This is a genomic window from Mesorhizobium sp. Root695 (assembly GCF_001428185.1).
In the GTDB taxonomy this organism is placed as follows: domain Bacteria; phylum Pseudomonadota; class Alphaproteobacteria; order Rhizobiales; family Rhizobiaceae; genus Mesorhizobium.
The window spans coordinates 1-181,275 of record NZ_LMHO01000007.1; the positions used below are offsets into that span (position 1 = coordinate 1).

181 protein-coding genes, 3 tRNA genes and 6 pseudogenes are annotated in these 181,275 nt (G+C 62.3%); 76 read left to right on the plus strand and 114 right to left on the minus strand.

All coding sequences use genetic code 11. The features are described from left to right. Positions 1-443 precede the first annotated feature (443 nt). The 5 genes from ASD99_RS08670 to ASD99_RS08690 all read right to left on the minus strand — a co-directional run bounded on the left by ASD99_RS08670 (position 444) and on the right by ASD99_RS08690 (position 3,546). Positions 444-1,160: an acyltransferase family protein gene (locus tag ASD99_RS08670; RefSeq protein ID WP_057143347.1), complete on the minus strand. Its 717-nt coding sequence runs from the start codon at positions 1,158-1,160 to the stop codon at positions 444-446. Then, positions 1,151-1,522 (minus strand): acyltransferase family protein, encoded by a 372-nt coding sequence (locus tag ASD99_RS08675; RefSeq protein WP_082583206.1) that lies wholly within the window; start codon positions 1,520-1,522, stop codon positions 1,151-1,153. Before ASD99_RS08675 ends, ASD99_RS08670 begins: the two co-directional genes overlap by 10 nt. A 93-nt stretch (positions 1,523-1,615) precedes the next feature. Then, positions 1,616-2,326 (minus strand): pentapeptide repeat-containing protein, encoded by a 711-nt coding sequence (locus ASD99_RS08680; RefSeq protein ID WP_056587152.1) that lies wholly within the window; start codon positions 2,324-2,326, stop codon positions 1,616-1,618. A gap of 234 nt (positions 2,327-2,560) precedes the next feature. After that, entirely contained in the window at positions 2,561-3,316 is a 756-nt protein-coding gene (locus ASD99_RS08685) for a DUF4145 domain-containing protein (RefSeq protein WP_056587149.1), read from the minus strand. Continuing rightward, positions 3,313-3,546 (minus strand): helix-turn-helix domain-containing protein, encoded by a 234-nt coding sequence (locus ASD99_RS08690; protein ID WP_056587145.1) that lies wholly within the window; start codon positions 3,544-3,546, stop codon positions 3,313-3,315. The genes ASD99_RS08685 and ASD99_RS08690 overlap by 4 nt, the downstream gene beginning before the upstream one ends. Positions 3,547-3,614: 68 nt before the next feature. Here ASD99_RS08690 and ASD99_RS08695 point away from each other — a divergent pair, with 68 nt between their 5' ends. Further along, positions 3,615-4,229 carry a hypothetical protein gene (locus ASD99_RS08695; protein WP_156388954.1) on the plus strand — a complete coding sequence of 205 codons (615 nt, stop codon included), beginning with the start codon at positions 3,615-3,617 and terminating at the stop codon, positions 4,227-4,229. Continuing rightward, positions 4,226-4,477 carry a hypothetical protein gene (locus tag ASD99_RS08700; RefSeq protein ID WP_056587139.1) on the plus strand — a complete coding sequence of 84 codons (252 nt, stop codon included), beginning with the start codon at positions 4,226-4,228 and terminating at the stop codon, positions 4,475-4,477. The genes ASD99_RS08695 and ASD99_RS08700 overlap by 4 nt, the downstream gene beginning before the upstream one ends. Positions 4,478-4,529: 52 nt before the next feature. Here the strand turns inward: ASD99_RS08700 and ASD99_RS08705 are convergent, their stop codons facing one another. From ASD99_RS08705 to ASD99_RS08715, 3 genes are all read right to left on the minus strand, one after another. Next, positions 4,530-5,000, minus strand: coding sequence for a hypothetical protein (locus ASD99_RS08705; RefSeq protein ID WP_156388955.1), 471 nt, complete (start codon positions 4,998-5,000; stop codon positions 4,530-4,532). 99 nt (positions 5,001-5,099) lie between these two features. After that, positions 5,100-5,176: transfer RNA gene (locus ASD99_RS08710), tRNA-Arg, on the minus strand. 46 nt (positions 5,177-5,222) lie between these two features. Further along, the gene (locus ASD99_RS08715) at positions 5,223-5,528 is read right to left on the minus strand and encodes an ETC complex I subunit (RefSeq protein ID WP_056587179.1); all 306 of its coding nucleotides are present in this window, start codon (positions 5,526-5,528) and stop codon (positions 5,223-5,225) included. Between the two features lie 124 nt (positions 5,529-5,652). Here ASD99_RS08715 and ASD99_RS08720 point away from each other — a divergent pair. After that, a tRNA-Pro gene (locus ASD99_RS08720) sits at positions 5,653-5,729 on the plus strand. 799 nt (positions 5,730-6,528) lie between these two features. Here ASD99_RS08720 and hdaA read toward each other — a convergent pair. From hdaA to ASD99_RS08740, 4 genes are all read right to left on the minus strand, one after another. Then, positions 6,529-7,233 carry a DnaA regulatory inactivator HdaA gene (gene hdaA, locus ASD99_RS08725; RefSeq protein ID WP_056587130.1) on the minus strand — a complete coding sequence of 235 codons (705 nt, stop codon included), beginning with the start codon at positions 7,231-7,233 and terminating at the stop codon, positions 6,529-6,531. Positions 7,234-7,279: 46 nt separating this feature from the next. Then, on the minus strand, positions 7,280-8,464 hold the full coding sequence (locus ASD99_RS08730) for an AI-2E family transporter (RefSeq protein ID WP_056587129.1): 1,185 nt from the start codon (positions 8,462-8,464) through the stop codon (positions 7,280-7,282). Further along, the gene (locus ASD99_RS08735; protein WP_056587126.1) at positions 8,436-8,993 is read right to left on the minus strand and encodes a CDP-alcohol phosphatidyltransferase family protein; all 558 of its coding nucleotides are present in this window, start codon (positions 8,991-8,993) and stop codon (positions 8,436-8,438) included. Before ASD99_RS08735 ends, ASD99_RS08730 begins: the two co-directional genes overlap by 29 nt. Before the next feature lie 86 nt (positions 8,994-9,079). Then, complete coding sequence (locus ASD99_RS08740) at positions 9,080-10,069, minus strand: methyltransferase (RefSeq protein WP_056587124.1); 990 nt, start codon at positions 10,067-10,069, stop codon at positions 9,080-9,082. 285 nt (positions 10,070-10,354) lie between these two features. Here ASD99_RS08740 and purM point away from each other — a divergent pair, with 285 nt between their 5' ends. The 3 genes from purM to ASD99_RS08755 are packed head-to-tail and all read left to right on the plus strand — an operon-like array spanning position 10,355 to position 12,652. Continuing rightward, complete coding sequence (gene purM / locus ASD99_RS08745; protein ID WP_056587121.1) at positions 10,355-11,419, plus strand: phosphoribosylformylglycinamidine cyclo-ligase; 1,065 nt, start codon at positions 10,355-10,357, stop codon at positions 11,417-11,419. Then, positions 11,416-12,129: a phosphoribosylglycinamide formyltransferase gene (purN, locus tag ASD99_RS08750; RefSeq protein ID WP_056587118.1), complete on the plus strand. Its 714-nt coding sequence runs from the start codon at positions 11,416-11,418 to the stop codon at positions 12,127-12,129. The genes purM and purN overlap by 4 nt, the downstream gene beginning before the upstream one ends. A 13-nt stretch (positions 12,130-12,142) precedes the next feature. After that, a complete protein-coding gene (locus ASD99_RS08755) occupies positions 12,143-12,652 on the plus strand; it encodes a SixA phosphatase family protein (RefSeq protein WP_057143350.1) in 510 nt (169 codons plus the stop codon). 51 nt (positions 12,653-12,703) lie between these two features. Here ASD99_RS08755 and ASD99_RS08760 read toward each other — a convergent pair whose 3' ends face one another. The 3 genes from ASD99_RS08760 to ASD99_RS08770 all read right to left on the minus strand — a co-directional run bounded on the left by ASD99_RS08760 (position 12,704) and on the right by ASD99_RS08770 (position 13,679). After that, complete coding sequence (locus tag ASD99_RS08760) at positions 12,704-12,943, minus strand: DUF680 domain-containing protein (RefSeq protein WP_056587112.1); 240 nt, start codon at positions 12,941-12,943, stop codon at positions 12,704-12,706. A gap of 230 nt (positions 12,944-13,173) precedes the next feature. Beyond that, the gene (locus ASD99_RS08765; protein ID WP_056587109.1) at positions 13,174-13,416 is read right to left on the minus strand and encodes a DUF680 domain-containing protein; all 243 of its coding nucleotides are present in this window, start codon (positions 13,414-13,416) and stop codon (positions 13,174-13,176) included. 56 nt (positions 13,417-13,472) lie between these two features. Further along, entirely contained in the window at positions 13,473-13,679 is a 207-nt protein-coding gene (locus ASD99_RS08770) for a DUF680 domain-containing protein (RefSeq protein WP_057143351.1), read from the minus strand. Between the two features lie 468 nt (positions 13,680-14,147). On the opposite strand from ASD99_RS08770, the gene ASD99_RS08775 reads away from it, so the two are divergent. Then, complete coding sequence (locus ASD99_RS08775; protein ID WP_056587103.1) at positions 14,148-14,816, plus strand: response regulator; 669 nt, start codon at positions 14,148-14,150, stop codon at positions 14,814-14,816. Next, a complete protein-coding gene (locus tag ASD99_RS08780) occupies positions 14,806-16,164 on the plus strand; it encodes a sensor histidine kinase (RefSeq protein WP_057143352.1) in 1,359 nt (452 codons plus the stop codon). The genes ASD99_RS08775 and ASD99_RS08780 overlap by 11 nt, the downstream gene beginning before the upstream one ends. 14 nt (positions 16,165-16,178) lie before the next feature. Here the strand turns inward: ASD99_RS08780 and ASD99_RS08785 are convergent, their stop codons facing one another. From ASD99_RS08785 to ASD99_RS08830, 10 genes and pseudogenes are all read right to left on the minus strand, one after another. Beyond that, a complete protein-coding gene (locus ASD99_RS08785) occupies positions 16,179-17,057 on the minus strand; it encodes an ABC transporter permease (protein ID WP_057143353.1) in 879 nt (292 codons plus the stop codon). An 11-nt stretch (positions 17,058-17,068) separates the two neighbouring features. Then, complete coding sequence (locus ASD99_RS08790; RefSeq protein ID WP_057143354.1) at positions 17,069-17,878, minus strand: ABC transporter ATP-binding protein; 810 nt, start codon at positions 17,876-17,878, stop codon at positions 17,069-17,071. A 106-nt stretch (positions 17,879-17,984) separates the two neighbouring features. Next, the gene (locus ASD99_RS08795) at positions 17,985-18,941 is read right to left on the minus strand and encodes an ABC transporter substrate-binding protein (protein ID WP_413813927.1); all 957 of its coding nucleotides are present in this window, start codon (positions 18,939-18,941) and stop codon (positions 17,985-17,987) included. Between the two features lie 260 nt (positions 18,942-19,201). Further along, positions 19,202-19,609: pseudogene (dapB, locus tag ASD99_RS08800) on the minus strand (4-hydroxy-tetrahydrodipicolinate reductase); the annotation flags it as partial. A 21-nt stretch (positions 19,610-19,630) separates the two neighbouring features. Next, positions 19,631-21,724 (minus strand): ATP-dependent helicase, encoded by a 2,094-nt coding sequence (locus ASD99_RS08805; RefSeq protein WP_057143355.1) that lies wholly within the window; start codon positions 21,722-21,724, stop codon positions 19,631-19,633. Positions 21,725-21,806: 82 nt separating this feature from the next. Next, on the minus strand, positions 21,807-21,980 hold the full coding sequence (locus tag ASD99_RS34045) for a hypothetical protein (protein ID WP_082525442.1): 174 nt from the start codon (positions 21,978-21,980) through the stop codon (positions 21,807-21,809). A gap of 582 nt (positions 21,981-22,562) precedes the next feature. Continuing rightward, positions 22,563-22,952 (minus strand): arginase family protein, encoded by a 390-nt coding sequence (locus tag ASD99_RS34280; protein ID WP_056587087.1) that lies wholly within the window; start codon positions 22,950-22,952, stop codon positions 22,563-22,565. Further along, complete coding sequence (locus tag ASD99_RS34615; RefSeq protein WP_057143356.1) at positions 22,925-23,398, minus strand: M20/M25/M40 family metallo-hydrolase; 474 nt, start codon at positions 23,396-23,398, stop codon at positions 22,925-22,927. Before ASD99_RS34615 ends, ASD99_RS34280 begins: the two co-directional genes overlap by 28 nt. Positions 23,399-23,415: 17 nt before the next feature. Next, entirely contained in the window at positions 23,416-24,642 is a 1,227-nt protein-coding gene (locus ASD99_RS08825) for a Zn-dependent hydrolase (RefSeq protein WP_057143357.1), read from the minus strand. Then, positions 24,639-25,847 carry a diaminopropionate ammonia-lyase gene (locus ASD99_RS08830; RefSeq protein ID WP_057143417.1) on the minus strand — a complete coding sequence of 403 codons (1,209 nt, stop codon included), beginning with the start codon at positions 25,845-25,847 and terminating at the stop codon, positions 24,639-24,641. Before ASD99_RS08830 ends, ASD99_RS08825 begins: the two co-directional genes overlap by 4 nt. A 107-nt stretch (positions 25,848-25,954) precedes the next feature. Here ASD99_RS08830 and ASD99_RS08835 point away from each other — a divergent pair, with 107 nt between their 5' ends. From ASD99_RS08835 to ASD99_RS33200, 3 genes are all read left to right on the plus strand, one after another. Then, the gene (locus ASD99_RS08835) at positions 25,955-26,434 is read left to right on the plus strand and encodes an Lrp/AsnC family transcriptional regulator (RefSeq protein ID WP_056587075.1); all 480 of its coding nucleotides are present in this window, start codon (positions 25,955-25,957) and stop codon (positions 26,432-26,434) included. 76 nt (positions 26,435-26,510) lie between these two features. Further along, positions 26,511-27,653, plus strand: coding sequence for a flavin-containing monooxygenase (locus ASD99_RS08840; RefSeq protein ID WP_057143358.1), 1,143 nt, complete (start codon positions 26,511-26,513; stop codon positions 27,651-27,653). A gap of 187 nt (positions 27,654-27,840) precedes the next feature. Continuing rightward, positions 27,841-28,344 carry a hypothetical protein gene (locus ASD99_RS33200; RefSeq protein ID WP_156388956.1) on the plus strand — a complete coding sequence of 168 codons (504 nt, stop codon included), beginning with the start codon at positions 27,841-27,843 and terminating at the stop codon, positions 28,342-28,344. Between the two features lie 102 nt (positions 28,345-28,446). Here ASD99_RS33200 and ASD99_RS08845 read toward each other — a convergent pair whose 3' ends face one another. The 6 genes from ASD99_RS08845 to ASD99_RS33865 form a co-directional block, all read right to left on the minus strand. Then, positions 28,447-30,567, minus strand: a complete 2,121-nt coding sequence (locus ASD99_RS08845; RefSeq protein ID WP_057143359.1) for a molybdopterin-dependent oxidoreductase — start codon at positions 30,565-30,567, stop codon at positions 28,447-28,449. Between the two features lie 89 nt (positions 30,568-30,656). Then, on the minus strand, positions 30,657-32,534 hold the full coding sequence (locus tag ASD99_RS08850) for an ABC-F family ATP-binding cassette domain-containing protein (RefSeq protein ID WP_056587069.1): 1,878 nt from the start codon (positions 32,532-32,534) through the stop codon (positions 30,657-30,659). A 138-nt stretch (positions 32,535-32,672) separates the two neighbouring features. Continuing rightward, positions 32,673-33,122 carry a MucR family transcriptional regulator gene (locus tag ASD99_RS08855; protein ID WP_082583211.1) on the minus strand — a complete coding sequence of 150 codons (450 nt, stop codon included), beginning with the start codon at positions 33,120-33,122 and terminating at the stop codon, positions 32,673-32,675. Between the two features lie 162 nt (positions 33,123-33,284). Further along, positions 33,285-33,488 (minus strand): hypothetical protein, encoded by a 204-nt coding sequence (locus tag ASD99_RS08860; RefSeq protein WP_056587064.1) that lies wholly within the window; start codon positions 33,486-33,488, stop codon positions 33,285-33,287. Continuing rightward, positions 33,481-34,407, minus strand: a complete 927-nt coding sequence (locus tag ASD99_RS08865; RefSeq protein ID WP_057143419.1) for a DMT family transporter — start codon at positions 34,405-34,407, stop codon at positions 33,481-33,483. The genes ASD99_RS08860 and ASD99_RS08865 overlap by 8 nt, the downstream gene beginning before the upstream one ends. Positions 34,408-34,452: 45 nt before the next feature. After that, positions 34,453-35,286, minus strand: coding sequence for a hypothetical protein (locus ASD99_RS33865; protein ID WP_056587056.1), 834 nt, complete (start codon positions 35,284-35,286; stop codon positions 34,453-34,455). A gap of 109 nt (positions 35,287-35,395) precedes the next feature. On the opposite strand from ASD99_RS33865, the gene ASD99_RS08875 reads away from it, so the two are divergent. Together ASD99_RS08875 and ASD99_RS08880 are read left to right on the plus strand one after the other, a co-directional pair. Further along, positions 35,396-36,355 carry a LysR substrate-binding domain-containing protein gene (locus ASD99_RS08875; protein WP_056587053.1) on the plus strand — a complete coding sequence of 320 codons (960 nt, stop codon included), beginning with the start codon at positions 35,396-35,398 and terminating at the stop codon, positions 36,353-36,355. A gap of 71 nt (positions 36,356-36,426) precedes the next feature. After that, positions 36,427-37,017 carry a GNAT family N-acetyltransferase gene (locus tag ASD99_RS08880; protein ID WP_057143420.1) on the plus strand — a complete coding sequence of 197 codons (591 nt, stop codon included), beginning with the start codon at positions 36,427-36,429 and terminating at the stop codon, positions 37,015-37,017. A 52-nt stretch (positions 37,018-37,069) separates the two neighbouring features. Here ASD99_RS08880 and ASD99_RS08885 read toward each other — a convergent pair whose 3' ends face one another. Then, entirely contained in the window at positions 37,070-37,582 is a 513-nt protein-coding gene (locus ASD99_RS08885) for a DinB family protein (protein ID WP_056587049.1), read from the minus strand. A 60-nt stretch (positions 37,583-37,642) separates the two neighbouring features. Between ASD99_RS08885 and ASD99_RS08890 the strand changes: the two genes are divergently transcribed. Continuing rightward, on the plus strand, positions 37,643-38,335 hold the full coding sequence (locus ASD99_RS08890) for a glutathione S-transferase family protein (RefSeq protein ID WP_057143360.1): 693 nt from the start codon (positions 37,643-37,645) through the stop codon (positions 38,333-38,335). Positions 38,336-38,422: 87 nt separating this feature from the next. Here the strand turns inward: ASD99_RS08890 and ASD99_RS08895 are convergent, their stop codons facing one another. Then, positions 38,423-38,671 carry a DUF2934 domain-containing protein gene (locus tag ASD99_RS08895; RefSeq protein ID WP_056587043.1) on the minus strand — a complete coding sequence of 83 codons (249 nt, stop codon included), beginning with the start codon at positions 38,669-38,671 and terminating at the stop codon, positions 38,423-38,425. Between the two features lie 292 nt (positions 38,672-38,963). Here ASD99_RS08895 and ndk point away from each other — a divergent pair, with 292 nt between their 5' ends. Next, entirely contained in the window at positions 38,964-39,386 is a 423-nt protein-coding gene (ndk, locus tag ASD99_RS08900) for a nucleoside-diphosphate kinase (RefSeq protein WP_013532476.1), read from the plus strand. Between the two features lie 66 nt (positions 39,387-39,452). On the opposite strand, the gene ASD99_RS08905 is transcribed toward ndk, so the two are convergent. The 6 genes from ASD99_RS08905 to ASD99_RS08930 form a co-directional block, all read right to left on the minus strand. After that, positions 39,453-40,217 carry a YbaY family lipoprotein gene (locus ASD99_RS08905; protein ID WP_056587169.1) on the minus strand — a complete coding sequence of 255 codons (765 nt, stop codon included), beginning with the start codon at positions 40,215-40,217 and terminating at the stop codon, positions 39,453-39,455. A gap of 145 nt (positions 40,218-40,362) precedes the next feature. Continuing rightward, entirely contained in the window at positions 40,363-40,839 is a 477-nt protein-coding gene (locus ASD99_RS08910; protein ID WP_056587040.1) for a molybdenum cofactor biosynthesis protein MoaE, read from the minus strand. 1 nt (position 40,840) lies between these two features. Next, the gene (moaD, locus tag ASD99_RS08915; protein ID WP_056587038.1) at positions 40,841-41,098 is read right to left on the minus strand and encodes a molybdopterin converting factor subunit 1; all 258 of its coding nucleotides are present in this window, start codon (positions 41,096-41,098) and stop codon (positions 40,841-40,843) included. Between the two features lies 1 nt (position 41,099). After that, positions 41,100-41,696, minus strand: a complete 597-nt coding sequence (pgsA, locus tag ASD99_RS08920) for a CDP-diacylglycerol--glycerol-3-phosphate 3-phosphatidyltransferase (protein WP_023673449.1) — start codon at positions 41,694-41,696, stop codon at positions 41,100-41,102. Between the two features lie 160 nt (positions 41,697-41,856). After that, entirely contained in the window at positions 41,857-43,926 is a 2,070-nt protein-coding gene (uvrC, locus tag ASD99_RS08925) for an excinuclease ABC subunit UvrC (protein WP_057143361.1), read from the minus strand. Beyond that, positions 43,923-44,687 carry an SDR family oxidoreductase gene (locus ASD99_RS08930; RefSeq protein ID WP_057143362.1) on the minus strand — a complete coding sequence of 255 codons (765 nt, stop codon included), beginning with the start codon at positions 44,685-44,687 and terminating at the stop codon, positions 43,923-43,925. The genes uvrC and ASD99_RS08930 overlap by 4 nt, the downstream gene beginning before the upstream one ends. A gap of 413 nt (positions 44,688-45,100) precedes the next feature. Between ASD99_RS08930 and ASD99_RS08935 the strand changes: the two genes are divergently transcribed. Beyond that, positions 45,101-45,763 carry an outer membrane protein gene (locus tag ASD99_RS08935; RefSeq protein WP_056587030.1) on the plus strand — a complete coding sequence of 221 codons (663 nt, stop codon included), beginning with the start codon at positions 45,101-45,103 and terminating at the stop codon, positions 45,761-45,763. Between the two features lie 105 nt (positions 45,764-45,868). Here ASD99_RS08935 and ASD99_RS08940 read toward each other — a convergent pair whose 3' ends face one another. Beyond that, positions 45,869-46,465: a glutathione S-transferase family protein gene (locus tag ASD99_RS08940; RefSeq protein WP_056587027.1), complete on the minus strand. Its 597-nt coding sequence runs from the start codon at positions 46,463-46,465 to the stop codon at positions 45,869-45,871. 155 nt (positions 46,466-46,620) lie between these two features. Beyond that, positions 46,621-47,043 (minus strand): GNAT family N-acetyltransferase, encoded by a 423-nt coding sequence (locus tag ASD99_RS08945; protein ID WP_320410761.1) that lies wholly within the window; start codon positions 47,041-47,043, stop codon positions 46,621-46,623. Between the two features lie 300 nt (positions 47,044-47,343). Here ASD99_RS08945 and ASD99_RS34285 point away from each other — a divergent pair, with 300 nt between their 5' ends. Continuing rightward, positions 47,344-47,910, plus strand: a complete 567-nt coding sequence (locus ASD99_RS34285; RefSeq protein ID WP_200950977.1) for a hypothetical protein — start codon at positions 47,344-47,346, stop codon at positions 47,908-47,910. A 440-nt stretch (positions 47,911-48,350) separates the two neighbouring features. Continuing rightward, entirely contained in the window at positions 48,351-48,662 is a 312-nt protein-coding gene (locus ASD99_RS08955; protein ID WP_057143363.1) for a transcriptional regulator, read from the plus strand. A gap of 94 nt (positions 48,663-48,756) precedes the next feature. Here ASD99_RS08955 and ASD99_RS08960 read toward each other — a convergent pair whose 3' ends face one another. From ASD99_RS08960 to ASD99_RS08985, 6 genes and pseudogenes are all read right to left on the minus strand, one after another. After that, the gene (locus ASD99_RS08960; protein WP_057143364.1) at positions 48,757-49,371 is read right to left on the minus strand and encodes a LysE family translocator; all 615 of its coding nucleotides are present in this window, start codon (positions 49,369-49,371) and stop codon (positions 48,757-48,759) included. Positions 49,372-49,472: 101 nt separating this feature from the next. Next, a pseudogene (locus ASD99_RS08965) lies at positions 49,473-50,287 on the minus strand (EamA family transporter). After that, a pseudogene (locus ASD99_RS35415) lies at positions 50,284-50,864 on the minus strand (TetR/AcrR family transcriptional regulator). Before ASD99_RS35415 ends, ASD99_RS08965 begins: the two co-directional pseudogenes overlap by 4 nt. Before the next feature lie 95 nt (positions 50,865-50,959). After that, positions 50,960-51,412, minus strand: a complete 453-nt coding sequence (locus tag ASD99_RS08975) for a hypothetical protein (protein ID WP_056587020.1) — start codon at positions 51,410-51,412, stop codon at positions 50,960-50,962. A 261-nt stretch (positions 51,413-51,673) separates the two neighbouring features. Next, positions 51,674-52,528, minus strand: coding sequence for a 23S rRNA (adenine(2030)-N(6))-methyltransferase RlmJ (locus ASD99_RS08980; protein WP_057143365.1), 855 nt, complete (start codon positions 52,526-52,528; stop codon positions 51,674-51,676). Next, positions 52,525-53,142, minus strand: coding sequence for a hypothetical protein (locus ASD99_RS08985; RefSeq protein WP_057143366.1), 618 nt, complete (start codon positions 53,140-53,142; stop codon positions 52,525-52,527). The genes ASD99_RS08980 and ASD99_RS08985 overlap by 4 nt, the downstream gene beginning before the upstream one ends. 735 nt (positions 53,143-53,877) lie before the next feature. Between ASD99_RS08985 and ASD99_RS08995 the strand changes: the two genes are divergently transcribed. Both ASD99_RS08995 and galE read left to right on the plus strand, forming a co-directional pair. Then, on the plus strand, positions 53,878-54,915 hold the full coding sequence (locus ASD99_RS08995; RefSeq protein ID WP_056587008.1) for a UDP-glucuronic acid decarboxylase family protein: 1,038 nt from the start codon (positions 53,878-53,880) through the stop codon (positions 54,913-54,915). Continuing rightward, positions 54,912-55,991: a UDP-glucose 4-epimerase GalE gene (gene galE / locus ASD99_RS09000; protein WP_056587005.1), complete on the plus strand. Its 1,080-nt coding sequence runs from the start codon at positions 54,912-54,914 to the stop codon at positions 55,989-55,991. Before ASD99_RS08995 ends, galE begins: the two co-directional genes overlap by 4 nt. On the opposite strand, the gene ASD99_RS31975 is transcribed toward galE, so the two are convergent. Together ASD99_RS31975 and ASD99_RS09005 are read right to left on the minus strand one after the other, a co-directional pair. Then, positions 55,945-56,361, minus strand: coding sequence for a hypothetical protein (locus ASD99_RS31975; RefSeq protein ID WP_082583208.1), 417 nt, complete (start codon positions 56,359-56,361; stop codon positions 55,945-55,947). The genes galE and ASD99_RS31975 overlap by 47 nt on opposite strands. 384 nt (positions 56,362-56,745) lie before the next feature. Next, on the minus strand, positions 56,746-57,249 hold the full coding sequence (locus tag ASD99_RS09005) for a DUF995 domain-containing protein (protein ID WP_082525437.1): 504 nt from the start codon (positions 57,247-57,249) through the stop codon (positions 56,746-56,748). Positions 57,250-57,570: 321 nt separating this feature from the next. Here ASD99_RS09005 and ASD99_RS09010 point away from each other — a divergent pair, with 321 nt between their 5' ends. From ASD99_RS09010 to ASD99_RS09020, 3 genes are all read left to right on the plus strand, one after another. Continuing rightward, positions 57,571-59,199 carry an ArnT family glycosyltransferase gene (locus ASD99_RS09010; RefSeq protein ID WP_057143368.1) on the plus strand — a complete coding sequence of 543 codons (1,629 nt, stop codon included), beginning with the start codon at positions 57,571-57,573 and terminating at the stop codon, positions 59,197-59,199. Positions 59,200-59,389: 190 nt separating this feature from the next. Continuing rightward, positions 59,390-60,316, plus strand: coding sequence for a lysylphosphatidylglycerol synthase transmembrane domain-containing protein (locus ASD99_RS09015; protein WP_056586991.1), 927 nt, complete (start codon positions 59,390-59,392; stop codon positions 60,314-60,316). A 44-nt stretch (positions 60,317-60,360) separates the two neighbouring features. After that, a complete protein-coding gene (locus tag ASD99_RS09020; protein WP_244497682.1) occupies positions 60,361-61,362 on the plus strand; it encodes a glycosyltransferase family 2 protein in 1,002 nt (333 codons plus the stop codon). A gap of 279 nt (positions 61,363-61,641) precedes the next feature. Here ASD99_RS09020 and ASD99_RS09025 read toward each other — a convergent pair whose 3' ends face one another. Together ASD99_RS09025 and ASD99_RS09030 are read right to left on the minus strand one after the other, a co-directional pair. Next, on the minus strand, positions 61,642-61,950 hold the full coding sequence (locus ASD99_RS09025) for a hypothetical protein (protein ID WP_244497675.1): 309 nt from the start codon (positions 61,948-61,950) through the stop codon (positions 61,642-61,644). A gap of 408 nt (positions 61,951-62,358) precedes the next feature. After that, on the minus strand, positions 62,359-64,239 hold the full coding sequence (locus ASD99_RS09030; protein WP_057143370.1) for a glycosyltransferase family 2 protein: 1,881 nt from the start codon (positions 64,237-64,239) through the stop codon (positions 62,359-62,361). Between the two features lie 607 nt (positions 64,240-64,846). Between ASD99_RS09030 and ASD99_RS09035 the strand changes: the two genes are divergently transcribed. Together ASD99_RS09035 and ASD99_RS09040 are read left to right on the plus strand one after the other, a co-directional pair. Beyond that, on the plus strand, positions 64,847-65,770 hold the full coding sequence (locus ASD99_RS09035; protein WP_057143371.1) for a glycoside hydrolase family 26 protein: 924 nt from the start codon (positions 64,847-64,849) through the stop codon (positions 65,768-65,770). A 62-nt stretch (positions 65,771-65,832) separates the two neighbouring features. Beyond that, positions 65,833-66,423, plus strand: a complete 591-nt coding sequence (locus ASD99_RS09040; protein ID WP_244497677.1) for a DUF995 domain-containing protein — start codon at positions 65,833-65,835, stop codon at positions 66,421-66,423. Between the two features lie 147 nt (positions 66,424-66,570). Here the strand turns inward: ASD99_RS09040 and ASD99_RS09045 are convergent, their stop codons facing one another. Both ASD99_RS09045 and ASD99_RS09050 read right to left on the minus strand, forming a co-directional pair. Further along, a complete protein-coding gene (locus ASD99_RS09045) occupies positions 66,571-67,020 on the minus strand; it encodes a DNA polymerase III subunit chi (RefSeq protein WP_056586978.1) in 450 nt (149 codons plus the stop codon). A gap of 28 nt (positions 67,021-67,048) precedes the next feature. Next, the gene (locus tag ASD99_RS09050; protein ID WP_056587163.1) at positions 67,049-68,560 is read right to left on the minus strand and encodes a leucyl aminopeptidase; all 1,512 of its coding nucleotides are present in this window, start codon (positions 68,558-68,560) and stop codon (positions 67,049-67,051) included. Positions 68,561-68,913: 353 nt separating this feature from the next. Between ASD99_RS09050 and lptF the strand changes: the two genes are divergently transcribed. The 6 genes from lptF (at position 68,914) to rsmA (ending at position 76,507) form a co-directional block, all read left to right on the plus strand. Further along, positions 68,914-70,116, plus strand: a complete 1,203-nt coding sequence (gene lptF, locus ASD99_RS09055; RefSeq protein WP_056586974.1) for an LPS export ABC transporter permease LptF — start codon at positions 68,914-68,916, stop codon at positions 70,114-70,116. Beyond that, entirely contained in the window at positions 70,113-71,198 is a 1,086-nt protein-coding gene (lptG, locus tag ASD99_RS09060) for an LPS export ABC transporter permease LptG (protein WP_200950980.1), read from the plus strand. Before lptF ends, lptG begins: the two co-directional genes overlap by 4 nt. Beyond that, positions 71,198-73,600 carry an LPS-assembly protein LptD gene (locus ASD99_RS09065; RefSeq protein ID WP_056586968.1) on the plus strand — a complete coding sequence of 801 codons (2,403 nt, stop codon included), beginning with the start codon at positions 71,198-71,200 and terminating at the stop codon, positions 73,598-73,600. The genes lptG and ASD99_RS09065 overlap by 1 nt, the downstream gene beginning before the upstream one ends. 91 nt (positions 73,601-73,691) lie before the next feature. Continuing rightward, the gene (locus ASD99_RS09070; protein WP_056586964.1) at positions 73,692-74,627 is read left to right on the plus strand and encodes a peptidylprolyl isomerase; all 936 of its coding nucleotides are present in this window, start codon (positions 73,692-73,694) and stop codon (positions 74,625-74,627) included. A gap of 13 nt (positions 74,628-74,640) precedes the next feature. Next, complete coding sequence (gene pdxA / locus ASD99_RS09075; protein WP_413813925.1) at positions 74,641-75,657, plus strand: 4-hydroxythreonine-4-phosphate dehydrogenase PdxA; 1,017 nt, start codon at positions 74,641-74,643, stop codon at positions 75,655-75,657. A gap of 10 nt (positions 75,658-75,667) precedes the next feature. Then, complete coding sequence (rsmA, locus tag ASD99_RS09080; RefSeq protein WP_056586958.1) at positions 75,668-76,507, plus strand: 16S rRNA (adenine(1518)-N(6)/adenine(1519)-N(6))-dimethyltransferase RsmA; 840 nt, start codon at positions 75,668-75,670, stop codon at positions 76,505-76,507. A 51-nt stretch (positions 76,508-76,558) separates the two neighbouring features. Here the strand turns inward: rsmA and gmk are convergent, their stop codons facing one another. The 7 genes from gmk to fabD all read right to left on the minus strand — a co-directional run bounded on the left by gmk (position 76,559) and on the right by fabD (position 83,228). Then, a complete protein-coding gene (gene gmk, locus ASD99_RS09085; protein ID WP_013532512.1) occupies positions 76,559-77,215 on the minus strand; it encodes a guanylate kinase in 657 nt (218 codons plus the stop codon). A gap of 3 nt (positions 77,216-77,218) precedes the next feature. Beyond that, on the minus strand, positions 77,219-78,109 hold the full coding sequence (locus ASD99_RS09090; protein ID WP_056587161.1) for a YicC/YloC family endoribonuclease: 891 nt from the start codon (positions 78,107-78,109) through the stop codon (positions 77,219-77,221). A gap of 159 nt (positions 78,110-78,268) precedes the next feature. Further along, positions 78,269-79,519: an endolytic transglycosylase MltG gene (gene mltG, locus ASD99_RS09095; RefSeq protein ID WP_057143374.1), complete on the minus strand. Its 1,251-nt coding sequence runs from the start codon at positions 79,517-79,519 to the stop codon at positions 78,269-78,271. Between the two features lie 102 nt (positions 79,520-79,621). Further along, positions 79,622-80,884 (minus strand): beta-ketoacyl-ACP synthase II, encoded by a 1,263-nt coding sequence (fabF, locus tag ASD99_RS09100; RefSeq protein ID WP_057143375.1) that lies wholly within the window; start codon positions 80,882-80,884, stop codon positions 79,622-79,624. Between the two features lie 34 nt (positions 80,885-80,918). Then, complete coding sequence (locus tag ASD99_RS09105) at positions 80,919-81,155, minus strand: acyl carrier protein (protein WP_006203723.1); 237 nt, start codon at positions 81,153-81,155, stop codon at positions 80,919-80,921. A 334-nt stretch (positions 81,156-81,489) separates the two neighbouring features. Then, the gene (gene fabG, locus ASD99_RS09110) at positions 81,490-82,227 is read right to left on the minus strand and encodes a 3-oxoacyl-[acyl-carrier-protein] reductase (RefSeq protein WP_057143376.1); all 738 of its coding nucleotides are present in this window, start codon (positions 82,225-82,227) and stop codon (positions 81,490-81,492) included. Between the two features lie 59 nt (positions 82,228-82,286). Next, on the minus strand, positions 82,287-83,228 hold the full coding sequence (fabD, locus tag ASD99_RS09115) for an ACP S-malonyltransferase (RefSeq protein WP_056586950.1): 942 nt from the start codon (positions 83,226-83,228) through the stop codon (positions 82,287-82,289). A 254-nt stretch (positions 83,229-83,482) separates the two neighbouring features. Here fabD and ASD99_RS09120 point away from each other — a divergent pair, with 254 nt between their 5' ends. Continuing rightward, positions 83,483-85,435, plus strand: coding sequence for an LTA synthase family protein (locus tag ASD99_RS09120; protein ID WP_082525435.1), 1,953 nt, complete (start codon positions 83,483-83,485; stop codon positions 85,433-85,435). A 245-nt stretch (positions 85,436-85,680) separates the two neighbouring features. On the opposite strand, the gene ASD99_RS09125 is transcribed toward ASD99_RS09120, so the two are convergent. Continuing rightward, on the minus strand, positions 85,681-86,115 hold the full coding sequence (locus ASD99_RS09125) for a hypothetical protein (protein WP_156388957.1): 435 nt from the start codon (positions 86,113-86,115) through the stop codon (positions 85,681-85,683). A gap of 350 nt (positions 86,116-86,465) precedes the next feature. On the opposite strand from ASD99_RS09125, the gene rpsF reads away from it, so the two are divergent. The 13 genes from rpsF to ASD99_RS09190 all read left to right on the plus strand — a co-directional run bounded on the left by rpsF (position 86,466) and on the right by ASD99_RS09190 (position 98,375). After that, entirely contained in the window at positions 86,466-86,966 is a 501-nt protein-coding gene (gene rpsF / locus ASD99_RS09130) for a 30S ribosomal protein S6 (RefSeq protein WP_013532520.1), read from the plus strand. Further along, positions 86,966-87,214 (plus strand): 30S ribosomal protein S18, encoded by a 249-nt coding sequence (gene rpsR / locus ASD99_RS09135; RefSeq protein ID WP_006203718.1) that lies wholly within the window; start codon positions 86,966-86,968, stop codon positions 87,212-87,214. Before rpsF ends, rpsR begins: the two co-directional genes overlap by 1 nt. A 219-nt stretch (positions 87,215-87,433) precedes the next feature. Further along, on the plus strand, positions 87,434-88,018 hold the full coding sequence (gene rplI / locus ASD99_RS09140) for a 50S ribosomal protein L9 (RefSeq protein ID WP_056586941.1): 585 nt from the start codon (positions 87,434-87,436) through the stop codon (positions 88,016-88,018). Positions 88,019-88,314: 296 nt separating this feature from the next. Further along, positions 88,315-89,619: an SAM-dependent methyltransferase gene (locus ASD99_RS09145; RefSeq protein WP_057143378.1), complete on the plus strand. Its 1,305-nt coding sequence runs from the start codon at positions 88,315-88,317 to the stop codon at positions 89,617-89,619. Between the two features lie 68 nt (positions 89,620-89,687). Beyond that, positions 89,688-90,011, plus strand: coding sequence for a YnfA family protein (locus ASD99_RS09150; protein ID WP_056586936.1), 324 nt, complete (start codon positions 89,688-89,690; stop codon positions 90,009-90,011). A gap of 2 nt (positions 90,012-90,013) precedes the next feature. Continuing rightward, positions 90,014-90,991 (plus strand): small ribosomal subunit Rsm22 family protein, encoded by a 978-nt coding sequence (locus ASD99_RS09155; RefSeq protein ID WP_057143422.1) that lies wholly within the window; start codon positions 90,014-90,016, stop codon positions 90,989-90,991. A 218-nt stretch (positions 90,992-91,209) separates the two neighbouring features. Next, positions 91,210-92,700, plus strand: a complete 1,491-nt coding sequence (locus ASD99_RS09160) for a replicative DNA helicase (RefSeq protein WP_027037983.1) — start codon at positions 91,210-91,212, stop codon at positions 92,698-92,700. Between the two features lie 56 nt (positions 92,701-92,756). Then, positions 92,757-94,160, plus strand: coding sequence for a DNA repair protein RadA (gene radA, locus ASD99_RS09165; protein WP_057143379.1), 1,404 nt, complete (start codon positions 92,757-92,759; stop codon positions 94,158-94,160). 85 nt (positions 94,161-94,245) lie between these two features. Beyond that, positions 94,246-94,914 (plus strand): CvpA family protein, encoded by a 669-nt coding sequence (locus tag ASD99_RS09170; protein WP_057143380.1) that lies wholly within the window; start codon positions 94,246-94,248, stop codon positions 94,912-94,914. A 104-nt stretch (positions 94,915-95,018) separates the two neighbouring features. Then, complete coding sequence (purF, locus tag ASD99_RS09175) at positions 95,019-96,488, plus strand: amidophosphoribosyltransferase (RefSeq protein WP_057143381.1); 1,470 nt, start codon at positions 95,019-95,021, stop codon at positions 96,486-96,488. Positions 96,489-96,535: 47 nt separating this feature from the next. Further along, positions 96,536-97,276, plus strand: coding sequence for an SDR family NAD(P)-dependent oxidoreductase (locus tag ASD99_RS09180; RefSeq protein WP_057143382.1), 741 nt, complete (start codon positions 96,536-96,538; stop codon positions 97,274-97,276). A gap of 83 nt (positions 97,277-97,359) precedes the next feature. After that, positions 97,360-97,989, plus strand: coding sequence for a hypothetical protein (locus ASD99_RS09185; RefSeq protein ID WP_056586919.1), 630 nt, complete (start codon positions 97,360-97,362; stop codon positions 97,987-97,989). Between the two features lie 164 nt (positions 97,990-98,153). Then, positions 98,154-98,375 carry a hypothetical protein gene (locus ASD99_RS09190; RefSeq protein ID WP_056586916.1) on the plus strand — a complete coding sequence of 74 codons (222 nt, stop codon included), beginning with the start codon at positions 98,154-98,156 and terminating at the stop codon, positions 98,373-98,375. A gap of 160 nt (positions 98,376-98,535) precedes the next feature. Here the strand turns inward: ASD99_RS09190 and ASD99_RS09195 are convergent, their stop codons facing one another. Continuing rightward, positions 98,536-99,042, minus strand: a complete 507-nt coding sequence (locus ASD99_RS09195) for an OsmC family protein (RefSeq protein ID WP_056580352.1) — start codon at positions 99,040-99,042, stop codon at positions 98,536-98,538. Positions 99,043-99,403: 361 nt separating this feature from the next. Between ASD99_RS09195 and ASD99_RS09200 the strand changes: the two genes are divergently transcribed. From ASD99_RS09200 to ASD99_RS09210, 3 genes are all read left to right on the plus strand, one after another. Beyond that, entirely contained in the window at positions 99,404-100,921 is a 1,518-nt protein-coding gene (locus ASD99_RS09200) for a S10 family peptidase (protein WP_057143383.1), read from the plus strand. Between the two features lie 179 nt (positions 100,922-101,100). After that, a complete protein-coding gene (locus tag ASD99_RS09205) occupies positions 101,101-101,988 on the plus strand; it encodes a DMT family transporter (protein WP_057143384.1) in 888 nt (295 codons plus the stop codon). 59 nt (positions 101,989-102,047) lie between these two features. Continuing rightward, positions 102,048-102,956: a DMT family transporter gene (locus ASD99_RS09210; RefSeq protein ID WP_056580360.1), complete on the plus strand. Its 909-nt coding sequence runs from the start codon at positions 102,048-102,050 to the stop codon at positions 102,954-102,956. Positions 102,957-103,090: 134 nt separating this feature from the next. Here the strand turns inward: ASD99_RS09210 and ASD99_RS09215 are convergent, their stop codons facing one another. Then, complete coding sequence (locus ASD99_RS09215; RefSeq protein ID WP_056580363.1) at positions 103,091-103,948, minus strand: LysR substrate-binding domain-containing protein; 858 nt, start codon at positions 103,946-103,948, stop codon at positions 103,091-103,093. Between the two features lie 113 nt (positions 103,949-104,061). On the opposite strand from ASD99_RS09215, the gene ASD99_RS09220 reads away from it, so the two are divergent. Then, on the plus strand, positions 104,062-104,469 hold the full coding sequence (locus ASD99_RS09220) for a tautomerase family protein (RefSeq protein ID WP_056580367.1): 408 nt from the start codon (positions 104,062-104,064) through the stop codon (positions 104,467-104,469). Between the two features lie 145 nt (positions 104,470-104,614). After that, positions 104,615-106,837 carry an AMP-binding protein gene (locus ASD99_RS09225; protein ID WP_057143385.1) on the plus strand — a complete coding sequence of 741 codons (2,223 nt, stop codon included), beginning with the start codon at positions 104,615-104,617 and terminating at the stop codon, positions 106,835-106,837. A 27-nt stretch (positions 106,838-106,864) separates the two neighbouring features. Here the strand turns inward: ASD99_RS09225 and ASD99_RS09230 are convergent, their stop codons facing one another. Then, the gene (locus tag ASD99_RS09230) at positions 106,865-107,683 is read right to left on the minus strand and encodes a CDP-alcohol phosphatidyltransferase family protein (RefSeq protein ID WP_057143386.1); all 819 of its coding nucleotides are present in this window, start codon (positions 107,681-107,683) and stop codon (positions 106,865-106,867) included. 2 nt (positions 107,684-107,685) lie between these two features. Further along, the gene (locus tag ASD99_RS09235; protein WP_057143387.1) at positions 107,686-108,384 is read right to left on the minus strand and encodes a phosphatidylserine decarboxylase; all 699 of its coding nucleotides are present in this window, start codon (positions 108,382-108,384) and stop codon (positions 107,686-107,688) included. Between the two features lie 518 nt (positions 108,385-108,902). Here ASD99_RS09235 and ASD99_RS09240 point away from each other — a divergent pair. Further along, a complete protein-coding gene (locus tag ASD99_RS09240; protein ID WP_057143388.1) occupies positions 108,903-109,766 on the plus strand; it encodes an SMP-30/gluconolactonase/LRE family protein in 864 nt (287 codons plus the stop codon). 9 nt (positions 109,767-109,775) lie between these two features. Here ASD99_RS09240 and ASD99_RS09245 read toward each other — a convergent pair whose 3' ends face one another. The 4 genes from ASD99_RS09245 to ASD99_RS09260 form a co-directional block, all read right to left on the minus strand. Beyond that, a complete protein-coding gene (locus tag ASD99_RS09245; RefSeq protein ID WP_057143389.1) occupies positions 109,776-110,123 on the minus strand; it encodes a hypothetical protein in 348 nt (115 codons plus the stop codon). A 163-nt stretch (positions 110,124-110,286) separates the two neighbouring features. Continuing rightward, positions 110,287-112,167 carry an ABCB family ABC transporter ATP-binding protein/permease gene (locus ASD99_RS09250; protein WP_057143390.1) on the minus strand — a complete coding sequence of 627 codons (1,881 nt, stop codon included), beginning with the start codon at positions 112,165-112,167 and terminating at the stop codon, positions 110,287-110,289. A gap of 76 nt (positions 112,168-112,243) precedes the next feature. After that, positions 112,244-112,576, minus strand: a complete 333-nt coding sequence (locus ASD99_RS09255) for an ArsR/SmtB family transcription factor (protein ID WP_056580387.1) — start codon at positions 112,574-112,576, stop codon at positions 112,244-112,246. Between the two features lie 134 nt (positions 112,577-112,710). Beyond that, positions 112,711-114,291, minus strand: a complete 1,581-nt coding sequence (locus ASD99_RS09260) for a LysM peptidoglycan-binding domain-containing protein (protein ID WP_057143391.1) — start codon at positions 114,289-114,291, stop codon at positions 112,711-112,713. A gap of 126 nt (positions 114,292-114,417) precedes the next feature. Here ASD99_RS09260 and ASD99_RS09265 point away from each other — a divergent pair, with 126 nt between their 5' ends. Beyond that, entirely contained in the window at positions 114,418-115,029 is a 612-nt protein-coding gene (locus ASD99_RS09265) for a TIGR00730 family Rossman fold protein (protein WP_057143392.1), read from the plus strand. A gap of 209 nt (positions 115,030-115,238) precedes the next feature. Here the strand turns inward: ASD99_RS09265 and ASD99_RS31980 are convergent. Next, a pseudogene (locus tag ASD99_RS31980) lies at positions 115,239-115,712 on the minus strand (LysR family substrate-binding domain-containing protein); the annotation flags it as partial. A 268-nt stretch (positions 115,713-115,980) separates the two neighbouring features. Between ASD99_RS31980 and ASD99_RS09270 the strand changes: the two are divergent. Beyond that, positions 115,981-116,979, plus strand: a complete 999-nt coding sequence (locus tag ASD99_RS09270) for a transporter (protein ID WP_056581882.1) — start codon at positions 115,981-115,983, stop codon at positions 116,977-116,979. Between the two features lie 4 nt (positions 116,980-116,983). Here the strand turns inward: ASD99_RS09270 and ASD99_RS09275 are convergent, their stop codons facing one another. The 8 genes from ASD99_RS09275 to cysS form a co-directional block, all read right to left on the minus strand. Beyond that, entirely contained in the window at positions 116,984-117,667 is a 684-nt protein-coding gene (locus ASD99_RS09275; RefSeq protein ID WP_056580396.1) for a glutathione S-transferase family protein, read from the minus strand. An 8-nt stretch (positions 117,668-117,675) separates the two neighbouring features. After that, positions 117,676-118,593 carry an EamA family transporter RarD gene (gene rarD, locus ASD99_RS09280; RefSeq protein ID WP_056580399.1) on the minus strand — a complete coding sequence of 306 codons (918 nt, stop codon included), beginning with the start codon at positions 118,591-118,593 and terminating at the stop codon, positions 117,676-117,678. Positions 118,594-118,676: 83 nt separating this feature from the next. Beyond that, positions 118,677-120,299, minus strand: coding sequence for a citramalate synthase (gene cimA / locus ASD99_RS09285; protein ID WP_200950979.1), 1,623 nt, complete (start codon positions 120,297-120,299; stop codon positions 118,677-118,679). Next, a complete protein-coding gene (gene pip, locus ASD99_RS09290; RefSeq protein WP_056580407.1) occupies positions 120,296-121,252 on the minus strand; it encodes a prolyl aminopeptidase in 957 nt (318 codons plus the stop codon). The genes cimA and pip overlap by 4 nt, the downstream gene beginning before the upstream one ends. After that, positions 121,249-121,725, minus strand: coding sequence for a GFA family protein (locus tag ASD99_RS09295; RefSeq protein WP_082525169.1), 477 nt, complete (start codon positions 121,723-121,725; stop codon positions 121,249-121,251). The genes pip and ASD99_RS09295 overlap by 4 nt, the downstream gene beginning before the upstream one ends. After that, positions 121,722-122,213: a GFA family protein gene (locus ASD99_RS09300; RefSeq protein ID WP_056580412.1), complete on the minus strand. Its 492-nt coding sequence runs from the start codon at positions 122,211-122,213 to the stop codon at positions 121,722-121,724. Before ASD99_RS09300 ends, ASD99_RS09295 begins: the two co-directional genes overlap by 4 nt. Before the next feature lie 6 nt (positions 122,214-122,219). Further along, positions 122,220-122,606: a VOC family protein gene (locus ASD99_RS09305; RefSeq protein WP_056580415.1), complete on the minus strand. Its 387-nt coding sequence runs from the start codon at positions 122,604-122,606 to the stop codon at positions 122,220-122,222. Continuing rightward, a complete protein-coding gene (gene cysS, locus ASD99_RS09310) occupies positions 122,603-124,039 on the minus strand; it encodes a cysteine--tRNA ligase (protein WP_057143393.1) in 1,437 nt (478 codons plus the stop codon). The genes ASD99_RS09305 and cysS overlap by 4 nt, the downstream gene beginning before the upstream one ends. A gap of 390 nt (positions 124,040-124,429) precedes the next feature. Between cysS and ASD99_RS34050 the strand changes: the two genes are divergently transcribed. Then, positions 124,430-124,585, plus strand: coding sequence for a hypothetical protein (locus tag ASD99_RS34050; protein WP_015318552.1), 156 nt, complete (start codon positions 124,430-124,432; stop codon positions 124,583-124,585). Between the two features lie 71 nt (positions 124,586-124,656). Here ASD99_RS34050 and ASD99_RS09315 read toward each other — a convergent pair whose 3' ends face one another. Beyond that, positions 124,657-125,418, minus strand: coding sequence for an SOS response-associated peptidase (locus ASD99_RS09315; protein WP_057143394.1), 762 nt, complete (start codon positions 125,416-125,418; stop codon positions 124,657-124,659). Positions 125,419-125,546: 128 nt separating this feature from the next. On the opposite strand from ASD99_RS09315, the gene ASD99_RS09320 reads away from it, so the two are divergent. The 4 genes from ASD99_RS09320 to ASD99_RS09335 all read left to right on the plus strand — a co-directional run bounded on the left by ASD99_RS09320 (position 125,547) and on the right by ASD99_RS09335 (position 128,082). Beyond that, the gene (locus ASD99_RS09320; protein WP_057143395.1) at positions 125,547-125,984 is read left to right on the plus strand and encodes an NUDIX hydrolase; all 438 of its coding nucleotides are present in this window, start codon (positions 125,547-125,549) and stop codon (positions 125,982-125,984) included. 141 nt (positions 125,985-126,125) lie between these two features. Continuing rightward, positions 126,126-126,503: a TIGR02301 family protein gene (locus ASD99_RS09325; protein WP_057143396.1), complete on the plus strand. Its 378-nt coding sequence runs from the start codon at positions 126,126-126,128 to the stop codon at positions 126,501-126,503. Positions 126,504-126,967: 464 nt separating this feature from the next. Continuing rightward, on the plus strand, positions 126,968-127,225 hold the full coding sequence (locus ASD99_RS09330) for a hypothetical protein (RefSeq protein ID WP_008874920.1): 258 nt from the start codon (positions 126,968-126,970) through the stop codon (positions 127,223-127,225). Between the two features lie 71 nt (positions 127,226-127,296). After that, positions 127,297-128,082 carry a hypothetical protein gene (locus tag ASD99_RS09335; RefSeq protein WP_056580426.1) on the plus strand — a complete coding sequence of 262 codons (786 nt, stop codon included), beginning with the start codon at positions 127,297-127,299 and terminating at the stop codon, positions 128,080-128,082. A 14-nt stretch (positions 128,083-128,096) separates the two neighbouring features. Here ASD99_RS09335 and ASD99_RS09340 read toward each other — a convergent pair whose 3' ends face one another. After that, positions 128,097-129,428 (minus strand): dihydroorotase, encoded by a 1,332-nt coding sequence (locus tag ASD99_RS09340; RefSeq protein ID WP_056580429.1) that lies wholly within the window; start codon positions 129,426-129,428, stop codon positions 128,097-128,099. A gap of 75 nt (positions 129,429-129,503) precedes the next feature. Here ASD99_RS09340 and ASD99_RS09345 point away from each other — a divergent pair, with 75 nt between their 5' ends. The 3 genes from ASD99_RS09345 to ASD99_RS09355 all read left to right on the plus strand — a co-directional run bounded on the left by ASD99_RS09345 (position 129,504) and on the right by ASD99_RS09355 (position 133,204). Further along, entirely contained in the window at positions 129,504-130,364 is an 861-nt protein-coding gene (locus ASD99_RS09345) for a YgfZ/GcvT domain-containing protein (protein WP_057143397.1), read from the plus strand. Next, positions 130,364-130,999 carry an HD family hydrolase gene (locus tag ASD99_RS09350; RefSeq protein ID WP_056580435.1) on the plus strand — a complete coding sequence of 212 codons (636 nt, stop codon included), beginning with the start codon at positions 130,364-130,366 and terminating at the stop codon, positions 130,997-130,999. Before ASD99_RS09345 ends, ASD99_RS09350 begins: the two co-directional genes overlap by 1 nt. A gap of 63 nt (positions 131,000-131,062) precedes the next feature. Next, positions 131,063-133,204 (plus strand): putative bifunctional diguanylate cyclase/phosphodiesterase, encoded by a 2,142-nt coding sequence (locus ASD99_RS09355; RefSeq protein WP_057143398.1) that lies wholly within the window; start codon positions 131,063-131,065, stop codon positions 133,202-133,204. Between the two features lie 11 nt (positions 133,205-133,215). Here ASD99_RS09355 and ASD99_RS09360 read toward each other — a convergent pair whose 3' ends face one another. Beyond that, the gene (locus tag ASD99_RS09360; RefSeq protein WP_057143423.1) at positions 133,216-134,106 is read right to left on the minus strand and encodes a fatty acid desaturase family protein; all 891 of its coding nucleotides are present in this window, start codon (positions 134,104-134,106) and stop codon (positions 133,216-133,218) included. A gap of 112 nt (positions 134,107-134,218) precedes the next feature. On the opposite strand from ASD99_RS09360, the gene ASD99_RS09365 reads away from it, so the two are divergent. Continuing rightward, positions 134,219-135,127, plus strand: coding sequence for a LysR substrate-binding domain-containing protein (locus tag ASD99_RS09365; protein WP_057143424.1), 909 nt, complete (start codon positions 134,219-134,221; stop codon positions 135,125-135,127). 18 nt (positions 135,128-135,145) lie between these two features. Here the strand turns inward: ASD99_RS09365 and ASD99_RS09370 are convergent, their stop codons facing one another. From ASD99_RS09370 to rpoZ, 21 genes and pseudogenes are all read right to left on the minus strand, one after another. Further along, positions 135,146-135,418, minus strand: a complete 273-nt coding sequence (locus tag ASD99_RS09370; protein ID WP_057143425.1) for a DUF3303 domain-containing protein — start codon at positions 135,416-135,418, stop codon at positions 135,146-135,148. Positions 135,419-135,434: 16 nt separating this feature from the next. Beyond that, positions 135,435-136,898 carry a RimK family protein gene (locus ASD99_RS09375; RefSeq protein ID WP_056580439.1) on the minus strand — a complete coding sequence of 488 codons (1,464 nt, stop codon included), beginning with the start codon at positions 136,896-136,898 and terminating at the stop codon, positions 135,435-135,437. A 5-nt stretch (positions 136,899-136,903) separates the two neighbouring features. Further along, on the minus strand, positions 136,904-138,001 hold the full coding sequence (locus tag ASD99_RS09380; RefSeq protein ID WP_056580442.1) for a peptidase C39 family protein: 1,098 nt from the start codon (positions 137,999-138,001) through the stop codon (positions 136,904-136,906). A 205-nt stretch (positions 138,002-138,206) separates the two neighbouring features. Next, a complete protein-coding gene (locus ASD99_RS09385) occupies positions 138,207-138,998 on the minus strand; it encodes an anti-sigma factor family protein (protein ID WP_056580450.1) in 792 nt (263 codons plus the stop codon). Further along, positions 138,995-139,513: an RNA polymerase sigma factor gene (locus tag ASD99_RS09390; protein WP_056580454.1), complete on the minus strand. Its 519-nt coding sequence runs from the start codon at positions 139,511-139,513 to the stop codon at positions 138,995-138,997. The genes ASD99_RS09385 and ASD99_RS09390 overlap by 4 nt, the downstream gene beginning before the upstream one ends. Positions 139,514-139,736: 223 nt before the next feature. Continuing rightward, positions 139,737-140,015 (minus strand): type II toxin-antitoxin system VapB family antitoxin, encoded by a 279-nt coding sequence (locus ASD99_RS09395; RefSeq protein ID WP_413813926.1) that lies wholly within the window; start codon positions 140,013-140,015, stop codon positions 139,737-139,739. Positions 140,016-140,041: 26 nt separating this feature from the next. Continuing rightward, positions 140,042-142,798, minus strand: coding sequence for a DUF2339 domain-containing protein (locus ASD99_RS09400; RefSeq protein ID WP_057143399.1), 2,757 nt, complete (start codon positions 142,796-142,798; stop codon positions 140,042-140,044). Positions 142,799-142,841: 43 nt separating this feature from the next. Continuing rightward, entirely contained in the window at positions 142,842-143,186 is a 345-nt protein-coding gene (locus ASD99_RS34620; RefSeq protein ID WP_244497679.1) for a hotdog domain-containing protein, read from the minus strand. Further along, a complete protein-coding gene (locus ASD99_RS34625; protein WP_244482698.1) occupies positions 143,089-143,379 on the minus strand; it encodes a hypothetical protein in 291 nt (96 codons plus the stop codon). The genes ASD99_RS34620 and ASD99_RS34625 overlap by 98 nt, the downstream gene beginning before the upstream one ends. Further along, entirely contained in the window at positions 143,376-144,152 is a 777-nt protein-coding gene (recO, locus tag ASD99_RS09410) for a DNA repair protein RecO (RefSeq protein WP_056580460.1), read from the minus strand. The genes ASD99_RS34625 and recO overlap by 4 nt, the downstream gene beginning before the upstream one ends. A 136-nt stretch (positions 144,153-144,288) precedes the next feature. Then, on the minus strand, positions 144,289-145,434 hold the full coding sequence (locus ASD99_RS09415; RefSeq protein WP_057143400.1) for a porin: 1,146 nt from the start codon (positions 145,432-145,434) through the stop codon (positions 144,289-144,291). A 623-nt stretch (positions 145,435-146,057) separates the two neighbouring features. Next, a pseudogene (locus ASD99_RS09420) lies at positions 146,058-146,706 on the minus strand (phosphotransferase). 88 nt (positions 146,707-146,794) lie between these two features. Next, the gene (era, locus tag ASD99_RS09425) at positions 146,795-147,721 is read right to left on the minus strand and encodes a GTPase Era (protein ID WP_056580467.1); all 927 of its coding nucleotides are present in this window, start codon (positions 147,719-147,721) and stop codon (positions 146,795-146,797) included. Next, on the minus strand, positions 147,718-148,473 hold the full coding sequence (gene rnc, locus ASD99_RS09430) for a ribonuclease III (RefSeq protein ID WP_056580471.1): 756 nt from the start codon (positions 148,471-148,473) through the stop codon (positions 147,718-147,720). The genes era and rnc overlap by 4 nt, the downstream gene beginning before the upstream one ends. Continuing rightward, positions 148,473-149,222, minus strand: coding sequence for a signal peptidase I (gene lepB, locus ASD99_RS09435; protein ID WP_056581888.1), 750 nt, complete (start codon positions 149,220-149,222; stop codon positions 148,473-148,475). The genes rnc and lepB overlap by 1 nt, the downstream gene beginning before the upstream one ends. 77 nt (positions 149,223-149,299) lie before the next feature. Further along, the gene (gene acpS / locus ASD99_RS09440) at positions 149,300-149,713 is read right to left on the minus strand and encodes a holo-ACP synthase (RefSeq protein WP_056580473.1); all 414 of its coding nucleotides are present in this window, start codon (positions 149,711-149,713) and stop codon (positions 149,300-149,302) included. Further along, positions 149,710-150,309: a DUF2062 domain-containing protein gene (locus ASD99_RS09445; protein WP_057143401.1), complete on the minus strand. Its 600-nt coding sequence runs from the start codon at positions 150,307-150,309 to the stop codon at positions 149,710-149,712. Before ASD99_RS09445 ends, acpS begins: the two co-directional genes overlap by 4 nt. Positions 150,310-150,565: 256 nt before the next feature. Continuing rightward, positions 150,566-150,946, minus strand: coding sequence for a VOC family protein (locus ASD99_RS09450; RefSeq protein WP_200950981.1), 381 nt, complete (start codon positions 150,944-150,946; stop codon positions 150,566-150,568). 13 nt (positions 150,947-150,959) lie between these two features. Next, positions 150,960-151,538, minus strand: coding sequence for an orotate phosphoribosyltransferase (gene pyrE / locus ASD99_RS09455; protein ID WP_057143402.1), 579 nt, complete (start codon positions 151,536-151,538; stop codon positions 150,960-150,962). Positions 151,539-151,603: 65 nt separating this feature from the next. Further along, positions 151,604-153,832: a RelA/SpoT family protein gene (locus tag ASD99_RS09460; protein WP_056580484.1), complete on the minus strand. Its 2,229-nt coding sequence runs from the start codon at positions 153,830-153,832 to the stop codon at positions 151,604-151,606. A 128-nt stretch (positions 153,833-153,960) separates the two neighbouring features. Beyond that, on the minus strand, positions 153,961-154,362 hold the full coding sequence (rpoZ, locus tag ASD99_RS09465; protein WP_056580487.1) for a DNA-directed RNA polymerase subunit omega: 402 nt from the start codon (positions 154,360-154,362) through the stop codon (positions 153,961-153,963). 327 nt (positions 154,363-154,689) lie between these two features. Here rpoZ and ASD99_RS09470 point away from each other — a divergent pair, with 327 nt between their 5' ends. Then, positions 154,690-155,271 carry an NYN domain-containing protein gene (locus ASD99_RS09470; RefSeq protein WP_056580489.1) on the plus strand — a complete coding sequence of 194 codons (582 nt, stop codon included), beginning with the start codon at positions 154,690-154,692 and terminating at the stop codon, positions 155,269-155,271. 11 nt (positions 155,272-155,282) lie between these two features. Next, positions 155,283-155,939: a uracil-DNA glycosylase gene (locus ASD99_RS09475; RefSeq protein WP_057143403.1), complete on the plus strand. Its 657-nt coding sequence runs from the start codon at positions 155,283-155,285 to the stop codon at positions 155,937-155,939. Positions 155,940-156,030: 91 nt separating this feature from the next. Here ASD99_RS09475 and ASD99_RS09480 read toward each other — a convergent pair whose 3' ends face one another. After that, positions 156,031-157,044: a zinc-binding alcohol dehydrogenase family protein gene (locus tag ASD99_RS09480; protein ID WP_057143404.1), complete on the minus strand. Its 1,014-nt coding sequence runs from the start codon at positions 157,042-157,044 to the stop codon at positions 156,031-156,033. 110 nt (positions 157,045-157,154) lie between these two features. Here ASD99_RS09480 and ASD99_RS09485 point away from each other — a divergent pair, with 110 nt between their 5' ends. Further along, positions 157,155-157,517, plus strand: a complete 363-nt coding sequence (locus ASD99_RS09485; protein WP_057143405.1) for a winged helix-turn-helix transcriptional regulator — start codon at positions 157,155-157,157, stop codon at positions 157,515-157,517. Positions 157,518-157,555: 38 nt separating this feature from the next. Here ASD99_RS09485 and ASD99_RS09490 read toward each other — a convergent pair whose 3' ends face one another. The 3 genes from ASD99_RS09490 to dapA are packed head-to-tail and all read right to left on the minus strand — an operon-like array spanning position 157,556 to position 159,686. After that, positions 157,556-158,284 carry a GH25 family lysozyme gene (locus ASD99_RS09490; protein ID WP_057143406.1) on the minus strand — a complete coding sequence of 243 codons (729 nt, stop codon included), beginning with the start codon at positions 158,282-158,284 and terminating at the stop codon, positions 157,556-157,558. A gap of 15 nt (positions 158,285-158,299) precedes the next feature. Beyond that, positions 158,300-158,779: an SsrA-binding protein SmpB gene (smpB, locus tag ASD99_RS09495; RefSeq protein WP_013532594.1), complete on the minus strand. Its 480-nt coding sequence runs from the start codon at positions 158,777-158,779 to the stop codon at positions 158,300-158,302. 25 nt (positions 158,780-158,804) lie between these two features. Further along, positions 158,805-159,686: a 4-hydroxy-tetrahydrodipicolinate synthase gene (gene dapA / locus ASD99_RS09500; protein ID WP_057143426.1), complete on the minus strand. Its 882-nt coding sequence runs from the start codon at positions 159,684-159,686 to the stop codon at positions 158,805-158,807. Positions 159,687-159,977: 291 nt separating this feature from the next. On the opposite strand from dapA, the gene ASD99_RS09505 reads away from it, so the two are divergent. Then, positions 159,978-162,029, plus strand: coding sequence for a lytic transglycosylase domain-containing protein (locus ASD99_RS09505; RefSeq protein WP_057143407.1), 2,052 nt, complete (start codon positions 159,978-159,980; stop codon positions 162,027-162,029). Between the two features lie 241 nt (positions 162,030-162,270). Then, positions 162,271-163,164, plus strand: coding sequence for an alpha/beta fold hydrolase (locus ASD99_RS09510; RefSeq protein WP_057143408.1), 894 nt, complete (start codon positions 162,271-162,273; stop codon positions 163,162-163,164). A gap of 64 nt (positions 163,165-163,228) precedes the next feature. Here the strand turns inward: ASD99_RS09510 and ASD99_RS09515 are convergent, their stop codons facing one another. From ASD99_RS09515 to ASD99_RS09530, 4 genes and pseudogenes are all read right to left on the minus strand, one after another. Next, positions 163,229-164,308, minus strand: a complete 1,080-nt coding sequence (locus tag ASD99_RS09515) for a tyrosine-type recombinase/integrase (protein WP_057143409.1) — start codon at positions 164,306-164,308, stop codon at positions 163,229-163,231. 241 nt (positions 164,309-164,549) lie between these two features. After that, positions 164,550-165,664: pseudogene (locus ASD99_RS09520) on the minus strand (porin). A gap of 123 nt (positions 165,665-165,787) precedes the next feature. After that, the gene (locus ASD99_RS09525; protein ID WP_056580512.1) at positions 165,788-166,021 is read right to left on the minus strand and encodes a GIY-YIG nuclease family protein; all 234 of its coding nucleotides are present in this window, start codon (positions 166,019-166,021) and stop codon (positions 165,788-165,790) included. A 184-nt stretch (positions 166,022-166,205) separates the two neighbouring features. Then, positions 166,206-166,296 (minus strand) — tRNA-Ser (locus tag ASD99_RS09530). 472 nt (positions 166,297-166,768) lie between these two features. Between ASD99_RS09530 and ASD99_RS33205 the strand changes: the two genes are divergently transcribed. Continuing rightward, a partial coding sequence (locus ASD99_RS33205) for a porin (protein ID WP_027038050.1) occupies positions 166,769-166,960 on the plus strand: 192 nt, incomplete at its 3' end. 18 nt (positions 166,961-166,978) lie between these two features. After that, positions 166,979-168,166, plus strand: a complete 1,188-nt coding sequence (locus ASD99_RS09535) for a porin (protein WP_057143427.1) — start codon at positions 166,979-166,981, stop codon at positions 168,164-168,166. Between the two features lie 160 nt (positions 168,167-168,326). On the opposite strand, the gene ASD99_RS09540 is transcribed toward ASD99_RS09535, so the two are convergent. After that, positions 168,327-169,991, minus strand: coding sequence for a tetratricopeptide repeat-containing sulfotransferase family protein (locus ASD99_RS09540; RefSeq protein WP_057143410.1), 1,665 nt, complete (start codon positions 169,989-169,991; stop codon positions 168,327-168,329). Positions 169,992-170,201: 210 nt separating this feature from the next. Between ASD99_RS09540 and ASD99_RS09545 the strand changes: the two genes are divergently transcribed. Continuing rightward, a complete protein-coding gene (locus tag ASD99_RS09545; protein ID WP_057143411.1) occupies positions 170,202-171,314 on the plus strand; it encodes a pyridoxal phosphate-dependent aminotransferase in 1,113 nt (370 codons plus the stop codon). 138 nt (positions 171,315-171,452) lie between these two features. Here the strand turns inward: ASD99_RS09545 and ASD99_RS09550 are convergent, their stop codons facing one another. Then, positions 171,453-172,445, minus strand: a complete 993-nt coding sequence (locus ASD99_RS09550; RefSeq protein ID WP_057143412.1) for a GNAT family N-acetyltransferase — start codon at positions 172,443-172,445, stop codon at positions 171,453-171,455. A gap of 165 nt (positions 172,446-172,610) precedes the next feature. Here ASD99_RS09550 and ASD99_RS09555 point away from each other — a divergent pair, with 165 nt between their 5' ends. The 5 genes from ASD99_RS09555 to ASD99_RS09575 all read left to right on the plus strand — a co-directional run bounded on the left by ASD99_RS09555 (position 172,611) and on the right by ASD99_RS09575 (position 178,468). Then, a complete protein-coding gene (locus ASD99_RS09555; RefSeq protein WP_057143428.1) occupies positions 172,611-172,895 on the plus strand; it encodes an acylphosphatase in 285 nt (94 codons plus the stop codon). A 71-nt stretch (positions 172,896-172,966) separates the two neighbouring features. Next, complete coding sequence (locus tag ASD99_RS09560; protein ID WP_056580530.1) at positions 172,967-173,608, plus strand: TetR/AcrR family transcriptional regulator; 642 nt, start codon at positions 172,967-172,969, stop codon at positions 173,606-173,608. Continuing rightward, positions 173,577-174,740 (plus strand): isovaleryl-CoA dehydrogenase, encoded by a 1,164-nt coding sequence (locus tag ASD99_RS09565; protein ID WP_057143413.1) that lies wholly within the window; start codon positions 173,577-173,579, stop codon positions 174,738-174,740. The genes ASD99_RS09560 and ASD99_RS09565 overlap by 32 nt, the downstream gene beginning before the upstream one ends. A gap of 1 nt (position 174,741) precedes the next feature. Next, the gene (locus ASD99_RS09570) at positions 174,742-176,349 is read left to right on the plus strand and encodes a carboxyl transferase domain-containing protein (RefSeq protein WP_057143414.1); all 1,608 of its coding nucleotides are present in this window, start codon (positions 174,742-174,744) and stop codon (positions 176,347-176,349) included. A gap of 136 nt (positions 176,350-176,485) precedes the next feature. Beyond that, positions 176,486-178,468 carry an acetyl/propionyl/methylcrotonyl-CoA carboxylase subunit alpha gene (locus tag ASD99_RS09575; protein ID WP_057143415.1) on the plus strand — a complete coding sequence of 661 codons (1,983 nt, stop codon included), beginning with the start codon at positions 176,486-176,488 and terminating at the stop codon, positions 178,466-178,468. 89 nt (positions 178,469-178,557) lie between these two features. Here the strand turns inward: ASD99_RS09575 and ASD99_RS09580 are convergent, their stop codons facing one another. Beyond that, positions 178,558-179,679 carry an ABC transporter substrate-binding protein gene (locus ASD99_RS09580; RefSeq protein ID WP_057143416.1) on the minus strand — a complete coding sequence of 374 codons (1,122 nt, stop codon included), beginning with the start codon at positions 179,677-179,679 and terminating at the stop codon, positions 178,558-178,560. A 393-nt stretch (positions 179,680-180,072) separates the two neighbouring features. Beyond that, positions 180,073-180,339, minus strand: a complete 267-nt coding sequence (locus tag ASD99_RS09585) for a sel1 repeat family protein (RefSeq protein ID WP_010915070.1) — start codon at positions 180,337-180,339, stop codon at positions 180,073-180,075. Between the two features lie 449 nt (positions 180,340-180,788). Between ASD99_RS09585 and ASD99_RS09590 the strand changes: the two genes are divergently transcribed. Continuing rightward, entirely contained in the window at positions 180,789-181,130 is a 342-nt protein-coding gene (locus ASD99_RS09590; protein ID WP_056580544.1) for a DUF2147 domain-containing protein, read from the plus strand. Positions 181,131-181,275 lie beyond the last annotated feature (145 nt).

Consider the following 181,275-nt stretch of genomic DNA (forward strand, 5'->3'; position numbering starts at 1 on the left):
CCATATCTGGCTGGCTTCCTTCATGGACTATGATTTGGGATATTTCGATGATGAGACATGCAGGCTCGAACCACTCCAAAACCCCTTCGGGCCAAAAGTGTTACCCATGTCTCCGGTATAAACCGTAACCTATGTGTCCGGAACGGACCCAATAATGCCAACACCAAGACGGCGCGGGTGAAGTGGGGCGGCGCGCCAACGACGGTTGCGGGCATCTCGCTTCCGTCTGTAGCCGCGATCAGGGACCAGCGGGAAATACGCAATGCTGGCGCCACCAACAGCCAGAAAGCGTTTCAAGGTACAACGGGCGGCCTTGGTTCAACGACAGGCGCAATCCTCACAGCCACTGACGACACGCAAGCTGACGTGACAATCACCATCACGGGACAGCTTGGCACAACGACGGATACCCTCACCTTGGAGAACGCGCTGGTCGAAGTGCTCTATGCTGCCTGATCGGCAAAGCGCACCGCCGGCCGCGTCCGCCAAAGGTTTATTATCTTCCGGTGGATGGAGGCTTCCCAGACCCCATAGGCGATCGAAAGACCCAGAGACACGCCCGAGATGAGAATGAACATTGTCCAACTCGGGCGGTTGACCAGCATGAAGAACGTGCTCACGAATTGAGCATGGATCAGATAGAACCCGTAGGAAGCATCACCCGCCCGTTTTAATAGCCCATGCTCGGCAAACATGGTCGCGCGCGTCGCGGCCAACACCATCAGCGTAGCGGATATCCCGATGCCGATCTGAAATGGAAGCCACGCGAGCCCGAGATGACTGCGGCAGAGCGCAAGCAAGGCGACCGCTGCCAGAAAGGCCGGCACGCCGCGATATTCGATGTAATCTCGATACCAGTAGGCGAACATGCCGAAAATGAAGGCAAGGTTGATCTGCGAGAGCGCAATCTCAATTACGCCGCCCTGCTGGCTCCAGTGACCGAAACAAAGGATGATCAGCCCCCAGGCCGCCACCAGTAGCTGGCGGGCGGCGATGCTCGGCACGAAGCAAAGCAGCGCGACGACGACATAGAAGAATATCTCGAAAACGAGCGTCCATTCGACAGCCAGCAAGTAAGGGATTTTGCCTGCCGGGTAGAGCAACAGCGCGCCGGGCCAATCGTAGGAGCGCTGAAGGCTCCCAATCAGGATCAAGCGCATGGGATGGTGATTGCCACCGCCAGCCAGAAGCCCGGGTAGATTCGAAGTGCGCGTCTCAGGATAAATTCTCCGGGCGTAGCTTTCGCCGAGAGCATGGCCATAAGGTAGCCTGATAACGCGAAGAACACCGCCACGCCGCTCGCTCCGCATCTAGCAACGGCAAGGCTCCCTTCGGGGATGACATGGTGCATTTGGGCGTAAGCGACGGCATGATGGGCGAAAACGCCGAAGGCCGCTAGAAATCGAAGAGCCTGCAACCCCGCCATCGTCTGCCGCTGGTTTTGATTGGCAGACATTGCGCCCCATTGCTGCGGTTTGCCGCGCGGCTTATGACCAGGTCGAATTCGGACTTTTATCGTCATTCCATATCTCACGCAATCTGTCACCGCGCGCAAGCTCGCCCCCGCAAGGGCGGGCTTGACGATTTCAGCCCCGGCAGCGACACGGCGCCGAGCCTATGGCTCGCTACAGGGCCAATCTTCAGGCCTCGTCAAGCCAGAAGGCAACTCGGTCCGGGCGTCTCCGCAAGCCATGTTGAGCTGCCACTGGGATAGACCCGCCGAATTGGAAAGATCGAGGCCCTCGATACGGGTCAGAAAGAAAAAAGCGCGGTCAAAGTCTATCGGCGCGGTGAACGTCGCTCCTCGGAAGTCCGCCCGCGCGAGATTGGCAAACGAAAAGCGGCTGCCGCTGATATCGGCGTCATGGAACTGCGCTCGCCCCAATTCCGCCTTTGTGAAATCAACATTGGTCAGATTGGCGTCCTGGAAATTCGAGCGCTGCACTTCCGCGCTCGTAAACACAGCGCCCTGCGCGTCCATATGGCTGAAGTCGGTCCTGTAGGCCTCGATTTTGTCGAACCGGGCGCCTTTGGCGGTCGAGTCGGCCAGGGAAGCACGCACAAGCGTTGCCTTCTCAAAATTTGCCGCAAGGAGATTGCTGTTCCTGAGGTCGGTCGAAGTGAAATCAACACCGATCAGGTTCGCCCCGCTCAGGTCCTGTCCTTTTAGGATGAGAAGCTTTTTGTCACAGTCCTGCCAATTGACGCCAGGCGTCGCGGCTGCGTCGCAATTTTGAGCGGCAGTGGCGTTCTGCCAAGCAAATACAATGCAAACCGCTAGAACCAAGCCGGATGTGCCGTAAGCTCTGGTTCGTCTCAAAGTCATTGTTGCTGGACCTCTGCTACTCGCCGACAATCAACCTTACCACATCTGCTGACACTCGAAAGCGACGGCATTTTGCCCGCTAATCCCGCTAGTCCCCACCGCCAAATGAAAAGCCCGCCACAGGAAGGCAGCGGGCTTTTAACAGGCACCGTCCTGGCCACCCTTCCGCAGCCTGACGCCAGCGCCACCGCCGTTCTCGGGGATGAACTCGACGCCGGCAGATGCCTATCCCCCTTAATCGAGATCGGCAGCGTTTGTTAGTGCGGCTTGGGCCTTCATCTCGGCAAGATCGGCTGATTTCTGTGCGGCAATGGCCTTCACCTTGGCAAGACGTTGGCTACGTGTCTCGCGGGCTACATACCACTCTTCAAACAGCATCTCGATCAATTCAATCAGCGCCTGAGCCTCTCCTGGTTCGACTTCGACGATCATGTCGATGTCGCTCTCCATATGTGCCCCTATGTTGCCAACCTCGCGGATTGCGTCAATTGCATCAACCGTTTCAGCGGCAACGCCAGGGGGCGCAGTCCCCTCATCAAGGGCCAAGCGAAGGGCTTTAATCTCGTCGATAAGGCGCTTCTTCGTTATCCCACAGAAGTCTCGAATCATGCCCTGTAGGCATCGCCTTGCAAGTGTGGCGGCTGCCTTTGGACTGAGGTCTCTGATGGCGCAGGCCTCGCGATAGTCGGCGGTCAACGGTGCTGGAACGTAATCCGGTTGTGGTTTAGCGAACGACGAAGGGCGCAATTTCCAAGACTCGATTGCATCCTTTAGAGCCACCCGATTGCCTGCAGCATTGAGAACCGTGAGCCTCAGATCAGCTTTGATGCTAGGCTGATTACATAGAGCATTGAGACACCTGGTTGCTTCAATGACAATCCCGATCCGGCCGAGTGCTGTGTCTCCAATCGGCAAATCGAACAGCCCAAATCGCGTGTTATTGCCTCGTATTTGATGGCGCTGGCAAAATGGACATGTCCATTCGTTCATTGTTGTCCCTTTCTCAGCCGGACCCCGGGACCCTCGCCGTTTTCGTCCACGAAGATGACTCCAGCGGCTTCAATTGCTTTGCAGATAGCTTCGACGGAATAACCCGGGCCTGTGCTTTCGGTCTCAATCCTCGTGATCGTGTTTCGATGCACACCCGACTTCTCGGCCAGGTCCCGAACCGTCCAGTTCAGTAGGCCGCGAGCCGCTCTAACTTGTGCACTTGTCACCATGTAATGTTCCTGTATATTGCATCTGTCACCATAAAGGTGCACATAGCACAATATTGGGAGAATACCAAATGCCAAACACCTCTATTCGAGCAGCCGCAGAAGGCTTGGCCAATGTCAACCGCCGCCGGCTGCTCAATCTGACCGGGGCGGGGCTTGCTCTCGCCGCAACCGCAATGGCTACGAAGCCATCTGTGGCCGCACCTACCAGCCGGGTTGCCGACCTCGAAGCCGCATTCCATGCCGAATGGGCAGCGCTCCGTGCCATGGAACCAGACCTGAATGCGGCCGAGCTGCGCTATATGCAGATCAAAGGCAGGCGTCCCGTCTTGGGTGAAATGACACCGGAGGAAAACGAAAGGCTCCGCAAAACGGCTGTGGCAGATCTCTCAAAGCTGCCGCCAAGTCGCGCCAGCGTCGAACATGTCGAGGCCATGCGCGCCTATACAAAGGCGGATGCGGCCGCTCGCCGCAAGTCGGGCTTTGGTAAGCTCGATAGAGCATACGCGGAGGCCACACACCGCACGGGGGACGCGGCCAACGCGCTCCTTCGCTACCCTGCCGCGACGCTTGACGACCTCGCCGCCAAGGTGCGGGTGCATCGCGTCTGGGAATACGACGGGGAAGACTTCAACTTCATCATGAACGACATAGCGCGTGTCGCCGGGAATGGGGGTGTCGTATGAACGCCGCTGTCGCTTCGGATCGGGGCCTAATCACCGAGGCTGATATCGATCGCGGCTATGACGCATGCGCGATAGTCCGCGTTTGCGAACTGGCGATGGAGACAATTCCCGGGCTAGGCCAAGACGCTCTTGTCAACGAAGCCGTTGGCGACATCGTGAGGTTGTTGCGGATGGTGGGACAGATGACCGGGGCATCGCTTAATGCCCTGGAGCTGGCAAAAACGAGACAGGCAGACCCCAAAGCCTGATCATTCCGCCCCCCGAAACGATTGAGCCCGCTGCCTCACGGTGGCGGGCATTTTACGAGGCCGACTGCGTGAACCCGCCAAGCAAGCCGCCCACAAAAGAACCGATTTTGCCATAGGTATCTGGCCCGAGGCTCCCATCGGGCTTCGATTCCACCGTCTCTCGAATCGAGGCCTTTGGGCCGTTAAACGTGCCCTTTTCGATCGCGGCGACGCCTTTCGAAGTCAATTGAACACCCCAGGCTCTACCATCCGAGTAGATGCCGCCTGCGGTAATCAACCCCTCCAATCTTAACCAATGCGTCGCTGCCAGGAAATGCTGCGAGCCGCCCTCTATGGCGGCTTCCTGCGGCATCACATCGCGGGCCTCAATTTCCTGACTTCGGAGCCCGCCGAGCACCAGTTTTGCTAAGATACGGCCGATCAGCTCGTAAGACTCATCTAGCGCGGTCAAAATCGGGCCTTTCCATGTCGCATCCATGTCGCGTGGACTCGCCGATAGTGGCAGGAAACCGTTGGAAATCAACGGGCGGCGTTCCTTGGCTTTGTTACCCTATCTGTTACCCAGCGCCTGAGTTTGGTCTAATTCTGTGCTCTCAGAATTCAGCTAAATTATTGAATTTATTGGCGATCCCGACAGGATTCGAACCTGTGACCATCGGCTTAGAAGGCCGGTGCTCTATCCAGCTGAGCTACGGGACCGCTGACCGGCCGCTGGGCCGGCTGAATATTTGACGCTGGCCGCCGTTCAATGCGTCCAGGGCGTCCTGCGGTCATAGCGGAAATTCTCCGCATAGGAAATCTGGCGGCGCTTGGTCTCTTTCGGCTCCTCGACGCGATAGGCGAGCGCTTCCTTTTCGGCGTAGGCCACCGCCTCTTCCCTGGTGTCGAAGGTGAGCCGGATCTGGCTTCTCATGTCGCCCGACGTGGTGTAGCCCATCAGCGGGTCGATCTTCTTGCGCATCTCGGGGTCGAATTCCAGCACCCAGTAGCCGGTCTTGGCCTTGCCGGATTGCATCGCTGTTTTGGCTGGGCTGAAAATGCGCGCGGACATGGCCACCTCGTTATTGTGCAAGGCAGCATCGCTACCCTTCGCCCGTCATTACTGCGCAATGCGCACGGCGGCAAGGTTTTTGCACTTGCCATGCAACGCCGAAATGAATAGGCAACAGACCGTTCGGAGTGTAGCGCAGCCTGGTAGCGCATCTGGTTTGGGACCAGAGGGTCGGGAGTTCGAATCTCTCCACTCCGACCATCCTCTCCCGAAATGCAATATGGATGGTGATCGGCGCGGCCGTACGGTCACCTTGCTGGGCTTCCCGGCGTGGGCCTTGCCGTGACAGTCTTCCGGTGCCAGTCCGGGGGCGCACGGGGCGCTTCAAAAAATGGCAGCAAACGACAGGCCGGTGATCACCCGGAAGGCTGGCAGAGCAACAAGACCAGCCAGTCGGGCTGCATGGTGCTGGGGCCGCAACACACGTCGGCGACCAAGCTGTGGTTCGGCAAGGCCAGTAACGCGCCGACTTCAGATCGCTGCCACACCACAATGGCGAGGCGGAAACCGGCGCCTATCTGCTATCCGGCAACGCCCGCATCTATTTTGGTGAGGACTAAGAGGAGTTCGTCGAATTGTCGGCCGGCGACTTCATGTTCGTGCCGCCGTTCCTGCCGCATCTCGAAGCCAATATGAGCAACGGAGCAACTGTGGTGGTTGGCCTGCCGCGCCCGGGAAAACATCGTAGTCAATTTGCCCGACGTCGACGACGCCCAACTAGCCGGCTATCGCCGCGCCTGAGCGCCGGGAACACAATTGACGGCAAGCTCGCCGGGTGACAACCCCAACGCCATCTCCCGGCGAGCCTACACCTGATTTGGAACGCAATCAGGACCGGGGTCAGCCGGCAATCTCCCGCAGCAAGATGGATGCCAGCTGCTATTTCCCGAAATGGCACAGTGACGGGAGTAGTCGACTCTCGGGGCCACGGATCGGAAGCTTGGGCTGGCTGTATGGCCGAGCAAGGTTTCGTCTCTCGCTAAGCGCAAGAGGCCTCCGTCTAGATCTCGAACTCACCTTGCCCTTCATCCATGGCGTTGACGGTTTCAGCGGCGAGCGTGCGCGTGATCGGCGTCTTGCGCTCGAGCGCAGTGCGATCCAGCCTTTCCACCACGCGCATGGCCGTCGCCAGCGAGCGCTCGATGCGGCGCACGAGATACTGCACGACATGCGGCTCGACCTCGACCTGTCGGTCGGCGAACAGCTTGGTGATAACGCCGGCGAGCAGGAGATCGTCGGGCTCATGGATCTCGACTGTCGCCGCCGCCTTCAGCCGCGAAGCGAGATCAGGCAGCCTGACGCCCCATGCCGATGGGAAGCGACGCGCCGTCAGGAGCAGCGTGGATCCGGCACCCCGCACCGCATTGATCAAATGGAACAGGCCTTGTTCATCAACCGCCCCGGTATCGACATCGTCGATCAGCGCCGGCCGGGCGCCGAGACTGGCGATGCTGTCACCAATGCGCCTGGCGTCGACCGCCACCGCGCTGGCGCGCGCGCGCCAGATCGAGGCCAGATGTGTCTTGCCGGAGCCGGCGGGACCTGCCAGCACGACCACCGGTGAAGGCCAGTCCGGCCAGCGGTCGACCAAGGCCACAGCCTGATTGTTGGTGCCCGAGACGACGAGGTCGTCGCGCGAATAGCCGGTGCCATGGCCGAGATCGAGCGGCAACTGGCGCGGCGGGTCGGCTTTCTGGTCGCTCATGCGGCTCAGCTGTGCGGGCCGGCAAGGCACTTGGTCATCGGCCAGATCATGGCTTGATGGCCCTGCGACGAGCGGCAGGGGTTTGCGGCTCAACGCCGTGGCCCTTGTAGAGCGGCGATTCGAGATAGCGGGCTATGGCAAACCGCACCAGCACGGCAACGGCAGCTGAAGCCGGCACCGCGATCAACAAGCCGACGAAGCCGAACAGCGCACCGAAGGCAAACAATGAAAACATCAGCCATACCGGGTGCAGGCCGACGCTTTTGCCGACCAGCCGCGGCTGCAGGATGTTGCCCTCGATGAACTGGCCGATGAAGAACACGACGGCGACGGCGACGATCATGGTCCAGTCCGGCCAGAACTGGACGAAGGCAACGCCGACGGCCAGCACCAGCCCGGTCAGCGATCCGACATAGGGAATGAAGGAGATGAGCCCGGCGAACAGGCCGATGAGGATGGCGAAATTCAAGCCGGTCAGCGTCAGCCCGGTGGCGTACATGGCACCCAGCACCAGGCACAGCGTGCCCTGGCCGCGAACGAAGCCGGCTGTCGCGGTGTTGATGTCGCGGGCGATGGCGCGCACGGTCGCGACGTTGTCGCGCGGCACCCAGCTGTCGATGACCGCCACCATGCGGTCCCAGTCGAGCAGCATGTAGAAGGCGACCACCGGCGTCACCACGAACAGGCTGACCACCGATACCAGCGCCATGCCGGAACTCCACAGCGAGGTAAAGACGGTGGTGATGAGACCGAAGCCGGAGGTCAGCAGCGAATTCAGGCCGTCGCGCAGGCCATTGGCGTTGACGCCGAATTTCTGCTCCAGCCATTTCGGGTCGAACGACGTGATCAGGCTCTGCAGCCGGGTCAAATACTCCGGCAGCTTTCCGGCGAAATCGGCCATTTGCGTGGCCAGAACCGGAATGAGGATGACGAAGGCCAGCACCAGCACGATGAGGAAGGTGATGAGGATGACCACCGTCGCCATGAAACGGGACAGGCCGAGCCGCTGCAGCCGGTCGGCGACGGGATCGAGAAAATAGGCGAGCACCATGCCGGCGACGAAGGGCAACAGGATGGCGCTGAAGACATAGAGAAAAAACGCCAGGATGGCCGCGCCGGCCAGCCAGAAGAAGATCTGGCGGCGGAAGGCGGCGGACGCGGCAATGTCGGCGGCCGCAGCCTCTATCGCCACCGCTTCTGTCTCAGATGTCCGGAGTGGAGCCTTCGCCATAGCCGCTCATGTGCCTCAGCCAAGCCACGAGATAGGCCGCGGCCGAAGCCACGGTCAAGACCCCGGACAGCAATATGAGGGCTGGCCTCAGCGGGTCGAGGTGAACGACAATGGCCAGCTCGCCCAGCACAACCGCGGCCAGCACGATCTGGATGGCGGTGTTGGCCTTCGACACGAACAGCGGTTTCATCTCGACCGGATGGGCCATGACGGTGGACAACACAACGGCGCAGACGATCAACGCGTCGCGCGACACCATGGTGACGACCAGCCAGAGCGGCAATTGCCCGATGAAACCCATGACAACGAACACCGAAACCAGCAGCAGCTTGTCGGCCATCGGATCGAGATAGGCGCCAAGCCTTGACTGCTGGTTGAAGCGGCGGGCGATGAAGCCGTCGACGCCGTCGGAAATGCCGGCGATGAGGAAACCGGCAAAGGCCCAGTCCCAGCGCGCCTGCAGCATCGCCAGCACTACGGCGGGCACCAGCACGAAGCGCATGATCGTGATCATGTTGGGGAAGGTCAAACACGTATCCCGTCGCTTTTGTTCTGCTGATACATGATGGAGACTGGGGCTGGGCGCAACAGAGAAGCGCCACACAGCCGGCCATCTCAGGCCGCAGACGCCTCAAGGATGGAAATGGGTCCCCGGGTCTGAATCACTCGTTCAAGGTGTAGCCCGGCGGCTTCGAACAAGCTTGCATACTGGCCCTGCGTTCTCTCCAGGCCGCCGGTGACGGCGAGCATGACCACATCGATACCCTTGATCTGGTTCGGTTCGTCACCTGGAGGCACGAGCGTCTCGGCCACGAGCACCCTCCCGTTCGGCAGCATTGCCTTGCGGCAATTTCGCAGGATCACCGCGGCACGCTCATCATCCCAATCGTGAACGACCTTCTTGATGACGTAGGCATCGCCGGTGGGAACACTTTCAAAAAAATCGCCGGCGACAAATTCGGTGCGCGGCAGGTCGCCTCCGGCACCCTGGCGTGCCGCCGCAAGGCCCGAAGGCAGATCGAAAAGCACGCCGCTCAAATGAGGGTTGCAGGCCAGAATCGCCGAGAGAAGCTGACCATGCCCGCCGCCGACGTCGACGATGCGCGTGAACGGCTTGAAATCATAAGCTTCGGCAACAGCCTCGTTGCTGCCTTGGCTCAAGGCGACCATGGCACGCTGAAACAAGGCAGCCTGCACCGGGTGTTCCGACAGCCACTCAAACCTTGGGCTCCCGAACACCTTGTCGAAGGCCGGCTTTCCAGTGCGCACAGAATGCAGCAGCTGCTCGAAGGCAAGATAGGCCTCGCTGTTGATCATACGGACGAAGTCACGGGGACCCGGCCGATCGGAGCGCAGCACGGCGCCAACCTCCGTTAACTCGAAATGACGGGGTAGTACTTCCCTAAAGACCCCTTCAGGCGCCAGAAGTCGCATTACACGATAAAGCGGGTCAGCATCTGATTGAGTGGCAGCTGCTAGTTCATCTACCGACCGCTCGCCGGCAGCCAGGAGATCGGGGATGCCGAGTTCGATAATGACGCGCAGTGCCTGTGACACGGCGAATCCGAATCCCAGCCTCATGATCTGTTGCGATGGGTTGAGCATGGCTTGTCCCCGGATGCCTGATGCGTGGCAAACAGAGCACCAACAACAGCTAGACACAAGGATGCAAAGGGGTGAAGGCGAAGATGGACACGCGGGTTTTGCCTCCGATAAGAAGCGAGAACAGGGGGGATTTTACACAAGGGACCGCTACCGCCGCCGAAAAACCACCGCCACGCTTTTATCGGGGGGCGAAAGCCCTCCATTCCGCCGTTATCCTTGCGAGCCGAGGCGGTTCATGCGAAGAGCCCGCAAACGAGTGGAAACAGCGATGAGCAAGCGCCAGAAATGAGCAAGCGCAAGAACGGGCTCACCTATGCCGAAGCTGGCGTCGATATCGATGCCGGCAATCTCATGGTTGAGAAGATCAAGCCGCTGGTGCGCGCGACGCGCCGGCCGGGCGCCGATGGCGAAATCGGCGGGTTTGGCGGCCTGTTCGACCTCAAGGCCGCCGGCTTCACCGATCCGGTGCTGGTGGCCGCCAATGACGGCGTCGGCACCAAGCTCAAGATCGCGATCGATGCCGGCAAGCACGATACGATCGGCATCGATCTCGTCGCTATGTGCGTCAACGACATCGTCGTGCAAGGTGCGGAACCGCTGTTCTTCCTCGACTATTTCGCCACCGGCAAGCTCGATCCCGACCAGGGCGCCGCGATCGTCGGCGGCATTGCCGAGGGCTGCCGCCTGGCCGGCTGCGCGCTGATCGGTGGCGAGACGGCGGAAATGCCCGGCATGTATCATGGCAACGACTACGACCTCGCCGGCTTTGCGGTGGGCGCGGCCGAACGCGGGCAACTGTTGCCCACCGACGACATCGTCGAGGGCGACGTGCTGCTTGGGCTCGCCTCCTCGGGTCTGCATTCGAACGGATTTTCGCTGGTGCGCCGCATCGTCGCCGTCAGCGGCCTGGCTTGGGGCGATTCGGCGCCGTTCAACGACGAGGCGACGCTCGCCGAGGCGCTGCTCGAGCCGACCCGCATCTACGTCAAGTCGATCCTCAAGGCGATCCGCAACACGCATGGCATCAAGGCGCTCGCCCACATCACCGGCGGCGGCTTCCCGGAAAACATTCCGCGCGTGCTGCCCAAGGATTTTTCGGCCGAGCTTGACCTCGAGGCGATCGACGTCCCTCGCGTGTTCTCGTGGCTGGCCAAGACCGGTGGCGTGGCGCCGGAAGAAATGATGCGCACCTTCAATTGCGGCATCGGCATGATCCTGGCGGTCGCATCCGGCCAGGCAGCGCAGGTCGCGGCCGTGCTGCAGGAGGCCGGCGAGACGGTGACGCCGATCGGCCGCATCGTGCCGCGCCGCGATGCCGGCGTCATCTATCGGGGCTCGATCGGCCTATGAGCGCGCAGAGGAAACGCACCGTTGTCCTGATCTCCGGGCGCGGCTCCAACATGACCGCGCTGATCGCCGCGGCCAGTGACCCGGCCTTCCCGGCCGAGATCGTCGGCGTCATTTCCGACAAGGCCGACGCCGCCGGCCTCGGCATCGCCAGGGCGCGCGGCATCGCCACACAGGTCATCTCCCGTGCCGACCATGGCAGCAAGCAGGCACATGACGCCGCCATCGACGCAGCGCTCGCGGCATTCAATGCCGAAATCGTGGCGCTGGCCGGCTACATGCGCATCCTTACCCCCGGCTTCGTCCAGAAATGGCAGGGCCGCATGATCAACATTCACCCTGCCCTGCTGCCGGCTTTCAAGGGGCTCGACACCCATGCGCGCGCACTGGCCGCCGGCATGCGCATCCATGGCTGTACGGTGCATTTCGTCACTTCCGAGATGGATGACGGTCCGATCATCGCCCAGGCGGCCGTGCCGGTGATGGTCGGCGACACTGTGGATACATTGGCTGCCCGCGTGCTGAAGACCGAACACCGGCTCTATCCGCTGGCGCTGGGGCTGGTCGCCGAAGGCAAGGCGCGCATGGAGGCCGGCCGCACAGTGCTCGCCCACTTTGCCGACGATGCCGATAACGGCACATCGGTGGTGATGGCCCCCGACCCGCGGCGTGAGGAAGCCGACCTCGAGCATCTGGCGCGCATCACGCCGTAAGCCGGGAGCGGCGATGAAGCAGCTACTCCTCCTTCGCCACGCCAAATCGAGCTGGGACGACCCTGGTCTCGATGATTTCGACCGACCCCTGGCCGAACGCGGAGTGAAGGCAGCGCGCTTGATGGGTCGCGAACTTGCGGCGCGTGACTGGCTGCCGGAACTGGCGCTGGTGTCGCCGACGCTGCGCACCCGCGACACCTGGCGGCTGGTGGCGGCTGAGCTGCCCGTACTTCCCGAGATCACGTTCGTTGAGGCGCTCTATGATGCTTCAGCCGCGGATATTCTGAGCCAGATTCGTAAAACAGACGGGTCGCGCCGATGCCTGGTCGTGATCGGCCACAATCCGGGCCTGGAGGATTTGGCCAAGCAGCTTGCCGGACCAGGGTCGGAGGCCAAAGCGCGCAAGCGGCTCGATGAAAAATTCCCGACTGCCGCCCTTGCGCGCGTTGTCTTCGAAGGCGACTGGTCCGGCCTGTCCTCTGCCCAGCTGACACATTGTCTGCGGCCGAAGGATCTGGGCTAGAAATCTGGTGTCGAGCGGGCGCGGCAGGTCAAACCCGCCGCGCCTAAGATATCAGTTGCCCCAGATGCCCTGGCCGGGTTCCGGCCAATCGGTGGTGACCTTCGTCCTGGTACCGGCAGCCTTGTGCTCAGCCATATCCGTGTTCTTGACCGCCCCGGTGACGGCATGATCGACGCCGGCAACCGGAACAACCGGCTGGCCGGCATTGTTGGAGCCGTAGTGGTCGCTGCCGGCAAAGGCGCTGCTCGCGGCAACGATGATGGCGGTGACGGTGAGAGCGATCTTGTGCATTTTCAAGTCTCCTGGTTCTTTCGTTAGGCGGCGTCTTGGGAGGACGGTTCCGCTCACGACAAGACCAGATGCCGTCCGGTTTTATTCCCGGAAGCGCGATACTTTGTGGATCATCGGTGGAATTCGGCGGTCGGTCGCCGACTGGGCATCGGCATCGTCATGCGCAAAAAACAAGAGCGGCGGGCCAAGCCCACCGCTCTTCGTAGTCAAGGAATCAAGGCCTGCGTTGTTCAGTGGCCCCAGATGCCCTGGCCCGACGGAGCCGGTACGTTGGCATTGGCGTCACCCTGTGCCTTCAGGGACTTCGCGATCGAGCCGGTGTGCGAGTTGTCGATGCTGAAAATCGACTGGCTCGAAGACTGGTTAGCGACCGGCTGGTTGGCATTGTAAGAGCCGTAATTGTCGCTGCCATGGGCAAAGGCGCTGGCCGTGGCAACAAGCAGGGCGGCAGCGGTGAGTGCGATCTTGGTCATTTTAAGCACTCCTGATTTTGGGATTGGAATGACTGAGACTGGGTCGGAGAAGGCGATTAGCGGTTGCCGAACAGGTTGCGGTCGGAACCCTGCGTGATCGGCTTCTCGACGGTCGAGTTCGACTTCTGGACCGAGCCCGTGAACGAGTGGTCAATGGCGACGGCAGGCTGATTGGCGTTGGCCGAGCCATAGTGGTCGCTGCCAGCAAAAGCAGTGCCCGTGGCAACGAGGATGGCGGCGGCGGTAAGTGCGATCTTGGTCATTTTATTTACTCCAGTGTTTATTCTGTCCGTGTAGTGGCGTGCCCTTGGGAGGAATTTCGCGTCGCTCTGACCACCCCGAGGTGGGTTTGCCCTTCCGTTGATTCCAATCACGAAGATGTTCCTCCGCAGCCGGAATCCAGGCCTTGAAAATTGACACAGGGCCTCGCGGTCAGAATTTTATACATCAAAATCAGATGGTTATGGGAAATTACCCCGTGCATGACGCCGCCATTCATTGAGCCGACGTTCACCAAACATGGACGGTCCGTCATCATAATCGAACCGAACGGTTCGGTTTTATCGAAGGTGAGTGAATTCAGGCTGATCAAAGGCGGCGGCGGCAGGCTTGTCTGCTATTTGCCTTGCGGCTGGATCGATATTATCGGTTGTTCCCTGAGTATGCATTTGTACGCTGCTAGCCGCATACTCCGAGATGCGAGATGGCAGCCTCCCAGGACAGCGATAGAGATGCGGCTGCTGCTCGTCGAAGACAATCGCGAATTGGCCGACTGGCTGGGCAAGACCTTGCGGCAGGCGAACTATGTCGTCGACGTCGTCCATGACGGCGAGGATGTCGAGCACGCGCTGGCCGCCGGTGACCACGCACTTGTCATCCTTGACCTGGCCTTGCCGCGCATGAGCGGAATGGAGGTGCTGCGCATGTTGCGGTCGCGCGGCAACCGGGTGCCGGTCATCGTGCTGACCGCCAATGCCAGCCTCGACGGCCGGGTCAAGGGCCTCAACGAAGGCGCCGACGACTATCTGGCGAAGCCCTTCCAGATCGAGGAACTCGAAGCGCGCATTCGCGCGCAATTGCGCCGTGCCAATGACCGCACCGCGCCGGTCGTTGCCTGCGGTGATCTCGCCTTCGACACAAACACGCGGCTGTTTTTGCTCGCCGGTGAGACTCTGGCGCTGACACCGCGCGAGCATGCGGTGCTGGAACAACTGATGGTCAAGGCCGGGCGCACGGTGAGCAAGGCGGCATTATCGGCCGCGATCTATGATTTCGAGACCGACGCCGACCCCAGCGCCATCGAGATCTATGTGCACCGTGTGCGCAAGAAGCTGGAAGGGGCGCGGGTCCGTATCGTCACGCTACGCGGCCTCGGCTATCTCCTGCGCCATGAAGATTAACAGTCTGCGCTTGCAGCTTCTGGCGTGGGTGGTGCTGCCGCTCGTCGGGCTCGCCACCATCAATCTGTGGACCAGCCACGGCAACGCGCTGGCAACCGCGGACCTCGTCACCGATCGCATGCTGATGGGCTCGGCACGCGCTATCGCGGAACGTGTCGCCATGACCGACGGCGTGCTCGACGCCACGATACCGCCGGCGGCGATCGAGATGTTCGACACGGGCGATCACGACAGCGTCTACTACCATGTCAAGACTGCCGGAGGGCGGCTGCTGACCGGCTATCCGGATCTGCCGGAGGCACCGAAGTCCCATGACACAGAAGCAAACTATCGCGACCACCGGCTGCGGTTGCTCACCTTCAGCCACACGGTGGTCGGCGCCGGAGGCGATTCGCCGATCACCGTTACGATCGGCGTCACGCTTGCCGGACACGACGCCATGGTGCGGCGTCTCTGGTTTGGCGCCTTTGCCCAACAACTGGCGCTGGTGGCGATTGCCGGTCTGTTCGTCCTGCTGGGCTTGCATCGCGGCCTAGCGCCCTTGATCCGGTTGCGCGACGCAGTGCGCTCGCCAAGCCGCAGCGAGTTGGATCCGGTCGAAGTGCCAGGGGCGCAAAGCGAAATCCGCCCACTGATCGATGCGCTGAACGCCTATATGGAGCGCGTGCGGGCGCAGATGGCGGCGCAACGCCGCTTCATCGCCAATGCGGCGCACCAGTTGCGGACGCCTCTGGCGCTGCTGTCGACACAGGCAAGCTACGCGCTGCGCGAAAGTGCCTCCGACGCGCGCCAGGAAGCGCTGATGGCGCTGCAGGCCAGCTCCGGCCGGCTGGCGCGGTTGGCCGAACAGCTCCTGACCCTGTCACGGGCGGAGCCGGGCAGCCGGCGGCCGCGCGCCGACCGCATCGACCTTACCGAAGCCGCCCGCCACGTGCTGGAAACGCAGGCGCCGACAGCGATCAGCCGCAATATCGATCTCGGCCTCGAGGAGACCGGTCCGGTGCCGGTCATCGGCGATGGCACCATGTTGCGCGAGATGATCGTCAACCTCGTCGACAACGCGCTGCGCTACTCCCGGGTCGGCGCCAGCGTCACGGTGAAATTGGCGGCCATCGACGACGAAGCCGTGCTGACGGTCGCCGACGATGGGCCCGGCATCCCGTTGGATGAGCGAGACCATGTGTTTGAACGCTTCTACCGCATTGCCGGGTCGACCGAGGAAGGCAGCGGGCTTGGCCTGGCCATCGTGCGCGAGGTCGTCGACAATGCCGGCGGCCGCGTCACCCTTGGGGATGGCGCGGCCGGCGGCCTGGTGGTCGAGGTAAGGCTGCCGCTGGCAAGCAGCTAAGGGTCCGTCGCCGCTCACTGCGTCTCATGCAGGGGCTGGGGACGCCATTTCGCCAGGCGATCCTCGACCATGGTCATCAAATATTCAGCACCCAGCGCCACCACCATCACGATGACGATGGCGGCGTACATGCCGGCGGCGTCGAAGGATCCCTTGGCGATGTTGATCAGCAGGCCGATACCGTAGCGCGAGCCGACAAACTCGCCAACGATCGCGCCGATGATGGCAAAGCCGAAGCTGACATGCAGGCTGGCGAAGATCCAACTCATCGCCGAAGGGACAATCACCGAACGGGTCAGCTGCCAGTTGGACGCGCCGAGGATGCGGGCGTTCGCAATCATTGCCCTGTCGGCTTCCCGCACGCCCTGAAAGGCATTGTGGAAGACAACGAAGAAAACCATCACGAAGGCAAGCGCCACTTTCGAAGCGAGGCCAAGGCCGAGGATCATGATGAAGATCGGCGCCAGAACCACGCGCGGAATGGAATTGATCACCTTGATGTAGATCGAGAAAATGTCGGCGGCCATGCGGTTGCGGCCGAGCGCGACGCCGATGATGATACCGATAACCGAGCCGGTGACGAAGCCGATGACCGCCTCCTCCATGGTGACATAGAGATGATACCAGAGGGGGCCCTCGGATGTTCCTTCCGTCGTCCATTCATAGAGCCGCTGCGCGATCGTACTCGGCATTGCATAGAAGAACGGGTCGATCCAGGCTTGGCGGGCGGCAATCTCCCACAACCCCAGAAAGGCGACCAGAATGGCGACCCGCCAGAACATCACCGTGCGGCGGCGATTCCGTGCCGCCTTCGCGGCGGCGGCCTCGATTTCCGCATCGGAAGTGCCCGGCCTGAAAGCTCCTGCGCTGATGTCGATGGCAGCATCGGTCATGGCGTTCCTCCTCAGGCCGCGGCACGCGCATAGCTGGTCTCGACCTCTTCCTTGAGATCAGCCCAGATCGTGCGCGAGTAATCGATGAAGCTCTGCTCGTAGCGGATATCGGCGACCACGCGCGGCCGCGGCAGATCGATCGTGTAGACCGACTTTACCGTGGCCGGTCCGGCGGTCAGGACATAGACCTTGTCGGCGAGCGCGATCGCCTCTTCGAGATCATGCGTTACGAAGACCACGGAAGCTTTTGCCTCAGACCACAGGCGCAGCAATTCCTCGTGCATCAGCACGCGCGTCTGTACGTCAAGCGCCGAAAACGGCTCGTCCATCAAAAGGATCTCGGGGCCGTTGATGAAGGTCTGGGCCAGCGCCACACGTTTGCGCATGCCGCCGGAAAGCTGATGAGGATAGTGCTGCTCGAAACGCGACAGGCCGACGCGCGCCAGCCAGTCGCGCGCCGCGGCGGTGGCATCCGAGTTCGCCCTGCCGCGAAAGAGCGGGCCAGCCATTACATTCTCGATCACATTTCGCCAGGGAAACAAGGCATCGCTTTGGAAAACAAACCCGATGCGCGGGTCTATTCCCTTGACGAGCGCGCCCATGACACGAACCTCGCCGGCGCTTGGACTGGCCAACCCGGTGACGAGGTTGAGGGTGGTGGACTTTCCGCAACCGGTTGGACCGACAACGGCGACGAATTCGCCGCGCTCGACGGTCATGGTGAAATCGCGCAGCGCCGTCAGTGATTTGCCGGTGGGTGTGAGGAACCGCCGGCTGACATTGATCAGCTCAATTGCTGGTGTGGTCTTTTCATGGGTCATGATGGAACTCCGGGTTCGAGCGGAAGCCCGCCGTCGGCCAGAGCCGCCGGACGTGAAAAACCGACGGTTGCCGGCGCGGCGACGCGCATCGCGCCGGCATGGTCTGCTACTTGGCGTTCTTGACGAATTCCGAGGTGTAAGTCTTGGAGAGGTCGATCTGCTTGCCCTGCAGTTCCTTCTTGAAGGCTGAAAGAACCGTCAGCACGGTCTCTGGGCCGCCTTCGGGCATGATCCCGTCGGGGGTGAACATTGCCTTGCCCGCGTCAAGGGCCTTCACGTAGCCTTCCTTGTCGCCGACATAATAGTCTTGCGGCATCTTGTCGGCGATCTCGGCGCCGCTATGCGTGTTGATGAATTTCTGCGTCTTGACGAAGGCGTTGGCCAGCTTCTGCACGATGTCCTTGTGCGCTTCGACCCAATCGGTCTGCATATAGAGGGATGCGGCCGGATAAGTGCCGCCGAGAGCAGCCTTGGTGCCTTCCATCGTTCGCATGTCGATGAGAACCGACGCTTCGCCGGTCTTCAACAGTCGGCTGATCGTCGGCTCGGTCGTCATGCCTGCCTGGATCTTGTCCTGCTGCATGGCGGCGATGAAGGTGGTGCCGGCGCCGACCGGAACCGAGGTGAAGTCACCGAGCTTCAAACCGTTCTTGACGGCGAGATACTCCGTAAGAAAATTCGTCGATGAGCCCAGACCGGTCACGCCCAGGCTCATGCCCTTGAAGTCCGAAGGTGATTTGATCTCGGGGTGTTTCGTTGAAACAAGCTCAACCTCGCCCGGCGCCTGGCTGAACTGGACAATGGATTCGACGAATTTGCCCTTCGCCTGCAGATCGATGCAGTGGTCGTAGAAACCGACAACGCCCTGCACGGCACCGGCCAGCATCTCGTTTTCGGCATCGACGCCGGCCGGTTCATTCAGCAATTCGACGTCGAGACCCTCGTCCTTGAAGTAGCCGAGCGCTTCGGTCAGCTTGGCGGGCAGATAGATCTGTTTTTCATAGCCGCCGACCATGATGGAAACTTTATCGTCGGCGCGTGCGGACGGCGCCGACAAGGCCATGGTGGCGACAAGTGCGGTTGTGGCAGCTGAATCAAGCAGTATTCGCGCGAACGACATGGCCTCTTCCCTTTGTTCGTTTCCCGCGCCCCTCTCTCTCCCATCGCGTTCCGCGACAATATGGGGGCGCCTTCCAACAGTTATGGCACCAACCTTTCATCCAGCTTTCAAGGAGAAGCCGAAAATAACCGCAGACCTTACGGAGCGGTAAGGCGCGGCTGGTGGCCGCCACGATGCCATGACGATGCTTGCCGCGTGCCTTGTCAGGTGTTCAGACCCAGCACGTCGCGCATGTCATATTCGTCGGGCGGGCGTCCCGCGACCCAGAGTGCGGCGGCGATGGCGCCACGCGCGAACATGACGCGATCGCCGGCCGCATGCGACAATCTCACGGTCTCGCCCTCGGCGCAGAAGCTGACGCTGTGCTCGCCGATGATGCTGCCGCCACGCATCACCGCAAAGCCGATCTCGCCGGCCGGCCGGGCGCCGATGACGCCGTCGCGTGCACGCCTTGCGACCGTCTCCAGATCGATGCCGCGCCCGCCGGCCGCGGCTTGCCCCAGTATCAACGCAGTCCCTGATGGCGCGTCGATCTTGTGGCGATGATGCGCCTCGACAATCTCGACATCCCAGTCGTCGGGGTCGAGCGCTCTCGCCGCCCGCTCGACCAATCCGACCGCCATCCCCCGCGACTATTTCCACATGCCGCGCATGCGCGCGCCGATGTCAACGCGTACCTCCGGCCGGGCCGCCCTGCCATGTGCCGCCTGCGCGCTCGGCCATGATACCTGCTGGAACGCGGCGAGGATCGAAGCCGGGATGAAGCGGGTGCGCGAGGCATAGAGATGGCGGTCGCCGCGCGCCGCCTGGCCGTGCGGAAAGAAGCGCTGCGGCATGACCAGGTTGAGATTGTCCTTGGCCCGCGTCATCGCCACGTAGAGCAGCCGTCGCTCCTCCTCGATGTCTTCCTTGGTGCCTACGCCGAGATCGGCCGGGATGCAGCCATCGACCGTGTTGAGCACGAAGACATTCTTCCATTCCTGGCCCTTGGCCGAATGGATGGTCGACAGGATCAGATAGTCCTCGTCCCGATGCGGCGGCCCGGCCTGGTCGCTGGTGGCGTCCGGCGGGTCGAGCGTCAGTTCGGTGAGGAACCGTTCGCGCGAGGCATAGCCCGAGCCGATCTGCTCGAGCTGCAACAGGTCGGCCCGACGCGTCGTCGCATCCTCGTGGATGCGCTCCAGATGCGGCTCGTACCACAGCCTGATCTGTTCGAGATCGGCCGGCCATTTGGCGCCGGCCCGCAGGCCGGAATAGAGAGAGACGAAGCCCGGCCAGTCATCCGCGGCGCGTTGCGGCGGGCGCCAACCGGCTAGGCCCATTGCTTCGTCGAGCGCCGTCGTCATCGTCTCGACGATCTGCGCGGCAGCCGAAGGGCCGATGCCCGGCATCAGTTGCAGCACCCGGAAACCGGCGACCCGGTCGCGCGGGTTTTCGGCAAAGCGCAGCACCGCCAGCACATCCTTGACGTGCGCGGCATCGAGGAATTTCAGGCCGCCGAACTTGACGAAGGGAATATTGCGCCGCGTCAGCTCGATCTCCAGCGGCCCGCTGTGATGCGAGGCGCGAAACAGCACCGCCTGGGATTTCAACGCCGTGCCGGCTTCGCGTTCGGCCAGGATGGTGTCGCAGACGAAATTGGCCTGCTCGACCTCGTCGCGCACGGTCACCAGTCTCGGTCTGTCGGTGGACTTGCGCTCCGACCACAGGTTCTTGGTGAAACGCTCCGACGCTTCGCCGATCACCGCATTGGCGGCGGCAAGTATGGTTTCGGTCGAGCGGTAATTGCGCTCCAGCATCACCACGTCGGCGGCTTGCGCAAACTGGTTTGGAAAATCGAGGATGTTGCGCACTTCGGCTGCACGGAACGAATAGATCGACTGTGCATCGTCGCCCACCACCGTCAGCCCGGCGCCGTCGGGTTTCAGCGCCATGAGGATCGACGCCTGCAAACGGTTGGTGTCCTGGTATTCGTCGACCAGCACATGGTCGAAACGTCCACCCAGATGCGCCGCTATTTCGGGCTCGGCCGCCATTTGCGCCCAGTAGAGCAGCAAATCATCGTAATCGAGCACGTTCTGTGCCTGCTTGGCTTCGACATAACCGGCGAACAATTGCTTCAATTGCTCCGCCCAGCCGGCACACCAGGGAAAGGCAGACCCCAACACCTCGTTGAGCGGCGCCTGCGCGTTGACGGCGCGCGAATAGATGGCAAGGCAGGTGCCCTTGGTGGGGAAACGCGCTTCCGTCTTCGAGAAGCCGAGTTCGTGGCGCACCAGATTCATCAGGTCGGCGGAATCCTCGCGGTCATGGATGGTGAAGGCCGGATCGAGGCCGATCTCAAGCGCGTAGTCGCGCAATAATCGTGCACCGATGCCGTGGAAGGTGCCGGCCCAGGTCAGCGCGTCGGTGATGACAGCTGCATCGCGGCCGAGCACCTCGCCGGCGATGCGCTCGACACGCCTGGCCATTTCGGACGCGGCGCGGCGCGAAAAGGTCATCAGCAGGATGCGGCGCGGGTCGGCCCCCTTCACGATCAGATGGGCGACACGATGCGCCAGCGTGTTGGTCTTGCCCGAACCGGCGCCGGCAATGACCAGCAGCGGGCCGGCAATCTTGCCGTCGCCATGCTCGACGGCCTGGCGCTGGGCGTCATTCAGCCGGGCGAGATAGGCAGGCTGGGCGGTCGGGTCCCGAAAGGTCGAATCAGCGGTGGCGAGGTTCATCGCCCATCAAGCATCGTTTCTGCTTTGTTCGCAACGGCGATGCGATGATGACTCGCGCGGACCGAGGGCTGACAGATCGCCCCTAGCGTTGCCGATCGATACCCATCGCGGCCGACTGCCGGCGCAAGGCTTCACGATCATATTGCGACGGCGGCAGCAGCAGCGGGTCGACCGTGTCAGGCACGTCGTCGATCATCTGCCGGGTGATGCGGTAGGTGACATAGGCCAAAGCGCCGGCGATAAGCAGACGGAACATGGTTCATACTCCATTGGAACAGAACCAACCCGAGGAGACGGCATTTGGTTCCCTCGCCGATTATCCAGGCCAGGTCATCAAGAGCAGCGATCACTTCCGCTAACGCCCAGCCCGTTCCGGTATTTCGGCGATGCACTCCTCGAGACGCTCCAGGCGGAACTTGGCATTGCGAAGTTCGTGCCCTGCCTCATGCCGCCTATTGCGGCCCTGCGGAGAGGTCGCCATCAGGTCGCGCTCCAGTTCGGCAATGTGCGCACGCACCTGCCGGGCCTCGCCCCTCACGTAACGCCTTGATCCATCCACGCCCGCGCATCGGTCTTCCCGCCAGAACCCCCGAAAGGCATGCCAGACCTATGCCGGAGAGACCCCAATTCCAGGCAAGCCGGAACGCGCTAAATTTAACTTTCGCTAATTTAGCGCCGACAGGGAGGTTTTTGGCGAAGAAGGCCGGCGCCGCTTGGGAGGAGAAATGAAGCGCCGGCCAAGCGGATAATTAGGTCCGCCGCATAGCAGAAGGTAGCTGAGTCTTTCCCTGGCGTCATCGGGCGATTGTCTTCGTTGAAAGCGTACCCTCGCCGCCCGTCACCCGCGTGTCTTGACCATCATCCCGGCAATCTCCTTGAGCAGCTTTGCCGCAACGCCGGCGGTCAGGTTGGCAACGTCACGAGCGGGATTTAACTCAACAATATCAGCCACCACGATCGGCTGGTCGACCGACTGAATCAAATTGATGACCTGACGGGTGGTCAAGCCGCCGGGTTCGCGATGCGAGACACCCGGCGCAAAAGCCGGGTCGAGCCCGTCGAGATCCATCGAGATATAGACCGGCGTCGTGAGGTCGAGCCGCAGATCATCGTTGAAGTGCGCGGCCTCGATGACCTCGACACCGAACCGCTTGAACTGGTCGCGATGATGGTCGTTGACGGTGCGTAATCCAACCTGGATCAGGCGGTCGGCAAGCCTCTCTTCCATGATGCGGGCAAAGGGCGAGGTGTGGGAGCGCGGATTGCCCTATAAGCATCGTACATGTCAGGGTGCGCGTCGATGTGCAGAATGGTCAGGCTGGAGTGCCGGCGGCGCACCGCGCGCAGCACCGGCCAGGAGATGGCATGGCCGCAGGCATGCATGATGCCGGGATTGCCGGAACGGTAAGGTGCGTTGGACTGCTCGGTGATGCGCAATGCATCCATGTCGGCCCTGAGCGCAATTGCTCGGTTGCCGCTGCCGCGCTTCAACGTGCCGACGACGCCGGTGCCGCCAACGCCCTCGGTGACATCATCGAGGCCGAACTCACGCAGCTTGGCGGCGACGAAGGCGGCTGTACGCTTCTCCTCGAAGCCGAATTCCGGATGCGCGTGCAGATCGCGCCGCCAGAAAATCATCTCCTGCTTCAGCGCATCGCGATCGAGTTCAAACATTTTCCGCCCCTCCTGACCTAGTTTGCCAGTTGCGCGGCCACATCAAGCAGGATGTTAGCGCCGGCAACAAGCTCGGTATCTTCGGTGTGCTCGCGCGGATTGTGACTGATGCCGCCAGCGCTCGGCACGAAGATCATCGCGGCCGGGGCGATCCGCGCCATCATCTGCGCATCATGACCGGCGCCGGACGTCATCCGTTTGACGCCAAGACCACAGGCCCTCGCGGCGGCCTCGATCCGTTCGACGATGCGGAGGTCGAAGATCACCGGCTCGAAGCGGGCCAGTTGCTCGACCGAGATCGTCACGTTCTCGGCGGCGGCAAGCTGCTCGATATAGGCGGCAAGTGCCGTCTCCTCAGCCTGCAGACGCTGTTCGTCGGGATCGCGCAGATCGATGGTGAAGACGGCGCGCGAAGGAATGACGTTGATGGCATTCGGCTCGAAGCGGATCGTGCCGACGGTGGCGACGGTCGGCGCGTTCGAGGCCTTGGTCCGGTCGAGCAGGAAGGTGATGACCCGGGCGGCGGCGTGGCCGGCATCGCTGCGCATCGACATCGGCGTGGTGCCGGCATGGTTGGCGACGCCGTCAATGGTGACGCGTTGCCAGGAGATGCCTTGCAGATTCTCCACCGCGCCGATCGGGACACCCTCACGCTCCAGCACCGGCCCCTGTTCGATATGCAGTTCGAGATAGGCATGCGGTTTGAGGAGGCCGGGTTCCCGGTCGCCGGCATAGCCGATGCGTGCGAGTTCCTGCCCCAGCACGCTGCCGTCGGTGCCGACAGCCGCCAGCACCGTTTCGGCACCGACCCCGCCGGCATGGACCAGCGAGCCCATCATGTCGGGAGTGTAGCGCACGCCCTCTTCATTGGTGAAAGCGGCGACCGCGATCGGGCGCGACGGCGAAAAGCCGGATGCCCTGAGCGTCTCGATCACCTCCAGCCCGGCAAGCACGCCGTAGCAGCCGTCGTAGATGCCGGCATCGATGACGGTGTCGATATGCGAGCCGATAAGCAGCGGCGCCTGCCCGATATTTTCGGGACTTTGCCAGATGCCGAAAATATTGCCGACCCGGTCGATGGCGACATCAAGCCCGGCCTGCCGCAGCCAGCCGACGAAGAGGTCGCGACCCTGCTTGTCGGTGTCGGAGGCGGCCAGGCGGATCAGCCTGCCCTCATTGTCACGACCGACAGCACCGAGTTCGCGGATACGGCCAAGCAGGCGCTGTGCATCAATCTCGATCATGACATTGCCTCGGCTTTCATCTTGCCGGCCAGCACATCGGCTGGACCCATGCCAACCAGTTTTGCATAGCGATGCGGATCGGTGGCGCCTTCGGTGTTGATCACCAGCACCCGGGATCTGCCGTCGAGTCCAAGCTCGGCCTTGTTCTCGGCCGCCGCCCGGATGAGCCCGGCAAGACCGACGCCGCCGCTTTCGCCGGCGACGATCACCGGATCGCCGGTGCTCGGCCGCGCCAGCCGCCGCATCACCGCGACGGCGTCGGCCTCATCCACCGTCATGAAGGCATCGGCGGCGCGTGCCAGCACCCGCCAGGCGAGCGGAGAGGCCTCGTGGCATTCAAGCATGGCCATCACCGTCGGCTGGCCGTGCGCGACCTTGACCGGGCGCCCGACCTGGGCGGCTGCAAAAACACAAGCGGCACGCGCCGGCTCGACCACGATGAAGGTCGGCCTGGCATCAGCGAACACGATGGCGAGATGGCCGGCCAGCGCTGCGGCAATGCCACCGACGCCGGCCTGCACGAAGACATGGGTTGGCGTCCGAGGGAGCTGACGCAAGGCCTCGCGCACGATCGCCGTATAGCCTTGCATGACCAGGCCAGGAATCCGTTCATAACCCGGCCACGAGGTGTCGGACACAACGGTCCAGCCTTTCTCGGCCGAAACCTGGGCGGCTTGCCTGACCGAATCGTCATAATTGCCATCGACGCGGATCATCTCGGCGCCATAGCGGCCGATCGCCGCGATGCGCTCCTCGCTGACGCCGGCGTGGACGAAGATCGCCGTCCGCGCACCGACGAGTTGCGCGCCTTGCGCGACGGAGCGGCCATGATTGCCGTCGGTCGCACAGGCAAATGTCATCGCCGCAGCGACGGCCCGCACTTCAGGCTGATCGAGATCGGCCACATCGACGGGGCGGCCAAACCGGCCGCCGGCCGCCTCCAGCACCAGGCGGAAGACGGCATAGGCGCCGCCAAGCGCCTTGAAGCTGCCGAGCCCGAGGCGAAGGCCTTCATCCTTGATATGGATGGCGCTCAGTCCGAGTTCGGCGGCGAGCGCCGGCAGAGCATGCAGCGGCGTCATCCGGTGATTGTCGCGGTGGGCAAGAAAACGCTCGACCGTGTCGGCTCCGGCAACGCCAAGGGTTTCGGCATCGGCCGGATCGAGTGGCAGGCGATGCAGAGTATTGCGGTTGAGCAGGAACACTGGGCGGGCCTCCTTGGCGTTCAGCGAGAACATATTGCAGGACGGGCGCAATGAGCGCTGTAATATGACCTCCCAAATGCAAGTTTGTTTCGCCAGGGATATCTCCATTGCCTGTATTGCCACCCTCGCTCGACAGTTTCGATCTCGCCATCCTTGCCATCCTGCAGCGGGACAACACGACGCCCCAGCGCCTGATCGGCGAGGCGGTGAACCTGTCGGCGCCGGCGGTGCAGCGCCGCATCAAGCGGATGGAGCAGACCGGCGTCATTGCCGGCAATGTCGCGGTCATCGAGCCGGCGGCGGTCGGCCAGCCCATCACCATCTTCGTCGAAGTGGAGCTCGAGAGCGAACGCGCCGAACTGATCGACGCGGCCAAGCGGCAATTCTCGGCGACCCCTGAAGTCCAGCAATGCTACTACGTCACCGGCGAAGCCGATTTCATCCTGGTCATCACCGTGGCCGACATGGGCGCCTATGAGGCGCTGACGCGAAAACTGTTCTTCGACAGCAACAATGTCCGGAAGTTCCGTACTTTCGTTGCCATGGACCGGGTCAAGGTCGGACTGACGGTGCCATTGCCCGGCTGAGCGTTGCTGGCATGGCAGGCTCCGGCTGCCATGCTTCCGCCATTCTCCGGAAGCGAATTTGTCGGCGGAGGCCCGCTTGGACGACACCACCCCAGTTGCAATCATCGGTGCCGGGCCGGCGGGCCTGGCCATTGCCGCGTGCCTGAGGCAGGCCGGGCAGGATTTCGTCCTCCTTGAAAAAGAGCAGCAGGCCGCACCCGCCTGGCGACGCCACTATGAGCGCGTCCATTTGCACACGACCAAACGCTATTCCTCGCTGCCCTTCGTGCCCTTTCCAAGGGATTATCCGCGCTATGTGCCGCGCGATCTCTTCGCCGCATATCTCGATGCCTATGTGCAACGCTTCGACCTGCGGCCCCGATTTGGAGAAACCGTACGGGCGGTCACCCGGCAAGGCAGACGCTGGCTCGTGGACACGACGACAGGCCCCCTGCACGCTTCACACGTGGTGATCGCGTCAGGCAACAACGCAGAGCCGCTGATGCCGGGATTTGCCGGCGCAGATACCTTCGTGGGCAAAAAGCTGCATAGCGCCGACTATCGCAACGCCACGCCCTTTGCCGGCCAGTCGGTGCTGATCGTCGGCATGGGCAATACCGGCGCCGAGATTGCGCTCGATCTGGTGGAAGGCGGTGCGCGACCGACGATTTCGGTGCGCGGCGGCGTTCATATCGTGCCGCGCGAGCTGCTTGGCGTGCCCATCCAGATGATCGGCATGGCGGCGCGCCTGATGCCGCAACGCATCAATGATGCCTTGTTCCCCATCATCCTCGATCTGGCGCTGGGCAGGCTGGGAAAATACGGGCTCAAGCGGCCGCGGCAGGGAATGCTGCAGCAGATCGCCCTGGCGTCGCGCATTCCAACGATCGACGTCGGCACGGTCCGCAAGATCCGCGAGGGCGCAATCAAGGTCGCACCCGATATTGCCGAGATCACCGAACAAGGCGCCCGTTTTGCCGACGGCAGGCATGGCGCGTTCGATGCGATCATCTTCGCCACCGGCTTCAGGCCCGGCTACGCCAAATTGCTGGAGCCCGGCGTCCAGCCAGGGGGCAGCGGCGTCAACGCGCGCGCTTCGGACCTCGGCCTTTATCTCATCGGCTTTCACAATCCAGTCACCGGATTGCTGCGCGAAATCTCGATCGAGGCACAGCAGATCGCCGACGACATCCGCCTTGGGCGAAACCGGAAAAAGGCGGCTGAAATCCTGCCGGTGTGATCGGCGGTCTGCCTTATCCTAGTACAGTCCTCAGCATCATGCCGGCGATCTCCTTCGTCAGCTGGCGGCGACAAGCGCCGTCAAAGCCCCCTAAAGGGTGTTGCAAAGCTCAGGTGCAAAATCGTAGCTTTAACTTAGGAATTTATGCGAGACCTCGTATTTCGCAAATGGGACCAAGCAGCGCTTCATGGAACCTCTCAAATATAGCAATTTCCTAAGAATTTTGGCCTTCCCAAGAATGGTTGGGAATTTTAAATACGAGACATCAGAAAAAGATATATTTTTTAGATTTTCTGATACGAAGGAGAAACGTAGCAATATAATAAATCTAGTGGCTGTAGACAAAATTAATAAGAAATTCTGGATTGAAGCTGGGGTATACAGGAACATAACGACCTTTAAAGCACATTTTATAGAAAGTGAAGGAGTTAAATTTATCCGGGGATCATTTGTTAATAGCGGGACGTGGATATCGTATCCGGTTTTAATTTTAGCTTTTTTTGGATGGATATATTTATTGGCGTCCAATAAAAATTCGCCCGATATGGTTTTCTACCTCATGTTTTTTGCGGTTTTTCACCTAATCATTTCGATTTCATTCAACAGCCATATAAAAAATATTTTGAAATTTCTTGCAAACGAACTTGACGTGCATCCGTCCAAAACCGAAATCATTTCGAACAACTCCTGACTTTCGCGATACATATTCGCCACTGAAATCTATGCGTGGCGCGCAATATTTTTGCTGTTGTTGCTGCATCACCAGATGCACGATTAGGAGATCCCCGGCCGGCTATGCCGCCAGCAACCTCGTCTTGCGCAACCACACCTTGTTGTCGTGGAAGGCAGCACCGCCATAGGGCGCCGGCGCGTCGGCGCCAGTCAAAACGTTGATACCTTCACCGCGCTCGTGCGCGCTGTTTGGCCAGATGCCTTCGGCGATGACGACGCCGCGCTTGATGCCGTCGAACAGCTTTGCATGCAGCACGACTTCGCCGCGCGCATTGCCGACCTCGACACGATCGCCGTCGGCCAGCCCAAGTGCTGCGGCATCGTCGGGATGCAAAAGCAGTTCCGGGCGACCTTCCCTGGCCTTCGACACCGGTGTCTCGGCAAAGGTTGAATTGAGAAAATTGCGCGCCGGCGACGTCGTCAGCCGGAACGGATGCGCCTCATCGGCGACCTCGATCAGATCGACATGGTCGGGAAATTCCGGGAGCTGATCCACCGGGCCGAACAGACCCATGCTTTTCGGCGGCCGATTGGGCGCCGCCTGCCCGGTCCAGTCGGCGCGGAAACGGAATTTTCCATCCGCATGGCCAAATCCCCTGATGAAATGCGCGGTTTCGAAATCCGGCTGCAGGTCGACCCACTTGTCTTCCTTCAAGCTGTCAAAGCTGCCCAGCCCGCGCTTGCCCAGGATGATGTCGATATGCTGCTGTTCGGTCAGGCCGAAGCCAGGGCGATCGGCGACGCCGAGGCGCTCAGCCAATTGCTCGATGACGAAATGGTTGGTGCGCGGCCCTTCCGGCGGCTCGATCAGCTTGGGACCGAGCGTGATGTGCTGGTTGCCGCCGCCCTTGTAGACGTCGTCATGCTCCAGGAACATCGTCGCCGGCAGCACGACATCGGCGAGCTTGGCCGTGTCGGTCATGAACTGCTCATGCACGCAGGTAAACAGGTCGTCGCGCAGGAAGCCCTGCGTCACCAGTCGCTGCTCCGGCGCGACATTCACCGGGTTGGTGTTCTGGATCAGCATCGCCGTCACCGGCGGGCCGCCATAAAGCGCGTCGCTGGCACCTGTCAGCACCGGCCCGATGCGCGAATGGTCGAGATAGCGGATCGAGGGATCGCGCATCTTGGTGCCTTCCAGCACATCCTGGTTGAGCTTGAAGATACCGGAATTGGAATGGAAGGCGCCGCCGCCCTCATATTGCCAGCTGCCGGTGACAGCCGCGATGCACGACGCAGCATGCATGTTGACGGCGCCATTGCGCTGGCGCGCGAAGCCATAGCCGAGCCGAAAATAGGTTTTCTTGGTCGTGCCGGCGAGCCTGGCGAAGGCCTCGATCTCGGCGACCATCAAGCCAGTGATATCAGCCGCCCACTCCGGCGTGCGCGTCCTCAGATGCTCTTCCAGCCCCTTCGGGTCGTCGGTGTATTTTTCGAGATAGGCCCGGTCGGCCATGCCTTCCCTGAACAGCACATGCATGACCGCGCAGGCCAGTGCGCCGTCGGTGCCTGGTCTCAGCACCAGGCCGAGATCGGCCTGCTTCATCGTCGCGTTTTCATAGACGTCGATGACGACGATCTTCGCGCCGCGCTCCTTGCGCGCCTTGATGGCGTGGGTCATGACGTTGACCTGCGTGACCACGGCATTGGTGCCCCAGATCACCACGCAGTCGGATTTCGCCATCTCGCGCGGGTCCGGTCCGCGCAAGGCGCCGGCTCCCATCATCCAGCCAGTCCAGGCGAGATTGGTGCAGATCGAACCGAAAAACCCTGAATACTTTTTTGCGTGGCGCAGCCGGTCGATGCCGTCGCGCTGCACGAGCCCCATCGTGCCGGCATAGTAGTAGGGCCAGACAGTCTCCGAGCCGTATTTCGCCTCGGCCGCGATGAATTTTTCGGCGACGAGGTCGAGCGCGGCCTCCCAGCTTGCTTCCTTCCAGGCGCCGTCGCCCTTGGCACCGGCGCGGATCAGCGGCTTCAGCAAACGGTCGGGATGGTGGACGCGGTCGGCATAACGCGCGACCTTGGCGCAAACGACGCCGGCCGTATAACTGTTGGCCTTGGCGCCATGAACACGGCCGATGCGATTTCCGTCGAGCAGTTCGACCTCGAGCGCGCAGGTCGACGGGCAATCATGCGGACAGGCGGAATGGCCGATTCTGAGCTTGGCGCGCTGGTTCATGGGGGCAGACTAGTCATTTGGGATGGCGGCGTGTAGGGCCAGATAGCGCCTTCCCTTCTCCCCCTGTGGGAGAAGGGAAGAACGCTCCCCTACTCCGCCGTGCCTTCCTCATACTCCGCCGACATGGTCAGCCACTTCTCCTCGTGGCCGGCCAGCGTCTGGGCCAGTTGCGAGCGCTCCTTGGCCAGCCGTGTCGCCGTCGAGGGATCCTTTTCGTAGACCGCCGGATTGGACAGTTCGTCCTCGATGCCGTCGATACGCTTGCGGATGCGGTCCATCAGCGCTTCGGTGGCGCGGATCTCCTTGGCCAGCGGCTCGAAGGCGGCGCGGCGCGCCGCCGCATCACGGCGTCGATCGGCCTTTGACGCCTTGTCGGCCTCGCGCTTGCCACGGCGGTCGCCGGACACGCCGGTGACCAGCGTCTTGTAGTCTTCAAGGTCGCCATCATACGGGTTGACCGCGCCGTCCTTGACCAGCCACAGCCGGTCGGCGGTCGCCTCGAGCAGATGACGATCATGCGAGATCAGGATCACCGCGCCGGGAAATTCGTTCAGCGCGTGGATCAGCGATTCGCGGCTGTCGATGTCGAGATGGTTGGTCGGTTCGTCGAGGATGAACAGGTTCGGACCCTCGAAGGCCGACAGGCCCATCAGCAGCCGCGCCTTCTCGCCGCCCGACAGATCCTTGGCGGCGGTGTTCATCTTCTCGGTCGTGAGGCCGAACTGGGCGACGCGGCCGCGCACCTTCGATTCCGGCGCCTCCGGCATCAGCCGGCGGACATGCTCGTAGGCGTTCTCCTCAGGCCGGAGATCATCGAGCTGATGCTGGGCGAAGATCGCCACCTTCAGCCCGGGCGCCACCGTCATGGTGCCACTCTCCTGCTTGAGCCGGCCGGACAGCAATTTGGCGAAGGTCGACTTGCCGTTGCCGTTGGCGCCGAGCAGCGCGATGCGGTCGTCGGCGTCGATGCGCAACGTCATCTTCTTGAGGATCGGCTGCCCCTCTGTGTAGCCGACATTGACGTTGTTCAGAGCCACGATCGGCGATGCCACCGTCTTCACCGGTTCGGGGAACGAAAACGGCCGCACCGAATCGTTCACGATGGCCGCGATCGGCTTCATCTTTTCCAGCGCCTTGATGCGCGACTGTGCCTGTCTCGCCTTGGAGGCCTTGGCGCGGAAGCGTTCGACGAAGGATTCCATGTGCTTGCGGGCGGCTTCCTGCTTGACCCGGCCCTTCTCCTGCAATTCCTTCTGCTCGGTGTACTGGCGCTCGAACTGGTCGTAGCCGCCGCGCCAGAAGGTCAGCTTCTTCTGGTCGAGATGCACGATCGAGTTGACGGCGCGGTTGAGCAGGTCGCGATCGTGCGAGATCAAAAGCACTGTGTGCGGGTATTTCGACACATAGTTTTCCAGCCACAGCGTGCCTTCGAGGTCGAGATAGTTGGTCGGCTCGTCGAGCAGCAGAAGGTCGGGCTCGGCAAACAGCACCGCGGCGAGTGCCACGCGCATGCGCCAGCCGCCGGAGAAGGACGAGGCCGGACGCCTCTGCGCAGCGTCATCGAAGCCGAGGCCGGCGAGAATGGTGGCGGCGCGGGACTCGGCTGAGTGCGCGTCAATGTCGGCCAGCCGCATGTGGATATCGGCGATGCGGTGCGGATCGGTCGCCGTCTTTTCTTCTTCGAGCAGCGCCGTGCGTTCGAGATCGGCCTTGAGCACGATCTCGATCAGTGGGTCCTCGGTGCCTGGCGCTTCCTGCGCCACCTGGCCGATGCGGGTGCTCTTCGGCAGGCTGATCGAGCCTGTCTCGGATGGAAAATCACCGGTGATGGCCTTGAACAGCGTCGTCTTGCCGGTGCCGTTGCGGCCGACAAGGCCGGCCTTGGTGCCGGCCGGCAAGGTCAGCGAGGCATGGTCGAGAAGCAAACGTCCGGCCATGCGGAGCGATAGGTCGTTGATGATCAGCATGGCCGCGCTTTTGCACCGGACATCGACGCTTCGCAAGACCTTGTGGGCCAGTTGGCCGCACAAGGCCTCGAAACGACGCCCGCGAGGGCGCCGTCAAAGCAGTCGGTCAGTGGCTCTCGCCTATCGGCCAGGCAGCGCTCAGGCAGTCGCCTTGCGCTTCGTCGCCTTGGCTACAGTGGCCGGCGCTGCTACCGGCTTGCGGCCAAGTCCTGTCGACTTTGCCAGCGCCGATCGTGTCGCCGAGTAGTTTGGCGCAACCATCGGATAGTCCGGCGGCAAGCCCCATTTGGCCCGATAGTCGTCCGGGCTCAGGCCGTAGTCGGTCCGCAGATGCCGCTTGAGCGACTTGAACTTCTTTCCGTCCTCAAGGCAGATGATGTAGTCGGGAAACACCGACTTCTTCGGATTGACTGCCGGAACCAGGTTTGGGGTTTCAGCGACAGCTGCACCAGCGAGCTTGCGGACCGAAGCACTGACGCTGGCAATCAACTCGGGCAGACCGGAAGCCGGAAGAGGATTGTTGCCTACATAGGCCGAGACAATATCGGCCGTCAGCTCGATAACGGTCTTATCATCGATATTTGACAATTCTTTCACCTTATTTGCGACAAAATCATCCACCCCAGCGAAGACTTGTGTCGATGTATCTCTTTAACCGCGTCCCCCAACGGACCGCCAAGTCTCAAAAAGGAATCAAGAATCGGCAAAAGTAGCTTTCATGCGAAATCGGCGCTATGCAAATTAGAAAATCTAATACTTGGAACTAGCAGACTTCGCAGCAGGACTGTCGGCCAATATCTCCAGAATACGCTTCCAGCGGGCACAGCGCCCGAAATCCTTTTGCTCTATCGCCTTTTCGGCCTTCATCGCGGCATAAAGCGGCGCCTCGGCGCCAAATTCCTTGATCAGCCAATGCGCTTCCTGAATGGCCAGAGTTTCATTTTCGTCAAACATGGTTTTCGGCCTCCGAACGTTCCACACCGACCGCGACGCAACTGCCGATGACGAGGACGGCGCCGACAATGGCCGTCATCGTCAGCCGTTCACCGGACAGGGTCAAAAGCAGGGTCGAAGCGATCGGCGTGAGATAGGCGACGACCGCGACCTTGCCGCTGCCTTCGAGCTTCAAGGCGCGTGACCAGAAATAGTAGCCCAACCCCATCGGGCCGGCGCCCAGATAGAGGCCAAGCGCCAGGTCCGTGCCGACGGGCCAGGTGAAACCGTCGCGAACGCACCACAGAAACGTCAAGACGACGCCGATCAGCGCCGATGGCAGCAACAAGCGATCCGGCGAGGTGGCAACCCGTCCCACCATGATCGAATAGAAAGCCATGCAAAGTGCCGACCCGAATGCGGTGAGATAGCCGACGAGATCGCCCTGGAGCCAGGATTGGTTGCGGCCTCCCGAAATCACCAATGCAACGCCAATGAAGCCCACCACCGCGGCAAGGCCCAGCAGCGCCGGGCGCCGCGGATTCTGCAAGGCGATGACCGCCGCCGCGACCATCAACGGCCAGGTGTAGGCCATCAGATTGGCCTCGATCACCGGCATCGAAGCGAAGGCTATGTATTGCAGCACCATGGTGCCGACCAGACCGATGAAGCCGACCGCGAGAGAGATGAGCGCCGCCCCGGCCGTGACCGGCGCGGCTCTTTCCCGGCTCATCAGCCGGATCGCGGCGAAGACGAGTGCGGCGCCCGCAAATTGCAGAAACTGCACCTGCGACACCGGGTGGCTGGCCAGCAAGGATTTGCCGACTAGCGCATTGGTTGACCACAGCGCTACCGCGCCGGCAGCGAAGACCAGCGCGGATATCGAGCCTGATCCATGCCGAAGCAACCGGCCTGGGACTCTATCTTGCTGTTCGACCATGATCCTGTCCGAAAACCGGTTCCCACTTTTCGGGATCATGGTTCCTTACCATGATTCCCTGGCTCCGCCCGGAACCGGCGCATCGACGGGGGCCGGCACCGGATGCTCTGCCTCGAACCGGCGATAGGCCGGCAGCTGGTTGGTCCAGACATCTTCGGCCAGCTCATTGACCCACTCACGGTCGTGGTCGTTGTCGGCGGCGAGATAGAACATTCTGTTATCGTCGACATAGGGTTTGGCCACCGAGCGCTGGTTGAGCACCAGCGTGACGCGCTCGCCGAACCGGATCGGGGCGGTGCGATGCAAGACCCCCAGGAACTGCCCGAGCGTCGCGTAATTCATCTTGTGATCGATGCGCATGACACGGTTGCGCGGGATTTCGCGGCCGGATTCGAGGATGGCGCGGCCGGTTTCGGAGTCGTCACAATAGATTTCGAGGTGGCCGCCGACCAGCGGATTGCTGATCGACAGCGGGATGAGTTCGGTGACCGGAACGCCATCGCAATGCCATTCCACGGCGCCGTCCTTGGGGTTCATGAAGGTGACCGTCGAGCCGACGATCGACAGCGGATAGGGCTCCAGCTTGGTGCCCATCATGTCGGACAGCCGTTCCAGGCGCAGCTTGTCATGCAGCAATTCCTTGATCTCGGGGATGAAACGGTCGGCCCCGGTGATGAAGGTCAGATCGAGGTGCTTGTGCACGGCATGGCTGGCCTTGAGCTTCAGAGCAGCCACCTCGATCGCGGCAAGCAGTGCCGGGTCATAGCCGTGCAGATATTGCGCGACGCCGAAACTGGACACTTTCCAGGCCGTCTCATGGCCGATGATGGCTTCACGGCTCATCGCGTAGCGCAGTTCGGGAATTGTATGGGCGTTCATTCTACTTCTCCAGGAGGGGGCAACACTTGGTGAACAGTCGATTAATTCACCCACCCCTGTAAAATTAGGAATGCTGGTGCTAGTGTAAGCCAAGCTTAAGGTCGAAACCGTGCGTCTGCTCAGTCAGGTCAACCTCAATTCGCTTAAAATCGTGGAGAGTGCTGCGAGGCACGGGAATTTCACGCGCGCCGGCGAAGAACAGTTTATCACCGCTTCAGCGGTCAGCCAGCGCGTGAAAAGCCTTGAGGATCAGCTGCGCTTCAAGATCTTCCAGCGCGGCGGCAATGCGGTGTCGCTGACGCCGGAGGGCGAGACCTATGTCTCGCGCGTTCGCGAGGCGCTCGAGCGAATCGTCGCCGCCAGCATGGAAGCGACCGGGCAATCACAGGAGCATGTGTTGAAGATTTCCGTGTTGCCGACTTTTGCCGCACGCTGGCTGTTTCCGCGTCTGCCGCTGTTCCAGCGGCAATACCCGGACATCGAGATGCGCGTTTCGACCTCCTACGCGACGCATGAGTTCACGACTTCCGAATTCGATCTTGAAATCCGCTACGGCGACGGTCACTTTCACGGGCTGCAATCCGATCTGCTGTTTCGGGAAGACCTGACGCCGGTGTGCAGCCGCAAGCTGTTCCATGAAGTCCTCGGCGATAGGCAGCTGTCGAAGGTGACACCGGACGACCTCAAGCACTTCACCCTGCTGCATTCCGATACCTGCACCCAGAACTGGCAATCCTGGCTTGGTTTCGCCGGCGCCAGCTTCGTGCTCAGCGAGACCAAAAGCATCTATTTCGACTCGTGCATGATGTCCTACGAGGCAGCCAATTCTGGGATGGGTTTTGCGGTGGCCAACCGTGCCTATATGGCCAGCGATATCCGAGCCGAAAGGCTGGTGGCTCCATTCGCCGTCCACCATCCGAACACGGCTGGTTGGTATTTTGTCTCCCCCCCAAAGAGCCTTGCCGCTCGCAAGGTCCAGCTGTTCAAACAGTGGGTGATGGCGGAAGCGGCTCTGACGCAGTGCCAGATGGACAGCGAAATCAGCGGCGAGGCTTCGGCCGCTATCTGAATTTCAGGCAAGCATTTGGTTGTCTGCCGATGAGATTAGACCGGCAAGAGCAAGTTGAGGGCCACCGGTTAATGGACGTCCAATCCATACAGCCTGCCTTGGTCGGCAAGACCGTTGAACTCACGCCGCTTCAGCAGGACCATTCCTTGGGGCTTCTGAGCGCGGCGGCGGATGGTGTGCTGTGGAACCTGAAGTCCACGGTGGTCCCCGGGCCAGACACGATCGATGCATATATTGAAGGCGCCCTGGCCGGACGACAGGTCGGCACTGTCATGCCTTATGCAGTCGTCCTGCGCAGCACGGGGCTGATTTGCGGAAGTACGCGCTTTTGGAAGATCGATCGCGCAAATAGAAAGCTGGAGATCGGGCATAGCTGGCTAAGCAGCTCGGTTCAGCGGTCCGGGGTCAATACCGAGGCGAAGTATCTTCTCCTGACCCATGCCTTCGAGGTCATGGGATGTGTCCGGGTGCAATTCACGACAGACGAACAGAACGACACGTCAAGGGCAGCCATTCTGCGAATTGGGGCCAAGCAGGAAGGGATCGTTCGCAACGAGCGGATCATGCCGGACGGACGGAAGCGCAATTCAGTCCGGTTCAGTATCATCGATTCCGAATGGCCTGACGTAAAGACGATGCTGCGGCACAAAATGCAGCGATAGTGAGCGCGGGACCTCAAACCTTCGGAACCACAACCGCAAAACGTCGCAGGGATCAGGCGAAAGCCCTGCCCTCTTCGGTGCGCTGGAAGAGCATCAGATCCAACCCCAGGCTTGGTCGTCCCAGGATGGTCAGAATCGTATGCGCCTGGCCGCGGTGGTGGGTCTGGTGGTTGAAGACATGGTCCAGCGCCGGCGCCAGCCTTTGCGAGACCGTGCGCATGTCCGAGACGGTCATGTAGGTGAAGCGGCCCGTCAACGCCTTGTCGCTGAGGCCACCGACCCAATCGATGATCCTCCTGTCCTCGGCTTCACGCGCCATCCGCAGGCCGGCCAACCCCCGATGCAGGACGGCGTCCAGCGTCGTCGGCGCGTCGCCCTCACCGGTGAATCGCTTCATCCAGATGCGGTCGGCTGTCAGCAGGTGGTTGAGCGTGCCCATCATCGAGCCGAAGAAAGCGCCGACGTCGCGGTTGAATTCCTCTTCGTCGAGTTCGGCAGCGGCATCATAGATGCGGCCATTGGCCCATTGATTATAGGCCGCAAACATCATGAAATGCTGTCTCATGGCTTCCCCTCGGCTCGCGTCGATGCGGGGCCTACCTAACCCGCAGGAACGCCGCCGCCAATGACCATTCTGCTCTATGACCTCGTCGGACGCGACACCACACGTCCGTTCAGCCCGCACTGCTGGAAGGTGGCGATGGCGCTTGCCCACAAGGGGCTCGACATATCAACCGCGCCGACGCGCTTTCTCGAGGTGCCCACTGTTGAGGGCGGCGTTTCGAGAACCGTTCCGGTGATCCGGGATGGCGAGACGGTCGTCGCGGATTCCTTCGCCATCGCGCTCTATCTCAATGAAGCCTATCCGGACCGGCCGACGCTGTTTGGCGGCGAAGGCGGCAAGGCGATGGCGCGCTTCATCGAACGCTGGTCGCAACTGACCATCCATCCCTATGTGACCACCGCGGCAATCATGGACCTTCATGCCATGCAGGACGCGGAAAACGCCGTCTATTTCCGCCAGAACCGGGAGCAGCGTCTCGGCAAGCGGCTGGAAGACGTGATGGCAGCCCGAGACGCCGGGCGCGGCGCCTTCAGGGCCTCGCTGGAACCCTTGCGTTCAATGCTCGGCTATCAGCCATTCATCGGTGGCGGTTCGCCGCTGTTTGCCGACTATATCGTCTTCGGCGCGCTGCAATGGGCGCGCATAGCCTCGCCTTACCAACTGCTCGACGACGGGGATGTGGTGGCGCAGTGGTTCGCCCGCTGCCTCGACCTGCATGGCGGGCTGGGACGAAAAGTGGCCGCGGCAGCGTGACGCCGCAACGCCTGACCTTGCCGCAAGGCAGCACGTGGGCCGTCAATGTCCTGCAAAAAAGGTCAGCCGCAAGGCGATAGCCAGGCCTTACTTGGCCGCTACCTTCCTTGGCTTGCTGGCCTTCGTGGCAGCTTTTGCTTCCTTGGGGGCGGCTTTTGCCTTGCCGGCGCCAGATGCCTTCTTGGCTGCCGACTTCCCCACGGCATCCTCCTGGTCGACATCGGCTGCCGCCTGATGCCAATGGCGCTCATGGTGTCCAGCCGGCTGTCCCTCTTGCAGCCAGATCTGATGCGCGCGGTTGCGAATGCGTTCCTGACGATCGTCTGCCATGGTCATGTTGTCTCCATGCGGGCCGACTTCAGCGCGGCGCCGACGCGAGAGTATAGCAAGCAACGCGTTGCTGTGCAGCTGTCTGGTCTCGGCGGTGGTCTACCTCATCGGCGCTGGCCCTATACAGAACGCACGCTTGATCTGGCCCTTCGCTATCGCTCCGGGCATTAGCCACTCGGAAAGCCAAGCAATTGGCTTTCCGTCCGCCTCGCGGACCGTTCCTCACCCCTTGGCAATGAGCCGGGCGGCTTGTATAGAGCCCGCCACTCTCAATTCCATTCACAGACAAGGACGACCCATGGCGCTCGAACGCACATTTTCCATGATCAAGCCGGACGCAACCCGGCGCAACCTCACCGGCGCCATCACCAGGATGCTGGAAGAGGCCGGCCTGCGCGTCATCGCCTCGCGCCGGGTCTGGATGAGCCGCCGCGAAGCTGAAGGCTTCTATGCCGTCCACAAGGATCGCCCGTTCTTCGGCGAGCTGGTTGAATTCATGTCGTCCGCACCGACCGTCGTGCAGGTGCTGGAAGGCGAGAATGCCATTGCCAGGAACCGCGAAGTGATGGGCGCCACCAACCCGGCCAACGCCGCCGAAGGCACCATCCGCAAGGTGCATGCGCTATCGATCGGCGAAAACTCGGTGCACGGCTCCGATGCGCCGGAGACCGCGGCAGAAGAGATCAAGTACTGGTTCTCGGACACCGAGATCGTCGGCTGAGCCGATAGTCCAGACGTTGGATCCCGTAAAAAGACCGGTGTTTTCGCCGGCCTTTCTCATTGACGGTCAGCTCGCGGCGCTAAGGCGCAGGATCTCGCGGCCGTCCTTGTCTGATATAACGAGCTTGCCGGCATCGACACTGTATGACGCGGCCTTGGCCAATGCATCGAACATCGCCTTTTCCTCAGCCATCACCTCCGGCGCGCAGGCCTTGTAGGTCGAGCCGATGTCGCTGACCGCTATTGTTTGGCCATCGACCTTGGCGGTGGCGAAATAGGTGTTGCAGGGGCCGCTGCCGCCTGCCTTGCCGGCCCCGCTGACCCTGAACGTCGCTTGCGGGGCGGCAATGGCACCGATGCCGTCGACATAGTCGACCAGCCAGAGCTGGTCAAAGACCGAAACCGCCGGCTCGGCGCTCGGCGTCACCATCTTCAGCATGATGGTCTGCGGCACGTCGGTCAGCGGATCGACCTGATGGCGCATGTCGGAGATGAACAGGAGCTTGTCATCGACGGTAATCCTGGCTTGCAGCGCATAAGTCATCTGCGACCGGATGAGGGAAGGGTCGAATTTGATCTCGAAGCTGATCGGCACCTGGCCGGTCGGATTCACTTTCTGCTCGCCGATAATAGTGGCCGGCGCATCGGCCAGTGACACATCCGCAAGCTGGACGGAGAGCACGGCACTGGGCGGCAAGGCGATGCGCTCGCGATAGATCACCTCGCCTCTCACGGAATCTTCGGCGGCAACAGACAGTTCCGGCACGGCCAATATGCCGACGACCAGAGGCACGAAACCGAAGACGAAGAACTCAGCGATCCTGTCCAGCATGACCATCTCCATTGCCCCGGGCCGCCAAGTGCCCAGGCTGGACAGTGCCCCGGGGCTGCCAATGTCCCGGCTGTCAACGCCCAGGCTGACCAGCCGCGCTCAATTAGCCAAAGGATTGCGGTCAATGCATGGCTGCGGCGGTATTTTAGTCTGACGATTTCCAGCGGCCGGCCGCCTCGTCGTCGGCCTCCTTGGCCTCGACCCAGCCGCCCTCCGAGCCGTCAGCGCGATGCTCCTTCTTCCAGAAGGGCGCGCGCGATTTCAAATAGTCCATGAGGAAGCTCGCCGCCTCGAACGCCGCCTGGCGATGCGCCGAGGCGGTCACCACCAGCACGATGTTCTCGCCGGGCGCGACCTTGCCGTGGCGGTGGACGGCGGTGAGGCCCTGCAACGGCCAGCGCTCGACCGCCTCGGCAGCGATGCGGGCGATTTCTGCTTCGGCCATACCGGGATAGTGCTCGAGCTCGAGCGCCGACAAGGTGCCCTGCTCGTCCCGGCAAAGGCCGGAGAAAGAAACCACCGCGCCGATATCGGCGCGGCCTTGCGTCAGTCTGGCGATCTCGGCGGCGACGTCAAAATCCTGCGCCTGAATGCGCACGACGGGTACGACCGCACCGGTCATGTCAGCCTCCGGTCATCGGCGGGAACAGCGCAATCTCGCGCGCGCCTGCGATCTTCTCGCCGTGCTCGACATGTTCCCGGTTGATGGCGACGCGGATCACGTCGGGATATTGCAGCGCATGCTCGTATTCTTCGCCGCGCGATTTCAGCCAGCGCAGGAGATCGGCGACCGTCTCGATGCCAGCAGGCAAGTCGATGTCTTCCTCAGCCACGCCGATGCGTTCGCGCACCCAGGCAAAATAGATGAGCCGGGTCGTCATCTCACTCGTCCATGATGTGCTTGAGGCCGGCACGGAAATAATCGTAGCCGGTGTAGAGCGTGACCAGGGCCGCGATCCACAGCAGCACCAGCCCGGTCTGGGTGGTCAGCGGGAAGATCTTGTCGCCGGCAGGCCCCGCAAGCAGGAAGGCGATGGCGACCATCTGGATCGCGGTCTTCCATTTTGCCAGCTGCGTCACCGGCACCGAGACCTTCAGCGCCGCCAGATATTCGCGCAGGCCCGAGACGAGGATTTCGCGGCAAAGGATGATGATCGCCGCCCACAGCGACCATCCGGCGATGCCGGCATGACGGTCGGTGTCGGCGGCCAGCAGCAGCAGGCAGGTGGCGACCAGCAGCTTGTCGGCGATCGGGTCAAGCATCTTGCCGATGTTGGAGGTCTGCTGCCAGGCGCGCGCCAGGTAGCCATCCAGATAATCGGTGATCGAGGCTAGCAGGAAGATGATCAGTGCCGACCAGCGGGCGAAGTCGCTCGACTTCAGATGTCCTTCGAGAAAAAAGCACAGCACCACCAGCGGCACCGCGACGATGCGGGCATAGGTGAGCATGTTGGGAAGGTTGAACGCGCGCTTGGCCATATCCGGGGGACTCTTTCTGCCTGCGTACTCAAATCAGATGCGAATGTGGGGGGTCAACAGGCCAGAATCGATTGGCCAGTCGAAAATACCCCGAATCCTTCTCAAAAGCGTGATGCATGTCGTTACCCCAAAACCGCTGCGCACTTTTGGGCGACGTGCATCAGCTCTCGTGGAAATGATTGTAGACCAGTTTGGCGACCTGTTCGGAAATACCGTCGACTTTCCTCAAATCCTCGATAGCCGCGCGGCTGACCGCCTTGGCGGTGCCGAATGCCAGCAGCAAAGCCCGCTTGCGGCCTGGGCCGATGCCGGCGATCTCATCGAGTGGGCTCTTGACCATTTCCTTCTTGCGCCGCGCACGGTGCGAGCCGATGGCGAAACGGTGAACCTCGTCGCGCAGGCGCTGGACGAAATAGAGCACGGGATCGCGCACCGGCAGCGAAAAAGAGTCCCTGTCCCTGACGAAAAAGCGCTCGCGGCCGGCATCGCGGTCCTGCCCCTTGGCGATGCCGATCGCAACGACGCGATCCTCGATGCCGAGATCGGCGAGAATCTTGCGCACCGCCGTCATCTGGCCCTGGCCACCGTCGATCAGGATGACGTCGGGCCAGGCCGGGAAGCTGCCGGAGATATCGTCTTCGATATCCTCGCCAGCTTCGGCTGCCGCCGCATCGTGGGCCACGGCAACATCGCCATGCTCCTTGAGCAGCCGCGAAAACCGCCGCTCCATCACCTCGCGCATCATGCCGAAATCGTCGCCAGGCGTGATCTCGGTCGAGCGGATGTTGAATTTCCGGTACTGGTTCTTCACGAAACCTTCCGGTCCCGCGACGACCATGGCGCCGACCGCATTGGTGCCCATAATGTGTGAGTTATCATAGACCTCTATGCGCACCGGCGGCTTAGGCAGGCCGAAGGTCTCAGCAAAGCCGGCAAGCAGGCGTCCCTGTGTGGAGGTTTCAGCCAGCCGGCGTCCGAGCGCCTCGCGGGCATTTTGCAGCGCGTTGTCGATCAGGTCCTTCTTCTCGCCACGCTGCGGCACGGAGATCGCGACCTTGCGGCCGGCGCGGGTGGAGAGCGCCTCGGCCAGCAACTCCTGATCCTCGACGCCATGCGACAAAAGAACGGTCCGCGGCGTCGGCTTGTCGTCATAGAACTGCGCCAGGAACGAGCCCAACACCTCCGCCGCTTCCAACGCCGGATCGGCCTTGGGGAAATAAGCGCGGTTGCCCCAGTTCTGGCCGGTGCGAAAGAAGAACACCTGGATACAGACCTGGCCGCCTTCCTGATGGATGGCGAAGACATCGGCCTCGTCGACGGTCGCCGGATTGATGCCCTGATGGCTCTGCACATGCGACAGGGCGGCAAGTCGATCGCGATAGATGGCGGCACGCTCGAAATCGAGAGCTTCCGACGCTTGCTGCATGGCGGCCGAGATTTCCGTCTTCACCTTCTGGCTGCGGCCGGACAAAAAGTCCTTCGCCTCGCCGACCAGCTCGGCATAGTCCTGGTGCGAGACCTCGCCGGTACAGGGGCCGGCGCAGCGCTTGATCTGGTACAATAGGCACGGCCGCGTGCGGTTCTCGTAAAAAGAATTGGTGCAACTGCGCAGCAGGAAGGCGCGCTGCAGCGAGTTGATGGTGCGGCCGACGGCGCCAGCCGAAGCGAAAGGGCCGAAATAGTCGCCTTTGCGCGAGCGCGCGCCGCGATGCTTGTAGATGCCGGGCGAGACATGGTCGCCGGTCAAAAGAATATAGGGAAAAGACTTGTCGTCCCGCATCAGCACATTGAATCGCGGCCGCAAGCGCTTGATAAGATTGGCTTCGAGCAGCAGCGCTTCGATCTCGGTGCGGGTGACGACGAACTCCATCGTCGACGTCTCGCGCACCATGCGGCCGATGCGGGTAGTGTGGAAGCGGCCTTGCGCATAGTTGGTGACGCGCTTCTTCAGGCTGCGCGCCTTGCCGACATAGAGCACATCGCCGGCGGCGTTCATCATGCGATAGACGCCGGGCGCGTTGGGCAGCCGCTTGACGAGTGTCTGGATTACCTCGGCGCCGACCATGCCTTCGGCGTCGCCAGCATGCGGCGTCCAGTCAATAGCGGTGAAGGCGACACCAGGACCGGCTGGTTCGACGATCTCCTCGACCGCCTCGTCCTCGAGGTCGATATCGGGGGGCAGATCGTCGGTGCCACCGCGCGGCTTGTTTTTGTGGTCTACAGGACTCATTCCGCCATGCCTGTCACATCGGGCGTCTGCCACGCAAGATGCTGGCCACCATCCAGCGCAATCATCTGGCCGGTGACCGAGCGCGCTTCCCAGAGATAGCGGATTGTGGCGCCGAATTCCGGCAATTCCGGGCCGCGCTTGAGGATCAAGCCGTCAACCTGCGCGGCGAAATCGCTGTCGTCCTGGCGCGCGTTCTTCAAGGTCGGCCCCGGACCGATGGCATTGACGCGGATGCGAGGGCCGAGCGCCTGCGCCATCATCTGGGTGGCTGTCCACAGTGTCGACTTGGAAAGCGCGTAGGAGAAATAGCGCGGTGTCGGCCGCCAGACGCGCTGATCGATCATATTGACGATCAGGCCCTCCTGCCCTTCCGGCAACGCCCGGGCGAAGTTCTGCGCCAGGAGCGCCGGCGCCTTCACATGAACGGCAAAGTGCCGATCCCAGGCCCGCCAGTCGAAGTCCAGAACCGAATCGTCCTCGAACAGCGACGCATTGTTGACCAGCAGCGAGAGCGGTCCGAGCGTTGCTTGCGCCTGGCCGACGAGATCGCCGACGGCATCCATATCAGTCAGGTCGGCCGCGATCACCACAGCGCGGCCGCCGCTGGCGATGATTGCGGCAGCCAACACATCGGCCTCGACACGCGAGCGGTTGCAATGGATGGCGACGGCAAAACCGTGTGCGGCGAGATCCTCGACGATCGCCCTGCCGACCCGTTTGGCCCCGCCCGTCACCAGCGCGGTGGCAGTGGCTCTGCTCATATGGTGTCAATCCTCAATTTCGGCCCGAAAACACGGTGCCGGCGAAATATGGCCCGGCATGCGTTAAATGGCGTTCGCACCTTGGGCAGCATTGTGGCGAAATGGCCGGTTGGGCGTCCCGACTCGTCTTTGACTCAAAGCCACCCGAGCGGAATATAGGACGCTGGACTCCTTGCACCAAGCGGTGTGCGGCGCAGCATGGAACGGCTCCTGCCATTTCGCTGTTGCGAAGATGCAACGTCAAGGTTCCGCCTCATTCGCGCCGGGTAATGACCCAAGTTCAGGTTCGCTTCAGCCGCATTTTGACACGACATTTGGAACCGACGAACGCCAGATCCGTTTCACCCCCCGGACGGGTAGATGGCGATCGTGAGAAACAAGCCTGTGTCCTGTGGCTTAAGGAGTAAAGAACAATGCAAGCCAATCTCAAATTCGCACGGCCGTTGGCCGTCGCGCTCGGGCTCTTCGCCCTCAGCGGAACCGCTTATGCCGCGGACGTCGTTTCCGAAGAGCCCCCGGCACCCGCGCCGATTGCTGAACTTCCTGTCGCGTCGTGGGCCGGCCCCTATGCCGGTCTCAACGTCGGCTATGGCTTCAGCGGCCATACCAAAGAAAAGGATCTGGGTGTCGACAACGTTGACGTCGGCACCAAGGGCTTCGTTGGCAGCGTCTTCGGCGGCTATCAGTGGCAGCAGGAGAACTTCGTTTACGGTGCTGAAGCCGAACTCGGCTACAACGGCGTCAAGGGCGACGATTCCGGCGTCAATTCCAAGGCCGGCTTCGAAGGCTCGCTGCGGGCCCGTCTTGGCTATGCCGTGACCCCGGAAATCCTGCTCTATGGCACCGGCGGTCTCGCCGGCAGGAGCCTGAAGGTGGAAGATTCCACATACGGCACAGACCGCGCCACGATGATCGGCTGGACGGCTGGTCTCGGCACCGACATCAAGCTGACCGACAATGTCTTCGGCCGTGTCGAGTACCGCTACACCGACTTCGGCAGCAAGAGCTTCGATGGTATCGGCAAGGTCAAGGCCACCGACAATCGCGTCACCTTCGGCGTTGGTATGAAGTTCTAAGTCGTTCAAGCCACGACACGAAAAAGCCGGGCCTCGCGCCCGGCTTTTTTTGTGCCCGAGTGATCACGCGGGGAATCCGATCGGTCACCCCAGGTGATCAATCGATCACCCGGGAATGCACGGCCTCAACTCTGGAAACTTCTCGTCGAAGCGCGCTGCCCACCGTGTCAGTCGGGCGCGACCCTTCTCCCATTTTCCGGCAAAGCGCAGCGAGAGATAGCCAAGGCAGGCGCGCAGCGCCATTTGGCCGGCAGTGATCTTCTTCGGCAGTTTTGGCGGGTTGGCGTTGAGCAGATCGAGTGCCGCCGTGATCTTTGACCACTGGCGATCGAGCCAGGGCTGGTAGACCATCTCCTCAGGCCGCGTGCGCCGTTCATAGACCATCGACAGCGCGCAGTCGCAAATGCCGTCCGCCAACGCCTCCAGCACTTCCGCCTCGAGCCGCTTGTCGGGATTGCGCGGGAAAAGCGCGCTCTTCGAAACCCGGTTGAGGTGCTGGGTGATGGCGCGGCTGTCGTGGATCGAGCGGCCGTCGTCGAGCACCAGAACCGGGATCTTGCCGAGCGGGTTGGCGATCATCAAGTCGGCCGGCTTCTCCTCGGTCTTGATCGGCACCAGATCGACGGCGATGCCGGCATAGGCTGCTGCCATTCGTACCTTGGAACTGTAGGGAGAAGACGACGCATAGAGCAGTCTGGGCATGATAGGGTTCCTGTTTTGCAGGCGGGCAGTGTTGACCGATCAGGCGCGATCGAGCAATGGCCAGAAGCGGAAAACCCGGCCGCCAGCGAGCGACATGTATCAGCGTCGTTGACCAGGGGCCGTTTAGCGAACGCTCCATGATGATGGCGCGTTCATCACCATGGCAGCTGTCGCGAACCGGCTTGTATCCAAGCCCGGCGTAAAATGGCTCTGCCGTCACCGAGGACGGCACGGTCAGCACGGTGACACCACCCCGCGTGCGCCGCTTCCTCGACCTCCGCCATAAGTCGTTTGCCGATACCATGGCCTCGCAGTTCAGGATCCACGAAGACGGATCGAACAATGCTTCCATCGAGGCTGGCTGGTCCAACGATCCTGCCACGCACAACCGCGACAGAAACCCTCCGCTTCCTCAAAAGCACAGAGACAGCGGATGGGCTGAAGCTCTGCTCCACACGAGCGATGATGTCTTGCGAGTAGTCTTTCGCATTGGTCTGTCGCAGAGCTGCCAGGATCACGCGGCTCACGGCTTCCGCATCATCCTCGTTTGCTCCGCGAATCGTGAGCTCCAAAGTCACTTCACCATCAGGCAGCCGACCCGGATTCCTTGCCGCGCAGACAGTGGCGGCACGCGGATCGCTGGTCGACAACAAAGACTGAAAAAGCTTCGCGCCGAGATTTGATCCGCCATCGTTGACGCGGACCAAGCCCCACCGGACTTCGCCCTATGGCGAAGTCCTGGGAGCTGCGAAAAGATATCCTCCATCCGCCTCTGTTCTCGCCTTCCAAGTGACCAAGCAGCGAGTGCGGCGCCTGTCAGGCACCCGCCCTTGACTGTCTCGGCACGCCCCCCCAGCGAGGGAAGACGCGATTACTTCTTGCCGGCCTTCGCGGGTGCTGCCTTCGGCTTGGCCGCAGGTGCCGCTTTCTTCACCGGTGCTGAAGACTTCGCTGCCGCCGCCTTTTTTGCCGGTGCAGCCTTCGCTGCCGGTTTCTTGGCAGGTGCAGCTTTCGCAGCCGGCTTCTTGGCAGGTGCTGCCTTCTTCACTGCGGGTTTTGCCGCAGCCTTCGCAGCTGGCTTCTTGGCCGGTGCCGCCTTCGCAGCCGGCTTTGCCGCTGCCTTGGCAGGTGCCGCCTTCTTCACTGCAGGTTTTGCAGCGGCCTTTGCTGCCGGCTTCTTTGCCGGTGCTGCTTTTGCCTTCGGCGCGGCCGCCTTCGGCTTGGCAGCAGGTGCTGCTTTCTTCACTGCAGCTGCGACCTTCGCCGTTGCTGCTTTTACGGGTGCTTTCTTTGCCGGTGCCTTGGACGCCGGCGCTTTGGATGACTGCTTAGCCATGCGATGCCCCTTCCGTTGTGCCGATGGCCGTAATGACCCGGCGCGCTCATGCATATCTGACTCGCGGCTTGCTAGCCAGCGAAGCAACAGACTGATTTCTGCAGCTTAAATTTTGGTTACGGATCGCACACGATCGTGCTGATCGTCGCAAAGATCCGCTGCTGATCTTCGACCATTGCCTAGAGTGTGCCACAGACATTCTCTACACCCTGCGAGACCGTTCCTCCCGTGAAGCTCTGAAGATCAGTCAGCAGCTTGCGCATCGATCTTCGGCCGATGACATCGTGACCCGCTGCTTCATCGGCGCGATCATCTCGTGCAAGCAGACGATCTATACTGCCATCCGATGGCCGATCGCTGCATCACCTTGTCAAGCACGATCGCACCACCCATTTGCGCGTGAATTGACAGACAACTCTACATCGCAGAGTATTCTGCACGGGATACTGGAGTGCTTCAATGTCGATCGCACAGGATCAAGCAGCGCTGTCGCCGTTCGAGATTGCCGAGCCCCCACGGCAGCGACCTCGGCCGCATCGGACTTGACTGATGAGTGCCGATGAAATCATCCATCAGAGCACACGGCTCAGGATCATGGCCGCCCTAAACATGCTGGAAAGGCGGCAAACGCTGGACTTCAGCCAGTTGAAGGCCATCATGGACGTCACCGACGGCAATCTCGGCGCGCATCTCGATACGCTTGCCAGGGCCGGCTATGTCGAGATCGAAAAACTGTTCGTCGGGCGCCGGCCGCAGACGCGCGTCAGGGCGACGACGAGCGGCCGGCGCGCGTTCCGCGGCCACGCCGCGTTCCTGCGCAAAGTTCTCGATCAGGCTGACGCGGCGCCGCGCAGAAAATAGCAGAACCGCTCCATCTCTTTGGTCTGACGCAATTCCAGGGGAAAGCGCTATGCGCTTTTCCCGGGAAAACAAGCTCACACCTTTCCTGGAACTGCTAGCGTGTGGCGACCACGGCAACGCCGGCACCGATCATCACACCGCCCGCCGCGCGGTTCACCCGGCGCACGATCTTCGGCGTGCGCAACAGGCCGCGGGCGCGACCGGCGAGGATGACATGGCCGCCAATCACCACAACCTCGACGGCCAGGATCACCGTCATCAGCACACCGAGATGACCAGCGTTGAGCGATGCGCCGACTAGGTTCGGCAGCAGCGCAACGTAGAACAACGGCATTTTCGGATTGCCGAGATTGGGCGCGATGCCGGTGGCAAAAATCGTCAGCAGCCCGCGCCGTCCGGAGACGGGTTGCAGTTCCGGCACGACGGGCACGGCGGTCCAAAGCCTGATGCCCATCCAGATCAGATAGGCCGCTCCGCCATAACGAAGCACCGTCATGACGATCGCCATCTTGGCGGCGATGATCGACAGGCCGAAGGCGGCGAGGATCAGGAAGATGAGTATGCCAACCACCGCGCCTGCGCCATGGGCGATACCCGAGGCGGCGCCGCTGGAGATCGTGCGCGCGACAATCGTCATGTTGTCCGGTCCGGGGCTGGCAGCGAACACGAAGAAGGCAGCCGCGAAGGCAAGGATGGTGGCAAGGTCCATAAAGACTCCCGAAAGTGATTTGTTACTCGGGCGTTCAGATTAGCCAGTTTGCCTGTCGGCGGTATCAGGAAAATTCAGGATCTTCGTGATGCGCATTTTCGTCACGGCTGATAGCCGAGGCAGACGGCGCCGAGCGCGACGATGGCGCAGGCGCCGACCCGCCGCGGCGTCAGCATCTCGCCCAGGAACAGGCGCCCGATGAAGGCCGCGAAGGCGACGCTGGTTTCGCGGATCGCGGTGATCGGGCCGGCCGGTCCAAGCGCGAAGGCCGCGACCACGACGCCGTAGGCCAAGAGCGCGAACAGGCCGCCGCCCAGCGCCTTCCAAGTTTCCGGCGCCCGCGGCTCGACAGTTAGCCGGCCGCGGCACGCGACGAAGGTCGCCGGCAGCAAGGCGCCGTAGATCAGCAGAACCCCGGCAGTATAGGCGCCGGCATTTCCCGCCGCGCGAACGCCGATCGCATCGACGGTCGCATAGGCGGCGATGATCGCTCCCGTTGCCAGCGCATAGAGGATCGGTGTGGTGGAGGCTCTTCCCCTTCCCAGCGAGAGACCCATGATGCCGCGGGCGACCAGCGCGACGCCGACGGTCTGCGGCATGGTGAGCTGCTGGTTGGCGAGGAAAAATCCGCCAAGCCTGACAAGCAGCGGCACGCTGCCGCGAACGATCGGATAGACCTGTCCCAGCTCGCATATCCGTAGGCGACCACCAGAAACACGCTGTAGCCGACCTGCAGGCAGGCCGCCTGTGCGGCCGGAAGGGCGTGAAACATGGCGAAGGGAATGGCAAGCGCCGTACTGGAAAAGCTCATGACTGTGACGGTCCACAGCCTGTCGACTCCCGTTCGCAGGAAGGCGTTCCAGGTTGCGTGCAGGATCGCCGCAAACAGCGCGAGCCCGATGACCAACGGGCTCATTGCGGCCTGCGCGAGGCGGCGATGATGCCCAGGGCCGCCTTGCGGGCGTCGCGAATGGCCATGTCCGCCTGCCCCATCTGTGCCAGCAAGGTCGCACCTTCGATGAGCATCAGCAGTTCGCCGCCACACTCTCGGCGCGGCCGCGCGGCATCACCTCTTCGAGGATCGACCGCATATGCCGCTTGAGGCCGTTCTTCTGCCTCGCCACAGCCTTGAAAACCGGATGCCGGGGAACACCGAACTCGGCCAGCGCATCCGCGAACAGGCAGCCACGGAAATCCGGGCTGCGGAACCAACGTTCATGCCAGTCGAAAATCTGTCCAATTTTCTGCTCTGGCGTGGTGCCCTGTTGGGCGAGGCGGTCAAGCTGGCTTTCAAAACGCCTGGCGCGATAGTCGAGCACCTCGACGATCAGCTCGTCCTTGCTGGGAAAGTGGCGAACATTGTCATCTTGGCCACCTCGGCCTCTGCGATGGATCCGGTCGATTCCGGTGGCATGGAAGCCTGCGCGCTTGAACAACGCGTAGGCCGTTTCGACGACGTGCTGACGCTTGTCGGAAGCAGGCGATGATGTCACGACGGATGGCATCTTCTGTCAACACAACACGGAAAGGCGCCTGCGGCCGATCAGGCCGCAGGCGCGAAAAAGGATCGGAACGGGAAAGCTGCGTTTTAGCGCAGGACGCGGCAACGGCCGTTGTAGACCATCCAGCGGTCGAAACCCGAGACGCAGAATTCGACGTTGTCGCCGATCGAGGCAAAACCCTGGCCTTCCTCGATCAGGTACCAGATGGCGCGATCGCGGCCGTCGGAGAGACTGACGGTGGCGCCGCAGTAGCGGCGGCCGATCGGCCAGCTGTCGTTGGCCGGCAGGTAGCGGTGCTGGTGGATGCGCTGGAAATCGGTGATCTGGACGTTCGGCAGATGCGGCACGTGATGCACCTGGTAAGAGAAGCGGCTGGTGATCTTGTTCAGCACCCAGGCTTCACCACAGACGCCGCTGTCCTCATCGGAATAGACCGTAAGATCGGCGGCCTGCACGGCCTGGGTGACGCCGAGAGGCGCGGCGAGTGGAGTGCAGAGCGAAATCAGGGCGGCAAGGGCGGATTTGGCGAAGCGAGTCATGGCAGCCTCTCAAGGTCGATTGCGCGCACTGTGCGGATTCGCTTGGCGGCGGTCAAGCGGTTGCGGAAACAATGGTTTCCCAGTTTGAAACTGCCTTGGCCAAAGCCGGACTTGCGTGGAACCGGAATGGCTCGGGCACGTTGATACCTGGATCCAGAGAGCGCGAGCCTTGGGTCGTTAAAGAGCCCGCCTTCCCGACCCCTCAGGAACGCGGGCTTTTTCGCGCCTGGTACCGAAATGGCGACTCCCGAACACCTTGCGTCAAGCCTGCTCGCCGGCCAGCCATTCCAACGACCAGTGCGCCGGCCTCCCCACCGCAAGCAGTCTGTGCAAAGCCGGCAGCAATGCACGCAGTTCACCCTCCAGCGTGAATGGCGGGTTGACCACCAGCAGGCCACTGCCGTCGAGGCTGGGCTCCGATGAAGCGGGCCTGATCTCGAATTCGATGTCGAGCAGCTTCGGGATGCCGGATTGCTTCAGCGCCTTGCGGAAGGCGATGATCGCCTTGCGGTCCTTGATCGGATACCACAGCGCATAGATGCCGCCGGGCCACCGCTTGTGCGCCCTTGTAAGCCCGTCAACGAGGCGCTCGAACTCGCCCGCCTCCTCGAACGGCGGATCGATGAGAACCAGGCCGCGCTTTTCCTTCGGCGGCAGATGCGCGCCGAGCGCCAGCCAGCCATCGAGTTCGATGATCCGGGCCTGGAAATCACCGGCAAAGAGCGTCCTCAGCTTCGCAACATCCTTGGGGTGCAGCTCGATTGCTGTCAGCCGGTCCTGCTTGCGCATGAGATGACGCGCGATCAGCGGCGAGCCAGGATATTTCTGGATGCCACCCTCGGGGTTAAGCGCCCGCACCGTCTCCAGATAAGGCGCAAGCAGTGCCGCCACCGGTGCGGCAAACGGGGCATCGATCAGCCTGCCGATGCCGCCTTGCCACTCACCGGTCTTCTGCGCTTCGACCGACGACAGATCATAGCGGCCGATGCCAGCATGGGTATCGATGACGCGAAACGCCTTGTTCTTTTGCTTCAGATATTCGAGCAGTCGCGTCAGCACGACGTGTTTGACGACGTCGGCGAAATTTCCCGCATGATAGGCGTGGCGGTAGTTCACGTGGAGCCCCTGCCCCAGCGCGGCGGTGGCGGTGGCGGTTGCGAGTTCGGATTTTCCGGCCGGCCGCCGCCAGAACGCAGGGTCAGCAAAAACCCGATCAAGCCGATCGCCATCAACGAGAAGCCGATCGGCCGCGCACGGCTGTCGATCTCGCCGACACCGGAGCGCAGGATGAGATCGACCGCTCGCATCGGTATGTCGTCGGCATCACCCGGTCCGACGGTGAAGATATAGGGGCCCGGGCTGACGGCCGCGATCACGCCGGCCTCGTCGCGAAAGATCTTGTCGGGCAGCTGCGGGCTGGCTTGGCGCGGGTTGTCGGAATGGTTGAACTGCAGCGTCGAGGCCAGCACCGTGCGGCCGTTGCTGGCGGCGGTCAGCGTCAGCACGGTGCGCTGCTGCGAAACGATGCGCTCGGCTCTTGCCGTCAAGTCGACCAGCACCCGCACCGGTGCGTCGCGGGCGGCGAGCGACACCGTCAGCGGCTTGAAGCGGCCCTGCTCATAGACCCGCCAGGTGCCGATCTCGTGGCCGGAGAAATTGCTCATCGCCCAAGGATAGATGACACCAATACTAGTGCCGGCGAGCAGGATCAGGACAAACAGAAAGCGCATTCACATCACCACAGAATATCGTGACCTTGCCAATAGCGCCCCGACGGTCAAAAGGCGATGGCCAGTTGCCGCAGCCATTCAGGAGGTGGATCAGGGATAGGGGAGCAACTCGGTTGGCGGCGTGGCCCCGCAACGATGCAGACAAGGTTCTACCTATGCGCTCAAAAGCCATTGCTAAAATGATCGGCACTCCCCTATGAAATGAACGTGCGCCCCTGAATTGCGCCACGCGGCTCATTCTTGGCGCTCCTCGCTGCCAAGTTTTGATTCTGCCTTGCGAACAGCTTGCCGCGTCCGATTGCATATTTTCCAGTGGCCGCCTCAATACGCTGATTCGCAATGAGGATCCCCCCTTGGACACCCATGGCTCGGCCTCGCGCGGCCTCGGCCGACCTCATGGTTAACCATTCGCAAACAGATATGATTAAGGAATTGCTAATTTAGTTGACTATGATTTCCACAGGTATATTTTCGATGTGTTGGGATGTGCAATTTGGGCGAGCAATCGACGGTGATGGCACGAGGCGTGTGATCGCGGTTTCGGGGCGCAGAAAATGCTGAACGGCAACGCTTCAGTCGTGTCGTAGCATCAGTTCCGTGAACCCAAAGAACAATTGACGCACATCAGTGATGGCGATTCCGCGGCTGCGGAGGTTTGCCACGTTCTCAAGGACGTGGCCGGGCAATGCTTTGTCCCGGCCCGGCGGTAGCGTGTGCGGTGCGTGCGAGGTAAGTATGGGTAAGCTTGTCAAGGTTCTGAATCTGGAATCCGGCAGTCAAAGGGGCGCCACACAAAGCCGAAGCCGCGCCCTGGTCGCCGGAGGTGCGGGGTTCTTGGGATCGCATCTGTGCGAACGTCTCTTGCGGGACGGATACGAGGTTGTCGCACTCGACAATTTCCACACCGGCAAGAGATACAATCTCAATGCCCTTCTGCGTAATCCGAGATTCACGTGCATCGAGCACGATATCGTCGATGCACTGCCTTCAGGCCTTCAGTGCGATGAGATCTACAATCTCGCTTGCCCAGCCTCTCCGCCGCACTACCAGGCAGACCCGATCCATACCTTCAAGACAAGCGTGCTTGGTTCGCTGAACCTCCTGGAACTCGCGCGACAGAACAAGGCCAAGATATTCCAGGCCTCCACGTCCGAAGTCTATGGCGACCCCTTCGTGCACCCACAGCCCGAGAGCTACTTCGGCAACGTCAATACGCACGGACCGCGGTCCTGCTATGATGAGGGCAAGCGCTCGGCCGAAACGCTGTTCTTCGACTATTCGAGAACCTATGGCCTCGATATCCGCGTTGCCCGTATTTTCAACACCTACGGCCGCCACATGCAGCCCGATGACGGGCGCGTGGTTTCGAACTTCATCGTCCAGGCGTTGCGCGGCAAGGACCTGACCGTCTATGGCAGTGGCCTGCAGACGCGCTCCTTCTGCTATGCCGACGACCTGATCGAGGGCTTTATCCGGCTGATGAACGCGCCGAGCGCGCCCGCGCACCCGGTCAACCTTGGCAACCCTGCCGAGTTCACCATCATGGAACTGGCGACGCTGGTCGTCGATTACACCAACGCCCGATCGAAGATCGTGCATCGGCCGCTGCCGGTCGACGATCCCAGACAGCGCAGGCCGGACATCTCCTTTGCCAGGGCCAATCTCGGTTGGGAGCCCAAGATCAGCTTGAGCCAGGGGCTCGCGCGTACCGTCGAGTATTTTGACGCCCTGCTCTACGGAAGTCACATGGCCAAAGGAGCAGCGGCTTCATGACCCGTGCGGCAATCCTGGTGACGGGTGGGGCCGGCTTCATCGGCAGCCACACCTGCAAGCTGCTGGCCGCGGCCGGTTATGTGCCGGTGGTCTTCGACAATCTGAGCCGCGGCAACGCGAAGTCCGTTGCCTGGGGTCCGCTTGTTGTCGGCGATATCCGGGATCGGGATGCACTGCGGGGGGCGATGGAAACGTACCGGCCGACAGCAGTGATCCACTTTGCGGCGCTGGCCTATGTCGGCGAGTCCGTTCACGAGCCGGCCGAATACTATTCGACCAATGTAACAGGCACCATCGCGGTGCTCGATGCGGCGCGCGCGTGTTCCATCGAGAACATCATCTTCTCCAGCAGTTGCGCAACCTACGGCGTGCCGGAAGCGTTGCCCGTTCGCGAGACCTCCTCGCAAAATCCGATCAGCCCTTACGGGCGCACCAAGCTGATGGGCGAACAGATCATCGGCGACTATGCGTCAGCATACGGAATGAAATTCGCGGTCCTGCGCTATTTCAACGCTTGCGGCGCCGATCCCGACGGCGAACTTGGGGAATGGCATTCGCCAGAGACGCATCTGGTTCCCAGAGTGCTCATGGCCGCATCAGGTATCATCGACGAGATCGAGGTTTTCGGCACGGATTACGACACGTCGGACGGCACCTGCGTACGCGACTATATCCATGTCAGCGATCTGGCCCGCGCCCATCTGAAAGCCCTCATGCATCTCGAGCGCGGTGGACAAAACCTGGCGGTCAACCTCGGCACCGGGCGGGGCGTGTCCATCAAGGAGATTGTCCAGGCGGTCAGCCGAATGACGTCAAGATCGGTTCCAGCCGTCTTCAGGAGCAGGCGCCCGGGAGATCCGGCAGAGCTCTACGCCGATCCGGGAAGCGCACGCGAACAGCTTGGCTTCGTGCCGGAGCTTTCCGACATCGACACGATCGTCAGGACGGCTGCCCCGTTTTTTGGGCTGAAGACGAAACCGATGAAACTGCCGCCAACCGAGGCGGCAGCATCCATCGCCGCCCGACAGATCAGAGATAACGGGGCCGGCAGCTCGCGCGCTGGCCAAATCCGCTAGGGCTGCAGATAAAGGGCGAACCGCCCAGGACCGGGCCGCCATCGCCCGGATTGAAAGAGACTTTCACCGGCGCCGGCGTGCGGACTGTGATCCGCTGCGGCGATGCAAAGGCGTAATCTCTTTCAGTCGTGCGCACTGTGCTGATCATCTGGATCGTCGGCTCGGCTCTGAGCGAACGCACGAAGAATCCAGGCTGGACCGCGGGCTGGCTGCCGACCGCGTGGACCACGGGCTTGATGAGGACCGAATTGGTTTCGGTCGCATCCATACCCTGACAACCTGCAACCATAAAGCTCATCGCTACAGCGGCAACAATAGATCGTATTTTTTTGCTTGAGCGAAATCCGCCCATTGCGGAATTGTCCATCATGTGTCCCTTGCTATCAAGTATAAGCCAAGAGCGTGGCGCGACATACTATGCCTTCGCCGCTTGCACGCCGCATGAGCAACCACTCGCACATCACGCAGAAACATTAGACATCACTAATTATTAATTTTAATCAAAACCGTATGGTAGGCTCGTCGTCTCGTCGTTCTGTCAGATAAAAATGCGATTAAATGCGATCAATCGGAGATCGGCGCCGGCGGTTCCAACCGAACCGCTTGATGCTTCAGCATAATCGATTCGTCAGCTCCTTGACAGTCGCCCGGCAAGAGCTGCCTGCTCTCAAAACACGACGGATTTCGGTGGTTGTTCAAGACGGGTCCCACGGGATTCGCCAGGTCGTGTCCCAGCGCGCGGCTGAAATACGGCCTAACTCTTGGGATCGACCAGCTTTCGGGTCGCTTCGAACTGAGCGCCTTTTGTGTTGCCCACTTCGAATTTCCGGTATTCGTCGGAAACATCCTTGGGAGATCCCTTGAAACCGTACCATTCCCCATCCGGATCCTTGCGTTTCTCGATGTTCCCGTTCTGAATCCGGTGGCTGTAGCAGGTGCGATTTTGCTTGCCGGTGTAGCCCTTCGACCGCCAGGCGAGCTCCATGCACATCTTGCCGTCCTTGGTAACCAGCCATCTGCCCGCCGCGAAAGACGCCGTGTCCGGCCCGGACGTCCAGGCATCGAGGCGTCGATTGCCCTGTGCGAAATAGGCCGCTCCATTTTTCCACACCCATGTGCGGTCGGCGTAAAGAAGCGACAGCTCGTAGGCAGTTGGAACAGTGGCGGCAACCGCTTCCGCAGGCCCACTGTCTTTGGCGGCAGCCGCGTGCGCCGTTCCCGCAAGCGCCGTCTGGCCGCAGAGAGCCAGGAGGAACACAAGTCGCGTGCAACTTGCTGACCGACGGCGTTGCCGACAGCTGTCATCAAGCGGCGGCAATCTGGTCCGACTTGTCGGTGTAATCGGCGTTCGCATGCCTGTTTGGCCCAAGGTAGCACTATCAGCGCTCTGACAGCCGTGCGAACTATAACAGTCGCGAGAACGGTGATGTCAACCTTCCGAAGCGGATGAACAACAACTATTCGAGATGCGGGCACAGGCTGCAATCGTCAAAATTAAGAATTGCGTCGTATATTCCTCCACCTCTGACAATCGCGCCCAAAAGCAACATCCGCAGACGTCAGGAGGACGCGGCTTCAAATGACGGACGACCCGGAGTTGAACCAGACCGAAGGTCAGCAAAGCCAGCCGCAGTCGACCAACCGGCATATGGCTGCTAGCAACCACCTGAGCCCCAACGCGGCGATCTTGCTGGGGATCCTGTTCATTGCGGTCGTGTTCAGGTTCCACAACATCACCTTGCCTCTCGTCGATGCCTTCAGCTGGCGCGAAACAAGCACGGCCATGATGGCCGACAATTTCCAGCAGCGTAGCTGGAACATCTTCTTTCCGGAGGTCAGCTGGACCGGGCCCGGGCCGAGTTATCAGGGCCGCGAGTTCCAGATCGTCAGCTATCTGACCGCCCTGCTCTACCAGATCTTCGGCTGGCACGACTGGTTCGGCCGCATGGTTGCAGCCTTCTTTGGCCTGGTGACGGTGTTTTCGCTGCACAGACTAACGGCGCTATGCTGGGACGAGACCCACGCCCACGCCGCGGCGCTTGCCTACGCGCTGATGCCGGCGGCGATCATGATCGACAGCTCGTTTCTTCCCGATCCCTCGATGCTGGCCCTGGTGACGCTCGGCGTCTGGCTGTTCGCGAAATACTGGGCCGGCGGCGGCGGCTGGCTCTTGCCGCTCGCCACGGCCAGCTTCTCGCTCGGCGCACTGTCGAAGCCGCCGGGCCTCGCAGCCGGCGCCGTCATCTTCTACCTGATGGTCTGCTGGATGCTGGAGAAGAAGCGAAAGCAGGCGGCCAAAGTCTTGCTGTCTGGGCTTTTGAGCCTGGCCATCATCGGTGCCTATTTCAGCTGGGCCATCTATCTCGGTCGCAGCTATCCGCCGTTTCATGTCGCGGGCAGCGGCTATATCTGGGATTCCGGTTTCTGGGCATTCTTCAGGAACAGCTTCTACTTCAAATCCGTATGGAACACCTCTGTCTGGTGGTTCTACGGCTATCCGTTCATGGTGCTGATCGCGGTCGGCTTCTGGCTGCCACCCAGACCCGTCGGGGACCCAAAGCAACGCACTCTTTCTGCCATCCCCTATGTCTGGCTGGCTGCGGCCATGGTCGTCTATCTGGCGGCGGCGCGCGAGATCACCAGCAATCCCTGGAATTATCACATCTTCCATGTACCGTTCGCGATGTTCTGCGGCCGCGGTGCGTTTCTCCTGGCAACGCTTGCATCGGGAGCCGTTCTGTCGCCGGCGGTCGTGTTGCGCGCGATCTGCATCGCTGCCGTCACGCTCGTCTGGTCGACTTTTCCCCTTGTCAGGACAATGAAGACGCCGATCGCCATGAACGGCAAGCTGCTTGGCGACGAACTGGCGCGGTTGGCGCAACCGGGCGACCTCGTTGTCGCCATCGCGCCCGAGGTCGGCGATCCCGTCGCCGTGTATTACAGCAGGGCGCGCGGTTGGGTGTTCCCGCCTGGCGGCGGCGATGTCGAATGGTCGAACTTCGTCGCGGACGACGCCACCGCGATCGCGCAGCTCGAGACGTTGCGCGCGCAAGGCGCGGACCTGTTTGGCGTCGCCAAGAACGCGGCCGACAAGAAGGACCGACTGTTCGTTGAGCATCATGACGGGGTCATCGACTATCTGGACAAGACCGGAACCAAGCTTGTGGATTCGGACGATTTGCTGGTCTATAGGATCAGCCGTCCGTGAGAACCGCGACGGGCTGGGGCTGTGGGCTTTGGACAGGATACTGCCCCAACGGTTCAGCGGCCCCCCATTCGCCTGCCGAAGGCCGGCAAGGCGGTGGCCCAGGCGAACCGATCCCGGATGGCGCTAGGGATATTCGGACACCACGGATGCTGCCACTTGAACTCGACGGTGGAAACCGGCGGAGAATTGGTTGAAAAGAGCAATCTCGATAATCGTGACGCTGGCTCTCCTAGCCTGGCTCGCCAGCGACTCGCGCTGGCGGATGGTCGGCGACGCCTTCGCCCGTATCACGCCCGGCGTATTCGCGGTGGCGACGGTCGCGTTTTTCGTCACCTATGTCTTGCGTGCACTGCGTGTCTGCGATGAGTTCCGCGACGAGGTGCATGGCCGCTTCGGCGCCTGTCTGCGCGTCATTCTGATCCACAACGCGATGATCAACGTCGTACCCTTCCGCGGCGGCGAGACGGCCTTTCCCCTGCTCCTGCGCCAGGTCTTCGGCATACCGATCATGCGCGCGAGCGCCTCGCTGCTGTGGTTCAGGCTGCAGGACGCCTTCGTCGTCGGCGTGCTGGCTCTGGCGGTGTGGCCGGGCCTGCATCCGGCGATAAGGGTCGCTGGCGTGGTCGTCTTGATCGCCGCCGCCTGGTACCTGCCGCGCTGGGCGCGCGCGCCGCATGACTGGGCCGAGCGCAGCAGGGTCGTCGCGAAGCTCGGCCTGCTGCGCGATACCTTCACCGAGGCGACCGGGCGCTCGCGCTACGGGTGGTGGTGGACGATCGCCAACTGGTCGCTGAAGCTCGCAGTACAGGGATGGCTGTTGGCAATGCTGCTGGGAACATCCTTTTCAACCGCTTTTCCGGGCGTCGTCGGGGCCGAAGGCGCCGCCATACTGCCAGTGCAAGGCGTCGCCGGTTTCGGCACCTATGAAGCGGGAGCGGCGGCGGCGCTGCTCACGTCCGGAATCACGATGAAGAATGGCCTGCAGGCGGCGCTGGCGCTGCACCTGTTCATCTTCTGCTCGGCTGTCGTCACTGGAGCGATCGCCTGGTTGTTTCCCTCGAAATCGACGCTGCCGGGGAACCCGGCTGTCGGACCTGCAAGGAAGCCATCCCAATGAACGTATTGCCCATCCCTGCTTCGGGACTGCCTGACGGCGCGGTGATGCCGAACCATACGCTGTCCATCGTCGTGCCCATGTACAACGAGGCCGAAAACGTCGAGCCGCTGCTGGCACGGATTCACCAGGCGATGGAACGCTACGACCAGCCGTGGGAAGTCGTGCTGGTCGATGACGGCAGCACCGACGCGACGGTGAGCGAGATCAGGCGCCTGGCGGCGCATTACGGCCCGCATGTGCAAGCGGTCGAGCTGGTGCGCAACTACAAGCAGACCGCCGCGATGCAAGCCGGCATCGACGCGGCGCGCGGCGACGTCATCGCCACGATCGACGGCGACCTGCAAAACGATCCCTACGACATCCCACGCCTGGTCTACCGCCTGCTGAGCGAGGATCTCGACCTGGTGGTCGGCTGGCGCAAGGACCGCCAAGAAGGGTTTTTCATGCGCCGGCTGCCCTCGCGCATCGCCAACGCACTGATCGCGCGCGTCACCGGCGTGCGCCTTAAGGACTATGGCTGCAGCCTCAAGGTCTATCGCGGCAACGTCATCCGCAGCGTCAAGCTCTATGGTGAGATGCACCGCTTCATCCCGGCATGGCTGGCCACGGTGACGACCCCGAGACGCATCGCGCAGGAGGTGGTGACACATCATGCCCGCATCCACGGCCAGTCCAAATACGGCATTTCGCGCACCTTCAGGGTCGTGCTCGATCTGGTGTTCATGTATTTCTTCATGCGCTATCGCACACGGCCCGGGCATTTCTTCGGCGGCATCGGCATCGTGCTTGGCGCGCTGGGCTCGCTGATCCTTGCCTATCTGCTTTGCCTGAAGCTGCTTTTCGCCGAAGACATCGGAACACGCCCGATGCTGTTCACCGGCTTCTTCCTGCTCATCGCCGGGGTGCAGATGGTGACGTCGGGCGTGCTGGCGGAAATGCTGGCACGTGTCTATCACGAGGCGAACGGAGCATCGGCCTATGTCGCGCGGCCGCGGCCGGCATCCGGTGACAATGACAGTTGGCGTCGTCCCGGGCGGCCATCGTGACCTGACCGGGACGTCATGGGAGTTTTGCACCCGTAGGGTTGACCGGAGCAGAGGGCTTCATCGGCAGCGCGCTAGAGAGAAATTTCGGTTTCAGGCCGACGGCGCCGATTGAGGAAGAAGCTCGTCGACTCGTATCGCCAGGAATGGCGTTCGGAGGGCAAGAGGTAAGGCGCAATGCCTGCGCCAAGCTCTCACCCTCCGCTCTCGCCCCCCGGCGAAGACCGAGGCGGCGGACTCTTCAGTACAATCCCGCCGCCACTTTTGATCTGATGTTCTAATTTAGTAACGCGAACGGCAACTGGCGCGTTGCCCGAAGCCGCTCGGGCCACATATCCAGGGTGAATGACCCAGCAACGGGCCGCCATTGCCCAGCCGGTAGGAGACCTTCACCGGCGCCGGCTTGCCGACACGTTGCGGTCGCACGAAGGCCGCATAGGCCTCCTCCCTCGTGCGCGTCACGCTGGTCATCTGTGTGAGCGGTTTGCGGTTGATCAGATGCAGCCGCTTCCTCTTGACGTAATGCACCCTCTTGCCGAGCGTATGAACCGCGGGCTTGTTGCCGATCGAGCTGGTCTTGGTCGCGTCCATGCTCTGGCAACCTGACAGTATCGAGATCAATGCAACGGCGGCAAATGCACAGGCATATTTCTTACCCATCCTTGCCCCTCTTTTCATAAAATTGTTCATCGCCATCCCCTGCCACGAATATAAGTCGCTGGAGCGCGGAGATCTATTTGCTGTTGTTGGCTTTCCGCGCCACGTGAGCAGCCTGTCGCCACTCACATCATGGATTTAATATTAGGGGAGACTTATTAAAGATCATGCAAACGACATGATGAACTAGGCCTTTCGGCACTCGATCGAATATAACTAAAATTTGATGCTTTTTGGGCTCGTGCCCGCAGCCGTTCCCAGGGTGCCGGCCGGTTATGAAGGTCCGCTATCGAGACCGATGCGGTTCAGGAGAACTCGTTGTGCGCGGACGCTTCCCGGCGCTCAGCGCCGCGTTTCCCAACCTGGATCGAAGTAGAAATTGCGGGCACCGATGTTGCCCTGGCCGGCACCGGAAACCACATAGGCGATGCGGACGATGCGCAAGCCGCCGGCGCCCTGCTGCAGCCCGTAGACGCCTTCCATGCCACGATCGTAGAAGCCTGCGGCCGGCACGATCAGCGCCAGCACGGCAAGCGACGCCTGAAAGGCGACTTTCGCGGCATTGGCGCGCAACGGAATCCTGTTTTCGATGACGTGCCTTACCACAATGACGAGCACCAGAAGCCCGTAGAGGAAGGCATTGAAGGCGGCGAACCAGTAGAAGCCGGTGGCATCGAAGGGGTGCTCAACGAGCAGGACTGGCAGTGCAGCGCCGATCGCCAGAGCCACATAGGGAGCGAGGGCGCGGGCCGGCAGAAGGTGCTTGGGGCCACTGCCCTTGGGCGTGACGCGGAAATCGACGAACGATTTGGTCAGATAGTCGCGGATCGACGACAGCGTACCGGCGAGCACCCAGGGCCAACGCGCGAAGAAAAGGAACAGCGTGCCTTCCCAGCTGATTGTCTTGGCCGTCATCGGGCGCGAAAGGCCGAACGCCTTCAGCATCATCACCAGGCCAACCAGCGCGACCGCGTTCGGCAGATAATAGAACAGAAAGTCGAGATACATGACATTGGCGAAGTTGCGCCCGGTCGACAGCGCATAGATCGGCATGATGTACATCAGCAACGCAAAGACGGCGAACAGCGGATACCAGAGCTGGCAAAAGAGGAACTGGAATCTCAGCCTCGGCGACAGCTTGGGAAGGTAGCTCGGCGAATATTCGAGCAGGATCGTCATCAGGCTGCGCGACCACTGGAATTCCTGGGTGATGAGATCGGCGAAGGTCTGCGGGCCATCGCCATGGGCGATGGCGTCGAGCGCATGCACGCCGCGCCATCCGGCCGCGTTGATCAGCATAGAGGTAGAATGATCCTCCGCCAGTTCCGGACCGAGACCGCCTGCCTGCTTCAGCGCCTTGGTCCGCACGGCATAGTGCGAGCCGATGCAGAGCGGAGCTCCACCCCCCGTATGGCCGGACTGCAGGGGCCCGTGAAACATCCCTTCCGGAAACAGCCTGCCGCGCGCCGCCCAGCTCTCGGCAGCATTGTTGTCGCAAATGCTCGGCGCCGAGACATAGCCAACCGAGGGGTCGGCGAAGGGTAACAGGATCTCCCTCAGATAGGTTGGCGTCGGCACATGGTCGGCATCCATCTGAGCAACGAAATCATAGCGTTCATAGCCATAGTGATCGTAGAAAAACGCCAGGTTCCCCTCTTTGCAGCGCGTCCGGCGTGGCCAGACCTTGCGATGATAATCTTCCCTGCCGCGTCGCGTCGAAATCATGACGTTGTGAGCATCGCACCAGGCGATCGTCTCGTTTGATGGGTCCTCGTCGGCCAGCCAGGTATCGTGCGGATAATCCTGCGCCAGCATCGCTTCCAGCGTGCGCGCAACGACGGCAAACGGTTCGGACGGGGCCTTGGTGACCACCATCGCGACCCGCGAACGCTTCGGGATCGTGTGAAGCTTGGACGGTTTTTTCGACGCATGCACGTTCAAGAGAAAGTACAACGGCATGAGCGTGAGCCACACCAGAATGAGTGTGGCGAATGTGTACGGCCCGAGATGTTCGACATGCTCCGGCTTCAGCCACCAGATCCAGAAAAACCCGAGTGTGCAGAACCAGAAAGCCAGCGCCAGTCTCAGGATCCATTGCTGAGCGGCCGACAGCACGGGCACCAGAAAAGGCCCCTTCTGTGCAGTGACGGCCAGAGCCGCCTCAGATCGATGCGCCCGTCTGTTCGTACGACCGGCGACGCCTGCATGCACGGAAATACTCATACACTCACTCGCGCCACCTTGGGCTTTCGCCGACAGATGGCTGAAAGCTCTCAATCCCGGCGATAGAATCAGCTTGCTCTTTCTTAGAGTCAACTAAATTAATGGTTGCTTAACTATGATTGTTGAGATCTGGTTAACCTAACGCCTTGAATCGGGCCGAATAACTTCCACCGGCTAGCCCGTGGCGGTGAGGCGGAAATTCTTCGGCGTTGGAAATTCGCTGACGGGGGCTGAAGCTGTTCGGGGGGATCCGGCCCGAGTGCAGCGTTAACCATGTTTGCGAGCAACAAGGTTAAGCAAGCGTTAATTGTGCTTGACTCTTGGCCGAGACCGGCTCTTAAATTAGCTAGGGATGATATATCGGGTTATTGACGCGAATTTGTGTATCGCGGCGAATTTCTCTCGATCGCCTTCTGTGTAGGGCCTTGAGAGATAACTTTTGGGTGGCTCTGTGCCGAGGTTTGCACATCTGCCAATGGTCGCTCCGAAATCCCGCAGATTCTGCCAATAGAGCCGATCGGTTTTTGGGTAGTCGTGTCGATCAATCATCGATGCGCACGGGCGAAGCCTCAACTTCCGCAAGAGGTTGGGGCCATGGGAGATCAATATGAAACACTCCGCAGCAAAAGCAGTTGCAATCGCGTTGACATTGGGCGGAAGCGCCGCTTTCCCCACTGCAGGAGGCGCTGGCTCCGTGGCTCCGACGGACCCCGTCCAGACGAGCAGTGCCGCCTCGGCGTTCGGATCCTATGATCCCTACGGGGACTTCAGCGCCGACAAGAGTGCCAGCATCGAAGAGCTGTTCCTGCCTTGGGAAGACGTCGACCTGGCAACGCTGCCACTGGCCGACGCCTACGCGCTGCAACGCGGCCGTTCGCTGCTGATCACGGTTGAGCCGTGGACCTGGTCGAAGGACTGGCGCATCACCCCACCCGAATTGCGCGACGGCATATTGAGCGGCAAATATGACGCCAACATGCAGGCAATCTGTGGTCTGGTGGGCCAGATGAAGAGCCCGGTGACCATTCGCTGGGCGCAGGAAATGGAAGACAAGAATGGTCGCTTCACCTGGGCCAACTGGGCTCCCAAGGACTGGATCTCCGCCTACAAGCGCGAAGTCGATATTTGCCGCAAGGCTGCCCCCGCCGCCAAGTACATGTGGTCACCCAAAGGCGAAGAGGGTCTGGAAAAATACTACCCTGGCGACGACTACGTCGATGTCATCGGCCTGTCTGTATTCGGTCTGCAGAAAAAGGATAATGACGAGGCCGGTCGAGACCGTACCTTCGCCGAGATGCTGAAGCCTGGGTATGACCGCGTTGCGGGTTTCAACAAGCCGATCGTGGTGGCGGAGCTCGGCTATGTCGGAAAGCAGGACTATGTGTCGAAGTGGCAAGACGATAGCCGCAAGTCCTATGCGGAGTTCCCGGCGCTGACCTCGGTCGTCTACTTCAACCAGAAGGAAGTATGGCCGTGGCTGGGTGGCTATGGTCTGCCCGACTGGAGGGTGACCCAGCACGTCCTGCCGTAGACGCATCGTAGCTGATCCATCCCGACGCGATCGGGTTGGATCTCCAATCTCCTTGTTTGTTCGTGACCCATCCCAAACCAGCGGTGCGGGATGATGGTCGAGGTGTGGCGCAAATCAGTCTGTGGAGTAGTTTCGTGAAACGAGTAGTGGGGAATTGTCTCGGAGCGGCATTCGCCTGCTCCGTTCTTGTTCTTGCCTTCCAAGTCCCTGCGACAGCCAAGACGGCGACGAAAATCGCCGAGCAGGCGCAAGAGGCCACGGTGGTTCCTGACGAAGGCGTCTACCGGATCTATCAGAACCATTCGTGGCTGTGGGGCAAGAAGGGCGCCGGGTTCTTTGCGGTCAAGCAGAGACAGTTCGACGCCTGGACCCACGACAAAGGCAGGTCGGGCTATGGCAACGGCATGTGGTTCATTCCCGGCGGCGGCAAGCTCTGCTACCGCGCGCAATGGCACGGCTCCTGGGGTGTGAAGGGCTCGATGACCTGCTTCGAGCATCGTCAGGTGGGCAAGGTTATCTACAAGCGTAAATCACCTGATGGCGAATGGTACGTTTTCAAGAGCTCGCATCGCAACCGGTCGGACGAGTCGATGAAATTGAAATATGGCGACTACGTCACAAGGAAAATGAACCGGATCAAGGCAAAGCAGTAGATAAAGCAGTAGATACTTGTCTTCTGCGACAAGCCACTGGCCTAAAGCGGGTCGACTGAACGGTTCAGGCGACCTGCTTCAGACTTTTTGCTTTTATAATTCCGTTCGCCCAAAACCGAGATCACTTTTGGGCGGACATGCCTTAATTTAGGCCTTGCGCTCCCAACGGCGGTCTGGCGTCTGCTGCCAGTAAGTTACGGCATGGCCGGCGTCCTTCATCACTTTCCAGTGTCCCCGCGCCGCCTCGACCTGGGCGGCGTCGTGGCCGTCGAACAGGAACACGGCACGCTCGTAGCCGCCAAGGTCAGGCGGCACAGCGCCGTCAACGAGGAACCTTATCTTGGCCTGGTTGGGATTGCCGTCGCCGGTGGTCAACAGGATCGGCTGTTCGCCGGGATGAGCCTCACGATCGGTTGCGTGCGCGAGGAACGAATCGTCGCGGAAGGTCCAAAGATGCTGGTCGAGCGAATCGCGGCGTTCCTCGGTGCCGGTCTGCACCACGGCGCGCCAGCCACGGTCGACGCTGCGCTCCAGGAGGCCTGGCAGTGCATCCTCCAGCGTCGATTCGGTCAGGTGGTAGAACAGGACGTCGGCCATCGCTTCAGTCTATAGTGATTGAATCCGCTCACTGCTCATAATTGTCGCGCACCAGCCGGTCGAGCAGCCTGACGCCGAAACCCGAACCCCAGGATTGGTTGATCTCGTTCGACGGCGAGCCCATCGCGGTGCCGGCAATGTCGAGATGCGCCCAAGGCGTGTCCTTGACGAAGCGCTGCAGGAATTGCGCGGCGATAATGGCGCCGCCATAGCGGCCGCCGATGTTCTTCATGTCGGCGTTCTTGGAATCGATCAGCTTGTCGTATTCGGCGCCGAGCGGCATGCGCCACAGCCGCTCCTGCGTTGCCTGCCCCGCCGCCGTCAGCCTTTCGGACAGTTCGTCATTGTTGGAAAACAGGCCGGCATAGTGCTGGCCGAGCGCGACCATGACGGCGCCGGTCAGCGTCGCCAGATTGACCATGAATTTCGGCTGGAAGCGGTCGTTGCAGTACCATAGCGCATCGGCCAGCACGAGGCGGCCTTCCGCGTCGGTGTTGAGCACCTCGATGGTCTGGCCCGACATCGAGGTGACGATGTCACCGGGGCGCTGGGCGTGGCCGTCGACGGCGTTTTCGACCAGGCCGATGACGCCGACGACGTTGGCCTTCGCCTTGCGCGCGGCCAGCGCATGCATCAGGCCAGTCACTGCAGCGGCACCCCCCATGTCGCCCTTCATGTCCTCCATGCCGGACGCCGGCTTCATCGAATTGCCGCCGGTGTCAAAGGTGACGCCCTTGCCGACGAAGGCAACCGGGCTGTCCTTTGGCTTGCCGCCGTTCCACTGCATGATCGCCATGCGGGCGCCGCGCGGCGAGCCTTGCGCGACACCGAGCAGCGAGCCCATGCCGAGCTTCTTCATCTCCTTCTCGGCCAAGATCTCGACCTTGACGCCGAGCGCCTCGAGTTCCTTGGCGCGGGCGGCGAACTCGACCGGCCCGAGCACGTTTGCCGGTTCGTTGACCAGGTCGCGCGCCAGAAGGACGCCGTCGATCACCGCCTCGGCGTCGGTGAAGGCTTTTTTCGCCGCGGCCGGATCTGCCGTGTGGATGGTCACCTTGACCGGCTTTTTCGGCTCTGCCTTGCCGTCGTCCTTGTCCTTCCTGGTCTTGTACTTGTCGAAGGAATAGCTGCGCAAAAGAATGCCCGCTGCAAGGCTCGCCGCATCCTTGCCGCTTGGCGACGCGCCGACGAGATCGAGCACCACCACCACCTCGGTCGCCTTGCGCAGCGACGCGGCAATGGTGCCGCCAAGCTTCAGCCACGCATAGTCGTCGAGCCCCGACACCTTGCCTGCGCCTATCGCCACCAGCCTGTCGAGCGACGCGCCCTGCGGCGCCAGAACTTCCACCGTGCCGGCGAACTTGCCCGTAAACTCGGCCACCGGAAAGGCCCGCTCCAGCGTCTTGCCGGGATCGCAAGCCTTGGCGGCGTCGCTCAGGCCACCCTCATCCGCCAACAGCACGAAGACTGTGCCCTTCTTGTTCGCCGCGGTCTGGGGTGCGGAAAATTTGGCGAAGGCGATCGACGGTCTTGGATTCATCATGTCCTGCTTTCAGAGAATGCGCAGCTTTTGGGGAAGCGGTTCGAAACGATGCGCGACATTTGGTCGTTTTCCGGCATTTGGCAAGACTTTGCCAAATTCACACCCCATATCACCAATGGAATCGATGGTGATTCTTCGCGGCACGGCCCCGCTTTTTGCCGCAACCTATTGTTAACCATCGATGTTCTCCCTTTCTTATCCATTCCCGCCGACACTCCGGCCCGCCGGGGCGGGTGACTTGGAACGGGAACCGGATCGACCATCTGTTGGAGCCAGTTGTGCAGGCGCTGCCGGACAGCTACCCTTGTGCGGTGGCATGATGCCGTTCGAGAAAATCGAGAAAAGCCTTCATGAAGGTCGTTGAACGCTACATCATGCGCCGCGCTTTCGTGGTTTTCTTGGCCGCGCTTGTCTGGACGCTGGCCATCGTGTGGACGACGCAGGTGCTGGCAAAGATCGACCTGGTCACCGACAGCGGCCAGTCGGCGCTGACCTTCTTCGAAGTCGCTGCCCTCATTCTTCCGTCCATCATCCCGATCGTGGTGCCGTTTGCGCTGGTGGTGGCGGTCGCACAGACACTCAGTGCCATGAATTCGGATTCGGAACTCGCCGTCGTCAACGCTGCGGGCGCCTCGCGCTGGACGATCGTGCGGCCGATCATGCTTTTGGCGCTGGTAGCCGCCGTCTTTTCCTTTGCCGTCGACAACGGCATCGACCCCTATGCTCGGCAGAAGAACCGGGCCCTGGTGGCGTCGTCACGCGCGGATCTGTTGTCGCTGATCATCCAGGAAGGCACCTTCCGCAAGATCGAGGACGGGCTGTTCCTGCAGATCGGCGAGCGGCTTCCAGACAATCGGCTGGGCGGCATTTTCGTCGCCGATTCGCGCGAAGAAGGCGTCAACCTCGTCTACTACGCCAAGACCGGCAGCATCGTCGAACGCGGCGGCGAAAAGGTGCTGATGATGAATGACGGCGTCATCCATCGCAAAACGCTGACCGGCGATCTCTCCGTCATCCGCTTCACCTCCTATGCCTTCGACATGTCGGCCTTCATGGCGGCGGCTTCGGCGGTGACGCTCCTGCCGAAGGACCAGACGACCCAGTACCTGCTCAACCCGAGTGCCAACGACAAAAATTATCAGCAGAACCCCTACGAATACCAGGCCGAGGTCAACCAGCGGTTTTCGGAATGGACGTATTCCATGGTCTTCGCGCTCATCGCGCTGGCGGTCGCCGGAGACGCGCGCTCGCATCGTGAGGCGCGCGTCAATCCGCTGATCACGGCCATCGGGATATCGCTGTTCGTGCGTTGGCTGGGCTTTTTTGCCGCCAGCAAGGCCGATGAGATCCCGCAATATGCCTATATGGTGTATGGCGTACCGATCGCGGCTTCCGCGGTGGCGATCTGGTTCATCGTCTCCAACCGGACCATGGAACTGCCGGTGGCCTGGGCTGACTGGATGACAAACTTCGCCACGCGCACCGGTGACAGCTGGAACGCTCTCAAACTGCGTTTGTCCAGACGCGGCACTTCAGGGCAAGGGGTCAGCTGATGGGCTGGACGCTGGGCCGCTATTTCTTCTTCCGCTATGTGACGATCACCATCTGGTTCTTCATCGGCCTCCTGGCACTGGTGTTCCTGATCGATTTCACCGAACTCTCCGGCCGCACCACCGGCCTGCCCGGCTTCACCTACGGAACGGCAGTGGCCATTTCGGGGCTCCGAATGCCGATGATCATGCTGCAGACGGTGCCGTTTGTCGGTCTGTTCTCGGCGATGGCGACGCTGGTGTCGCTTAACCGGCGCTACGAACTGGTCATCGCGCGTTCCGCCGGCGTTTCCGCCTGGCAGTTCCTGTTGCCATGCTGCATCGGAGCCTTGCTGTTCGGCGTCTTGTCGGTTGGCGTCATCAATCCGCTCGCCGCGCACGCATTCTCCTGGTCCGAGCAGATCGAAACCCAGTTGCGTTCCGGCAAATCGAATACGGTTTCGGCCGATGCCGCACCCTGGATTCGGCAGAAAACCAGTTCGGGGGACACCATCATCGGTGCGCGAGCCATCCTGAACCAGGGCCTGGAGATGGCCGATGTCGTCTTTTTCATTCTCGACCCGCAAGGCAACATCGTCGAGCGCAAGGACGCTGCGCGCGCCCTCCTGCGCGACGGCTATTGGGAATTGCAGAACGTCAAGACGCTCCAGAACGGCACGATCCAGGCATCGGCAAGCGATCGCGTGCCGACCAATCTGAAGCCCGAATTCGTGCAAGAGCGACTGGCGCGCCCCGAAACCATCCCTTTCTATGACCTGCCTGGAAAGATCGAGGTTGCCCGCTCCTTCGGCCTCAAGGCAAATGCCTTTGCCATGCAGTTTGATTCGCTGGTGGCGTTGCCGTTCCTTCTCGTCGCCATGACGCTGATTGCGGCAACGGTTTCAATGCAATTTGCTAGGATGGGGCAATCGGCAACGATGATTCTGGGTGGCATCGTCGCCGGCTTTCTGCTTTATGTCGTTTCGGTGCTGGTGAAGGCATTCGGCGTGGCGGGATTTGTGCCGACTGTCGTAGCCGCATGGGTGCCAGTCGTAGTGGCTATGTTCTTCGGGGTGACTTTCCTGCTATACAAGGAAGACGGCTAGTGAGGGAGGCGTTTTTGCCCAGCAACAGGCAGGCCCGTTTGGCGCGCCTCTATGCGGCGACCGCCTTGGCGTGCGTGCTTGCCTGCGTCGTCCCGATGCCGGCGTTCGCGCAGGATGTCGGCGACATGGCGACATCGGTTCCGTCCGGCTCGCAGATGCTGCTGGCGGCCGATACGCTGGTCTACAACAACGACAACCAGACGGTGACCGCCGTCGGTGGCGTGCAGATCGATTATGGTGGCAATCGCCTTGTTGCCCAGCGGGTCGAATACAACCGCAACACCAAGCGGATGGTCGCGAGCGGCAACGTCGAAGTCATCAACAGCGACGGCACCAAGATCAATTCGGAACATATCGACATCACCGATGATTTCGCAGACGGCTTCGTCAACGCGTTGCGCGTCGAAACCATCGACAAGGCCTATTTCGCCGCCGAAAGCGCCGAGCGCATGGGCGGCGTCCTGACCACGTTCCACAATGGCGTCTACACCGCCTGCGAACCGTGCGAGGACAAGCCCGACAAAGCGCCGACTTGGCGCGTCAAGGCCAAGAAGATCATCTGGAACGGCGAGAAGAAGACGGTTCGCTTCGAGAATGCGAATTTCGAGTTCTTCGGTTTCCCGCTCGCCTATCTGCCTGCATTCGAGATTGCGGACCCGACGGTGAAGCGTAAGAGCGGCTTCCTGATTCCCGGCATCGTCTACAACGACGATCTAGGCGTCGGCGTGAAAATTCCCTATTATTTCGCCTTGTCGCCGACCTATGACCTGACCGTCACCGGCACCGGCTACACCAAGCAGGGCTTCCTCGGTGAGGCCGAGTGGCGCCAGCGCTTCAACAATGGCCAGTACAGTTTGAAGATCGCCGGGATTCGGCAGAACGATCCCGACGCCTTCATCGACGCCGCCGGTCGCAATGTCGATTCGGGTGCGGCGGGCGATCCCAACAAATTCCGCGGCATGATGGGAACCCAAGGCCAGTTCGCCATCAATCCGCGCTGGGATTTCGGCTGGGATGTGCTGCTGCAGACCGACAAGAACTTCTCGAACACCTACAACATCGACAAGTACAATGCTTCCGTCCACCAGTCGTCGGTCTACCTGACGGGCCTCAACGGCCGCAACTATTTCGACGTGCGCGCCATGCACTTCGAAGTGCAGGAAGATACGCCCGACGACAACATCTCCGCGCGAAGCGGACAACAGCCCTGGGTGCTGCCGTCGCTCGACTACGCCTATATCCCCGACGTATCGGTGGCCGGCGGCCAGTTGTCCCTCAATGTGAATGCGCGAGTCATCCGTCGTGATGATCTCGATAAGACACGCTTCGTCCCCACGCAGCGTGTCCCTGGCATCGAAGGCGACTCGGGCCGTCTCACTGCCGAGGCCGAGTGGAAGCGGAGCTTCGTCACCGATGGCGGGCTGGTGCTGACGCCGTTGCTTGCGCTGCAGGGTGACGTTGACTACCTGAACGCATCATCGGCTTCACTCAACGCCATCAACGATATGGCAACGAATTTGGGCGAGCAGGCCGATATGCGCTCGTCGTTTGCCCGTTACATGGCAACCGCAGGCCTTGAGATGCGTTGGCCGGTGCTGTTTTCCATGGCCAGCGGGTCGAGCCACGTTATCGAACCAATGGCGCAGGTCTTCATGCGCCCGAACGAACAATATGTCGGCGGTCTGGCCGTTCCCAACGAAGATGCGCAAAGCATGGTGTTCGACGCAACCACCTTGTTCGAACGCGACAAATTCTCCGGTTATGACCGCGTCGAAGGCGGTTCGCGCGCCAATGTCGGCTTCCGCTATTCCGGGTCCTACAACAATGGCTGGGGCACCAATGCCATTTTCGGCCAATCCTATCAGATCGGCGGCGAGAACTCCTTCGCCGTGCCGGATCTGGTCAATGTCGGCGCCAATTCCGGCCTCGACACGACCAAGTCCGACTATGTCGGCCTGTTTGGCATCAACAGCCCCAACGGCTTCGCCGCCTCGGTCGGCGGCCGTTTCGACGAACAGAGCTTTGAGATCCGCCGCGCCGAGGTGAAGGCCGCCTATTCCGGCCTGCCGGTGTCGCTGAGCGCCAAATACGCCTTCATCCAGGCCCAGCCACTATACGGCTTCACAGAAGACCGCCATGAAGTCACGCTCGGTGCATCGACGCATCTCGCCGAAAACTGGCGCGTCTTCGGCACCGGAACCTACGACCTGCAGGAGAGCCTGCTGGTCAAGGATGGCGTCGGCTTCGCCTACAACGATTCCTGCTTCACCTATTTGATGACCTACTCGCAGTCGCGCGACATAAACACCAGGGAGGTGTCGCAGACCATCGGCTTCAATCTGTCGTTCCGCACTCTCGGCGATTTCGGCTCGTCGACCAGCGCCATCGACTCGATCCAGTAACAATCGGCGACATCGTTTCGCCGCATAGGGCTGGCACGGATTTCGCGCATCTGGACAAGATGAAATTGGGCGGAACCGGGATAGAATTGGGATGCCAAGGATGAGGAAATACCTCTTTTCAGCAGGTTTCGCGTTGCTTGTGGCAGCGACGTGCGTGTCGATCACCGCGATGACGCCACCGGCTTTCGCCAGCGAGATCAAATACGTCGTCAACGACATTCCGGTCACCACCGGCGACATTGCCCATCGCGCCGCCTTTCTGAAGCTGCAGCGCAAGAAGGGTGATGCCGGCCAGGAAATGATCGACCAGACGCTGCGCATGGCCGAGGCCAAGCGGCTTGGCATCCGCATCAGCGACGCTCAGGTCGAGGCGGCGTATCAGCGCTTTGCGTCAAGCAACAAGATGCAGCTCAGCCAGCTCGACGGCGTCATGGAGAAGTCGGGCGTCACCAAGAGCCACTTCAAGGAATTCATCCGCGCCCAGATGGCCTGGAACCAGGCGTTGAGCGCGCGCTACCGTTCCGGCGACGGCACCGGTGCCGTCAGCGAACAGGATCTTGTCAGGAAGATGCTCGAAAAAGGCGGATCCAAGCCGAGCGCCACCGAGTACATGCTGCAGCAGGTCATCTTCGTGGTTCCGGCGGCCGAACGCAGCGCGACGCTGGGCAAGCGCAAGCGCGAGGCCGATGCCATGCGCGCCCGCTTCAACGGCTGCAACACGACGCGCGAATTCGCCAAGGGCCTGGTCGACGTCACCGTTCGCGATCTGGGCCGGGTGCTGGCGCCGCAACTGCCACCGGACTGGGCCGAGCAGATCAAGGCTACCAAGGTCGGCGGCGCCACCGTCACGCGCGAAACCGAACGCGGCGTCGAATTCATCGGCATCTGCTCGTCGCGCGAAGTGTCCGACGACAAGGTCGCGCAGATGGTGTTCCAGAACGAAGGCTCCGGCGACAAGAACGCCGACGAGCTCAGCAAGAAATATGTCGACGAGCTGAAGGCGAAAGCCCGCATCGTCAAGCGCTGACGTGGGCACCACCGTGGCTGCGCTTGCGTTGAGCGCCGGCGATCCGTCCGGCATCGGGCCGGAGATCGCCATCGCGGCCTTCATGGCGCGCGAGGCTGCCGCCGTGCCCGCCTTCTATCTGCTCGCCGATCCGGCGCTGATCGCCTCGCGGGCGCGCCTCCTCGGCATTTCGCTGCCGATCGTCGAAACGACACCAGCGCAAGCGGCGCAAGTCTTTGCCCGCGCCTTGCCGATCGTTCCACTGACTGCCCGCTGCATCGACAGCCCCGGCCGGCCCGACCTGGCCAATGCGGCCGCCACCATCGAAGCCATCGACCGCGCCGTCGCCGACTGCCTTGCCGGCGAAGCCTCGGCCGTCGTCACCTGCCCCATCGCCAAGAAGCCGCTCTACGATGCCGGCTTTCGCTTCCCAGGCCACACCGAATATCTGGCGCATCTGGCGGCCCGGCACAGCGGCGTCGAAGCGATGCCGGTGATGATGCTGGCAGGCCCCGACCTGCGCACCGTTCCCGTCACCATCCACATCGCGCTGGCTGAGGTGCCGAAGGCACTGACCACCGAACTGATCGTCGCCACCGCGCGCATCACCGCCGCCGACCTTACCGGCCGCTTCGGCATCGCCCGGCCGAGGCTCGCCATTGCCGGGCTCAATCCGCATGCGGGCGAAGGCGGCGCCATGGGACTCGAGGACGAGCTGATCGTGCGCCCGGCGGTCGATATCCTGCGTGCCGAAGGGATCGACGCTTTCGGCCCGCTGCCAGCCGACACGCTGTTCCACGCCCGGGCACGGGCCGGCTACGACGCGGCCCTCTGCATGTATCACGACCAAGCGCTGATCCCGGCCAAGGCGCTGGCCTTCGACGAGGCGGTCAATGTCACGCTCGGCCTGCCCTTCATCCGCACCTCACCCGACCACGGCACGGCGTTCGACATCGCCGGCAAGGGCGTGGCGCGGCCCGACAGCCTGATGGCGGCGCTGAAGCTTGCCCGGCGGCTGGCCGACACAAACACGAAGGCAGTTGCCGAATGAGACCGCAGGCATGAGCATCGACGGTCTGCCGCCGCTGCGCGAGGTGATCGAGCGTCATGGCCTGCAGGCGAAGAAGGCGCTCGGCCAGAATTTCCTGCTCGACCTCAACCTCACCGGCAAGATCGCCCGAACCGCCGGCGACTTGTCCGATGCAACCGTGATCGAGGTCGGTCCCGGTCCCGGCGGGCTGACCCGCGCCTTGCTTTCCAACGGAGCGCGCCACGTCATTGCCATCGAGCGTGACGAACGCTGCCTGGCTGCCCTTGCCGAACTGTCCGATCATTATCCCGGCCGGCTGGAGGTTGTTTCCGGCGATGCGCTGAAGACGGATTTCGCGGCACTTGCCAGTCGGGCGACCGGGAACGGTGGCCCGGTAAAGATCGTGGCCAACCTGCCCTACAACATCGGCACGGAGCTGCTGGTGCGCTGGTTGACGGTCAGCGACTGGCCGCCCTTCTACAGCTCGATGACTTTGATGTTCCAGCGCGAGGTGGCCGAGCGCATCGTCGCGCCCGCCGGCAGCGACAGCTATGGCCGGCTGGGAGTTCTTGCCGGCTGGCGGACGGAGGCGAGGATCGCCTTCGACGTGCCGCCACAGGCATTCACGCCGCCGCCAAAGGTCACCTCCTCGGTGGTGCATCTGGTGCCGCGCCTGATTCCTCTGCGCGCCGAGGTGAAAAAACTCGGTCGCGTCACCGAAGCCGCCTTCGGCCAACGTCGCAAGATGCTGCGACAGAGCGTGAAGAGTCTCGGCGGCGAGGCCCTGCTCGAGCGCGCCGGCATCGATCCGACACGCCGCGCCGAGACGCTCAGCGTCGAGGAATTCGTGCGACTGACCAATGCGGTGTAGGAAGCGCTGTCTCTGCGTTCTCCCCTTGTTTGTGGGAGAAGGGAAAAGGCCTCAGCCCGTCTTCTCGTCCAACAATCCCGAGACGAAATCGAACAGGCCGGGCCGGCGGTCGCGTCTTAGCCGCTCGGCGACGACAATGCCGCGCACTTCGGCGAAGGCTCGGTCGAGGTCGTCATTGACGATGACGAAATCATATTCCTTCCAGTGCTCGATCTCATTGCGGGCGTTTTTCAACCGCGTCTCGATCACAGCTTCCTGGTCCTCGGCGCGGCGCTTCAGCCGCGCCTTCAATTCCTTCATCGATGGCGGCAGGATGAAGATCGAGACAATGTCGGCGCGCATCTTCTCCTTGAGCTGCTGGGCACCTTGCCAGTCGATGTCGAACAGCATGTCGCGCCCTTCAGACAGCGCCAATTCGGCCGGTTCGCGCGGAGTCGCATAGCAATTGCCGTGCACCTCGGCCCATTCCAGCAGCGCGTCGGAATCGCGCAGCCGCTCAAACTCGCGCATCGTCCGAAAATGGTAGTGGACGCCCTCGATCTCGCTGCCTCGGCGCGGTCTGGTGGTGACCGAGACCGACAGTTCGAGGCTGGAATCGCTTTCCAGAAGATTGCGCGCGATCGTCGACTTGCCGGCGCCGGATGGCGACGACAGGACGAGCATCAGGCCCCGGCGGCGAATGCGGGAACCCAAATCCTTGGCAACCATCGGCTACTCCAGATTCTGGATCTGTTCACGAAACTGGTCGACCACCGCCTTCAGTTCCAGCCCGATCGCGGTGACGGCGGCGGCATTCGACTTCGAACACAGCGTATTCGATTCGCGGTTAAATTCCTGTGCCAGAAAATCGAGCTTGCGGCCAACGGCGCCGCCGCCCTCCAGCAGTGCCCGACCGGATGCGACATGCGTTTTCAGCCGGTCGATCTCTTCGCGAATATCGGCTTTGGTGGCCAGGAACGCCGCCTCCATGTGCAGCCGGGTCGCGTCCAGATTGGCGGAAGCGTCCATCAGCAGCCTGACCTGCTCGGCGATGCGCTCGCGGATCGCCACCGTCTCGCGTGACGGATCCACTTCTGCCCGCAGCGTCAGCACCTCGATTGTGTCGATATGCCCCGACAACAGCAAAGCCAGCGCGTTGCCTTCGCTCTGTCGTGCCTGTTCGAGCCCTTTCAAGGCCACCTCGAGCGCGGCCATGATCGCGGCATCGAGCGCGGCCCTCGCCTCTTCGGTTTCGACAGTTTCGGGAATGTCGAGCACGCCGCGCAGCGACAGCAATCCGTCTGATGTCGCGGGGGCAGCGCCGAATTGCTCCTGCAGCCGCTTGGCGAGCCCGGCCAGGTCCTTCAGGAAGGCTTCGTTGACGACCGGCTGCGCCTGCGCGCCGGCGGCGCGGCCGATGGTCAGCGTCGCCTGGAAATTGCCGCGCGCAAAACGCTTCTGAAGCAACTGCCGGACGGCTGGTTCCAGCCGCTCGAAGCCTTGCGGCAGTCGCAACCGTACCTCGACGCTCTTGCCGTTGACGGACTTGACCTCCCAGGCGATCGAGGTGCCCTCATGCTCGGCGACGGCACGTGCAAAACCGGTCATGCTCTGCAAATTCATATCGCCCACACATCCCTGGTGCACCACCCCGAAACCGGCTTTCCGGAGAGGAGCAAGTGCGGCTTGAAAATGACTGCGCCGCAGGCGCGTCGAAATCGGACGCGCGGCGCTCTTCCAAATGTCAGGGCATCGCCTGGTGAGCAATGCCCCTTCTTTATTCTACTGGGCAGCGCCCGCATCACCGCCGCTGTCGTCGCCACCCTCGGCCGGCGCGCTGTCAGCCGGCTTGTCGGCATTGCTGTCGTCGGCGCCAGTGGTGTTGGCGGCCTTGGCGGCCTCATCCGCCTGCTTCTTCTGCAAGGCGCGATAGCGGGCGACATTCTCGTTGTGCTCGTCCAACGTCGCGGCAAAGACGTGCCCGCCGGTGCCATCAGCAACGAAATAGAGGTCGTCGGTCTTCGACGGATTGGCCACCGCCTCCAGCGCTGCACGGCCCGGATTGGCGATCGGCGTCGGTGGCAAACCGTTGATCACATAGGTGTTGTAGGGCGTCTGCTTCTGGATGTCCGACTGATAGATCGGCCGGTCCGCCGGCTTGCCCTTGCCGCCGAACAGCCCGTAGATGATCGTTGGATCGGATTGCAGGCGCATGCCCTTGGCAAGCCGGTTCAGGAAGACGGCGGCCACCCGTGAGCGCTCGTCACCCTTGCCCGTTTCCTTCTCGACGATCGAAGCCAGCGTAACGAACTCTTCGATGTTTGCCAGCGGCAGGTCCGGCGCGCGCCGCTGCCAGACATCGTCAACCAGCTTCTTTTGATCCGCCAGCAGCTTGTCGACCATCTGCTGGCGCGTCGCGCCGCGCGTGAAACGCAGTGTGTCTGTGGCGAGGCTGCCCTCCGGCGGCGTGGTCGTCGGCATATCGCCGCTCAAGGCAGTCTCGTCGGCGATGCGCTGCAGCGCCTGCTCGACCGTCAGCCCCTCTGGAATGGTCAGCGAATACATCACCGACTTGCCGCTCTTCAAAAGCTCCATGATGTCGCGCATGGAAGCCCTGGGCTTGATCTCGTACTCGCCGGCCTTCAGCGCGGAATCATTGCCGAAGGCCCGCACGCCAAGGCGGAATATCCGGGCATCGCTGATCAGTCCTCGGCGTTCGAGCTGGTCGGCGATATCCTGGACGCCGGTGTTCGGCTTGACCAGGAAGGTGTCGCCATTGGCCGAGGGGCCGGGCTCGGTGAATTCCTGCTTGCCGAAATAGACCGCGACGCCGGCGGCCAGAACCATCAGCATCACCGAAGAGATGACGAAGTTCATGAACACGACGACCTGGCTGCGTGAAGCACGCGAGCGCTTCGGCGGCGGCGTTCCGGCCTCCGGCCGCAACGCCTCGCTGGCCGTTTTCGGCACGATCGGTCCGGATGTCGCCGGCCGTTGCCCGAATTCTCCGTTGCCTGCCGGATTTGTGTTCATTTCGCCCTACCGTTTGATCGCCCAACGAATCCCCAGCGGCAGAGTAGGGGCGAATATGGCAAAATTGACGGCACGCCAAAGCGTCGCCCGATAGCCGGGCGATCAGCCATTGTAGCGCTGGAAGACCAGCGACGCGTTGGTACCACCAAAGCCGAAGGAATTGGACAGCGCCACGTCGATCTGTCGGGCACGCGGCTTGTTCGGCACCAGGTCGATCGCGGTTTCGCGCTCCGGGTTGTCGAGGTTGATGGTCGGCGGCGCGACATTGTCTCTGATGGCAAGGATCGAAAAGATCGCTTCGGCGGCACCGGCCGCCCCAAGCAGGTGCCCGATCGACGACTTGGTCGACGACATCGAAATCTTCGACGCTGCATTGCCGACAAGCCGCTCGACAGCGCCGAGCTCAATCGTGTCGGCCATGGTCGAGGTGCCGTGGGCGTTGATGTAGTCAACATCGGCGGGTGTCAGCTTGGCCCGGTTCAGCGCCGCCGTCATGCAGCGGAAGGCACCATCGCCATCCTCGGCGGGCGCCGTGATGTGATGCGCGTCGCCAGTGAGACCATAACCCGTCACCTCGGCATAGATTTTGGCGCCGCGCGCCTTGGCATGCTCGAGCTCCTCGAGCACGACAACGCCGGCGCCCTCGCCCATGACGAAGCCGTCACGGTCGCGATCATAGGGACGCGACGCCGTTTGCGGTGAATCATTGCGCTCTGTCGACAGCGCCCGGCACGCCGCGAAGCCGGCGATCGACAGCCGCGTCACGGGCGCTTCGGCGCCACCGGCGACCATCACGTCGGCATCGCCCCACATGATCAACCGGGCCGCATCGCCAATGGCGTGCGCGCCAGTCGAACAGGCCGTGACCACGGCATGGTTCGGGCCTTTCAGCCCGTGCCGGATCGAAACCTGCCCTGAGACGAGATTGATGATCTGGCCCGGGATGAAGAAAGGGCTGATGCGGCGCGGGCCGCGTTCCTTGAGGATCATCGCGTTCTCGGCGATCCCCTCGATGCCGCCAATACCGGAGCCGATCAGGACGCCGGTAGCGCATTGCTCTTCATGAGTCTTGGGTTTCCAGCCGGAATCCTTCAGCGCCTCGTCGGCGGCGGCAATCCCGTACAGGATGAAGTCGCCGATCTTGCGCAATTCCTTCGGCTCGAGCACGGCCTCGGGATTGAAGGTGGCATTGCTGCCGTCGCCACGCGGAATGACGTGGGCGATCTTGCAAGCAAGATCCTCCACCTCGAACTCGGTGATGCGCTTGGCAGCGCTGCGGCCAGTTAGAAGTTCCTTCCAGCTGTGCTCAAAGCCCATGCCGAACGGCGACAGCAACCCAAGGCCCGTGACGACGACACGCCTCATCGCAGGTCCTCCCCGGTGATGACTGCAGAAAGCGTCAGGCCGAAGCCTTGTCGATGTACTTCACGGCATCGCCGACGGTCAGGATGGTCTCGGCTGCATCGTCGGGAATCTCGACGCCGAATTCTTCTTCGAACGCCATGACGAGTTCGACCGTATCGAGGCTGTCGGCGCCCAGATCATCGATGAAGCTCGCCTGCTCCGTCACTTTGTCGGCATCGACGCCAAGGTGCTCGATGACGATCTTCTTGACGCGCTCTGCGGTGTCACTCATTTGGGCATCCTCGTCTTTTGTTTGTCTGTCTTCGTTAGCGGGCAGAATGCCGCTAATCAAGCTGAAAGATGGTCCTGCCGGAAACGCAACGGCTACAGACCGGTTTTTGCCCGAACCGCCGGGTTGCGGGCCGCATTACACGAAAAATAGCTGAGGTCCAAGCCGAAATGGTCTCTTTTCACAGCCCCGCCGGACGTTGTTCCGAATTCTCCCTGCCGAGTGATATGGTGCGGTTTTCGAGAACCGGAGCGGTGCGTACTTGGAGTACGCGAGCACCGGAAGCGCGAACAACCGCGGCAGATGGCTGGCAGGGTAGAATTATCAACAAGGTCCGTCAGATCATCGCCATGCCGCCATTCACATGGATGGTCTGGCCGGTGACGTAGGCGGCTTCATTGGAGGCGAGATAGGCGACGGCGGACGCGACTTCAGCGCTGGTGCCCATGCGGCGCGTCGGGATCGCCGCCATGATCGCCTCTTTCTGCTTGTCGTTGAGCTTTTCGGTCATCGCCGATTCGATGAAGCCCGGGGCAACGCAGTTGACGGTGATGTTGCGGGTGGCGATCTCCTGCGCCAGCGACTTGGAAAAGCCGATCATGCCGGCCTTGGAGGCGCAGTAGTTGGTCTGGCCGGGATTGCCGGTGACGCCGACGACCGAGGTGATGTTGATGATGCGGCCATGGCGGCGGCGCATCATCGGGTGGGTGAGTTCGCGTGTCAGCCTGAACACGGCGGTCAGGTTGACCTCGAGCACGGTGTCCCAGTCGGCATCCGACATGCGCACGAACAGCCCGTCCTTGGTGATGCCGGCATTGTTGACCAGGATGTCGACGCCTTCGAGATCTGCCTCCGCCTTCTGGCCGAGCGCCTTGACCTCGTCACGGTTGGACAAATTGGCCGGAAACAGCTTGACCCGGTCGCCAAGCTCGGCGCCCAGCGCTTCCAGTTTCTCGACCCGGGTGCCATGCAGGCCGACGATCGCGCCTTGCGCATGCAGCACCCTGGCGATCGCCTCGCCGATGCCCCCGGATGCGCCGGTGACGAGCGCCTTGCGGCCAGTCAATTCGAACATTTCTGTCTCCTGATTGAGAAGAGAACACCCTTTTTACAGGGATGGGATCAAATGATGCTTTATGCAAGCGCTGCCAATGCAGCTTCGACCTCAGCGGCGGAGCCGACCGACGCGGTCGCGATGTCGCGGTTGATACGGCGTGCCAATCCCGAAAGCACCTTGCCGGCGCCAATTTCGTAAAGCGTGGTGACGCCGTTCGCGCCGAACCATTCCACCGTCTCGCGCCAGCGCACGCGGCCGGTTATCTGTTCGACCAGGCGGCGGGCGATCTCGTCCGGATCGCTCGACGGCGTCACCGACACGTTGGAGACGACCGGAACGACCGGCGCGTTCCTTGTCACGCCGTCGAGCGCGTCGCGCATGACGTTCGCGGCCGGCGCCATCAGCGCCGAATGGAAGGGCGCGGACACCTGCAGCAACAGCGCGCGCTTGGCGCCCTTTTCCGTGCACAGTTTTGCGGCCAGTTCGACCGCGGCCTTAGCGCCGGAAATGACCAGTTGGCCGCCGCCATTGTCGTTGGCGATCTGGCAAACAGAGCCTTTGCCTGCCTCGGCGCAAGCAGCTTCGACATCGGCCTGCTCCAGTCCGATGATCGCCGCCATTGCCCCCTCGCCGGCCGGCACCGCCGCCTGCATGGCATTGCCGCGGATGCGCAGCAGCCTGGCGGCATCGGCAACCGAAACGAAGCCTGCGGCCGCGAGTGCCGAATATTCGCCCAGCGAATGGCCGGCTACATACGCGACCTTGCCTTTCAGCGATAAGCCGCGCGATTCCAGCGCCCGGATCGCGGCCAGCGACACTGCCATCAGCGCCGGCTGAGCGTTGGCGGTCAGCGTCAACGTCTCTTCCGGCCCTTCCCAGATCAGCTTCGACAGGCTTTCGCCGAGCGCCTCGTCGACTTCCTGGAATATCCTGCGCGCCTCGGGAAAGGCGTCGGCTAGATCCTTGCCCATGCCGACTGCCTGGCTGCCTTGTCCGGGAAAGGTTAATGCAACGGCCATGCGAGGACTCCCAAGGGCTGGTTTTGCTTTGCCTGATAGACGGGTTTTTCTTGCCTGTGACGCAAGGCAGGCCGCCAAGTCAAGCCCGGCTCGACCCTGCCCGGCGGCAGCTTCGTCCGCCGAGTGCCTGTTCCGAAAGGCTTTTTGGCGATCACTCCTGATGAAAACCGCTCACGATTCGTTTGCTGGCTCTTCTTATTTTCGCTACAGGCGCTAGCTTTGCGTGACAATTCTATGACAATCGAGTGACGTGTTTGTCGCTGGGTGGGGAAGTTAAGGTGGCAAAGAGTTACAAACGCGCCGGCAAGGCCGCGCCACAGTTTCTGGAAGACGACCCCTCCACCGGCTATCTGCCGGGGAGGAGATGGCCGGTGGTGCGCTATGGGCTGATCAGCCTGGCAATCGCTGCCGTCCTGGTGTTTGCCATCGAGTTGATCGTGCGCGGCGACTTTGCCGGCACCGTCTCCTTCTTCCTCCAGCCGCTCAAGCCTGGCTGGACCACCATTGTCGTGTTTGCGCTGATCCTGATCGGGCTCGATGCGGTGCTCGGCCGCAGCCACCAGAGCCTGATGATCGTCGCGCCGCTGACCTTGTCGCTTGCCTTCGTCGGTCACCAGAAGTCGCACTATCTCGGCGATCCGCTCTATCCGACCGATTTCCTCTATGCCCGCCAGATCTTCGCGCTGCTGCCGCTTTTGGTGCGCGACCGGCCGATGACCGCGCTTGCCATGGTCGTCGGCATCGTCGCCGGCCTGTCGCTGCTCGTCTATGGCTGGCGGCTGTGGCGCCGCAAGGTTCCCGCACTCAGCCGCAAGGGCCGCCTTGCCCGGCTGACGCTGGCGGTGCCGCTGCTTGCCTTCTTCGTTTCGATCATGGACTACGCCACCTTCTCCTGGACCAGGGACCGGCTGCAGATCATCCCGATCATGTGGGACCAGAAGGAAAACTATGCTTCCAACGGCTTTGCACTGGCCTTTGCCCTCAACGTGCCGATGGCGCATGTCTCGGCGCCGCCAGGCTATTCCGACAAGGCAATCGCGGCGATCGGCAGGTCCGATGTGACCGCCTCAGTGCCAGCCGAGAAACCTGACATCATCATCGTCATGAGCGAATCCTTCTGGGATCCGACCAAGCTGCCCGGCGTCACCATCACGCCCGATCCGATCCCCAATGTGCGGGCTCTGCGCTCGGGCTCGATGTTCTCGCCGGAATTCGGCGGCATGACAGCCAACATCGAGTTCGAGGCGCTGACCGGCTTTTCCAACGCATTCCTGCCTGCCGGCAGCATCCCCTACCAGCAATATGTGCGCACGCCGACACCTTCACTGGCGACCTTCCTCAAGAGCCAGGGTTACCGGGCACGCGCTATCCATCCCGGCACCAACTGGTTCTGGAACCGTGGCGCGGTCTATGCCGATTTCGGCTTCAACGATTTCAAGTCGGAAGAAACGCTGCCGCCGATGCAAAAGCGCGGGCCGCTGGCATCGGATGCGGCGATGACCGACGAGATCATCAGCGAGGCCGACGCCAGCGACGAACCGGCGTTCTTCTTTGCGGTCAGCCTGCAAAACCACGGTCCCTACGAGCCGAACCGCTATTACAATCCCACTCATACGGTGCAGTCGCCGATCAGCCAGTGGGCGCGCGAATCGCTGCTCAGCTATGCGGAGGGCTCAGCCGATGCCGATCGCGGCCTTGAACGCCTAGTCGAATGGGCAAAGAAGCGCTCCCGCCCCACGGTGATCGCCTTCTTTGGCGACCATCTGCCACCGCTGGGGCCGGTCTACGTCGAAACCGGTTTCCTGAAGGACAATGTCGCGCCGCGCAAGGAAGCGTCGCCCGAGGCCGCCCTTGAACACCACGAGACGCCGCTGGTCATCTGGTCGAACCGCACCGGGCCGGCTGAAGACATGGGCGCCGTCAGTCCTGCCTTCCTGCCCTATCATATCCTGAAGAAGGCCGGCATCAGCCATCCCTACTACACCGGCTTCCTGGGCCAGATGAGCGAACGCTACCGCGTCGTCGACCGCAACCTGTTGCTGACGCCGGCTGGCGACGCCACGCCCGATTGGGCGCGGCAGAAGGAGATCGACCCGGCGATCCGTGATTTCCGCCTGTTGCAGTACGATATGATGTTCGGCAAACGCCACGCGGCGCCCGACTTCTTCCCCGAAACGGTCGACAAGGTTGTCGCCCATACGAGTTGAGCAGACCCCGTCAGGAGCCGGCCCGTCTCTCGGGGTCGAGCTTTCAGTTCGTCAATTGCAGCTTCGTGAACTTGTTGGCGATCTGCAGGAACACGTTCGGCAGTTTAGTCGGGTCGCTGACGGCATAATAGACGCCGTGCCTTCCTCCTCGATCAGGAAGGCCGAATAGATCGTGCTCGTCGCATCGTCGTCACGATCAGATCCAGCATCGGCCCAACCGCCAGCCATTGGTGACGGCTGCCATCCTAATGCAGCATCATCCCCTCACAAGGCTTCCTTTCCCGTTTGCGCCGGTGAGCACCGCGCCGCTTGGCCCGTTCCACCAGCCCAGCCGCATGAAGCTGTGTCGAGATGAAGGTGTAGCCCCAGCTGAAATCGTGATCGCGCAGCAGGTGCTCGTGGAAATGCTTCACGTTCCAGCCAAGATAGCGATGACGATAAAGCTCCAGCATCTCCTCAATCGCCTCCGCCGGCACCCGACGCGTCGAAATCTTGCCCAAGCGATGGTCCACCACCTTCCCCGGCCTCTTCGTAACGGTCGCGGTGGCGCCGGAATGCCGCTCCGACATGCCCAGCAGTTCGCCTGCCTCCATCATCGATAGATCGCCGCCATTCCAGCGGCTCAAAACGTCCCGAAACTTCTGCATTCTCCGGTCCTGTAGCCATGCCGTCAGTTTCATCCCCAGCCTCCGTTCGCTGGAAATCAAACCGGACAACTCACGTGCTACCTAATCCGGACAACTCATCTTCTTACGACACAGGACGCCGCCCGCCCTTGCCTTCCAGCCGGATTGCTGTATAGACGCCCGCAATCTGCCGGTCCTTGCTGGGGGCTGAACGGAGGGCCGGAGGTTTTTTCGAAAGCCTTCGTGTGAAGCCAGAAGTGCTCCCGCCTCCCGTGTCTCCGCTCTCGACCGTCTCGTCATGCTCCTTTCTTCCCCGCGCCCTTCGAGGGTTTGTGGGTCAGAGAAGTTGCAGAGGCTTTTGCCGCCGGGAACCGGGAGAGAAACGAAGAAAGGCATAAGACATAATGGCTCTATACGAACATGTGTTTCTTGCCCGGCAGGACCTCTCGCAGCAGCAGGTCGATGCGCTTGTCGAACAGTACAAGGGCGTCATCTCCGCAAATGGCGGGTCCGTCGGCCGGGTCGAGAACTGGGGACTGAAGTCCCTCACCTACCGGGTCAACAAGAACCGGAAGGCTTATTACACGCTGATGGACCTGAATTGCCCCGCGGCCGCGCTCAACGAGATGGAGCGCCAGATGGGCCTGTCCGAAGACGTGCTGCGTTTCCTGACCATCAAGGTCGAGGCGCATGAGGAAGGCCCGTCGGCCATGATGCAGAAGCGCGAAGAGCGCTCGGAACGCGGCGGCTTCGGCGACCGCGACCGTGGCGATCGTGGTCCGCGCTCGTTCGGCGATCGTGATCGCGGCGACCGTGGCGATCGTCCGCCGCGCTCGTTCGGCGACGCCGGTGCCGATCGTGGTCCGCGCCGTCCGCGCGAAGGCTTTGAAGGGGGTGCAGAATAATGGTCGACATCAATCAGATCCCGACCCGGCGCCCGTTCCATCGCCGCCGCAAGACCTGCCCATTCTCCGGCGCCAACGCGCCCAAGATCGACTACAAGGACGTGCGTCTGCTGCAGCGCTATATTTCAGAGCGCGGCAAGATCGTGCCGTCGCGCATCACCGCCGTCAGCCAGAAGAAGCAGCGCGAACTCGCCAAGGCGATCAAGCGCGCCCGCTTCCTCGGCCTGCTGCCCTACGTGGTTCGCTAATTTCTCTGACGCGGGCGGTTCGCCGCCCGCTCTTCTCCCACGGCGACGGGCGCCGCAGGGTTGAACATCAAATCCCGGGTTGAGGTCAAAACCTCTAACTGCCGCGACAGGCAGGACAGCGACACCAGCGCCCCAGGCGCCCAAGCTTCCTGACCTGTTCCAGAGACATTCGGCGTCGATCTCCTCGATCGATTGGCGCCCAACCGAAGGAACAAAACCATGGAAGTCATTCTTCTCGAACGCGTTTCCCGCCTCGGCCAGATGGGCGATACCGTCAAGGTCAAGGACGGCTTTGCCCGTAACTTCCTGCTGCCGCAGGGCAAGGCGCTGCGCGCCAACGAAGCCAACAAGAAGAAGTTCGAAGGCCAGCGCGCCCAGCTCGAAGCCCGCAACCTCGAGCGCAAGTCGGAAGCCAGTCAGGTCGCCGAAAAGCTCGACGGCAAGAGCTTCATCGCCGTGCGCTCAGCCGGTGAAACCGGACAGCTTTACGGTTCCGTTTCGACCCGCGACATCGCCGATCTGCTGACGGTGGAAGGTTTCTCGGTCAACCGCAACCAGATCCTGCTCAACCAGCCGATCAAGACCATCGGCCTCACCAATGTGGCGATCGCGCTGCATCCGGAAGTCGAAGTCACAATCACGCTCAACATCGCCCGCACGGCCGACGAGGCCGAACGCCAGGCCAAGGGCGAGACGCTGACCACCGCCGAAGCCATCTATGGCGACGACATCAACGACAACGCCCGGCCGGAAAACTTCTTCGACCCGAACACCGAGTTCGAGGGCGGCGAAGACAACGCCTGATCATACGTCGCAAGGCGATCGGAGCTACGCTTCGATCAGGATTAGAGCTGTGCTCTGATCACTTTGCCGGCATCCAGCCACACTGGTCCAACGCCCGGGCCTCGCGCCCGGGCTTTTTTATGCCAAATGGAACTTTTCGAACCCCTATATATTGTTGCAGACTACAGCGTCGCGCGTCCTTTGGCCGCGCAAATGACGCTGTGGAGCTTTGGGCGCAAGATCCCCGATGAAAATCTAGTCCGATTTTCGGGTCGCGCGCCAAGACAGCCTGTCTGGCCGAGAGGGGACATTTGGTCATGAATATTCTGTTGAAGCGCGTTCTCGACCGCCTGGTGCGCACCGGCAATCTCAAGGTCACCGGCCCCAAGGGCACGACAGTGGTTTTCGGCGACGGCAGCGGCGAACCGGTGCACATGCATATCAAGACTGCGCATGCCGAACGCGCCATCACCTTCGACCCGATGCTGGCCGTGCCTGAAGCCTACATGGACGGCGAACTCGACATTCTCGAAGGTGGCGTGCTGGGCGTGATGCGCATCGCCTTCCAGAACATGGGGAGCGGCGGCATCGACGCCACATGGTCGAAGGCCATCGAAGGCCTGCGCCACGCCTTCCGCCGCCTGCAGCAGATCAACACCGCCTCGCGCTCGCGCCGCAACGTGCAGCGTCACTACGATTTGTCGGGTGATCTCTACCGGCTCTTCCTCGACGAGGACATGCAGTATTCCTGCGCCTATTTCGAGCAGCCGGATATGACGCTCGACGAAGCGCAGGCCGCCAAGAAGCGCCACATCGCCGCCAAGCTCCGGCTGAAGGCCGGCCAGACCGTACTCGACATCGGCTCCGGCTGGGGCGGGCTCGGCCTCTATCTCGCCAAGGCATTCGACGTCGACGTGCAGGGCGTAACGCTGTCGACAGAGCAGCATGGCGTCGCCACCGACCGGGCGCATGCGCAAGGTTTGGAAAGCCGCGTGCATTTCGAGCTCAAGGACTACCGCGAGCTCAACGAGCGTTTCGACCGCATCGTCTCGGTCGGCATGTTCGAGCATGTCGGGGTCAACCATTACCGCACCTTCTTCGACAAGAGCGCGACGCTGCTCAAGCCGGACGGCGTCATGCTGCTGCACACGATCGGCCGCTCCGGCGTGCCGTGGGCGACCAGCGCCTTCATCCGCAAATACATCTTCCCGGGCGGCTATATCCCCGCGCTCTCGGAAGTCATGCCGGCGATCGAGAAATCGGGCCTGGTCGTCACCGATGTCGAAATTCTCAGGCTCCACTATGCCGATACGCTGAAGCATTGGGGCCAGCGCTTCGCCGCCAACCGCGACAAGGCCAAGGCGATCTATGACGAGCGCTTCTGCCGCATGTGGGAGTTCTACCTGGCTGCCTCGGAAGCCGCCTTCCGCTGGCAGGACTTGGTGATCTTCCAGATCCAGATCACCAAGAAGAACGACACGCTGCCGGTGTCGCGCGACTACATGGCCAAGTGCGAGAAGGCGCTTGAGATGCGCGACATGGGGCATCGTGAAACGGCACCGGTCAAAAGAAGCCCTGTCGCCAAGCCGGCTCGCCGCCGCAAGGTTGCGGACCAGGAATAAGCATTGCCGCTTGCCATTGCCGGCCCCTGCACTGAAAAAGGTCCCGTGATCGTCTCGGGACCTTTTTCATGACCTACGTGCTCTATGCCGCTGCCGCCCTGGCCGAGATCGCCGGCTGCTTCTCGTTCTGGGCCTGGTGGCGGCTGGGGAAGTCGCCGCTGTGGCTGCTCCCCGGTCTCGCCTCGCTCGCCCTGTTCGGCTTCCTGCTGGCACTGGTCGACACGTCAGCCGCCGGTCGAGCCTACGCCGCCTACGGCGGCATCTACATTGCGGCGTCGCTTGGCTGGCTGTGGCTGGTGGAGGGCGTGCGCCCCGACCGCTGGGATTTTGCCGGTGCCGCACTTTGTATTGCCGGCGCTTCGGTGATCCTTCTCGTCCCGCGGGGCGCATGAAGATGGAGTTGCCGGCATCCCTTCGCCAAGGCGTGGAGCGCCTGCTCGAAAACGTTCCTCTGGCGGCACTCAAACAAGCGGCAAAAACGCTGTCCGACCGTTACCGTGCCGAGTTGCGCGACGGCCGTCTGCACATGGCCGAGGATCTGGCGGTGAAGGCCTATCTGGCGACGCGGCTGCCGGCGACCTATGCCGCGATCCGCGCCAGCCTCGACGCGCTGAGCGACGCCAAGCCCGGCCTTCAACCCAAGAGCCTGCTCGATGTCGGCGCCGGCCCTGGTACGGTGCTCTGGGCCACGACCGATCGGTGGCCCGATCTCGAACAGGCTGTGCTGCTGGAAGCGAGCGCGGCGGTACGCAAGGTGGGCGAGGCGCTTGCCGGCGACGCAATTGCCGCCCAGACCAGATGGTTGGCGGGTGATGCCACCATCGACCTTGCCGACCTCGAGCCGGCCGATCTGGTCACATGCGCCTATGTGCTGGACGAAATCGCCCCAGCATCGCTGCCAAAGCTCATCGGCCGGCTCTGGCAGCTCACCGCCGACACGCTGTTGATCGTCGAGCCCGGCACCCCGGCCGGCTGGCAGCGCATCCTTGCCGGGCGCCGGCAGCTGATCGAGGTGGGCGCGCATGTGCTTGCGCCTTGCCCGCATCAGGCGCCCTGCCCGCTCGCCCCGCCCGACTGGTGCCATTTTTCCCGCCGCGTCGCCCGCTCACGCCTGCACCGGCTGGCAAAGGACGCCGACGTGCCGTGGGAGGACGAGAAGTTCATCTATGTCGCAGCGTCCCGCGACGGACCAACTTCACACCAGGCACGGGTTCTTGCACCGCCGAAATCCGGCTCCGGCAAGGTTCTGCTCAAGCTTTGCCAGGACGACGGCACTGCCACCGAGCGCCTGTTCACCAAGCGCGACGGCGCCGACTTCAAGCTGGCCCGGCGGGTGGACTGGGGCGACAGGCTGGACAACACCGCAAAATGAACAGCGCAATGTTCTTGCTTCGTTCCGACGAGTCAGGTAGGAATCAATGCCCTGTCGAGTCAACCGGAATCGGGGCACGGGAATACTCTCCTGTGGACGATTGGTCGTTCCTGTGAACAACGGGCATCAAGGTTCGTTGGTCGCGTAGTGATGCAGAAAGGTCAGCATCGACTCGTCACGTTCTGATATCGAAGGTCGGGATCGAAATCGGGGATATCATGGCAGAGGCAGCGCGAAAATTCGGCGTGGCGGAAACACCGCTTTATCGTGAAGCACCAAACAACATCGAGGCCGAGCAGGCGCTGCTCGGCGCCATCCTCGTCAACAACGACGCCTTCTACCGCGTCTCGGACTTCCTCAAGGCCAGCCATTTCTACGAGCCGCTGCACCGCAAGATCTTTGAGGTGGCGTCCGAGTTCATCCGCATGGGCAAGGTGGCGACGCCGATCACGCTGAAGACCTTCCTGCCGGCCGACGAGAAGGTTGGCGACATGACGATGGCGCAATATGTCGTGCGGCTGGCGGTGGAGGCCGTGACAGTCGTCAACGCCACCGACTATGGCCGCGCCATCTACGATCTTGCGACACGCCGCGCGCTGATCACCGTCGGCGAGGACATGGTCAACATCGCCTATGACGCGCCGGTCGACATGGCGCCCACCGAGCAGATCGAAGATGCCGAGCGGCGGCTGTTCGAACTGGCTGAAAACGGCCGCTACGACGGTGGTTTCGAGAGTTTTTCCGATGCGTTGAAGAACGCCGTCGACATGGCAAGCGCGGCCTATATGCGCGATGGTCACCTGTCCGGCATTGCCACCGGCCTGCGCGATCTCGACCACCGCATGGGCGGCCTGCAGCCATCGGATTTGATCATCATCGCCGGCCGTCCGGGCATGGGCAAGACGTCGCTGGCCACCAACATCGCCTACAACATCGCGGCCGCTTATGAGCCCGCCCAGCAGGCCGACGGCTCCGTAAAGGCGGCCAATGGCGGCGTCGTCGGCTTCTTCTCGCTCGAAATGTCGTCGGAGCAGCTGGCCACCCGCATCATCTCCGAGCAGACCGAGATCCCGTCATCGAAAATCAGGCGCGGCGACCTGACCGAAGCCGATTTCGGCAAGCTCGTCGCGTATACGCAGGAGAACCACAAGCGGCCGCTCTACATCGACCAGACGGGCGGTATTTCGATCGCCCAGCTTGCGGCGCGCGCCCGCCGCCTCAAGCGCCAGCGCGGGCTGGATCTGATGGTCATCGACTATATCCAGCTGATGCAGGGTTCGTCGGCCAAGGCGTCGCAGAACCGCGTCCAGGAAATCACCGAGATCACCACCGGACTGAAGGCACTCGGCAAGGAGCTTGGCGTGCCGATCATCGCCCTCTCACAGCTCTCGCGTCAGGTCGAAAGCCGCGACGACAAGCATCCGCAGCTGTCCGACCTGCGCGAGTCGGGCTCGATCGAGCAGGACGCCGACGTCGTGCTCTTCGTGTACCGCGAGGAATATTACATCAAGAACAAGGAGCCGGAGAAAGGCACGCCGGAGCACCTCGCCTGGGAAACGAAGATGATCGAGGTCCAGGGCAAGGCCGAAGTGATCATCGCCAAGCAGCGCCACGGACCGACCGGCACGGTCAGCCTTGCCTTCCAGGGCGAGTTCACCCGCTTCTCCGACCTTGCCGAGGAGCACCACCTGCCGGAAAGGTTCGAGTAGCTTTTTGACCTACCGTCGCCACCACGCCCAAGCCATTTTCAAGCAGCAGCCATCTGATGGCTAAATCGCGCGTGCAATTCATCTGCCAAAATTGCGGATCGGTGCATCAGCGCTGGGCTGGCAAATGCGATGCCTGCGGCGAGTGGAACACGCTGGTCGAGGAAGGCACGTCCGGCGGCATCGGCTCAGGGCCAGCCAACACGCGCAACGCCCGCAAAGGCCGCGCGGTGGTGCTGACCACGCTGTCCGGCGACATCGAGGACGCGCCGCGCATCATCTCGGGCATCGGAGAACTCGATCGCGCCACCGGCGGCGGTTTCGTGCGTGGCTCGGCGCTGCTGGTCGGCGGCGATCCCGGCATCGGCAAATCGACGCTGCTCACCCAGGCGGCCGCGGCACTGGCGTCAAAAGGCCACCGTATCGTCTATGTCTCGGGCGAAGAGGCGGTCGCGCAGATCAGGCTGCGGGCGCAGCGGCTTGGCGTTGCCTCCTCTCCGGTGGAACTTGCCGCCGAGACCAATGTCGAGGACATCCTGGCGACAATAGCCGACGGCAAGCGGCCTGACCTGGTCATCCTGGATTCGATCCAGACGCTGTGGACCGACCTTGCCGATTCGGCGCCGGGGACCGTCACCCAGGTGCGCGCCGCCGCCCAGGCGATGATCCGTTATGCGAAATCCACAGGGGCGGCGATCGTGTTGGTCGGCCATGTCACCAAGGAAGGCCAGATCGCCGGGCCGCGTGTCGTCGAGCACATGGTCGACGCCGTGCTCTACTTCGAAGGCGAAGGCGGCCATCATTACCGCATCCTGCGCACGGTGAAGAACCGTTTTGGACCGACCGACGAGATCGGTGTCTTCGAAATGTCGGACAAGGGCCTGCGCGAGGTCGCCAACCCGTCCGAGCTTTTCCTTGGCGAACGCCATGCCAAATCGCCGGGTGCGGCGGTTTTCGCCGGCATGGAGGGGACGAGGCCGGTGCTGGTCGAGATCCAGGCGCTGGTCGCGCCCTCCTCTCTCGGCACGCCGCGCCGCGCCGTCGTCGGCTGGGATGGCGCCCGGCTGTCGATGATCCTGGCGGTTCTCGAAGCCCATTGTGGCGTGCGCTTCGGCAGCCACGATGTCTATCTCAACGTCGCCGGCGGCTACCGCATCTCGGAGCCCGCGGCCGATCTCGCGGTGGCGGCGGCCCTGGTTTCCTCGCTCACCGGTCTTGCCCTTCCCGCCGATTGCGTCTATTTCGGCGAAATCAGCCTTTCGGGCGCCGTGAGGCCGGTTGCGCATGCGCAACAGCGCCTCAAGGAAGCCGAAAAGCTGGGTTTTGGAAGCGCGGTTCTGCCCTCGGGCAGCGGGGAATTGGCCGGGGGGATCGGGGCTGGTTCTTTCCAGCCGACCGAGCTTGCCGACCTCGTGGCACGCATAGCCGGCTCACGCCGAAGCCGCGTGGACGAACAAGATTAGAGCATCGGACCCGAAAGCGGAAACCGGTTTTGGGAAAACCCGATGCTCCGCGCTATAATGCGGCTCATGGAGTGGGGCGAAAGACATGCCGATTACGCTGCTTGACGGAATTCTCGTCGGCTTCACTCTGGTCTCGGCGATGCTCGCCATGGTTCGCGGCTTCTCGCGCGAAGTCCTGTCCGTTGTCTCCTGGGCAGCAGCGGCGGCGGCGGCTTTCTTCTTCTACAAGCCGGTCCTGCCTTACCTGAAGCCCTACATCGAGAATGAAAAGATCGCCATGGCGGCCTCCGCCGGCGTCGTCTTCATCGTCGCGCTGATCGTCGTCTCGGTCATCACCATGAAGCTCGCCGACTGGATCATCGATTCCCGAATCGGCGCGCTCGACCGCACGTTGGGCTTCCTCTACGGCGCCGCGCGCGGCATACTGGTCGTTGCCGTGGCCCTGCTGTTCTTCAACTGGCTGGCCGGCGCCAAGGCTCCCGCCTGGGTCACGGATGCCAAGTCGCGGCCGCTGCTCGAGCAGATAGGCGCCAAGCTCGAAAGCCTGCTGCCCGAGGATCCGGAAAACGCCATCCTCAAGAAGCTCAACCCGAATCAGCCGGCCGCGGAGACGCCCGCGGCTCCGGACGCCCCGGCGGCGGATGCTCCCGCGGGTGGCGACGATGCCAACACGCCGGCACCTGACGATGAACCCGCAACACCGCCGACGGACAACGCACCGGCCAATCCGGCCCCGGCTGCACCGGCAAACTGACGCCAAAAACGGCGTCAGGACCTGACGATGGTGTGAACGGCTGCACGGCGCGCGTTGCTTTCGACGCGAACCCGCACTATATGGCGATTTTAGCGGAGCTTAAGATGGCAGACGCAGACGACGTGCTTTCCGCCGAGGCCGACGACCATTTCCACGACGAATGCGGCGTGTTCGGCATTTTCGGCCGACAGGATGCCGCGGCCATCGTCACACTGGGCTTGCATGCGCTCCAGCACCGCGGACAGGAAGCAGCCGGTATCGTTTCGTATGACGGCAGCCAGTTCCATGTCGAACGCCATGTCGGCCTGATCGGCGACACCTTCACCAAGCAGCGCGTCATCGACAGCCTGCAAGGCAACCGCGCCATCGGCCACACACGCTACGCCACGACGGGCGGCGCCGGCATGCGCAACATCCAGCCCTTCTTCGCCGAGTTGGCCGATGGCGGCTTCGCCGTTGCCCACAACGGCAATCTGACCAATGCCATGACCGTGCAGCGCGCGCTGCAGAAACAAGGCGCGATCTTCTCGTCCACCTCCGATACCGAGACGCTTTTGCACCTTGTCGCCACCAGCAAGGAACGCGATCTGAACTCGCGTTTCATCGATGCGGTGCGGCAAGTCGAGGGCGCCTTCTCGCTGGTGGCGATGACGGCCAAGAAGATGATCGGCTGCCGCGATCCGCTCGGCATCCGCCCGCTGGTGCTGGGCGATCTCGACGGCGCCTGGATCCTGGCCTCCGAAACCTGCGCGCTCGACATCATCGGCGCGCGTTTCGTGCGCGACCTGAAACCCGGCGAGATGGTCGTCGTCACGTCCAAGGGCATTGAGAGCCTGTTCCCCTTCGAGCAGCAGAAGAGCCGCTTCTGCATCTTCGAATATGTCTATTTCGCGCGGCCGGATTCCTCGGTCGAAGGTCGCAACGTTTATGAGGTTCGCAAGCGCATTGGCGCCGAACTTGCGGTGGAAAGTCCGGTCGAGGCCGACATCGTCGTGCCGGTGCCGGATTCGGGCACGCCGGCGGCCATCGGCTTCAGCCAGGCTGCAGGAATCCCCTTCGAGCTCGGCATCATCCGCAACCATTATGTCGGCCGCACCTTCATCCAGCCCGGCGATTCGATCCGCCACATGGGCGTCAAGCTGAAGCACAACGCCAACCGCCGCATGATCGAGGGCAAGCGCGTGGTGCTGGTCGACGACAGCATCGTGCGCGGCACCACCAGCCAGAAGATCGTGCAGATGGTGCGCGACGCCGGTGCCAAGGAAGTCCATATGCGCATCGCCTCGCCGCCGACACGCGCCTCCTGCTTCTACGGCGTCGACACGCCGGAGAAGTCGAAGCTTTTGGCATCGCGCATGTCGGTGGAGGAGATGGCCGAGTTCATCCGCGTCGATTCGCTCGGCTTTCTCTCCATCGACGGGCTCTACCGCGCCGTCGGTGAGACCAGCCGCGACAACGACCAGCCGCAATTCTGCGACGCCTGCTTCACCGGCCAGTATCCGACCCGCCTGCTCGACTTCGAAGGCCACGACAATGTGCGCACGCTGTCGCTGCTGGCGACGAGCGGGACGTAGGGTTGCCGGATCGTTACTTTTTTAGCCAGATTTCCGGAATCCATCGCATGACCCTCGACCTTACCGGCCGCGTTGCGGTCGTCACCGGCGCTTCGCGCGGCATCGGCTATTTCATCGCCAAGGAATTGGCTGCCGCCGGCGCGCATGTCATCGCGGTCGCGCGCACTGTCGGCGGCCTGGAAGAGCTCGACGATCAGATCAAGGCGGCCGGCGGCCAGGCGACACTGGTGCCGCTCGACCTCGCCGACATGGCCGGCATCGACCGGCTGGGCGGCGCCATCCACGAACGCTGGGGCAAGCTCGACATTCTCGTCGCCAATGCCGGCGTGCTCGGCGTGATCTCTCCGATCGGCCATGTCGAAGCAAAGACCTTCGAGAAGGTGATGACCATCAACGTCACCTCGACATGGCGACTGATTCGCTCGGTCGACCCGCTGCTGCGGCTCTCCGACGCCGGAAGAGCGATCATCCTGTCTTCCAACGCGGCGCACTCGGCCCGCGCTTTCTGGGCGCCCTACGCGGCGTCCAAGGCCGCGGTCGAGACGATGATGCGCTCCTGGGCGCATGAGACGCAAAGCCTGCCGCTGCGCGTCAATGCCGCCGACCCCGGCGCCACCCGCACCGCCATGCGGGCGCAGGCTGTGCCGGGCGAAGATCCCGAGACGCTGCCGCACCCCTCCGAGATCGCCAAGCGCATCGTGCCGCTGGCCAGTCCGGAGCTGAAAGAGACCGGATTGATCTTCCAGGCCAAGCACAATCGCTTCGTCGCCTACCGGCAGCCGGAATAAAACTTGACTGCGAGGCGGATTAAATAGGCCTCCGGCAACGTTTCTTCGAATGTACTCATTCGAAGCCCAACCGGAGGACCATCATGCGCAAACTGCTTCTCGCCACCGCCGCCACCCTGATCGCAGCCGCGGGCGCCGCCTATTCGCAAGACGCAACGATGAGTTTCTTCGTCACCAGTGCCGGTTCGGGCAAGGGCGCCGATCTCGGCGGCCTCAAGGGTGCCGACGCGCATTGCGCCTCGCTGGCGGAAGCCGCCGGCGTCACCGGCAAGACCTGGGCTGCCTATCTTTCGACCAGCGACACCGATGCGCGCGACCGTATCGGCAAGGGGCCGTGGGTGAACGCCAAGGGCGTCAAGATCGCAGACGACGTCGCCTCCCTGCACAGTGACGCCAACGGCATCACCAAACAAACTGCGCTGAACGAGAAGGGCGAAATGGTCAACGGACGCGGCGACAAACCGAACCGCCACGACATGCTGACCGGCTCCAAGCCCGATGGCACCAAGATCGCCGACCAGACCTGCGGCGACTGGACGATGAGCGGGGCTGAGGGAGCCGCGATGATGGGCCATCATGACCGCACCGGCCTCGACGAATCGGCTGCCGCCAAATCCTGGAATTCCTCGCATGCCTCGCGCGGCGGCTGCAGCCAGGAGGCACTGAAGGGCACCGGCGGCGACGGCCTTTTCTATTGTTTCGCAACCAACTGAGCCAATCGGCCTTCAAAAATTGGGGCTGAAACCCACCGCCACATCACGCGCCTGTGATGCGGCGGTGGAAGGCTGCGTCGCGGTCATGCTTTCGTCATTTCCGTGGAGTTGGTAGGATTGCAGCGACTCCCACAACAGGCGCCCAACTGGCAGAGGAAATCCCCATGGCTACGACCGCAGCAGCGTTGGTCTGGTATCTGGTAATCGCCGGCCCGCAGGGCGGCATGGTCGTGCTGCCCAGCACCTTCGACAAACGCGAACAGTGCACCGCCGCCATCACCGAATATCAGAAGCAGCCGACACCGGCCGGCTGGTCGGTACAATGCGTGCCCAGCGCCTCGCCCTTCACCGACGAAGGCGACGCCGAAGAGCCGGCAGCACAGTAATGAGCGTAATCTCCCCCTCGAGGGGGAGATGGCCGGCAGGCCAGAGGGGGTCGCCGCGCGTGGAGCGCCGGTATCCTCTTTTCAACTTAGGAGGTCGCGTCCCGTCGTGCCGATCCCCTCTGTCGCTTTCGGCGACATCTCCTCCTCAAGGGGGAGATCCTCAACGCCGTGCACTCACCGTCAGCTCCGGCTTCTGGCTGATGGTCTGGAACACAACGCAATAGCGCTCGGTCAGCTTAAGCAGCGAGTCTATCCGCTCCTGCGGCTCGTTTGTGTCGAGGTTGAAATTGAGCCGGATGGCGCGAAAGCCGACCGGCGCATCCTTGGCGACACCGAGCGTGCCGCGAAAATCAAGATCGCCTTCGGCCTCCACCGTGGCGGCGCCGAGCTTGAACTCGAGCGCCGTCGCCACCGCCTTCAGCGTCACCCCGGCGCAGGCCACCAAGGCCTCCAGCAGCATGTCGCCCGAGCAGAGCTCGAGGCCTGAGCCGCCTGTTGCCGGATGCAGTCCGGCGATGGCGAGCGCCCTGCCCGTCTCCACCTTGCAGGCAACCGACTGGTCGTCGATCGAGCCCTTGGCGCGAAGCGTGATCAGGGCCTGCGAAGCATCGTCACGATAGGCCTGCTTCAGCGGCGCCTGCATGGCCTTCAATTCGGTCGCATCCATCCGCTGTCCCTTCGTCGACTGTTTCCGCCGCCTGCATAAACCCATCCGTCAAGAGTTGCGCCGATCGCCACGAGATGGCAATGCCATTCAGCAATACGGGCCAACGGCGCCCCCCTCTGTCCAGCCGGACATCTGTCCGCAAAGGGAAGAGCGGATGTCACGCCGGCTTTCGCCCATCGTCAACGCCGCCAACGGCGTTGCCGAAGACCCTGCCAGTCTTCGTCTGCCAGGAGTTGTCCGGCAGGACGAAGGGAGACGTGAAGGAAACGCGGCAGTGTCAGTTGCTCAACCATACAGCCATTTCCTTTGACTTCGATCATCTCGGCCATACCTATGCGGGAGTCGTTCTCGCGGAGCCATCATGCCGGTCAAGCTGAAACTGATCTTCGTTATCCTGCCGCTGCTTGCCGCCCTGGCGCAGCCCGTCCTGGCTGAAACAGCGGAGCGGCCGGCACCCTCGGGCGGCGTGCTGTCCCTGCTGCCGCCGCCGCAGACCACCAACCATTCGATCACCCTTGCCGGGCGCCAGCTGGATTACAAGGCAAAGGCCGCCACCCTGTCGCTGCTGTCCGGCAAGGGCGACGTCACGGCGGAGATTTTCTATGTCGCTTACACGCTGCAGCCAACGGCAAGCGGGGCCAAAGACCCGCATCGGCCGATCACCTTCGTGTTCAACGGCGGCCCTGGAGCAGCTTCCGCCTATCTGCATATCGGCGCGCTCGGTCCAAGGATAATCGCGACGGGGTCCGACGGCGAATTCCTGCCCTCACCGCAAAGACTCATTGACAATCCGGACAGCTGGCTCGACATGACCGATCTCGTCTTCGTCGATCCGGTCGGAACCGGATATAGCCGCGAGGCACCTGGCCAGGACACGCACGACTTCTGGGGCGTCAATCAGGATGCCAGTTCGATAGGCGCCTTCATCCGGCTCTATCTCGCGCAGAACGGCCGCACCGGATCGCCGCTGTTCCTCGCCGGCGAAAGCTATGGCGGGTTCCGTGCGGCGCTGCTCGCCAGGACATTGCAAGAAGATATCGGCATCAGTCCGAACGGCATCGTGCTTATCTCGCCGGCGCTGGAGTTCACGCTGGTACAGCCCGACGAATTCGAGCCGCTGCATTGGGCGCTCGAACTGCCTTCGATGGCGGCGGTGCGCCTACGCGCCGAAGGCGTCAGCGGCGATGCGTTGCGGGAGAAGCTGGCCGAAGTCGAGCATTATGCGCTGGGCGATTACCTTACCGCGCTCACCAGCGGACTGGAGCAAGGCAAGCGCCTGGCAAGCCAACGCGTGGCTGACATCACCGGCCTGCCGCTCGACCTCGTGCAGCGGAACTCCGCCCGCATCCCGACCGGCCTGTTCGCAAGGGAATTCGCGCATGCCAGCGGCAAAGTGCTCAGCCCATATGACGCCACGATCGGCACGGCCGACATCGCGCCCGAGAGCGCCCGCATCGCCGGCCCGGATCCAGTGCTCGACCGCAGCGTGCCTGCGCTGACGTCGGCTTTCGTCGGCTATATCAGCGACGAACTGAATTTCCGCACCGACGTCAGCTATCGGCTGCTCAATGGCGAAATCAGCCACAATTGGGATTACGGGACCAGCGCCTCACGGCAAGGCTATGCCGGGGTGATGGACGATCTGCAGCGCGCGCGCTCGCTGAACCCTTCGCTCGGCGTCGTGATCGTCAACGGCTACACCGACCTTGTCACACCTTACCTCGCCTCGCGCTATCTGGTGAACCAGATCCCGTCGCTCGCCAATGCCAAGCCTATCCGTCTCGATGTCGTCGAGGGCGGGCACATGATGTATTTCAGATCCGATGGTCGGCGCGCCCTGAAAGAGGCCGCTTTGGAGCTTTACCAGGCGACGCAGTAAGCTTTGCGACAATGCGGCTCGCCATGGAACCCCTGCCCCAACACAAGCACGGGGCTGGCGTAGCGCTGTACCGACTTTCGCCCATATAGCTTGGTGCCGAGGGAGCTGAATTCCCAGGTCCCTCGTGTCGCTCCTCACAGCATTTCTGCCGCTCCGGCAATTTTGGTCCCATGCGCCTTATGGCCGATATCGCCATTCTCGAAGCACGCGAGCGGGTTCTTGCCGGCATCCTGCTGACCGGTGCGGCCTATCTCCTGTTTTCGACGCAAGATGCTTCGATCAAGCTGCTGGTCGTTGGAATGAGCGTCTGGCAGATCATGTTCTTCCGCAGCATCACCATTCTGGGCGCCTGCGCGGCGATAGGCGGGCGACAGCTGTTTGCCGACACAGTGCGCTCGCCGATCGTGCGGCCGATGCTGGTGCGCAGCGCCTTCACGCTTGCCGCCTGGCTCTGCTACTACAACGCCGCACGCAGCCTGCAGCTCGCCGAACTGACTACCGTCTATTATGCGGCGCCGATCATCGTCACCGTGCTTTCGGTGGTTATGCTCGGCGAAAAGGTGCCGATGCTGCGCTGGCTGGCGGTGCTGATCGGCTTTGCCGGCGTGTTCGTCGCTTGCGATCCGACCCATCTCGGCCTGTCCGTGCCGGTGCTGCTGGTGCTGGCGGCCGCCTTTTTGTGGGGCATCGCCATTGTGCTCTTGCGCAGGACCGCCCTTGCCGAGCGTTCGATGATCCAGCTCCTGCTCAACAATTTCTATTTCCTGCTGTTTTCGGCGGTGCCGGCGCTGTTGTGGTGGAAGACACCCGACTGGACCCAGTTGCTGCTGCTTGCCAGCGTCGGCGCGCTCGGCGGCCTCGCGCAATATCTTCTCTTCGAAGGTATGAAGCGCACGCCGGCCTCGGTCCTGGCGCCGCTGGAATACACCTCGCTGTTGTGGGCGTTCGCGCTCGGTTTTGCGATCTGGGGCGACGTGCCGCGCCGCGAGGTGTTCCTGGGTGCTGCCCTGATCGTCGTCGCCGGCCTGCTGATCGTCGGCACCGAGCATTTCCGCAAACGGCTATGATGTGGCCACCGTCATTGCTGACACTACGATGTCAGGACCAAACGGCGTAGGTTTACCGCATGACTGACATTGCAGCTGCCACCGACACCGCCGCGGAGCGTACGCTCGGCATCATCCTGGTGTCGTCCTCGGCCGCCGTCTTCGGCCTGACCGGCGTTCTGACAAAGTCGATCCATGCCGACCCGCTGACCATCATCTGCTGGCGCGGCTTTGTCGGCGCGATCCTGATCAGCCTGTATGTGCTTTGGCGGCGTCACCGTTCCGGCAAGCGCGAAACGCTGCGGCTTGGCTGGCGCGGCTGGCTGCTGGCGGTGGAAGGGGCGCTGGCCAGCATCGCCTTCATCTCCGCGTTCAAGTTCACCTTCGTTGCCAATGTCGCCGTCATCTACGCCACCGCGCCCTTTGTCACCGCGCTGCTGGCCTGGGTTCTGACGCGCGAACCGTTCCGACTGCAGACGATGATTGCCGCCGCCGTGTCGCTGTGCGGCGTGGCGATCATGGTCTGGTCCGGCTTCGGCACCGGCAATCTGTTCGGCGACGGACTGGCACTGCTGATGACCATCGGCAGCGGCCTCTACATGATCATGGTGCGCGCCTTCCGCGACACGCCCGTGGTGTGGGCCGGTGCGGTGTCGGCCTTCCTGTTGTTCGTGCTCGGTTGGGTCGTCACCGATCCGCTGGCGGTTTCGCCAAGGGATGCCGTTCTGCTCGCCACTTTCGGCGCGTCCTTCGCACTCTCCTCGATCCTTTGGACGGAGGGCGCGCGGCTCATCCCGCCGGCGGAATCCGGGCTGCTCGGCTCGGCGGAAGTGCCGTTCGCGATCCTGTTTGCCTTCCTGTTCCTGGGCGAGATTGCGCCGGCCGCCAGCATGATCGGCGGCGCCATCGTGCTGTGTGCGGTGTTTGCCCATGCGGGGCGGGATTGGCTGATGGCCCGCTCGCTGCGCATGGCGTCAAATATTTCTTAAAAAGTGACACAGTCACGGAACCATCATAGGGGTCAAGGCATTGTTGGTGCGACGGGCCATCCCCAAGTCCCCCCAAACCCCTCGGCCCGTCCTACCTCCAAGCCGACCGCAAGGTCGGCTTTTTCTTTGGGCATTCAGCCGACCGACAAGGCAAGGTTGCCGCTGAGCAGGGTTGCCAGATCGGCTGCCGAACCACCGGCACCGGCACGCAGCCGGATTGCGAACTCAGCCATCGGAACCTGCGGCAGGCCAAGCTCGCGCGGCGCCTCGACAATGCCGGAATGGGCAAAGCGGGCCGTTCGCAGCGTCAGCGCGACACCGGCGTTCACGGCCGTGCGCAGGCCGGCCAGGCTGGCACTGCCGGCAGCGATGCGGTAGCGGCGGCCGGCAGCATCGAGTGCGGCAAGTGCTGCTTCGCGAAAACCGCAATACGGATCCAGCAGCGCCAGCGGCAATTCCTCTTGCCGCGTGGCCAGCCCCTTCTGTGAGCATAGCCATATCATCGGCTCGCGCAGCACGCCGACTTCGTCCGACGCCGCGGCCTGGCGCATGACGATCGCCAGATCGAGGCCGCCAGACTGCAGCGCCTGCGCCAGTTCGGCGGAACGGCCGACCCGCAGTTCGATCCTGACACGCGGATGACTGGCGGCGAAGGCACGCAGCAGGTCCGGCAGGCCGCTGTCGGCGAAATCCTGCGTCGTGCCGATGGCGACGCGTCCGGCAGCGCGCGCGCCCTTCAGTGCCAGCCAGGCCTCGCGATGTGCTGCAAGGATGCGCCTGGCATGACCGACGAGGTCCTCACCCGCCGGCGTCAGGCCGCGCCCCCGCCCTTGCGGCGCCAGCAGCGGCTCGCCGACGATTTCCTCCAGCCGCTGCATCTGGGCGGTCACCGCCGAGGGCGAACGGCCGACGCTTGAAGCCGCCTGGGCCAGCGAGCCGCTGTCGACGAAAGCAAGGAAGGTTCTGAGCAGATCAGGATCGAGCGTTTCCATAATTCGATAATATCGAATCTTCAATCAAAAACAATTCGATTTTTTTTACCTAAGGATGATGACATGCTCCTTCCAACGGCGATCAGACGCCGCTCGAACCAAGGAGAAGAGAAATGCCCATCATCACCGTCAGCGTCACCGGCAAGCCCGACGCGGCTCTTTCCGCCAGCATCGCAAAGGAGGTCACCGAAATCACCGCGACGCAGTTGCGCAAGGATCCGACGATCACAGCCGTCGCCGTGTCCTATATCGATCCGCAGCACTGGTTCGCCGGCGGCAAGTCGCTGGCCGAGCATGGCTCCAACACGTTCTGGCTTGATATCAAGGTGGTCGACGGCACCAACACCAAGCTTGAGCTGGAGGCCTATCTGAAAGCGATCTTCGCAGCCTTCGGCCGCCTGCTGGGCGGCGTACACGAGGAAAGCTACGCGTTCGTGCATGAAGTGCCGGCCGCCGCTTACGGCTATGGCGGCAAGACGCAGGAGTTCCGTTTCATCAGCGGACGGTTGAAGGCGTCGTGAGCAGCGCCGACTCCCCTTCCCCCACACAAGGGGGGAAGGCAAGAGGCGTATTCATCCGCATTGACCTTGCTCCCACATCGTCTAGGTTCTGGCCGAAGCGGCCGCGAAAGAGCCGAGATGACAAAATCGTTGGGAGAGACGCGGCATGGTCCTGACACTGGCGCTGCTTGCGGGTCTTGTTCTGGCCTGGTTGCTGATCGGCGTGGTGGAAAAATTCCGCCTCGGCCTGCGCTTCACCCAGGCGCTGCTCTATGTGCCGTTCAAGCTCGCCTACCGGATCGCCGACTCCCGCATCAGCATCGCCCGCAAGGCGCAGGCCCCGGTCATCTACGTCATCTCGCATCAATCGCGTTTCGAACCGGCGCTGATGCTGTCGCTTCTGCCGGACGATACGCTGCATATTCTCGATGAGGTCTCGGCGCGCTCGCCTTGGCTCGAACCGTGGCGCGAGCTTGGCCGCACCATCGCCTTCAACGCCGAACACCTCTTCGTCAGCCGCCGGCTGGTGCGCGTACTCAAAGGCAAAGGCCGGCTCGCCGTTTATCTGCCGGATGCCGTCGAGCCCGACGTCAAGACGTTTCGGCTGTTTCGGGCGGTCACCCGCATCGCCATGCAGGCCGACGCCATGATCGTGCCGATCTTCGTCGGCGGCGCGCGCTGCCTGCCGGTGTCGTTGATGCCGGCGGACAAAGCACCACGGCACTGGTTTCCGCAGCTGTCGATCAGCGTGTTGGAGCCGATGACGATCGCCGAACTGATGGCTCGCAATCCCGACCAGGCCTCGAACACCAATGCGCTGTTCGACCGTGTCGCCGAGGCGCGGCTTTTCGGCACCGACCTCGATCGCAGCCTGTTCCTGGCCATGCGCGATGCCGCCGACCGCGTCGGCGCTTCGCACACGATCATCGAGGACGTCATCTCGGGTGCGTTGAGCTACCGCAAGATGTTCATTGGCGCCCGCGTCCTGGGCCGCCGCTTCGAGGCGATCACGGCGCCAGGCGAAGCGGTCGGGCTGATGCTGCCCAACGCCAATGGGGTCGTGCTGTCGCTCACCGGCCTTCTGTCGACCGGCCGGGTGGCGGCGATGATCAACTACACGGCCGGCCCGGCGAGCGCCACTGCGGCCGTGCGCACCGCGGTGATCCGCACAGTCATCTCATCGCGTGCCTTCGTCGAGAAGGCTGACCTCGCCGATATCGTCGCGGCGGTCGAAAAGGGCGGTGCAAAGCTGCTGTGGCTGGAGGACGTGCGGGAGAGCGTCACCGCGCTGGACAAGCTCGCCGCCGCCTTGCTGTGGCGCTGGCCGCTGCAGCGGCAGGATGCGACCAAGCCGGCGGTGATCCTGTTTACTTCCGGCTCGGAAGGCACGCCGAAGGCGGTGGTGTTGTCGCACAAGAACCTGCTTGCCAATGCCATGCAGGCCGAGGCGCGCATCACCATCTCACCCGCCGACATCCTGCTCAACGTGTTGCCGGTGTTCCACTCCTTCGGCCTGACGGGCGGCACGATCCTACCGCTGGTCACCGGGGTAAAGCTGTTCCTCTACCCTTCGCCGCTGCACTACAAGATCATCCCCGAGGTGGCGCGCAAGGTGAAACCGACCATCATGTTCGGCACCGATACGTTCCTCGCCAACTATGCGCGCACCGCCAAGGACGGCGATTTCTCCAGCCTGCGCTTCGTCGTCGCCGGCGCCGAGGCGGTGAAGCCGGAAACCCGCCGCGTCTATCGCGAACGCTTCCAGGCCGAGATCATCGAAGGTTTCGGGCTGACCGAGGCAGCACCGGTGGTTGCCGTCAACACGGCCATCCATGGCCGCGACGGGACGGTGGGGCGGCTGCTGCCGGCCATGCGCATGAAGCTCGAGCCGGTCGAAGGCATCAGCGATGCCGGCCAATTGTGGCTCGACGGACCGAACCTGATGATGGGCTACATGACATCGGACCGCCCCGGTGAGTTGCAGCCGCTGACCGGCTGGCACGACACCGGCGACATCGTTGCCGTCGACCGCGAAGGCTTCATCACCATCCGGGGCCGCGCCAAGCGCTTCGCCAAGATCGCCGGCGAGATGGTGTCGCTGGGTGCGGTCGAGATGCTGGTGCAGTCGCTGTGGCCGGAAGAACGCCATGCAGCTGTGGCCGTGCCGGACAAGCGGCGTGGCGAGCGCATCGTACTGGTCACCACCGCCGACGATGCCAACCCGGATGAGTTGCGCAAGTTCGGCAAACAGGCGGGTGCAGCCGAACTGATGGTGCCGAACGACATCGTCAAAGTCGAGGAAATCCCGGTGCTGGGGTCCGGCAAGACCGACTATGTGTCGACGAGGAAACTGGCGATCGACAGGCTGGGGCTCGGCGTGGCGGCCTGAGTCAAATCAAGCATTTCGGCGAATTTTCTAACCTATATCGGAGGGCGGCACCTTCTCGCCCTCGCGCTTGGCGCGCTTGGAATAGGCGCGCACGCTGAACGGCAGGAAGATCAGGTAGCCGGCGACCGAAGCGGTCAGCGTGTACCAGGGATAGGTCATCAGCAGGAGCACGTAGAGCACGACACCGAGGATGATCGGCAACACCCTGTCGCCCGGAATTCTCAGGCTCTTGCCGGAATAGACCGGCAGCCGGCTGACCAGCAGAAAGGCGACCAGGATGGTGAAGCCAGTGGCGACGAAGGCCGCTGGACGACTGGGCTCCAGCCCGGTGCGCAGGAAATAGAGATAGAGTGGCAGCATCACCAGCACGGCGCCCGCCGGCGCCGGCACGCCGACGAAATATTCGGACTGCCACAGGTGGCGATCGCCCTTCTCGTCGTCGAGAACGTTGAAACGGGCGAGGCGCAGCCCACAGGCGATGGCGAACAGGAGTGCTGCGATCCAGCCCGGCGAGCCGGCGCGGTCGAGCAGGAAGGCATAGAGTACCAGAGCCGGGGCCACTCCGAAATTGACGATGTCGGCCAGCGAATCCATCTGGGCGCCGAATTTGGAAGTCGCCTTCAGCATCCGCGCCAGGCGGCCGTCAATGCCGTCAAGGAAGGCGGCAAGCAGCACCATCACCACCGCCGGCTCGAAGCGGCCTTCGAAACCGAAGCGGATGCCGGACAGGCCTGCGCAGATGGCAAGCACGGTGACGAGGTTGGGCAGCACCATGCGCATCGGGATCTCGCGGATGCGCGGACCGCCGCTGGCATGGGCCTCGAACTTTTTGTATTGCGTGCCCACCGTCAGGAAATCCGCACGAGGGGGGTGCCGGCCACACCGCCGAATTCGGCCAGCACGGTTTCGCCGCCGACCGCCGTCTGACCAACGGCAACACGCGGCGTGGCGGTCAAGGGCAGGAACACATCGACACGTGAGCCGAAGCGGATCAGGCCAAAACGCTCGCCGATGGCGATCGAGCCGCCGGCCTCGGCCCAGCAGACGATGCGCCGCGCCACCAGGCCGGCGATCTGGACGGCGGCTATCGTGCCATTGGGGCTTTCGATGACCAAGCCGTTGCGTTCGTTCTCGGTGCTTGCCTTGTCGAGTTCGGCATTGAGGAATTTTCCAGGCCGATGCTCGATCCTGGCGATGCGGCCGCGCACCGGAGCGCGATTCACGTGGCAGGAGAAGACGTTCATGAACACCGAGATGCGGGTCATTTCGACGTTGCCGAGGCCAAGTTCGCGCGGCGGCACGGCCGGCCCGACCGCCGAAATGACGCCGTCGGCGGGACTGACCACGAGGCGATCGTCGACCGGCGTGACGCGTTCGGGATCACGGAAGAAATAGACGCACCAGGCCGTCAGGATAAGGCCTATCCAGAACAGGATCGACGAGAAATAGCCAAGGAAAAGGGTTGCCGCGCCAAAGGCCGCGATAAAGGGATAGCCTTCGCGATGGATCGGTACGAACGCGTTCTTGACCGTATCGACAAGGCTCATCGGGCTGGGGCAGGCTCCGTTTCAATTGCGGCCTCAATAGCCGAAAGCCCCCCTCGCCGCAACGCAACAATCGGCAAGGTAGCTTCGGACGCAACGGGGAGAAGGGACGATGCGCTTGCCCGTCGGCATCATTCTCGCCAGAATTCGAACCGCCGCCGGTTCAAATCGCGGAGAAAAGGTCGGCCGCCCATGATGCGGAACCCAAGCAACGCGCAGCGCATTGCCAGGCGATCGGCTGCCATGAGTGCAGGTCTGGTTACCTTGCCTGTATTGAACGGCAGCGCATTCGGTCAAGCCAAGCCGTCCTTCGACTGCGCCAAGAGCAGTGCGGCACCGGCAAGGAGGGTCGTACGGAGCCGCCTTCATGCGGCGCCAATAGGCGTGCCGATGGCATTTTTTCCTGAGCAAAAAGCAGTAGGCCGCTGTCGGGAGACCTCCTCCTCGTCCGTCCTTGGGGAGAAAGCGCTTCATCACACCCGCAAGGGCCGATGGCGCGCGCAATGTGGAGGCTCCCGATCATGCAGACATCATCAGGCAACAAAGCTCGTGTCGTCACCGCCGGCCTCGCCTTCGGGGAATCGCCGCGCTGGCATGACGGGCGCCTCTGGCTCTGCAACTGGGGCACCGGCGAGATCGTCGCCGTCGATGCCGACGGCAACCGCGAGGTTACGCTTACCGTGCCGGCTGTCCTGCCCTACTCCATCGACTGGCTGCCGGATGGTCGTCTGCTCGTTGTGTCAGGTCGTGAAGGCTTGCTGCTGCGGCAGGAAGCCCATGGCGCGCTTGTCATCCACGCCGATCTGCGACCCCTGTCGAAAAGCCCTTGGAACGAGACCGTCGTCGATGGGCGCGGCAACGTCTATGTCAATGGCGGCGGACCGGCGCCGGCGTCGGGCGAGCATTTCGGCCCCGGCACCATCGTGCTGATCGGCCCCGATGGCGCGGTTCGACAGGTGGCCGAGAACATCGCCTTTGCCAATGGCATGGCGGTGACCCCGGACAACAGGACGCTGATCGTCGCAGAATCCCACGCCAACCGGTTGACCGCCTTCGACATCGCCGCCGACGGCAGCCTGGCCAACCGACGGGTCTGGGCCGATCTCGACGGCTATCCCGACGGCATTTGCCTCGATGCCGAAGGGGCGGTCTGGTACGCGGATGTGCCCAACAAGCACTGCGTGCGGGTGCGCGAAGGCGATGAGGTGTTGCAGACGGTCACCGTCGATCGCGGCTGCTTTGCCTGCATGCTGGGCGGCACCGACAGGAAAACGCTGTTCATCCTCGCCGCCGAATGGCGCGGGTTCGAACACATGGTCAGCGACGCCCGCACAGGCCAGGTGCTCAGCGTGGAAGCGCCGACACCTGGCGTCGGTTGGCCGTAAGCAGCCTTACTACAGCCCCGGCACCCGCTGATAGTTGGCGATATCGGCGCGCACGCCGAGCCGGGCAATCGTCTCCTGCGGGTCGAAGGCGATGCGCTCGTGCGCCGCCTTGACGATCGGCACGACATCGTCGACGGCCGCCTGGCTTTCCCATTCGACGATCGTCACAAGGTTGAATTCGCCCGGCCCTGAGAATTGCTCGAGCAGGAAATCCTGCACGAAGCCTTGTTGCAGGCGCAGCAATTCATGCGTTGTCCGGACCTTGGCGAGTATCTCCTCGCGAGCGGCGGCCGGGACGACGAACTTGTCCACCCTGAACACGCTGCCGCCGTCAACATTCTGATTTATCTTGCTCATTTCGATTGTTCCGTTCTTGATTCACGCTGGTTGGCGGGCTCCTAGGACGGCCTACAATCTCAACTTAAGTTGAGGTCAAGCGGAAATTTCAGCTGATCTGTGGAATGGCTCGGATGGCGACGCTGCCGATGTCCCCTCGTGGGGGAGATTGGCACTCCATCGCCTATGACACCTCCGACGTCCGCCGGCGAACGATGACGCCAAGCTCGTCGCCCTCGCGGGCGATGCGCAGCCGCTCCTCGGCTTCGGTCGCCTCGCGCTGGCGGTCCCACATCGAGGCATAGAGGCCATGCTTGCGCATCAGTTCGGCATGGGTGCCGCGCTCGGCGATCTGGCCATCCTGCAGCACGATGATCTCATCGGCGGTAATCACCGTCGACAGGCGGTGGGCGATGACGATGGTGGTGCGGCCGCGACTGACCAGATCGAGCGCGGCCTGGATCTCCTGCTCGGTGTGGCTGTCGAGCGCCGAGGTCGCTTCGTCGAGCATCAGGATCGGCGGCGCTTTCAGGATGGTGCGGGCGATCGCCACGCGCTGCTTCTCGCCGCCCGAAAGCTTCAGCCCGCGCTCGCCGACCATCGACTTGTAGCCATCGGGCAATCGCTCGATGAACGGCCCGATCTGGGCGAGTTCGGCCGCCTTGCGCATATCCTCCTCGCTGGCGCCGATGCGGCCATAGCGGATGTTGTAGGCGATGGTGTCGTTAAACAGCACAGTGTCTTGCGGCACCATGCCGATCGCGCCGCGCAGGCTCTCCTGCGTCACGTCCCTGATGTCCTGGCCGTCGATCAGCACCTGGCCGCCCTGCACGTCGTAAAAGCGGAACAGTAGCCGCGAGATGGTCGACTTGCCGGCGCCCGAGGGCCCGACAATGGCGACGGTCTTGCCGGCCGGCACCTCGAAGCTGATGCCCTTCAGGATCTTGCGGTTCGGGTCATAGGAGAAATGCACGTCGCGGAACTCGACCTTGCCGGCGCTGACCGCGAGCGGCCTGGCGTCCGGTTTGTCGACGATCTCCTGCGGCACATCCAAAAGATCGAACATCTGCTCGATATCGGTCAGCCCTTGGCGGATTTCGCGGTAGATGAAGCCGATGAAATTGAGCGGCACCGACAGCTGCATCAGCATGGCGTTGATGAAGACGAAGTCGCCGACCGTCTGCGTGCCGGCCTGCACCTCGAGCGCCGACATGCACATGACGATGACCGTGCCGAGGCCGAAGATGATGCCCTGGCCGAAGTTCAGCCAGCCGAGCGAGGTCCAGATGCGCGTCGCGGCAACCTCGTAGCGTGCCATCGAGCGGTCGAAGCGTTCGGCCTCCATGCCTTCGTTGTTGAAATATTTGACCGTCTCGTAATTGAGCAGCGAGTCGATCGCCTTGGTGTTGGCGTCGGTGTCGCTGTCGTTCATGTCGCGGCGGATCGAGATGCGCCAGTCGCTGGCGCGGACCGTGAACCAGACATAAACCCAGACGGTGACCGCGACGACGACCACATATTTCCAACCATAGGTGTAGGCAAAGATGCCGGTGGTCAGCGCGAATTCGAGGATGGTCGGCGCCGTGTTGAGCATGATGAAGCGCACGATCGTCTCGATGCCCTTGGTGCCGCGCTCGATGATGCGTGACAGGCCGCCGGTGCGCCGCTCCAGGTGGAAGCGCAGCGACAGTTGGTGCATGTGGACGAAGGTGCGGAAGGCGAGCTGGCGCACAGCATATTGGCCGACGCGGGCAAACAGCGCGTCGCGTAGCTGGTTGAAGCCTAGCTGCACCAGGCGCACGACATTGTAGGCGACGACCAGCATGACGGGCGCCAGCAGAAAAGTCGGCAGCGGCGGCACCGATTTGGCATCACCGGCGAGCGCGTCGGTCGCCCATTTGAAGAAATAGGGACCGGCGACCAGCGTCAGCTTGGCGATGACCAGCAACAGCGTTGCCCAGGTGACCCGAGCTCTCAGATCGGCGCGGTCCGCCGGCCACATGTAGGGCCACAGGTTGAGCAGCGTCTTGAAGGTCGAGGAGTCGGAGACGGTTTTTTCGGCCATTTCTTGTGCCTTCTTCTTATGTCTTTTTGACCATGATCTCGTCCGAAAACCGGGGTCCACTTTTCGGGATCATGGTCTAGCGGCCGGAGCAGCAGGAATTGACGAGCGCGGTCAGCGACGCCGAGACGTCGGCGAGCGCGGCGTGGTCGACCGCATAGCGCGAGCGCTGGCGATCAGGCTCGAAGCGCACCAGCCCTGCTTCGACCAGTATCTTCAGGTGTTGCGACACGGTGGACTGCGCCAGATCGAAACGATCGACGACTTCGCGGCAGCAACAGGAGCTGCTGGCCGACAGGTGCTTCAGGATTTCAATCCGCGCCGGGTGCGAAAGCGCTGCCAGCCGGGCGGCAACGGTGCGGCTGTCCAGGGCGCGGCCGGGCATACCTATTTCAGCTAGGGATTCGGTCATCGTCTATCGGCGATAAACGATGGGAAGGCATGGGGCAAGCTATGCCGATGGGTAGATAGTTCGCACAAGAACGGGCAGAGCGCTGGAACTGCCAATCTCCTCCTCGTGGGGGAGATCGGCTAGTCGCTGAAACCCTACGGCGCCTTGGCCGGCGCCGTCGTCGCCTGCTCGCCCATTGCCTTGAGGTCGGCGGCTTCGCCTTCCTTCGACTTTTCCGGGACCTTGAACACCTGCCCCGGCCAGATGCGGTCGGGATCGCTGATCTGGTCCTGGTTGGCGAGGTAGATGGTCGAGAAGCGCACGCCATGGCCGTAGACGCGCCGCGAGATCCGCCACAGCGTGTCGTTGCGGCGGATGATGACGGCGCCGTCGGCATGTTCGAGCTTGGGCGCCACGGTCTCGGGCACATCGCCTGGCGGCGTCGCCGCCGCAACGGCCGGAGCCTCGGTGGGGGGAGCCGGCATCGTGGCCGGTGCCGTCTCGGCCGGTGCCGTGGCAACGGCCGGCGCCTCTGTTGCTGGTGTGGCGGGAGCCGGTGCGGGTTCTGCAGGGGCAGCCGCGACAACAGCTGGTGCCGGGGGCGCTTCCGCGGCGGCAGGTGCGGCCGGCTTTGCTTCGGCAGGCTTGATCTCGGCAGGCGCCACGGCGGCGATCGCTTCGCCCGGCTCGCGCTCGAACGGCACGGCGGCGCGGGCCACCACTTTCACGCCGTCGGTATCGAGACCGTCGACATGGATGGTGTAGCTGCCGACCGGAATGTCGCGCGTCGCCTCGACGAGGAAGTGGCCGTCCGGCGATGTCTGCGCGTCCCCGAGCAGGATGTCGTTGGCATAGGCTCGCACCTTGCGGCCGGCATCGGCTAGGCCAGCGACAAAGATCTTGTTGCCGTCGATCTCGACCGCCTCGACGACGATCTTTGGCTCGGCCACGGCTGCCGCCGGCGGCGTCGCCGGCGCTGCCGGAGCAGTTGCTGCTTCAACCACGGCTGGTGCTGGAGCGGCTGGTGCCGGAGCGGTTGCGGGCGCTTCGGCCGCGGGAGCAGCCGGCGCGGCAGCCTGGTCGCCTGCAGCCGGTGCTGCCGGCTTTGTCTCGGGCGCGGGAACGGTGAGCAGTTCGGCCGGCTTGCCAGGCTCCTCGACCATGGCCAGCACCTGGCCGGCCGCATCCTTGGGAACCGAAACGACGGCGGTCTGCACCGAGGGCGTCACGACATCGCCCGTAGTCGCGCGCAGCGCGATCGTATAGTCGCCAGGCTTCAGCGGATCGTCGAGAATGATGACAAAGGCGCCATCCGGACCGGCAACCGTCGAGCCAAGCACCGTCGAGCCGTTGAGGATCTCCACCTTCGTGTTCGGCGCCGCATTGCCGGCAACGACGATCGAGCCATTGCTTTCGACGCGCACGACATCGAAGGACGGTGCGATCGGGCCGGCCGCGGCCGGCGCTGCCGGAGCCGCCGCATCCGTTGCCGGTGCGGCCGGTGCCGTTGCCTGGGGCACCGCAGCGGGAGCAGCCGGGACCTCCGCTGGCGGCAGCCGCGCTTCCGTGCCGGGATCGGCCGGTTTCGGCGCTGCGGGCGGCGTCAGCGCCGCCACTTCCGCCGGCGGCGTGTGATTAAGATACGGGTCGAGTGCGCCCGATACATAGGCGGTTCCCACGGCCGCAATGGTCCCACCCGCCGCGAACAGGAACGCCTTCAATGGATTAATTGCCATATTTCCCTACCCCTTAGCCACCTAACGCCGGTCTAGCCTGTTTTGCCAAAGCCGACAAGAAAAAGCCCGCCCTTGTTGACCCTTGGGGCTTGACCGCGCTTTCAGACCCAATCACCAATCATCGTTATGAACACGATTCGATCCGTCTGCGTCTATTGCGGCTCGTCTCCGGGCCGCGATGAAACCTATATCAAGGCCGGACACCTGCTCGGGCGCTCGATTGCCAAAGCGGGACTGCGGCTGGTCTATGGCGGCGGCACCAAAGGCATCATGGGCGCTGTCGCCGAAGGCGCGCTCAAGGCCGGCGGCAAGGTGACAGGCATCATTCCGCGCTTCCTGATCAACAAGGAAGCGACGGAAACCGCGCTGGACCGGCTCGATGAGCTCTTGATCACCGACAACATGCACGAGCGCAAACACAAGATGTTCGAGAAATCCGACGCCTTTGTGGCGCTGCCGGGCGGCATCGGCACGGTCGAGGAGATCGTCGAGGTCATGACCTGGGGGCAGCTCGGCCATCATCGCAAGCCGATCGTCTTCGGCAATGTCGGCGGATTCTGGGATCCGATGCTGGCGTTGCTCGATCACATGGCCGCCGAGGGCTTCATCCACACCGCGCAGCGGGTCAAGCCACTGGTCGTCGACGATCCCGAAGCGATCGTCGCCGCCATCATGGTGGCTGGATCCTCCGTCGATGCGCCGACCGAGGGCGTGCAGTCGGTGATCGACAAACTGTAGGGGAGTAAGGCAGTAAGGTAGTAAGGCAATATGTGAATTGCCTGGAGTGTCTTCCCCCACTGCCCACTGCCCACTGCCCACTGCCCACTGCCCACTGCCCACTGCCCACTGCCCACTGCCCACTGCCCACTGCCTACTGCCTTCTGCCCCTCCTGTGCAGCCTGCCGTAAGCCGGCGATCACCGCCCGCCGATCCTGCCGCCGCCAGGCGAGATGGATAGCCACGCTGCGCTTGAAGCAGGGAAGGTCGCGGAAGACGATCCCCGGCGGCGCGGCGCTTCGCAGGCTCTCTTCCGTTGCCAGGCCTAATCCAGCGCTGACCAGGCCGAGCGAGGTCAAGGGATCGGCCGTCTCATAGGCGATGTCGGGCACGAAGCCCGCTTCGATGCAAGCGGCCAGGAACTGGCCGCGGTTGGTGTCGACCGGCTGGCGCACCACGGTGATCCAGGTGGCGCCGTCGAGATGATGCGGGCGGATATCGGCGACAGCGATGAGCGCATCGCCATCGGGTATCGCCAGCACCAGCGGCTCGCGCCGGACCAGCATCGAGGCAATTTCGGGATAGTCGGCCGGCGGCGGCGAATAGATTAGGCCGAGATCGAGCGTGCGCTGGCGAAGCCCTTCCACCTGCGCAGCAGCGGCATGATGTTCGAGGCAGCCGATGATGCAGAGGTTCGCGGCCATCTCGCCACCTTGCCACTGGTCAAGGCTGGCATGATGGACATTGCCGCAATCGTGCCGCTCAAGCCCTACCCCGGCTTCGGCCCGAAGCACTGACGGGCACAATCCGGGGGTGGCGAAGGCGTCACCACCGGATTGACGTGGGTCATCGACAGACTGTGATCGGCCGTCAAGAAACCGTCACACGAAACCGGCTTCGCGCGTGCTATGAATCAAGCTTAGGCGACCGCCATGCGGCGCCATGTTCGAAACCTGCATCTGGCACGCGCCCATGGATATTGCTCTCGCCCCGGAAGGCACCGACCTGTCGCCTTACCTGCCCGACGAGCACGGGTTGTTTTTCATCTACCACTTTACCACCGAAGGCGTGCGAACGAGGGACGCCGCCGCCGCGCACTGGACATGGCGCAGCTATCAGCTTTCCGACATACGCGCCCGCCATGAGATCGGCGCCGATCAGGCTTTGCCGGCTCAGGTGCGCGAAGCCTTCCTGTCCGCCAGCCATGGCTGCCATATCGACCTCGAGGACGACTGGCTCTATGGCGACCTGCCGGATCTGCGCCACGACTATTCGGCGGAAGCTGGCGGGCTCGGCCATTTCCGCTTCGCCCTCAACGGCACGATGCTGGTCGGCGCCCGCAAACAGCCGCTACAGTCGGTCGACAACATCCGCAAGGCGATCGAGAACGGATCGCGCAAGTTCCGCTCGCCGGCCGAACTGATCGAGGCGGTCGTCGGCCAGTCGTTCGACGGCATGGTGGCCGAACTCGCGGCACTCGGCGACAGTCTCGACGGCATCGAGGATCGCATCGTCTGCGACGCATGGCACAATGAGCGGCAATCCCTCGTCGACGCGCGCCGGCACCTGGTGGTGATCCACCGGCAGATGGCGACGCTGACCAATCTGTTTCGCCATCTCGATCATTCGCACCGCAACGACCTGCCTGACACAATCAACGACATGGCGGCTCGGTTGTCGCACCGTGCGCAGACACTCCACTATGACGGCGAACAGCTGCAGGCGCGCGCCCGGCTGCTGCAGGACGAGTTGATGGCCAAGCTGACGACGCAGTCGAACCAGTTGCTCTATGTGCTGTCGGTGATGACGGCGGTGCTGTTGCCGATGACCATCATCTCCGGCCTGTTCGGCATGAATGTCGGCGGGCTGCCTCTGGTCAACACGCCGATGGGGTTCTGGGTGGTGTCGGCCGTGTCGATGGTCATCGCGGCGGGTACCTATCTGTTCGTCCGGCGCCTCGGGCGGATGTAAGCGCTCAGACCGCGCGAAAATCCTCGATGATGGTGCCGGCGGCGGCGACTTCCGCTTCGTGGTCGGGCTCGCGCCAGGTCTCGGCAAGACCAGCCGCATACCATTCGCGCATCGCCGGCAGGGCGAGCAACTGCGCTGGATAGGCTACAGCCGCACCCTCGAAGGAGAGTCCATAGGACTGTGCGCGAAACGCCACCGGGGCAAAGAAAGCGTCGACGGCGGTGAAATGAGCGCCGGCCAGAAACGGCCCGCGGAAACGGGCAAGGCCATCGTTCCAGAGGTCGCCGAGGCGGAAGAGATCCTGTTTCAGGGCATCGGACATCGGGAACGGTTTTACGCGCAGGCCGCAACTCATCGGACAGGCGCCACGCAGTGCGGTGAAGCTCGAATGCATTTCGGCGGCGGCCGAGCGTGCCCAGGCGCGCGCCTTGGCCTCGACAGGCCACACGCCATGATGGCGCTCTGCGAGATATTCGGCGATGGCCAGCGAATCCCAGACCGCCCAGCCATCGTCGATCAGGCACGGCACCCGGCCGCTCGGCGAGAACGACCGGTAGAGGCTCCAGCTCGATCCGGTCGGGAATGGCGTCAGCCGCTCCTCGAATGGGATATCCAGCGCTCGCATCAACACCCAGGGCCGCAGCGACCATGAGGAATAGTTCTTGTTGGCGATGTGCAGCAGGTACATCGAAACTCCTATCGGGCAGCAGCCCTGCGCGCTGTCGTCAACATCGACCAGGAATACACCGCCAAGGCTGCCCAGATCAGCGCAAAGGCGATGGCCTGGGTGGTGCCGAAAGGCTCGTCGAAGATCAGCACGGCGATCAGGAACACCATGGTCGGCGCGATATACTGCATGATGCCGATGGTGGAGAGGCGCAACAGCTTGGCGCCGAAGGCGAACAGCAAGAGCGGTATCGACGTGACCGGACCGCAGCCGACCAGCAGCGCCATATCGGCACCGCTGCTGGATACGATGTGGTCCTGTCCGGTCGCGATCAGGTAGACGATGTAGCCAAGCGCCGGCACCGACAACAAAAGCACTTCGAGCAGAAAGCCCTGGCTCGGGCCGATCGGCAGCGTCTTGCGGAAGAAGCCGTAGGCGGCGAAGGAAAACGCCAGCGCCAGCGACACCCAGGGCAGCTTGCCACCCTCTATGGTCAGCACGGCGACGGCGACGGCCGCCAGCGCCACCGCCGCGATCTGCAGCCGGTCGAGCCGCTCGCCAAGCAGCAGCGCGCCGACGACGACGCTGACCAGCGGATTGATGTAGTAGCCGAGCGCGGTCTCGACGGTGCGGTCGACCGCGATCGCCCAGACATAGATGCCCCAGTTGACCGAGATCAGCGCCGCCGTCAGCGCGGCCATCGCGATGGTGCGCGGCGAACGAAGTGCCGCCTTGAAATCCGCCGTGCGGCCGGCCCAGACCAGAACCGCGGCGGCGATCGGCACCGACCAGACGATGCGATGGGCAATGACTTCGGCGAGCGGCAGATGAGCGACCGCCTTCATGTAGAAGGGCAACAGCCCCCACAGGAGATAGGCGCCCAGTGCCAACAGGAAACCGCGCCGGGCCTTCGAATCCGCGTCCAGGGTAATTGCTTCAGTGGCCATGGGCCAACGCTATGGCCCAGTCACCCTGGCAAGACCATCGCAAAGTTCTGATGGATCAATGGACTTTCGCTGATGGTTCAACCCTATTCGGCGGCGACCAGCCCGGCCATCTCGCGGTTCTTCATCAGCTTGTAGACGATGGAATCCATCAGCGCCTGGAACGAGGCGTCGATGATGTTCTCGGAAACGCCGACCGTCCACCAGCGCGCGCCGGTGCCGTCATGCGATTCGATCAGGACGCGGGTGATCGCCTCGGTGCCGCCATTGAGGATACGCACCTTGAAGTCGGCAAGCTCCATGTCGGCGATCTCGCCCTGGAACTTGCCGAGGTCCTTGCGCAGCGCGATGTCGAGTGCGTTGACCGGGCCATGCCCCTCGGCCACCGACATCTTCTCCTCGCCGTCGACCACCACTTTGACGATCGCTTCGGAGACCGTCTTCAGTTGGCCGTTGGCGTCGAAGCGGCGCTCGACCATGCAGCGGAACGAGGTGACGTTGAAGAATTCCGGCAGGCCGTGCAGCATCTTGCGAGCCAGGAGTTCGAAGCTGGCATCGGCGCCCTCATAGGCGTAGCCCTCGGCCTCGCGTTCCTTGACCACGGATATCAGCGCGTCGAGCCGGTGATCGTCCTTCGGCACTTCGATGCCGCGCCGCTTCAGCTCGGCGAGGAAATTGGCCTTGCCGCCCTGGTCCGAAACCATGACGCGGCGGCGGTTGCCGACCGTTTCCGGAGGCACATGCTCATAGGTCGCCGGCTCCTTGGCCAGCGCGGAGGCATGGATACCGGCCTTGGTGGCGAAGGCGGAAGCGCCGACATAGGGCGCCTGCGCTTCCGGGGCGCGGTTCAAGAGTTCGTCGAAGGCGCGCGACAGGCGCGAAATGCCGGTCAGCGCCTCAGTCGAAATGCCCGTCTCGAAACGATCGGCGAAGGCCGGCTTCAGCGCCAGGGTCGGCACGATCGAGATCAGGTTGGCGTTGCCGCAGCGCTCGCCGATGCCGTTGAGCGTGCCCTGGATCTGGCGCACGCCGGCCTCGACCGCGGCCAGCGAATTGGCGACCGCCTGGCCGGTGTCGTCATGGGCATGGATGCCGAGATGATCGCCTGAAATACCGGACGAAATAACCTTCTCGACGATGGCGCGGACTTCCGAGGGCTGCGTGCCGCCATTGGTGTCGCACAGCACCACCCAGCGCGCACCGGCATCGTAAGCGGTCCTGGCGCAGGCCAGCGCATAATCGGGATTGGCCTTGAAGCCGTCGAAGAAATGCTCGCAGTCGACCAATGCCTCCTTGCCGGCCGCGATCGCTGCCTCGACGGAACCCTTGATGGCGTCGAGGTTCTCCTCATTGGTGCAGCCGAGCGCGACACGGACGTGGTAGTCCCAGCTCTTGGCGACGAAGCAGATGGCATCCGACTTCGATTGCACAAGTGACGCAAGGCCGGGATCGTTGGACACCGACACCCCTGCCCGCTTGGTCATGCCGAAGGCGACGAATTGGGCGCGCTCCGTGCGCTTCTCCTGGAAGAAGGCAGTGTCGGTCGGGTTGGCGCCGGGATAGCCACCTTCGACATAGTCGAAACCAAAAGCGTCGAGCAGTTTGGCGATGGCGATCTTGTCTTCGACGGAAAAGTCGATGCCCGGCGTCTGCTGGCCATCGCGCAATGTGGTGTCGAAGAGATAGAGGCGCTCGCGGGTCATGGTCATTTGCCTGCAAACTTGTCCGTCGCGCGGATCAGCCGGTCAAGGATACCCGGCTCCGAATAAGCATGACCGGCGCCCTCGATCAGGTGGAAATCCGCCTTTGGCCAGGCTTTGTGCAGTGCCCAGGCATAGCGCGCCGGGCACGGCATGTCGTAGCGGCCATGGACGATGGTGCCGGGAATGTCGCTCAGCTTGTGCGCGTCGCGCAGCAGCTGCCCTTCCTCAAGCCAGCCGGCATGGACGAAATAGTGGTTCTCGATGCGGGCGAAGGCGACGGCATAGTCGTCCTGCCCAAACGGTCCGCTGGTCTCCGGCTCCGGCAACAGCGTGATCGTTTCGCCTTCCCACAGGCTCCAGGCGCGGGCCGCCTCGATCTGCGCCTTGCGATCCGTCCCGACCAGCCGCTTGCGGTAGGCGGCCATCATGTCGCCGCGTTCGGCCTCCGGGATCGGCGCCAGGAAGCGCTCCCATTTGTCCGGAAACATCTCCGAGACGCCGAACTGATAGTACCATTCGAGTTCCGCACGCGTCAGCGTGTAGATGCCGCGTACCACCAGTTCGCTGACGCGTTCGGGGTGCGTTTCGGCATAGGCGAGCGCAAGCGTCGACCCCCAGGAGCCGCCGAACACCAGCCATTGGTCGAAGCCAGCCATCTCACGCAGCCGTTCGATGTCGGCGACCAGGTGCCAGGTGGTGTTGGCTTCGAGCGAGGCATTGGGCGTCGATTTTCCGCAGCCGCGCTGGTCGAACAGGATGACATCGTAGAGCTTCGGGTCGAACAGCCGCCGGTGTTTTGGCGAAATGGTGCCGCCCGGCCCGCCATGCAGGAACACCGCCGGTTTGGCGCCTTTGGTGCCGGAACGTTCCCAGTAGACCTGATGGCCGTCGCCGACATCGAGCATGCCGGAATCGAAGGCCTCGATCTCCGGATAAAGCGTGCGCAATTGACTGCTCATAGCTGCAAACCCTTGGTCGGCCAGTCCGCTGTTTCGTGGTCAGGGTGCTGGAAGGAGATGATGGATTCCTGCCTGTTATAGTAGTCGGGATCCTGATGGACGGGCTGATCGAAGATCGTCTCCACCCAGGGCAGCCGCGCGGCGTAGTTGACCTGGATCCGCGGGGCGAGATCGGAGCGGTCGTCGAAGGCACCGATAGCGATCTCAAGCCCTCCGGGCTGCCGGTAGGTCAGCGGCGTGCCGCAGCGGGCGCAGAAACCACGATCGATGTTGACCGACGACTGGAAATAGCTCGGCTCTTCATGGGTCCATTCGACGCCATCCCTGGGCACAGTGACCAGCGCGCCGAAGAACGAGCCGAACTGTTTCTGGCACATGCGGCAATGGCATATCGAGGGGCGGCCGAGCGCCCCATGAATGCGAAAGCGCACGGCACCGCACTGGCAGCCGCCGGTTCGTACTGTCTCGGTCATGATTCTTCCTTTGGCGGCCATTGTTCGGTGTCGTGGTCCGGGTGCTGGTAGGAAACGAGATCGGCCAGATAGGAGGCCGACGACAAGTCAGCCATGGTGTCCTCGCCCGGTAGTTGCGGGATCGAGTCGACATAGGGCAGCTTTGCCTCGATCCCCCACTGGATCAGCGGCACGATCTCCGCCGGATTGTCGAACGCACCGATGGCAAGGCCAACGCCGTCCGGCGCAGTGAAGGTCAGCGGCGTGCCGCAATCCGGGCAGAAGCCGCGATCGACATGGTTGGACGAGCGGAAATATTTCGGCTCGCCACGTGTCCAGTCGAGCCTGGCGCCGCGCACCGAAACCAGCGGCGCGTAAAACGAGCCGAATGCCTTCTGGCACATGCGGCAATGACAGACCGAAGCGTCGCCGAGAGCGCCTTCAACGCGAAAGCGCACCGCCCCGCACTGGCAGCCGCCGGTATAGATCGGCCGGTTGTCGAGGCTCATCGCCGCTCACTCCGGGGCATGGCAGACGGCCTCGACATTGTTGCCGTCGGGATCGAAGACGAAGGCGGCGTAGTAGTCAGGGTTATAGTGCGGGCGAAGGCCAGGACCGCCATTGTCCTTGCCGCCGGCGGCAAGCGCCGCGGCATAAAAGGCTTCGACCTCGGCGCGGCTGCGCGCGGTGAAGGCGACGTGCTGGTGATCCCTGGGCTTGTCCTTGGCCGAACTCAGCCAGAACACCGGCCGGTCACGGCCATAACCACCAACCTTGGCGCCGCCGGTGTATTCCAGCGGCACCATATAAAGCAGCGCGGCACCCAGCGGCGCCATCGCCTTGTCGTAGAAAGCCTTCGAAGCGTCGAAATCGGCAACGGTGATGCCGAGATGGTCGATCATCTTTTTACCTCCCAAGTGGTGATGCGTTCGCCGGTGACCGGGTCTTTGCCATCTTTCAACTGTACACCTTGTGCCAAAAGGTCGTCACGGATGCGGTCGGCCTCGGCCCAGTTCTTCGCGGCGATGAATGCGAGACGCTTGGCGATTGCCTTGGCGACGTGGTCTTCATCAACCTTCGCCGACGCGACATCGAAGCCAAGGAACAGCAGCGACGCCTTCAGCGCAGCCGCCGCGTCGTTGCCGTCCGCTGCCTCGCCAGCCAACTGGGTCAGGACCTGGAAGGCGGCATAGGTGGCGAGATCGTCCGACAAGGCATCGATGATCTCAACGGGCACCTGCCCTGCCGCCGCCGGCGCGAGGTCCGCCGCTCGCTTCCATTTGCGCAGCGTGTTCTCGGCCTCTTCCAGCTTGCGCACGGAAAAGTCGATCGGTTCGCGATAATGCGTCATCAGCATCGCCAGCCGCAGCACCTCGCCCGGCCATTTGCGGCCGCCAAAGGTCTCCGTCCCCAGGAGCTCGTTGATCGAATAGAAATTGCCGAGGCTCTTCGACATTTTTTGCCCTTCGACCTGCAGGAAGCCATTGTGCATCCAGATGTTGGCCATCACGTCGGTGCCGTGGGCGCAGCGCGACTGGGCGATCTCGTTCTCATGGTGCGGGAAGATCAGGTCGAGGCCGCCGCCATGGATGTCGAACACCTCGCCAAGATATGCGGCCGACATCGCCGAGCATTCGATGTGCCAGCCCGGCCGGCCCCTGCCCCATGGCGAATTCCAGCCCGGCTCCTCCGGCGACGACAGCTTCCAGAGGACGAAATCGCCGGGATTTTTCTTGTGCGCGTCGACGGCAACGCGAGCACCCGCCTGTTGCTCGCCGAGATTGCGCTTCGACAGCTGGCCGTAGTCAGGCATCGATGCTGTGTCGAACAGGACTTCGCCCGCCGCAACATAGGCATGGCCGCGTTCGATCAGGCTTTGAATCAAAGTGATCATGTCGACCTTGCCGTCGGCGCGAGGCTCGACGAATTCGGTGGCGCGCGGTTCGACCGTCGGCTCCAGGCAGCCGAGAACCGCCACGTCCCTGTGGAACTGATCGGCGGTCTTTTCGGTGACCCGCCGGATCGCCTCGTTGAGCGACAGTTTTCCCGAAGAAATCTCGGCGCCGAAATCACGCAGCGTGCGGGCGTTAATCTTGTCATCGACATCTGTGATGTTGCGCACATACGTGACGTGCGCCTCGCCATAGACTTGGCGCAACAAACGGAACAGCACGTCGAAGACGATCACCGGCCTGGCATTGCCGATATGGGCAAAGTCGTAGACCGTCGGACCGCAGACATACATGCGCACGTTGTCTGGATCGATCGGAACGAAATCCTCTTTCGTCCGCGTCAGCGTGTTGTAGAGGCGCAGGCCCTGCGATGCGTCGGACATTCGTGCCTTCCCGGTTCAGAACTCAATTTGGATGGAGCCAGCCTGCGCGAGACGCAAATCAGGCTCCAGCCTGCTGGCCGGGGCGTTTGTCCAATCTGGGGAAAGATGAGGCGAAAACGTCCGGACCAGCGCGAGGCTAGCCAATAATGCAAATGCCACAAATGGCGAAAGACGTTTTCATGGGCGGCTTTATCGCCTTGGCTTGTGTTGCCGTCAAGTCGCAAGTTTCGGCAAAAACGTACTGGATCACAGGTAATGGCCCAGTGAAACATTTTATTAAACATGTCGGCACAGTCATGAAACATTCGTCGGCTAGATCAGCAGGCGTCACGATTTGGTCAGAATCGGCCATCAAACGCAGACACGAAAATGTTACCTGGGAAGAGAGACATGCCCCGAAGCAAGCAAGAAGCCAACCGCGCCAAGCAACCGGCGCTGGCCAACCACTATCGCGCAATCGGTCCGGCCGCTATCGTCGCCGCCCTTCTCCACACCGCGAAGAAGAAGAAGCCGGCACAGAAGATCGTATCGCCCCGCGCCGCCTGAAGCGGTGTGCGGCCGGCGCCAAAGGCGCCTGGCATGAGGGCGCTGACAGGCGCTTCTGAAGAACAGCTGAGCTAGAACAACGTCATCTGACCGTGGTCCGTGCCGGGCTTCTGGCGCTTGGCCTTCTCGGGCTCCGGCCCGATCTCGCCCCGCTCCTGAGTTTCCGGTCCAGTGTTGGCGACCTTGTTGACGAGGTCGGAGACGGGAATTGCCTCGAAGAAACCAAGCTGCGCCGGCCGCAACAGGTCGGCGACATCGCGCGGCTCGAGCGTGCGGCAATCCAGCCAGCGGGCGAAATCCCTTGGATCGATCACTACCGGCATGCGGTCGTGGATGTGGGCGATGTCCGCATTGGCGTTGATGGTCAGGATGGCGCCGGTGTCCATTTCCGAACCGCCCGGCTCGGCATAGGTCTCGATCAGGCCGGCGAAGGCGACCAACCCGCCATGCCTTGGGCGTATCCAGTAGGGTTGCCCCTTCTTGCCGCCGGTTTGCCGCCACTCGTAGAAGCCGGAGGCCGGCACCAGCGCACGGCGATGGCGCATGGCCGCCTTGAACGAGGCCTTTTCGGCGGCGCCCTCGGAGCGCGCGTTGAACAGCAGTGGAAACTCGCGTGTGTCCTTGACCCAGGTCGGGATCAGCCCCCAGCGAACCAGCATTGGCCGCCGGTCCGGCAGATTCGAGCCCCGCGCCCGCTGGGGGCCGGCGGTCACCATCAGGATCGGCTGCGTCGGGGCGATGTTGTAGCGCGCCGGGAAATCCTCAAGCCCCGCCAGATCCAGAAAGGCGGCGGCCTGATCCGGCGTCGCGGTCAAGGCAAAACGTCCGCACATAGTCGATTGGCGCCCTTCGAATGGTTCGGGTTTGAAAGTGGCGATGCAACCGGCGTTGCGCAACCGCTAAAGCTTCCCCATGCTGGGCGGTCCACAACAGACCTGCCTTCACGCCTGATCGGGAATCCATGAACGAAGCGCGCAAGACACTCCCGGCAGTCTCGGTCGCCGTCGTGCGCGCAGACACCGTGCTTTTGGTCAAGCGAGCCCGGCAACCCTCACAAGGGCTCTATGCCTTTCCGGGCGGCAAGGTCGAGCCCGGCGAAACGCTGGAGCAGGCAGCCGCCCGTGAACTGCAGGAAGAGACCGGCCTGCGGGCCGCCGATTATCGACCGCTTCGCGAAATCCATATCGACGGCAGAGATGACAGCCACCCGGTCGATTATCAGCTCACGGTCTTCGGCGCCGCCTATGCCGGTGGCGAGGCAGTGGCCAGCGACGACGCCGAGACGGCCGCATTCTATACGCTCAGTGAAATGAAGGCATTGCCGCTTGCCGGCTCGGTGTTCGCCGTTGCGGAGGACTTGTTGTTGGCCCTCGGCGGAAAACGCCCGTGGCGGTCCTGAAAATCGCCTTGCGGGTGACAAATTGTTTCGCCACAAAGACTTATGATGTTTGGCCAAGCCAGAACGGCTTGCACCGTTCGGCAAACGGCTAGCGCCATTAGGTAGACCACAACGGTTTACGCCGTTGGGTAGAGAAGGCTTATGAACCGTCCATCCATGCTCCTCGCAGTGTGTCTTGCCGTCAGCACGGCCATTTCGATACGGCCTGCGTTCAGCGCCGAGTCGCCGTTCGAGCCGGGCCTGATGCGATTGGCGGAGGTTCTGGGGTCGCTGCATTTCCTGCGCAATTTGTGCGGAGAGAAGGGCGACCAGTGGCGTGTCGAGATGCAGAAGCTGCTCGATTCGGAAAATCCGGACGCGGAGCGGCGCGCCCGCTTCATCGCCAGCTTCAATCGCGGCTACCGCTCCTTCGGCGGCACCTATACGCGGTGCACGCCCTCGGCGACCGAAGCCATCAGCCGTTACATGAAGGAAGGCGAGACGCTGTCGCGCGACATCGCCTCGCGTTACGGCAACTAGGCATGTCGCCCAAAAGTGCGCAGCGGTTTTGGGACAACGACATGCATAAAACAAAAAGCCTGAAGCGCGTCGCCTGATTCCGATCAAACGCGACATGCTTCAGGCGTTCCGGCGGCTCATCAACAACTATCAGGACCATTGATGGCGACGACTGAGATATCCGGCTTGTGCCAGGCGATATCTTGGTGCAATCCTTATGTTGCACTTCTGCAACAGTATTAACGAAACCTTACCGCGCGAAAGCGGAATTAACTCAAACTGAAGGTTTTCGCCCCGCAGGCCGCCCCAATCGGCTAAGTTTGACTCGAGCTGAACGCAGCTTCGCACAAGGCAATCGGGCTTTGTAAAAGACGATCAAAAAAATGTCGTATTTACAAATACTTAATTGTCCCTTCGTGTGAAATGAACAGATCAGGCCTGATCCACATCGACGGATCGCTGCTTGAAAGGGTGGACATTCGCTTATGGAACATGGTGTCAACGACATCGACGCGCTGGTCAGGGAAGAAAAACGCCTGACCGCCGTGGAAAGCCACAGCGAGGCCTGGGCGGAAGGTCTCTCCGCCGGCATAGAGCCCGAGATCATTGCCGAAGCAGCACTCGAAACCGCCTTCGGCGAGATGTTGCGTGCCAATGGCGAGACCTCGGCCCTTGCCCTGCTCGACCGTATGCGTGAAAAGGTGATTGCTGGCGCCTTCGAGCCTGAACGGCTGCGGCACTGAACCGACGTCCGGTTCTTTGACGGCAAAAATGCCGCTCGGGCGTCATGCCCGGAAGCAGGGAGAGACGGGCAGTGAGTTTTTCGATGTCAGGCAAGCCGCGTGGCTTGGTCCTCTGCATCTCCTTCGCCGCTTGCTGTGCCGCGATTCCCCTGGTTGCGTGTCTCACGAGCAGTCCCGCCTATGCGCTGAGCGAGATCAAGCGCGAAGAGCTCCCGCCAACAGTCACGCCGCCGGCGGACGACGACATGTCGCCCCCGGGAAGCACCGTGCCAATGCCCAACCCGGTCGGAACGCCGCCTCCGGCCAGCCAGCCGGCTGCTCCTGAAGCCGAGCCGGACAGTCCGGCGGATGGCGGCGTGACCAGACCGCGCGTCGATCCGGACACGCCGGTACCCGAGGTTGTCTACGATCTCGGCAAGCTGCCGGAACCGGTACGACGCATGCACGACCTGATCGTCGAAGCCTGCAAGGGCGGCGACATCGAAAAGCTGCGTCCCTTGATCGGCAAGGGCGACAGCGCCACGCAGATATCGCTGACCGACATAGACGGCGACGCCATCGCCTTCCTCAAGGGGCTCTCCGGCGACCCGGACGGCCAGGAGATCCTGGCCATCCTGGAGGAGGTGCTCAATGCCGGCTACGTCCACCTCGATGCCGGTACGCCACAAGAGCTCTATGTGTGGCCGTATTTCTTCGCCCTGCCGTTGGACAAGCTGGACGCCAAGCAGCGGGTCGAACTGTTCAAGATCGTCACCGCGGGCGACTTCGACGACATGAAGCAGTTCGGCGCCTATATTTTCTATCGCGTCGGTATCACGCCTGCCGGGCAATGGACATTCTTCGTCGCCGGCGACTGAGCCTCTTAGGGAATCTAGACGACAAGGGCCTCGGAAAACTCCACCGCCTTGCCCTGGCTTGGCGTGGCGATCTCGCCTTCCCACATAACGCGACGGCCGCGAATGACGGTGCCGATTGGCCAGCCGGTCACTTCTCTCCCGTCATAAGGCGTCCAGCCGGCTTTCGAGCCAGCCTGCGCATTGGTGATGGTCTGGCGCCGTTTCATATCGACGATGGTGAAATCGGCGTCGTAGCCGGCGGCGATGCGGCCCTTTCTCGCCATGCCGAAGATGCGTTGCGGGCCGTGGCTCGACAGGTCGACAAAGCGCTGTAAGGTCAGCCGTCCGGCATTGACGTGGTCGAGCATGATCGGCACCAGCGTCTGCACGCCGGTCATCCCCGACGGCGAGGCCGGATAGGGCTTTGCCTTCTCAGCCAGCGTGTGCGGCGCGTGGTCGGAACCGAGCACATCGACGATGCCTTGCGCAATGCCGTGCCAGACACCGTCGCGATGGCGCGCGGCGCGCACTGGCGGGTTCATCTGGATCAGCGTGCCAAGCCGCGCATAGTCGTCGGCGCTCAGCGTCAAATGATGCGGCGTCGCCTCGCAGGTCGCGACATCCTTGTGCTGTTCGAGGAACAAAATCTCCTCGGCGGTCGAGATGTGCAGGACATGGATGCGGGCGCGAACTTGCCGAGCGATGCGCACCAGCCGTTCGGTGCAGCGCAAGGCGGCGATCTCGTCGCGCCAGACCGGGTGCGATGAAGGATCGCCCACGATGCGTTCGCCAAGACGCTCGCGCAGCCGGAATTCGTCTTCCGAATGAAAGGCGGCGCGGCGGCGCGTATTCCGGAGGATCGATGCCACGCCCTCGTCATCCTCGACCAGCAGATCACCGGTGGACGAGCCCATGAAAACCTTGATCCCGGCCGCGCCCGGCAACCGCTCAAACTCGCCGACATCCCCGGCGTTTTCGCGGGTGCCGCCGACCCAGAAGGCAAAATCGCAATGCATGCGATCCGTGCCGCGCCGAACCTTGTCGGCAAGCGCTGCCTCGCTGGTGGTCAAAGGATTGGTGTTGGGCATCTCGAACACGGCTGTGACGCCGCCAAGCACGGCCGCGCGCGAACCCGTTTCCAGGTCTTCCTTGTGCTCCAGGCCCGGCTCGCGAAAGTGCACCTGGCTATCGATGACACCTGGCAGGATATGCAGGCCGCGGCAGTCGACCGTCTCACCGGCCGAGGCCTGGCGGAGATCGCCGATGGCAGCGATGCGCCCGTCCTTCACGCCGATGTCGCGAGCCCCTTCACCGTCATGGTTGACCACTGTGCCGCCTGTCAGGATGAGGTCGTAGATCATGGCCATGCTCTCTTGCGGGGGGAGTGCCAGCCGCTTACGTAAAGGCCGACCGTTTTGCAAGATCAGGTTGCTTTTCCGCCCATGCCCTTTGCCCAGCTCAAAGACCGCGCCCTCATCTCCGTGTCAGGCCCGGATGCCGAGCATTTTCTGCAGAACATCCTGACCACCGATCTCGACATCCTGGCTCCGGGCGAAGCCAAGCCCGGTGCACTGCTGACGCCGCAAGGCAAGATCCTGTTCGATTTCCTGATCTCGCGCGACGGTGAGAATGCATTCCGGCTGGAATGCCGGGCCGCCATATCGGACGATTTCGTACGCCGGCTGACGCTCTACAAACTGCGTGCCAAGGTCGAGATTACCAAGGCAGATCAGGCGTTTGTCATCGTCGCGTGGGGACATGAATCAACACCCTCACAATCCGATTCAACGACGGCCGCCGACACGCGCTTTCCGAAGGGTGCCGTCACGCGTTCCTATTGCGAAACGGATGAGCGCAGCGATCTTGCCGCATGGCAAGCCTTCCGCATTGCCGGCGGCATTGCCGAAAGCGGCAGCGACTATCAACTCGGAGACGCCTTCCCCCATGATGTGCTGCTGGACGAAACCGGCGGCGTCGGCTTCAAGAAGGGCTGCTATGTCGGCCAGGAAGTCGTCTCGCGCATGCAGCATCGCGGCACGGCCAGGCGGCGCGTGCTGATTGCATCGGCCGACAGGCCCCTGCCCGCACCGGGCACCGAGCTGACCGTTGCAGGACGGCCGGTGGGCACGCTCGGGTCGACCGTCGGCACGACCGGTCTGGCCATTGCTCGCATCGACCGGGTCAAAGCGGCGCTCGACGCCGGCCAGCCGATCATGGCCGGGCACGCCGCTGTTTCACTCGCCATCCCGGTCTGGGCGAAATTCGGCTTCCCGCAGGAAGCCGTCAGCGCGGAGGAGACCTGATGGCCGCCGACCGCGTCGGCGCGCCGGCACGCGCCTGGCAGCGCATGCTGTCGGGCCGCCGGCTCGACCTGCTCGACCCCTCGCCGCTCGATATCGAGATTTCAGACATTGCGCATGGGCTCGCCCGCGTTGCCCGCTGGAACGGCCAGACCAGCGGCGAACATGCCTTTTCGGTCGCCCAGCACTCGCTGCTGGTCGAGGGGCTGTTCTGCGACCTGGTGCCCGAGGCTTCGGCCGACGCCAGGCTGGCGGCGCTGCTGCACGACGCTCCCGAATATGTCATCGGCGACATGATCTCGCCGTTCAAATCGGTGATGGGAGGCAGCTACAAGGACTGTGAATTGCGACTGCAGCGCGCCATCCATTCGCGCTTCTCGTTGCCGCCGGAACCATCCGCTGCGCTGCGCAAGGAGATCAAGCGCGCCGACCAGATCGCCGCTTACTTCGAGGCAACGCTGCTCGCCGGCTTTTCGACCGCCGAGGCGACCGAGTTCTTCGGCCGTCCGCGCGGCTTCAATGCCGACCGCTTCGATTTCACGCCACGCTCGGTGACCTGGGCGCAGAATGCGTTCCTGAAGCGGTTTTCCGCGATCGAGACGTCGCGGCATCAGATTTCGGCACCCGCAATCGGCTGAAAAACGCTAAATTAACCGGAACGGGCAACAGTGCGGTGTTCGATCACGATCCGCAGGCGCCTCATGCCCGTCGCTGATGCCAAGGATGGTTCGGTCATCCCGGAACGGGAGGCCGAAGGCATGGGGCGCTCGCGCCATATGGAAGACGAACTGCGCGAACAGAATGAACGCTTTTCGGCCGCTGTCGAGAACATGTCGCATGGCCTGTGCATGTTCGACGCCGACGAGCGGATGATCATCTGCAACGGCAACTACATCAACATCTTCTGTCTCGACGCCGAGATGATACGGCCCGGGATCCGGTTCCTCGACATTCTGCGGCACAGCGTCGACATCGGCATCGCCTCACAAACCGCCGACGAACTCTACGCCATTCGCAAGCCCTATATCGACCAGGCGAAACCCTCGACCTACGAGGAGACGCTGTCGGACGGCCGCATCATCAACATCTCGCATCGCCCGCTTGCTCTGGGCGGCTGGGTTTCGATCTACGAGGACATTACCGAACAGAGACGCGCCCAACAGGATCTCAAGGAACAGCACCGACGCTTCGACGCAGCACTCGCCAACATGTCGCAAGGCTTGCTGATGTACGATGCCGACGGCAAGATGATCGTGCGCAACGGGCGTTTTCTGGAACTCTACAACGTCACCGCGGAGGACCTCCCGCTTGGAACGACGCACCGCGACGCGCTCGAACGATTGCTGGAACTCGGCATCTATTCGAGGATTGATGTCGACAGTGAAGTCGCCAAAACCGAAGCCTGCCTGGTGGCGGCAAAAATGCATTCGGCGTATCGGCATCTTACCGACGGCAGGACGGTTCTGGTCACACGCCAGCCGATGAGCGGCGGCGGTTGGGTGGCGACCTTTGACGATGTTACCGAGCGCCGCCGTACCGAAGAGCGCATGACCCATCTTGCGCATCACGATATGCTGACCGGACTGCCCAACCGCTCGATGTTTCGCGAACGGCTCGACCTTGCGCTGGAGGACACGGCGGCCACGCCATTGGCAATTTTCTCGCTCGATCTCGATCGCTTCAAGGTGGTCAACGACACCTGGGGACATCCGGCCGGCGACTGGCTGTTGAAGGGCGTGGCCGAGCGGCTGCAGCGTTGCCTGCGCGGTGAAACGGACGTCGTCGCTCGCTTCGGCGGCGACGAATTCGTCATCATACAGTTCAATTTCAAGGGCATTGCCGATGCCGAAAAACTGGCGAAGCGTATCATCGAGGCGATCGCAAGACCGTTTCGCGACAAGAGCCGCGACATGCATGTCGGCATCAGCCTGGGCATCGCCGTTTTCCCCGACGATGGCGGCGACGCCGATACGCTGCTGAAAAACGCCGATACGGCGCTCTATCGGGCGAAGAGCGAAGGGCGCAACCTGTACCGCTTCTTCGAGCCTGGAATGGACGCCATGGTGCGGGAACGGCGCGCGCTCGAGATCGATCTCGAGGCAGCGCTGCCGCGCCAGGAATTCGATCTGGATTTCCAGCCCATCATGAACATCGCCTCCGGCGAGATCGTCGGCGCGGAAGCCTTGATGCGCTGGCATTCGCCAGAGCGCGGCACGGTGGCGCCGGACGACTTCATCGCGGTCGCCGAGGAAACCGGGCTGATCGTGCCGCTTGGCGAGTGGGCGCTGAGGAAAGCCTGCACGGCGGCGGCAAGCTGGCCTGCCTGCCTGCGCATTGCGGTCAATGTCTCGGCCGTGCAGCTCAAAAGTGGCAGTTTCGCCCGCAGCGTCATCTCGGCGCTAGCCTTCTCCGGTGTGCCAGCCGGCCGGCTGGAGCTGGAAATCACCGAAACCGTGCTGATGGACGAGAGTGAGACTGTGCTGAAGACGCTGCGTCAGTTGCGCGAACTCGGCATCCGCATTGCGCTGGATGATTTCGGCACCGGCTATTCCTCGCTCGGTTATCTCAGGCGTTTTCCCGTCGACAAGATCAAGATCGACCGTTCGTTCATCCACGACCTGGGCAATCGCGACACAGCGGCGATCGTTCGCACCGTCATCGGGCTGGGCGCCGAGCTTGGCATCACTGTCACCGCCGAGGGTGTCGAGACCGAGGCGCAGCTCGACATCCTGCGCGGCAATGGCTGTACCGAGGCGCAGGGCTACCTGATCGGCGTGCCGTCGAATGCGGCCAATATTCAGCGTCTGTTGAAATCTCGTGCGTTGCACAGCCAGACCGGCTGAGGTCGCCATCGTCAACGCAGGGTGTCGATATATTTGCCGTGGGAGCTGACATAGCCCGGCTCGACCACCTTCAAATGCCGCTCGATCAGCGCATGAAACCGCGGCAGTTGATGAAACGGCACACCGGGATAGGCATGATGCTCGGCATGGAATGGCATGTTCCATGCCAGCTTGCGGACCAGCCAGTTGGTCAGCGTGGTCCTGGTGTTCTCCAGCATGTTGGCGACGAACGGACAACGGCCGTGCTCGGCCAAGAGATAGAGCCGCAGAAACGGCTGTCCCAACAGCGCGGGCAGGATCCAGATGTAGAGTAGCACGGAGAGCCGGAAATAAACGGCCAGCAGAATGAGCACGGCATAAAAGGCAATCATGGCGCGCGCCTCGATGCGGACCTTGTCGTGGCCTTTTGGCGGAACGTAGCTTTCCCGGCCGCGGTCCATAGCATTGCCATAAAGCGTTTTGAGGTGCCCCCACCACAACGGGATACCAGAGACATGAGCGAGATATTGCCGCCATGTCTCCGGTTTGGCGAATGCCAGCTCCGGGTCGTTCTGCGGGTCCTGCGTGTATCGATGATGGGCGAAGTGGAAGTAGCGAAACCAGTCCGCCGGCAGCGCGATCGCCAGGCTGCACACCCGTGCCACGGCATCGTTCAGCCATTGCGTTTCGAAAGCCGTACGATGAACCGTCTCGTGCAGCAGCGTGAACAGGAACACGATGAGGATGCCTTGCGGCAGCATCAGCAGCGGCCAGAACGGCACCTTGGCGGCGATCAGCGATCCGATGATCACGATCGCCCCCCAATGAGCGGCAAGCTGAACGAGGCCCGCGACGTCCGATTTGGCGGTCAGGCGGTTGCGCTCTTCCTGCGTCAACGATGAAATTACGTCGCGATGATCCACGGGCTTCGATCCAGGCTTGGATTTGATGAAATCCACCGTAGTCCATGAAAAAACTTTCCAAAAACGACGATTTCTGCAATTTTGATAAGCTGAGCTTATCTATCCAATGATCATGGCCACACTTCCATCTCTCAAAGGACTTCAGGCCTTCGAGGCCGCGGCGCGTGCAGGCAGCTTTGCCGCGGCGGCGGAAGAGCTTTCGGTATCGGCCGCTGCCATCAGCCAGCTCATCCGCACCGTCGAGGAGCAGATGGGCCGCAAGCTGTTCCACCGCGTCAACCGGCGCGTCGTCCTCACCGAGGCCGGCGTTGAGATGCTGCCGAGGTTGACCATGGCCTTCCAGGAGATCGGCAGCGTCTCGCGCGAACTTGGCGGCGATGCATTCCGCCCGCGCCTGGTGGTATCGGTACCGCCATCCATGGCCATGGGTTGGCTTTCGCAGCGTCTCGCCGGTTTTGTCGCAAGCCATGGCGCCGCCGACATATCGCTCAGAGGCGACGACGACCCGGTGCCGTTCGACCGTGAGCTGATCAACATCAGGCTCACTTATGGCCCGCATTATCGCGAGCACCCGACCGAGGATATCGTCCGGGATGCAGTCTATCCCGTGAGTGCGCCCGAGCTGGCCGACACGATACCCGAAGGCCTCGCCAGCCTGCCGCTCATCCACACCGGCTGGGGACCGACTGGTGCGTCCTTTCCGTCCTGGCACAACTGGTTCGAGGCGGCCGGCATCGAGCCCGGCCGGGCAGCGCAACGCGGCCTCTCGGCCAACTCATCGCGCGCAGCACTCGACCTTGCCATTTCGGGATTGGGCGTGGCGCTGGCGCAAGGGATCTACTGTGCCGCGGCGCTGGTAGACGGCCGGCTTGTCCGGCCCGTCACCCGGGTGCTGGAGCTGCGCCAGCCCTATTGCCTGACGATCCCGGAGCGCAGCGCGAGGCGCGATGTAGTGGCGGCGTTCCGCGAGTGGCTGATCGACGAATGCCGGCGCGCAGTGAGCTCGCCGGTACTCCGTTGACCTGACAGGCGGCGATGGTCAGAGGTGCCCGCTCAATGCCTCTGCCATGTCCTTGTTTGTTGCCACGGGAACGATCTCGAATTCCACCAGATCCGCCCATTCGATGACCCAGCGCTGCAGCAGCGTGACGTCATCGGCCTCCACCAGCAGGAAACAGCGGCTCATGTCCGCCGCGATCCAGCTGTGATGCACGAGAAGCTCGTCCGGCTTCAGGCGACCCCGGTCGCGAAAGCGGCGGTAGATCTCCTTACGATCGCAGCCGGTAAAATCCTCGATCACGATGAACAGCATCTTTTCCCCGATCAAATTACCGCCCCGGCCGGTCCAGCCGCTCCAGGAACCACTGCGTCAGCCGCACCCAGACCTCGTCCTTCTCGCCGGAATCCTCCCAGCCATGGTCGAGGTTGGGATTGTCGTTGACCTCGATGACGAAGACACCGTCCTTGGTCTCCTTGAGGTCGACGCCATAGAGCCCGTCACCGATGCAGCGCGCCGCCTTCACCGCCGTCTCGACGACATGCGCGGGCGTTTCCTTCAGCGTGAAGGTCTTGATGCCGCCCTGGTCGGGCTTGCCGTTGGCCTTGTGGTTGACGATCTGCCAGTGCTTCTTGGCCATCAGATAGTGCACGGCAAACAGCGGCTGGCCGCCGAGCACGCCGACGCGCCAGTCATATTCGGTCGGAATGAATTTCTGCGCGATCAGAAGGTCCGAATCCTCCAGCCATTCGGTGGCGAGCGTCTTCAGTTCCTCGAAGTTGGCGCATTTCTTGACGCCGCGCGAGAATGACGAATCCGGGATCTTCAGCACCAGCGGAAAGCCCAGTGTCTGCGCCGCCAGTTCGAGGTCCGAGGTGCCGGCGATCATCACCGTCGGCGGCACGGGGACCTTGTTGTAGGCCATCAGTTCGTTGAGATAGACCTTGTTGGTGCAGCGGATCATCGACAGCGGATCGTCGATGACCGGCATGCCTTCCTGCTGGGCGCGGCGGGCGAAACGATAGGTGTGGTTGGAGATCGAGGTGGTCTCGCGGATGAACAGCGCGTCGTAATTGGCGAGCTTGGCAAGGTCCCGCTTGGTGATCGGCTCGATTTCGACGCCCATCTTCTCGGCGATCTTGGCCCAGTAACGCAGCGACGAGATTTCGGACGGCGGCAATTCCTCATGCGGGTCGACCAGCGTGGCGAAGGTGTAGCGCGCCGGCGTGCGGCCCTTGGTGTCGCGCCACTCGCGGTTGGTGTAGGTTTCCAAGCACTGGATGAAGCTTTTTTCTTCGTCCTCGGTCATCCGCGCCAGCGGATGGAAGCCGATCTTGCGGATCGAGGCCCATTCGGCGCTGTCGTTGATGTGGACTTCGAGCGCCGGTGCGCGGAACCAGTCGAACAACAGCTTGGCGAAACGGTCCCAGATTTTCGACGGGCCGATGCCGAAGAAGATGCAGACCTTTTGCGGAAAGACCCCGCCAAGATCCTTGCGGCATTTATTGAGCGCCAGTTCCAGTTCCGGCAGCGCGTGCTCATAGAGCTTGCGCTCCGACAGGTCGATTATCGTCTCGACGGTCGGGATCACCTTGTGGCCGCGCGAGCTTGCCAGCAGCGAGGCATAGTAACCGCGGCTCTGGTAGCCGTAATTGTTCGACAGGTTGATGACCTTCGGCCGCTGGCCGCGAAACAGCGACGGATGCGCGAGATAATCGCGGTTGGTGATGATCTTGTGTGGTGTCGCCACCTGGTCGAGATCGCTCTGTCTGCCTGTAAGAATAACCCAGGTCATTGTTATCAGCGCTTTCCCAGAGTGATGGCGGCACGCAGTCCGTCGCGGCCGAACTGCGCCATGTTCATGAAGATGCCGTAAGGCACGGGAATGTTGGCGGCATCAAGGATTGTCTCCTGCCTTTCGTCCTCGACCCAGGGGTCATGGATCAGGATATGGTCGCCGTCATCGCCGATCGCCAGCACCCAGTGCGGCACCTTCTTGCCGAACATCAGGAAGCCGCTGATCAGCACCAGCACCAGTTTTCCCTCCGCGATCGCCGCCCTGATATCATCGATGGTGAACGGACGGTAATTCACCGGGATGCCGTAAAGTTCCGCGCGCCGGCGAAAGTCGACCTGGGCGAGTTCCATCACCCGGCGCTTGTCCTCGCTGCGCACCGATTGCAGGAAGAGCGCGCCGTAGAAGGAAACGTAGATCTCCGCCGCAAGCCCGCTCTCGTACCCCGAGACAGCGAGGCCGAACGGTTCGCAACCACCGGGACCCGACATCATGAAGACGGTCGTCGCTTCGCGCCACAGGCGGATTTCCATGACCGGATCCGGCACGAAGCCGCGGTCGAAATTGGCCATGGCCATCATCAGGCAACACGGGCCGCAGGTGAATTCGCAGGTCTGCTGGTAGAATGGCACCTTGGTGGCGATCGGAATGTCGCCGCGCAAGGTCTTTTCGTAGCGAAGCGCTGCCTCGCCATCCTCATAGTAGCCGGGCTCACGGCCGATCTTGCGATAGCCGGCCTGTTCGTAGATGCGGATCGCGCGGCTGTTGTCCTCGCGCACCTCGAGACGCAGCATCATGCGGTCGTGCTCGAAGGCGGCGTCCTCGGCGGATCCGAGCAGCATGCGGCCAACACCCAGCCCACCGAAAAACGGACCGGTAGCAATCGAGTAGAGGCGCGCCACGCCGCTGCCCTTGCGAAACAGCACGATCGCATAGCCGGCCAAGCGGCCATCGACTTCGGCGACCAGCGTCTCGGCGGTTTCACGCTCGATGAACAGGCGGAAGGAGCGGCGGGAAATACGGTCGCTCGAGAAAACAGCTTTCTCGATGGCGGCGAGATCATCGACGTCAGACGCGCGGGCCGTGCGGATCTCGGCAGGCATGCGGGTTGCGACAACCTCGATTGGTGGTGGGAATACCTTACTCGAAAACGTTCAAAACATCAGCCGAAATACTGATGGCCACAAAGCGCTATCGCACCTTGAATGGGGCCGAATTGTGACAGATTCGGCCGCAGTCCGGCGATGCAAAACGCTTTGAACAGGATCGCTATTTACAGACTGACGTCACCACCAAAAGCGGCATCTTTCAACTGGCCAGACCGGCCAGAAGCTGGCCATAGGCGCTCTTTGCCACGACGGCCAATTGCTCGCGCGGCAGCGAGCCGACGACGGCGCAGCCATAGCCTTTGTCCAGCCAGTACACGGCCCGGGGACCGTCCTGCGCCAATGCATAGGTGCCCTTGGCATTCTCCGCCGATTCCGCCGTGACGAAGAGGGATATGCGCTCGCCCTTGTCGTCTTCGTACAGCAGCATCGCGGCCTTGCTCTCGCCGGCCGGAAGCAACCGGCCGCCGACCAGTTGGAAACCGTTCGCGGTCAGGTCGGGTGCCACCAGCTTCAGCCCTACCCGGTTGGACAGCCAGGTCTGCAGATGATCCTTGTCGCTGGCCGGCACTTCGACCGCATGCCGCTTTTCGGCGGCATAGATGACATGGGCCGCGATTGCCTGCTCGGCCAGCCGATCTTCCGCAGGGTCCTCCTGCCCGATGCCGTCGATGCCGGCAAGGTAGCCACCAAGCCCGCCGGCGACCAGAAGCACCGCAGCGGCAGCGGCAAACCACCAGCGTGAGCGTGGCACAGCTGCCTTGGCCGGCGCCTCGCCGAGCACGACCTTGCGCAGTCGCGCCGGGACGGCTTCATCCAGCACGCCGGCGAAGGCCGCCCGCAAGGCCGTCCGGTCGGCGGTGAAGCGGGCGCTCTTGGCTTTCATCTCGGGATTTGCGTCGAGCCAGGCGTCGTAAGCGGCACGCTCGTCGCTGGGCAACTCGTCATCGAGCGCCATGTGGATGTCACGTTCGGAAAAGTCGCGGCGGATCATTTCTCGACGATCCTTATCGCGCGGCGACGTGCCGTGTCGTCCAGCAGTCCGCGCAATTCCTCGCGCCCGCGCGCAATGCGCGACATCAGCGTGCCGGCAGGCACGCCCAGAATGTTGGCCGCTTCGGAATATGAAAAGCCTTCGATGGCAACCATGACAAGGGCCGCGCGACGGTCGGGGCTGATCGCCTGCAACGCATCGATGATCTCGCGCGAGGCGATGCTCTCCATCTGCTCGGCCGGCTGGGCGACGGCCTCGCCGGCTTCCAGCGGCAACATCGCCGCCTCGCCACGACGGTTCACCTTGCGCATCTGGTCGATGAACAAATGATGCATGATCGTAAACAGCCACCTCCTGGGGCTTTCTCCTGTCTGCCAATTGTCGAGCCGCACAAGCGCCCGCTCGAGGCAATCCTGGACGAGATCGTCGGCAGCGTCGCGGTCGCGCAAAAGCGAGCGTGCGTAGCGGCGCAGGCGCGGTATTTCGCCAAGGATTGCTGCCTTCTTTTCGTCCATGACCGCTGGTTTCGAGGTCGCCTTTGTTGATCCCGATTGAACGCGCCTTCCGGGCGCGGCGCAAGCGGCCAGCGCGAAGCGGTCTGCCGCTCCGGTCACCCAAGCAATGAGATAACGATGGCGGGTGCCGATTTATTCCCGGCTATCGATCGTCGAGACTCCGGTTTGCGTCATACCGGCTCTTTGCCTAAAACCGCAACGATCACCGGTGCATCAACGAACATCAGTCTTCCCACGCCTCGTCCATGAACGCCTTCATGTTGAAGTTGGCATCGGACGGCCCCAGCGCAGCTGCCTGGGCCTGGAAACCGGCAATCCTCTCGCGCAGTGGTTTGCGGGCGCGGTTGCGCTCAAGCTCGTGCAGAAGCGCGATCCGCACCGCTTCCGTTTTGCTCGAGGCATTGGTCTCGCGCTGCAGTCGCGTCGCGCGCGCGTCCACCTTGTCATCACGGATACAAAGCGGCATTTCGAATATCTCCTGTGGAATATTCAAATATTCCATTTTGAGTATTCTGACACTCCAAACCCTCAAGTCTCTTTCGCCGCCCGCGTCAAAAGCCGCTGGTAGAACAGGCCGATGCCGATCAGCACGGCGCCGAGACCGATGAACGACAACGCCCGCAGCACGCCTTCCAGCTCCGACATGTCGAAGATGAAGACCTTCAGCACGGCGATCGAGATCAGCGCGGCCGAGGCAATGCGCAGCACCTGCGATTTCAGCCAAACGCCGGCTGTGAGCAGCGCCACCCCGATGACCAACCAGAGCGCCGAGTAGGTGTAGGTTTCCAACTGGCCAAGACCGCTCCACAGGCCAATGAACTCGCCCTTGAACAGGCGCCTCACCGACAGCGTGGCATAGGCGAAGGCGAGCACGGCAGCCACCACGGCCAGCATCTGCGCATACCATTTCGGCCGCTTGTCCCTCGTATAGAGCGCTAGCCCGCCGACGGCGACCGCCGGCAGGAGATAGGCGAGGAACAACAGGTTGAAAACCGGGACCTGGCCGGTCGATTCGTCTGACAAAAGCGGGTTCAGTACCACGAAGTGCCTGACAACGATGAAGGCGACCGAGGCCACACCGGCGACCATCGAACCATAGCGCAGCACCGAGCTTGGCGAGCGCATGTCGATAGCGACCAGGATGGCGCCGGCGCCGATGGCGATCAGCGTGTAGATCGCCTGTTCAGCGAGCGTCATGGCACCCGTGTCGATGACGCCGCCATGCATGGCGTGGCGCACCAGCATGGCGAGCGTGAGCAGCACAAACAGCGCCGCAGCCGCTTCCATGACGAGGCGCGGCCGGCCATTGCCAGCTATTGGTAGTGCGGGGGTGGTGCGGGCGAGCTGCCAGGCGGCAAAGCCGAAGGCAAGCGCCGGCACGCCGTAGCCCGGCAGCAGCCAGTTGAAGACCGGTGTCGTGGAGAGGAACTCGGCGCCGACGATGGTCGGGTCGAAGGCGACGCGGCCAAGCACCGCCATCACCGCGCCGACCGAAATCCAGCCGAGCACCGGATAGGAGCGCCAGCGCGTGGCCAGCGCCGGCACGATGGCCGCCGCACCGAGCAGGATGGTGGTCCAGCCGGAATCGAAGGCCATATGCATCAGCAGCAGGCCGGCGATGGCCGCGCCGCCCAGGGCAAACGACACCGCGATACCGCCCGCGAGCGGCGGCTCTTCTCCGCGTGCGATCCACTCGCCGCCGGAGGCAAAGACCACGACCAGCAGTGCCGCAACGGCGGCGTAGACGAAATCGCGGTCGAGATTGCCAAAGGTGAACCAGAGTGCCAGCAGGATGACCAGCGGGACGATGACGCCCCACGCTGCCCACGAGGCCGCGCGGATCTGCGTCCCGGCAGCGAACCTGCGGGCGGCCCAGAAGCCGGCGCAGATGAAGACCAGGCCAAGTGCGATGCCGATGCGCAATGTCAACACATTGGACGTGGCCACGGGCAGGCCATCGACACCCAGGGCACCGCCCGAAAAATCGGAAGCGATCGAGGTCGGCGGGATGATGCCGAGATGGATCAGCACCGTGACCAGTCCGGCCGCATAGAGGAGCGGCAGCGCCAGCGGTCGATAGAACGCGACGGCCACCATTGCGGCGATCACCACGGCGCCCGGCAAGGCATCGCCGGCGGCGGCAAAGGTCGGGTCGACCGACAGGCCCAGCGCCGAAAATGCGACGAACAGGCCAGGCACGATGGACGGCCAGTCGAAAGCCCTGGCTGGCCCGGTCTCGTCGCCACGGCGAGCGAGCCAGACAAGGGCGAGCACGGCCAGCGTGACGGCGTCGATGAACAGGATGGCTGAGAGGTTCGCTCCCGGCGCATCGGTCATGTAAAGGATGGTCCAGACACCGGTGCCGAAAAAGGCCGCCGCCATCAGCGACTTCCAATCGCGCATGCGGGCGATGACGCCGGTGGCGGCGAGCACGATCGCGAGGTAGCCGAACAGCGCCCAGGGATTGGGCGCCCGCGAGGCGACCAGCACCGGCGTCACCATGGCGCCGATGAGGCCGATGCCGGCCAGCGCCTGACCATGGACCAGGGCGGCTGCGATCGTCGCCACGCCGATGGCGCCGAGTAGCGTAAAGGCGAGTGCCGGGCCGATGAAGTCGTAAATGCCATGCGCGGCATAGACGGTGCCGAACAGGATGAACGCACCGGCCGCAGTCAGGATCGCTGGAATATAGGCGCCGGCAATGCCTTGCACGGGCACTTTGAAGCCGGTGCGGCGGATGAGCTCGCCGCCGGCGACCAGCGCCAGGCCAAGCACGCCGGCCATGGTCAGCCGCACGCCGGGACCGAAAATGCCGGCCTCGATGGTGTAGCGGATCAGGAACAGGCCGCCCAGCGCCAGCGCGATGCCGCCCACCCAGACCGCCCAGCGGGTGCCGAGTGCCGTTTCGACGTCGGATTGGCGGGCGGCTCTCGCCGCGGCAGCCGGCTCTGCAGGTTCCGCTGCCTTCGGTGCCGCCTCGCTTTGCGCCCATGGCCCGGATACGACCTCGCCGATTGGGGCTTCCGCTTCCATAGCTGGCTCCGGTGCGGCGACCGGCTCGCTTGTCGCTGGCGAGGGAATGTCGGCCGCTGCTGCAACGGCCGGAATCACATCGGCGGGGGCGATCTGTTCGGACGGCTTGGCCATGGGTGGCACGGCGCCGGAAAGGACCAGGCTGCGCAGCGCGCCAAGCTCGCGTTCGACAAGGCCGATGCGGCTCTGCTGGCGCGAAATGATGACGAACAAGGCGATGATGGCGACAAGGCCGATCAGGCTCTCAAACATGGCGGTTCCCCCAAACCAGGCCGGTTTTCACTGACGTTCAGTCTCACTGACACTCAAATGCGGCGGCCAAACAACCAGAAAACTTACGGTCAGAAAACTCGACGCGCCGCCAGATTGGCGGCCGGAAAGATCGAGCATGTTTCGGAGCCGAAAGCCAGCAGCTTGCCGCCGGTGCCGAGACGGCCAGCGTGCAGCCTTTGTGAACAACCTTGCCCTCGCAGACCACCTCGCCGGTCCTCGGCGTGATCGGCCGCGTCAAATTTACCTTGAACTCCGCCGTCGTATACGCCTCACCCTTTTCGAGCAGAGCCTGCGCGGCGCAGGCCAAGGCTGAATCGAGCAGCGTCGCCGCCCAGCGGGTTGGGGTGGCGCTCGTTGGGCACGCCACGGAACACGGCGCGGCCTTCAGACACTCCGGTCACCGCGAAGTTGAGCTGGAAGGAGATCGGCGGCGCCGGATACTTGCCGTCGACGATGCGCTGCAGCAGCTCCAGGCCGGTGTATTTCAGGATGTCGGCGTGCGGAATTGTGCCGAGGCCGAGCGGCGAGACCCGGCCCGGATAAAGCTCGACTTCGCTCACGTGATGATTTCTCTGGCTGCGTCCTCGCCTGCGATGGCCTTGCCGCGCGCGTGGTGCTTGCGCAATGCGGCGAGGAAACCGGCGCGGGCGTCGGGCGGCTCGACGCCGCGCGGCTCATAGACGTGGCGGGTGAAGAAGAAGCCGGTCAGCCGGAAGGCGTCGTCGACCGCCGCCGCATCGGCGCGCAGGCCCGAGCCGCGCAGCAGAAAGGCCGGCAGAGCCAGCATCTTGTGGCGCCATGGCAAACCTGCTTCGCGCGACACCGCCCGCCCCGACTTCGGCGAAACATAGGCCAGGTCCTGCCGCGTGCCGGTGGCGGCGCATTGACTGAGATCGAGGCCAAAGCCGAGTTCGTCCAGCACCAGAAGTTCGAAGCGCGCCACCAGTTCGCCGGCAGCATCGGCATCGTCGAGGTGGACGATCATCACGGCAAGAGTTTCGTAAAGACCTTCATGGGCGTCGCGCTCGGGCAACAGGCGTAGATGCGCGGCCATGGTCTGCAGCCCGTAGACGGCCACCGCGCTGTCCATCAGCCGGGCCGCATTCATCTCGATCGCCTCGGCCTGGAACGTGCCTAGATGTTCGTCAAGGCGCGCCCGCCACAACAAGTCGACACGATTGCCCGGCTGGAGGACAGGCTGCTGCTTGCGCGAGCGGCCGCCACGAACAAGGCCGAGATGACGGCCATGCGCACGGGTCATCACCTCGAGAATGGCGCTGGTTTCGCCATGCTTGCGGGTGCCGAGAATGATTCCCTCGTCGCGCCATTCCATTTCCAGAGCTTTTCACCGGTTGGATGGCGAAATCAAGGGATGGGTTTGGTGCCCGGCAAGCCGACACCTCACATCAGTATACAAAAAGCCGCCCGCAGCGATGTGCTGCGGGCGGCTGGTAAGGTCGGTCGATCCGTTAGAACGAGCGCTGGAAGCGGAGAATGCCGCCGACGCTGCCCTTCTTGTTGGCCTTGGTCCAGTTGCTGAAATCGGCGTCGCCGAACTTTCCAGCATTGAGGTAATCGACTTCAGCCGTGACCGTAAAGCCGGGCACAACGGTATAGGCAACGTTAGCGGCGATACCGAGGTTCTTCCAGTCGTCATAAGAAACCTGGGCGTTAAACGAAGTCTTGTCGTTGAACTTGTAGGTGCCGCCGCCCCAGACTGCCCAGTTGCCGCCCCACTGCTTGTAGAAGCCGCGACCGGTGCCGAAGTCGGCGAGGTTGTCATCCGTGCCGTAGCCGGCCATCAAGAACAGCGACAATTCGTTGGTTGCCTTCACGTCAAGGCGAACCTTGCCGGCGACTTCTTCGTAGTTGCTGTCATAGGCGACGACGCCAGTGATCGAACCCCAGTCGCCCTTGTACTTCAAGCCGCCGACGACATGCGGGACATAGCTGTCGATCGTGTTGGCGCCCGTGCCTTCTTCGAGCGAGACCAGCCCCGAGAATCCATTGCCTGCGTCGAAGTAGTACTGAACGACGTTGCTCTCCTGCCCGCCATACGGAACCAGCGTATCCTGGATGACGTTACCGGCATAGCCGATGAACGTATCGAAAGCCGTATCGTCTTTGCCGACGCGCAAGCCGCCGAGCTGAATCCAGGCATAACGCAGCGAGAGAGACTTGTTGCGGCCCTGCCAATCGCTATTGGCCGGAGTCTGGTCTTCATAGTCGCCGGAGCTGTTGCCAAAGTTGAAGCGGGTCTCGGTGTAGGTCTTCAGGGTGCCGAGCTCGGTCTCCTGACCGGTCCAGGTCTTCAGCGTGAAGCGGGTGTTCTTGTAGTAAGTCGAATGTGTACCATCGTCCATGTGGTCCGGGACATGGTTGACACCATCCAACGAGCCGGCGTCGCCGACGCCGATGTCATAACGGACATAGCCGCCGATGCGCAGGCAGGTCTCGGTGCCCGGGATGTAGAAGTAGCCAGCGCCGTAGACGTCGCAGATCTTGACGTATTCAGCGGGTTCCGGCTCGGCGACGACGACGGCGTCGGCGGCGCGCGCACCGGAAACTGCGATCAGTGCCGCAGCGGAGCCGAGAAGCAGGCTCTTGATGTTCATTTTCTGACCTCTCCAGTCATAGTTTTAAATGGCTTCGGATTTGTGGCTGGCGGCAATGTTTTCCCGCCTCACCCCCACAACGAAAAAGGCTAGCACTGCTCCCCCTTTTCGAGGGCGAACATACCCATCGATCCTCCACCTTCAATGACTATTTCCGAAATTAGTCCGACGCTTTGAACAGATTAATGCTGTGTTGCACAAATAACACTTATATATATGCGGAATGGTACAATCGGTACAACGTCATATTGTAAATATATATTCCAATACTTTCGCGGCTAATAATATTTTAGCGGCAATATCTTTCTATCAAAGCAACCAAAGATGCGGAGAATCTACCTGTTTTCGAAAAAAATGCCCTGATTTCTGCCTCCGCCCTCCATCGCCAGATGATGTCCATTCGCCAATCGCACTCTGTCGCCGCGAAGAAGCATTGACGGCACCGGCTAGGCCGGCCGGCACGCTGCCGAGACCATCGAAACTCCCCAAAGCGCTATCGCGTTGCTGATTGTGACAGCAGCCAGCCGTCAAAGACGATTCGATGTGAGGTGGCCGCGCGCAAGTTGCGGCGGATCGTCCAGCCTATGTTGCTAGCGCTTGGACAGCGGCGACAACCCCGGCGCTCACGCCCGCTGTGCGTGATCGGCAAGCACTTCATCGATCACATGACGGGAGTTTTCAACCTCACCCGGGTTGTCGCCGATCTGTCCGGCGACCGTGATCAGCGCCTTCCACAGCGTCCAGCCACGACCGCGCGCCCACATCGCTTCATCGGCCGGAAGGCCGGCACGAAACGCCTCCCGGCTTTTGCCTTCAAACAATGTCCACGCGATCGCCAGATCGCAGGAGGGATCGCCGACGCCGGAGGCTCCGAAGTCGATCACCGCGCTCAACCGACCTTGCCTGACCAACAAATTTCCCCAACTGACGTCACCGTGGAACCAGACCGGCGCACTGTGCCATGGCGCGGCAAGTGCCGCCTTCCACACCTCACCGGCCGCGTCCGTATCGATCTTGCCGTCGAGGGCTGCAATCGCTTGCCAGGCTTCGCCGTCGTAGACGCCGAGTGGTCCGCCGCGAAAGAAGTTGTGCTGTCCCGGCGCCGGTCCGCCGGTAGTATCGATACGCTGCAAGGCGACCAGGAACATGGAAGGTCCGGTTGTCCCAGCCGCCCGATGCAACCGGCCTGATCGCAAGGTCCTTCCAGCGGGGAAACTGCGTGGCGACCAATCGGCTGACAAGCGCTATGTCGATGTTTGGCTTGCTGACCATGGAACCCTGGTGTTTCGACGCAATCCCCAGGGGAAAGCGCTGTGCGCTTTTCCCGGGAAAACCGTTTCACACTTTTCCCGGAATTGCTCTAGCGCGGAAACTCGAGCCCCATCTCGCGGTAGCGCTCGGGGTCGTCGCCCCAGTTCTCGCGCACCTTGACGAACAGGAACAGGTGCACCTTCTGTTCGAGGATGCCTGCGATCTCCATGCGCGACGCCTGGCCGATGGCGCGGATGGTCTCGCCCTTGTGGCCAAGAACGATCTTCTTCTGGCTGTCGCGCTCGACATAGATGGTCTGGTCGATGCGCACAGAGCCATCCGGCTTCTCTTCCCATTTCTCGGTCTCGATATGCGAGGAATAAGGCAGCTCCTGATGCAGCCTGAGATAAAGCTTCTCGCGGGTGATCTCGGCGGCGAGCTGGCGCATCGGCAGGTCCGAGATCTGGTCTTCCGGATAGTACCAGGGGCCGGCCGGCAGAGCCTCGGCCAGATAATCGAGAACGTCCTTGCAGCCGGAGCCGGTCAGCGCCGAAACCATGAAGGTGCGCTTGAACGGCACCCTTTCGTTTGCTGCCGCCGACAAAGCCAGCAGCGCTTCGTGCTTGACCCGGTCGACCTTGTTGAGGATCAGCACCATCGGCTGGCGCACATCCTTCAGCCGTTCGAGGATGGCGTCGGCGTCGCCCCTGATGCCACGCTCGGCGTCGATCAAAAGCAGCACGATATCGGCATCCTTGGCCCCGCCCCAGGCGGTGGTCACCATCGCCGTGTCGAGCCGCCGCTTCGGCTTGAAGATGCCGGGGGTGTCGACGAAAACGATCTGCGCATTGTCATGCGTGGCGATGCCGCGCACGATGGCGCGGGTCGTTTGCACCTTGTGGGTGACGATCGACACCTTGGCGCCGACCAGTTGGTTGACCAGCGTCGACTTGCCCGCATTGGGCGCGCCGATCAGGGCAACAAAACCGGAATGCGTGAGGGCAGCTTCCGTTGCCGGCTCTTCGGTGGCGGTCATGCCGCACTCCCTTCATTAGGGCGCCGCGCGCCCTCCGATTTCTGGGCCGATGCGGTGGCCCAGACGCCTTCGCGCAAAAGAAATGCCGAAGCCGCCGCTTCTTCGGCAGCCCTGCGGGAACCGCCAGTGCCGTTTATCGGCGCAAAGCCGCGGACCTGCAAGGACACCGTGAAGACAGGCTGGTGGTCGGGCCCTTCGCGCTTCTCGATCACATATTCGGGGCGCGCATCGCTGGTCTTGGCAATCCATTCCTGCAAATCGGATTTCGGATTGAGCGGCTTTGCCACGACCGTCCGCGCGCGCGGTTCCCAGTAACGCAGGACAAATCGCCGCGCGGCGTCGATGCCACCATCAACGTAAACCGCCGCGATCAGAGCTTCGACCGCATCCGCCAGATAGTTTCCACCCGAGCCACGCGACCGCATTTTCAAGGCAGCGTCGGCCCGGACCAGATCCTCGAGCTGCATTTCGATGCCGATCTCGGAGCATGTCCGCGCATCGACCAGCGCATTGAAGCGTGGCGCGATTTCGCCTTCCGGCGCGTCGGGAAACTTCTCGAAAAGCATGTCGGCGACGACAAGCCCAAGCACGCGGTCGCCAAGGAATTCGAGACGCTGATTGTTGCTGGCCGCCTTGACCGCACTGGAATGCGTCAAGGCGGTCTCAAGCAAGCGGATGTCCTGGAAGACATGACCGGTCTTGGCCTTCACCACACCGGCCAGTGTTTCGCCTGTCGGGCGCTTCAGGGCCATCAATTGACGAAGTGGAACAGGCGCGAAGCGCGCATCAGCGACGGCCATTTCCAGATTTCGAGCGGGCTCGCCTTGCCGGCGATCGAGAAGAAAACAAGATTGGCGCGGCCAACCAGATTTTCCGCGGGAACGTAGCCCACGGTGAAACGGCTGTCGGCGGAATTGTCCCTGTTGTCGCCCATCATGAAATAGTGGCCAGGCGGCACGTCGAATTCGCGCGTGTTGTCGCCGATCGAGTTCGGATTCAAGTCGAGCGTGTCGTAGCTGACGCCGTTGGGCAAGGTTTCGCGATAGACATCGATAGGGCGCGATTCCTCGGTGATGTCGGGATTGTCGATCTGGCCGGTTTTCACGCGCGGCACGCCGACGCCATTGATGAACAGCTGGCCGTCCTTGACCTGGATCTTGTCGCCCGGCAGGCCGACCACGCGCTTGATATAGTCGATAGACGGATCAGGCGGGAACTTGAACACCACCACGTCGCCGCGCTTGGGCTCGGAGCCCCAGATGCGGCCCGAAAAAATGTCGGGGCCGAAAGGCAGCGAATAGCGCGAATAGCCGTAAGACCATTTGGTGACGAACAGATAGTCGCCTTCCAGAAGCGTCGGCCGCATTGATCCCGATGGGATCGAAAAGGGCTGGAACAGCAGCGTACGGATGACCAGGGCGAGCAAAAGCGCCTGGACGATGACGCTGACGGTCTCGCCAAGCCCGCCGGATTTCTTCTCGGATTTTTCAGCCACGCTCATGTCGTCCTCGATTGTGCGTTGGATGGTATAGAGTCTCGGCGCGCGCTGGGCAACGTCATGCCGGTCGTCAGATGCAATCAATGTGGCGCTTCTTCGACGGGCAACGCCTCGATGATCACAAAGGCTTGAGCGAGTGGGAAATCATCCGTGATGGTGAGGTGGATTGCCGCCCGATGGCCCTTTGGCAGGATTTTGTCCAGCCTGGCCTGCGCCCCTCCAGTCAGCGCCATGGTCGGCGCGCCACTCGGCAGATTGACGACACCCATGTCGCGCCAGAACACGCCCTGCGCCAGACCGGTGCCCAGCGCCTTGGCGCAGGCCTCCTTGGCGGCGAAACGCTTGGCATAAGAGGCCGCACGCGCCCGGCGCCCTTCGGAGCGGGCCTGCTCGAGGTCAGTGTAGATTCTCTGGATGAAACGCTGGCCGTGCCGCTCCAGCGACTTTTCGATGCGTCTGATATCGATCAGGTCGCTACCGATGCCGATGATCATCGCGCAGTGGAACCGATGCTTGCGCTGGGATGGGACGACTGCGCATGACGGACCGCACGCTCGGCTAGGCGTTTGCGCCGCTGCTCGCGGAAAGCGTTCATGCCCCAGCGCGTGACGCCATAGAACAAGAGGCCGAACACCAGCCCGAGCGGTACCGCGCCGATCAGCATCGGCTCAAGAATAGGTTTCCACAATTGCGCAAAGGAGAGGTTATGCAGCATCTCGCCCAGATGCGCCGGCGCGCCGTGCGCCGGTAGCCGATCATGCAAGATGAGCTTGCCTGTTTCCCAGGATGCGCCCCACAGCAACGGGAAGGTCAGCGGGTTGCCGAAAAAAACCGCGCCCAAGGCCGCCGCCACCAGATTGCCGGCAATCATCCAGCACAGAATGGCGGCAATGATGAAATGGAAACCGACGGGAAAAAAGGAAGCGAAGACGCCGGCCGCAACGCCGGCGGCGACCGCATGCGGTGTGGCCTTCAGCCGCAGGATGCGCTTGGAAAAATACTGAAGAGAGCGCGAAAACGAGCGGCGCGGCCAAAGGTAGGTGCGCACCCGCTCGAAAAGGCCATCAGGCTTGCGGCGTCGAAAAAGCACTCTGTTCCCGTTCCACAGCTTCCGCGCCGGCAGCTTCGGCCGGGCGTGACAGCCACATCTTGCGCTTGACGATCACCCCATGGCAATCGCAACCTTATATAACGACGCGCTGGCGCAAGAACAACCAAACACCGAATGTGCGGCGCGCGCTGTTGCCGCCCTTCGGGGTGGCAGGTCTTACTTCGAACATTGGACAATCGCGGCGAATTTAAGGAACCGGCAGTCGCATCGCCGAAAAGCGCGGCGTCGCCGGCGGCTACGGCAGGTATTCGCTGACCTCGACCAGATTGCCGTCCGGGTCGCGGAAATAGACCGACATCATCGGACCTCGGGCTCCGATACGTTCGACCGGACCGAGTTCCACAACAACGCCATTGGCTGCCAGGCTGGCGCATATCTCGGCGAGCGGCCGGGCCGTGATGAGGCAGAAATCACCCGAGCCAGGCGTTGGCGCCTTCGCCTTCGGTTCGAAGGTGCGACCGATCTCATGTACGTTGATCTTCTGATTGCCGAAAGCCAGCGCCGTCGGCCGGCCTGGCGTATCGATGCGCTCAAAGCCAAGCACACGCTGATAAAAGGCGCAGGTTACTTCCAGCGAAGCGACCGTCAGCACAAAATGATCGATGCCGACGACCATCATCGCCTCATCGTCAGATATTGCGGCTGCCGGGCTTGACCGCCGGGATGGCGGCCAACTCCGGTGGCAGCCGGTCGGCCGGATAGGCAGGAACCTCATATTCGGCGAGCGCGATCAGCGGCACGCCGACGTCGGTCTTGCCGGCGGAACGGTCGATGATGCAGGCCGCGGCAACCACTTCGGCGCCAAGTTCGCGCAGGCACTCGATGGTCTCGCGGATCGAGAGGCCGGTGGTGACGATGTCCTCGACGATGACGACACGCGCGCCCCTGGCGATCTCGAAGCGACGCAAGCGGAACTCGCCCCCTTCCCGCTCGACCCAGATCGCCGGCACGTCGAGATGGCGCGATGTCTCGTAGGCCGGGATCAGCCCGCCGATCGCCGGACCGACGACATAGTCGATCTTGCCAGGCACCGCCGCGCGGATCTTCTCGGCCAGCGCCTTGCACAGCCGCTCGGTTTTGTCGGCATGCATGAACACGCGTGCCTTCTGCAGAAAGACCGGACTGCGCAGGCCGGAGGTCAAAATGAAATGCCCTTCGAGAACAGCACCCGCCTCGCGGAAAATGCCCAGCACTTCATCGGTGTTCATGTCTGCCTCTGTTGATTAACCATGATCTTGTCCGAAAACCGGTTCCCACTTTTCGGGATCATGGTCTAGCCATTGACACGCCTTGCATCGCTGACGCTCGAATTGTCCTTGAGCTGCGACAGCAGCCGGTTGAGGTGCTTCAGATCCCAGACTTCGAGATCGATCAGCATCTCGGTGAAGTCGGGCGCGGTGCGCACCATCGACAACGTATGGATGTTGGCGTCGTTCGAGGCAACCACCTGGGCAATATCGGCGAGTGAACCCGGCGCGTTGATGGCGGTGACGGAGACGCGCGCCGGAAAGCGCTCCTTGGTGCGCTCGTCAATATCCCAGCGCACGTCGATCCAGCGCTCGGGCTGGTCGTCGAACGCCTGCAGCGCCGGCGACTGGATCGGATAGATGGTGATGCCGGTGCCCGGCTGGACGATGCCGACGATGCGGTCGCCAGGCACTGCTCCTTCCGGCGCGAAGCGCACCGGTAGGTCGCCGCGCACGCCGCGGATCGGCACGGCGCCATCGCGCGGCTGGTCCTTGTCCTTGCGCGCGGCACGGCCCGGAATTTGGAATAGCATGCCGGCGGCGTTGCGGATCTTCGACCAGCCCTCCTCGCGCGGCTTGGGTGCGGCCGTCGTGACGCGCTCGTCCTTGTAGTCGGGGAACACCGCCTTCATGACGTCGGCGGAAGCGAGCTCGCCACGCCCGACCGAGGCCAACACATCCTCGATGTCCTTGCGCGCCAAACGGTGCAGCACCTGCTTCAGGCTCTCCTTGGTGAAGGTCTTTCCGGCGCGCTCGAAGGCGCGTTCCAGGATGCGGACACCAAGACCCGAATACTGCTTGCGGATGGCGTTTTTTGTGGCTCGACGGATCGCCGAGCGTGCCTTTCCGGTGACGACGACCGATTCCCACGCCGCCGGCGGCACCTGCGCCTTAGAGCGGATGATCTCGACCTCATCGCCGTTCTTCAGTTCCGTCATCAGCGGCATGATGCGGCCGTTGACCTTGGCACCGACGCAGGTGTCGCCGACATCGGTGTGCACCGCATAGGCAAAGTCGATCGGTGTCGCGCCGCGCGGCAACGCAATCAGCATGCCTTTCGGGGTGAAGCAGAACACCTGGTCCTGGAACAGCTCCAGCTTGGTGTTCTCAAGGAAATCCTCGGGATTGTCGCCCTCGGCAAGCTGCTCGATGGTGCGCCGCAGCCAGGCATAGGCGTTGGTCTCCTTCGAGATGGCGTGGGCGGCACCGTTCGTCTTGCCACCGGTGTCCTTGTAGATCGAATGCGCGGCGACGCCGTATTCGGCGATCTTGTTCATCTGGTGGGTGCGTATCTGCAGCTCGACGCGCTGGCGCGATGGCCCGACGATGGTGGTGTGGATCGACCGGTAGTCGTTCTGCTTCGGCGTCGAGATGTAATCCTTAAAGCGGCCCGGAACCATCGACCATGTGGTGTGGATGGCGCCAAGCGCCCGGTAGCAATCCTCGACCGTGTCGACGACGACGCGGAAGCCGAAGATGTCGGACAGCTGCTCGAAGGACAGTGCCTTGGCCTCCATCTTGCGGAACACCGACCACGGCTTCTTCTGGCGGCTCTTCACACCTGCCTTGATCGCATGCTTTTCGAACAGCGTGGACAGCGCCTTCTCGATATCGGTCAGCACATCCTTGTTGCGCTCGAAGATTTCGGCGAGCCGGGCGGTGACGGCGCGATAGGCTTCCGGATTGATATAGCGGAAGGCGAGCTCCTCCAGTTCCTCGCGCATGCCTTGCATGCCCATGCGCCCGGCCAGCGGCGCATAGATGTCCATCGTCTCCTCGGCGATGCGCAGGCGCTTGGCCTCCGGCATATGGTCGAGGGTGCGCATGTTGTGCAAACGGTCGGCGAGCTTGACCAGGAGGACGCGGACGTCTTCCGAAATCGCCAGCAGAAGCTTGCGCAGGTTTTCCGCCTGTTCGGCCTTCTTCGACACCAGGTCGAGCTTCTTGAGCTTGGTCAGTCCCTCGACCAGCTTGCCCATTTCGGGCCCGAACAGCTCGTCGATCTCGGCCCGCGTCGCGGTGGTGTCCTCGATGGTGTCGTGCAGCAGGGCGACCGCGATCGTCGCCTCGTCCATGTGCATTTCGGTGAGGATGGCGGCGACTTCGAGCGGGTGCGAGAAATAGGGATCGCCGGAAGCACGCTTCTGATGGCCATGCTTCTGCATGGCATAGACATAGGCCTTGTTGAGCAGCGCCTCGTTGACGTCAGGCTTGTAGCGCTGGACGCGCTCGACAAGCTCATACTGACGCATCATGGGCGGAATCTCGCGGTGCTGAAATGATTGATGCGCCGCACAAGCGTACGGCGCATCTCATAGATAGCCACGAAACTGACTGGACGGAAGTGCCGGAAACGTATTCCAGGCAGGTCCAGATCGCTCGCTTAGTAGTCGTCGCTCTTTTCCGGCGGCACCAGTCCCTCGATGCCGGCCAGGAGATCTTCCTCGGTCATCCGGTCGAAGGTGATGTTCTCCTCGGCGTCACCGGCGTCGGTGGCCGCAACGGCGGCGCCGGTCTGATCGGCAATCGCCTCGCCATCGGCCTCGGGCTCGTCGACCTCGACATGCTTCTGCAGCGAATGGATCAGGTCTTCCTTGAGGTCGTCGGGCGAAAGCGTCTCGTCGGCGATCTCGCGCAGCGCCACGACCGGGTTCTTGTCGTTGTCACGCGGCACGGTGATCGGCGCGCCCTGGCTGATCTGCCGGGCGCGGTGGCCGGCCAACAGCACCAGCTCGAAGCGGTTGTCGACCTTGTCGATGCAATCTTCAACGGTTACGCGGGCCATGGATGCCCCTTTCATGCGATGGATTTGATGGAAAACAGGCGCGGTCCATAACCCGAACGCCGCCAAAATACAAGCATCATGGCAATGGCCAGGCCGCAGGGCGCCCAATCTTTCGTTCTAACACCCGATTCGGCAAAACCTGTCTCTACTTATGCATTGGGTGTCCCGATCACAATTGCTTGCAGTGCCGCACCACGCCCTTGGATTGCCGCGAAACTGGCGCTATCTCGGATGGCGTAGAGGTCAGCCGGTTTATTATGAGCCTGACCGATCTTCGCTATCGCATTTCGTTTAGACGGCCGTTTATTTCGAGAAGGAATATTTTCCATGTTCGATCCTCGTGAAAAAATCGCCCTATTCATCGACGGCGCCAATCTCTACGCGACGTCGCGCGCGCTCGGCTTCGACATCGACTACCGCAAGCTTCTGTCGAGCTTCCAGAAGCGTGGCTATCTGCTGCGCGCCTATTACTACACGGCACTGGTCGAGGATCAGGAATACTCCTCGATCCGTCCGCTGATCGATTGGCTCGACTATAACGGCTTCAAGGTGGTCACCAAGCCGGCCAAGGAATTCACCGACTCGACCGGCCGCCGCAAGATCAAGGGCAATATGGACATCGAGCTCACGGTCGATGCGCTGGAGCTAGCCGATGTCGTCGACCACTATGTCATCTTTTCCGGTGACGGCGATTTCCGCACGCTGGTCGAGGCACTGCAGCGCCGTGGCCGCAAGGTGTCGATCGTGTCGACCATGGCCTCACAGCCGCCGATGATCTCCGACGATCTGCGCCGCCAGGCCGACCATTTCATCGACCTGGCAACGCTGAAGAACGAGGTCGGCCGCGATCCATCCGAGCGGCCGGTGCGCAGGCCCGAGCCAGCCGAAGTCGACGAGGACGACTACTGAGGCCGGTTGCCTTGACCGCCCTTTCCGCCTCCGAACCCGGCCGCGACTGCCCGTTCTGCCCGCGGCTGCACGATTTCATCGCCGACTGGCGGCAGCGCGAGCCATCCTGGTTCAATGCGCCGGTGCCGACCTTCCTGCCGCCGGAGGGTGACCCTGCGGTTCAGTTGCTGATCGTCGGGCTGGCGCCCGGGCTGCGCGGCGCCAACCGCACCGGGCGTCCCTTCACCGGCGACTATGCCGGCGACCTGCTCTACTCGACGCTGATTTCGCACGGTTTTGCGCGCGGCGAATTCAAGGCCAGACCCGACGACGGATTGGAGTTGGTCGGCACGGCGATCACCAATGCGGTGCGCTGCGTGCCACCGGAGAACAAGCCGGTGGGTGCCGAGATTGCCACGTGCCGGACATTCCTGGTGCCGACGATCGCCCGGTTCCCCAACCTGCGCGCCGTGCTGGCGCTGGGGTCGATCGCGCATCAGTCGACAGTGCGGGCGCTGGGTGGGCGCGTCGCCGCCTACCCGTTCAAGCATGGCGGGCAGCTACCGGCCGGAGGCATCACGCTGTTTTCGAGCTATCACTGCTCACGCTACAACACCAACACCGGCGTGCTGACCGAAGCGATGTTCGTCAGCGTTTTCAGCCAGATAGCGGCGTTCTTGCGGACATAGCGCCGCCCCGTCTTTGTTTTTACGCAATTCCCAAGGGAAGCGCTACGCGCTTTTCCCGGGAAAACCGTTTCACACTTTTCCTGGAATTGCTTCAGAACCCTTCAAGCACGATCTTGCCCTTGGCCTTGCCGGTCTCGATCAGCGCATGAGCGCGCTTCAGATTGGCGGCATTGATAGGACCGAAGGTCTCGCCCAGCGTCGTGCGGATGGTGCCTGCGTCGACAAGCCGGGCCAATTCATTCAGATGCTCACCCTGTGCGGCCATGTCCTGCGTCTCGAACAGTGAGCGGGTGAACATCAGTTCCCAATGGACCGAAACGCTCTTGCGCTTGAACGGATTGATGTCGAGCGTTTGGGGATCGTCGATCAAGCCGAACCGGCCTTGCGGTGCGATCAATTCGGCAATCTCGGCCAGGTGCCGGTCGGTGTTGGTTGTCGAGAACACAAAGGCGGGTGCGCCGATGCCGAGTGCCGCGACTTCACCGCTGAGCGGCTTTGAATGATCGACGACATGATGGGCGCCAAGCCCAAGGACCCAGTCGCGCGTCTCGGGCCTTGACGCGGTGGCGATGACAGTCAGATCGGTCAGTTGGCGCGCAAGCTGCACCGCGATCGAGCCAACGCCACCGGCGCCGCCGATGATGAGGATGGCATTTGCAGCGCCCGCGACGGGCTTCTTCACATCGAGACGGTCGAACAGAGCCTCCCATGCCGTGATCGCCGTCAGCGGCAGCGCCGCCGCCTGCGCATAGTCGAGCGAGCCGGGCTTGCGGCCAACAAGGCGCTCGTCGACGAGCTGGAATTCGGCATTGGTGCCTTGCGGCGCCAGCGCGCCGGAATAAAAGACATCGTCACCCGGTTTGAACAGGCTGGCGTCCGGACCGGTCGCAGCGACCCGGCCGGCGGCATCCCAGCCGAGCACCCGCCACGTTCCAGCTTCGGGTTTGGCGCTTCGCCGGACCTTGGTGTCGACCGGATTGACCGAGATTGCCCTCACCTCGACCAGCAGTTGACGGCCTTTCGGCTCCGGCTTTGGCAGGTCGATATCGACAAGGGAGGTCTCATCGGTGATGGGGGCTGGGATTTGATAGCCGACGGCGCGCATTCTGGTCTCCGCGATTGGTGTTGAGCGTTGTCTAGAGCAGAGATGCGGATTATGTGCGCCAAGCGCAAGAATGCACATATAAAGCACATAGTGTCGAAAAGGATACCGTCATGCCGCGCATTCGCCATGAGCGATTCGATTGCAGCCCCGGCTGCGCCGTGGAGGGAACCCTCCGCTATATCGACGGGAAGTGGAAAGGCGTCGTGCTCTACCACCTGTTCGAAGGCACGATGCGCTTCAACGAGATCCGCCGGCGCATTCCCAACTGCACGCAGCGCATGCTGACCAACCAGTTGCGCGAACTGGAGACGGATGGGCTCATCGCCCGTAAGGTTTATGCACAGGTGCCGCCGAAGGTGGAATACAGCCTGACGCCACGCGGCAGAAGCCTGGAGCCGGTGATCACCGCCCTGAAAATCTGGGGCGATGCCAATGTCACGCTCACGCCGGAGGTTTCCCAGGCTGCGGCATGAAACGACTGCGACCGATATCTCTCAGTGGTTCAGGGGAATCACTGAGTTCCCGGAGCGACCGGCGATGTAGCAGACAGCGCGGCCAAAACCGCTGGTCCACCCTGCAGCACATTCAGGTCGACATCGCCATTGATGCCGTCGACGCGCCCCCTGTTGTGGTACTGCCAGTAGATCCAGTCATCGCGATCCGGCTCCAGAAGCAATGAGCGAAGCCAGAGCGAACGGGCAGCGATGCGCCCGGCATAGGTTTGCGCTGCCTCGTCGGTCAGATAGACAATCGCAGGCTTGCCGAACGCTGCCTCGACCGGGGCGAGGAACGCGGCCAATTCGGCGCTCAGTTGCTCGGGTGTCGGCCGTTGCGGGCAGTTGCCGCCGAATTCGATGTCGACGACCGGCGGCAGCAGCGGCTGATCATGCGGCACCACCGAGATGAAATTCTTCGCCTGGTCGGCGCCGGGCCGGCAGAAGGTGAAGAAATGATAGGCGCCGACGGCGAGGCCGGCGGCGCGGGCCTCTTCCAGATTCCGCGCGAAGGCATCGTCGACATGATCGCCGCCTTCGGTCGCCTTGATGACAGCAAAGGCGACATCGTCGGCGGCAACACGGCGCCAATCGATCTGGCCCTGATGATGGGAGACGTCGATGCCCCTGACCGGATATTTATCGCGATCCGGCGAGAATGCCCTGAAATAGAGATAGCCGCCTGCTGCGACGAAACATACCAAGACGAGGCTGGCCAAACCAAAGAGGGCAATCCGGTTCTTCAAACGAATAGTCCCAGCCTACCCACGCTCCTTCAACAGCCGACCCTTCTCGCGCGACCAGTCGCGCTGCTTTTCGGATTCGCGCTTGTCGTGCAGTTTCTTGCCGCGGCCGACGGCGAGCAGCAGCTTGGCGCGGCCCTGGTCGTTGAAATAGATTTTCAGCGGCACCAGCGTCATGCCTTCGCGGTCGACGCTCTGCGACAGTTTTGCCATCTCGCGCTTGTTGAGCAGAAGCTTGCGGCGCCGGCGAGGCTCGTGGTTGAAGCGGTTGGCCTGCAGATATTCCGGCAGATAGGAGTTGATCAGCCAGATCTCGCCGCCTTCGACCGAGGCGTAGCTGTCCTGGATGTTGGCCTGGCCCTGGCGCAGCGACTTGACCTCGGTGCCGGTCAGCACCAGACCGGCCTCGACCGTGTCGAGCACCTCGTAGGAAAACCGCGCCTTGCGGTTTTCCGAAACGGTCTTGTTGTTGGGATCGGCTTTTCTGACTTGATTCATGATGCGGAGAGGTGGCGCCTCATCCCTAGTTTATCAAGCCGGCGTGCTTCATGGCCGCATCAATCTTTGCTGCGGTCACATCCTCGACCGTGACAAGCGGCGAGCGGAGCACGTTTTCGACCTTGCCCAGCTTCGACAGCGCATATTTGGCGCCGGAAACGCCAGGCTCGATGAAGATCGCCTTGTGCAGCGGCAGCAGGCGATCCTGCAATTCCAGCGCCTTGGCGCTGTCGCCGGACAAAGTCGCCTCCTGGAATTCCGCGCACAGTCGCGGCGCGACATTCGAGGTCACCGAAATGCAGCCGACGCCGCCATGCGCATTGAAGCCAAGCGCCGAAGCATCCTCGCCCGAAAGCTGGATGAAATCCTTGCCGCATGTGGCGCGCTGCTCGGAGACCCGCTCGACCTTGCCGGTGGCATCCTTGACGCCGACGATATTCTTGAAGTCGTGCGCGAGCTGGCCCATCGTCTCCGGAGTCATGTCGATCACCGAGCGCGGCGGGATGTTGTAGATGATGATCGGCAGCTTGGTCGCCCTTGCAACGGCAGCGAAGTGCTCGTACAGGCCGCGTTGCGTCGGCTTGTTGTAATAGGGCGTGACGACCAGGGCGGCATCGGCGCCGGCCTTCTCGGCATACTGCACGAGCCCGACGGCTTCCTCGGTGTTGTTGGAACCGGCGCCGGCAACGACCGGAACGCGCCCCTTGGCAACCTCGATGCACACCTTGACGACTTGGCGGTGCTCGTCATGCGACAGCGTCGGCGACTCGCCGGTGGTGCCCACGGGAACCAGTCCTGTCGTGCCTTCCGCGAGTTGCCATTCGACGAACGCGCGAAAGGCTTTCTCGTCGAAACGCCCGCTCTTTTCGAACGGTGTCACGAGCGCAGTAAGCGAGCCTCTCAGCATGTCGTCCAACTCCTTGGTACTTCCTTGTTCATGCATGTCGTTGGCCCAAAACCGGTATCCACTTTTGGGCGACATGCATCGGTTTTTTGTCGTGCGCGCCTTCTAACCGAAAGCGAAGCGGCGCACCATAGTCTCGACATGGTTGCGCGGCAAGCATTGCCATGGTGCCAGCAAGCGCAATTCGAACGGCCTCGCTAACTCTTTGTTTACGGGCTCTTCACGACCTAAGTTTAGGCTTCGAGGCATCTTCGCCTGCTGGTAGAATGCCAGGACAAGGAAAGACTTAGGATCATGCCGGGCAGTCGGCCTCACCTTTTCGCGCTGCTTGGCGCCACGCTCGCGCTGATTCCGGGCATGGCGATCGGCGGCAGCGTCGATGTGCAGGTCACTTCGGCCATCCCGATGCCGGGCTCGGTCATCCCGATGCCAGGCCTGCGGGCCAAGGCGCAACAGGCGCCCTCGCAGAGCGTCGCGATCTTGAGGAGCGGGCTGGATGCGCTGGCGGCTGGCGACATTCCCGGCGCGCGAGGCGTGCGCGATGCCCTTCCCGATCACTCGCTCGACCAGCACATCCTTGCCTGGGCGATCGCGCTTTATGGCGGAGACAAGGTTCCGAGCGGCGATATCGCCGCCGCAGCGAAGATGCTGCCGAATTGGCCCGGCACCGTCGCCCTGCGCAAGAACAGCGAGCGCGCGCTCTATCGCGAGAACCCTGCTCCCGACATCGTTGTCAGGGCGTTCGATGGCAGCCAGCCCCAGACATTCGAAGGCGTGATGGTCCTTGCCAGTGCCTATGTGGCGTCTGGCAATGCCAAGGCGGCGCGCTCGGTGCTTTCGCCGTTCTGGCGCACCGCGATCCTGGAGGCCAAGGACGAGACGGCGCTGATCAAGGAGTTCGGTAACCTGATCCCGGCTGCCGACCACCGTTTTCGCATGGAGCGCATGTTCTATGCCGACCGCGCCAATTCCGCCCTGCGCGTCGCCGGCCTTGCCGGCGCCCAGCAGCTCGCCGATGCCTGGGCGGCGGCGGACAAAGGCAACAAGAACGCAGCCAAACTGCTGAAGGCAGTGCCGGCGGCACAACGTTCGGCCGGCTATTTCTTCGCGCAGGCCGAATATCTGCGCAAGCACGAGGATTTTGCCGGCGCCGCAGCCATTGTGATGCAGGCACCGGCCGATCGTGACGCTCTGGTCGATCCGGATGCCTGGTGGGTCGAGCGCCGGGTGCTGTCGCGCGAAATGGTCGACCAGGGCGACATGAAGACGGCTTACCGGATCGTCGCCACGCACGCCGCCGAAAGTGCCACCAATGCGGCGGATGCTGAATTCCATGCCGGCTGGTACGCGCTGCGTGGCCTGAGCGACCCCAAGCTTGCCGCAACGCATTTCGCGCGCATCACCGACCTTGCCCAAGGGCCGATGACGCTGTCGCGTGCCTATTACTGGCTCGGCCGTGCGGCGGAGGTCGGCGGTCCTGGCAACGCCAAAGACTATTTTGCGCGCGCAGCGGCCTACGGCACGACATTTTACGGCCAGCTTGCTGCCGAACGCGTCGGCCGGCAGGCGCTGAACATTGTCTATCCGCAGCCAAGTGCAGCCGACCGGCAAAATTTTGCCGGCCGCGAGGCCGTCAGCGCCATCAAGCGGCTGCAAGAGGCGGGCTACGACCGCTATGCCGAGACGCTCTATCGCGACCTTGCCGGGCAGTTGACCAGCCCGGGCGAATTGGCGCTGCTGGCTGTCCTTGCGGAAAAGCAGGGCAACCATTTCATGGCGCTGAAAGTCGGCAAGATCGCCGGCGCGCGTGGCATCGATGTCGGCGCACTGTCGCATCCGCTCGGCGTCATTCCCGATTCGGCTGACATTTCCGGCTCGGGCAAGGCGCTGGCCTATGCGATCGCCCGCCAGGAAAGCGAATTCAACATCGGCGCCGTTTCCAGCGCCGGCGCGCGCGGGTTGCTGCAGCTGATGCCGGGAACCGCCAAGCAATTGGCGAAAAAGGCCGGATTGCAGTTTTCGCAGACACGGCTGACCACCGACGCCGGGTACAATGCGACGCTTGGTTCGGCCTTCCTCGGCGAGCAGCTCGATCGCTTCAACGGCTCCTATGTGCTGACCTTCGCCGGCTACAATGCAGGCCCCAACCGTGCCAGCCAGTGGGTGGCCAGATATGGCGATCCGCGCGGCAAGGACATCGACGCGGTCGTCGACTGGATCGAGCGGATTCCCTATACGGAAACAAGAAGTTACGTTCAGCGCGTGATGGAAAATTACGAGGTCTACAAGATGCGTATTTCCGGCAAATACGACATCGTTGGCGATCTGGTGAACGGACGGAGTTGAGACTTTCTTCCCTTCTCCCCCTGTGGGAGAAGGTGGCCTCGCGAAGCGCGGTCGGATGAGGGGTGTTCCAGAAAACAGCAACGCCTCACTCCGCTGGAACACCCCTCATCCGTCTCGGTGCTGCGCGCCGATCCACCTTCCCTCACAAGGGGGGAAGGGAAGAGCGCCTTCCATTTGACCATCCCTACCCTCGCCTGTAGCAGTCTTAGACGAGCCGGCAACGGCAAGGAATCGCGCCCAGATGTCAAGTGACCAACTTTTCTCCGATTTCTTCTACACCGCACCGGATGGGCTTGACCTTCATGCGCGCGTCTATGGCCAAGCAAACTCCGGCCGCTGGCCGGTCGTCTGCCTGCCGGGTCTGACCCGCAATGCCAGGGATTTTCACGAGCTGGCGCTCTATCTGTCGACGCATGCGGCAAATCCGCGAAAGGTCATTGCGTTCGACTATCGCGGGCGCGGGCAATCCGCCTACGACCCCGATATCAGTCACTACAATGTCGGTGTCGAGGCTGGCGACGTCCTTGCCGGGCTGGCGGCGCTGAACATCGAGGAAGCAGCCTTCATCGGCACGTCGCGCGGCGGGCTGATCATCCATGTGCTCGGGGTGATGCGGTCGACGGTCCTGAAAGCCATTGTTTTCAATGACATCGGACCGGTGATCGAGGCGGCTGGGCTTGCCCATATCCAGTCTTATCTCGAGCGCGACCCGACACCGAAAACCCGCGTACAGGCGACTGCCGCCCAGCGCGGCGTACACGGCAAGGACTTCTCCGCCCTTGCCGGGGCGGATTGGGATCGGATGGTATGGGCTCTCTACCGCGAAACGGACGGCGGCCTGGTGCCGGATTTCGACCCGCACCTAGTCGATACCGTTGCCAGTCTCGATCTGACGCAGCCTTTGCCTGATCTATGGCCGCAATTCGAGGCGTTGGCCGCGATTCCTCTGCTCGCCATACGCGGCGCCAATTCTAGATTGCTGTCCATAGACACGCTACAGCAGATGCGAGAGCATCATTCCATGATGGAAACGATCACCGTCGAGGGCCAGGGCCACGCCCCTTTCCTTGATACCGGCAGCCTGCCCAACCACATCGCGGCTTTTCTCGATCGGGCCGAGCGACAGTACATGTAAAAGTAAACCCCAAGACCAACCAAGGTCCTGGGGTCGTTACAACAGTATTGGCTAACTCGCCAGCCTACTTGGCTTTTGAACTTTTCCGAGGCGCTTTCGGCGAGGCCGCGGCCGGTTCGCCCTTCTGTTTCCGTGCCGCCACCGGGGACGAAGGCGTGGTCACGGGCGATGAAAACACGGACCCCTCCCCACTGCTTGTTGGCTGGTCGCGAGGTTTCTCCAGGACAACCACGCAGCCATCGAGATCGTTGGTGGCCAGATGCGCGTAACGCATGGTCATCGACAGCGTCTGGTGGCCGAGCCACATCTGCACGCGCCTGATATCGATGCCGCCCTGGACAAGACGCGAGGCGCAGGTGTGGCGCAATATGTGCGGCACCACCTGGTCGTCGGCGCCAAGGCCGACTTCGGCCTTCGCGTCGTTCCAGATGGCACGGAACTGTGCCTGGCTGAGCTTGGTGAACGGTCCCTTGGGCCGACGGCCCTCTTGCGGAGGCAGCTTGATGACCTCCTTGACCCGCTCGGTCATCGGAATGGTGCGGCTGCGGCCGGATTTGGTAATCCAGAAACTGACACGATGCTCCTGGATATCATTCCAGATCAGCCCAAGCGCCTCACCGAGACGGCATCCGGTGTCGACCAGGAAGACGGAAAGCCTGTAGGCGTCCTCGCTGCGGCTCTTGATGGCAGCGAACAGCCTGGCCTCTTCGTCCCTCTCGAGGAAACGAATCCGTCCCGCCCGCTCCTTCTGGCGGCGGAACTCGGGCAGGCTGTGGATATCTCCCATCTTATGAGCCTTGCGCAGCAGTTTGCTGAGGGCAGCCATCTTTCGATTGATGGTTGCGTTGCTGTTGCCGCGCTGGCGCAAGGTGCCGATAAGGTTGTCCAGGGTACTCTGGTCAAAGGCGCTGAACCGCTCCCCAAGGAGAAGCTCATCTATCTCGCCGATGAAAGAGCTGACATTGTATTTATGCCGCCCATCATCCCACAATATGTCCCGGTATGCTAAAAAAAGCTCTCCGACCCTGTACGACTTTACTTCTCTGATCTTGTTGTAACTGTATCGTATCGTCGAATTTTGAGAAGAAAACATCGAAAAATGATCGGAGGGCTCACCCTCTTGAATCGCTTCGGTCGTCATCATTTGCCACACCCCCGAGTGGGATAGATCAGCCCTATCCGCTTGGAGGCGCCCTTTCAAGAGATTTGAATCACGCAGTTGTGATTTCCTCCGCCCATCAGCGGATCCCACGAAACCATCCCACGGACCCTATTCAGCTACCGTTACCCCCTGTTCCTTCTGTTTTCCTTGACCCAGTCACGAAACAAAAACAGCCCGGGCGTTGAAGCGCCCGGGCTGGATTTCACCTGTGTAGAACCAGCCCTTAGAACGAGCGCTGGAAGCGAAGCATGCCGCCGATGTTGCTGTCATCGTCTGCATTGGTCCAGTTGGATGCCGGGAAGCTGCCCGCATTGACGTAGTCGACTTCGGCTGTGACCGTGAGGCCGGGAACGACGTCATAGGCGATGTTCGCCGCGATGCCGAGGTTCTCGTCTTCGTCATACGATATCTGAGTGTTGAACGAGGTCTTCTCGTTGAACTTGTAGGTGCCACCGCCCCACACTGCCCAGTTGCCGCCCCACTGCTTGTAGAAGCCGCGACCGCCAGCCGGGATGGCCCAGGTCGGGTCGGAGAGGTTGTCATCCGAGCCGTAACCGCCGATGATAAACAGCGAGATCTGGTCGTTGACGTTGACATCCAAACGAACCTTGCCGGCGACTTCTTCGTAGTTGCTGTCATAAGCGACAACACCCGAAATGCCGCCCCAGCCCTGCGTCCACTTGACGCCGCCGACGACGTGCGGAACGTAGCTGTCGATGGTGCCCTTCGTGCCCGAGCCTTCTTCGAGAGAGACCACGGCCGAGAAGCCGTTGCCGGCGTCGAAGTAGTACTGGACGACGTTGGTGTCGAAATCGCCGTAGGGAACGAGCGTATCGTTGATGACGTTGCCGGCGTAGCCGATGAACGTATTGAAGGCCGATTCGTCTTTACCGACGCGCAGGCCACCAAGCTGGATCCAGGCGAAGTTGAGCGAAACACCCTTGTTGAACGCATTGTTCGGACCAACCACATCACCATCGTCGGTGGTGGAGCCGCCGTAGGCCTGACGGTTGCCGAAGTTGAAGCGGGTCTCGGTGTAGGTCTTCAAGGTGCCGAGTTCGGTTTCCTGGCCGGTCCAGGTCTTCAGCGCGAAGCGGGCGTTCTTGAAGTAGGTGCTCTGGCTTTCGCCGTCTTCATGGTCGAAGGACTTCGCACCGTCGAACGAGCCGACGTCGCCGACGCCGATGTCGTAGCGGACATAGCCGCCGATGCGCAGGCAGGTTTCGGTGCCCGGGATGTAGAAGTAGCCAGCGCCGTAGACGTCGCAAATCTTGACGTATTCAGCGGGTTCGCGATCAGKGCCGCAGCGGAGCCGAGGAGAAGGCTCTTGATGTTCATTTTCTGACCTCCAGTCAGAATCGAACGAAACGGTAGAAGCTACGGCCCGTGCTTTCACGATAACGGATTGTTATTGCTGCGTTATATCGAAAAAATGTGAGATTTGATGCGGGCGCGCGGCCGTCACCACAGCCGTTTGTCGGCGAAAGCGTGCCCAGAGCCGGATTTGAGATAACGCTCGAATGAAGCCGCTTTGGCCTGGCTCGAGAAGGCCATGTAGGTCACGATTCGCCATGGCAGGAACTTGGACGTGTGGCTGGATTTTCCGGCATTGTGCCCGGCAAGCCGCCGTCTCAGGTCCGACGTTATGCCGACGTACCGCTCGCCTTCCGCAGCCTCGCTCTCCAGAAGATACACCTACCACACGAAACCGCCCTCCCTCGCCAAACGAAGGGTATCCTGGCTCTTGGCAGGAGGACAGCCAACCTGTTTTGCAAGGATTCTGAGGTACTTGCGCCCTCCTTCGCCGAGGCCTCGGAGGGCATCCTGCTTCGAGTAGAGGTCTGGGCTTGTCCTGCGAAGCTCGAAGAGCGAAGCAGGATGGCGGAGAGGATGGGATTCGAACCCACGAGAAGCTTTTGACCTCTACTCCCTTAGCAGGGGAGCGCCTTCGACCACTCGGCCACCTCTCCGTTGCGCCGCTGGATAAAGAAAAGCGCCGACACAATCAACAAGCCCCCAGCCATTATCTCGGAAAAGAAGCCATTATATGGAAAAATAACAACGCACCGAAGCACCGCTTTCCACGGATGCGGCGGTTCTGCGGCGGTTTCCTGGCTGGCGACTCGGGGTCTGGCCTTGATTCCGTCAGCCGATCGCCGGATTCGGCCGCAAACAAGGGGTTGCGGAGGGGCAGATGGTTAACGAGAGCTTTCTGAGTGAGGCCAAATCGTGTCATTTGTGCAACAACGCCAAGGGATAGCAGCCGAACAGCCCTTTCGCCGGTACGATCGTGGTTGAACGCCGCCGGCTCATGGGTAATGTCGATTTCGAAGGAGCGGCGCGGTGCGCATCTTTTTCGGTAGTGGGGATGGGGCAGGGAACGCTGTCCTTCAGCAAAGAATACCCAGACCCGTTTTTTAACTTTTGACTGGAGGTCAGAAAATGAACATCAAGAGCCTTCTCCTCGGCTCCGCTGCGGCCCTGATCGCAGTTTCCGGTGCGCGCGCCGCCGACGCCGTCGTCGTCGCCGAGCCGGAACCCGCTGAATACGTCAAGATTTGCGACGTCTACGGCGCTGGCTACTTCTACATCCCGGGCACCGAAACCTGCCTGCGCATCGGCGGCTATGTCCGTNTGACTGGAGGTCAGAAAATGAACATCAAGAGCCTTCTCCTCGGCTCCGCTGCGGCACTGATCGCAGTTTCCGGTGCGCGCGCCGCCGACGCCGTCGTCGTCGCCGAGCCGGAACCCGCTGAATACGTCAAGATTTGCGACGTCTACGGCGCTGGCTACTTCTACATCCCGGGCACCGAAACCTGCCTGCGCATCGGCGGCTATGTCCGTTATGACATCGGCGCCGGCGACGTCGGCTCGTTCGATGGCGCTCGCTCCAACGACGTGCAGGACGGCAAGAACCAGGGAACCTGGGCCAAGAACACCCGCTTCACGCTGAAGACCTGGACCGGCCAGGAAACCGAACTCGGCACCTTGAAGACCTACACGGAGACCCGCTTCAATTTCGGCAACAGCAATGCCGATCCCGACTTTGGTTCGAACGATGCGCACAACAAGGACGTATCGCTGAACTTCGCCTGGATCCAGCTCGGTGGTCTGCGCGTCGGTAAGGACGAATCGGCCTTCGATACGTTCATCGGCTATGCCGGCAACGTCATCCAGGATACGCTGGTTCCTTACGGCGATTTCGACACCAACGTCGTCCAGTACTATTTCGACGCCGGCAATGGCTTCTCAGCCGTGCTCTCGCTCGAAGAAGGCTCGGGCGCTGGCTCCGTCGACGATCTCGGCAACGGCAGGTATGGCGTTGGCACGATCGACAGCTATGTCCCGCATGTTGTCGGCGGCGTAAAGTGGACGCAAGGCTGGGGCGCGATCACTGGTGTCGTTGCCTACGACAGCAACTACGAAGAAGTCGCTGGCAAGGTTCGCTTGGATGTGAATGTTTCCAACGAGCTGTCGTTGTTCTTGATGGGTGGCTACGGCACGGATGACAACCTCACCGACCCGACCTACGATCAGCCTGCGGGCGGTCGTGGCTTCTACAAGCAGTGGGGCGGCAACTGGGCAGTGTGGGGCGGTGGCACCTACAAGTTCAACGAGAAGACCTCGTTCAACCTTCAAGCGTCTGCTGATGACTGGAAGAACGTCGGCGTTGCAGCGAACGTCGCTTACGACATCGTCCCCGGCTTCACAGTCACGGCCGAAGTTGACTATCTTCATGCCGGCAAGTTCGGCGACGGCAGCACGGATAACGTCTCCTGGACCCCGGCCGACAAGAAGAACAGCGTCGGCGGCCTCCTCCGCTTCCAGCGCTCGTTCTAATACATTTCGACTTGTCGAAAACGAAAACCCGGCGGGCAACCGCCGGGTTTTTTGCGTCGTAGCGCCCTTTCGTCTTGCAAAGCGTCGCGTGCTCAGGGGTCGCCTGGATCGCTGGAACAAGCGACGCTGGGTGAACTCACGATGACTCTGGATTTCCGGATCAAATATCGGCCAGATCGCCAAGGGCCTCGATCAAGGGCTGGATCTTGGATTCGTAATGTTTCCATCGCTTTACCGATGACGTGTAGATCGGTTGGCGAACCTGCCAGCGACTGAGAGTTCTGACCGACCCGCCCCTATCAAAGAAGCGCAGGCAGGCATCGTCCCAGGGCAAGCCGAGATGATCGATGAGGCGCCGCGATTGCCCCTCTTGATCCGAGATCATATCCTCATAGCGATTGTCGAAAATCCGCCCAGGCAAAACGGCCTTCCAGTGGCTCATAAGGCGGTCATATTCGCGATAATACAGGCCGAGTGTTTTGAGATCGTAGCTATAACTGTGGCCATGCTGAAGATTTGAGATGAAACACGAAACGCAATTGTCGATTGCGTCACGCTTGCAATGAATAATTCGAGCCTTTGGGAAAATCATCGCGATCAGCCCGATCAGTTCAAAATTATGAGGCATCTTGTCGACTATACGCGATGCGTCGGAAGCGTAGAGAGCCATATTGGATAGGTAGTCCTTGGCCAGCGCCTGTGATTGCTGAGTGGACATCGATCGAATGGTTTGCTGAAAAGCTTCCGTTGAGCCCAACCTCAGACCAATGGCAGCTGCCATTCGTCCGAGCTTGGTCAATTCGCCAGCCCCTTGTACGTCGGGATGACTTGAGCAAATTTGTTCCGTCAGGGTGGTTCCCGAGCGGGGCATTCCTAGCACGAACACGGGCGCTTCGGACGGGTCGCCATAACTTTCCATGGCAGCCAGCAACTTGGGATCGAACAGAGAAATCAAAGCGTCGACCCGCTTGCGGCATGCATCTATGTCAAAATCGCGGACCTTGAACGTTCTGGCCGTCAGGAAATGATCCATCGCTTCGTCGTAGCGACCAAGATCGTTGAGAACTTTTCCCGCGGCAAAGTTAAGATCATGAGCTTCGGCGGCCGAAATTGCGGAGTTGCCTAGTTCGTTCAGTATCGACGCAAGTTCAGGCGGCTCAGAGGAAAATTTTCGCAAGCCCACCAGGATGTTGTAGGATTGGGCCACTGAAACGCGCCGGGCAATGTTTTCATTCAAGTAAGTGGCCGCCTCGTCCATTCGCCCCAGATTAATGAGGGTGCGTGCTACGCCTGTGCGCGCGAGGGGATGATCTCTGTCGAGGTCAAGCGCCTTGCCATAGGAAAGCAGGGACATCTCGCCCCTGTCAAACCTCGCGTAAGCCTGTCCCAGGCAGCAATGTGCCTCCACCAAGCCGGGCTTCAACTCGCACGACCGTTGCAGATGCTTGATTGCCGGCGGATAGTCGCCAACTTTCGACCACGCTTCGCCAAGCGTTAGCTGATAGAACGGGTTGTTCGGCTCCTGGGCTGCCGCTCGCGAGAGATATTCGATCGCCAGTTCGTCGTCGAAGCCCAGCCCAAGCGTGCCGAGAATGTATAGAGCAAGCGGATGATTGCGTGTGCGTGCCAAAACGCGATGACAGAGTTCCTCGGCCTCCGGCAGTCGTCCCGCCTGCTGTAGTTCGAGTGCCTGCCGCAAAAGCGAGTCGTCAGGCTGCGTACGCGACGTCGTCGACTGCAGCGGTTTTGCTTGCAGCTGTTTGGCAGGCGGCGAGGGTTGGGCCTTCAGATGTTTGGACCAAGCGGGCGGTAGTCTAGTATTCATTATGCCTCGCTAGCAAAATCGAGTGGCAAAATCCAGCGAGAGAGATGGACGTCCACCGGCAGTCATCATCCCGATCGATTCGATCATGGCCACGTTGCCCAATTGTTCGGAACCCTTCCAGCGGACCAGATCACCATTTCCCTGTTCGCAACTTGCACCCGCCAATCTGCCACGCTAGCAAGAAGGACCATCTTCTCGTAAGCTTTTGCCATGCGCCAGCGCCCTCCCCTCACGCCGCTCGTCGACGCGCTTCCGTCGACCGTGCCCTTTGTCGGACCCGAAGCGCAGGAGCGCGAGCGTGGCCGCGCTTTTCGCGCCCGCATCGGTGCCAACGAGAGCAGCTTTGGGCCTTCGCCGCGCGTCATCGCCCGCATGGCCGAGATCGCCGGCGACATGTGGATGTATTGCGATCCCGACAATTTCGATCTGAAGGTGGCGGTTGCAGCGCATCATGGCGTGAAGGCCGAGAACGTCGTTGTCGGCGAAGGTATCGACGGCCTCCTCAGCCTTGTCGCACGCATGTATGTGGCCCCTGGCGATACGGTGGTCACCTCGCTCGGCGCCTATCCGACCTTCAACTTCCATATTGCCGGTGTCGGCGGACGGCTGGTGGCGGTCCCTTATGAGAACGACAGGGAAAGCCTGGACGGCCTGCTCGCGTCGGCACGCAAGGACAAGCCGCCGCTGGTCTATCTGTCCAACCCGGACAATCCAATGGGCAGTTGGTGGGAGGCAGGCGAACTCATCGCCTTCATCGAGGCGCTGCCGGAAACCACCATGCTGGTGCTCGACGAGGCCTATGGCGAACTCGGACCGGCCTCGGCGCTGCCGCCGATCGATATCTTGCGGCCGAACGTCATCCGCATGCGCACCTTTTCGAAGGCTTATGGGCTGGCCGGCATACGCTGCGGCTATGCGGTGGCCGAAGCTCAGGTGATCCGCGACTTCGAGAAGATCCGCAACCATTACGGCGTCAGCCGCATGGCGCAGATCGCCGGCGTCGAGGCGCTCGCCGATCAGGACTATCTCAGGAGCGTGGTGGCGCGGGTCGCCGCCGGCCGCCGACGCATAGCCGGGATAGCCGAGGTGAACGGGCTGAAGCCGCTGGCGTCGGCAACCAACTTCGTCACCATCGACTGCGGCCGCGACGGGCCCTTCGCGCTGAAAGTGCTGCAAGGCCTGCTGTCACGCGACGTGTTCATCCGCAAGCCGATGGTGCCGGTGCTCGACCGCTGCATTCGCGTCAGCGTCGGACTTGACCACGAACTGGACATTTTAGCCGAGGAACTTCCGGGCGCTTTGGCGGCAGCGCGGGGGAACTAGAGCAGTTTTCCGTTTCACGGAAACGGCAAACCGCTCTAACTCTTTGTTTTGACGCAATTCCGGGCGGAAAACCGTTTCACACTTTTCCTGGAATTGCTCAAGGATACCGCTGGGCGCGCAAACCAGCAGCAAAGCTGCTTACAGATCCAGCTCCCAGGTTTGGCCGATCAAATCCTTGCCGAAACTGTGGTGATGCTGCTGCGAGACCAGCCTGAAGCCGGCGCGCTCATAGATCGCGCGCGCCGCGACGAGAATGTCGTTGGTCCACAGCACCAGCCTGATGTAGCCGCAAGCGCGGGCCTGGTTCACGCATTCCGCGACAAGGCGCTTGCCGATGCCAAGGCCCCGCGCCGCTGCCTCGACATGCAGCATCCTCAGCTTGGCCACCTTGTCATCCTGATGAACCAGGAACACCGCGCCGACTGGCTGACCACCGCGTTCGGCGATCCAGCAGAAGTCGCGGCCGGGCACGAAATTGCGGATGAAATCGGCGCCGATCTCGGCGAGCATGGCCTCGAACTCGATTGTCCAGCCATATTCCTCGGCATAGAGTTGGGCCTGCCGCTGCACGACCCAGCCGACGTCGCCGACGCGATGCGGCCGCAGCGTTACCTGGCTGTTCTCACGGGCGGGATCGCCCAGCAGTTCCCTTGCCTTGCGCAAGGCGCTGCCCAACTCCTGCAACCTGTCGTCGGGCACGCTTTCGATCAACCGCGCCGTGTCCCGATCGGCCGCAGCCTGGAGCCCTGAAAGGGCTGCCTCGCCTCTCGCCGTGAGCGACAGGATGCGCCGGCGCTTGTCGGCCGGATCGGTCCGGGTTTCGGTTAGACCCTCGCCGGCGAATTTGCGTAGAATCCGTGTCAGATAAGCGGCATCGACGCGCAGTTGCCTGGCGATGTCGGAGGCAGTGGAGCCTATCTCCAGAAGAAAAGCCTTGGCAAGAAAGCCGCCTTCCCCAGCAGTCTCGGAAGCTGCCGGACGATCAAGGTGGCCGAGTTCGAAAAGCACACGCGCCTCGGTCAAAGTGAATGCGCTTTGTGTCAACGTCTCGTCAAGAAGGCCAACGGTGCGTGTGTAGAAGCGATTGAAGCGCCTGATATCGGCCACCAATGCTTTTCGTTCATCCAACATCTGGGTCCAGCTCCTAATGAGGCAGCTCATTTTCCAAAATTAGTGGACTGAGTCAATTAAATTTCAAAAGGCCAGAAGTTCAGCTGCGGCGTCGCGCCCGCAATTCTCAGGTTGCATTCCCTGAGCCATGCACCAGATTCCAACGAGACAGGCTTGGAGAGGTTCATGGCTGGTCATCGCAGGAAAGTGCGGGCGCGCGTCTACGGCAATGTGCAAGGCGTCGGCTTCAGACTCTGGGTTCGGAGCGAGGCCACAGGCCTTGGTCTTACGGGCTGGGTTTGCAATGAAGCGGATGGGTCAGTAACGGCCCAGATTGCAGGCCTCGATGAAGCGGTCTCGACAATGATCGAGCACCTCTGGAAAGGGCCGGCCGGGGCTTCGATTTCCAGGGTCGACGTCGAGGAGTTGGCAGCCGGAAACGCTTACGTTGGATTCAGGATCGTTGCATGAAGGCGGAACTGGTTCGAGCGCCTTGAATTAATTGAACGTTCGTTTTATTATTGCTCCTTAGAGGAGCTGACATGGCACGCACCACCGGATCCGATGGCGAAAAGACCGAAGCAGCCGTCCGCGAGGCGGCGGTCAATCTGATCGCGCGTTTTGGCTACGAGGCGATGTCGATGCGCCAACTCGCCGCCGAAGTCGGCGTCCAGGTCGCCGCGCTCTACCGCTATTTTCCAACCAAGGAAGAGCTTCTGTTCACCCTGATGCGCGAGCACATGGAAGGTCTGGCCACAGCATGGGAAGCAGCCCGGCCGACCGATGCAGATCCGGCGCAACTGCTCTCGGCCTATGTGCGCAATCACATCGCCTTTCATATCGAGCGACGGCACGCCACGCATGTGTCGAACATGGAATTGCGCAGCCTGTCGCCCGAACGGCTGACACAGATCCTGCGCATGCGCACAGCTTACGAGAAGGAGCTGCGCGCCATCCTGCGCGACGGCGCCGAGGCGGGCGCCTTCAGCATCGACGACACCGGTCTGACGGCCATGGCGCTGATCCAGATGATGACCGGCGTCATCGTTTGGTTTCGGCCGGGCGAGCGGCTATCGATCGCTGAAGTGACGGCGACATATCTTTCGATGACAATGCGCCTGGTTGGCGCCACATCTGCCGGGGAGGAACGAGATGTACACGAACACGCTCAGCTTCGGGCATGACGAGGAAATCGAGGCGCTGCGCGACATGGTGCGGCGCTTTGCTCAGGATCGCATCGCGCCGATCGCCGCCGACATCGATCGCTCGAACGAATTCCCGGCGCATCTGTGGGGTGAACTCGGCGCACTCGGGCTGCTTGGCATCACCGCCGACCCCGATTGCGGCGGCAGCGGCATGGGTTATCTTGCGCATGTGATCGCCGTCGAGGAGATCTCGCGCGCCTCGGCGTCGGTCGGCCTCTCCTACGGCGCCCATTCCAATCTCTGCGTCAACCAGATCAACCGTTGGGCGACACCGGCGCAGAAGGAAAAATACCTGCCGCCGCTGTGCTCGGGCGAGCGTGTCGGCGCGCTGGCGATGTCGGAGTCCGGCGCCGGCTCGGATGTCGTCTCGCTCAAGCTGCGCGCCGAAAAGCGCAACGACCGCTACGTGCTCAACGGCACCAAGATGTGGATCACCAACGGGCCGGACGCCGAGACGCTGGTCGTCTATGCCAAGACCGATCCGGACCAGAAATCGCGCGGCATAACCGCTTTCATCGTCGAGAAGGCGATGGCCGGGTTTTCCGTGGCGCAAAAGCTCGACAAGCTCGGCATGCGCGGCTCCAACACCGGCGAACTGGTTTTTTCGGATGTCGAAGTGCCATTCGAAAACGTGCTGCATGAGGAAGGTCGCGGTGTCGAGGTGCTGATGTCGGGCCTCGACTATGAGCGCACGGTGCTTGCCGGCGGCCCGATCGGCCTGATGGCGGCGTGCCTCGACGTGGCGATCCCCTATGTGCATGAGCGTAAGCAGTTCGGCCAGGCGATCGGCGAGTTCCAACTGGTGCAAGGCAAACTGGCCGACATGTACACGACGATGAACGCCGCACGCGCTTACGTCTATGCTGTCGCCGCCGCTTGCGACCGCGGCCAGACGACCCGCAAGGATGCCGCGGGCTGCGTGCTGTTTGCCGCCGAGAAGGCGACGCTGATGGCGCTGGACGCCATCCAGCTGCTTGGCGGCAACGGCTACATCAACGACTATCCGACCGGCCGCCTGCTGCGCGACGCCAAGCTCTACGAGATCGGCGCCGGCACCAGCGAAATCCGCCGCTGGCTGATCGGCCGCGAGATCATGGCGGAGGGGGTGTAGCATGGTAGTACTCCAAACCCAGATCTCGCCCTCCTCCGAAGCCTTCCGTGCCAATGCCGAGCGCATGCGGGCGCTGGTCGCCGACATTGCGGAAAAAGCTGCAGCTGTCGAGCGCGGCGGCTCGGAGGAAGCGCGTGAACGCCACGTTTCCCGGGGCAAGCTGTTGCCGCGGGAACGCCTCGCCCAACTGCTCGACATCGGCTCACCCTTCCTCGAGATCGGCCAGTTCGCCGCATGGTCGATGTATGGCGAGGAGATTTCGTCGGCGGGCATGATCGCCGGGGTCGGCCGCGTCGAAGGCACCGAGGTGATGGTCGTCGTCAACGACGCCACGGTGAAGGGCGGCACCTATTATCCGCTGACGGTCAAGAAGCATCTGCGGGCGCAGGAGATCGCACTGCAGAACAATCTGCCCTGCATCTACCTCGTCGACAGCGGCGGTGCCAACCTGCCCAACCAGGACGAGGTGTTTCCCGATCGCGAGCATTTCGGCCGCATCTTCTACAACCAGGCCAACATGTCGGCGGCCGGCATCCCGCAGATCGCCTGCGTCATGGGTTCCTGCACGGCGGGCGGCGCCTATGTGCCGGCAATGTCGGACGAAACGATCATGGTGCGCAACCAAGCGACCATCTTCCTCGGCGGTCCACCGCTGGTGAAGGCGGCCACCGGCGAAGACGTCAGTGCCGAGGATCTCGGCGGCGCCGATGTGCACACACGGCTTTCCGGTGTCGCCGACCACTATGCGCTGGACGACGACCATGCGCTTGCCATCTGCCGACGCATCGTCAAAAACCTGAATCGGAACAAGACTGTAAGTCTGAACTTACAGAAATCGATTCCGCCGCTTCATCCGGCGGATGAACTCTACGGCATCGTGCCGACCGACCAGCGCCAGCCCTATGACGTGCGCGAGGTGATCGCACGCGTCGTCGACGGCTCGGAATTCGATGAGTTCAAGCAGAACTACGGCATCACGCTGATCACCGGCTTTGCCCATCTGCATGGCATGCCGGTTGGCATCATCGCCAACAATGGCGTGCTGTTTTCCGAAAGCGCGCTGAAGGGGGCGCACTTCATCGAACTCTGTTGCCAGCGCAAGATCCCGCTGATCTTCCTGCAGAACATCACCGGCTTCATGGTCGGCAGGAAATACGAAGCGGGCGGCATCGCCAAGGACGGCGCCAAGCTGGTGATGGCGGTCGCCACCGCCAGGGTGCCGAAGGTGACGATCATCATCGGCGGCTCGTTCGGCGCCGGCAATTACGGCATGTGCGGCCGCGCCTATTCACCGCGCTTCCTGTGGATGTGGCCGAATGCCCGCATCTCGGTGATGGGCGGCGAACAGGCGGCAACCGTGCTCGCCATGGTCAAGCGCGAAGGTATGGAGCGCAAGGGCGGCGAATGGAGCGCCGAGGAAGAGGCGAAATTCAAGAAGCCGATCCTGATGAAATACGAGCATGAGGGGCACCCGCTCTATTCGTCCGCACGCCTCTGGGATGACGGCATCATCGACCCGGCGAAGACGCGCGACGTGCTGGCACTCAGCCTGTCCGCCGCACTCAACGCCGAAATCGAGGAGACGCGCTTCGGCGTGTTCAGGATGTGATGACCGGCCAACGTGCATCATCCGTAGGGCACTCCCTTGGTAAGGGAGAGGCCGACGCCAAGGGCCGGACTGCCAAGCACGGGGGCGCAAAGGAACGTCTGCGTCGCTCCAAGCAAACTATGGCTAGGGAGGCCCCATGTTCGCCAAGATCCTGATCGCCAATCGCGGCGAGATCGCGTGCCGTGTCATCCGCACGGCGCGGAAGATGGGCGTGCGGACCGTCGCCGTCTATTCGGATGCCGACGCAAAGTCCCTGCATGTCGAGATGGCCGACGAGGCGGTGCATATCGGGGCCTCGCCGGTCGGCGAAAGCTATCTGCGCGGCGACAAGATCATCGCCGCGGCTTTGGCCACGGGCGCGCAAGCCATTCATCCCGGTTACGGCTTCCTGTCGGAAAACCCCGATTTCGTCGACCAGGTGGCGGCGGCGGGGCTCACCTTTATCGGCCCGTCGGCGGCCTCGATCCGTGCCATGGGGCTGAAGGATGCCGCCAAGCGGCTGATGCAAAAGGCCGGCGTGCCGGTCGTGCCGGGCTACCATGGCGAGGCGCAGGAGATCGTGCTGTTGGCCTCGAAGGCGCGCGAGATCGGCTATCCCGTGCTGATCAAGGCGCGCGCCGGCGGCGGCGGCAAGGGCATGCGCCGGGTCGAGCATCCCGACGGGTTTTCCGAGGCGCTGTCCAGTGCTCGACGCGAGGCAAAAGCCGCTTTCGGCGACGACCGAGTGCTGGTCGAAGAATATGTCGACAAGCCGCGCCATATCGAGGTGCAGGTGTTCGGCGACAGTTTCGGCAATGTCGTGCATCTCTACGAGCGCGACTGCTCGGCGCAGCGCCGCCACCAGAAGGTGACCGAGGAATCGCCCGCCCCCGGCATGACCGAGGCGCTGCGCAAGGCGATGACGGAGGCAGCGGTAAAGGCCGCCAAGGCGATCAATTATTCGGGCGCCGGCACCGTCGAATTCATCGTCGATGCCTCGCAAGGCCTGAAGGCCGACCGCTTCTGGTTCATGGAAATGAACACCCGCCTGCAAGTCGAACATCCGGTCACCGAAATGGTAACCGGCACCGATCTGGTCGAGTGGCAGTTGCGGGTCGCATCGGGCGAGAAGCTGCCGAAGATGCAAAGCGAGATCTCGCTCACCGGCCATGCCTTCGAGGCGCGCATCTATGCCGAGGACGCGGCAAAAGGCTTCCTGCCGGCGACTGGCACGCTGCATCATCTGAAATTTCCGGACGCGGCCCCCGAAGGCGCCACGATGCGCATCGAGACCGGCGTGCGGGCGGGTGACGCCATCTCACCCTATTACGACCCGATGATCGCCAAGCTGGTCGTCCACGCAAAGGACAGGCAGGCGGCTCTCGACGCGCTCGGCGTGGCGCTGTCGCGAACCGAGATCGCCGGCTCGACCGTCAACACCGCCTTTCTTGCCGCTCTGGCCGCCGATCCGGACTTTGCCGCAGGCGATGTCGACACCAGCCTGATCGCCAGGCACCAGCCGGCGTTGACCGAGGTCGCGCCGCCGACCGGCGAAACCATTGCTGCTGCGGCCGTTGCGGCCTCCGGCGCCGGAGCAGCGCCGCCATCCAACGATCCGTGGTCGTCGCTTGCCGGCTACGCGCATTTCCACAGCGTGGCGCGACGCACACGGCTGAAGTTCGGCGAAGACGATATCGCAGCGAAGGTTTCGGTGCGGCCGGACGGGCGATTCCAGGTCACGCTGGACAAGCCCTATGACGACACCAATTCGCATGATTTTCGCGCCACGCCGCGCCTCGCCTGCTGGCCAGGCCACATCACCGTGTTCGAAGGCGCCGTTGGCTATACTTTCGCCGTGCCGGACCCGCTGGCACGAACCGATGATGCAGCGGCAGGTGCCGGCAGCCTGCGTGCGCCGATGCCGGGGCTGGTCAAGCTGGTGCGCGTGGCAAAAGGCGATGCCGTGATCAAAGGCCAACCGCTGCTGATCCTCGAGGCAATGAAGATGGAGCACACCATCGCCGCGCCGCATGACGGCGTGATCGCCGAGATCGCCACCGAGGGTGCGCAGGTCACCGACGGTACGGTGCTGGTGCGGTTCGTCGAGGACCATAACGCCTCGACCGCAGCAGTGAGCTGACGGTTCGGAAGACAAACGACAGGGCAAACAAGAAATGGCCGGGGCGAGCCCGGCCATTTCTCTATGCTATCCAGTCGCCAGGGCCGCGATTATTGCGCGATCGGCGCGTATTTGCCGTCATGCCACTGGTTGATGTCGTAGCTGGCATTCTTGAGGTCGCCCTTCTCGTCGAAGGTGACATCACCGACAACAGTGCTGATCGGCGTACCGTTCTTCAACGCTTCGGCCACCTTGGCCGGATCGTCGCTGCCGGCGCGCTTGATGCCTTCAGCGAAAGCCTGGATGGTGGCGTAAGAGAACAGCGTGAAGCCCTCCGGCACGAAACCGCCGGCCTTGATCTTCTCGACGGCTGCCTTGGCTTCCGGCTTTGCCTGGGGATCCGACGGGAAGACGAACATGGTGCCCTCGCCGGCGGGGCCGGCAACCTGCCAGAACTCCGGCGAGGCGATGGAGTCCGGCATGATCAGCTGGAACTTCAGGTTCTGTTCCGCCGACTGACGCAGGATCAGGCCAGCTTCAGGATGGTATCCGCCGAAATAAACGACGTCGGCTTTCAAGTCCTTGAGCTTGGTGACGAGAGCCGAATAGTCCTTCTCGCCAGCGTTGATGCCGTCATAGTAGACCTCCTTGAGGCCGCCGGCATTCATCGTTGCCCTGACGGCGTCAGCCACGCCCTGTCCGTAGGCGCTCTTGTCATGCAGGACGACGACATTCTTGCCGGCAAACTTCTTGGCGATCCATGGGCCGATGAAGGCGCCCTGCGCATCGTCACGCGTATAAAGGCGCATGATCGTCGGCCAGCCGGCCTTGGCCGCCGCGTCGGTCAGCACCGGATTGGAAGAAGCCGGGCTCATCATCAGAGCGCCGGCTTCGGCATAGACCGCTGAGGCCGGAATGCTCGAACCCGAGCAGGCATGGCCGTCGATGAACTTGACGCCATCGGCGACGACGCGGTTGGCGACCGACACGGCCTGCTTGGGATCGCACTGGTCGTCTTCGATATCGAGCTTGATCATCGACCCGTTGACTCCACCAGCGGCGTTGATGGCGTCAGCAGCGGCCTGTGCGCCCTGCTTGAACTGATCGCCGATGGTGGCGAGCTGTCCGGTCATCGGGCCGATCACCGCAAAGGTGATGTCGTCGGCGAATGCGACCGGCGTGCTCATCATCAGGCCGAATATGGCCGCGTTCAACATACTCAATTTTTTCATGATGGTAGAACTCCTCCACTCACGCGCTGCCGCCCCGGCCGCGCTTCTTCCAGAGAGGCCGGACAATTTCATCCTTCCTTGGGCCTGTCTAGGCGCATTGGCGCCGCTCGATTGGGCCTGCAAGACGTCATCCACGCAAAAAGCCACGCCAGCCTTGTTCCGGCTGGTCGTGGCTTTTTGCCCGTCGAGCAATCTCCACGCGCCCCCGCGCCTAAAGATCCCGCTCACCTTCCCTGCGTCGCGCACGACCGGGCCCTGCAGCCTGCCGCGTTCTTTCTCTTTTATGTCTTTATGTCGTCGACCGTCTTGCGCGGCCTTCCATTCCGCCGGGTCTGGCTGTCTGTGCAGCCTTGATCCCGGAGCTTCCCTGTCTTCGATAGCGATTGGCAGATCTCAGTGCATGGTCATCCATTCGCGGGCTTCGCGAAGCGCCTTGGCGATCTCAACCTTCGACATGGCCGCCGACAGTTCCGAACGCAATTCCGCGGCGCGGGCCGAGCCCTTGATCGCGGCGATGTTGAACCATTTGTGGGCGGCAACGACATCGGTCTCGCAATCGCGGCCGGTCGCATACATCATGCCCAGTTCGAAAAGAATGTCGGCCTGGGCAGTTGCTCCCATGGCGCCGAAACCTGCTTCAAGCATTTCAAAACGTGCCATTTCAATCCCCTGTTTCCGGCCCCTGTCAGGCTCCCGAGAGCTGCCTTCGTTCGTCCTTGCTGGCTGCTCTTCCGATGCTTTCGAGAATGCCGTGCAGGCTTGAATCCGTCGTTAAATGGCGTGCTTAATTTGAGGAAAACAAAGCTAAAACAAGAGGTAAACGCGAAAATTCGTTAAGGATACAAAGCCAGCAATTCAGCCTGCTTGCGTCAAATTTGACGAGAATTTTCTGACGCCAAGTCAAGACTTCGCTAACCACGGGAGACAAAGGCGAAGCGCCGATCGTTTCATTTCCTTGGCCGGGAGGCGCATTCAGGGCCTTTCAAAATCCGAAAGTCCTCCGTTGCGGCACCGCTTTTGTTTTGCCGGGAGCTGGATTAGCTTACGTTTGCGTAAGCGGCAGGCCGGCGAGGCGGAGCATCCGGCCGGACATCCAAAGGGAGGAAGACATGTTTCGAAAAGTGAGTCTGGCCCTTGTGGCCACATTGATCATGGCGGGTGCGGCATGGGCCGATCCGATCGAGGGCGATTGGAAGACGCAGGCCGGCGACACCGCAGCCATCGCTGGCGGCGGATCGTTTTCCATCACGCTCAAGTCCGGCAAATATGCCGGGAAGACAATCGGATCGCTCAAGGCGACAGGCGACAGCAAATATGCCGGCAACATCACCGATCCGGCAAACGACAAGACCTATTCGGGCAAGGCGACATTGTCGGGCACCTCGCTGAAGATGAGCGGCTGCGTGCTCGGCGGACTGATCTGCAAGAGCCAGATCTGGCACAAGCTCTGATCGACCGCATCCTTCCGAAATGAAAACGGGGCCCCGACGGGCCCCGTCAGACTGCTGACAAACCCCGTCGATTTTCGGCGGGGTTTTTTGTTATGTGATTGAAGTGTCTTGGACAGTTTGTGTCAGGAGATTTTGGCAGGAGGCA

What these genes read in the sequence shown, in the direction of transcription:
- ASD99_RS08670 (WP_057143347.1), bottom strand. Translation starts at nt 1,160, where the DNA reads ATGCGCTTGATCCTGATTGGGAGCCTTCAGCGCTCCTACGATTGGCCC.
- ASD99_RS08675 (WP_082583206.1), bottom strand. Translation starts at nt 1,522, where the DNA reads ATGACGATAAAAGTCCGAATTCGACCTGGTCATAAGCCGCGCGGCAAA.
- ASD99_RS08680 (WP_056587152.1), bottom strand. Translation starts at nt 2,326, where the DNA reads ATGACTTTGAGACGAACCAGAGCTTACGGCACATCCGGCTTGGTTCTA.
- ASD99_RS08685 (WP_056587149.1), bottom strand. Translation starts at nt 3,316, where the DNA reads ATGAACGAATGGACATGTCCATTTTGCCAGCGCCATCAAATACGAGGC.
- ASD99_RS08690 (WP_056587145.1), bottom strand. Translation starts at nt 3,546, where the DNA reads ATGGTGACAAGTGCACAAGTTAGAGCGGCTCGCGGCCTACTGAACTGG.
- ASD99_RS08695 (WP_156388954.1), top strand. Translation starts at nt 3,615, where the DNA reads ATGCCAAACACCTCTATTCGAGCAGCCGCAGAAGGCTTGGCCAATGTC.
- ASD99_RS08700 (WP_056587139.1), top strand. Translation starts at nt 4,226, where the DNA reads ATGAACGCCGCTGTCGCTTCGGATCGGGGCCTAATCACCGAGGCTGAT.
- ASD99_RS08715 (WP_056587179.1), bottom strand. Translation starts at nt 5,528, where the DNA reads ATGTCCGCGCGCATTTTCAGCCCAGCCAAAACAGCGATGCAATCCGGC.
- hdaA (WP_056587130.1), bottom strand. Translation starts at nt 7,233, where the DNA reads ATGAGCGACCAGAAAGCCGACCCGCCGCGCCAGTTGCCGCTCGATCTC.
- ASD99_RS08730 (WP_056587129.1), bottom strand. Translation starts at nt 8,464, where the DNA reads ATGGCGAAGGCTCCACTCCGGACATCTGAGACAGAAGCGGTGGCGATA.
- ASD99_RS08740 (WP_056587124.1), bottom strand. Translation starts at nt 10,069, where the DNA reads ATGCTCAACCCATCGCAACAGATCATGAGGCTGGGATTCGGATTCGCC.
- purM (WP_056587121.1), top strand. Translation starts at nt 10,355, where the DNA reads ATGAGCAAGCGCAAGAACGGGCTCACCTATGCCGAAGCTGGCGTCGAT.
- purN (WP_056587118.1), top strand. Translation starts at nt 11,416, where the DNA reads ATGAGCGCGCAGAGGAAACGCACCGTTGTCCTGATCTCCGGGCGCGGC.
- ASD99_RS08755 (WP_057143350.1), top strand. Translation starts at nt 12,143, where the DNA reads ATGAAGCAGCTACTCCTCCTTCGCCACGCCAAATCGAGCTGGGACGAC.
- ASD99_RS08760 (WP_056587112.1), bottom strand. Translation starts at nt 12,943, where the DNA reads ATGCACAAGATCGCTCTCACCGTCACCGCCATCATCGTTGCCGCGAGC.
- ASD99_RS08765 (WP_056587109.1), bottom strand. Translation starts at nt 13,416, where the DNA reads ATGACCAAGATCGCACTCACCGCTGCCGCCCTGCTTGTTGCCACGGCC.
- ASD99_RS08770 (WP_057143351.1), bottom strand. Translation starts at nt 13,679, where the DNA reads ATGACCAAGATCGCACTTACCGCCGCCGCCATCCTCGTTGCCACGGGC.
- ASD99_RS08775 (WP_056587103.1), top strand. Translation starts at nt 14,148, where the DNA reads ATGCGGCTGCTGCTCGTCGAAGACAATCGCGAATTGGCCGACTGGCTG.
- ASD99_RS08780 (WP_057143352.1), top strand. Translation starts at nt 14,806, where the DNA reads ATGAAGATTAACAGTCTGCGCTTGCAGCTTCTGGCGTGGGTGGTGCTG.
- ASD99_RS08785 (WP_057143353.1), bottom strand. Translation starts at nt 17,057, where the DNA reads ATGACCGATGCTGCCATCGACATCAGCGCAGGAGCTTTCAGGCCGGGC.
- ASD99_RS08790 (WP_057143354.1), bottom strand. Translation starts at nt 17,878, where the DNA reads ATGACCCATGAAAAGACCACACCAGCAATTGAGCTGATCAATGTCAGC.
- ASD99_RS08795 (WP_413813927.1), bottom strand. Translation starts at nt 18,941, where the DNA reads ATGGCCTTGTCGGCGCCGTCCGCACGCGCCGACGATAAAGTTTCCATC.
- ASD99_RS08805 (WP_057143355.1), bottom strand. Translation starts at nt 21,724, where the DNA reads ATGAACCTCGCCACCGCTGATTCGACCTTTCGGGACCCGACCGCCCAG.
- ASD99_RS34045 (WP_082525442.1), bottom strand. Translation starts at nt 21,980, where the DNA reads ATGTTCCGTCTGCTTATCGCCGGCGCTTTGGCCTATGTCACCTACCGC.
- ASD99_RS34280 (WP_056587087.1), bottom strand. Translation starts at nt 22,952, where the DNA reads ATGGAAGAGAGGCTTGCCGACCGCCTGATCCAGGTTGGATTACGCACC.
- ASD99_RS34615 (WP_057143356.1), bottom strand. Translation starts at nt 23,398, where the DNA reads ATGTTTGAACTCGATCGCGATGCGCTGAAGCAGGAGATGATTTTCTGG.
- ASD99_RS08825 (WP_057143357.1), bottom strand. Translation starts at nt 24,642, where the DNA reads ATGATCGAGATTGATGCACAGCGCCTGCTTGGCCGTATCCGCGAACTC.
- ASD99_RS33200 (WP_156388956.1), top strand. Translation starts at nt 27,841, where the DNA reads ATGGAACCTCTCAAATATAGCAATTTCCTAAGAATTTTGGCCTTCCCA.
- ASD99_RS08845 (WP_057143359.1), bottom strand. Translation starts at nt 30,567, where the DNA reads ATGAACCAGCGCGCCAAGCTCAGAATCGGCCATTCCGCCTGTCCGCAT.
- ASD99_RS08850 (WP_056587069.1), bottom strand. Translation starts at nt 32,534, where the DNA reads ATGCTGATCATCAACGACCTATCGCTCCGCATGGCCGGACGTTTGCTT.
- ASD99_RS08860 (WP_056587064.1), bottom strand. Translation starts at nt 33,488, where the DNA reads ATGTTTGACGAAAATGAAACTCTGGCCATTCAGGAAGCGCATTGGCTG.
- ASD99_RS08865 (WP_057143419.1), bottom strand. Translation starts at nt 34,407, where the DNA reads ATGGTCGAACAGCAAGATAGAGTCCCAGGCCGGTTGCTTCGGCATGGA.
- ASD99_RS33865 (WP_056587056.1), bottom strand. Translation starts at nt 35,286, where the DNA reads ATGAACGCCCATACAATTCCCGAACTGCGCTACGCGATGAGCCGTGAA.
- ASD99_RS08880 (WP_057143420.1), top strand. Translation starts at nt 36,427, where the DNA reads ATGGACGTCCAATCCATACAGCCTGCCTTGGTCGGCAAGACCGTTGAA.
- ASD99_RS08885 (WP_056587049.1), bottom strand. Translation starts at nt 37,582, where the DNA reads ATGAGACAGCATTTCATGATGTTTGCGGCCTATAATCAATGGGCCAAT.
- ASD99_RS08890 (WP_057143360.1), top strand. Translation starts at nt 37,643, where the DNA reads ATGACCATTCTGCTCTATGACCTCGTCGGACGCGACACCACACGTCCG.
- ASD99_RS08895 (WP_056587043.1), bottom strand. Translation starts at nt 38,671, where the DNA reads ATGACCATGGCAGACGATCGTCAGGAACGCATTCGCAACCGCGCGCAT.
- ndk (WP_013532476.1), top strand. Translation starts at nt 38,964, where the DNA reads ATGGCGCTCGAACGCACATTTTCCATGATCAAGCCGGACGCAACCCGG.
- ASD99_RS08905 (WP_056587169.1), bottom strand. Translation starts at nt 40,217, where the DNA reads ATGCTGGACAGGATCGCTGAGTTCTTCGTCTTCGGTTTCGTGCCTCTG.
- ASD99_RS08910 (WP_056587040.1), bottom strand. Translation starts at nt 40,839, where the DNA reads ATGACCGGTGCGGTCGTACCCGTCGTGCGCATTCAGGCGCAGGATTTT.
- moaD (WP_056587038.1), bottom strand. Translation starts at nt 41,098, where the DNA reads ATGACGACCCGGCTCATCTATTTTGCCTGGGTGCGCGAACGCATCGGC.
- pgsA (WP_023673449.1), bottom strand. Translation starts at nt 41,696, where the DNA reads ATGGCCAAGCGCGCGTTCAACCTTCCCAACATGCTCACCTATGCCCGC.
- uvrC (WP_057143361.1), bottom strand. Translation starts at nt 43,926, where the DNA reads ATGAGTCCTGTAGACCACAAAAACAAGCCGCGCGGTGGCACCGACGAT.
- ASD99_RS08930 (WP_057143362.1), bottom strand. Translation starts at nt 44,687, where the DNA reads ATGAGCAGAGCCACTGCCACCGCGCTGGTGACGGGCGGGGCCAAACGG.
- ASD99_RS08935 (WP_056587030.1), top strand. Translation starts at nt 45,101, where the DNA reads ATGCAAGCCAATCTCAAATTCGCACGGCCGTTGGCCGTCGCGCTCGGG.
- ASD99_RS08940 (WP_056587027.1), bottom strand. Translation starts at nt 46,465, where the DNA reads ATGCCCAGACTGCTCTATGCGTCGTCTTCTCCCTACAGTTCCAAGGTA.
- ASD99_RS08955 (WP_057143363.1), top strand. Translation starts at nt 48,351, where the DNA reads ATGAGTGCCGATGAAATCATCCATCAGAGCACACGGCTCAGGATCATG.
- ASD99_RS08960 (WP_057143364.1), bottom strand. Translation starts at nt 49,371, where the DNA reads ATGGACCTTGCCACCATCCTTGCCTTCGCGGCTGCCTTCTTCGTGTTC.
- ASD99_RS08975 (WP_056587020.1), bottom strand. Translation starts at nt 51,412, where the DNA reads ATGACTCGCTTCGCCAAATCCGCCCTTGCCGCCCTGATTTCGCTCTGC.
- ASD99_RS08985 (WP_057143366.1), bottom strand. Translation starts at nt 53,142, where the DNA reads ATGCGCTTTCTGTTTGTCCTGATCCTGCTCGCCGGCACTAGTATTGGT.
- ASD99_RS08995 (WP_056587008.1), top strand. Translation starts at nt 53,878, where the DNA reads ATGGGTAAGCTTGTCAAGGTTCTGAATCTGGAATCCGGCAGTCAAAGG.
- galE (WP_056587005.1), top strand. Translation starts at nt 54,912, where the DNA reads ATGACCCGTGCGGCAATCCTGGTGACGGGTGGGGCCGGCTTCATCGGC.
- ASD99_RS31975 (WP_082583208.1), bottom strand. Translation starts at nt 56,361, where the DNA reads ATGATGGACAATTCCGCAATGGGCGGATTTCGCTCAAGCAAAAAAATA.
- ASD99_RS09010 (WP_057143368.1), top strand. Translation starts at nt 57,571, where the DNA reads ATGACGGACGACCCGGAGTTGAACCAGACCGAAGGTCAGCAAAGCCAG.
- ASD99_RS09020 (WP_244497682.1), top strand. Translation starts at nt 60,361, where the DNA reads ATGCCGAACCATACGCTGTCCATCGTCGTGCCCATGTACAACGAGGCC.
- ASD99_RS09025 (WP_244497675.1), bottom strand. Translation starts at nt 61,950, where the DNA reads ATGGACGCGACCAAGACCAGCTCGATCGGCAACAAGCCCGCGGTTCAT.
- ASD99_RS09030 (WP_057143370.1), bottom strand. Translation starts at nt 64,239, where the DNA reads ATGAGTATTTCCGTGCATGCAGGCGTCGCCGGTCGTACGAACAGACGG.
- ASD99_RS09035 (WP_057143371.1), top strand. Translation starts at nt 64,847, where the DNA reads ATGAAACACTCCGCAGCAAAAGCAGTTGCAATCGCGTTGACATTGGGC.
- ASD99_RS09045 (WP_056586978.1), bottom strand. Translation starts at nt 67,020, where the DNA reads ATGGCCGACGTCCTGTTCTACCACCTGACCGAATCGACGCTGGAGGAT.
- ASD99_RS09050 (WP_056587163.1), bottom strand. Translation starts at nt 68,560, where the DNA reads ATGAATCCAAGACCGTCGATCGCCTTCGCCAAATTTTCCGCACCCCAG.
- lptF (WP_056586974.1), top strand. Translation starts at nt 68,914, where the DNA reads ATGAAGGTCGTTGAACGCTACATCATGCGCCGCGCTTTCGTGGTTTTC.
- ASD99_RS09070 (WP_056586964.1), top strand. Translation starts at nt 73,692, where the DNA reads ATGCCAAGGATGAGGAAATACCTCTTTTCAGCAGGTTTCGCGTTGCTT.
- rsmA (WP_056586958.1), top strand. Translation starts at nt 75,668, where the DNA reads ATGAGCATCGACGGTCTGCCGCCGCTGCGCGAGGTGATCGAGCGTCAT.
- gmk (WP_013532512.1), bottom strand. Translation starts at nt 77,215, where the DNA reads ATGGTTGCCAAGGATTTGGGTTCCCGCATTCGCCGCCGGGGCCTGATG.
- ASD99_RS09090 (WP_056587161.1), bottom strand. Translation starts at nt 78,109, where the DNA reads ATGAATTTGCAGAGCATGACCGGTTTTGCACGTGCCGTCGCCGAGCAT.
- mltG (WP_057143374.1), bottom strand. Translation starts at nt 79,519, where the DNA reads ATGAACACAAATCCGGCAGGCAACGGAGAATTCGGGCAACGGCCGGCG.
- fabF (WP_057143375.1), bottom strand. Translation starts at nt 80,884, where the DNA reads ATGAGGCGTGTCGTCGTCACGGGCCTTGGGTTGCTGTCGCCGTTCGGC.
- ASD99_RS09105 (WP_006203723.1), bottom strand. Translation starts at nt 81,155, where the DNA reads ATGAGTGACACCGCAGAGCGCGTCAAGAAGATCGTCATCGAGCACCTT.
- fabG (WP_057143376.1), bottom strand. Translation starts at nt 82,227, where the DNA reads ATGTTCGAATTGACTGGCCGCAAGGCGCTCGTCACCGGCGCATCCGGG.
- fabD (WP_056586950.1), bottom strand. Translation starts at nt 83,228, where the DNA reads ATGGCCGTTGCATTAACCTTTCCCGGACAAGGCAGCCAGGCAGTCGGC.
- ASD99_RS09125 (WP_156388957.1), bottom strand. Translation starts at nt 86,115, where the DNA reads ATGAAACTGACGGCATGGCTACAGGACCGGAGAATGCAGAAGTTTCGG.
- rpsF (WP_013532520.1), top strand. Translation starts at nt 86,466, where the DNA reads ATGGCTCTATACGAACATGTGTTTCTTGCCCGGCAGGACCTCTCGCAG.
- rpsR (WP_006203718.1), top strand. Translation starts at nt 86,966, where the DNA reads ATGGTCGACATCAATCAGATCCCGACCCGGCGCCCGTTCCATCGCCGC.
- rplI (WP_056586941.1), top strand. Translation starts at nt 87,434, where the DNA reads ATGGAAGTCATTCTTCTCGAACGCGTTTCCCGCCTCGGCCAGATGGGC.
- ASD99_RS09145 (WP_057143378.1), top strand. Translation starts at nt 88,315, where the DNA reads ATGAATATTCTGTTGAAGCGCGTTCTCGACCGCCTGGTGCGCACCGGC.
- ASD99_RS09150 (WP_056586936.1), top strand. Translation starts at nt 89,688, where the DNA reads ATGACCTACGTGCTCTATGCCGCTGCCGCCCTGGCCGAGATCGCCGGC.
- ASD99_RS09155 (WP_057143422.1), top strand. Translation starts at nt 90,014, where the DNA reads ATGGAGTTGCCGGCATCCCTTCGCCAAGGCGTGGAGCGCCTGCTCGAA.
- ASD99_RS09160 (WP_027037983.1), top strand. Translation starts at nt 91,210, where the DNA reads ATGGCAGAGGCAGCGCGAAAATTCGGCGTGGCGGAAACACCGCTTTAT.
- radA (WP_057143379.1), top strand. Translation starts at nt 92,757, where the DNA reads ATGGCTAAATCGCGCGTGCAATTCATCTGCCAAAATTGCGGATCGGTG.
- ASD99_RS09170 (WP_057143380.1), top strand. Translation starts at nt 94,246, where the DNA reads ATGCCGATTACGCTGCTTGACGGAATTCTCGTCGGCTTCACTCTGGTC.
- purF (WP_057143381.1), top strand. Translation starts at nt 95,019, where the DNA reads ATGGCAGACGCAGACGACGTGCTTTCCGCCGAGGCCGACGACCATTTC.
- ASD99_RS09180 (WP_057143382.1), top strand. Translation starts at nt 96,536, where the DNA reads ATGACCCTCGACCTTACCGGCCGCGTTGCGGTCGTCACCGGCGCTTCG.
- ASD99_RS09185 (WP_056586919.1), top strand. Translation starts at nt 97,360, where the DNA reads ATGCGCAAACTGCTTCTCGCCACCGCCGCCACCCTGATCGCAGCCGCG.
- ASD99_RS09190 (WP_056586916.1), top strand. Translation starts at nt 98,154, where the DNA reads ATGGCTACGACCGCAGCAGCGTTGGTCTGGTATCTGGTAATCGCCGGC.
- ASD99_RS09195 (WP_056580352.1), bottom strand. Translation starts at nt 99,042, where the DNA reads ATGGATGCGACCGAATTGAAGGCCATGCAGGCGCCGCTGAAGCAGGCC.
- ASD99_RS09200 (WP_057143383.1), top strand. Translation starts at nt 99,404, where the DNA reads ATGCCGGTCAAGCTGAAACTGATCTTCGTTATCCTGCCGCTGCTTGCC.
- ASD99_RS09205 (WP_057143384.1), top strand. Translation starts at nt 101,101, where the DNA reads ATGGCCGATATCGCCATTCTCGAAGCACGCGAGCGGGTTCTTGCCGGC.
- ASD99_RS09210 (WP_056580360.1), top strand. Translation starts at nt 102,048, where the DNA reads ATGACTGACATTGCAGCTGCCACCGACACCGCCGCGGAGCGTACGCTC.
- ASD99_RS09215 (WP_056580363.1), bottom strand. Translation starts at nt 103,948, where the DNA reads ATGGAAACGCTCGATCCTGATCTGCTCAGAACCTTCCTTGCTTTCGTC.
- ASD99_RS09220 (WP_056580367.1), top strand. Translation starts at nt 104,062, where the DNA reads ATGCCCATCATCACCGTCAGCGTCACCGGCAAGCCCGACGCGGCTCTT.
- ASD99_RS09225 (WP_057143385.1), top strand. Translation starts at nt 104,615, where the DNA reads ATGGTCCTGACACTGGCGCTGCTTGCGGGTCTTGTTCTGGCCTGGTTG.
- ASD99_RS09235 (WP_057143387.1), bottom strand. Translation starts at nt 108,384, where the DNA reads ATGAGCCTTGTCGATACGGTCAAGAACGCGTTCGTACCGATCCATCGC.
- ASD99_RS09240 (WP_057143388.1), top strand. Translation starts at nt 108,903, where the DNA reads ATGCAGACATCATCAGGCAACAAAGCTCGTGTCGTCACCGCCGGCCTC.
- ASD99_RS09245 (WP_057143389.1), bottom strand. Translation starts at nt 110,123, where the DNA reads ATGAGCAAGATAAATCAGAATGTTGACGGCGGCAGCGTGTTCAGGGTG.
- ASD99_RS09250 (WP_057143390.1), bottom strand. Translation starts at nt 112,167, where the DNA reads ATGGCCGAAAAAACCGTCTCCGACTCCTCGACCTTCAAGACGCTGCTC.
- ASD99_RS09255 (WP_056580387.1), bottom strand. Translation starts at nt 112,576, where the DNA reads ATGACCGAATCCCTAGCTGAAATAGGTATGCCCGGCCGCGCCCTGGAC.
- ASD99_RS09260 (WP_057143391.1), bottom strand. Translation starts at nt 114,291, where the DNA reads ATGGCAATTAATCCATTGAAGGCGTTCCTGTTCGCGGCGGGTGGGACC.
- ASD99_RS09265 (WP_057143392.1), top strand. Translation starts at nt 114,418, where the DNA reads ATGAACACGATTCGATCCGTCTGCGTCTATTGCGGCTCGTCTCCGGGC.
- ASD99_RS09270 (WP_056581882.1), top strand. Translation starts at nt 115,981, where the DNA reads ATGGATATTGCTCTCGCCCCGGAAGGCACCGACCTGTCGCCTTACCTG.
- ASD99_RS09275 (WP_056580396.1), bottom strand. Translation starts at nt 117,667, where the DNA reads ATGTACCTGCTGCACATCGCCAACAAGAACTATTCCTCATGGTCGCTG.
- rarD (WP_056580399.1), bottom strand. Translation starts at nt 118,593, where the DNA reads ATGGCCACTGAAGCAATTACCCTGGACGCGGATTCGAAGGCCCGGCGC.
- cimA (WP_200950979.1), bottom strand. Translation starts at nt 120,299, where the DNA reads ATGACCATGACCCGCGAGCGCCTCTATCTCTTCGACACCACATTGCGC.
- pip (WP_056580407.1), bottom strand. Translation starts at nt 121,252, where the DNA reads ATGAGCAGTCAATTGCGCACGCTTTATCCGGAGATCGAGGCCTTCGAT.
- ASD99_RS09295 (WP_082525169.1), bottom strand. Translation starts at nt 121,725, where the DNA reads ATGACCGAGACAGTACGAACCGGCGGCTGCCAGTGCGGTGCCGTGCGC.
- ASD99_RS09300 (WP_056580412.1), bottom strand. Translation starts at nt 122,213, where the DNA reads ATGAGCCTCGACAACCGGCCGATCTATACCGGCGGCTGCCAGTGCGGG.
- ASD99_RS09305 (WP_056580415.1), bottom strand. Translation starts at nt 122,606, where the DNA reads ATGATCGACCATCTCGGCATCACCGTTGCCGATTTCGACGCTTCGAAG.
- cysS (WP_057143393.1), bottom strand. Translation starts at nt 124,039, where the DNA reads ATGTCCGACGCATCGCAGGGCCTGCGCCTCTACAACACGCTGACGCGG.
- ASD99_RS34050 (WP_015318552.1), top strand. Translation starts at nt 124,430, where the DNA reads ATGCCCCGAAGCAAGCAAGAAGCCAACCGCGCCAAGCAACCGGCGCTG.
- ASD99_RS09315 (WP_057143394.1), bottom strand. Translation starts at nt 125,418, where the DNA reads ATGTGCGGACGTTTTGCCTTGACCGCGACGCCGGATCAGGCCGCCGCC.
- ASD99_RS09320 (WP_057143395.1), top strand. Translation starts at nt 125,547, where the DNA reads ATGAACGAAGCGCGCAAGACACTCCCGGCAGTCTCGGTCGCCGTCGTG.
- ASD99_RS09325 (WP_057143396.1), top strand. Translation starts at nt 126,126, where the DNA reads ATGAACCGTCCATCCATGCTCCTCGCAGTGTGTCTTGCCGTCAGCACG.
- ASD99_RS09330 (WP_008874920.1), top strand. Translation starts at nt 126,968, where the DNA reads ATGGAACATGGTGTCAACGACATCGACGCGCTGGTCAGGGAAGAAAAA.
- ASD99_RS09340 (WP_056580429.1), bottom strand. Translation starts at nt 129,428, where the DNA reads ATGGCCATGATCTACGACCTCATCCTGACAGGCGGCACAGTGGTCAAC.
- ASD99_RS09345 (WP_057143397.1), top strand. Translation starts at nt 129,504, where the DNA reads ATGCCCTTTGCCCAGCTCAAAGACCGCGCCCTCATCTCCGTGTCAGGC.
- ASD99_RS09350 (WP_056580435.1), top strand. Translation starts at nt 130,364, where the DNA reads ATGGCCGCCGACCGCGTCGGCGCGCCGGCACGCGCCTGGCAGCGCATG.
- ASD99_RS09355 (WP_057143398.1), top strand. Translation starts at nt 131,063, where the DNA reads ATGCCCGTCGCTGATGCCAAGGATGGTTCGGTCATCCCGGAACGGGAG.
- ASD99_RS09365 (WP_057143424.1), top strand. Translation starts at nt 134,219, where the DNA reads ATGGCCACACTTCCATCTCTCAAAGGACTTCAGGCCTTCGAGGCCGCG.
- ASD99_RS09370 (WP_057143425.1), bottom strand. Translation starts at nt 135,418, where the DNA reads ATGCTGTTCATCGTGATCGAGGATTTTACCGGCTGCGATCGTAAGGAG.
- ASD99_RS09375 (WP_056580439.1), bottom strand. Translation starts at nt 136,898, where the DNA reads ATGACCTGGGTTATTCTTACAGGCAGACAGAGCGATCTCGACCAGGTG.
- ASD99_RS09380 (WP_056580442.1), bottom strand. Translation starts at nt 138,001, where the DNA reads ATGCCTGCCGAGATCCGCACGGCCCGCGCGTCTGACGTCGATGATCTC.
- ASD99_RS09385 (WP_056580450.1), bottom strand. Translation starts at nt 138,998, where the DNA reads ATGATCCGCCGCGACTTTTCCGAACGTGACATCCACATGGCGCTCGAT.
- ASD99_RS09390 (WP_056580454.1), bottom strand. Translation starts at nt 139,513, where the DNA reads ATGGACGAAAAGAAGGCAGCAATCCTTGGCGAAATACCGCGCCTGCGC.
- ASD99_RS09395 (WP_413813926.1), bottom strand. Translation starts at nt 140,015, where the DNA reads ATGGAATATTTGAATATTCCACAGGAGATATTCGAAATGCCGCTTTGT.
- ASD99_RS09400 (WP_057143399.1), bottom strand. Translation starts at nt 142,798, where the DNA reads ATGTTTGAGAGCCTGATCGGCCTTGTCGCCATCATCGCCTTGTTCGTC.
- recO (WP_056580460.1), bottom strand. Translation starts at nt 144,152, where the DNA reads ATGGAATGGCGCGACGAGGGAATCATTCTCGGCACCCGCAAGCATGGC.
- ASD99_RS09415 (WP_057143400.1), bottom strand. Translation starts at nt 145,434, where the DNA reads ATGAACATCAAGAGCCTGCTTCTCGGCTCCGCTGCGGCACTGATCGCA.
- era (WP_056580467.1), bottom strand. Translation starts at nt 147,721, where the DNA reads ATGACCGCCACCGAAGAGCCGGCAACGGAAGCTGCCCTCACGCATTCC.
- rnc (WP_056580471.1), bottom strand. Translation starts at nt 148,473, where the DNA reads ATGGCCCTGAAGCGCCCGACAGGCGAAACACTGGCCGGTGTGGTGAAG.
- lepB (WP_056581888.1), bottom strand. Translation starts at nt 149,222, where the DNA reads ATGAGCGTGGCTGAAAAATCCGAGAAGAAATCCGGCGGGCTTGGCGAG.
- acpS (WP_056580473.1), bottom strand. Translation starts at nt 149,713, where the DNA reads ATGATCATCGGCATCGGTAGCGACCTGATCGATATCAGACGCATCGAA.
- ASD99_RS09450 (WP_200950981.1), bottom strand. Translation starts at nt 150,946, where the DNA reads ATGGTCGTCGGCATCGATCATTTTGTGCTGACGGTCGCTTCGCTGGAA.
- pyrE (WP_057143402.1), bottom strand. Translation starts at nt 151,538, where the DNA reads ATGAACACCGATGAAGTGCTGGGCATTTTCCGCGAGGCGGGTGCTGTT.
- ASD99_RS09460 (WP_056580484.1), bottom strand. Translation starts at nt 153,832, where the DNA reads ATGATGCGTCAGTATGAGCTTGTCGAGCGCGTCCAGCGCTACAAGCCT.
- rpoZ (WP_056580487.1), bottom strand. Translation starts at nt 154,362, where the DNA reads ATGGCCCGCGTAACCGTTGAAGATTGCATCGACAAGGTCGACAACCGC.
- ASD99_RS09470 (WP_056580489.1), top strand. Translation starts at nt 154,690, where the DNA reads ATGTTCGATCCTCGTGAAAAAATCGCCCTATTCATCGACGGCGCCAAT.
- ASD99_RS09480 (WP_057143404.1), bottom strand. Translation starts at nt 157,044, where the DNA reads ATGCGCGCCGTCGGCTATCAAATCCCAGCCCCCATCACCGATGAGACC.
- ASD99_RS09485 (WP_057143405.1), top strand. Translation starts at nt 157,155, where the DNA reads ATGCCGCGCATTCGCCATGAGCGATTCGATTGCAGCCCCGGCTGCGCC.
- smpB (WP_013532594.1), bottom strand. Translation starts at nt 158,779, where the DNA reads ATGAATCAAGTCAGAAAAGCCGATCCCAACAACAAGACCGTTTCGGAA.
- dapA (WP_057143426.1), bottom strand. Translation starts at nt 159,686, where the DNA reads ATGCTGAGAGGCTCGCTTACTGCGCTCGTGACACCGTTCGAAAAGAGC.
- ASD99_RS09505 (WP_057143407.1), top strand. Translation starts at nt 159,978, where the DNA reads ATGCCGGGCAGTCGGCCTCACCTTTTCGCGCTGCTTGGCGCCACGCTC.
- ASD99_RS09510 (WP_057143408.1), top strand. Translation starts at nt 162,271, where the DNA reads ATGTCAAGTGACCAACTTTTCTCCGATTTCTTCTACACCGCACCGGAT.
- ASD99_RS09515 (WP_057143409.1), bottom strand. Translation starts at nt 164,308, where the DNA reads ATGATGACGACCGAAGCGATTCAAGAGGGTGAGCCCTCCGATCATTTT.
- ASD99_RS09535 (WP_057143427.1), top strand. Translation starts at nt 166,979, where the DNA reads ATGAACATCAAGAGCCTTCTCCTCGGCTCCGCTGCGGCACTGATCGCA.
- ASD99_RS09540 (WP_057143410.1), bottom strand. Translation starts at nt 169,991, where the DNA reads ATGAATACTAGACTACCGCCCGCTTGGTCCAAACATCTGAAGGCCCAA.
- ASD99_RS09545 (WP_057143411.1), top strand. Translation starts at nt 170,202, where the DNA reads ATGCGCCAGCGCCCTCCCCTCACGCCGCTCGTCGACGCGCTTCCGTCG.
- ASD99_RS09550 (WP_057143412.1), bottom strand. Translation starts at nt 172,445, where the DNA reads ATGTTGGATGAACGAAAAGCATTGGTGGCCGATATCAGGCGCTTCAAT.
- ASD99_RS09555 (WP_057143428.1), top strand. Translation starts at nt 172,611, where the DNA reads ATGGCTGGTCATCGCAGGAAAGTGCGGGCGCGCGTCTACGGCAATGTG.
- ASD99_RS09560 (WP_056580530.1), top strand. Translation starts at nt 172,967, where the DNA reads ATGGCACGCACCACCGGATCCGATGGCGAAAAGACCGAAGCAGCCGTC.
- ASD99_RS09565 (WP_057143413.1), top strand. Translation starts at nt 173,577, where the DNA reads ATGTACACGAACACGCTCAGCTTCGGGCATGACGAGGAAATCGAGGCG.
- ASD99_RS09570 (WP_057143414.1), top strand. Translation starts at nt 174,742, where the DNA reads ATGGTAGTACTCCAAACCCAGATCTCGCCCTCCTCCGAAGCCTTCCGT.
- ASD99_RS09575 (WP_057143415.1), top strand. Translation starts at nt 176,486, where the DNA reads ATGTTCGCCAAGATCCTGATCGCCAATCGCGGCGAGATCGCGTGCCGT.
- ASD99_RS09580 (WP_057143416.1), bottom strand. Translation starts at nt 179,679, where the DNA reads ATGAAAAAATTGAGTATGTTGAACGCGGCCATATTCGGCCTGATGATG.
- ASD99_RS09585 (WP_010915070.1), bottom strand. Translation starts at nt 180,339, where the DNA reads ATGGCACGTTTTGAAATGCTTGAAGCAGGTTTCGGCGCCATGGGAGCA.
- ASD99_RS09590 (WP_056580544.1), top strand. Translation starts at nt 180,789, where the DNA reads ATGTTTCGAAAAGTGAGTCTGGCCCTTGTGGCCACATTGATCATGGCG.